219 protein-coding genes, 1 tRNA gene, 1 other RNA gene, 3 pseudogenes and 1 riboswitch (2 of these 225 cut by a window edge) are annotated in these 230,686 nt (G+C 50.1%); of the genes and pseudogenes, 89 read left to right on the forward strand and 135 right to left on the reverse strand.

Translation table 11 applies throughout. The annotated features are described in order from the left end of the window. On the forward strand, positions 1–1,143 hold the 3' portion of the coding sequence (gene guaD, locus A31E_RS08765; protein WP_010378591.1) for a guanine deaminase. The gene continues 174 nt to the left of window position 1, outside the view; only the last 1,143 of its 1,317 coding nucleotides appear in the window; its start codon lies beyond the left edge, outside the window; the stop codon is at positions 1,141–1,143. Positions 1,144–1,168: 25 nt separating this feature from the next. Then, positions 1,169–2,536 (forward strand): guanine/hypoxanthine transporter GhxQ, encoded by a 1,368-nt coding sequence (gene ghxQ / locus A31E_RS08760; protein WP_000012179.1) that lies wholly within the window; start codon positions 1,169–1,171, stop codon positions 2,534–2,536. A 35-nt stretch (positions 2,537–2,571) separates the two neighbouring features. Here ghxQ and A31E_RS08755 read toward each other — a convergent pair whose 3' ends face one another. Continuing rightward, on the reverse strand, positions 2,572–3,060 hold the full coding sequence (locus tag A31E_RS08755; RefSeq protein ID WP_001517022.1) for a 4Fe-4S dicluster domain-containing protein: 489 nt from the start codon (positions 3,058–3,060) through the stop codon (positions 2,572–2,574). Then, a complete protein-coding gene (gene ygfT, locus A31E_RS08750) occupies positions 3,060–4,979 on the reverse strand; it encodes a formate-dependent uric acid utilization protein YgfT (RefSeq protein ID WP_010378594.1) in 1,920 nt (639 codons plus the stop codon). The genes A31E_RS08755 and ygfT overlap by 1 nt, the downstream gene beginning before the upstream one ends. 435 nt (positions 4,980–5,414) lie before the next feature. Here ygfT and uacT point away from each other — a divergent pair, with 435 nt between their 5' ends. The 3 genes from uacT to idi all read left to right on the forward strand — a co-directional run bounded on the left by uacT (position 5,415) and on the right by idi (position 7,660). Then, positions 5,415–6,863: a urate/proton symporter UacT gene (gene uacT / locus A31E_RS08745; protein WP_001517024.1), complete on the forward strand. Its 1,449-nt coding sequence runs from the start codon at positions 5,415–5,417 to the stop codon at positions 6,861–6,863. A gap of 1 nt (position 6,864) precedes the next feature. Further along, on the forward strand, positions 6,865–6,990 hold the full coding sequence (gene yqfG, locus A31E_RS0122925) for a protein YqfG (protein WP_010378596.1): 126 nt from the start codon (positions 6,865–6,867) through the stop codon (positions 6,988–6,990). A gap of 121 nt (positions 6,991–7,111) precedes the next feature. Continuing rightward, complete coding sequence (gene idi / locus A31E_RS08740; protein ID WP_016249161.1) at positions 7,112–7,660, forward strand: isopentenyl-diphosphate Delta-isomerase; 549 nt, start codon at positions 7,112–7,114, stop codon at positions 7,658–7,660. Positions 7,661–7,703: 43 nt separating this feature from the next. Here the strand turns inward: idi and lysS are convergent, their stop codons facing one another. From lysS to xerD, 5 genes are all read right to left on the reverse strand, one after another. Beyond that, positions 7,704–9,221, reverse strand: coding sequence for a lysine--tRNA ligase (gene lysS / locus A31E_RS08735; protein ID WP_000003094.1), 1,518 nt, complete (start codon positions 9,219–9,221; stop codon positions 7,704–7,706). Between the two features lie 9 nt (positions 9,222–9,230). Further along, positions 9,231–10,329, reverse strand: a protein-coding gene (prfB, locus tag A31E_RS08730) for a peptide chain release factor 2 (protein WP_098729101.1) whose coding sequence is annotated in 2 segments (ribosomal slippage) — positions 9,231–10,253 and positions 10,255–10,329 — 1,098 coding nt in all. Because the reading frame shifts where the segments join, the coding sequence is not laid out codon by codon here. A gap of 90 nt (positions 10,330–10,419) precedes the next feature. After that, positions 10,420–12,153: a single-stranded-DNA-specific exonuclease RecJ gene (recJ, locus tag A31E_RS08725; RefSeq protein WP_000813173.1), complete on the reverse strand. Its 1,734-nt coding sequence runs from the start codon at positions 12,151–12,153 to the stop codon at positions 10,420–10,422. Positions 12,154–12,158: 5 nt separating this feature from the next. Beyond that, positions 12,159–12,869 (reverse strand): bifunctional protein-disulfide isomerase/oxidoreductase DsbC, encoded by a 711-nt coding sequence (gene dsbC / locus A31E_RS08720; RefSeq protein ID WP_000715232.1) that lies wholly within the window; start codon positions 12,867–12,869, stop codon positions 12,159–12,161. A gap of 24 nt (positions 12,870–12,893) precedes the next feature. Next, positions 12,894–13,790 (reverse strand): site-specific tyrosine recombinase XerD, encoded by an 897-nt coding sequence (xerD, locus tag A31E_RS08715; RefSeq protein ID WP_000806649.1) that lies wholly within the window; start codon positions 13,788–13,790, stop codon positions 12,894–12,896. A gap of 110 nt (positions 13,791–13,900) precedes the next feature. Here xerD and fldB point away from each other — a divergent pair, with 110 nt between their 5' ends. Then, positions 13,901–14,422, forward strand: coding sequence for a flavodoxin FldB (fldB, locus tag A31E_RS08710; protein WP_016249162.1), 522 nt, complete (start codon positions 13,901–13,903; stop codon positions 14,420–14,422). A gap of 33 nt (positions 14,423–14,455) precedes the next feature. Here the strand turns inward: fldB and A31E_RS08705 are convergent, their stop codons facing one another. Both A31E_RS08705 and sdhE read right to left on the reverse strand, forming a co-directional pair. Beyond that, on the reverse strand, positions 14,456–14,860 hold the full coding sequence (locus A31E_RS08705) for a protein YgfX (RefSeq protein WP_016249163.1): 405 nt from the start codon (positions 14,858–14,860) through the stop codon (positions 14,456–14,458). After that, complete coding sequence (gene sdhE, locus A31E_RS08700; protein WP_000354045.1) at positions 14,841–15,107, reverse strand: FAD assembly factor SdhE; 267 nt, start codon at positions 15,105–15,107, stop codon at positions 14,841–14,843. The genes A31E_RS08705 and sdhE overlap by 20 nt, the downstream gene beginning before the upstream one ends. Positions 15,108–15,359: 252 nt before the next feature. Here sdhE and ygfZ point away from each other — a divergent pair, with 252 nt between their 5' ends. Continuing rightward, the gene (gene ygfZ / locus A31E_RS08690) at positions 15,360–16,340 is read left to right on the forward strand and encodes a tRNA-modifying protein YgfZ (RefSeq protein ID WP_000886070.1); all 981 of its coding nucleotides are present in this window, start codon (positions 15,360–15,362) and stop codon (positions 16,338–16,340) included. A gap of 146 nt (positions 16,341–16,486) precedes the next feature. Here ygfZ and trhA read toward each other — a convergent pair whose 3' ends face one another. After that, on the reverse strand, positions 16,487–17,146 hold the full coding sequence (gene trhA / locus A31E_RS08685) for a PAQR family membrane homeostasis protein TrhA (RefSeq protein WP_001517030.1): 660 nt from the start codon (positions 17,144–17,146) through the stop codon (positions 16,487–16,489). 162 nt (positions 17,147–17,308) lie between these two features. After that, positions 17,309–17,620: a N(4)-acetylcytidine aminohydrolase gene (yqfB, locus tag A31E_RS08680; RefSeq protein WP_001182960.1), complete on the reverse strand. Its 312-nt coding sequence runs from the start codon at positions 17,618–17,620 to the stop codon at positions 17,309–17,311. A 44-nt stretch (positions 17,621–17,664) separates the two neighbouring features. Between yqfB and bglA the strand changes: the two genes are divergently transcribed. Further along, positions 17,665–19,098, forward strand: coding sequence for a 6-phospho-beta-glucosidase BglA (gene bglA, locus A31E_RS08675; protein WP_001517031.1), 1,434 nt, complete (start codon positions 17,665–17,667; stop codon positions 19,096–19,098). Between the two features lie 163 nt (positions 19,099–19,261). On the opposite strand, the gene gcvP is transcribed toward bglA, so the two are convergent. From gcvP to gcvT, 3 genes are all read right to left on the reverse strand, one after another. After that, a complete protein-coding gene (gene gcvP, locus A31E_RS08670; protein WP_016249164.1) occupies positions 19,262–22,135 on the reverse strand; it encodes an aminomethyl-transferring glycine dehydrogenase in 2,874 nt (957 codons plus the stop codon). Positions 22,136–22,253: 118 nt separating this feature from the next. Further along, positions 22,254–22,643 carry a glycine cleavage system protein GcvH gene (gene gcvH, locus A31E_RS08665; protein ID WP_000073211.1) on the reverse strand — a complete coding sequence of 130 codons (390 nt, stop codon included), beginning with the start codon at positions 22,641–22,643 and terminating at the stop codon, positions 22,254–22,256. A 23-nt stretch (positions 22,644–22,666) separates the two neighbouring features. Further along, positions 22,667–23,761: a glycine cleavage system aminomethyltransferase GcvT gene (gene gcvT / locus A31E_RS08660; RefSeq protein WP_016249165.1), complete on the reverse strand. Its 1,095-nt coding sequence runs from the start codon at positions 23,759–23,761 to the stop codon at positions 22,667–22,669. A 290-nt stretch (positions 23,762–24,051) separates the two neighbouring features. On the opposite strand from gcvT, the gene A31E_RS25810 reads away from it, so the two are divergent. Further along, on the forward strand, positions 24,052–24,135 hold the full coding sequence (locus A31E_RS25810) for a hypothetical protein (RefSeq protein WP_122983120.1): 84 nt from the start codon (positions 24,052–24,054) through the stop codon (positions 24,133–24,135). Between the two features lie 73 nt (positions 24,136–24,208). Here A31E_RS25810 and ubiI read toward each other — a convergent pair whose 3' ends face one another. Genes ubiI through ygfB form a run of 4 tightly spaced genes read right to left on the reverse strand, consistent with a single transcriptional unit; the run spans position 24,209 to position 28,538 of the window. Then, complete coding sequence (gene ubiI, locus A31E_RS08655) at positions 24,209–25,411, reverse strand: FAD-dependent 2-octaprenylphenol hydroxylase (RefSeq protein ID WP_016249166.1); 1,203 nt, start codon at positions 25,409–25,411, stop codon at positions 24,209–24,211. A gap of 22 nt (positions 25,412–25,433) precedes the next feature. Beyond that, the gene (ubiH, locus tag A31E_RS08650) at positions 25,434–26,612 is read right to left on the reverse strand and encodes a 2-octaprenyl-6-methoxyphenyl hydroxylase (protein ID WP_016249167.1); all 1,179 of its coding nucleotides are present in this window, start codon (positions 26,610–26,612) and stop codon (positions 25,434–25,436) included. Further along, a complete protein-coding gene (pepP, locus tag A31E_RS08645; protein WP_001290085.1) occupies positions 26,609–27,934 on the reverse strand; it encodes a Xaa-Pro aminopeptidase in 1,326 nt (441 codons plus the stop codon). The genes ubiH and pepP overlap by 4 nt, the downstream gene beginning before the upstream one ends. A gap of 25 nt (positions 27,935–27,959) precedes the next feature. Next, on the reverse strand, positions 27,960–28,538 hold the full coding sequence (gene ygfB, locus A31E_RS08640) for a UPF0149 family protein YgfB (RefSeq protein ID WP_001517036.1): 579 nt from the start codon (positions 28,536–28,538) through the stop codon (positions 27,960–27,962). Between the two features lie 167 nt (positions 28,539–28,705). Here ygfB and zapA point away from each other — a divergent pair, with 167 nt between their 5' ends. The 3 genes from zapA (at position 28,706) to A31E_RS08630 (ending at position 29,883) form a co-directional block, all read left to right on the forward strand. Next, positions 28,706–29,035: a cell division protein ZapA gene (zapA, locus tag A31E_RS08635; protein WP_001276008.1), complete on the forward strand. Its 330-nt coding sequence runs from the start codon at positions 28,706–28,708 to the stop codon at positions 29,033–29,035. Between the two features lie 41 nt (positions 29,036–29,076). Further along, positions 29,077–29,260: non-coding RNA, 6S RNA (ssrS, locus tag A31E_RS24490), on the forward strand. 20 nt (positions 29,261–29,280) lie between these two features. After that, positions 29,281–29,883: a 5-formyltetrahydrofolate cyclo-ligase gene (locus A31E_RS08630; RefSeq protein ID WP_024193605.1), complete on the forward strand. Its 603-nt coding sequence runs from the start codon at positions 29,281–29,283 to the stop codon at positions 29,881–29,883. A gap of 24 nt (positions 29,884–29,907) precedes the next feature. Here A31E_RS08630 and fucO read toward each other — a convergent pair whose 3' ends face one another. The 10 genes from fucO to rpiA form a co-directional block, all read right to left on the reverse strand. Next, the gene (gene fucO / locus A31E_RS08625) at positions 29,908–31,059 is read right to left on the reverse strand and encodes a lactaldehyde reductase (RefSeq protein WP_000184888.1); all 1,152 of its coding nucleotides are present in this window, start codon (positions 31,057–31,059) and stop codon (positions 29,908–29,910) included. Positions 31,060–31,115: 56 nt separating this feature from the next. Continuing rightward, on the reverse strand, positions 31,116–31,382 hold the full coding sequence (locus A31E_RS08620) for an HPr family phosphocarrier protein (protein ID WP_016249169.1): 267 nt from the start codon (positions 31,380–31,382) through the stop codon (positions 31,116–31,118). 33 nt (positions 31,383–31,415) lie between these two features. Then, positions 31,416–32,069 (reverse strand): class II aldolase/adducin family protein, encoded by a 654-nt coding sequence (locus A31E_RS08615; RefSeq protein WP_000889975.1) that lies wholly within the window; start codon positions 32,067–32,069, stop codon positions 31,416–31,418. A gap of 20 nt (positions 32,070–32,089) precedes the next feature. Then, positions 32,090–34,147 carry a BglG family transcription antiterminator gene (locus A31E_RS08610; RefSeq protein WP_000566770.1) on the reverse strand — a complete coding sequence of 686 codons (2,058 nt, stop codon included), beginning with the start codon at positions 34,145–34,147 and terminating at the stop codon, positions 32,090–32,092. 41 nt (positions 34,148–34,188) lie between these two features. Continuing rightward, the gene (locus tag A31E_RS08605; protein WP_000346404.1) at positions 34,189–35,556 is read right to left on the reverse strand and encodes a PTS galactitol transporter subunit IIC; all 1,368 of its coding nucleotides are present in this window, start codon (positions 35,554–35,556) and stop codon (positions 34,189–34,191) included. Positions 35,557–35,587: 31 nt separating this feature from the next. After that, positions 35,588–35,866, reverse strand: a complete 279-nt coding sequence (locus A31E_RS08600; RefSeq protein ID WP_000725251.1) for a PTS sugar transporter subunit IIB — start codon at positions 35,864–35,866, stop codon at positions 35,588–35,590. Between the two features lie 20 nt (positions 35,867–35,886). Beyond that, entirely contained in the window at positions 35,887–36,369 is a 483-nt protein-coding gene (locus A31E_RS08595) for a PTS sugar transporter subunit IIA (RefSeq protein ID WP_000676303.1), read from the reverse strand. A 324-nt stretch (positions 36,370–36,693) separates the two neighbouring features. Next, positions 36,694–36,738, reverse strand: coding sequence for a hypothetical protein (locus A31E_RS26805; protein WP_370567170.1), 45 nt, complete (start codon positions 36,736–36,738; stop codon positions 36,694–36,696). A 255-nt stretch (positions 36,739–36,993) separates the two neighbouring features. Then, positions 36,994–38,226: a phosphoglycerate dehydrogenase gene (gene serA / locus A31E_RS08590; protein ID WP_001151616.1), complete on the reverse strand. Its 1,233-nt coding sequence runs from the start codon at positions 38,224–38,226 to the stop codon at positions 36,994–36,996. Between the two features lie 258 nt (positions 38,227–38,484). Then, positions 38,485–39,144 carry a ribose-5-phosphate isomerase RpiA gene (gene rpiA, locus A31E_RS08585; protein ID WP_016249170.1) on the reverse strand — a complete coding sequence of 220 codons (660 nt, stop codon included), beginning with the start codon at positions 39,142–39,144 and terminating at the stop codon, positions 38,485–38,487. 375 nt (positions 39,145–39,519) lie between these two features. Between rpiA and argP the strand changes: the two genes are divergently transcribed. The 5 genes from argP (at position 39,520) to scpC (ending at position 46,048) form a co-directional block, all read left to right on the forward strand. Beyond that, on the forward strand, positions 39,520–40,413 hold the full coding sequence (gene argP / locus A31E_RS08580; RefSeq protein ID WP_000828349.1) for a DNA-binding transcriptional regulator ArgP: 894 nt from the start codon (positions 39,520–39,522) through the stop codon (positions 40,411–40,413). 202 nt (positions 40,414–40,615) lie between these two features. Then, entirely contained in the window at positions 40,616–42,760 is a 2,145-nt protein-coding gene (gene scpA / locus A31E_RS08575) for a methylmalonyl-CoA mutase (protein WP_016249171.1), read from the forward strand. Then, entirely contained in the window at positions 42,753–43,748 is a 996-nt protein-coding gene (gene meaB, locus A31E_RS08570; protein WP_000606737.1) for a methylmalonyl Co-A mutase-associated GTPase MeaB, read from the forward strand. The genes scpA and meaB overlap by 8 nt, the downstream gene beginning before the upstream one ends. Before the next feature lie 10 nt (positions 43,749–43,758). Further along, positions 43,759–44,544, forward strand: coding sequence for a methylmalonyl-CoA decarboxylase (gene scpB, locus A31E_RS08565; protein WP_016249172.1), 786 nt, complete (start codon positions 43,759–43,761; stop codon positions 44,542–44,544). Between the two features lie 25 nt (positions 44,545–44,569). After that, a complete protein-coding gene (scpC, locus tag A31E_RS08560; RefSeq protein WP_000063070.1) occupies positions 44,570–46,048 on the forward strand; it encodes a propionyl-CoA:succinate CoA transferase in 1,479 nt (492 codons plus the stop codon). On the opposite strand, the gene srsR is transcribed toward scpC, so the two are convergent. The 3 genes from srsR to argO all read right to left on the reverse strand — a co-directional run bounded on the left by srsR (position 46,045) and on the right by argO (position 48,578). After that, positions 46,045–46,941 carry a LysR family transcriptional regulator SrsR gene (srsR, locus tag A31E_RS08555; protein WP_000350787.1) on the reverse strand — a complete coding sequence of 299 codons (897 nt, stop codon included), beginning with the start codon at positions 46,939–46,941 and terminating at the stop codon, positions 46,045–46,047. The two genes, scpC and srsR, sit on opposite strands and share 4 nt — an antisense overlap. A gap of 168 nt (positions 46,942–47,109) precedes the next feature. Further along, positions 47,110–47,850 (reverse strand): oxidative stress defense protein, encoded by a 741-nt coding sequence (locus A31E_RS08550; protein ID WP_000669823.1) that lies wholly within the window; start codon positions 47,848–47,850, stop codon positions 47,110–47,112. Between the two features lie 92 nt (positions 47,851–47,942). Continuing rightward, positions 47,943–48,578 carry an arginine exporter ArgO gene (gene argO, locus A31E_RS08545; protein ID WP_000493344.1) on the reverse strand — a complete coding sequence of 212 codons (636 nt, stop codon included), beginning with the start codon at positions 48,576–48,578 and terminating at the stop codon, positions 47,943–47,945. A 214-nt stretch (positions 48,579–48,792) separates the two neighbouring features. Between argO and A31E_RS08540 the strand changes: the two genes are divergently transcribed. Next, positions 48,793–49,722, forward strand: coding sequence for a hypothetical protein (locus tag A31E_RS08540; RefSeq protein ID WP_016249173.1), 930 nt, complete (start codon positions 48,793–48,795; stop codon positions 49,720–49,722). Positions 49,723–49,776: 54 nt separating this feature from the next. Continuing rightward, positions 49,777–50,820 carry a TRAP transporter substrate-binding protein DctP gene (gene dctP, locus A31E_RS08535; RefSeq protein ID WP_000142897.1) on the forward strand — a complete coding sequence of 348 codons (1,044 nt, stop codon included), beginning with the start codon at positions 49,777–49,779 and terminating at the stop codon, positions 50,818–50,820. A gap of 41 nt (positions 50,821–50,861) precedes the next feature. Here dctP and mscS read toward each other — a convergent pair whose 3' ends face one another. From mscS to epd, 4 genes are all read right to left on the reverse strand, one after another. Beyond that, entirely contained in the window at positions 50,862–51,737 is an 876-nt protein-coding gene (mscS, locus tag A31E_RS08530; protein ID WP_000389807.1) for a small-conductance mechanosensitive channel MscS, read from the reverse strand. Between the two features lie 694 nt (positions 51,738–52,431). Then, positions 52,432–53,511, reverse strand: coding sequence for a class II fructose-bisphosphate aldolase (gene fbaA / locus A31E_RS08525; protein ID WP_000034375.1), 1,080 nt, complete (start codon positions 53,509–53,511; stop codon positions 52,432–52,434). Positions 53,512–53,602: 91 nt separating this feature from the next. Beyond that, complete coding sequence (gene pgk, locus A31E_RS08520) at positions 53,603–54,766, reverse strand: phosphoglycerate kinase (RefSeq protein ID WP_000111269.1); 1,164 nt, start codon at positions 54,764–54,766, stop codon at positions 53,603–53,605. Positions 54,767–54,815: 49 nt separating this feature from the next. Beyond that, positions 54,816–55,835 carry an erythrose-4-phosphate dehydrogenase gene (epd, locus tag A31E_RS08515; RefSeq protein WP_000218495.1) on the reverse strand — a complete coding sequence of 340 codons (1,020 nt, stop codon included), beginning with the start codon at positions 55,833–55,835 and terminating at the stop codon, positions 54,816–54,818. A 371-nt stretch (positions 55,836–56,206) separates the two neighbouring features. Between epd and A31E_RS08510 the strand changes: the two genes are divergently transcribed. From A31E_RS08510 to A31E_RS08490, 5 genes are read left to right on the forward strand one after another with little or no spacing between them, the layout of a single operon-like run. Beyond that, positions 56,207–56,638, forward strand: coding sequence for a PPC domain-containing DNA-binding protein (locus A31E_RS08510; protein WP_016249174.1), 432 nt, complete (start codon positions 56,207–56,209; stop codon positions 56,636–56,638). 22 nt (positions 56,639–56,660) lie between these two features. Continuing rightward, positions 56,661–57,239, forward strand: coding sequence for an ECF transporter S component (locus A31E_RS08505; protein WP_000113901.1), 579 nt, complete (start codon positions 56,661–56,663; stop codon positions 57,237–57,239). Continuing rightward, the gene (locus A31E_RS08500; protein ID WP_016249175.1) at positions 57,240–57,947 is read left to right on the forward strand and encodes an energy-coupling factor transporter transmembrane component T; all 708 of its coding nucleotides are present in this window, start codon (positions 57,240–57,242) and stop codon (positions 57,945–57,947) included. It begins immediately after the preceding gene. Beyond that, on the forward strand, positions 57,935–58,612 hold the full coding sequence (locus A31E_RS08495) for an ABC transporter ATP-binding protein (protein ID WP_001517044.1): 678 nt from the start codon (positions 57,935–57,937) through the stop codon (positions 58,610–58,612). Before A31E_RS08500 ends, A31E_RS08495 begins: the two co-directional genes overlap by 13 nt. Next, positions 58,606–59,283 carry an ABC transporter ATP-binding protein gene (locus A31E_RS08490; protein ID WP_016249176.1) on the forward strand — a complete coding sequence of 226 codons (678 nt, stop codon included), beginning with the start codon at positions 58,606–58,608 and terminating at the stop codon, positions 59,281–59,283. Before A31E_RS08495 ends, A31E_RS08490 begins: the two co-directional genes overlap by 7 nt. Here A31E_RS08490 and A31E_RS08485 read toward each other — a convergent pair. Genes A31E_RS08485 through cmtB form a run of 6 tightly spaced genes read right to left on the reverse strand, consistent with a single transcriptional unit; the run spans position 59,255 to position 64,609 of the window. Continuing rightward, the gene (locus tag A31E_RS08485) at positions 59,255–59,968 is read right to left on the reverse strand and encodes a nucleoside/nucleotide kinase family protein (RefSeq protein WP_016249177.1); all 714 of its coding nucleotides are present in this window, start codon (positions 59,966–59,968) and stop codon (positions 59,255–59,257) included. The two genes, A31E_RS08490 and A31E_RS08485, sit on opposite strands and share 29 nt — an antisense overlap. Further along, positions 59,965–60,474 carry a fumarase E gene (gene fumE, locus A31E_RS08480; protein ID WP_001517047.1) on the reverse strand — a complete coding sequence of 170 codons (510 nt, stop codon included), beginning with the start codon at positions 60,472–60,474 and terminating at the stop codon, positions 59,965–59,967. Before fumE ends, A31E_RS08485 begins: the two co-directional genes overlap by 4 nt. 21 nt (positions 60,475–60,495) lie before the next feature. Continuing rightward, positions 60,496–61,461 (reverse strand): class II fructose-bisphosphatase, encoded by a 966-nt coding sequence (gene glpX / locus A31E_RS08475; protein WP_016249178.1) that lies wholly within the window; start codon positions 61,459–61,461, stop codon positions 60,496–60,498. Further along, positions 61,458–62,735 carry a zinc-binding dehydrogenase gene (locus tag A31E_RS08470; protein WP_016249179.1) on the reverse strand — a complete coding sequence of 426 codons (1,278 nt, stop codon included), beginning with the start codon at positions 62,733–62,735 and terminating at the stop codon, positions 61,458–61,460. The genes glpX and A31E_RS08470 overlap by 4 nt, the downstream gene beginning before the upstream one ends. Before the next feature lie 14 nt (positions 62,736–62,749). Further along, the gene (gene cmtA / locus A31E_RS08465; protein ID WP_016249180.1) at positions 62,750–64,138 is read right to left on the reverse strand and encodes a PTS mannitol transporter subunit IICB; all 1,389 of its coding nucleotides are present in this window, start codon (positions 64,136–64,138) and stop codon (positions 62,750–62,752) included. A gap of 27 nt (positions 64,139–64,165) precedes the next feature. Continuing rightward, positions 64,166–64,609 carry a PTS mannitol transporter subunit IIA gene (cmtB, locus tag A31E_RS08460; RefSeq protein ID WP_001236708.1) on the reverse strand — a complete coding sequence of 148 codons (444 nt, stop codon included), beginning with the start codon at positions 64,607–64,609 and terminating at the stop codon, positions 64,166–64,168. A gap of 378 nt (positions 64,610–64,987) precedes the next feature. On the opposite strand from cmtB, the gene A31E_RS08455 reads away from it, so the two are divergent. Then, on the forward strand, positions 64,988–65,896 hold the full coding sequence (locus tag A31E_RS08455; RefSeq protein ID WP_001517050.1) for a prohibitin family protein: 909 nt from the start codon (positions 64,988–64,990) through the stop codon (positions 65,894–65,896). A 42-nt stretch (positions 65,897–65,938) separates the two neighbouring features. Here A31E_RS08455 and tkt read toward each other — a convergent pair whose 3' ends face one another. After that, complete coding sequence (tkt, locus tag A31E_RS08450) at positions 65,939–67,930, reverse strand: transketolase (protein ID WP_001517051.1); 1,992 nt, start codon at positions 67,928–67,930, stop codon at positions 65,939–65,941. A 277-nt stretch (positions 67,931–68,207) separates the two neighbouring features. Between tkt and loiP the strand changes: the two genes are divergently transcribed. Further along, the gene (gene loiP / locus A31E_RS08445; RefSeq protein ID WP_000701822.1) at positions 68,208–68,966 is read left to right on the forward strand and encodes a metalloprotease LoiP; all 759 of its coding nucleotides are present in this window, start codon (positions 68,208–68,210) and stop codon (positions 68,964–68,966) included. Between the two features lie 129 nt (positions 68,967–69,095). Here the strand turns inward: loiP and speB are convergent, their stop codons facing one another. The 6 genes and pseudogenes from speB to A31E_RS26620 form a co-directional block, all read right to left on the reverse strand. Beyond that, on the reverse strand, positions 69,096–70,016 hold the full coding sequence (gene speB, locus A31E_RS08440) for an agmatinase (RefSeq protein WP_000105566.1): 921 nt from the start codon (positions 70,014–70,016) through the stop codon (positions 69,096–69,098). A 135-nt stretch (positions 70,017–70,151) separates the two neighbouring features. After that, positions 70,152–70,883 (reverse strand): hypothetical protein, encoded by a 732-nt coding sequence (locus A31E_RS08435; RefSeq protein WP_000758927.1) that lies wholly within the window; start codon positions 70,881–70,883, stop codon positions 70,152–70,154. Positions 70,884–71,028: 145 nt separating this feature from the next. Further along, positions 71,029–73,005: a biosynthetic arginine decarboxylase gene (gene speA / locus A31E_RS08430; protein WP_016249181.1), complete on the reverse strand. Its 1,977-nt coding sequence runs from the start codon at positions 73,003–73,005 to the stop codon at positions 71,029–71,031. An 8-nt stretch (positions 73,006–73,013) separates the two neighbouring features. Then, positions 73,014–73,145 (reverse strand): acid stress response protein YqgB, encoded by a 132-nt coding sequence (gene yqgB / locus A31E_RS0122945; RefSeq protein WP_001338822.1) that lies wholly within the window; start codon positions 73,143–73,145, stop codon positions 73,014–73,016. A gap of 93 nt (positions 73,146–73,238) precedes the next feature. Beyond that, positions 73,239–73,382, reverse strand: a complete 144-nt coding sequence (gene yqgG, locus A31E_RS26615) for a protein YqgG (protein WP_269446598.1) — start codon at positions 73,380–73,382, stop codon at positions 73,239–73,241. A 110-nt stretch (positions 73,383–73,492) separates the two neighbouring features. After that, positions 73,493–73,744 (reverse strand): annotated as a pseudogene (locus A31E_RS26620) (hypothetical protein). 55 nt (positions 73,745–73,799) lie between these two features. Here A31E_RS26620 and metK point away from each other — a divergent pair. The 8 genes from metK to ruvX all read left to right on the forward strand — a co-directional run bounded on the left by metK (position 73,800) and on the right by ruvX (position 81,069). Continuing rightward, complete coding sequence (gene metK, locus A31E_RS08425) at positions 73,800–74,954, forward strand: methionine adenosyltransferase (RefSeq protein ID WP_001062125.1); 1,155 nt, start codon at positions 73,800–73,802, stop codon at positions 74,952–74,954. Positions 74,955–75,435: 481 nt separating this feature from the next. Further along, on the forward strand, positions 75,436–76,830 hold the full coding sequence (galP, locus tag A31E_RS08420) for a galactose/proton symporter (RefSeq protein WP_001517053.1): 1,395 nt from the start codon (positions 75,436–75,438) through the stop codon (positions 76,828–76,830). Between the two features lie 76 nt (positions 76,831–76,906). Beyond that, the gene (locus A31E_RS08415) at positions 76,907–77,404 is read left to right on the forward strand and encodes a SprT family zinc-dependent metalloprotease (protein ID WP_000856773.1); all 498 of its coding nucleotides are present in this window, start codon (positions 76,907–76,909) and stop codon (positions 77,402–77,404) included. A gap of 94 nt (positions 77,405–77,498) precedes the next feature. Next, positions 77,499–78,206: a deoxyribonuclease I gene (gene endA / locus A31E_RS08410; protein ID WP_000286521.1), complete on the forward strand. Its 708-nt coding sequence runs from the start codon at positions 77,499–77,501 to the stop codon at positions 78,204–78,206. Positions 78,207–78,286: 80 nt separating this feature from the next. Further along, positions 78,287–79,018 carry a 16S rRNA (uracil(1498)-N(3))-methyltransferase gene (gene rsmE, locus A31E_RS08405; protein WP_001517055.1) on the forward strand — a complete coding sequence of 244 codons (732 nt, stop codon included), beginning with the start codon at positions 78,287–78,289 and terminating at the stop codon, positions 79,016–79,018. Positions 79,019–79,030: 12 nt separating this feature from the next. After that, on the forward strand, positions 79,031–79,981 hold the full coding sequence (gene gshB / locus A31E_RS08400) for a glutathione synthase (RefSeq protein WP_000593301.1): 951 nt from the start codon (positions 79,031–79,033) through the stop codon (positions 79,979–79,981). A 108-nt stretch (positions 79,982–80,089) separates the two neighbouring features. Next, the gene (locus tag A31E_RS08395) at positions 80,090–80,653 is read left to right on the forward strand and encodes a YqgE/AlgH family protein (RefSeq protein WP_010378695.1); all 564 of its coding nucleotides are present in this window, start codon (positions 80,090–80,092) and stop codon (positions 80,651–80,653) included. Then, positions 80,653–81,069 (forward strand): Holliday junction resolvase RuvX, encoded by a 417-nt coding sequence (gene ruvX, locus A31E_RS08390; RefSeq protein ID WP_016249182.1) that lies wholly within the window; start codon positions 80,653–80,655, stop codon positions 81,067–81,069. The genes A31E_RS08395 and ruvX overlap by 1 nt, the downstream gene beginning before the upstream one ends. Positions 81,070–81,232: 163 nt before the next feature. Here ruvX and A31E_RS08385 read toward each other — a convergent pair whose 3' ends face one another. Beyond that, on the reverse strand, positions 81,233–82,213 hold the full coding sequence (locus A31E_RS08385) for a PilT/PilU family type 4a pilus ATPase (RefSeq protein ID WP_001517057.1): 981 nt from the start codon (positions 82,211–82,213) through the stop codon (positions 81,233–81,235). A gap of 17 nt (positions 82,214–82,230) precedes the next feature. Here A31E_RS08385 and yggS point away from each other — a divergent pair, with 17 nt between their 5' ends. Genes yggS through hemW form a run of 5 tightly spaced genes read left to right on the forward strand, consistent with a single transcriptional unit; the run spans position 82,231 to position 85,536 of the window. After that, positions 82,231–82,935 (forward strand): pyridoxal phosphate homeostasis protein, encoded by a 705-nt coding sequence (yggS, locus tag A31E_RS08380; RefSeq protein ID WP_016249183.1) that lies wholly within the window; start codon positions 82,231–82,233, stop codon positions 82,933–82,935. 17 nt (positions 82,936–82,952) lie between these two features. Beyond that, on the forward strand, positions 82,953–83,519 hold the full coding sequence (gene yggT, locus A31E_RS08375) for an osmotic shock tolerance protein YggT (RefSeq protein WP_001094831.1): 567 nt from the start codon (positions 82,953–82,955) through the stop codon (positions 83,517–83,519). Continuing rightward, positions 83,516–83,806, forward strand: a complete 291-nt coding sequence (yggU, locus tag A31E_RS08370) for a DUF167 family protein YggU (protein ID WP_001277217.1) — start codon at positions 83,516–83,518, stop codon at positions 83,804–83,806. Before yggT ends, yggU begins: the two co-directional genes overlap by 4 nt. Before the next feature lie 7 nt (positions 83,807–83,813). Further along, on the forward strand, positions 83,814–84,407 hold the full coding sequence (locus A31E_RS08365) for an XTP/dITP diphosphatase (RefSeq protein WP_016249184.1): 594 nt from the start codon (positions 83,814–83,816) through the stop codon (positions 84,405–84,407). After that, positions 84,400–85,536 carry a radical SAM family heme chaperone HemW gene (gene hemW, locus A31E_RS08360; RefSeq protein ID WP_000239972.1) on the forward strand — a complete coding sequence of 379 codons (1,137 nt, stop codon included), beginning with the start codon at positions 84,400–84,402 and terminating at the stop codon, positions 85,534–85,536. The genes A31E_RS08365 and hemW overlap by 8 nt, the downstream gene beginning before the upstream one ends. A 64-nt stretch (positions 85,537–85,600) precedes the next feature. Here the strand turns inward: hemW and A31E_RS08355 are convergent, their stop codons facing one another. From A31E_RS08355 to trmB, 5 genes are all read right to left on the reverse strand, one after another. Then, entirely contained in the window at positions 85,601–86,608 is a 1,008-nt protein-coding gene (locus tag A31E_RS08355) for a DUF1202 family protein (protein ID WP_000745199.1), read from the reverse strand. A gap of 116 nt (positions 86,609–86,724) precedes the next feature. Then, positions 86,725–87,771, reverse strand: a complete 1,047-nt coding sequence (ansB, locus tag A31E_RS08350; RefSeq protein ID WP_000394192.1) for an L-asparaginase 2 — start codon at positions 87,769–87,771, stop codon at positions 86,725–86,727. 175 nt (positions 87,772–87,946) lie between these two features. Continuing rightward, the gene (locus A31E_RS08345) at positions 87,947–88,666 is read right to left on the reverse strand and encodes a YggN family protein (RefSeq protein ID WP_000984801.1); all 720 of its coding nucleotides are present in this window, start codon (positions 88,664–88,666) and stop codon (positions 87,947–87,949) included. A 201-nt stretch (positions 88,667–88,867) separates the two neighbouring features. Then, positions 88,868–89,194, reverse strand: coding sequence for a YggL family protein (locus A31E_RS08340; protein WP_001107572.1), 327 nt, complete (start codon positions 89,192–89,194; stop codon positions 88,868–88,870). Beyond that, entirely contained in the window at positions 89,194–89,913 is a 720-nt protein-coding gene (gene trmB / locus A31E_RS08335) for a tRNA (guanosine(46)-N7)-methyltransferase TrmB (protein ID WP_000786922.1), read from the reverse strand. Before trmB ends, A31E_RS08340 begins: the two co-directional genes overlap by 1 nt. Positions 89,914–90,073: 160 nt before the next feature. Between trmB and mutY the strand changes: the two genes are divergently transcribed. From mutY to nupG, 4 genes are all read left to right on the forward strand, one after another. Then, positions 90,074–91,126 (forward strand): A/G-specific adenine glycosylase, encoded by a 1,053-nt coding sequence (gene mutY, locus A31E_RS08330; RefSeq protein ID WP_001517060.1) that lies wholly within the window; start codon positions 90,074–90,076, stop codon positions 91,124–91,126. Between the two features lie 26 nt (positions 91,127–91,152). Continuing rightward, on the forward strand, positions 91,153–91,428 hold the full coding sequence (locus tag A31E_RS08325; protein WP_000091700.1) for an oxidative damage protection protein: 276 nt from the start codon (positions 91,153–91,155) through the stop codon (positions 91,426–91,428). Positions 91,429–91,494: 66 nt separating this feature from the next. Then, entirely contained in the window at positions 91,495–92,574 is a 1,080-nt protein-coding gene (gene mltC / locus A31E_RS08320; RefSeq protein WP_001517061.1) for a membrane-bound lytic murein transglycosylase MltC, read from the forward strand. 199 nt (positions 92,575–92,773) lie between these two features. Further along, positions 92,774–94,030 (forward strand): nucleoside permease NupG, encoded by a 1,257-nt coding sequence (gene nupG / locus A31E_RS08315; protein WP_001517062.1) that lies wholly within the window; start codon positions 92,774–92,776, stop codon positions 94,028–94,030. Between the two features lie 48 nt (positions 94,031–94,078). On the opposite strand, the gene speC is transcribed toward nupG, so the two are convergent. Continuing rightward, a complete protein-coding gene (gene speC / locus A31E_RS08310) occupies positions 94,079–96,214 on the reverse strand; it encodes an ornithine decarboxylase (RefSeq protein WP_000839918.1) in 2,136 nt (711 codons plus the stop codon). A 162-nt stretch (positions 96,215–96,376) separates the two neighbouring features. After that, positions 96,377–96,460 (reverse strand): hypothetical protein, encoded by an 84-nt coding sequence (locus A31E_RS26260; RefSeq protein ID WP_212976457.1) that lies wholly within the window; start codon positions 96,458–96,460, stop codon positions 96,377–96,379. Between the two features lie 152 nt (positions 96,461–96,612). Between A31E_RS26260 and A31E_RS08305 the strand changes: the two genes are divergently transcribed. Both A31E_RS08305 and A31E_RS08300 read left to right on the forward strand, forming a co-directional pair. Continuing rightward, positions 96,613–97,320 carry a DUF554 domain-containing protein gene (locus tag A31E_RS08305; protein ID WP_016249185.1) on the forward strand — a complete coding sequence of 236 codons (708 nt, stop codon included), beginning with the start codon at positions 96,613–96,615 and terminating at the stop codon, positions 97,318–97,320. A gap of 105 nt (positions 97,321–97,425) precedes the next feature. Further along, a tRNA-Phe gene (locus A31E_RS08300) sits at positions 97,426–97,501 on the forward strand. A gap of 708 nt (positions 97,502–98,209) precedes the next feature. On the opposite strand, the gene A31E_RS08295 is transcribed toward A31E_RS08300, so the two are convergent. From A31E_RS08295 to tssB, 3 genes are all read right to left on the reverse strand, one after another. Beyond that, positions 98,210–98,698, reverse strand: a complete 489-nt coding sequence (locus A31E_RS08295; protein WP_001517064.1) for a GNAT family N-acetyltransferase — start codon at positions 98,696–98,698, stop codon at positions 98,210–98,212. Continuing rightward, complete coding sequence (locus tag A31E_RS08290) at positions 98,695–98,988, reverse strand: type II toxin-antitoxin system TacA family antitoxin (RefSeq protein ID WP_016249186.1); 294 nt, start codon at positions 98,986–98,988, stop codon at positions 98,695–98,697. Before A31E_RS08290 ends, A31E_RS08295 begins: the two co-directional genes overlap by 4 nt. A gap of 534 nt (positions 98,989–99,522) precedes the next feature. Then, entirely contained in the window at positions 99,523–100,020 is a 498-nt protein-coding gene (gene tssB / locus A31E_RS08285; protein WP_016249187.1) for a type VI secretion system contractile sheath small subunit, read from the reverse strand. Between the two features lie 592 nt (positions 100,021–100,612). Here tssB and A31E_RS08280 point away from each other — a divergent pair. From A31E_RS08280 to A31E_RS08245, 8 genes are all read left to right on the forward strand, one after another. Then, positions 100,613–101,086 carry a hypothetical protein gene (locus tag A31E_RS08280; protein WP_000143249.1) on the forward strand — a complete coding sequence of 158 codons (474 nt, stop codon included), beginning with the start codon at positions 100,613–100,615 and terminating at the stop codon, positions 101,084–101,086. Further along, the gene (locus tag A31E_RS08275; RefSeq protein WP_016249188.1) at positions 101,083–101,418 is read left to right on the forward strand and encodes a lysozyme inhibitor LprI family protein; all 336 of its coding nucleotides are present in this window, start codon (positions 101,083–101,085) and stop codon (positions 101,416–101,418) included. Before A31E_RS08280 ends, A31E_RS08275 begins: the two co-directional genes overlap by 4 nt. 825 nt (positions 101,419–102,243) lie before the next feature. Then, positions 102,244–103,227 carry a KpsF/GutQ family sugar-phosphate isomerase gene (locus A31E_RS08270; protein ID WP_001325875.1) on the forward strand — a complete coding sequence of 328 codons (984 nt, stop codon included), beginning with the start codon at positions 102,244–102,246 and terminating at the stop codon, positions 103,225–103,227. 62 nt (positions 103,228–103,289) lie between these two features. Beyond that, a complete protein-coding gene (locus tag A31E_RS08265; protein ID WP_000905744.1) occupies positions 103,290–104,438 on the forward strand; it encodes a capsule polysaccharide transporter in 1,149 nt (382 codons plus the stop codon). Positions 104,439–104,461: 23 nt separating this feature from the next. After that, a complete protein-coding gene (locus tag A31E_RS08260) occupies positions 104,462–106,138 on the forward strand; it encodes a polysaccharide biosynthesis/export family protein (protein WP_016249189.1) in 1,677 nt (558 codons plus the stop codon). A 9-nt stretch (positions 106,139–106,147) separates the two neighbouring features. Further along, on the forward strand, positions 106,148–106,888 hold the full coding sequence (gene kdsB, locus A31E_RS08255) for a 3-deoxy-manno-octulosonate cytidylyltransferase (RefSeq protein ID WP_016249190.1): 741 nt from the start codon (positions 106,148–106,150) through the stop codon (positions 106,886–106,888). Next, on the forward strand, positions 106,885–108,912 hold the full coding sequence (locus tag A31E_RS08250) for a capsular polysaccharide biosynthesis protein (RefSeq protein ID WP_016249191.1): 2,028 nt from the start codon (positions 106,885–106,887) through the stop codon (positions 108,910–108,912). The genes kdsB and A31E_RS08250 overlap by 4 nt, the downstream gene beginning before the upstream one ends. A gap of 34 nt (positions 108,913–108,946) precedes the next feature. Then, entirely contained in the window at positions 108,947–110,185 is a 1,239-nt protein-coding gene (locus A31E_RS08245) for a capsule biosynthesis protein (RefSeq protein ID WP_016249192.1), read from the forward strand. A 232-nt stretch (positions 110,186–110,417) separates the two neighbouring features. Here A31E_RS08245 and A31E_RS08240 read toward each other — a convergent pair whose 3' ends face one another. The 25 genes from A31E_RS08240 to glcD form a co-directional block, all read right to left on the reverse strand. Then, a complete protein-coding gene (locus A31E_RS08240) occupies positions 110,418–111,554 on the reverse strand; it encodes a glycosyltransferase family 61 protein (protein WP_016249193.1) in 1,137 nt (378 codons plus the stop codon). Positions 111,555–111,569: 15 nt separating this feature from the next. After that, entirely contained in the window at positions 111,570–113,195 is a 1,626-nt protein-coding gene (locus tag A31E_RS08235; RefSeq protein ID WP_016249194.1) for a capsular polysaccharide export protein, LipB/KpsS family, read from the reverse strand. Between the two features lie 6 nt (positions 113,196–113,201). Beyond that, complete coding sequence (locus A31E_RS08230) at positions 113,202–114,131, reverse strand: glycosyltransferase family 4 protein (protein WP_016249195.1); 930 nt, start codon at positions 114,129–114,131, stop codon at positions 113,202–113,204. 41 nt (positions 114,132–114,172) lie between these two features. Continuing rightward, a complete protein-coding gene (locus A31E_RS08225; RefSeq protein ID WP_016249196.1) occupies positions 114,173–114,844 on the reverse strand; it encodes an ABC transporter ATP-binding protein in 672 nt (223 codons plus the stop codon). After that, on the reverse strand, positions 114,841–115,617 hold the full coding sequence (locus A31E_RS08220; RefSeq protein ID WP_016249197.1) for an ABC transporter permease: 777 nt from the start codon (positions 115,615–115,617) through the stop codon (positions 114,841–114,843). Before A31E_RS08220 ends, A31E_RS08225 begins: the two co-directional genes overlap by 4 nt. A gap of 1,029 nt (positions 115,618–116,646) precedes the next feature. After that, on the reverse strand, positions 116,647–117,183 hold the full coding sequence (yghD, locus tag A31E_RS08215) for a GspM family type II secretion system protein YghD (RefSeq protein ID WP_016249198.1): 537 nt from the start codon (positions 117,181–117,183) through the stop codon (positions 116,647–116,649). A 1-nt stretch (position 117,184) separates the two neighbouring features. Next, positions 117,185–118,363, reverse strand: coding sequence for a type II secretion system protein GspL (gene gspL, locus A31E_RS08210; protein ID WP_016249199.1), 1,179 nt, complete (start codon positions 118,361–118,363; stop codon positions 117,185–117,187). Continuing rightward, positions 118,360–119,337: a type II secretion system minor pseudopilin GspK gene (gene gspK, locus A31E_RS08205; RefSeq protein WP_000633185.1), complete on the reverse strand. Its 978-nt coding sequence runs from the start codon at positions 119,335–119,337 to the stop codon at positions 118,360–118,362. Before gspK ends, gspL begins: the two co-directional genes overlap by 4 nt. Further along, positions 119,334–119,939 carry a type II secretion system minor pseudopilin GspJ gene (gene gspJ, locus A31E_RS08200; RefSeq protein ID WP_000822464.1) on the reverse strand — a complete coding sequence of 202 codons (606 nt, stop codon included), beginning with the start codon at positions 119,937–119,939 and terminating at the stop codon, positions 119,334–119,336. Before gspJ ends, gspK begins: the two co-directional genes overlap by 4 nt. Beyond that, positions 119,936–120,307 (reverse strand): type II secretion system minor pseudopilin GspI, encoded by a 372-nt coding sequence (gspI, locus tag A31E_RS08195; protein ID WP_016249200.1) that lies wholly within the window; start codon positions 120,305–120,307, stop codon positions 119,936–119,938. Before gspI ends, gspJ begins: the two co-directional genes overlap by 4 nt. After that, positions 120,304–120,867, reverse strand: coding sequence for a type II secretion system minor pseudopilin GspH (gspH, locus tag A31E_RS08190; RefSeq protein ID WP_016249201.1), 564 nt, complete (start codon positions 120,865–120,867; stop codon positions 120,304–120,306). The genes gspI and gspH overlap by 4 nt, the downstream gene beginning before the upstream one ends. Before the next feature lie 3 nt (positions 120,868–120,870). Continuing rightward, positions 120,871–121,326, reverse strand: coding sequence for a type II secretion system major pseudopilin GspG (gspG, locus tag A31E_RS08185; RefSeq protein ID WP_001087280.1), 456 nt, complete (start codon positions 121,324–121,326; stop codon positions 120,871–120,873). 16 nt (positions 121,327–121,342) lie between these two features. After that, positions 121,343–122,566, reverse strand: coding sequence for a type II secretion system inner membrane protein GspF (gspF, locus tag A31E_RS08180; protein ID WP_016249202.1), 1,224 nt, complete (start codon positions 122,564–122,566; stop codon positions 121,343–121,345). After that, positions 122,566–124,059 (reverse strand): type II secretion system ATPase GspE, encoded by a 1,494-nt coding sequence (gene gspE, locus A31E_RS08175; RefSeq protein WP_000249315.1) that lies wholly within the window; start codon positions 124,057–124,059, stop codon positions 122,566–122,568. Before gspE ends, gspF begins: the two co-directional genes overlap by 1 nt. Beyond that, entirely contained in the window at positions 124,059–126,119 is a 2,061-nt protein-coding gene (gspD, locus tag A31E_RS08170; protein WP_000498809.1) for a type II secretion system secretin GspD, read from the reverse strand. The genes gspE and gspD overlap by 1 nt, the downstream gene beginning before the upstream one ends. A 29-nt stretch (positions 126,120–126,148) precedes the next feature. Further along, positions 126,149–127,108: a type II secretion system protein GspC gene (gspC, locus tag A31E_RS08165; RefSeq protein WP_000135106.1), complete on the reverse strand. Its 960-nt coding sequence runs from the start codon at positions 127,106–127,108 to the stop codon at positions 126,149–126,151. 17 nt (positions 127,109–127,125) lie between these two features. Then, positions 127,126–127,536 (reverse strand): type II secretion system pilot lipoprotein GspS-beta, encoded by a 411-nt coding sequence (gspS2, locus tag A31E_RS08160; protein WP_001309757.1) that lies wholly within the window; start codon positions 127,534–127,536, stop codon positions 127,126–127,128. Between the two features lie 65 nt (positions 127,537–127,601). Next, positions 127,602–128,411 carry a prepilin peptidase PppA gene (pppA, locus tag A31E_RS08155; RefSeq protein WP_000895881.1) on the reverse strand — a complete coding sequence of 270 codons (810 nt, stop codon included), beginning with the start codon at positions 128,409–128,411 and terminating at the stop codon, positions 127,602–127,604. A gap of 325 nt (positions 128,412–128,736) precedes the next feature. Further along, positions 128,737–133,314, reverse strand: a complete 4,578-nt coding sequence (sslE, locus tag A31E_RS08150) for a lipoprotein metalloprotease SslE (RefSeq protein WP_016249203.1) — start codon at positions 133,312–133,314, stop codon at positions 128,737–128,739. A gap of 493 nt (positions 133,315–133,807) precedes the next feature. Next, on the reverse strand, positions 133,808–135,490 hold the full coding sequence (glcA, locus tag A31E_RS08145; RefSeq protein ID WP_000259271.1) for a glycolate permease GlcA: 1,683 nt from the start codon (positions 135,488–135,490) through the stop codon (positions 133,808–133,810). Positions 135,491–135,844: 354 nt separating this feature from the next. Continuing rightward, complete coding sequence (gene glcB / locus A31E_RS08140; RefSeq protein ID WP_016249204.1) at positions 135,845–138,016, reverse strand: malate synthase G; 2,172 nt, start codon at positions 138,014–138,016, stop codon at positions 135,845–135,847. 21 nt (positions 138,017–138,037) lie between these two features. Then, positions 138,038–138,442 carry a GlcG family protein gene (locus A31E_RS08135; RefSeq protein ID WP_000853256.1) on the reverse strand — a complete coding sequence of 135 codons (405 nt, stop codon included), beginning with the start codon at positions 138,440–138,442 and terminating at the stop codon, positions 138,038–138,040. A 4-nt stretch (positions 138,443–138,446) separates the two neighbouring features. Further along, positions 138,447–139,670 carry a glycolate oxidase subunit GlcF gene (glcF, locus tag A31E_RS08130; protein ID WP_016249205.1) on the reverse strand — a complete coding sequence of 408 codons (1,224 nt, stop codon included), beginning with the start codon at positions 139,668–139,670 and terminating at the stop codon, positions 138,447–138,449. 10 nt (positions 139,671–139,680) lie between these two features. Then, positions 139,681–140,733 (reverse strand): glycolate oxidase subunit GlcE, encoded by a 1,053-nt coding sequence (gene glcE, locus A31E_RS08125; RefSeq protein WP_000943105.1) that lies wholly within the window; start codon positions 140,731–140,733, stop codon positions 139,681–139,683. Beyond that, the gene (gene glcD / locus A31E_RS08120) at positions 140,733–142,232 is read right to left on the reverse strand and encodes a glycolate oxidase subunit GlcD (RefSeq protein WP_000026086.1); all 1,500 of its coding nucleotides are present in this window, start codon (positions 142,230–142,232) and stop codon (positions 140,733–140,735) included. Before glcD ends, glcE begins: the two co-directional genes overlap by 1 nt. A 250-nt stretch (positions 142,233–142,482) precedes the next feature. Between glcD and glcC the strand changes: the two genes are divergently transcribed. Beyond that, positions 142,483–143,247 carry a transcriptional regulator GlcC gene (gene glcC / locus A31E_RS08115; RefSeq protein WP_001517090.1) on the forward strand — a complete coding sequence of 255 codons (765 nt, stop codon included), beginning with the start codon at positions 142,483–142,485 and terminating at the stop codon, positions 143,245–143,247. Between the two features lie 6 nt (positions 143,248–143,253). Here the strand turns inward: glcC and yghO are convergent, their stop codons facing one another. Next, on the reverse strand, positions 143,254–144,396 hold the full coding sequence (gene yghO / locus A31E_RS08110) for a protein YghO (protein ID WP_010378769.1): 1,143 nt from the start codon (positions 144,394–144,396) through the stop codon (positions 143,254–143,256). A 371-nt stretch (positions 144,397–144,767) separates the two neighbouring features. On the opposite strand from yghO, the gene A31E_RS08105 reads away from it, so the two are divergent. Genes A31E_RS08105 through spt form a run of 4 tightly spaced genes read left to right on the forward strand, consistent with a single transcriptional unit; the run spans position 144,768 to position 148,852 of the window. Then, positions 144,768–146,489 (forward strand): fatty acyl-AMP ligase, encoded by a 1,722-nt coding sequence (locus A31E_RS08105; protein ID WP_016249206.1) that lies wholly within the window; start codon positions 144,768–144,770, stop codon positions 146,487–146,489. Then, positions 146,486–147,400 (forward strand): NAD-dependent epimerase/dehydratase family protein, encoded by a 915-nt coding sequence (locus A31E_RS08100; RefSeq protein ID WP_016249207.1) that lies wholly within the window; start codon positions 146,486–146,488, stop codon positions 147,398–147,400. The genes A31E_RS08105 and A31E_RS08100 overlap by 4 nt, the downstream gene beginning before the upstream one ends. A gap of 31 nt (positions 147,401–147,431) precedes the next feature. Beyond that, positions 147,432–147,680 carry an acyl carrier protein gene (locus A31E_RS08095; RefSeq protein WP_000248105.1) on the forward strand — a complete coding sequence of 83 codons (249 nt, stop codon included), beginning with the start codon at positions 147,432–147,434 and terminating at the stop codon, positions 147,678–147,680. After that, the gene (spt, locus tag A31E_RS08090) at positions 147,680–148,852 is read left to right on the forward strand and encodes a serine palmitoyltransferase (protein WP_000524948.1); all 1,173 of its coding nucleotides are present in this window, start codon (positions 147,680–147,682) and stop codon (positions 148,850–148,852) included. Before A31E_RS08095 ends, spt begins: the two co-directional genes overlap by 1 nt. A gap of 34 nt (positions 148,853–148,886) precedes the next feature. Here spt and lptG read toward each other — a convergent pair whose 3' ends face one another. The 7 genes from lptG to A31E_RS08055 are packed head-to-tail and all read right to left on the reverse strand — an operon-like array spanning position 148,887 to position 155,355. Then, on the reverse strand, positions 148,887–149,966 hold the full coding sequence (lptG, locus tag A31E_RS08085; RefSeq protein ID WP_016249208.1) for an LPS export ABC transporter permease LptG: 1,080 nt from the start codon (positions 149,964–149,966) through the stop codon (positions 148,887–148,889). Then, positions 149,963–151,033, reverse strand: coding sequence for an LPS export ABC transporter permease LptF (lptF, locus tag A31E_RS08080; protein ID WP_000779618.1), 1,071 nt, complete (start codon positions 151,031–151,033; stop codon positions 149,963–149,965). Before lptF ends, lptG begins: the two co-directional genes overlap by 4 nt. Positions 151,034–151,063: 30 nt before the next feature. After that, entirely contained in the window at positions 151,064–151,621 is a 558-nt protein-coding gene (locus tag A31E_RS08075) for a YtfJ family protein (RefSeq protein ID WP_000952663.1), read from the reverse strand. A gap of 11 nt (positions 151,622–151,632) precedes the next feature. Continuing rightward, positions 151,633–152,457, reverse strand: coding sequence for a hypothetical protein (locus A31E_RS08070; protein WP_001517095.1), 825 nt, complete (start codon positions 152,455–152,457; stop codon positions 151,633–151,635). Beyond that, positions 152,457–153,806, reverse strand: a complete 1,350-nt coding sequence (locus A31E_RS08065) for a lipopolysaccharide biosynthesis protein (RefSeq protein WP_000896902.1) — start codon at positions 153,804–153,806, stop codon at positions 152,457–152,459. The genes A31E_RS08070 and A31E_RS08065 overlap by 1 nt, the downstream gene beginning before the upstream one ends. A gap of 45 nt (positions 153,807–153,851) precedes the next feature. Then, complete coding sequence (locus tag A31E_RS08060) at positions 153,852–154,610, reverse strand: nucleoside/nucleotide kinase family protein (protein ID WP_000339328.1); 759 nt, start codon at positions 154,608–154,610, stop codon at positions 153,852–153,854. A gap of 31 nt (positions 154,611–154,641) precedes the next feature. Further along, positions 154,642–155,355 (reverse strand): dTMP kinase, encoded by a 714-nt coding sequence (locus A31E_RS08055; protein WP_072274938.1) that lies wholly within the window; start codon positions 155,353–155,355, stop codon positions 154,642–154,644. A gap of 173 nt (positions 155,356–155,528) precedes the next feature. Here A31E_RS08055 and A31E_RS08050 point away from each other — a divergent pair, with 173 nt between their 5' ends. Then, positions 155,529–156,221 carry a dTMP kinase gene (locus A31E_RS08050; RefSeq protein WP_016249209.1) on the forward strand — a complete coding sequence of 231 codons (693 nt, stop codon included), beginning with the start codon at positions 155,529–155,531 and terminating at the stop codon, positions 156,219–156,221. A 48-nt stretch (positions 156,222–156,269) separates the two neighbouring features. Here A31E_RS08050 and pitB read toward each other — a convergent pair whose 3' ends face one another. Continuing rightward, positions 156,270–157,769, reverse strand: coding sequence for an inorganic phosphate transporter PitB (gene pitB, locus A31E_RS08045; RefSeq protein ID WP_000933317.1), 1,500 nt, complete (start codon positions 157,767–157,769; stop codon positions 156,270–156,272). A gap of 301 nt (positions 157,770–158,070) precedes the next feature. Beyond that, a complete protein-coding gene (gss, locus tag A31E_RS08040) occupies positions 158,071–159,930 on the reverse strand; it encodes a bifunctional glutathionylspermidine amidase/synthase (protein ID WP_001517098.1) in 1,860 nt (619 codons plus the stop codon). A 204-nt stretch (positions 159,931–160,134) separates the two neighbouring features. Between gss and yghU the strand changes: the two genes are divergently transcribed. Further along, entirely contained in the window at positions 160,135–161,001 is an 867-nt protein-coding gene (yghU, locus tag A31E_RS08035) for a glutathione-dependent disulfide-bond oxidoreductase (protein WP_000131798.1), read from the forward strand. A gap of 141 nt (positions 161,002–161,142) precedes the next feature. Here yghU and hybG read toward each other — a convergent pair whose 3' ends face one another. The 10 genes from hybG to yghX all read right to left on the reverse strand — a co-directional run bounded on the left by hybG (position 161,143) and on the right by yghX (position 169,136). After that, positions 161,143–161,391, reverse strand: a complete 249-nt coding sequence (gene hybG / locus A31E_RS08030) for a hydrogenase maturation factor HybG (RefSeq protein WP_000334894.1) — start codon at positions 161,389–161,391, stop codon at positions 161,143–161,145. A 12-nt stretch (positions 161,392–161,403) separates the two neighbouring features. Continuing rightward, positions 161,404–161,745 carry a hydrogenase maturation nickel metallochaperone HypA gene (hypA, locus tag A31E_RS08025; protein WP_000544957.1) on the reverse strand — a complete coding sequence of 114 codons (342 nt, stop codon included), beginning with the start codon at positions 161,743–161,745 and terminating at the stop codon, positions 161,404–161,406. After that, positions 161,738–162,226 carry a hydrogenase-2 assembly chaperone gene (gene hybE, locus A31E_RS08020; protein WP_000134011.1) on the reverse strand — a complete coding sequence of 163 codons (489 nt, stop codon included), beginning with the start codon at positions 162,224–162,226 and terminating at the stop codon, positions 161,738–161,740. The genes hypA and hybE overlap by 8 nt, the downstream gene beginning before the upstream one ends. Next, the gene (locus A31E_RS08015) at positions 162,219–162,713 is read right to left on the reverse strand and encodes a HyaD/HybD family hydrogenase maturation endopeptidase (RefSeq protein ID WP_016249210.1); all 495 of its coding nucleotides are present in this window, start codon (positions 162,711–162,713) and stop codon (positions 162,219–162,221) included. The genes hybE and A31E_RS08015 overlap by 8 nt, the downstream gene beginning before the upstream one ends. Next, positions 162,713–164,416: a hydrogenase 2 large subunit gene (hybC, locus tag A31E_RS08010; protein ID WP_016249211.1), complete on the reverse strand. Its 1,704-nt coding sequence runs from the start codon at positions 164,414–164,416 to the stop codon at positions 162,713–162,715. The genes A31E_RS08015 and hybC overlap by 1 nt, the downstream gene beginning before the upstream one ends. Next, the gene (gene hybB / locus A31E_RS08005) at positions 164,413–165,591 is read right to left on the reverse strand and encodes a Ni/Fe-hydrogenase cytochrome b subunit (protein WP_016249212.1); all 1,179 of its coding nucleotides are present in this window, start codon (positions 165,589–165,591) and stop codon (positions 164,413–164,415) included. The genes hybC and hybB overlap by 4 nt, the downstream gene beginning before the upstream one ends. After that, entirely contained in the window at positions 165,581–166,567 is a 987-nt protein-coding gene (gene hybA / locus A31E_RS08000) for a hydrogenase 2 operon protein HybA (protein ID WP_001081870.1), read from the reverse strand. Before hybA ends, hybB begins: the two co-directional genes overlap by 11 nt. A 2-nt stretch (positions 166,568–166,569) precedes the next feature. Beyond that, entirely contained in the window at positions 166,570–167,688 is a 1,119-nt protein-coding gene (gene hybO / locus A31E_RS07995; RefSeq protein ID WP_000145417.1) for a hydrogenase 2 small subunit, read from the reverse strand. Between the two features lie 189 nt (positions 167,689–167,877). After that, positions 167,878–168,165, reverse strand: coding sequence for a DUF2623 family protein YghW (yghW, locus tag A31E_RS07990; RefSeq protein WP_001059136.1), 288 nt, complete (start codon positions 168,163–168,165; stop codon positions 167,878–167,880). 119 nt (positions 168,166–168,284) lie between these two features. Further along, positions 168,285–169,136: a YghX family hydrolase gene (gene yghX / locus A31E_RS07985; RefSeq protein ID WP_016249213.1), complete on the reverse strand. Its 852-nt coding sequence runs from the start codon at positions 169,134–169,136 to the stop codon at positions 168,285–168,287. Between the two features lie 192 nt (positions 169,137–169,328). Here yghX and gpr point away from each other — a divergent pair, with 192 nt between their 5' ends. Next, positions 169,329–170,369 (forward strand): L-glyceraldehyde 3-phosphate reductase, encoded by a 1,041-nt coding sequence (gene gpr / locus A31E_RS07980; RefSeq protein ID WP_000262134.1) that lies wholly within the window; start codon positions 169,329–169,331, stop codon positions 170,367–170,369. A gap of 39 nt (positions 170,370–170,408) precedes the next feature. Here gpr and A31E_RS07975 read toward each other — a convergent pair whose 3' ends face one another. Further along, entirely contained in the window at positions 170,409–170,903 is a 495-nt protein-coding gene (locus A31E_RS07975) for a TIGR00645 family protein (protein ID WP_001517102.1), read from the reverse strand. A 126-nt stretch (positions 170,904–171,029) separates the two neighbouring features. Between A31E_RS07975 and A31E_RS07970 the strand changes: the two are divergent. Then, positions 171,030–171,422, forward strand: a pseudogene (locus A31E_RS07970) (SDR family oxidoreductase); the annotation flags it as partial. Positions 171,423–171,702: 280 nt separating this feature from the next. Here the strand turns inward: A31E_RS07970 and exbD are convergent. Together exbD and exbB are read right to left on the reverse strand one after the other, a co-directional pair. Next, positions 171,703–172,128 carry a TonB system transport protein ExbD gene (gene exbD, locus A31E_RS07965; RefSeq protein ID WP_001240714.1) on the reverse strand — a complete coding sequence of 142 codons (426 nt, stop codon included), beginning with the start codon at positions 172,126–172,128 and terminating at the stop codon, positions 171,703–171,705. A 6-nt stretch (positions 172,129–172,134) separates the two neighbouring features. Beyond that, positions 172,135–172,869: a tol-pal system-associated acyl-CoA thioesterase gene (gene exbB / locus A31E_RS07960; protein ID WP_000527841.1), complete on the reverse strand. Its 735-nt coding sequence runs from the start codon at positions 172,867–172,869 to the stop codon at positions 172,135–172,137. Positions 172,870–173,120: 251 nt separating this feature from the next. On the opposite strand from exbB, the gene metC reads away from it, so the two are divergent. Both metC and yghB read left to right on the forward strand, forming a co-directional pair. After that, the gene (gene metC, locus A31E_RS07955) at positions 173,121–174,308 is read left to right on the forward strand and encodes a cystathionine beta-lyase (protein WP_016249215.1); all 1,188 of its coding nucleotides are present in this window, start codon (positions 173,121–173,123) and stop codon (positions 174,306–174,308) included. 139 nt (positions 174,309–174,447) lie between these two features. Continuing rightward, positions 174,448–175,107: a DedA family general envelope maintenance protein YghB gene (gene yghB, locus A31E_RS07950; protein ID WP_000268420.1), complete on the forward strand. Its 660-nt coding sequence runs from the start codon at positions 174,448–174,450 to the stop codon at positions 175,105–175,107. 39 nt (positions 175,108–175,146) lie between these two features. On the opposite strand, the gene yqhC is transcribed toward yghB, so the two are convergent. Beyond that, positions 175,147–176,046 (reverse strand): DNA-binding transcriptional regulator YqhC, encoded by a 900-nt coding sequence (yqhC, locus tag A31E_RS07945; protein WP_016249216.1) that lies wholly within the window; start codon positions 176,044–176,046, stop codon positions 175,147–175,149. Between the two features lie 193 nt (positions 176,047–176,239). On the opposite strand from yqhC, the gene yqhD reads away from it, so the two are divergent. The 4 genes from yqhD to yqhH all read left to right on the forward strand — a co-directional run bounded on the left by yqhD (position 176,240) and on the right by yqhH (position 179,756). After that, positions 176,240–177,403 (forward strand): alcohol dehydrogenase, encoded by a 1,164-nt coding sequence (yqhD, locus tag A31E_RS07940; RefSeq protein WP_001058791.1) that lies wholly within the window; start codon positions 176,240–176,242, stop codon positions 177,401–177,403. 103 nt (positions 177,404–177,506) lie between these two features. Next, on the forward strand, positions 177,507–178,334 hold the full coding sequence (gene dkgA, locus A31E_RS07935) for a 2,5-didehydrogluconate reductase DkgA (RefSeq protein ID WP_000184343.1): 828 nt from the start codon (positions 177,507–177,509) through the stop codon (positions 178,332–178,334). 199 nt (positions 178,335–178,533) lie between these two features. Next, a complete protein-coding gene (locus A31E_RS07930; protein ID WP_016249217.1) occupies positions 178,534–179,463 on the forward strand; it encodes a YqhG/Tai3 family protein in 930 nt (309 codons plus the stop codon). Positions 179,464–179,498: 35 nt separating this feature from the next. Next, positions 179,499–179,756: a lipoprotein YqhH gene (gene yqhH / locus A31E_RS07925; RefSeq protein ID WP_001517105.1), complete on the forward strand. Its 258-nt coding sequence runs from the start codon at positions 179,499–179,501 to the stop codon at positions 179,754–179,756. Positions 179,757–179,800: 44 nt separating this feature from the next. Here the strand turns inward: yqhH and A31E_RS07920 are convergent, their stop codons facing one another. From A31E_RS07920 to ygiW, 7 genes are all read right to left on the reverse strand, one after another. Then, entirely contained in the window at positions 179,801–182,020 is a 2,220-nt protein-coding gene (locus A31E_RS07920; RefSeq protein WP_016249218.1) for a YgiQ family radical SAM protein, read from the reverse strand. Between the two features lie 110 nt (positions 182,021–182,130). Further along, a complete protein-coding gene (gene ftsP, locus A31E_RS07915; protein WP_016249219.1) occupies positions 182,131–183,543 on the reverse strand; it encodes a cell division protein FtsP in 1,413 nt (470 codons plus the stop codon). Between the two features lie 71 nt (positions 183,544–183,614). Continuing rightward, positions 183,615–184,352 carry a 1-acylglycerol-3-phosphate O-acyltransferase gene (gene plsC / locus A31E_RS07910; RefSeq protein WP_000965727.1) on the reverse strand — a complete coding sequence of 246 codons (738 nt, stop codon included), beginning with the start codon at positions 184,350–184,352 and terminating at the stop codon, positions 183,615–183,617. Positions 184,353–184,580: 228 nt separating this feature from the next. Then, the gene (parC, locus tag A31E_RS07905; RefSeq protein WP_001281917.1) at positions 184,581–186,839 is read right to left on the reverse strand and encodes a DNA topoisomerase IV subunit A; all 2,259 of its coding nucleotides are present in this window, start codon (positions 186,837–186,839) and stop codon (positions 184,581–184,583) included. Between the two features lie 137 nt (positions 186,840–186,976). After that, positions 186,977–188,584 (reverse strand): ABC transporter substrate-binding protein, encoded by a 1,608-nt coding sequence (locus A31E_RS07900; RefSeq protein ID WP_016249220.1) that lies wholly within the window; start codon positions 188,582–188,584, stop codon positions 186,977–186,979. Positions 188,585–188,692: 108 nt separating this feature from the next. Beyond that, on the reverse strand, positions 188,693–189,175 hold the full coding sequence (locus tag A31E_RS07895; RefSeq protein WP_000796007.1) for an AraC family transcriptional regulator: 483 nt from the start codon (positions 189,173–189,175) through the stop codon (positions 188,693–188,695). 51 nt (positions 189,176–189,226) lie between these two features. Further along, positions 189,227–189,619: an OB fold stress tolerance protein YgiW gene (gene ygiW / locus A31E_RS07890; protein WP_000712662.1), complete on the reverse strand. Its 393-nt coding sequence runs from the start codon at positions 189,617–189,619 to the stop codon at positions 189,227–189,229. 151 nt (positions 189,620–189,770) lie between these two features. Between ygiW and qseB the strand changes: the two genes are divergently transcribed. The 4 genes from qseB to A31E_RS07870 all read left to right on the forward strand — a co-directional run bounded on the left by qseB (position 189,771) and on the right by A31E_RS07870 (position 192,812). Beyond that, the gene (gene qseB, locus A31E_RS07885) at positions 189,771–190,430 is read left to right on the forward strand and encodes a quorum sensing response regulator transcription factor QseB (RefSeq protein ID WP_001517108.1); all 660 of its coding nucleotides are present in this window, start codon (positions 189,771–189,773) and stop codon (positions 190,428–190,430) included. Then, positions 190,427–191,776, forward strand: a complete 1,350-nt coding sequence (gene qseC / locus A31E_RS07880; RefSeq protein WP_000673336.1) for a quorum sensing histidine kinase QseC — start codon at positions 190,427–190,429, stop codon at positions 191,774–191,776. Before qseB ends, qseC begins: the two co-directional genes overlap by 4 nt. Before the next feature lie 109 nt (positions 191,777–191,885). Next, positions 191,886–192,467 (forward strand): NADPH:quinone oxidoreductase MdaB, encoded by a 582-nt coding sequence (gene mdaB / locus A31E_RS07875; RefSeq protein ID WP_000065441.1) that lies wholly within the window; start codon positions 191,886–191,888, stop codon positions 192,465–192,467. A 30-nt stretch (positions 192,468–192,497) separates the two neighbouring features. Then, positions 192,498–192,812, forward strand: a complete 315-nt coding sequence (locus tag A31E_RS07870; RefSeq protein ID WP_000633738.1) for a putative quinol monooxygenase — start codon at positions 192,498–192,500, stop codon at positions 192,810–192,812. A gap of 44 nt (positions 192,813–192,856) precedes the next feature. Here the strand turns inward: A31E_RS07870 and A31E_RS07865 are convergent, their stop codons facing one another. The 5 genes from A31E_RS07865 to A31E_RS07845 are packed head-to-tail and all read right to left on the reverse strand — an operon-like array spanning position 192,857 to position 197,534. Next, the gene (locus tag A31E_RS07865; RefSeq protein ID WP_001517109.1) at positions 192,857–193,744 is read right to left on the reverse strand and encodes a MurR/RpiR family transcriptional regulator; all 888 of its coding nucleotides are present in this window, start codon (positions 193,742–193,744) and stop codon (positions 192,857–192,859) included. Further along, positions 193,741–194,688 carry an iron-siderophore ABC transporter substrate-binding protein gene (locus tag A31E_RS07860; RefSeq protein ID WP_001517110.1) on the reverse strand — a complete coding sequence of 316 codons (948 nt, stop codon included), beginning with the start codon at positions 194,686–194,688 and terminating at the stop codon, positions 193,741–193,743. Before A31E_RS07860 ends, A31E_RS07865 begins: the two co-directional genes overlap by 4 nt. Before the next feature lie 10 nt (positions 194,689–194,698). Beyond that, positions 194,699–195,736: a FecCD family ABC transporter permease gene (locus A31E_RS07855; protein ID WP_032141510.1), complete on the reverse strand. Its 1,038-nt coding sequence runs from the start codon at positions 195,734–195,736 to the stop codon at positions 194,699–194,701. An 8-nt stretch (positions 195,737–195,744) separates the two neighbouring features. After that, positions 195,745–196,728 carry a FecCD family ABC transporter permease gene (locus tag A31E_RS07850; protein ID WP_001517111.1) on the reverse strand — a complete coding sequence of 328 codons (984 nt, stop codon included), beginning with the start codon at positions 196,726–196,728 and terminating at the stop codon, positions 195,745–195,747. Beyond that, positions 196,725–197,534 (reverse strand): ABC transporter ATP-binding protein, encoded by an 810-nt coding sequence (locus A31E_RS07845; RefSeq protein WP_016249221.1) that lies wholly within the window; start codon positions 197,532–197,534, stop codon positions 196,725–196,727. Before A31E_RS07845 ends, A31E_RS07850 begins: the two co-directional genes overlap by 4 nt. Before the next feature lie 373 nt (positions 197,535–197,907). Between A31E_RS07845 and A31E_RS07840 the strand changes: the two genes are divergently transcribed. Then, positions 197,908–200,049 (forward strand): TonB-dependent siderophore receptor, encoded by a 2,142-nt coding sequence (locus A31E_RS07840; RefSeq protein ID WP_001051713.1) that lies wholly within the window; start codon positions 197,908–197,910, stop codon positions 200,047–200,049. Between the two features lie 55 nt (positions 200,050–200,104). Here A31E_RS07840 and parE read toward each other — a convergent pair whose 3' ends face one another. The 5 genes from parE to nudF are packed head-to-tail and all read right to left on the reverse strand — an operon-like array spanning position 200,105 to position 204,511. Further along, positions 200,105–201,997 carry a DNA topoisomerase IV subunit B gene (parE, locus tag A31E_RS07835; RefSeq protein ID WP_000195279.1) on the reverse strand — a complete coding sequence of 631 codons (1,893 nt, stop codon included), beginning with the start codon at positions 201,995–201,997 and terminating at the stop codon, positions 200,105–200,107. Between the two features lie 28 nt (positions 201,998–202,025). Further along, positions 202,026–202,607 carry an esterase YqiA gene (yqiA, locus tag A31E_RS07830; RefSeq protein ID WP_000105733.1) on the reverse strand — a complete coding sequence of 194 codons (582 nt, stop codon included), beginning with the start codon at positions 202,605–202,607 and terminating at the stop codon, positions 202,026–202,028. Continuing rightward, positions 202,607–203,434, reverse strand: coding sequence for a 3',5'-cyclic-AMP phosphodiesterase (gene cpdA, locus A31E_RS07825; RefSeq protein WP_000444754.1), 828 nt, complete (start codon positions 203,432–203,434; stop codon positions 202,607–202,609). The genes yqiA and cpdA overlap by 1 nt, the downstream gene beginning before the upstream one ends. A gap of 24 nt (positions 203,435–203,458) precedes the next feature. Continuing rightward, a complete protein-coding gene (locus tag A31E_RS07820) occupies positions 203,459–203,881 on the reverse strand; it encodes a DUF1249 family protein (RefSeq protein WP_000833390.1) in 423 nt (140 codons plus the stop codon). Further along, positions 203,882–204,511 (reverse strand): ADP-ribose diphosphatase, encoded by a 630-nt coding sequence (gene nudF, locus A31E_RS07815; RefSeq protein WP_000917113.1) that lies wholly within the window; start codon positions 204,509–204,511, stop codon positions 203,882–203,884. It abuts the gene before it with no gap. A gap of 204 nt (positions 204,512–204,715) precedes the next feature. Between nudF and tolC the strand changes: the two genes are divergently transcribed. The 6 genes from tolC to dsbI all read left to right on the forward strand — a co-directional run bounded on the left by tolC (position 204,716) and on the right by dsbI (position 211,835). Beyond that, positions 204,716–206,197, forward strand: a complete 1,482-nt coding sequence (gene tolC / locus A31E_RS07810; RefSeq protein WP_000735302.1) for an outer membrane channel protein TolC — start codon at positions 204,716–204,718, stop codon at positions 206,195–206,197. 147 nt (positions 206,198–206,344) lie between these two features. Next, positions 206,345–207,016: a DUF1190 family protein gene (locus A31E_RS07805; RefSeq protein WP_000831543.1), complete on the forward strand. Its 672-nt coding sequence runs from the start codon at positions 206,345–206,347 to the stop codon at positions 207,014–207,016. Between the two features lie 5 nt (positions 207,017–207,021). Continuing rightward, the gene (locus A31E_RS07800; RefSeq protein ID WP_000442874.1) at positions 207,022–208,182 is read left to right on the forward strand and encodes a glutathionylspermidine synthase family protein; all 1,161 of its coding nucleotides are present in this window, start codon (positions 207,022–207,024) and stop codon (positions 208,180–208,182) included. A 484-nt stretch (positions 208,183–208,666) separates the two neighbouring features. After that, positions 208,667–210,463, forward strand: a complete 1,797-nt coding sequence (locus A31E_RS07795; RefSeq protein WP_000459873.1) for an aryl-sulfate sulfotransferase — start codon at positions 208,667–208,669, stop codon at positions 210,461–210,463. 17 nt (positions 210,464–210,480) lie between these two features. Beyond that, on the forward strand, positions 210,481–211,149 hold the full coding sequence (locus A31E_RS07790) for a thiol:disulfide interchange protein DsbA/DsbL (RefSeq protein ID WP_000040026.1): 669 nt from the start codon (positions 210,481–210,483) through the stop codon (positions 211,147–211,149). A 14-nt stretch (positions 211,150–211,163) separates the two neighbouring features. Continuing rightward, positions 211,164–211,835, forward strand: coding sequence for a protein-disulfide oxidoreductase DsbI (dsbI, locus tag A31E_RS07785; RefSeq protein ID WP_016249222.1), 672 nt, complete (start codon positions 211,164–211,166; stop codon positions 211,833–211,835). Positions 211,836–211,883: 48 nt separating this feature from the next. Here dsbI and ygiD read toward each other — a convergent pair whose 3' ends face one another. Continuing rightward, positions 211,884–212,672, reverse strand: a complete 789-nt coding sequence (gene ygiD / locus A31E_RS07780; RefSeq protein ID WP_024193608.1) for a 4,5-DOPA-extradiol-dioxygenase — start codon at positions 212,670–212,672, stop codon at positions 211,884–211,886. 142 nt (positions 212,673–212,814) lie between these two features. Here ygiD and zupT point away from each other — a divergent pair, with 142 nt between their 5' ends. After that, complete coding sequence (zupT, locus tag A31E_RS07775) at positions 212,815–213,588, forward strand: zinc transporter ZupT (protein ID WP_000115865.1); 774 nt, start codon at positions 212,815–212,817, stop codon at positions 213,586–213,588. A 57-nt stretch (positions 213,589–213,645) separates the two neighbouring features. On the opposite strand, the gene yqiD is transcribed toward zupT, so the two are convergent. Next, positions 213,646–213,816 carry a protein YqiD gene (gene yqiD / locus A31E_RS26625; RefSeq protein ID WP_000469265.1) on the reverse strand — a complete coding sequence of 57 codons (171 nt, stop codon included), beginning with the start codon at positions 213,814–213,816 and terminating at the stop codon, positions 213,646–213,648. A gap of 262 nt (positions 213,817–214,078) precedes the next feature. After that, on the reverse strand, positions 214,079–214,732 hold the full coding sequence (gene ribB / locus A31E_RS07765) for a 3,4-dihydroxy-2-butanone-4-phosphate synthase (RefSeq protein ID WP_001076995.1): 654 nt from the start codon (positions 214,730–214,732) through the stop codon (positions 214,079–214,081). Between the two features lie 103 nt (positions 214,733–214,835). Further along, positions 214,836–214,984: riboswitch (FMN riboswitch) on the reverse strand. Positions 214,985–215,106: 122 nt separating this feature from the next. On the opposite strand from ribB, the gene ubiK reads away from it, so the two are divergent. Beyond that, positions 215,107–215,406, forward strand: a complete 300-nt coding sequence (ubiK, locus tag A31E_RS07760; RefSeq protein ID WP_001517114.1) for a ubiquinone biosynthesis accessory factor UbiK — start codon at positions 215,107–215,109, stop codon at positions 215,404–215,406. 33 nt (positions 215,407–215,439) lie between these two features. Here the strand turns inward: ubiK and glgS are convergent, their stop codons facing one another. Next, complete coding sequence (gene glgS, locus A31E_RS07755; RefSeq protein WP_001517115.1) at positions 215,440–215,640, reverse strand: cell surface composition regulator GlgS; 201 nt, start codon at positions 215,638–215,640, stop codon at positions 215,440–215,442. Between the two features lie 268 nt (positions 215,641–215,908). Between glgS and A31E_RS07750 the strand changes: the two are divergent. From A31E_RS07750 to ibsE, 3 genes and pseudogenes are all read left to right on the forward strand, one after another. Beyond that, positions 215,909–216,539: pseudogene (locus A31E_RS07750) on the forward strand (OB-fold-containig protein). Positions 216,540–216,565: 26 nt separating this feature from the next. Next, the gene (locus tag A31E_RS07745) at positions 216,566–218,227 is read left to right on the forward strand and encodes a flotillin family protein (protein ID WP_000341014.1); all 1,662 of its coding nucleotides are present in this window, start codon (positions 216,566–216,568) and stop codon (positions 218,225–218,227) included. Positions 218,228–218,465: 238 nt separating this feature from the next. Next, positions 218,466–218,525: a type I toxin-antitoxin system Ibs family toxin gene (gene ibsE, locus A31E_RS25830; RefSeq protein WP_001387082.1), complete on the forward strand. Its 60-nt coding sequence runs from the start codon at positions 218,466–218,468 to the stop codon at positions 218,523–218,525. A gap of 118 nt (positions 218,526–218,643) precedes the next feature. Here ibsE and hldE read toward each other — a convergent pair whose 3' ends face one another. Genes hldE through ygiF form a run of 3 tightly spaced genes read right to left on the reverse strand, consistent with a single transcriptional unit; the run spans position 218,644 to position 224,289 of the window. Further along, complete coding sequence (gene hldE, locus A31E_RS07740) at positions 218,644–220,077, reverse strand: bifunctional D-glycero-beta-D-manno-heptose-7-phosphate kinase/D-glycero-beta-D-manno-heptose 1-phosphate adenylyltransferase HldE (RefSeq protein WP_001517119.1); 1,434 nt, start codon at positions 220,075–220,077, stop codon at positions 218,644–218,646. Between the two features lie 47 nt (positions 220,078–220,124). After that, positions 220,125–222,965, reverse strand: a complete 2,841-nt coding sequence (glnE, locus tag A31E_RS07735) for a bifunctional [glutamate--ammonia ligase]-adenylyl-L-tyrosine phosphorylase/[glutamate--ammonia-ligase] adenylyltransferase (RefSeq protein ID WP_016249225.1) — start codon at positions 222,963–222,965, stop codon at positions 220,125–220,127. 22 nt (positions 222,966–222,987) lie between these two features. Continuing rightward, complete coding sequence (ygiF, locus tag A31E_RS07730) at positions 222,988–224,289, reverse strand: inorganic triphosphatase (protein ID WP_016249226.1); 1,302 nt, start codon at positions 224,287–224,289, stop codon at positions 222,988–222,990. Between the two features lie 241 nt (positions 224,290–224,530). Here ygiF and A31E_RS07725 point away from each other — a divergent pair, with 241 nt between their 5' ends. After that, a complete protein-coding gene (locus A31E_RS07725; RefSeq protein ID WP_001125318.1) occupies positions 224,531–225,151 on the forward strand; it encodes a TIGR04211 family SH3 domain-containing protein in 621 nt (206 codons plus the stop codon). A 63-nt stretch (positions 225,152–225,214) separates the two neighbouring features. After that, the gene (cca, locus tag A31E_RS07720; protein WP_001517122.1) at positions 225,215–226,453 is read left to right on the forward strand and encodes a fused tRNA nucleotidyltransferase/2',3'-cyclic phosphodiesterase/2' nucleotidase/phosphatase Cca; all 1,239 of its coding nucleotides are present in this window, start codon (positions 225,215–225,217) and stop codon (positions 226,451–226,453) included. Between the two features lie 181 nt (positions 226,454–226,634). On the opposite strand, the gene bacA is transcribed toward cca, so the two are convergent. Further along, positions 226,635–227,456 (reverse strand): undecaprenyl-diphosphate phosphatase, encoded by an 822-nt coding sequence (gene bacA, locus A31E_RS07715; protein WP_016249227.1) that lies wholly within the window; start codon positions 227,454–227,456, stop codon positions 226,635–226,637. A gap of 90 nt (positions 227,457–227,546) precedes the next feature. Continuing rightward, complete coding sequence (gene folB / locus A31E_RS07710; RefSeq protein ID WP_010347879.1) at positions 227,547–227,915, reverse strand: bifunctional dihydroneopterin aldolase/7,8-dihydroneopterin epimerase; 369 nt, start codon at positions 227,913–227,915, stop codon at positions 227,547–227,549. A 105-nt stretch (positions 227,916–228,020) separates the two neighbouring features. Between folB and plsY the strand changes: the two genes are divergently transcribed. After that, positions 228,021–228,638, forward strand: a complete 618-nt coding sequence (plsY, locus tag A31E_RS07705) for a glycerol-3-phosphate 1-O-acyltransferase PlsY (protein WP_001272800.1) — start codon at positions 228,021–228,023, stop codon at positions 228,636–228,638. A 44-nt stretch (positions 228,639–228,682) separates the two neighbouring features. Here the strand turns inward: plsY and tsaD are convergent, their stop codons facing one another. Next, on the reverse strand, positions 228,683–229,696 hold the full coding sequence (tsaD, locus tag A31E_RS07700; RefSeq protein WP_001264356.1) for a tRNA (adenosine(37)-N6)-threonylcarbamoyltransferase complex transferase subunit TsaD: 1,014 nt from the start codon (positions 229,694–229,696) through the stop codon (positions 228,683–228,685). A 237-nt stretch (positions 229,697–229,933) separates the two neighbouring features. Here tsaD and rpsU point away from each other — a divergent pair, with 237 nt between their 5' ends. Then, on the forward strand, positions 229,934–230,149 hold the full coding sequence (rpsU, locus tag A31E_RS07695; RefSeq protein ID WP_001144069.1) for a 30S ribosomal protein S21: 216 nt from the start codon (positions 229,934–229,936) through the stop codon (positions 230,147–230,149). Positions 230,150–230,259: 110 nt separating this feature from the next. Next, positions 230,260–230,686 carry the 5' end (the start) of a DNA primase gene (gene dnaG, locus A31E_RS07690; protein WP_000918813.1) on the forward strand. The gene runs 1,319 nt beyond the window's last position, so only the first 427 of its 1,746 coding nucleotides appear in the window; the start codon lies at positions 230,260–230,262; its stop codon lies beyond the right edge, outside the window.

Consider the following 230,686-nt stretch of genomic DNA (forward strand, 5'->3'; position numbering starts at 1 on the left):
ATTCCTGACACCATTCGCGTTCGCGACTATCGCGGCAAACTGATAGTACCGGGATTTGTCGATACGCATATCCATTACCCGCAAAGTGAAATGGTCGGTGCCTATGGCGAACAATTGCTGGAATGGTTGAATAAACACACCTTCCCTACTGAACGTCGCTATGAGGATTTAGAGTACGCCCGTGAAATGTCGGCGTTCTTCATCAAGCAACTTTTACGTAACGGCACAACCACGGCACTGGTGTTTGGTACGGTTCATCCGCAATCCGTTGATGCACTGTTTGAAGCCGCCAGTCATATCAATATGCGCATGATTGCCGGTAAGGTGATGATGGATCGCAACGCGCCGGATTATCTGCTTGATACCGCCGAAAGCAGCTACCTGCAAAGCAAAGAGCTGATCAAACGCTGGCACAAAAATGGTCGTCTGTTGTACGCCATTACGCCACGCTTCGCCCCCACTTCATCGCCCGAACAGATGGCAATGGCGCAACGCCTGAAAAAAGAGTACCCCGATACGTGGGTACATACCCATCTCTGTGAAAACAAAGATGAAATTGCCTGGGTGAAATCACTTTATCCTGAACATGATGGTTATCTGGATGTTTACCACCAGTACGGTCTGACCGGTAAAAACTGCGTCTTTGCTCACTGCGTCCATCTGGAAGAAAAAGAGTGGGATCGCCTTAGCGAAACTCAATCCAGCATCGCTTTCTGTCCGACCTCCAACCTTTATCTCGGTAGCGGCTTATTCAATCTGCAAAAAGCATGGCAGAAGAAAGTCAAAGTGGGCATGGGAACCGATATCGGTGCCGGAACCACCTTCAACATGCTGCAAACACTGAACGAAGCCTACAAAGTGTTGCAATTACAGGGCTATCGTCTCTCAGCCTATGAAGCGTTTTACCTTGCCACGCTCGGCGGCGCGAAATCTCTGGGCCTTGACAACCTGATTGGCAATTTTTTACCAGGCAAAGAGGCTGATTTTGTGGTGATGGAACCCACTGCCACACCGCTACAGCAACTGCGCTATGACAACTCTGTATCTTTAGTCGATAAATTGTTCGTGATGATGACGCTGGGCGATGATCGTTCGATCTACCGCACCTACGTTGATGGTCGTCTGGTGTACGAACGTAACTAATAATAAACCTCGTGAGGACATCATTATGTCTGGAGACATCCTACAAACACCGGACGCATCAAAGCCACAGGGCGCCCTGGATAATTATTTTAAAATTACCGCTCGTGGCAGTACCGTTCGCCAGGAAGTTCTGGCAGGCCTGACCACATTCCTGGCGATGGTTTACTCCGTTATCGTAGTGCCAGGAATGCTGGGTAAAGCAGGTTTTCCTCCCGCAGCGGTCTTTGTTGCCACCTGTCTGGTCGCAGGCTTTGGCTCCCTGCTGATGGGGTTATGGGCTAACCTGCCAATGGCGATTGGTTGCGCCATTTCCTTAACGGCATTTACCGCATTCAGTCTGGTGCTCGGGCAACAAATTAGCGTTCCGGTAGCACTGGGTGCGGTCTTTCTGATGGGGTTGATATTCACCGCCATCTCCGTAACAGGTATTCGTACCTGGATCTTGCGTAATTTACCGATGGGTATTGCACACGGTACAGGTATCGGTATTGGTCTTTTCCTGCTACTGATTGCCGCTAACGGTGTTGGTATGGTTATCAAAAACCCGATTGAAGGCTTACCGGTTGCGCTCGGCGCGTTTACCTCCTTCCCGGTGCTGATGAGCTTGCTGGGATTAGCGGTGATTTTCGGTCTGGAAAAATGCCGCATACCAGGCGGGATCTTGTTGGTTATTATCGCCATCTCGATCATCGGCTTAATCTTTGATCCGGCGGTGAAATACCACGGTCTGGTGGCAATGCCGAGCCTGACTGGCGAAGATGGTAAGTCTCTGATTTTCAGTCTGGATATTATGGGCGCGCTCCAGCCAACCGTACTTCCGAGTGTACTGGCGCTGGTGATGACCGCCGTGTTTGACGCCACTGGCACCATCCGTGCCGTAGCCGGCCAGGCGAATCTGCTGGATAAAGACAACCAGATTATCAACGGGGGCAAAGCCCTGACCAGTGACTCGGTAAGTTCAATATTCTCCGGTTTGGTGGGTGCAGCACCTGCGGCAGTTTATATCGAATCAGCGGCCGGGACCGCAGCCGGGGGTAAAACCGGTTTAACCGCAACCGTGGTTGGCGTTCTGTTTCTGTTGATTCTGTTTTTATCTCCGCTGTCGTTTCTGATCCCCGGTTATGCCACCGCCCCCGCGCTGATGTACGTTGGGCTACTGATGTTGAGCAACGTCTCAAAGCTGGACTTCAATGACTTTATTGATGCAATGGCAGGGCTGGTTTGCGCGGTATTCATCGTCCTGACTTGTAATATCGTCACCGGTATTATGCTGGGGTTTGTGACGCTGGTCGTAGGTCGCGTCTTTGCTCGCGAATGGCACAAGCTGAATATCGGCACTGTTATCATTACCGCCGCGCTGGTCGCGTTTTACGCGGGTGGTTGGGCAATCTAAACGATTCTCCGCGCCTTTCAGCGCGGAGGTTTTTATCAAAGAGGATTCGCACCGCTGGCTGCAATACGCTGCTGGCGAACTCGCTTGAGTTCTCTCTCGGTCAGCAACTGCAAAGCCTGCGTCGGGCAAGATTCAACGCAGGCTGGCCCCTCTTCCCGCTGTTCACAGAGATCACATTTCACGATTTGTTGCCGGGTATGACCGGACAACGACTGAATAGTGATCATCCCAAATGGGCATGCACTAACACAACTCTGACAACCAATGCAGCGGGCAGAGTTTGCCTGCACCATCAGCTCCCCTATGCTCAACGCCTGCACGGGACAAGCGCCAACACAAGGAGCGTTTTCGCACTGGTGGCACATCACTGGCGTACTAATGCTGTCCAGCCGCTGTACCTTCAGCCGGGGTAAAAAGACATCGGCATTCAACTCCTGTTCAGACGGATGAGCGACTACACAGGCAACTTCACAGGTACGGCAGCCAATACAGTCAGCCGGATTAACGATAATTAACGATTTCATCACGATACCTTTGTATCAAACAGAGTTAACATATCGCGCGCCGCCTGCCTTCCTGCGGCCATTGCGGTAACAACCAGATCCGCGCCGTGAACGGCATCACCACCCGCAAAGACTTTTTTCAGATGCGTCTGAGTAGATAAGTATCCCGCGTCGCCGGTTTTAATCAGGCCCCATTTATCAAGTTTAATTCCGCTGCCCTGCAACCACGGCATCGCATGTGCCTGGAAACCAAAGGCCATAATCAGAACATCGGCGGGCAGCTCAAACTCCGACCCCGCCACCGGACGTGGACGACGGCGACCATCTGGCCCAGGCTCCCCCATTGCAGTACGAATCAGACCCACCGCAGTTAAACGCCCATCGTCATCACAGGCGATATATTGCGGCTGAACATTGAACTGAAACTCAACGCCTTCCTCGCGCGCGTTGACCACCTCTTTGCGAGAACCCGGCATACTGACTTCATCACGACGATAAGCACAGGTCACACTGGCGGCATTCAGACGGATGGAAGTACGCAAACAATCCATAGTCGTATCGCCCCCGCCCAATACCACGACTCGCTTACCTTCAACTTCCGTCAGCGGATACTCTCCAGACTCCGGCAATCCCATAAGCTGGCGGGTATGGGCGGTCAGGAACGGTAGCGCCTGAATGACACCAGGAGCGTCTTCATGCGGCAGATCTGCACGCATCATCCCGTAAGTCCCCACACCGAGGAAAACTGCGTCATATTCCACCGTTAATTCGTTGAAAGAGATATCGCGGCCGATTTCACAGTTGAGATGAAAGTCGATTCCCATTGCGGTGAATATCTCACGCCGCTGGCTTAATACCCTTTTATCGAGCTTGAACGGAGGAATGCCAAACGTTAGCATACCGCCAATTTCTGGATGACGATCAAAGACATCAACGTGAACGCCCGCGCGTGCCAGAATATCAGCACACCCCAGCCCCGCTGGCCCTGCGCCAATCACCGCCACTTTTTCCACGCGGGGAGCAACCAGGCTGACATCGGGACGCCAGCCCATCGCCAGCGCGGTATCGGTGATGTAGCGTTCCAGATTCCCGATCGATACAGCGCCAGAGTGATCTTTTAACGTACATGCGCCTTCACAAAGCCTGTCCTGTGGACATACCCTGCCGCAAATTTCTGGTAAGGAGCTGGTCTGGTGACAGAGTTCTGCCGCTTCAATAATCTTCCCTTCCTGTACCAGATGAACATAGTCGGGAATCGCATTATGCAGTGGGCAAAACCAGTTACAGTTGGCTTTCCCGGCACAATAAACACATCGCTCGCTTTCATAAGCCGCTTGTTGATGATCCAGCCCGCAATAAATTTCGCCAAAATGTTTTTTCCGCTCATTCGCTGGAATTTTATCTGCGCCTTTGCGTGGGTTAACAGGAAGCAACGCCGCGTGGCGGGATGGAGGAGTTCCCTCTGACGCTTTTCCTTCTGCCGTTTTGCGCTGGCGGGTCATTTTTATCTGCTGTAACCCTTTATCATCCATCAGCCGTAACGCCTGTGTTGGGCAACTCTCAATACAAGCTTGCGTGCCGGAACTGCGCTGGTTACAAAGGTCACATTTCTGCGCAATAGTATCGGCCATCTCAATGACCCCAAAGGGGCAAGCGATTGCGCATCTTTTACAACCAATACATTTTTGTTCGTCCAGTTGTACGCTATCGGGCTGAAAAGTCAGAGCGTTTACCGGACAAGCCGTAACGCAGGGAGCATTGTTGCAATGATGGCAGGCCACCGGATTAGCCGCCAGCCCTTTCCCAACAACGTGGATACGGGGTCGAAAGTCACGATGACTCAGCGGCCAGAGTTCTTGATTGTGTGCCACCGCACAGGCAATTTCACAGGCATGGCAGCCTATACATTCCGCAGCATCAGCAGCGATAAACTTATTCATTTGCATCCCTTTCATTTGATGAGTTATGTCTTCTCAAATGTCGCGATGCAATAAACGGGCATATATTATAGAACATGCCCGATTTAATAATCATTTTGCTACTGAGATCAAATTATTGCCCCCCAATATATGCTGCTTTCATTCATTAAACATCATTACAAAAAACAGAAGTATCCGACTCAAAAACATTAAATGCGAGAGTCCGACATGCCAGAATGATTAAAGAAATATCAATATGAGAAAATTAGAGATAATTTCACTGCCCATTTATTTTCTCACTTTTTCGGTTTAACCGCGATTATGTGATTGCCTCCGCATTTCCATTCTATAACTCCCTCTCATCGCTAAAACTGGCATCCCACGAGCATGTCATTAGACAGTTTTATTAACGTAAACGGTTGCTTTTTACTCTGGCGAGCGAAAGGAGAATGACTGATGAGCGCCATAGATTCCCAATTACCCTCATCTTCAGGGCAAGACTGCCCCACTGATGAGGTTGACCGTATATTATCACCAGGAAAGTTGATCATACTCGGTCTGCAACACGTCCTTGTTATGTACGCAGGCGCGGTCGCTGTACCACTGATGATTGGTGACAGACTCGGCCTCTCCAAAGAAGCAATAGCAATGCTTATTAGCTCGGATCTCTTTTGCTGCGGGATCGTCACGTTATTGCAATGTATCGGTGTCGGCCGCTTTATGGGGATCCGCCTGCCGGTGATTATGTCGGTGACCTTTGCGGCTGTAACGCCAATGATTGCCATTGGGATGAACCCCGATATCGGCCTGCTGGGGATTTTTGGCGCGACTATCGCAGCAGGGTTTATCACAACATTATTAGCACCACTTATTGGTCGCTTAATGCCTTTGTTCCCACCGCTGGTTACCGGTGTAGTTATTACCTCTATCGGGCTGAGTATTATTCAGGTTGGTATTGACTGGGCTGCTGGTGGTAAGGGCAATCCGCAATATGGCAATCCCGTTTATTTAGGCATCTCTTTCGCAGTCTTAATTTTTATCTTGCTCATTACTCGCTATGCGAAAGGATTTATGTCCAACGTCGCCGTATTACTGGGGATTGTATTTGGCTTCTTCCTTTCATGGATGATGAACGAAGTAAATCTGTCCGGATTATATGATGCATCGTGGTTTGCCATTGTCACGCCAATGTCGTTTGGTATGCCAGTTTTCGATCCTGTTTCCATTCTGACCATGACCGCCGTGTTAATCATCGTGTTTATTGAGTCGATGGGGATGTTCCTGGCTTTGGGGGAAATTGTTGGTCGAAAACTTTCTTCACAAGACATTATTCGCGGGCTGCGCGTAGATGGTGTCGGAACAATGATTGGCGGTACATTTAACAGCTTCCCGCATACCTCATTTTCGCAGAACGTCGGTCTGGTCAGCGTAACACGCGTTCACAGTCGCTGGGTGTGTATCTCTTCCGGGATCATTCTTATTCTGTTCGGTATGGTGCCCAAAATGGCAGTACTGGTAGCTTCCATTCCGCAATTTGTACTTGGTGGCGCAGGGCTTGTCATGTTCGGCATGGTGCTGGCGACAGGGATCCGTATTCTGTCGCGTTGTAACTACACCACCAACCGTTACAACCTCTATATTGTGGCAATCAGCCTTGGCGTGGGCATGACCCCAACGCTTTCTCACGATTTCTTTTCTAAGTTACCAGCCGTACTACAACCATTGCTGCATAGCGGCATTATGTTGGCAACCCTTAGCGCTGTTGTGCTGAACGTTTTCTTTAATGGCTATCAGCATCATGCCGATTTGGTGAAAGAATCTGTCTCTGATAAAGATTTAAAAGTCAGGACAGTACGTATGTGGCTTCTGATGCGCAAGCTGAAGAAAAATGAGCATGGTGAATAATATGAATCTTGTAATGCGCGCTATATTCAGCCTGTTATTGCTCTTTATGATCTCCATTCCTGTCATTTCTGACTGTGTTGCAATGGCTATTGAAAGTCGCTTCAAATATATGATGCTGCTTTTTTAGCTGACATTCCTCTGTCGGCATCCGCTCAAAACGGGCGGTTGCCGATAACACTCACTTGGTTAATCATTTAACATTTTAGTTATCTATAATGACGAATGATTAGAATTACATGTGAGAAATTATGCCAACGGAACACGTCATTTTACTGAATACACAGGGAGTCCCTTCGGGAACACTGGAAAAATATGCTGCACACACGGCTGATACCCCCTTACATCTCGCGTTCTCCTGTTGGCTATTTAGCGCCAAAGGACAATTGCTGGTTACTCGCCGTGCACTAAACAAAAAAGCGTGGCCAGGTGTGTGGACCAACTCGGTATGCGGACATCCGCAACTGGGTGAAAGCAATGAAGAGGCGGTGATCCGCCGTTGCCGCTATGAACTGGGCGTAGAAATAACACCACCCGAACCGGTTTATCCAGACTTCCACTATCGCGCCACTGACCCGAATGGCATTGTCGAAAATGAAGTATGTCCGGTATTTGCCGCACGAATTACCAGTACGTTACAGCTCAACGATGATGAAGTGATCGATTATCAATGGTGTGATTTAGCGGAAGTATTACGCAGTATTGATGCCACACCGTGGGCGTTCAGTCCGTGGATGGTCATGCAGGCGACAAACAGCGAAGCCAGAAAAATGTTGTCAGCCTTCGCGCAACAAAAATAAAAAACCCCGACAAATGCCGGGGCTGTGTGCTTACGCGTAAGGCTTATTTTACCGGACGCATCGCCGGGAACAGAATCACGTCACGGATAGTGTGGCTGTTGGTGAACAGCATAACCATACGGTCGATACCAATTCCCAGACCTGCTGTCGGCGGCAGACCATGTTCCAGTGCAGTAACGTAATCTTCATCGTAGAACATTGCTTCATCGTCGCCTGCATCTTTTGCTGCAACCTGATCGAGGAAACGCTGTGCCTGATCTTCAGCATCATTCAGTTCGCTAAAGCCGTTACCGATTTCACGACCACCAATGAAGAACTCAAAGCGATCGGTGATTTCCGGGTTGACGTCGTTACGGCGCGCCAACGGAGAAACTTCTGCCGGATATTCAGTAATGAAGGTCGGTTGAATCAGATTCGCTTCTGCCACTTCGTCGAAGATCTCAGTGACGATACGACCCAGACCCCAGCTCTTCTCCACGTGAATGCCGAGAGATTCAGCAATCGCCTTCGCAGAGTCGAAGTTATCCAGATCCGCCATATCAGTTTCCGGACGATATTTCTTAATCGCTTCACGCATGGTCAGTTTTTCGAACGGCTTACCGAAGTCCAGCTTCACATCACCGTAAGTCACTTCAGTCTTACCGAGAATATCCTGCGCCAGAGTGCGGAACAGCGATTCGGTCAGTTCAATCAGATCTTTGTAATCCGCGTAAGCCATATAGAGTTCCATCATGGTGAACTCTGGGTTATGACGCACGGAAATACCTTCGTTACGGAAGTTACGGTTGATTTCGAACACACGTTCAAAGCCACCAACCACCAGACGCTTGAGGTACAGTTCCGGCGCAATACGCAGGTACATGTCGAGATCCAACGCATTGTGATGGGTAATAAACGGACGCGCTGCCGCACCGCCAGGGATCACCTGCATCATCGGGGTTTCAACTTCCATAAAGCCGCGGTTCACCATGAACTGACGGATGCCAGCGAGGATCTGCGAGCGAACTTTAAAGGTGTTGCGGGATTCATCGTTAGAGATGAGGTCCAGATAACGCTGACGATAACGCGCTTCCTGATCCTGCAAACCGTGGAATTTGTCCGGCAGTGGACGCAGTGCTTTGGTCAGCAGACGCAGCTCGGTGCAGTGGATCGACAGTTCGCCGGTCTTGGTTTTAAACAGCTTACCTTTTGCGCCGATAATATCGCCAAGATCCCATTTCTTAAATTGATCGTTATAAACGCCTTCCGGCAGATCATCACGAGCGACATATAACTGAATGCGGCCACCGACGTCCTGCAGGGTAACGAAGGAGGCTTTACCCATGATTCGACGAGTCATCATGCGACCAGCAACAGCCACTTCGATGTTCAACTCCTCCAGCTCTTCGTTCTCTTTGCCGTCGAAGTCTGTATGCAGTTGGTCAGAAGTATGGTCGCGACGAAAATCGTTCGGAAAAGCAACCCCCTGCTCACGCAGGTTCGCCAGCTTTTCGCGACGGGTTTTCAGTTCATTGTTAAGATCGGTTACCGCGTCAGTGCCTTGTACGTGTTGTTCAGACATGTTGGTTCCTTATAACCCAGCTTTCAAACTTGCTTCGATAAATTGATCCAGGCTGCCATCCAGCACTGCCTGCGTATTGCGGGTTTCCACCCCGGTGCGCAGATCTTTAATGCGGGAGTCATCAAGGACATAAGAACGAATCTGGCTGCCCCAGCCGATGTCAGATTTATTGTCTTCCATCGCCTGTTTCTCAGCGTTCTTCTTCTGCATCTCCAGCTCATAAAGCTTCGCTTTCATCTGCTTCATGGCCTGGTCTTTGTTCTTGTGCTGGGAACGGTCGTTCTGGCACTGAGTCACAATCCCTGTCGGGATGTGGGTAATACGCACCGCAGATTCGGTACGGTTAACGTGCTGACCGCCCGCACCGGATGCGCGATAAACATCAATGCGCAGATCCGCTGGGTTGATTTCGATATCGATATCGTCATCTACTTCTGGATAAACAAATGCGGAACTAAAGGACGTGTGGCGACGGCCACCGGAGTCAAACGGGCTCTTACGCACCAGACGGTGAACGCCGGTTTCTGTGCGCAGCCAACCGTAAGCGTAATCACCGGAGATCTTGATAGTCACGGATTTAATACCCGCCACTTCACCTTCCGACTCTTCGATAATTTCAGTTTTAAAACCACGTGATTCTGCCCAGCGCAGATACATACGCTCAAGCATGCTCGCCCAATCCTGCGCTTCTGTACCGCCGGAGCCCGCCTGGATATCGAGGTAGCAATCGGCGCTGTCATATTCGCCGGAGAACATGCGGCGGAACTCAAGCTGCGCCAGTTTTTCTTCCAGGGCGTCGAGTTCAGCAACGGCTTCGTTAAAGGTTTCTTCGTCGTCGGCTTCTACTGCCAGTTCCAGCAGACCGGAAACATCTTCCAGCCCTTGTTTCATTTGGTCGAGAGTATCGACAACAGCCTCGAGGGAGGAACGCTCTTTACCCAGCGCCTGCGCACGCTCAGGCTCGTTCCAGACATCCGGCTGTTCCAGCTCGGCGTTTACTTCTTCCAGACGCTCTTTCTTGGCGTCGTAGTCAAAGATACCCCCTAAGAACGTCGGAGCGTTCCGTGAGGTCCTGAATGCGATTCTTTACCGGATTAATTTCAAACATGGTCTGATTTCTTTTATTGAGCTAGTCAAAATGCGGTGATAAGAGCGGGATTGTACCCAATCCACACTCTTTTTTATAGAGAAGATGACGCTAAATTGGCCAGATATTGTCGATGATAATCTGTAGATTGCGGTTGCCGCGAAACTCGTTGATATCCAGTTTGTAAGCCAGTTGCACTTCGCGCACGCCGTTATCTGGCCAAAGAGCCGTATCAACGTTAAACGCAATACCATCCAGTAGCGGGCCGCCGCCGACCGGTTCAACCATAACCTTCAGATGGCGCTCCCCCACCAGGCGCTGTTGCAGCAGGCGGAAATGGCCGTCAAACAGCGGTTCCGGGAACATCTGCCCCCACGGACCGGCATCACGCAGCAGTTGCGCGACTTCCATTGTCATCTCCGCTGCACTTAACGGGCCGTCTGACACAACTTCGCCTTGCAATAAAGAAGGATCAAGCCACTCGGTAACCAGCTCGCCAAAGCGTTGCTGAAAGAGTTCAAATTTATCCTCTTCCAGCGACAATCCTGCCGCCATCGCATGACCGCCAAACTTGAGCATCATGCCAGGGTAGAGCGTGTCTAACCGCTCCAGCGCATCGCGCATATGCAGTCCCTGAATGGAGCGACCGGAACCTTTCAGCGTACCATCACCTGCAGGCGCAAAGGCGATAACCGGACGATGAAAACGCTCTTTGATGCGCGAAGCCAGAATACCAACGACGCCCTGATGCCATTCAGGGTGATACATTGCCAGCCCGCCGGGCAGTGTATCGCGACTACGCTCCAGTTGCTCACACAGGGTCAATGCTTCGACCTGCATTCCCTGTTCGATCTCTTTACGTGTCTGGTTTAACGCATCAAGCTCATTGGCCAGAACGCGCGCTTCACCGATGTTGTCGCAAAGCAGCAACGCCACGCCAACGGACATATCATCCAGTCGCCCGGCAGCATTGAGACGCGGCCCCAGCGCAAAACCTAAATCGCTGGCAGCGAGTTTTTGCGGATCGCGATTTGCCACTTCCAGCAGAGCTTTAATCCCCGGTCGGCACTTCCCGGCACGAATACGGCTCATCCCTTGCCAGGTCAGGATGCGGTTATTGGCGTCCAGTGGCACAACATCCGCCACAGTCCCCAGAGCGACCAGATCCAGCAATTCCGCCAAATTGGGGATTGCGATGCCACGCTCATCAAACCATCCCTGATCACGCAAAAAGGTGCGTAACGCCAGCATCAGATAAAAGGCCACACCAACGCCTGCCAGTGATTTTGACGGGAACTCGCAGTCACGCAAATTGGGATTAATAATGGCTTCCGCCGCGGGTAACGTTTCGCCGGGTAAATGGTGATCGGTAACAATAACCGGAATGCCCAGCGAGCGAGCGTGTTCAACACCTGCGTGGGAAGAAATACCGTTATCAACCGTTACAATCAACTGCGCACCACGCGCATAAGCTTGATCGACCACTTCCGGACTTAAACCATAACCGTCTTCAAAACGGTTTGGCACCAGATAGTCGATGTTGTCACAGCCGAGAGAACGCATCGCCAGCACGCTAAGGGCTGTGCTGGTGGCTCCGTCGGCGTCGAAATCCCCGACCACAATAATCCGCGTTCCTTCACGAAAAGCGTTGTAAAGGATCTCAACAGCCTTTTCGACACCGCTCAGTTGCTGCCAGGGCAACATACCTTTAACACTGCGCTCCAGTTCCTGCGCGCTGCGCACGCCCCGACTGGCGTATAAACGGCGCAGCAAGGGGGGCAGGTCAGCGGGCAAGTCTGCCGTTTCGTCGACTTCACGACGACGAAGTTGTATCTGTTGTTTCACGCGAATTATTTACCGCTGGTCATTTTTTGATGTTCGTCGAGGAATGCTTTCATCTCTTTCGGCGGCTGGTAGCCCGGCACCAGAGTACCGTTATTCAGCACAACCGCCGGAGTACCACTAACACCAAGCTGTACGCCAAGTGCGTAATGGTCGGCAATATCGATATCGCAACTTGCCGGAGTAACGGCTTTGCCTGCCATTACGTCATCAAAGGCTTTGTTTTTATCTTTTGCACACCAAATGGCTTTCATTTGTTGCTCCGCCTGGCTTTCCAGCCCCTGACGCGGGAACGCGAGATAACGCACGGTGATCCCCAGCGCGTTGTAGTCAGCCATCTGCTCATGCAGTTTGTGGCAGTAACCGCAGGTAATGTCGGTAAACACGGTGATGACGTGCTTTTCTTGCGGCGCTTTGTAGATAATCATCTCTTTTTCCAGCGCATTCAGTTGCTTTAACAGCATCTGGTTGGTGACGTTGACCGGTGCCACGCCGCTAACATCATACATTGGCCCCTGAATGATGTGTTTACCGTCATCGGTGATATACAGCACGCCGCTGTTAGTTAGCACTGTTTTCATACCAGCAACGGGCGCGGGCTGAATATCGCTGCTTTTGATGCCCATTTTAGCTAACGTTTGTTGTATTGCCGCGTCATCCGCCTGAACAAAGCCAGAAAACGTCGCCAACAAAGTAAACAACATAAAACCTTTCTTCATAAATCATCCTGTTCTTTTCAGCTATCACGCCCGCGGGTGATGCTGTTGATGAAGTTGCCGCAGACGCTCAGTGGCGACATGCGTATAAATTTGAGTCGTGGAGAGATCACTGTGGCCCAGCAACATCTGCACCACACGTAAATCCGCACCATGATTTAACAAATGGGTGGCAAAGGCGTGACGCAGCACGTGCGGCGATAACTTTTCGCTGTCGATCCCCGCCAGCACAGCATAGTGTTTAATGCGATGCCAGAAAGTCTGCCGCGTCATTTGCTGCGCGCGCTGGCTGGGAAACAGTACGTCAATCGACACACCGTTTAACAACCACGGTCGCCCATGTTCCAGATAGGTTTCCAGCCAGTAGACCGCCTCTTCACCTAACGGCACCAGTCGCTCTTTGTTGCCTTTACCTATTACCCGCACCACCCCCTGACGCAAGCTGATATCACTCATCGTCAGACCGACAAGTTCAGAAACGCGCAACCCGGTAGCATACAACACTTCGAGCATCGCTTTGTCACGCAGTTCCAGTGGCTGATCCACCAGCGGTGCCTGCAATAACCTTTCGACCTGCGCTTCACTTAAATCTTTCGGTAAGCGCTGGGGTAATTTCGGTGAAGCAAGATGCGCACTGGGATCGTCTTCACGAAACTTTTCGCGGTAAAGATACTGGAACAATCGGCGCACCGCACTCAATAAACGGGCTGAACTGGTGGCTTTATACCCGCCCTCCAGCCGTTCTGCCAATAATGCCTGTAAGTCACCACTTTGCGCCGTTGCCAGCGTTAGCCCACGATGATGCAACCACTCCACCATCATTGACAGATCGCGGCGATATGCGTTCAACGTATTTTCTGCCAGATTTTTTTCCAGCCACAGGGCATCAAGAAATTGCTCGATGCGTGCCAAATCTTGTTTCACTTGCGCCCCTTACATTTCTCGTTTGATGCATTATGCCTTATTGTGCCGTGACTAAAACGATTCTGATACACTAGCCGCAAAAGCCACAGCAGAATCGAGAAGCTTACGTTATGAATATGGGTCTTTTTTACGGTTCCAGCACCTGTTACACCGAAATGGCGGCGGAAAAAATCCGCGATATTATCGGTCCAGAACTGGTGACCTTACATAACCTCAAGGACGACTCCCCTAAATTAATGGAGCAATACGATGTGCTCATTCTGGGAATTCCGACCTGGGATTTTGGTGAAATCCAGGAGGATTGGGAGGCCGTCTGGGATCAGCTCGACGACCTGAACCTCGAAGGTAAAATTGTTGCGCTGTATGGGCTGGGCGATCAACTCGGGTATGGCGAGTGGTTCCTCGATGCGCTCGGAATGCTGCATGACAAACTCTCAACCAAAGGCGTGAAGTTCGTCGGTTACTGGCCAACGGAAGGATATGAATTCACCAGCCCGAAACCCGTTATTGCTGGCGGACAACTGTTTGTCGGCCTGGCGCTGGATGAAACCAACCAGTATGACCTCAGCGATGAGCGTATTCAGAGCTGGTGCGAGCAAATTCTTAATGAAATGGCGGAACACTACGCCTGATTTCCCTGACGGCTTAGCGTATTTGCTTCGCCGTCATCGTATCTCTTGCTGTAACACAATTCGCCGTAAATCACGCCATTCGGCTTCGTCCATGCTGTCTGCTGCCAGCCACAAATGCTGACGTTTTCCGCTATCAGAACGTAAACGTAACATCATGCCGCTTTTAATCATCCACGGCGTTTTGACGATGCTCCATTCCTGTCCTTGCCAACGTAAACGCCCATCCATCAGCAGGCGAATCTCTCCCTGACGGGAATTAATGCGTCGCTGGCTGCGAACGCAATCAAACACCACCAGCGAAAGCAACACCAGCCATAGCGGGGTGTAACTAAGTGGCCATGGCATGAGTAAAATAACTGCGGCAACCAGCCCATGAATCAGCAGGGAAAGCCACTGCGCGCGCCAGGAGACGCGTAATTCAGATTGCCACAGGACCACGATCCCGGTTCCGTGTCTGAATGAGTCTGACCATCATTTCCAGTTCTGCATCGGCAGGTTTACCATGATTCATCAGCCAGTTGAACAGGTCCGGATCGTCGCATTCCAGCAGACGAATAAAGATGCGTTTTTCGTCATCGCTTAAGCTGTCGTACTCATGTTCGAAAAACGGCATGATTGAAATATCGAGTTCACGCATACCGCGGCGGCATGCCCAATGAATGCGGGCTTTGTTGTTAATATCCATTTTCTTCCTGTCTCACGAAAATCCAGTACCAGGATATTGTAACGTGTTTTTCGACTTCTTTTGCGGGAATATCGGTAAACACAATCGCGATCGCGAAATTAATCCACAACAATTCAATGGCTTCATTTTTTTGGAAGTCATCTCGCAAAGCGAATCAGAAGGCACGGATCGCGTAGTGAAAGCACTTGCAATGCCCCATAGCTCTTTTACCATTAGTCATTAATTACGCCGTTTGTAAAACAGGACTCCATTATGGCTTTTACACCTTTTCCTCCCCGTCAGCCCACGGCTTCTGCCCGTTTACCGCTGACGTTGATGACGCTTGATGATTGGGCGCTTGCCACCATTACCGGCGCAGATAGCGAAAAATATATGCAGGGCCAGGTAACGGCAGATGTCAGCCAGATGACCGAAGACCAGCATCTGCTTGCCGCGCACTGCGATGCCAAAGGTAAGATGTGGAGCAATTTACGTCTGTTCCGCGACGGCGACGGTTTTGCCTGGATTGAACGTCGCAGCGTGCGCGACAACCAGCTTACCGAACTGAAAAAATATGCGGTCTTCTCTAAAGTGACTATCGTCCCGGACGATGAACGTGTACTGCTCGGTGTTGCCGGGTTCCAGGCGCGCGCCGCGTTAGCGAATCTTTTCAGTGAGCTGCCGACTCAGGAAAAACAGGTAGTCAGAGAAGGCGCGACAACCCTACTTTGGTTTGAACATCCGGCAGAGCGTTTTCTGATCGTCACCGATGAAGCCACCGCCAATATGCTGACCGATAAACTTCGCGGTGAAGCGGAGTTGAACAATAGCCAACAGTGGCTGGCGTTGAATATTGAAGCGGGTTTCCCGGTGATTGACGCGGCCAACAGTGGGCAGTTTATCCCACAAGCGACGAATATTCAGGCGCTGGGTGGGATCAGCTTTAAGAAGGGTTGCTACACCGGACAAGAGATGGTGGCACGAGCTAAATTCCGCGGTGCCAACAAACGTGCACTCTGGTTGCTGGCGGGTAGTGCCAGTCGTGTGCCGGAAGTGGGTGAAGACTTAGAACTGAAAATGGGCGAGAACTGGCGTCGTACCGGAACCGTACTGGCGGCGGTAAAACTGGACGATGGTCATGTCGTGGTTCAGGTAGTCATGAATAACGATATGGAGCCGGACAGCATCTTCCGCGTTCGTGACGATGCGAATACGCTGCATATCGAGCCGCTACCTTATTCGCTGGAAGAGTAAATCTCTGTATCGCTCCTGGCATCTATTGCCTGATGCGGCGCTGACACGTCTTATCAGGCATGGGAGTGGGTATCTGTTTTCACAATGGGCACGCTACCCGTAAGCCGGATAAGGCGTTTTCGCCGTATCCGGCGGTTGTGCGCCAATTACGCCTGCCCAATATACAAATAGATCGCCAGGAAATGGCACACGCTGCCGCCGAGCACAAATCCGTGCCAGATGGCATGGTTGTATGGGATGCGTTTGCAGACGTAGAAAATTACGCCAAGCGAGTAAACCACGCCGCCTACCGCCAGTAAGGTAACGCTGCCCGCCGCGAGCTTCACTGCCATTTCATAAATAACCACCAGCGACAACCAGCCCATAGCCAGATAGGTCACCAGCGATAATATTTTAAATCGGTGCGCGATGGTCAGCTTGAACAGAATCCCCAGCAGCGCCATGCTCCAGATAACAATCATCAGCCCGCGCGCCAGCGGTGAATCCAGCCCCACCAGCAAAAAAGGTGTGTAAGTTCCGGCAATCAACAGATAAATGGCGCAGTGGTCAAATTTCTTCAGCCACATTTTTGCCCGTTGATGGGGAATAGCGTGATACAGCGTCGAGGCCAGAAACAGCAGGATCATACTACCGCCATAGAGGCTATAACTGGTTATCGCCGTGGCGCTGGCGTTGAGATCAACAGCCTGAACCAGTAGTAACACCAGCCCGACAATGCCAAACACCAGTCCGATACCATGACTGACACTATTGGCAATTTCCTCTGCCAGCGAATATCCCTGTTTAGAGAGGGGCTTCTGAACCATAACTTACTCCGGAGAACGTCCACGCGCGTGATTGCAACTCCAGCGTAACTGAGAATAGTTCCAGTGAACACCTGTTAGCTAAAATAAATTTTGATTTGAGAGTAATCTCCGAAAAATCATGAAATTAAATATAAAGTTTCAGCTAACAGGCGTTAGCTCAACTTAAAGGCATTTAAATTCAATTACATAAAACTGCGTCTGACCGGGATAGATGTCAGCAATGACCTTTTTCAGTTCAGCCAGAGTCATATTTTCCTGTTGCGCATGTTTTTCTGTGAGAGTATCCAGCGTCACTGTTGAAGTTGCAGTGACTTCAATAGTGCAAAAATAGCCATCATCTTCAAAGCGCCCGACGCGAAGTACATCGCCCGTTTTAAAGTGCGATTCAGATTCGTCACGGATGGTGATGGTTTTACGCCCAGCCAGAATGTCATCCTGGAAACGTTGAAAAAAAGTGATGTCGTTTGGCTGCATGGTAATATTTCCTGTAAGAATTGACTCATTTGGAGCCTATGATAGTGAAAAAACTCACCTTACCGAAAGATTTCTTATGGGGCGGCGCAGTTGCCGCCCATCAGGTCGAAGGCGGCTGGAACAAAGGCGGCAAAGGGCCAAGCATTTGTGACGTTCTGACCGGCGGCGCACACGGCGTACCGCGCGAAATCACCAAAGAAGTCTTGCCAGGCAAATACTATCCGAACCATGAAGCGGTAGATTTTTATGGTCACTATAAGGAAGACATCAAGCTGTTTGCCGAAATGGGCTTCAAATGTTTTCGTACTTCCATCGCCTGGACGCGCATTTTCCCGAAAGGCGATGAAGCCCAGCCTAATGAAGAAGGGCTGAAGTTTTACGACGCCCTGTTCGATGAACTGCTGAAATACAACATTGAACCGGTGATCACCCTTTCTCACTTTGAAATGCCGCTACATCTGGTGCAGCAATACGGCAGTTGGACCAACCGTAAGGTGGTTGATTTCTTTGTACGTTTTGCTGAAGTGGTGTTTGAACGCTATAAGCACAAAGTCAAATACTGGATGACCTTCAACGAGATTAACAACCAGCGTAACTGGCGCGCACCGCTGTTTGGCTATTGCTGCTCTGGCGTGGTTTATACCGAACATGAAAATCCAGAAGAGACGATGTACCAGGTGCTGCATCATCAGTTTGTTGCCAGCGCCCTGGCGGTGAAAGCGGCACGTCGCATCAACCCGGAGATGAAAGTCGGTTGTATGCTGGCAATGGTGCCACTTTATCCTTACTCCTGTAACCCGGACGATGTGATGTTCGCCCAGGAATCGATGCGCGAACGTTATGTCTTTACCGATGTGCAACTGCGCGGCTATTACCCGTCCTATGTGTTGAACGAGTGGGAGCGTCGCGGATTTAACATCAAAATGGAAGATGGCGATCTGAATGTACTGCGCGAAGGCACCTGCGATTATCTCGGCTTCAGCTATTACATGACCAACGCGGTAAAAGCCGAAGGCGGCACCGGTGATGCGATTTCTGGTTTCGAAGGCAGCGTGCCGAACCCATATGTGAAAGCCTCTGACTGGGGCTGGCAGATTGATCCGGTGGGTCTGCGTTACGCGCTCTGCGAACTGTATGAGCGTTATCAGAAGCCTCTATTTATCGTCGAAAACGGTTTTGGCGCTTACGATAAAGTAGAAGAGGACGGCAGCATCAACGATGACTACCGCATTGATTACCTGCGCGCCCACATTGAAGAGATGAAAAAAGCGGTGACTTACGATGGCGTCGATCTGATGGGCTACACGCCGTGGGGCTGCATCGACTGCGTATCATTCACCACCGGGCAGTACAGCAAACGCTACGGTTTTATCTATGTGAATAAGCATGACGACGGTACTGGTGATATGTCGCGTTCACGTAAGAAGAGCTTTAACTGGTACAAAGAGGTGATCGCCAGCAACGGCGAGAAACTTTAATTAGCCGATGTGCCTGATGCGCCCCGCTCATCAGGCCTGGAGCTTCTGTCATATATTGAACTCCAGGATTTTGTATTTACGCTTCATCCGACACACAAAGCGCACCTTATTAACAAACTAAAAAGGCGCCGAAGCGCCTTTAGAAGATAGTCAAATCAGTTAATTACTGGTATTCGCTAATCGGTACGCAGGAACAGAACAGGTTACGGTCGCCGTAAACATCGTCCAGACGTTTCACCGTCGGCCAGTATTTGTCTGCCACGCCTGCCGGGAACACCGCTATTTCACGGCTGTACGGATGCCCCCACTCAGCAACCAGTTCGTTCTGAATGTGCGGCGCGTTTACCAACGGGTTATCTTCCAGCGGCCAGACTCCAGCTTTCACCAGGTCAATTTCCGCACGGATAGCCAGCATCGCGTCAATAAAGCGATCCAGTTCCACTTTGCTTTCGGATTCAGTCGGTTCCACCATCAGCGTCCCCGCAACCGGGAATGACATTGTCGGCGCGTGGAAACCGTAGTCGATCAGACGTTTGGCTATATCCAGCTCGCTGATGCCGGTTTCTTCTTTCAGCGGACGAATATCGAGAATACATTCGTGCGCCACGCGACCATCGCGACCGGTATACAGCACCGGGAAGGCATCCTGCAGGCGGCTGGCAATATAGTTGGCGTTAAGAATTGCTACCTGGCTTGCTTTTTTAAGCCCTTCTGCGCCCATCATGCGAATGTACATCCAACTGATTGGCAGAATGGATGCACTACCGAACGGTGCCGCAGAAACCGCGCCCTGACGGGTTAACATGCCTTCGATTTGTACCACGCTATGACCCGGCACAAACGGTGCCAGATGCGATTTCACGCCGATCGGCCCCATACCCGGGCCGCCACCGCCGTGCGGAATACAGAAAGTTTTATGCAGGTTGAGGTGCGAAACGTCCGCACCAATAAAGCCCGGTGAAGTGATGCCGACCTGGGCGTTCATGTTTGCGCCATCAAGGTAAACCTGACCGCCAAACTGATGCACGATTTCACACACTTCACGGATTGTTTCTTCGTACACACCGTGGGTGGATGGATAAGTCACCATGATGCAGGAGAGATTATCGCCAGCCTGTTCCGCTTTCGCGCGCAGGTCAGTCAAATCGATATTGCCGTTTTTATCACATGCCACGACCACCACCTGCATTCCCGCCATATGCGCAGAAGCTGGGTTAGTCCCGTGGGCAGATGCCGGGATCAGGCAGATATCACGATGCCCTTCGTTGCGGCTTTCATGGTAATGACGAATCGCCAGCAGGCCCGCGTATTCACCCTGAGCACCGGAGTTCGGCTGCATACAGACGGTGTCATAACCAGTCAGTTTGACCAGCCAGTCAGCCAGTTGCGCAATCATCTGTTGATAACCTTCGGCCTGCTCCGGTGGGCAGAATGGGTGCAGTTCAGCAAACTCCGGCCAGGTGATCGGGATCATCTCGGCGGCGGCGTTCAGTTTCATGGTGCAGGAACCCAGCGGGATCATCGCCTGATTCAGCGCCAGATCTTTACGCTCCAGCGAATGCATATAGCGCATCATTTCGGTTTCGCTGTGGTAGCGATTAAATACCGGGTGCGTCAGGATTTCATCGTCGCGCAACATTGCAGGCTGGATAGAGCGGCTGTCGTGAGCCACGTCTTTGTCCAGCGTGTCGATATCCAGCCCGTGATTATCGCCCAGCAGCACGCTGAAAAGCTGCATCACGTTTTCACGCGTCGTGGTTTCATCAAGGGTGATCCCCACGGCGTTCAGAATGTCGCTACGCAGGTTGATTTCAGCCGCTTCGGCACGCGCCAGCACGCCTGCTTTGTCGGCTACGTCTACACACAACGTGTCGAAATAGTACGCATGGCGCAGCTTCAGACCTTTTTGTTGCAGGCCAGCAGCCAGAATATCGGTCAGACGATGAATGCGGTTAGCGATGCGTTTCAGGCCAACCGGACCGTGATAAACGGCATACAGGCTGGCGATGTTTGCCAGCAGTACCTGGGAAGTACAAATGTTGGAGTTCGCTTTCTCGCGGCGAATATGTTGTTCGCGAGTCTGCATCGCCATTCGCAGCGCGGTATTGCCTGCGGCATCTTTCGATACACCAATAATACGGCCCGGCATAGAACGTTTATATTCATCTTTCGCCGCAAAGAAGGCCGCGTGCGGGCCACCGTAGCCCATCGGCACACCGAAGCGTTGCGCCGAACCAAAGACAATATCCGCGCCCTGTTTGCCCGGTGCAGTAAGCAGCACCAGAGCCATAATGTCAGCGGCAACACTGACCACAATTTTGCGTGATTTCAGTTCGCTGATAAGCGTTGTGTAATCGTGGATTTCACCGGTAGTGCCAACCTGCTGTAACAGCACGCCGAACACTTCCTGATGATCGAGCACTTTTTGCGCGTCATCGACAATCACTTCAAAACCAAAGGTTTCTGCACGGGTGCGAACCACATCCAGCGTTTGCGGATGAACGTCAGAAGCAACGAAGAAGCGATTGGCATTTTTCAGTTTGCTGACGCGTTTAGCCATCGCCATTGCTTCAGCGGCTGCGGTAGCTTCGTCCAGCAGAGACGCCGAAGCCATATCCAGCCCGGTCAGATCCAACGTTACCTGCTGGAAGTTGAGCAGGGCTTCGAGGCGGCCCTGGGAGACTTCAGGCTGATACGGGGTATACGCGGTATACCAGCCCGGATTTTCCAGCATGTTGCGCAGAATAACCGGCGGCAACTGCACGGCGGTGTAACCCATGCCGATGTAAGACGTGAAGCGTTTATTGCGACTGGCAATAGCCTTGAGTTCCGCCAGCGCGGCGTATTCGGTCGCCGGTGCGCCAACCTGCGGCGGGGTCGCAAGCTGAATATCTTTCGGCACAATCTGGCCGATCAGCGCGTTTAACGATTGTGCGCCAACGGCATTCAGCATTTCTTGCTGTTGCGCGGCGTCCGGTCCGATATGGCGTTCAATAAAAGCGCCGCTGTTTTCAAGCTGGCTTAACGTCTGTGTCATGAGCGATGGTTCCTGAAACGTGCAGTGAATTGTGAACCTCCCTTCTTGCGAAGAGAGTAAGGGTGAGGCGTAAATTTTCCTCACCCTGCCCCTCTCCCAAAGAAGAGGGATAAAGCCGTTACTCGTCTTCTAACAATGCTTCGTATGCGGTGGCGTCCAGCAGTGATTCCAGTTCGCTTTCATCGCTGGCTTTGATTTTAAAGATCCAGCCGCCAGTGTATGGCTCGCTGTTTACCAGTTCCGGGGAGTCGCTCAGTGCGTCGTTCACCGCTACGATTTCACCACTTACTGGCGCATAAATGTCTGACGCCGCTTTTACTGATTCGGCAACCGCGCAGTCATCGCCCGCGCTTACCGTTGCGCCCACTTCCGGCAGGTCAACAAACACCATATCGCCTAACAGTTCCTGAGCATGCTCGGTGATGCCAACGGTGTAAGTGCCGTCAGCTTCTTTACGCAGCCATTCGTGTTCTTTGCTGTATTTCAGTTCTGCTGGTACGTTGCTCATCAATCAATCTCCAAAAAAGTAAATCACGCGACGGCTTTGCCGTTACGCACAAAAACAGGTTTAGTCACTTTTACCGGCATTTCACGGTTGCGAATTTGCACAATCGCCGTTTCGCCAATGCCTTCCGGCACACGCGCCAGCGCAATGCTGTAACCCAGCGTTGGGGAGAAAGTCCCGCTGGTAATAATGCCTTCATGCTGATTACCCTGCGCGTCGGTAAAACGCACCGGCAGTTCATTACGCAGCACACCTTTTTCGGTCATCACCAGACCAACCAGTTTCTCTGTGCCATGTTCACGCTGCACTTCCAGTGCTTCACGACCGATGAAGTCACGGTCAGTCGGTTCCCAGGCGATGGTCCAGCCCATGTTGGCTGCCAGCGGCGAGATGGTTTCGTCCATCTCCTGACCATAAAGATTCATGCCCGCTTCCAGACGCAGCGTATCACGCGCACCCAGACCGCATGGCTTAACGCCCGCTTCCACCAGCGCACGCCAGAAATCTGCTGCTTTTTCATTTGGCAGCGCAATTTCATAGCCCGCTTCGCCGGTATAACCGGTGGTGGCAATAAACAGATCGCCCGCCTGCACGCCAAAGAACGGCTTCATGCCTTCCACCGCCTGACGCTGGGCGTCATTAAACAGTGTGGCAGCTTTTACCTGAGCATTCGGCCCTTGTACGGCAATCATGGAAAGGTCATCACGAACGGTAATTTCAATGCCGAAGGGTTCAGCGTGTTGGGTTACCCAGGAGAGGTCTTTTTCGCGGGTGGCGGAGTTAACAACGAGGCGGAAGAAATCTTCAGTGAAGTAGTAAACGATCAGGTCATCTATCACTCCGCCAGAGGCATTCAACATCCCGGAGTAGAGCGCTTTGCCACTTTTGGTGAGCTTCGCCACATCGTTCGCCAGCAGATAACGCAGAAACTCCCGGGTGCGGCTGCCGCGGAGATCGACGATGGTCATATGCGACACATCAAACATTCCGGCATCGGTTCGTACCGCATGATGTTCGTCGATTTGCGAACCGTAATGCAGCGGCATCATCCAGCCATGGAAATCCACCATGCGTGCGCCGCAAAGCGTGTGTTGTTCGTACAAAGGAGTCTGTTGTGCCATCTTGTCCTCATTGAATAAGCGGGGCTGACAACTTTTTCACAGTGAAATTATCACCACGAAACCCAGCATCGGAGCCACTCCCGGTCCCCAACGCAATCGTTCTCTTTTCTCTGAACTTACCACCGAAATAGACGGTTAACCATAAGGTAAAATTGATCATCACATTAGCTTATGGTTAAAAAACGCAAAAATCTCAACAGAATAAAAAACCAAAAATTGATTTTATTTTTATATAAATACAATGCATTAAGAAATTGAATTTGGATAAAGCAATATTAAGAACTGAAAATATGTCAAAAATCACTAAATCAAAAAATCGTAACATTAGAAAATATAATGCGAAATTGAAGGTGAAATTAGTTTATTTCAAATGAGGAAAATCTCCCGACAGAAAAACCGGGAGATTAAAGTGTGATGGGTATCAAATAAACAACAGAGGAGAAATTTTTAACGCAACCATTCAGGCAAATCATTTAACCCCATTGCCTGACGAATAAGCTGCGGCTTAACGCCAGGCAGCGTGTCGGCCAGTTTCAAACCAATATCGCGCAGCAGTTTTTTCGCCGGATTAGCTCCGGAAAAGAGATCGCGGAATCCCTGCATACTTGCCAGCATCAGCGCCGCACTGTGCTTGCGGCTGCGTTCATAGCGACGCAAGTAAATGTACTGCCCGATGTCTTTGCCCTGACGGTGCAGACGTTTCAGTTCGGCAATCAGCTCTGCGGCATCCATAAAGCCGAGATTCACCCCCTGCCCCGCCAGCGGGTGAATGGTATGCGCGGCGTCGCCCACCAACGCCAGGCGGTGAGCGGCAAACTGGCGGGCATAACGCCCCGTCAACGGGAACACCTGACGCTCGCTCTCAACCTTGCATAAGCCCAGGCGATTATCAAAAGCGATATTTAATGCGCGATTAAATTCATCTTCGCTCGCCTGCTGCATCCGCTGCGCCTCCTGAGGAGGTAATGACCAGACAATCGAGCAAAGATGCGGATCGCTCAGCGGCAAAAAAGCCAGAATGCCTTCACCGTGGAAAACCTGGCGCGCCACCGCTTCATGTGGTTCTTCAGTACGAATGGTCGCTACCAGCGCGTGATGCTGATAATCCCAGAAAGTCAGCGGGATATCGGCTTTGTTGCGCAACCAGGAATTTGCCCCGTCCGCACCAATCACCAGACGCGCCGTTAACATGCTGCCGTCTTTCAGCGTCAGGAAGGTTTCGTTTTCCCCCCAGGCGACCTGCTGTAATTCTGCAGGGGCAAACAGGGTGATATCTGACGACTGTTGCGCTTTGTTCCACAGCGCGTAGTGAATCACTGCGTTTTCAACAATATGCCCAAGATGGCTATAGCCCATGCTTTGATCGTCAAAAGAGATGTGACCAAAACTGTCTTTATCCCACACTTCCATACCGTGATAGCAACTGGCTCTACGGGAGAGAATGTCCTGCCAGATGCCAAGACGGGTGAGTAATTTTTCGCTGGCGGCATTGATAGCCGAAACGCGCAGTTGTGGTGGTGCATCCGCCGCCAGAGGTTCCGGTACACGCTGTTCCAGTACGGCGACGCGTAAGCCGCTCCCCTGTAAGCCGCAGGCAACCGCCAGCCCCACCATGCCGCCGCCAACAATGGCTACATCAACACTTTGCATTGTTTATTCCTTAAAACCGCCTTCAACGCGCCACCCAACCGAGGGTGCGCTGCGTCAGCACATCGCGTGCCGGAGTGAATAATTCCATCGCCATCAGCCCGAGGTTGCGCCCGACAACCAGCGGCACCCAACGGTTGGCAAAAAGATGCACCAGACTGTCCGTAACGCCGATAGTCGCTTCGCGATCGCTCTGCCGACGCTGCTGGTAGCGGCACAATACGCCGTAATCACCAATGTCTTCACCACGTTCTTGCGCCTGAGTCAGGGTTTCTGCAAGGCTCATAACATCACGCATACCGAGGTTAAATCCTTGTCCGGCAATCGGATGCAGGGTTTGCGCTGCATTACCCACCAGCACGGTGCGATGGGTAATGGGTTTAGCGGCGCGGGTTAACGCCAGCGGATAAGCACTGCGTTTACCGGCGTGGGTAATTTGCCCCAGACGCCAGCCAAAAGCGGACTGGAGTTCACGGCAAAACGTCTCGTCGCTCCACGCCATGACCTCATCGCCCCGTTCCAGCGGGTGACACCAGACCAGCGAACAACGTCCGCCAGACATCGGCAACATCGCCAGCGGGCCATATTGCGTAAAGCGCTCAAAAGCACGGCCTTCATGCGCAACAGAGGTAGCAACATTAGCAATCACTGCCAGTTGTTCGTAAGGCTCTTGCTGCCAGTCAACGCCGCAGGTGGTCGCTAATGCTGAATGCGTACCATCAGCCGCAACCAGCACACGCCCCGTCAGCGTCTCGCCACTCTCCAGCGTTACGGCAACGTTATCCTGAGTACGAGAAACGTTAGCAACGCGATCCGGACAGTGCAGCGTCACGCCAGGCGCTTTGCGCAACAATGTAAACAGCCGTTGCCCGACATTGTGCAACTCAACAACCTGCCCCAGTGCCGCCAGTTGATAATCTTCTGCGGCGAGGGTGACGAATCCAGCATAACCGCAATCGCTGACATGAACAGTGGTGATGGCGGTTGCGCAATCAGCCAGAGATTGCCAGACGCCGATGCGCGCCAGTTGCTGGCAGGTGCCCGCCGCCAGCGCAATAGCTCGGCCATCAAAGCCAGGATGAACATGTGATTCCGGTGCAGTCGCTTCAATCAGATGTACCGGCAGCGCCCCGTGACTTAACCGGGAAATAGCCAGCGCCAGCGTCGCGCCAGCCATGCCGCCACCGACGATGATTACGCTCATTGCTTTCTCGCAGCCGCCATCAATGCTTCGATTTCTTCCGGCTTTTTCACCACGCTGGCGGTGAGGTTTTCGTTACCGGTTTCAGTAATCACAATATCGTCTTCAATACGAATGCCGATACCGCGATATTGTTCCGGCACATCTGCATCCGGCGCGATATACAGCCCCGGCTCTACGGTCAAAGCCATACCCGGTTCAAGAATGCGCGAGCGATCCTGACCATAAACACCCACATCATGAACATCCAGACCTAACCAGTGGCTAAGGCCATGCATAAAGAAAGGACGATGGGCATTTTGGGCGATCAGTTCATCGACGTCACCTTTCAGGATCCCCAGTTTTACCAGGCCACTAATCATGATACGCACCACTTCACCCGTGACTTCCTGAATGGAGGTTCCCGGACGATACAGGCGCAAACTGGTTTCAAGAGACTCCAGCACAATGTCGTAGATTTCACGCTGTGCCTGAGTGAATTTGCCATTGACCGGGAAGGTGCGGGTAATATCGCCAGCGTAACCTTTATATTCACACCCCGCGTCAATCAACACCAGGTCGCCGTCGCGCAGTTCACACTCGTTTTCGGTGTAATGCAAAATGCAGCCATTTTCACCGCTGCCGACAATGGTGTTGTAGGAAGGATAACGTGCGCCGTGGCGGTTAAATTCGTGGTGAATTTCGCCTTCCAGATGGTACTCAAACATTCCTGGACGGCATTTTTCCATCGCCCGAGTGTGCGCCAGTGCGGTGATTTCACCAGCGCGGCGAAGTACGGCAATCTCTTCTGGCGATTTGAACAGGCGCATTTCATGAACAACAGGGCGCCAGTCGATCATCGTTGCCGGAGCGGTGAGATTTTGCCGCGAGCCTTTACGCAGTTTTTCCAGTGCACTGTTCACTATTTCATCAGCATACGCATATTCGCCCTGGGCATGGTAAACCACATCCAGACCGTTAAGTAGTTGATAAAGTTGCTGATTGATTTCGCTGAACGCCAGTGCGCGGTCAACGCCTAGTTTTTCCGGTGCGGCATCTTGCCCCAGGCGACGGCCAAACCAGATCTCTGCCGTCAGGTCGCGAACGCGGTTAAACAGAACGCTGTGGTTATGAGTGTCATCGCTTTTAATCAGCACCAGCACTGCTTCTGGCTCATTAAAGCCAGTGAAGTACCAGAAGTCGCTGTTTTGACGATAGGGATATTCGCTGTCGGCGCTACGGGTCACTTCTGGCGCTGCGAAAATCAGCGCGGCGCTGGCAGGTTGCATTTGCGCCAGTAAAGCCTGGCGGCGGCGCTGAAATTCTTGCTGAGATATCTCACTCATAACACTCTCCTTACGTTTTTTGTTTTTAGTGTAGAGTCGGCTTTTGTACTTCTGGCGCGGTCGGTTGCGGATGGGTAAAGGTGTCGTGACATAACAGCGCAGCAACACGAACGTATTCAATGATCTCTTCGAGGGACATTTCCAGCTCTTCCTGATCTTCGTCTTCGTCGTAGCCCAGTTGTGCAATGTTACGCAAATCGTCAATAGCTTCACCGGTTTCACCGGTCACTTTGTCGAGCTTCGGTTGTGTGACGCCAAGACCAAGCAGGAAGTGATTTACCCAGCCTGCCAGTGCATCAGCGCGATCGAAAACGCTGACATCATCGCCATCAGGCAGATAAAGCTGAAAAAGGAAGCCGTCATCTTGCAGGGCATCGCTGGTAGCAGAGTGCATTTTACGCAATGCCTGTGCCAGCTCATGACCGAAAGCCATGCCTTCGTTCGTCAGGTCATGAAGCAGCGGCAGCCATGAGCTGTCATCATTGCCACCGCAAAGCATCCCGCTGATTAAACCATGCATTTCAGCAGGGGTCAGACCTGTCCCTTGTTGGTTCAGATACTGGTTCATCTCGTTGTAACCAGGCATTTCGTTCTGTATAGACATAAGCATTCGACATCAAAGGGAGGAAGATTCATGATATGCTATCACTTTGGACCCTGGTGAACCAGAAAAGGGCTTGTCTCATTGCACCAGGGTAGCTATAGTTTCGCCCCTTCGCAGACCAAAGGTCTGAAGGCGAAGGCAGCGCAGTCAATCAGCAGGAAGGTGGCATGTCTGCACAACCCGTCGATATCCAAATTTTTGGCCGTTCACTGCGTGTGAACTGCCCGCCTGACCAAAGGGATGCGTTGAATCAGGCTGCGGACGATCTGAACCAACGGTTGCAAGATCTGAAAGAACGCACTAGAGTCACAAATACAGAACAGTTGGTTTTCATTGCTGCATTGAACATCAGCTATGAGTTAGCGCAAGAAAAAGCGAAGACTCGTGACTACGCGGCAAGTATGGAACAGCGTATTCGGATGCTGCAACAGACCATAGAACAAGCGTTACTTGAACAAGGTCGCATCACCGAAAAAACGAACCAAAACTTTGAATGACACTTTTCGGTTTACTATGGTAGAGTAAACGTGAAGACAAAATTTCTCTGAGATGTTCGCAAGCGGGCCAGTCCCCTGAGCCGATATTTCATACCACAAGAATGTGGCGCTCCGTGGTTGGTGAGCATGCTCGGTTCGTCCGAGAAGCCTTAAAACTGCGACGACACATTCACCTTGAACCAAGGGTTCAAGGGTTACAGCCTGCGGCGGCATCTCGGAGATTCCCTTCTTATCTGGCACCAGCCATGACACAACTACCAGAACTTCCACTTACATTATCCCGACAAGAAATCCGTAAAATGATTCGGCATCGACGTCGTGCCTTAACGCCGGAGCAACAACGCGAAATGGGTCAGCAGGCCGCAACCCGGATGATGAACTACCCCCCTGTTGTAATGGCGCATACGGTTGCCGTTTTTCTCTCATTTGATGGCGAACTCGACACCCAACCGCTCATAGAACAGCTCTGGCATGCCGGTAAGCGCGTATATCTTCCAGTTTTGCATCCCTTTAGTGTCGGTAACTTACTGTTCCTGAATTACCATCCGCAAAGTGAACTGGTGGTGAACAGATTAAAAATCCACGAGCCGAAACTGGACGTGCGCGATGTACTTCCCCTTTCCCAATTAGATGTCCTCATAACGCCGCTGGTAGCCTTTGATAAGTACGGTCAACGCCTGGGAATGGGTGGCGGTTTTTATGATCGGACATTGCAAAACTGGCAGCACTATAAAATGCAGCCAGTTGGTTATGCACATGATTGTCAGTTAGTAGAAAAACTTCCTGTCGAAGAGTGGGATATTCCGCTACCTGCGGTGGTTACACCGTCAAAAGTCTGGGAGTGGTGAGGACGACACACTCCCATAGAGTAATTAATACATTTGACGATAAAGCTGCTGGATATCCGTCAAGGTTACAGGCCGAGGATTGCCCCCTGTACAAATGTCAGCCATAGCGGCAGTCGCTAAAGCCATCACATCCTCTTCTTTCATCCCAATTTCGCGTAAGCGTGATGGAATACCGATATCCTGATTAAGTCTTCGAACCGCGTTCACTGCCTCTCTACGCGCTTCGGATAATGGCATGGTATACGCTTGCGGTATATCAAACGCTGCCGCTATATTGCGATATTTCTCCTCGGTAAATTCCGCATTCCACTCCATGATAGACGGTAGCAAAACAGCATTCGCCACGCCATGAGGCGTACCGTAAAATGCACTCAACGGGTGCGCCATGCCGTGCACCAACCCCAACCCAACATTTGAAAAGCCCATCCCGGCAATGTATTGTCCCAGCGCCATATCTTCGCTCGCCTGTGTATCTCCTGCCACGGAAGCTCTTAGCGCATCGGCAATGAGTCCAATCGCTTGTATATGGAACATATCTGTCAACGTCCATGCGCCGAGAGTGGTGTAACCTTCAATCGCATGTGTGAGTGCATCAATCCCGGTTGCCGCTTTTAATGATGGCGGCATAGAAGACATCATGTCTGCATCAATAATTGAAGCCACTGGTACAGAATGTGGATCGTAACAAACAAATTTGCGCCTATTCTCCACATCTGTGATGACATAGTTAATGGTCACTTCTGCCGCAGTCCCCGCTGTAGTTGGAACAGCAATAGTCGGTATCGCAGGGTTCTCTGTGGCTGCGCCCCCTTCCAGAGAACGAACATCGGCAAAACCAGGATTAGCAATAATTATTCCAATTGCTTTAGCCGTATCGATTGAAGAACCGCCCCCTACCGCAATCAAATAATCTGCATTACTGCACTTAAACGCCCTGACGCCAGCTTGTACATTTTCTATTGTTGGATTCGCTTCAACGCCATCGAATACTGTGTAAGTGAGATCGTTGTGCTTTAATAAGTTAGTTATTTTTTCGTTTACACCGCACCGGACAATCTCTGAGTCCGTTACAATAAATGCTTTTGTTAATTTTCGTTTTTTTACTTCATCAAGGATGCGTTTTATCGCCCCATTACCAAAATAGGCAATGGGATTAAGTACGATTCTGTTTGTCACAATGATTTCCTTATTCAACGGATGTTGTGTTATAAATGGATTAATAAATTTTTCGTTTAATCATGACCAAAACCAATAGCAAATAATCTTTTCAACTCCGAAATTGCTTGCTGTTCATCAACACCTTCACAAATCAGTTCAACTTGAGAGTTAGCTTTGATACCTGCCGTTAATAACGCCATCGCACTGTGTGGTTTGATATTTTTTCCCTTATAGTTTAAGGTTGTCACACATTGAAATTGTCTTACAGTTTTCGCTAGTACACTTGCAGGTCGGGCATGAAGCCCCGTTTTGTTTGTCACCCACACTATTTCTTTAATCATAGGCCACCTAATTTCTCTATAGCTAATAGTGGCTCATCTAATAACCTGTGGATACGACCAGCATGCCAGTTCCTCACCACTAAATACTTTCGGTTCCTGCAGACCATTTACCAGTAGTGTGTGATAATAAATTTCAGCCAGTTCTTCCAGGTAGGCGGATTTTAATACAGCATCATAAGACGACACATCAACGGTCATCGCTCCATGGCGACCTAATAAAATAGCATCGGCTTGTTGTAGGGGCTCAATGATACTTAATGCCAGCTCTTGAGTACCAGGTAATGCAAATGGTGCAACGGGTACAATCCCCTGTTGCAGATTTAAAATTGCACATTCATAAATAACCGCGGGGATACTTTTTTCCAGTACTGCAAAAATGGAAGCAAAACGTGAATGCGTATGACAAACAGCGTGAATATCCTGCCGTGTCCGGTAGGCCTGCAGGTGCATCATACATTCACTGGTGGGTCGCAGCCCGGAAAGGTTTTCGACAATTTCTCCCTCTGGAGAAAGGACAACGATATCCCGAACGGTTAATTCATTTTTGTCAACGGTGGTTGGTGTAACACAGATAAGCCCCGTTTCTGGATCCCGGACACTGGTATTCCCGGCTTTGTGCTTACACATCCCCCACTGTTGGGTCGTTTTTGCCATTTCTACAACTTGCTGCTTTAGTATTTCTAACATAATAACGTTCCTTCTGTTGATTACGAGTAGTATTGTAACGCTCGTATGATCACTTCTTTATCTACTGCGTCACGAATAAATTTTGCGCCATTGCATTCTTCAAGATAATTATTTAACTGCGATAAAGCTTTTAAATGCCCCTGCGTATTATGGGTTGCACATGTAATGATAATATCTGCATATATATAATCATTTATCAGAACCGGATGTGGTAATCGATATAATGAAAAGCCAATTTTATTAACGCCTTCATCAACTCCGGCATGAGCAATTATCACCCCTTCCCCTAACATAATATATGGCCGCTCGTTAATAATCTTATTAATAATCGCAGATATATAACATGACTCGATTACACCATTTTTCAGTAATGGTAATGCTGCCTGATGAATAACTTCTTGCCATGTCTTTGGTATATCCATCTCAAGAGTGATAAAATCTTTCTGCAGCAAGCTGCCCAAAGAGGGTAACGGATGGGCTGCCACTAAATTGTTAACGGGTCTTGAATGGCTATAGAGGTAATCTTCAAGAGCAGTCCGAAGATCCTTTCGTTGTTGGATAGTGCCATACCGTTCAACGATAGCTAAAACATTCTCAACCTGTACAGATTCATTATCCTGATATCCCAATAACGAAAGAGCCTGACCGCGTAGCGTATTTTTTTGTCCATTATCAAAAGGTAAATTAATTAGCAACAAAGGGCGATGGGTCGAAAAAAGGCTGGTGCTAAAAATAACGTCATGCTCTTTAGTATATTTTTCATACTCGCGAAATGACAAGATATCCTGAAAGTAGATTTCAGGCAGCAGCGATTGTAACGTCAAGAAAATCCATGTAGAAACCGTGACATTACCTGAGCTCACCACAACTCCAGACTTTTTCACTTTAACCTTATGCAGCAACCCCTCACGCGTTAACCATCCCCCAAATATTACCGTCAATGAGGCAACTTCCTCTTCCGGTAGTCCTTGCTGCAGCAAACTCTCCAGCGGGCTAATTGAGCGAATGACAAGTTGATGAAGATAGTTAAACTCCTGAGCAATTAATTCATAAACTCCAGAATCATAAGTAAAATTATAAATAATGCGATAATAAGCTGGCTTCCAGTGTTGATAGATTTTGTTAATCAACTCATCCTTGTCACGAAAGGCAATACAGCATAATTTCTCAAAATTATTAACAACAGCAACTATCCCTTCTAACAATAATGGCTCAAGATTAAAATAACGATCTGAAATTGTCTGAATATTTGCACTACGAATTATCGCCGTTAAAAATGATTGTTCAGAAACCTGGTTAATACCTACTTTATTTAAAATCTCACCTATAATTAAAAACTCACGAGTCCGGTAGACCTCATGGAGATGTTCTGGCAAAGCATGTAGAATTTTCCCGGCACTAATTCGTAGCATGACCAGACTCATGTATAAAGTCAGTTGCTGGATTTTCTCATCGGTCAGAAATATTTTAAACTCATGTTCAATTAAGGTCAGTGCATCAGCAAACACTCTCCGGTGCAGTTCAACATTTTTAGTAATTTCTACAGTGAAATCCTCAAAAAATGGTCTGGAAAGACAATAAGTCACAACCTCCAGTAATAAGTATCTTTTTTGGATTTCACTGCCCTCAATAAAATAGCCCTGCCTCCTTTCATAAACGATCAGAACTTCGTAGCGATCAGTTATTGAATTAATTTTCTTAATATCATTAAGAATAGTATTCTGGCTTACACGTAATGTTTGAGTAAAGTGAAAAAGTTTAATTCTCTCATTACGACACAATAATAAAAACAGTATAATATAATGTCGCTCTTTTTCGCTATAGACATAACGCTCGTTAAGCTGATATTCAATATCGCTGTAAAAAAGTGCTAATACATTAGCATCAACACTGAAACCACCGCTGCGTTGACGGGAAATTGGCAAAAGTTCTTTCGTCGCCAGATAGTCATTTATTTTAAGCAATGTATAACTGAGTTGTTTCCTGGTTAATACAAATTTCTTACACAACTCTCCACTGGTAATAAGAGGTTCACGTACTATGGCATTCAGCACTGCATAAATACGGTTATCAATCATAGTAACAACCTCTTTATTATAAGTATTGCGGGTTAGGATTTTTACTCTACTTGTTTCGCGTCCTGTGATAACTCTCGACAATAAAAGTAAAAGCCAATACTCCAGATTATTGCCATTACTAATGGAACAAAATTCCCTTGCATAAACTGAAATAAATGAGAAAACGCATAGGTAAACACTGGTGCATCAATACAGCTATTTGATATGAGCTTACCTACAGGAATGTCTATCGCTTTGGTCACATTCCCCAGCTCAGTAATTATGGGTGCAAACTCAGTCCCCACAAATAAAAAGAATGGAATACCAATAAAACTAAGAATGACCATTCGTAAAGTATTACCCTGCGTTAACAGATAGGCCGGAACCACTAACACTATGTTAATAATGCCGGCAAAAGGAAGAATTTTATTCCCCGGTAAGATTATAGCCCAGAGCAAGGTAAGAGGAATTGCGACAATAATAACAAACCAAATTTCACTCGCCCCGCCAAGAAATGGCCAGTCAATACCAACAAAGAGCTTACGTCCTGAAAACCGTTTATTCATGTAATCACTAATCGCTTCAGAGAGTGGCGATAGTGCCTGCATAAAAAACTTCGAAATGACAGGAAATAGATGTAACGCCGTAGCCGCCTGTATTCCCAACATCAAGGTTTTCGCCACATCGTAACCCGCTACGATGCCAAAAAGTATCCCGAGGATGAAACCAATAACATGGTTTTCCGCAAAGATCCCGACTTTCTTACGTAACGTTGCCGCATCCATTGGTTTATTCAACAAAGGAATTTTGCGTAACAACACATCAAAGGGATAATAAATAGCACCGAGAAACATCATCCGGTGCGTGCAGGTAATTCCCGGGATCCCGGTCATTTTCTCGATACGATACTGGTGTAAGTCACCAGACTTTAGTTCGAGGATAATTTGCAAAGAGGCGATGATAAATGCTATCACTAATGCCCAGGTTGAGCCAAACAGTGGCGTTACCGTCCCCATAACGATAAATGCGGTAAATATTTTCCCCCAGACATTCCATAAATCTGCATTGAAAGTATCGGTCTTTTTTAACATCAGCATCAGGATATTGATGCCAATCTGCAATGGGAACATTAAAAACGCATATGGCCAGGCCCATGAAATATTTGCCATTGTGGTCCAGCCACCATCAATGATGCTAAGTTCAAGTCCTGTTCGTTTCATCATTGCTTCAGCAGCAACACCGATGGCTCCAACCATAAAGCCGATAAGCATACTCATGCCCACAAAAGCCACACCAAGTGTTATTGCAGCCGAACAGGCTTCTTTAAAACGCATTTTGACACAAAGCCCAGCTAACAGCATAATAAATGGCACGAAAACCGGAGCACCTAAATTCAGGATGTAATTAATTATTTGCGCAAGAAAATCCATAGTATTTATTCCTTGTAGACGTGATAATTGTCTATTGGCAAAGATTAATAATTTTTTGTAATTCTTGTTCCATACCGATCCCTGTTAAAAACGCGATGCCGTTTATAACAGGGATCGGATATTCCTTATCTATTTTTGTAATCGCCACATAAGCAACAGAATCCCGGAGATGATTATCCAGAGATTTGAGATCGACAACCTCAATTCTGATATCTTCAAATCCTTTTTCTTTTAACAAACGTCCCACTTTACTTGCTACTGTTTGTGAAGTTGCTACGCCACTACCACAGGCTACAACAATCTTTTTCATGATAATTCCTTATAATTTAATTAAATGTATTTATTAAGGTAATTAGTAGCGTCATGGCTACTTTGGGTTTTGCTTAACCAATCTGCATGATTCTCAGTTGAAAATAAGGTGATCAGATTTTGTAGAAAATCAATATGACTGGAAGTATCTACCAGTCCTAACAATATAATAAATTTGATTTTAAGTTTATTTTCGTCTGCCCCCATTTCATTCCATGGCATCTCTTCGGCAAGTTGATAAAAAGCGACAAATGGTTCTTTTATAAATTTAATATCTGTATGAGGAATAGCAATTGAAAACGATTCCAACGCCAATCCGGTAGGATATTCTCTCTCTCGCAAACGAATATTCTGAAGAAAGTCAATTGTTACCAAATTAGCAGCCAGAAGTTTTTCATTTACAGTATGAAAGAAATCATCAGAGTCGATAAAACGCTGGCGAAGAAAAACCAGGTCATCCGTGAATCTAATGACATTAGTAAAATTCTGATTAATTCCTTTCATAATAACACCCCATTAAATCGTAATAACGGAATAATAAATCTCATTTAAAAAACCACAAGATTATTTGCTCACAAATTTTCGGCAGCAAGTTGTCCACAATTGTGATGAAATGTGCGATTGAAATCACATATTCTGATATATGTAATTTACCTATATTCATTATGTGAATAGATCATATATAGTACTTTTCCCCAGCGCCCCAGAATACGACTGATACTGTTTATATAGATTTATATTGGCTCAAAACGACACACCTGCATCGCCCTGATTGACATCGTTTATTTTTTAACCTAATTTAGTGAGTAAGGGTCCTGAGACTGACTGTTAATAAGCTGGCAAATTTATCAGTAACAGTACAATCAGTATGATGACAAGTCACATCATACCCCTTCTCCTTTAAGCCCTCGCTTCGGTGAGGGCTTTACCGTTACAGCGCCATGCTGCACCGCCATCGTAAATCTTCTTCGAGTAAACACAACGTATTGATCTGGCTTTGATTTCTTTCTTCGAGCAGGCTCACAAAGGCGATTGCACAACCCTGCAAATGTGGTGAGAAGCATGGGGAAAAGGGACAAAAAAACGGGCAAGTCAGCGACCTGCCCGTTGTTTGTCAGAGAAGGGGAATCAGTACAGCAAACGGGCGCGAATGGTGCCAGGAATAGCTTTCATGGCCTGCAATGCTTTTTCGGCAACGTCTTCATCGGCTTCAATATCAATAACTACGTAGCCCATCTGAGCAGACGTTTGCAGGTACTGCGCGGCGATGTTAACGCCCTGCTCGGCAAATATTTTGTTCAGCGCAGTCAGCACGCCCGGACGGTTTTCATGGATGTGCATCAGACGACGACCACCGTGCAACGGCAGCGATACTTCCGGGAAGTTCACCGCAGAAAGCGTGGAGCCATTGTCAGAGTACTTGATCAATTTTCCTGCAACTTCCAGGCCGATATTCTCCTGCGCTTCCTGAGTCGAACCGCCAATGTGTGGCGTCAGCAGGACGTTGTCGAATTCGCACAGCGGAGAGGTAAACGGATCACTGTTGGTCGCCGGTTCCGTCGGGAATACGTCAATTGCCGCACCAGCAAGGTGTTTGCTCGCCAGCGCGTCACACAGTGCCGGAATATCGACTACAGTACCGCGCGAGGCGTTAATCAGTAGCGAACCGGGCTTCATCAGCGCAATCTCTTTCGCGCCCATCATATTTTTGGTGGACGGATTTTCTGGCACATGCAGACTTACCACGTCGCTCATATTCAGCAGGTCGGAAAGATGTTGCACTTGAGTCGCGTTGCCCAGTGGCAGTTTGTTTTCAATATCATAGAAGTAAACATACATCCCCAGCGACTCCGCGAGAATGCCAAGCTGCGTACCAATATGACCATAGCCAATGATACCCAGCTTTTTGCCGCGAGCTTCAAAAGAACCCGCCGCCAGTTTGTTCCACACGCCACGGTGCGCTTTAGCGTTGGCCTCCGGCACTCCGCGCAATAGCAGCAAAAGTTCGCCAATCACCAGCTCAGCAACGGAACGCGTATTCGAAAACGGTGCGTTAAATACCGGGATCCCACGTTTTGCCGCAGCATTTAAATCAACCTGGTTTGTGCCTATGCAGAAACAACCAATAGCGACCAGCTTTTCTGCGGCATTGATCACGTCTTCTGTCAGATGGGTACGGGATCGCAGGCCGATGAAGTGGGCATCGCGGATGGATTCTTTTAATTGTTCATCATCCAGCGCGCCTTTGTGAAATTCGATGTTGGTGTAACCCGCCGCGCGAAGGCTTTCCAGCGCCTTTTGGTGCACGCCTTCTACCAGCAGAAACTTAATCTTGTCTTTCTCCAGCGATACCTTTGCCATTTACCCAATCCTGTCTTTGAAATGTTGTGTGTGGATTTACATCCGCCTTTCAACATATCAAAAAATAATATTGCGGCAATATGAACGTTTGCGTCGCGATGTTGAGGAAATATCACGCAAGGTTGATTAACAGAAGAAAATGCTGGAGATAAGACTTTGTTTAGAGCGTTAGGTAACAGAGGGTTAAAAACGTGACAGATGTCACCAAATTTAACAATGAAAAAAATTTTTAACGGGGGAGAGAACTCCCCCGTCAGATCATTTCACAATGGTTTTGACGCCGTCAGGTGTGCCAATCAGCGCGACATCCGCACCACGGTTGGCAAACAGACCAACAGTAACCACGCCAGGGATAGCGTTAATTGCGTTTTCCATCGCCACCGGGTCAAGAATTTCCATGCCGTGAACGTCGAGGATCACGTTGCCGTTATCAGTCACCACGCCCTGACGGTATTCCGGACGGCCGCCTAATTTCACCAACTGACGAGCTACTGCACTACGCGCCATCGGGATAACTTCTACCGGCAGTGGGAATTTACCCAGAATATCGACCTGCTTGGAAGCATCTGCAATACAGATAAACTTCTTCGCGACTGAAGCGATGATTTTTTCACGGGTCAGCGCCGCGCCGCCACCTTTGATCATCTGCATATGGCCGTTGATTTCATCTGCTCCGTCGACGTAAATTCCAAGGCTGTCCACTTCATTGAGGTCAAAAACGTGAATGCCAAGGCTTTTCAGTTTTTCAGTGGATGCATCGGAGCTGGAAACTGCCCCTTCAATCTGACCTTTCATCGTGCCGAGTGCATCAATAAAGTGTGCGGCGGTGGAACCTGTACCTACACCAACAATGGTCCCGGGCTGAACATACTGAAGTGCCGCCCATCCTACTGCTTTTTTCAATTCATCCTGCGTCATGATCGTTTCGCCTGTGGTATGAAATTTCACACGCATTATATACAAAAAACGCGGTTCAGACCCCGTCAGCAAGTCGTGCGACTAACTCATCCATGAATAACAGGCAATAGGGGGAATTCTCTTTCGTCCCTGCAAGCCTGGATATCAGCAGGCATCGGGTGACCCCTTTTATCAACCAGCGTGCATATCTGAAGCTGCACCGATAAAAGTGAAGCTCTACAGAACTTTTCCCGAGTCTCCACAAAGACAAAAAGACACGGTAACGCCACCCAAAATTTCCATTATAGCTACTTTTTCATACGCTAAATGCTCTGTACCCAAAGCAAAATTATGTCATAGTTCGGCATAAGAAAATTTGAGGAGTAGGTTAAAGCAATGAAACGCCCGGACTACAGGACATTACAGGCACTGGATGCGGTGATACGTGAACGAGGATTTGAGCGTGCGGCACAGAAATTGTGCATTACGCAATCAGCCGTCTCACAGCGCATTAAGCAGCTAGAAAATATGTTCGGGCAGCCGTTACTGGTGCGCACTGTCCCGCCGCGGCCTACTGAGCAAGGGCAAAAACTACTGGCACTGCTTCGCCAGGTTGAGTTGCTGGAAGAGGAGTGGCTGGGCGATGAACAAACCGGTTCAACCCCGCTACTGCTTTCGCTTGCAGTCAACGCCGACAGTCTGGCAACCTGGCTGCTTCCGGCGCTCGCTCCTGTGCTGGCTGACTCTCCTATCCGTCTGAATTTACAGGTGGAAGATGAAACCCGTACCCAGGAGCGCCTGCGTCGTGGCGAAGTGGTCGGCGCGGTGAGTATTCAACATCAGGCGCTACCAAGCTGTCTTGTCGATAAACTTGGCGCGCTTGACTATCTGTTCGTCAGCTCCAAACCGTTTGCTGAGAAATACTTCCCCAACGGAGTAAGCCGCTCCGCGCTGCTCAAGGCACCGGTGGTGGCGTTTGACCATCTTGACGATATGCACCAGGCATTTTTGCAGCAAAACTTCGATCTGCCGCCAGGTAGCGTACCGTGCCATATCGTTAACTCGTCAGAAGCCTTCGTTCAACTCGCTCGCCAGGGAACAACCTGCTGTATGATCCCACACCTACAAATTGAGAAAGAACTGGCTAGCGGCGAGTTGATAGACCTGACACCGGGGCTGTTTCAACGGCGAATGCTCTACTGGCATCGCTTTGCCCCAGAAAGCCGCATGATGCGTAAAGTCACTGATGCTTTGCTCGACTATGGTCACAAAGTACTTCGTCAGGATTAATCAATCACTTAATGCCTGATAGCACATATCAGGCATTTTCCTTCTTTCTTTTTACCTTCTTTGAACAACGTCACAAAAGAGACAAATCTCACACGGCAAAAAACGACGCCTCAATGCATTTTTTTTGCTGGCGACAAACCCGTTTAAAAAGCTCACCGTAAGCGCAAATCCCCTATTTTTATTGCGCTTTATGGAGCAAATAATGTCAAACGTGCAGGAGTGGCAACAGCTTGCCAACAAGGAGTTGAGCCGTCGGGAAAAAACCGTCGACTCACTGGTACGGCAAACGGCGGAAGGGATCGCCATCAAGCCGCTGTATACCGAAGTCGATCTCAACAATCTGGAAGTGACAGGCACCCTTCCTGGCTTGCCGCCCTACGTTCGTGGCCCCCGCGCCACCATGTACACAGCCCAGCCATGGACCATCCGCCAATATGCCGGTTTCTCAACGGCCAAAGAGTCTAACGCCTTTTATCGCCGTAACCTCGCGGCCGGGCAAAAAGGTCTTTCCGTTGCCTTTGACCTCGCCACCCACCGCGGTTACGACTCCGACAATCCGCGTGTTGCTGGCGATGTCGGAAAAGCGGGCGTTGCTATAGACACCGTAGAAGATATGAAGGTGCTGTTCGACCAAATTCCACTGGATAAAATGTCGGTGTCAATGACCATGAACGGCGCAGTCCTGCCAGTACTGGCGTTTTATATCGTGGCCGCTGAAGAGCAAGGAGTTCCCCCCGATAAACTTACTGGCACCATCCAGAACGACATCCTGAAAGAGTACCTCTGCCGCAATACCTATATTTACCCGCCGAAACCGTCTATGCGCATTATCGCTGATATCATCGCCTGGTGTTCCGGCAATATGCCGCGCTTTAATACCATCAGTATTAGCGGCTACCACATGGGCGAAGCGGGTGCAAATTGCGTGCAGCAGGTGGCATTCACCCTGGCTGATGGGATTGAGTACATCAAAGCTGCACTCTCTGCTGGTCTGAAAATTGACGACTTTGCCCCACGTCTGTCGTTCTTCTTCGGTATTGGCATGGATCTGTTTATGAACATCGCCATGCTGCGTGCCGCGCGTTATCTCTGGAGCGAAGCGGTAAGCGGATTTGGAGCCAAAGATCCGAAATCACTGGCGCTGCGTACCCACTGTCAAACCTCCGGCTGGAGTCTCACCGAGCAAGATCCCTATAACAACGTTATCCGCACCACCATTGAGGCACTGGCCGCGACTCTGGGCGGTACTCAGTCGCTGCATACCAACGCTTTTGATGAAGCTCTTGGTCTGCCGACCGATTTCTCGGCACGTATTGCCCGCAACACTCAGATCATTATTCAGGAAGAGTCAGAACTCTGCCGCACCGTCGATCCGCTAGCCGGTTCTTATTACGTTGAGTCACTAACTGATCAGATCGTGAAACAGGCCAGAGCCATCATTGATCAGATCGACGAAGCCGGTGGCATGGCGAAAGCGATCGAAGCGGGCTTGCCAAAACGAATGATCGAAGAAGCATCTGCGCGTGAACAATCGCTGATCGACCAGGGCAAACGGGTGATAGTTGGCGTGAACAAGTACAAACGGGATCACGAAGACAAAACCGATGTACTGGAGATCGACAATGTGATGGTTCGTAACGAGCAAATTGCTTCGCTGGAACGCATTCGTGCCACCCGTGATGATGCAGCCGTAACCGCCGCGCTGAACGCCCTGACTAACGCTGCGCTGCAAAACGAAAACCTGCTGGCTGCCGCTGTTAATGCAGCACGCGTTCGCGCGACATTGGGTGAGATTTCCGATGCACTGGAGGCCGCTTTTGACCGTTATCTGGTGCCGAGTCAGTGTGTTACCGGCGTGATTGCGCAAAGTTATCACCAGTCGGAAAAATCAGCCTGCGAATTTGATGCCATTGTTGCGCAAACGGAGCTGTTCCTCGCCAACAATGGTCGTCGCCCACGTATTCTGATCGCAAAAATGGGTCAGGATGGGCACGATCGCGGAGCGAAAGTCATTGCCAGCGCCTATTCCGATCTGGGTTTTGACGTTGATCTCAGCCCGATGTTCTCGACGCCAGAAGAGATCTCCAGACTGGCGGTAGAAAACGACGTTCATGTGGTGGGCGCATCCTCTCTCGCGGCTGGACACAAAACGCTGATCCCGGAACTGGTCGAAGCCCTTAAAAAATGGGGGCGCGAAGATATCTGTGTAGTCGCTGGCGGCGTTATTCCACCGCAAGATTATGCCTTCCTGCAAGAGCGTGGCGTGGCGGCGATTTATGGCCCGGGTACTCCCATGCTCGACAGTGTACGTGATGTGCTGAACCGAATTAGCCAGCATCATGATTAACGAAACCACACTAGCAGACAACATTCGCCGCTTACGTGAGGGTGAACGAGCCACACTTGCCCAAGCCATGACGCTGGTAGAAAGCCGCCATCCGCGTCATCAGGCGCTAAGTAACCTGTTGCTCGATGCCATCATGCCATTCTGTGGAAATGCGCTGCGGCTGGGCGTTACCGGTACACCCGGCGCGGGGAAAAGTACCTTTCTTGAAGTCTTCGGCATGCAGCTAATTCGCCAGGGGTTGAAGGTCGCGGTGATTGCCGTTGATCCCAGCAGCCCGGTAACCGGTGGCAGCATCCTTGGTGACAAGACACGTATGACCGAACTGGCTCGTGCCGATGCGGCGTTTATTCGCCCGGTTCCGTCATCTGGTCATCTGGGCGGTGCCAGCCAACGAGCACGGGAGTTAATGCTGTTATGCGAAGCGGCGGGTTATGACGTGGTGATCGTTGAAACCGTCGGCGTCGGACAGTCGGAAACGGAAGTAGCCCGCATGGTCGACTGTTTTATCTCACTACAAATTGCCGGTGGTGGTGATGATCTCCAGGGCATTAAAAAGGGGCTAATGGAGGTGGCAGATCTGGTTGTCATCAACAAAGACGATGGCGATAACCACACGAATGTCGCCATTGCCCGCCATATGTACGAAAGCGCCCTACATATTCTGCGTCGCAAATATGAAGAATGGCAACCACGAGTCCTCACCTGTAGCGCACTGGAAAAATGCGGTATCGATGAGATTTGGCACGCGATTATCGATTTCAAAACCGCGCTTACCGCCAGCGGTCGTTTGCCCCTGATGCGGCAGCAACAATCGGTGGAATGGCTGCGTAAGCAAACCGAGGAAGAAGTGCTGCACCACCTGTTCGCTAATGAAGATTTCGATCGCTATTACCGCCAGACGCTATTAGCAGTCAAAAACAACACGCTTTCGCCGCGCACCGGCCTGCGGCAACTCAGTGAATTTATCCAGACTCAATATTTTGATTAAAGGAATTTTTATGTCTTATCAGTATGTTAATGTTGTCACCATCAACAAAGTTGCGGTAATTGAGTTTAACTATGGCCGCAAACTCAATGCATTAAGTAAAGTCTTTATTGATGACCTGCTCCAGGCATTAAGCGATCTCAACCGTCCGGAAGTCCGTTGTATCATTCTGCGTGCCCCGAGTGGTTCCAAAGTGTTCTCCGCAGGTCACGATATTCATGAACTGCCATCAGGCGGCCGCGATCCACTCTCCTACGATGATCCGCTACGCCAAATCACCCGCATGATCCAAAAATGCCCCAAACCGGTAATTTCGATGGTTGAAGGGAGCGTCTGGGGAGGCGCATTTGAAATGATCATGAGTTCCGATCTGATCATCGCCGCCAGCACCTCCACCTTCTCAATGACGCCAGTTAACCTCGGCGTCCCATATAACCTGGTCGGCATTCACAACCTGACCCGTGACGCGGGTTTCCACATTGTCAAAGAGCTGATTTTTACCGCTTCGCCAATCACAGCCCAACGCGCGCTGGCTGTTGGCATTCTCAACCACGTTGTTGACATCAACGAGCTGGAAGATTTCACCTTACAAATGGCTCACCACATTTCCGAAAAAGCACCGCTGGCGATTGCGGTAATCAAGGAAGAACTGCGCGTGTTGGGCGAAGCACACACCATGAATTCAGATGAGTTTGAACGTATTCAGGGGATGCGCCGGGAGGTTTATGACAGCGAGGATTATCAGGAAGGTATGAACGCCTTCCTGGAAAAACGTAAACCTAATTTCGTCGGTCATTAATGATCTGCGAACAAAGGAGTAAAGGATGAGTATGACCTGGGCAAGGATGACCGCCGATGAAGCGGCGGAAATTATCCGGCACAACGATATGGTGGCATTCAGCGGCTTTACCCCTGCGGGTTCACCTAAAGCCCTGCCTGCTGCTATTGCCCGTCGTGCCAATGAACAGCATGAGGCGAAAAAACCGTACCAAATTCGCCTGCTAACCGGAGCGTCAATTAGCGCCGCCGCCGATGATGTACTCTCTGAAGCTGACGCTGTTTCGTGGCGCGCTCCGTATCAAACATCATCTGGATTACGCAAAAAGATCAATCAGGGTGCGGTCAGTTTTGTTGATCTACATTTGAGCGAAGTAGCGCAAATGGTCAACTACGGCTTCTTCGGTGACATTGATGTTGCGGTAATTGAAGCTTCAGAGATCGCACCGGATGGACGTGTCTGGTTGACCAGTGGGATCGGTAACGCGCCGACCTGGTTACTGCAGGCAAAGAAAGTGATCATTGAACTCAATCACTATCACGATCCGCGCGTTGCGGAACTGGCAGATATTGTGATTCCAGGAGCACCACCGCGGCGCAATAGCGTTTCGATCTTCCATGCAATGGATCGCGTCGGTACTCGTTATGTGCACATTGATCCGAAAAAGATTGTTGCGGTCGTGGAAACCAACTTACCTGATGCAGGTAATATCCTGGATAAGCAAAATCCCATGTGCCAGCAAATCGCTGACAATGTAGTCACCTTTCTGTTACGTGAAATGGCACAGGGACGTATTCCACCGGAGTTTTTGCCATTGCAAAGTGGGGTTGGCAACATCAATAATGCGGTAATGGCACGTCTCGGAGATAACCCGGATATTCCACCGTTTATGATGTATTCGGAAGTGCTACAGGAATCGGTGGTTCATCTTCTGGAAACCGGCAAAATCACCGGTGCCAGCGCCTCCAGTCTGACAATCTCTGCCGATTCACTGCGTAAGATTTACGACAATATGGACTACTTCTCCAGCCGCATTGTGTTACGTCCGCAGGAGATTTCCAATAACCCGGAAATTATCCGCCGCCTTGGTGTTATCGCTCTGAACGTGGGTCTGGAGTTTGATATTTACGGACATGCCAACTCAACGCATGTTGCCGGAGTTAATTTGATGAACGGTATCGGCGGCAGCGGCGATTTTGAACGCAATGCTTACCTGTCGATCTTTATGGCACCGTCGATCGCCAAAGAAGGCAAGATATCAACTATCGTGCCAATGTGTAGCCATGTCGATCACAGCGAACACAGCGTGAAAGTGATCATCACTGAACAAGGGATTGCCGACCTGCGCGGCCTCTCCCCACTTCAGCGCGCACGCGCTATCATCGATAACTGTGCCCATCCCATGTACCGTGACTATCTGCATCACTATCTGGAAAATGCACCTGGTGGGCATATTCACCACGATCTTAGCCACGTTTTCGATCTGCATCGTAACTTGATCGAAACTGGCTCGATGCTGAGTTAATTGCTCGTACCGTCACGATCTTCAGAAATTTGCTGTAGCATCGTGGCGGTATAGCGATGGTTTTTCAGTGAATAGAGGTATTCCTGCATATACATTGGCGTATGCGGCGCATCAAAATATTTCAGCGTTGCCGGGTTCACCAGCCGCCAGGCAAAATGTGGAATGACTGTCAGGAAATGTCCGCGCTCAACGGCGCTTATTTTGGCCATAAAACTGTAGGGACGATAAATGATTGTTGGATTAATCCCACAAGGACGCATGTTCGCATCAATCATCGCTTCATAGTTAGCGCGGTTCTGAAAGCGCATCTGTAACCACGGCAGCTCCTGTAATAACTCCTGCTCCTGGCGTTCTTCAAAACGGCGAGAAACGAGAAACCCCAGTCGCAGCGGCGAAAGTTCGCTGATAGTCAGGCTCTCCAACCCCTTTACACGCCCGGAGACATGCTGCGGAGAGATAATAAAATCAAACTGGTGGTGGAAGAGATTATCAATAACCCCATTCTCACTAAACTCAACCGGCTGGGCTGTCACCCCTTCATATTTATCACCAAGGCTGATTAGCTGATCAAAAATAATCGTCGGATAGGTATTATCTATACCAATTACAATTTCACGAGAACGACGCCCGGAATTATGAATTTCATTATCAATAGCAGAAATTCGTTGGTAAACCGGAAAAAGTTTTTGATAAAGTTCCTGTCCAGCTTTATTAAGACTAATATTGTTATCTTTACGGGTAAACAATGTATAACCAATTTGCTCCTCCAGCGCGGCAATACTTTTGCCGAACGGCGACGCCGTCATATGTATTTTCTCTGCTGCCCGGGCAATATTATTAGTTTGCGCTAATAAAATAAAATTGCGCATCTTTTTTGAAATAAAAATATCCATACCCTCTCCCCAAACATCACTGTCCGCTTAACCGTTTCAGTTATTCAATCTTTGATGAAATCGCGTGCAAAGATAGGTGATTGCATCATGGTTTTACAGAAAATTACAGAAAAAGGAGGCGATATCAGGTGAAGACATTAGCCCGACAAAGGCGTCGGGCTAAAAGTATTATTGTGCGGTAGGTGTTTTTGCAGGTTGCTGATCAACAGGTTCTAACTGGAAGACCACATCAACCTGATCATCAAACTGAATAGCAGCCTGCTCGTAAGTTTCCTGAGTGGAAACCGGCGCGGCATCAGCTTTCATCATTCGAACCATCGGGCTGGGCTGATAGTTGGAAACATGGTAGCGCACGCTATATACCGGCCCCAACTTGCGATTAAAGCCGTTCGCCAGCTCCTGTGCCTGATGAATCGCATTATCAATCGCCGCCTTACGCGCTTTATCTTTATAGGCATCAGGTTGCGCCACACCCAAGGAAACAGAACGAATTTCGTTAAGCCCGGCCTTCAGCGCGCCATCCAGCAAAGAATTCAGTTTGTCTAACTGACGAAGCGTTACTTCCACCGTTCTCACCGCCCGGTAGCCTTTCAGAATACTTTTACCATCCTGGTAATCGTAATCAGGCTGGGTGCGTAAATTTGCAGAGCTGATATCTTTTTTCGCGATCTGATTGAGTTCAAGGAAAGAGATATATTGCGCCACACGCTCATCCGCCTGCTTCTTGGCGGTCGCGGCATCCTTCGCTGCCACGTTGACTTCAATCGCAAGGGTGGCAATGTCTGGCACCGCATCCACGCTTGCTGTTCCTGAAGTGACAATATGCGGACCATCCGGTAGTTCATTGGCCTGTACTGCCATTCCGCTGAAACCCATCAATGCCGCCAGGGCGATAACTTTGAACTTCACGTTAGTCTCTCCGTGTTAATTGACTTGCCCAAAATTCAGGACCTCTGGAGGCAAGCTTAGCGTCTCTGTTTTAATTTTCCATCAGATAGCACCTAACTGAACAAGGCTTGTGCATGGGCAATCCCCTCTTTCGCCAGTTGTAGAGCGATAAACCACATCACGCAGCCCACCACGAAATTGATAATGCGCTGCGCTTTGGCGGTACGCAAACGCGGTGCCAGCCAGGCGGCTAATAACGCCAGGCCAAAAAACCACAGGAAAGAGGCGCTAATCGTCCCGAATGCAAACCAACGTTTTGGGTCAGGATCAAGTTGACCGCCCAGGCTGCCCAGTACCACAAAGGTATCCAGATAGACATGCGGATTCAGCCAGGTCACCGCCAGCATGGTGGCGATAATTTTCCATCGCCCCTGTTTCATCACTTCGGCACTCGCCAGTTCAATATTACTGCCCATAGCAGTTTTAAAAGCGCCAAAGCCATACCACAACAAAAAGGCAACACCACCCCAGGTCACTAATGCCAATAACCACGGAGACTGCATCAGTAACGCGCTACCGCCAAAAATCCCGGCGCAAATCAGGACTAAATCGCTAATTGCACAAAGTAAGGCAATCATTATGTGGTACTGACGGCGAATGCCCTGATTCATCACAAAAGCATTTTGCGGACCGAGCGGCAGGATCATAGCCGCACCAAGCGCAAGACCTTGAAAATAATAAGAAAACACGTTAAAAATTCCGAGTTGATTACCTGATGCAGAGACTATAGCGCGGGATTGTTATTAGATAAAATTGATAATTCTAATAGCATATAAATAATTTTAATATTAATTTAAATAATTCTACTCGGTGACTGATTTTAGAATAACAATCTCAACATTCCCCATGGCGTAAACGACGTTATGGCTCGCTTCCCTGCTCGCGTTGTAAAGGACTAACACAATGCAATCATATGATCTCACTCTGCTCCCCTACCCTATCCGCGAAAATATGCCGCGACAACAAGGTTGGTGCTTTGGACTACCACCAGGCATAACACCCGAACAGTGGCCGCTGGATCCAAATAATGGTTTCCCATTGAATCATGGATTTACCCTACTATTGCCAGAGGACTATCGGATTTATGGACCAGAGGTTGTCGCGTTATCTTTCTTTGCAGTTGCGCCAGAACACAACGATGGCGGAACTCCGTGTACAGAAGAAATATTGGATGTGTTTGAAAATTTTGAATCCTGCACGCCCCCAGAAGATCCAAATCTTTATGTTTTTTGGCTGGCAGAAAAGCAACGACATCCACGGCTATTTCGGATGGCAGATATATTAGGTTGTTCTTATGCGGTAATTTTACTAACCCAGCACGAGTTCAACGGCCCATTTTGCGAGCCACCTGAACTTATACCTGACCACTATCGCGACCAGCAAGATACGCCAGAATGGATGACTATTGGCAGTGCATTTAGTTATTTTCAGGCTAACGTCAGACCAAAAGATACGCCTGAAAGCAATTTTATTTACCGTAAATTGGGCACCATTCCTGAGCAGTCGCTGGCGTTCAATCTGGCGATTTCATGCGAGCCGCGCGCTTTTGATCCTAATGCGGGAATTAGCCCCTCAGAAAGAAATGATACGGAATATCAGTCCATTCATTATTTTTCTAAAGATGCAGAGGGAAAGAGTAAATGTGAACCTCTCCAGTGGCATAGCGCACATCTGCCCGATCATCTCGGTGGTTCGATGGCGCTCGTGCAGCCTATACCAGACGGAATGTCGCCTTATTATATTGAGTTTGAAGAGTATTTCGACGGGTATAATTTTGGCACAGGTAATGCCTGGCTGGACTTTAAAAATATGAAGTTTGATTTTAGTTGTTAAAGTTCACTGCTTTTAATATTAACGACGATCAACAAAATTACAGAAGGAACTGATATGACATTCAAACACTTTTTATTTTCTCTGATATCAGGGTTACTTCTGGTATCTTTCCCCAACATTGCTGCTGAAAAAATACTTCGCTATACCGATCATGAACCTTATGGTGGAATGCGTACACAACTCATTAAAGAGGTATTATTTGCAGAAATTGGAAAAGAGTCACAAGGACGTTTGAAAATTGAACCTCACTGGAACGGTGAAATCGCCATCAGCTATGACGCACTGGCGACGATAAGTGATGGCAGCAAAGCTGATATGGGTATAGTGGTGCCAGAATACACAGCGAAACAATTACCGCTTCATCAAATATTCAAGAGCTTTGCTATTGGCCCGGAGCATGGAGCCAGTCAGGTAGAATTCTTTCGTCGCGTATATGCAGAAATTCCCGAACTTAACGCTGAAATTGAGCGTAACAATGTCGTGAACTTACAATTTTTCCTTGGCTATCCGGTAGGCTTTTTTTCTACCAAACCCATTATGAAATTAACCGCTCTTCAGGGAACTTCCTGGCGAACAGCCAGTTTCTGGCATCGGGCTTATTTAGTTAATACAGGAGCAAAAACCGTAACCTTACCGTGGAATGAGCAAATTACGACAGCACTCCGCGACGGGAAACTCGATGGCTTAATGGTCAATCTCGATAGCGGGTATGACATCCATGCTGAACGTGCTGCGCCGAATGTGTTGCTCTCTCCTTCGCTCTGGCTCGGCCATGTTTATCTTTTGACGATGAATAAACACACCTGGGAAAGCCTCAGTACTCAAGATCGCGAGGCGATTCAGCGAGCTGCTATTACAACCCAGAAGGCGCTGGGCCAGGCATTAGATAACAATCTGATCAACATGGTAAAAACGCTTGAACAGGAAGGCACACATGTTCGCTATCTGACAAAAGCAGAACTGGAGGCCTGGCGGAAAGCGATTGGTTATCAGCAAGAACAAGCTCAGTGGGTAGCAAAGCAGAAAGCTGAAGGTATAGACAATGCCAGGGAAGTGATGCAAAAAGTTGCCAATCTTCTTGATAGAACAATCCATTGAATTGTTAGTGCGCCCATGAATCTTATGGGCGCTTTACATGATTAACGCGTTACCGCATCGCTCTCTTTATTCTCTTTCACCCGCTTGAAGTTCACATCCATTTGCGGATATGGGAAGCTGATACCAGCAGCATCAAACTCGCGTTTAATACGTTCCAGCACGTCCCAGTACACGTTTTGCAGATCACCGCTGTTGCTCCAGGCACGAACGATAAAATTAACCGAGGATGCGCCAAGTTCATGCAGGCGCACGGTAATTTCACGATCTTTTAAAATACGATCTTCGGACTGAATAATATCAGTCAGGATCTGCTTAACCTGATCGATATCAGAATCATACGCCACGCCAATGATAAATTCGTTACGGCGCGCCGGCTCGCGAGAGAAGTTAATAATATTACCGGCAATAATTTTACCGTTCGGAATAACGATAATTTTACCGTCTGCGGTGCGCATAGTCGTAGAGAAAATCTGCACGCTCTGCACAGTACCGGCAACACCGCCGAGGTCAACATATTCACCGGCACGGAACGGGCGGAACATTACCAGCAACACGCCAGCGGCCAGGTTAGACAGCGAACCCTGCAACGCCAAACCTACAGCTAAACCTGCGGCACCCAGTACGGCGATAACCGATGCGGTTTGTACGCCCACGCGACCCAGTGCAGCAATTAGCGTAAAGGCAATAACTGCGTAACGGACTAATGCAGAAAGAAAATCAGCAACGGTGGCATCAATTTTACGGGAGATCATCAGGCGATTCACCGCATTGGAAATCATCCGCGCGACAATCAAACCAATGATGATAATCGCGAGAGCCGCCACGATGTTTACAGCATAACTCAGCAACAGCGCCTGATTATTCACCAACCAGGAACCTGCACCGTGTATGCTATCGACAACATTCAAATCTTCCATTCAATATTCCTTTTCAACTGACTCAAAATGGAGAAATACACTCCGCCGCCTTATGACGGGCAGTCTGACAAGGGTAAACAATAAAGTATAATTTTGCCAAATAGATCACAAATTTCTTAAGTACATCACCTTGCTTTTGGCGAAAAAAAGCCCCGCAGAGTGGGGCTCAGACATATGACAATGTGCGCTTTGTCATGCCGGATGCGGCGTGAACGCCTTATCCGGCCAACAAAAACCTGCAAATTCAATATATTGCAGGATACGTGTAGGCCTGATAAGCGTAGCGCATCAGGCAATTTTGCTTTTGGCGAAAAAAAGACCCGCAGAGCGGGGCTCAGACATATGACAATGTGCGCTTTGTCATGCCGGATACGGCGTGAACGCCTTATCCGGCCAACAAAAACCTGCAAATTCAATATATTGCAGGATACGTGTAGGCCTGATAAGCGTAGCGCATCAGGCAATTTTGCTTTTGGCGAAAAAAAGACCCGCAGAGCGGGGCTCAGACATATGACAATGTGCGCTTTGTCATGCCGGATACGGCGTGAACGCCTTATCCGGCCAACAAAAACCTGCAAATTCAATATATTGCAGGATACGTGTAGGCCTGATAAGCGTAGCGCATCAGGCAATTTTGCTTTTGGCGAAAAAAAGACCCGCAGAGCGGGCCTTGAGATAAGCAGAAAGGAATATCTTACAGAACGTCGATTGCGTTCAGTTCCTGGAATGCTTTTTCCAGACGAGCGATCATCGAAGTCTGACCAGCACGCAGCCATACGCGCGGATCGTAGTATTTCTTGTTCGGCTGATCTTCGCCTTTCGGGTTGCCCAATTGACCCTGCAGGTAAGCTTCGTTTTCTTTGTAGTAGTTCAGAACACCTTCCCAGGTTGCCCATTGGGTATCGGTATCGATGTTCATTTTCACTACGCCGTAGCTTACGGAGTCTTTGATTTCCTGAGCAGTAGAACCGGAACCGCCGTGGAATACGAAGTTCAGGCTGTTGTGCGGCAGGTTGTGTTTCTTAGAAACATATTCCTGAGAATCACGCAGGATAGTCGGGGTCAGAACCACGTTACCCGGCTTGTAAACGCCGTGTACGTTACCGAAGGAAGCCGCAATGGTGAAACGCGGGCTGATTTTGCTCAGCTCGGTGTATGCGTAATCAACGTCTTCCGGCTGGGTGTACAGTGCAGAAGCGTCCATGTGGCTGTTGTCCACACCGTCTTCTTCACCACCAGTGCAACCCAGTTCGATTTCCAGAGTCATACCGATTTTGGACATGCGCTCCAGGTATTTAGAGCAGATTTCGATGTTCTCTTGCAGAGATTCTTCAGACAGGTCGATCATGTGAGAAGAGAACAGCGGCTTACCGGTAGCTGCGAAGTGTTTTTCACCTGCGTCCAGCAGACCGTCGATCCACGGCAGCAGTTTCTTCGCGCAGTGGTCAGTGTGCAGGATTACAGGAACACCGTAGTGTTCAGCCATCTGGTGTACGTGATGCGCACCAGAGATAGCGCCCAGGATTGCAGCCCCCTGCGGAACATCAGATTTCACGCCTTTACCAGCGATAAAGGAAGCACCGCCGTTGGAGAACTGAACGATAACCGGCGCTTTAACTTTAGCAGCGGTTTCCAGTACGGCGTTGATGGAGTCAGTACCGACGCAGTTTACTGCTGGCAGTGCGAAGTTATTTTCTTTTGCTACCTGGAAAACTTTCTGTACGTCATCACCAGTGATTACGCCAGGTTTTACGAAATCAAAAATCTTAGACATGTTTCTTTGTCCTGTATCGTCGGGCTTGAGAAAAAGTGCGTGCTACATGAGCGCGCTGAAACAAGGGCAGGTTTCCCTGCCCTGTGATTTTTTACTTCTTAGCGCGCTCTTCGAGCATCGCTACTGCAGGCAGTACTTTACCTTCTACGAATTCAAGGAATGCGCCGCCACCAGTGGAGATGTAGGAGATTTTGTCAGCAATGCCGAACAGGTCGATTGCTGCCAGAGTGTCGCCGCCGCCAGCGATGGAGAACGCTTCGCTATCTGCGATAGCGTTAGCCACGATTTCAGTACCTTTGCGGAAGTTCGGGAATTCGAACACGCCAACCGGGCCGTTCCACAGAATAGTTTTCGCATTCTTCAGGATTTCAGCCAGTTCCTGTGCGGAAGCATCACCGATATCCAGGATCTGCTCGTCAGCTTTCACGTCGTTAACAGATTTCAGGGTAGCCGGAGCAGTTTCAGAGAACTCAGTTGCTACGCGAACATCAGACGGAACCGGGATGTTGCAGGTGGTCAGCAGACGTTTTGCTTCGTCAACCAGGTCTGCTTCGTACAGAGATTTACCTACATCGTGGCCTTGTGCCGCGATAAAGGTGTTTGCGATACCACCACCAACGATCAACTGGTCAGCGATTTTAGACAGGGAATCCAGAACGGTCAGTTTGGTAGAAACTTTAGAACCACCAACGATAGCCACCATCGGACGAGCAGGTTCTTTCAGTGCTTTACCCAGCGCGTCAAGTTCAGCCGCCAGCAGCGGGCCTGCGCACGCAACGTCAGCAAATTTACCGATACCATGAGTAGAAGCCTGCGCGCGGTGAGCAGTACCGAATGCGTCCATTACGAATACGTCACACAGTGCAGCATATTTTTTGGACAGGGTTTCGTCGTCTTTCTTCTCGCCTTTGTTGAAGCGAACGTTTTCCAGAACAACCAGTTCACCTTCAGCAACGTCAACGCCGTCGAGGTAATCTTTAACCAGACGAACCGGGTTAGACAGTTTATCTTTCAGGTAGTTAACAACCGGCAGCAGAGAGAATTCTTCGTTGTACTCGCCTTCGGTAGGACGACCCAGGTGGGAAGTTACCATCACTTTCGCGCCTTGTTTCAGGGCCAGTTCAATGGTCGGCAGAGAAGCACGGATACGTGCGTCGCTGGTTACTTTCCCGTCTTTTACTGGTACGTTCAGATCCGCACGGATAAATACACGTTTCCCAGCAAGATCCAGATCGGTCATCTTAATTACAGACATGGTGAATCCTCTCGTTGATTCTAAAAGTTTTGCAGACGCTGCTTGCGTCTTACCTGAAAGCAACAGCGGCCATTGCTAACGTCGTGTCGATCATTCGGTTAGCAAAGCCCCATTCGTTATCGCACCAGACCAACGTTTTGATCAGGTGTGCGCCACTGACCCGGGTTTGGGTGCCATCGACAATGGCACTGTGCGGGTCGTGGTTAAAATCTACAGAGACCAACGGCAATTCCGTATAGTCAACTATACCATGAAATGCACCTTGTGCTGCCTTTTGCAACAACTGGTTGACTTCATTGGCTTTTACAGGTTTCTTCACCGTCACGCTCAGGTCGATTGCCGTCACATTAATGGTTGGCACACGTACCGCAATCGCTTCAAAGCGATCGTTAAACTGCGGGAAAAAACGCGTGATACCGGCGGCCAGTTTAGTATCGACCGGGATGATCGACTGACTGGCGGCCCGAGTGCGGCGCAGGTCGGGATGGTACGCATCAATAACCTGCTGATCGTGCATGGCGGAGTGAATTGTGGTCACAGTGCCGGACTCAATGCCGTACGCATCATCTAACAATTTGATGACGGGAATTATGCAATTCGTGGTACAGGAAGCGTTAGAAACAATGCGATGTTCCGCGCGAAGTTGATCCTGATTGACGCCATAAACAATAGTTGCGTCGAGATCGTTGCTGCCAGGATGTGAAAAGAGCACTTTTTGGGCCCCGGCGGCAATATGCGCTTCGCCATGCTCGCGGGTGCCATACACGCCGGTGCAATCGAGCACCACATCGACGCCAAGTTCACGCCAGGGGAGCGATTGCAGTGAACGTTCATGCAATACGCGGATGGCGTCATCACCAACAAAAAGTTGATCGCGTTCCTGACGCACTTCCCATGCAAAACGGCCATGACTGGTGTCATATTTCAACAAATGCGCCATGCCCGCAGCATCCGCCAGTTCGTTGATTGCCACCACGGTGATTTCCGCCCGGCGTCCGGATTCATACACAGCACGAACCACATTACGCCCGATGCGACCGAAGCCATTTATCGCTACGCGTACGGTCATAGGTCTCCTGCAAGGCTTTCTCAAAGCAAATTTGCCAGACAGAGTAGTCCAGCAAATCGTTCGGGAAAACCTTACCTGTCGCAAATTGCGACTGATTGGTTAATTGTCGAACATTTAATCGACTGAAACGCTTCAGCTAGGATAAGCGAAACGCGGAATAAAAGGAATGATTGTCCAGTCAAAGAAGACAATTATCTGACTTACGTCACGTTTTTGGCCATGGTATGCCAGGAATTATTCCACTTTGCAGAATCACGAATAAGCGTAGCAAAATCTTTTCGCTGTGCCGTCATAAACCCTGATTTATATCAGAATATGACTGATGTCGCGTCGATATCATCCGCAATACGTCCGAGTTTCGGAGTACTTCAATGATGACATTGCCCCACCTTTATTCTTCAACTGCGCGCTTTTACGCGCTGCGCCTGCTTCCCGATCAGGAAGTTTTCTCTCAATTACGCACCTTCGCGCGACAGCAACAACTTCACGCCGCGTGGATTGCGGGTTGTACCGGCAGTCTGACTGACGTCGCCTTACGCTATGCCGGGCAAGAAAACACCACTCATCTTCGCGGTAAGTTTGAAGTAATCGCACTGAACGGCACACTGGAACAGACAGGTGAACATCTTCATCTCTGCATTTCAGACCCACACGGCGCAATGCTCGGCGGTCATATGATGCCTGGCTGTACCGTGCGCACCACCCTTGAACTGGTGATCGGTAGCCTGGAAGAACGGGCATTCAGTCGCCAGCCTTGCGCGCTTTCTGGTTACGACGAGTTGTATATTTCCCCTGTTAAATAACACCCTTTAGAGAGGTTTTCTTATGGCGCGTCGCCACTTTTCCAGTCAGGCTTTGGTGCTGATCGTTATCTCTATCGCCATCAATATGATCGGCGGTCAACTGGCCAGCATAGTCAAATTGCCTATTTTTCTCGACTCCATCGGCACGCTTATTAGCGCGGTACTGCTTGGTCCAGTGATCGGTATGCTGACCGGCTTACTGACCAATTTACTCTGGGGGTTACTGACTGACCCGATCGCCGCCGCTTTTGCCCCCGTGGCGATGGTCATCGGTCTGGTCGCGGGTTGGCTGGCGCGAGCGGGTTGGTTCCGTACTCTGCCGAAAGTCATTGTCAGCGGGGTGATTATTACTCTTGCGGTGACAATTGTTGCCGTGCCGCTGCGTACAGCCTTGTTTGGCGGAGTAACCGGTAGCGGAGCGGATTTGTTCGTCGCTTGGATACATTCAATGGGGCAAAACCTGGTGGAATCAGTGGCGATTACGGTGATAGGCGCTAACCTGGTCGATAAAATTCTCACGGCGGTGATTGTCTGGCTTTTACTGCGACAACTACCGATTCGCACCACACGCCATTTTCCAATGATGGCCGCCGTGCGCTAAATGCATCCGTTTACCTCATTAACGTTGTGGGCGCTGGCTGCCTGCACCACGCTTATCCTGCCCGCGCAGACCATTTTGCCGATCTATAGCGCGGCGACCTTTTTCTGCCTTATCGCGCTAAAGGCCACGCGGCGGCGGGCAAAATATGTCACCTGGCTGATGTTTTCGCTGGGCGTCGGTCTGTGGCTGGTGCACGGTGGCTGGCTGACAGAATGGATAAGTGACGCGCCACGCTCTCCAGAACGGTGGGCACATGCCATTACGCTCTGGTTGCGTATTCTGGCTATTGTTTCAACTTCACAGTTGTGGATGCAATTCGTCCCCGTGCAAGGTTTTATCCGCGCTTTGTTTGCTTCTCGCCTGCCGCCGGGCGTCGCTTATCTGTTTGCCGGGCCGTTATTGGTCGTTGAGCAGTTAAAACGACAATTAGCGATTATTTATGAAGCACAACGCGCTCGCGGCGTGCCGCTGGATGAAGGCTGGTATCAACGTTTACGTGCGATGCCCGCGTTAATTATTCCGCTAACTCATAATGCGCTTAACGATCTGGCGATCCGCGGCGCGGCGCTGGATATGCGGGCATTTCAACTCCACAACCGGCGCACTGCGCTGTGGGCACCACCTGACAGTAACCTGGAAAAAGTGGCGCGTTACACCATGATCTTGCTGATGCTGGCAGAATTCGGAGCGTGGATATGGTTACGTTAGAACAGTTTCGCTATTGCCCGACACACTCAACAATTCCTCCGTTCTGTTATGACTTTTACTATGACGAACCGGGGATGATCGCCATCTTTGGGGACAACGGCAGTGGCAAAAGCACGCTGGCGCAACTGATGGCGGGTTGGTATCCCGACTTCTTGCCGGGTGACATAGCAGGTACGGGAATGCTCCTCGATACGCCCATTGGGCAACGCTCACTCAACGAACAATCTGCGACCATTCAACTCGTCCAGCAATCCCCCTACTTGCAGCTTTCTGGCTGTACCTTCAACGTGGAAGAAGAAGTCGCATTTGGGCCAGAAAATCTGTGTCTTGCTGAAGCAGAGATTATGGCGCGTATTGATGCCGCTCTGACTCTGACCGGGTGCCAGCCGTTGCGTCATCGCCATCCGGCAACACTCTCCGGCGGGGAAACCCAACGCGTGGTCATCGCTTGTGCTATCGCGATGCAACCTAAGATTTTAATTCTCGACGAAGCCTTTAGCCGACTGACGTCGCAGGCCAGCGAAATGCTGTTGCAGCGCTTACAACACTGGGCGTTGAAACGTGATTCGCTGATTATTCTTTTTGAACGCCATCAAACACCTTTCCTGAACTACTGCCAGCAAGCGTGGCAACTGCAAAACGGAGCACTCCAGCCATTATGTTAACGTTAAATCAGGTTACTTATCGCTGGCCTGACGCAGCAACGGATTGTCTTTGCAACATTTCTCTACAACTCAAAAAAGGTGAATGGCTGGCGCTGACCGGCAACAATGGCGCGGGAAAATCGACCCTGTTGCGTATCATGGCGGGTCTTCTACCCCCTTCGTCCGGCACGGTAATGTTGCAACATCTGGCGCTACATACACTCAAGAACCGCCAACGCGCGACAAACATTGGTGTGCTGTTTCAGGAAGCGGAAAACCAGTTATTTCACAGTACCGTCGCGGAAGAGATCGCATTTGGTTTGAAACTGCAAAAATGCCCAACTGATGAAATTGCTCAACGCACCGACGCTGTCCTGCAATGCTGTCAGTTAACAGATGTTGCCAGCGCTCATCCGTTAGATCTGCATAGCGCCCAGCGACGGATGGTGGCCGTCGCCTGCCTGGAAGCTCTCGCCCCGCCGCTGATATTACTTGACGAACCGAGCCGGGATTTTGATGCCCAATGGCTGGCAGTATTTGAAAGTTGGCTGGAAAAGTGCCGCCTTCGTGGCACGAGTGTGGTGGCAATCAGTCATGACGCCGCATTTACCCGGCGTCATTTTTCTCGCGTCATGCGACTGGAAGGTGGTGTAGTGAGGGAGGTCAATCTACCAGACAGTATTCACCGTTAGGCGTCATCATTAAGGTCAAATTTGCAGGTCGACTCTGTTCCAGCACCCGACGAACATTCGGCCCGTCGGTACGTTCATAAAAAGCTTCAGCATCTGCCTGCGATAATCCCCCCGCCAACTTGCGCCCCACCAGTCGTTCCCGTAACACAGATGCGGGCGCGTTGATAAATATCGAGAAATCACAAAATTGCGCTAACGTGCGCCACTGCTCGTCATCCAGCAATAGCCAGTTTCCTTCGACGATGACCAGCGGCGCGGTAACGTGCAACGCATCTTCTACCGGATCATGTTTTTGTCGATCATACTGCGGCCACGTACAGTCGCCTTGCACGGCCTGACGCAGATTTTCCGCCAGTTTCGCCACGTCAAACGTTTGCGGCGCGCCTTTATAAGGGCGAAGCTGATGCTCATCCAGCCAGATGTTGTAATGGTGAAAACCATCCATCGGGAGCGTCTGAATAGCGGGTAATTCGGGATCTTGTTGTGCGAGATATTCCCAGAAGGTAGTTAAGGTAGATTTACCCGTCCCTGGTGGAGCACTCAGAAATACCACCGTACGCCGCTGCGGGTTTACCGCCTGTAAGGCCGCCAGCATACGCAGTAGCGGTTTATGTACATTTTCAATTTCATCATCAGAGTACTGCGCCTGTACCTTTAGTCCATTCACCGTCAGTTCGATTTTCACGGCGTTAATTCCTTTAAAGTTGTCGTTACTGCCAGCGTCAGCGCCGTTTTGACCATTCCGCTAAAACGCGCCTCTGACCAGACCGCGAAATCAGCGAACTTCATCGCTTTCAACGCATCATAGAGGGAAGTATTACGGGTTATGCTATTAACGTTGCTGATAAAATCCCAGGTAATGTCATCGACAAATCCGGGCGTTTCATTCTGCTCGTTCAGGTAATGCCAGAATTGAGAAAAGTGCGTAATATCGGCGTACAGCCATTTATCCATTTTCCCCAGCGCATAAATCAAACGCAGCGCAACATCAATATCGTCAAGCGGGCCGCTTTGGGCGAGCAACGGCTTCACTGCATATTCCACGATCTCTTCATCGTTATCGACAAACAGCGACGGCAGAAACTGGCGTATCCCCTGGAGCAAAATGGCATGCGCAGTTTTCATAAATGACAATAAATTGTCCTGTGCATCCAGTTGCTCAAGCACATCATCTTCTGTCAGCGTCGCCATTCGTCTTCCGATAGATCACCATCAATGCAGGGAGTCTATTATATTACACGTTTGGTCTGCGCCACCGATCAGTAATGTCTGCGTCCGCACCCCATTCGCCGTCTGTTGTATACCGTTCACCAACTCTCCGCCCGTCACACCCGTGGCGCTAAAGAGGATATTTTTATCTCTCACCAGTTCGTCGAGCGAGTACACACGGTTGACCTCAACCCCCATTTCCTTGCAACGCTGGCGCTCCTGTTGTGCAATCTGCCGATTTTCCGTGTAATCACCTTTGGCCTGACAAAAATCAATAAGCTCTGCCTGCATATCTCCACCTAACGCTTTGACTGCACAGGCAGAAATAACGCCTTCTGGCGCACCACCGATGGTGTACATCACGTCGTAAGGATTATCCTGCCAGCAAGTCAGCACACTGGCAGCAACATCGCCATCCGGCAGGGCGAATACTTTCACGCCCAGTTGCGTCGCTTCTTCAATCGCGGCATGAAGACGGGGTTTATCCAGCGTAACCATGCGTAATCGATCCAATGGTTTGCCCAATGCTTTTGCCACATTGCGCAAGTTATCCGTCAGGGGCAAAGACAGATTAATCACTCCTGCAGCCAGTCGGTTAACGACCAGTTTTTTCATATACATATCGGGCGCGTGTAACAGGCTATCTCGTGGGGCGAAGGCCATTACTGCCAGGGCATTACTCTGCCCCATCGCCACCATCCGGGTGCCTTCAATCGGATCAACCGCGATATCGACTTCTGGCCCATCACCTTTGCCAACCTCTTCGCCAATCCACAGCATCGGCGCATGGTCAATTTCCCCCTCACCGATAACCACTCTCCCACGAAAAGCGACGTCGTTTAATGCCTGACGCATCGCGGTAACCGCCAGGCCATCAATTTTATTTTTGTCGCCACATCCGGTTTGCGGCCAGGCAGCCAACGCGGCCTGTTCCGTAACGCGAAATAATGGCCACGCAAGGGACATCATTGCGCGGCCTCCCCGATATCAACGCCAAATTGTGCCAGCAGATATTTCTCGGCCTGTTCATTCCAGATGCCGTGCGTTTCCTCAACCCGTCGCGCCAACTCTTTAAACAGCGGATCTGTTTTCCCTTTTTCGGCAAAATCGGCAATGGCGGTCAGCGGCATGGTGACGCCGTTATAAATGAGTTTTTTACCGCCGGGAATATCCGGCAAATTGAGTACGGTTTCTGGCACCGCATCCAGGCCACCGATATGGGTCACCATAAACGACGGCTGCAACTGCCCCGTGGCGCTAAGGGCAATCGCCTCTTTCATATCATCCGTAGAACCACCGGACGTCCCAACGACGTGAGTGCTGTTGTAATGCACGTTGTAAAAGTTAAACGGCACTTTGAAGTTTTTATCCGTTGGCCCGGCAAAGAAGTTCAGACAACCATCTTCCGCCAGCAATTCATCAGCCATCTCAACGACCGAAGGCACCGCCGCATAGACAAAAACATCATCGAACCCGACATCTCCTGTCAGCGACCGCAGCATCTGTACCGGATCGCTCATCCCTTTGGTATTCACGTATACCAGCTCAATCCCTTTGCTGGCCGCCATCTCCACCGGCAGCAGCTTCTGTACTTGTGCCAGCCGTTTTTCATCGATGTCGACCACTACCACCCGTGATGGTTGAATGCCGCCGTTAATGGCGTAATCGATAGCGCCAATTCCCATCGGGCCAGCACACGCCAGTAGCGCAATATTGCCGCCAGATTTGACGCCCATTCGATGCTCATAAACATATTGCGTAGTGTGATAATTAGCATGATAAGCGCCAATAATGCAGCACATCGGCTCCGCCAGCGACGCCGCAGCAAAATAAGAGCCGTGATACGGTAATACGCAGCCTAAATTAATCGCGATTTCAGGAATAATCATATAGGTGGCATTACCACCAAAATATTCGTAGCTGTATCCCGCAGAATATCCGCTGGGTAACCCCATCGCAGGCTGTAAAACAAATCGCTGACCTTTTTTATATTTATCGGTAAGATTTTTACCCACTTCAACAATGACTCCGGCACATTCATGCCCGGTGATCGCCGGGTGATTTTCTAAATCGTCCGGCACCCGTTTATGTTCGCTACCAAGCAACGCCGCTTTCCAGGTGGATAAACAAACACTATCAGAAATTACACTGACCAGCAGTTCATTATCAGTAATTTCGGGTAACTCAAATTCACGCAGACGGATATCCCGCTTGCCATAAATAGCAGCAACTTTGGTTTTCATTTTTACCTCTGCAATCAGTTTTTATGTTCGGCGGTTAATTGATTAAATAAAGTGTCGAGTTTTGGATCGCCAATGTAGTTATTAATCAATATCAGCGGTTTATCCGTCACACGTTTCACTCGTCCTTCCAGACTGGCGTGAGTGACGACGATATCAGCATCCGAAGGCACGTTTTCTATGGCGTAATGTTTTACTTCAATGGTCAGTCCGGCTTTTTCCAGACGTTTGCGGAAGGTGGTTGCCCCCATTGCGCTGGAGCCCATTCCCGCATCACAAACAAAGGCAATACGTTTCACACGACTTAATGAAAATGCACCTTCCTGCTTCATAGTTTTTACCGCATTGGCTGACTCGGTGAACTCATCTTCGCTCTCCGTTTCCACCGTTTTTTCCATCTTCAGTATCAGGGATGTGATGACAAAGGACACCAGAGTACCGACCGTAACACCGGCAATTGTCGCCAGGAACGAGCCTTTCGGCGTCAGTGCCAGATAAGCAAAAATAGAACCCGGGCTAGGACCTGCCACCAGGCCGCCATCCAGCAAATTGAACATCCAGGTGCCAGACATACCGCCTGCAATCATGGCGATAATGGTCAACGGCTTCATCAATACATACGGAAAATACAGCTCGTGGATGCCACCGAGGAAGTGAATAATCATCGCACCAGGCGCAGAGCGTTTGCTCATCCCTTTACCAAACAGAGTGAATGCCAGCAGCAAGCCTAAACCCGGCCCAGGATTGGACGCCACCATAAAGAAGATAGATTTACCGTTAACCGATGCCTGCTGCATTCCCAACGGGTAATAGACGCCCTGATCGATCGCATTATTAAGGAAAAGCACTTTTGCCGGTTCATTGATGACTGACAGCAGAGGTAGATAACCCGCATGTACCAGCGCCTCAATACACTCTTTGACGAAAGTATTAGCAATTAACACTGCCGGACCGATGACTTCAAAGCCCAACAGGCAGAGGATCATCCCGGCAATACCTAATGAGAAGTTATTGATAACCATCTCAAAACCAGCAGGTATGCGTTTTTCCAGTGCTTTATCGACATATTTTATGACCAGACCACCTAACGGCCCCATGATCATCGAACCGAGAAACATCGGAATATCCGCACCGACGATCACACCAATCGTCCCTATTCCCCCCATGACCGCACCGCGTTTACCGCCGACCAGATGACCACCGGTAGAACCAATCATCACGGGCAATAAATAGGTAATCATGGGGCCAACAATTTTGGCGAAGTGTTCGTTAGGCATCCAACCCGTAGGAATAAATAAAGCAGTAATAAAACCCCAGGCAATGAAAGCACCGATATTGGGGATGACCATTGCAGTCAAAAAGCCACCAAAAGCCTGGACCTTTGCACGAGCAGACTTGTTTTCCATAATGTTATCCTGTAGAGGAGAGAGTAATTATCCGCGGCTGATAATGTCCGCTAATTGTTTTTTTGATGTTGCTGTTAATAGTTGTTCGAGTATTTCTTCTTCGCACAGTAATTCACTTAACGCCTGAATAGCACCAATGTGCGAATCAGCATCGGCAGCAGAAAGCCCGATGAGTAATTTGATCGGTTCATCACTTCCGGGGAAACAAACTGGCTGTTCGAGTAATGTCAGTGACATCCCGGTTTTAAGCGCCCCACATTCCGGTCGTGCATGGGGCATTGCTACGCCCGGCGCGAGAATATAATAAGGCCCGTTGCGGGTAGTTGAGTCTTTAATAGACTGAATGTAATTCTCGTTGATATAATTTTTTGCTAACAATGACGCCATCGAAAAATCGATAACATCCTGCCAGTCTTTTGCTGAAGATATAACTGAGATTGATGATTCCGGGAAATAATCAATAAGCCGCATAAATTATCCTTATTTTATTTTTAGGGTGCTGTCCGGCGGTAAAAATAAAATACTCGTGCGACTTAATGAAAGCAATTGTGCACGTGAGAGCACAAACTCCACGAGCTAAAATAGCAAAGTATTAAATAACAATGACATAAAAATAATTTTACGCAAGTCAACTATATATTTGCTGTGTATGTCACACAATAGATATTTTATACGTTATTACATTCGTGATGCATATCACCATTTGTTTATTGAATGTTCGAAAACATACTTATTTCATTCGTTGGTTTTCCGCCATTCCCCCTTTATAGATTCTGAATTCTCGACTGTTGGCTGTTTTCTTCTCACCTCATGTGACATATTTCCACACTTTACTCAAGGAAGACTCACATGAAAGCACCTGTTTCAATAACCTCATTCCGCCCACAAAAATCGCTTGCCATCGCCATTGGCGTGCTTGCCGTTATTGTGCTGCCATTTCTGTCGTATTACACCGTGAATGAAGGTGAACGTGGTATTTTGTTGCGCTATGGAAAAATAGTAAAAGTTGCCGATCCGGGGCTGGGTTTTAAGATCCCGTTTATGGAAAGCGTAGAGAAAATTTCCACGCGTAATCAGGCTGTTGTCTATCAGGGATTACAGGCATACAGCCGCGACCAGCAACCCGCACAAATGACTGTGTCAGTCAGTTTCCATATTAAGCCTTCGGAAGCAGGCGCGGTTTATACCACCTACAACACCATTGAAGCATTAAAAGATCGCCTGATTGTTCGCCAGTTGCCAACCCAACTGGAGAACGTTTTCGGTCAATATACGGCCATCAGCGCTGTACAGGATCGCACGAAACTGGTTCAGGATCTGCAAAATGCAATGCGCAAAGCCGTTGTTGGTCCGGTGGTGATTGACGGGGTCCAGATTGAAAATATTGATTTTTCGGACGCTTATGAAAAATCAATTGAAGATCGTATGAAAGCGGAAGTCGCCATTGCCACACGGAAACAAAATCTGGAAACAGAGAAAATCCAGGCACAAATTGCGGTAACTCAGGCGCAGGCAGAAGCAGACAGTAAACTGGCGGCAGCCAAAGCAGAAGCAGAGACGATTCGCGTAAGAGGCGCGGCAGAAGCAGAAACTATTCGTTTAAAAAGTGGGGCTGAAGCAGAAGCTATCCGCCTGCGCGGTGAAGCTCTGCGAGATAACCCAGGGCTTGTTGCCCTTACCACTGCCGAACGCTGGGACGGAAAACTGCCCGATACCATGATCCCTGGCAGTACCGTTCCGTTTATCTCAACCAAATAAAAAAGAGCCGCATTTGCGGCTCTTCACACACCATAGTGTTAATTACAGCAGTTCTTTCGCTTTCGCTACCACGTTTTCAACGGTGAAGCCGAACTCTTCGAACAGTTGCTCTGCCGGAGCAGATTCACCAAAGGTGGTCATACCGACGATAGCACCGTTCAGGCCAACATACTTGTACCAGTAGTCAGCAATACCTGCTTCCACTGCAACGCGTGCGGTGACGGCTTTCGGCAGTACGGATTCACGGTAAGCCGCGTCCTGTTTGTCGAACACGTCGGTAGACGGCATGGAAACTACGCGCGCTTTCACGCCTTCAGCAGTCAGTTTTTCGTATGCTGCAACCGCCAGCTCGACTTCAGAACCGGTGGCGATGAAGATCAGTTCCGGTTGACCGGCACAATCTTTCAGCACGTAACCACCGCGCGCGATGTTTGCCAGTTGCTCTTCCGTACGTTCCTGCTGCGCCAGGTTCTGACGGGAGAGGATCAGCGCGGTCGGGCCGTCCTGACGCTCAACGCCATATTTCCACGCAACGGCGGATTCAACCTGGTCACACGGACGCCATGTAGACATGTTCGGGGTCACGCGCAGAGAAGCAACCTGCTCAACCGGCTGGTGAGTCGGGCCGTCTTCGCCCAGACCGATGGAGTCGTGGGTATAAACCATCACCTGACGCTGTTTCATCAGTGCAGCCATACGTACAGCGTTACGTGCGTATTCCACGAACATCAGGAAGGTGGAGGTGTACGGCAGGAAGCCACCGTGCAGGGAGATACCGTTGGCAATCGCGGTCATACCAAATTCGCGAACACCATAATGGATGTAGTTACCGGCAGCATCTTCGTTGATTGCCTTAGAGCCAGACCACAGGGTCAGGTTAGACGGAGCCAGGTCAGCGGAGCCGCCAAGGAATTCCGGCAACAGCGGACCGAATGCTTCGATGGCATTCTGAGACGCTTTACGGCTGGCAATTTTAGCCGGATTAGCCTGCAGTTTAGCAATGAACTCTTTCGCTTTCGCGTCGAAGTCAGACGGCATTTCACCTTTCATACGACGGGTAAATTCAGCCGCTTCTTGCGGGTAAGCTTTCGCGTAAGCCGCAAACTTCTCGTTCCATGCAGACTCTTTCGCCTGACCGGCTTCTTTCGCATCCCACTGAGCATAGATTTCAGACGGGATTTCGAACGGCGCGTATTTCCAGCCTAGCTGCTCACGAGTCAGTGCAATTTCCGCATCGCCCAGCGGCGCGCCGTGGGAGTCATGCGTACCGGCTTTGTTCGGGGAACCGAAACCAATGATAGTCTTGCACATCAGCAGAGACGGTTTGTCAGTCACTGCACGCGCTTCTTCTACTGCGCGTTTAATAGCGGCAGCGTCGTGACCGTCAATACCGCGGATTACGTGCCAGCCGTAAGCTTCGAAACGCATTGCAGTGTCATCGGTGAACCAGCCTTCAACATGGCCATCGATAGAGATACCGTTGTCATCGTAGAACGCAATCAGTTTACCCAGCTTCAGCGTACCCGCCAGAGAGCAAACCTCGTGGGAAATGCCTTCCATCATGCAGCCGTCGCCCATGAAGGCGTAGGTGTAGTGGTCGACAATGTCGTGACCTGGACGGTTAAACTGCGCCGCCAGCGTTTTTTCTGCAATCGCCATACCGACTGCGTTAGCAATACCCTGACCCAACGGACCGGTGGTGGTTTCTACACCTGCGGTGTACCCCACTTCCGGGTGGCCCGGAGTTTTGGAGTGCAACTGACGGAAGTTCTTCAGCTCTTCCATTGGCAGATCATAACCAGTGAGGTGCAGCAGGCTGTAGATCAGCATGGAGCCGTGGCCGTTGGACAGCACGAAGCGGTCACGGTCAGCCCAGGACGGATTCTGCGGGTTGTGTTTCAGGAAATCACGCCACAGGACTTCGGCAATGTCAGCCATACCCATCGGGGCGCCCGGGTGACCGGATTTGGCTTTCTGTACTGCGTCCATGCTCAGCGCACGAATAGCATTGGCAAGCTCTTTACGTGAGGACATTTTGACTCCAGATCGGATGATGAAGGGCACGCCCTTAACGACTTGACGACAGCGCGTTTTGGGCTACGCCGGAAAATTTGCCAACAATTTACCGCAAGCCACGCGTCATGTACATGGAACATCCTTTTGCCGGTTCAGAAATCTCTGGATCATGCTCGCATGTTGCGCAATCTGCTCGCCCGTCCGCTGCGCTTTTCCTTATACTTAGACTGAGCGTCGATTCACCTGCAAACGGCGCATTTTTAGAATAATCCTGACTTTGTGCGGAAGAGAAAACATGAAAATTCGCGCCTTATTGATAGCAATGAGCGTGGCAACGGTATTGACCGGTTGCCAGAATATGGACTCCAGTGGGCTGCTCTCATCAGGAGCGGAAGCTTTTCAGGCTTACACTCTGAGTGATGCGCAGGTCAAAGCCCTGAGCGATCAGGCATGTCAGGAGATGGACAGTAAGGCGACGATTGCGCCAGCCAGTAGCGAATATGCTAAACGTCTGGCCACTATTGCCAACGCGCTGGGCAACAATATCAACGGTCAACCGGTAAATTACAAAGTGTATATGGCAAAGGATGTGAACGCCTTTGCGATGGCCAACGGCTGCATCCGTGTTTATAGCGGACTGATGGATATGATGACTGATAACGAAGTCGAAGCGGTGATCGGTCACGAAATGGGACACGTGGCGTTAGGCCATGTGAAGAAAGGGATGCAGGTCGCGCTTGGAACAAACGCAGTGCGAGTAGCTGCGGCATCGGCGGGCGGGATTGTCGGTAGTTTATCTCAATCACAACTAGGCGATCTGGGCGAGAAATTAGTCAATTCGCAATTCTCCCAGCGTCAGGAAGCTGAGGCGGACGATTACTCCTATGACTTGCTGCGCCAACGCGGCATCAGTCCGGCAGGCCTTGCCACCAGCTTTGAAAAACTGGCGAAGCTGGAAGAAGGCCGTCAAAGCTCAATGTTTGACGACCATCCAGCATCCGCGGAGCGCGCCCAGCATATTCGCGACCGTATGAGCGCTGATGGGGTTAAGTAAGACCTGGTGGTGCCGAACGTAGGTCAGATAAGGCGTTTAGGCCGCATCTGACATATATGGCCAGAGCACATCGCCGGATGCGATGCTGGCGCATCTTATCCGGCCTACGGACGGCATCACATCCGGCGCTTACTCGCCCTTTTTCGCTGCCTGAATATACAGCATCTCCAGCGCCAGCGTTGCCGCTGCCAGAGCAGTGATTTCCGACTGATCGTATGCCGGAGCCACTTCCACTACGTCCATCCCAACGATGTTGAGATCTTTCAGGCCGCGTACCAGTTTAATGGCGCGATCGGAGGTCAGGCCGCCAATTACCGGCGTACCCGTTCCCGGCGCAAACGCAGGATCCAGGCAATCGATATCAAAAGTCAGGTAGACCGGCATATCACCAACAATCTGCTTCACCTGGGCGATAACGTCATCCACGCTGCGATCGTTCACCTGGCAGGCGTCCAGCACGGTAAAGCCGTTGTCTTTATCGAACTCAGTACGAATACCAATTTGCACGGAATGATTCGGGTCAATCAGACCTTCTTTCGGCGCGGTATAAAACATAGTGCCGTGGTCAAACTCACAACCGTTCGCGTAGGTATCGGTGTGGGCGTCAAAGTGTACCAGCGCCATTTTGCCAAAATGTTTAGCATGAGCACGCAGCAGCGGCAGCGTAACAAAGTGGTCACCACCGAAGGAGAGCATACGCTTACCGGCAGCCAGCAACTTCTCAGCGTGCGCCTGCAGTTTCTCGCTCATTTCACGGGCATCACCGAAGGCATATACCAGATCACCACAGTCGACGACATTCAGACGTTCACGCATGTCGAAATTCCACGGGAAGCGGTTGTGTTCCCAGGCCAGATTAGTCGAAACCTGGCGAATAGCTGCCGGACCGTGACGCCCCCCCGCACGACCAGAAGTAGCCATATCGAACGGCACGCCGGTAATTACCCAGTCAGCATCGCTGTCATACGGCTGGAAGTTCATCGGCAGGCGTAAAAAACCAAAGGCGTTGGAAACCAGTGAGTTATCGTATTGATGACCTAAGGTGCTCATGGATGGACTCCTTTTACAAAGTCGATATAAAAAAACCCTTCCGCGTCGTTAGGCCCGACGAGGAAGGGTTGGATTTGCGAAACACAAGTTTGTGCTAATTATCGCCCTAAATGGGTGAAGCATCAAGCGGGGTTGCTATTTACGACACGGTGGTGGCGCATAGCCATTGTTGTCTGCCGGAAAGGCTTGCCCAGAGCACGGCGGTAGCGCATTTTTCGCTGAGCCTTGTAATTCAAAAGCGGCAAAACCAATCACCCCTGTGTTACGTACATCGCCTTGCGCCGAATTGGCGGCGTAGGAATCAGCAACGTTGGCAAACTGAAAAGCAGCTTCGGTATGTTTATCTTTACGGAAACCTTTAATCGCTAACGAATCACCGGCATTCACAATATAGCCATTGTTATTCAGCGAACCTTGCTTGCCGTTCAGAACATCCAGCCCATCAACTGTGGCAACGATCTCATAGTTAGTGTTACGGCTATAGTTACGAACATATAATTGATAATTCATTCCCACTCTGGCATGAACAATATATCGAGGTTTATTATTCGATGAATCATATACCCGAGTAATAGGAAGCGAATTAAAATTAGCATCGCGAATAGCATATTCCAGTTCGTTAATCCGAATGCTATAAACGCGGTCGTATCCGGAAGGAATGTTAGTCGAATAACTAATAACGATCATCTCTGCCGGATCGCGCCAGGCGCGTTCAGCAGATACGCCTTGAACCGTTGAGTGCACATCCCCGCCCCAGGCAGTGCCGACATTGCCAGATGCACTACTATTATACTGCGCATTACTGGAACAACCTGCAAGCAGTACGAACAATCCCACCAGCGCAACGCGTACTTTCCATTTTTTCATAACCGATCCCTCTGCATTTAATTAATGCAGCGATTGTAGGGAGATTATATTAGAAGGAAAGTAACCAGATTATTTTTAAGAATATATAAATAAAAAGCGGGCCGAATTAATCAATTAAATCGTCCCGCCAGCAGAATAATCTTAATTATTCATCTTCAAGGTAGGTATAACCGTACAAACCTGCCTCGAACTCTTCAAGGAACTGTTGTTGCAGTTCGGCATCAAGATCGGTTTTCTTCACCTGGTCACGGAACTGGGTTAACAACGTTTTTGGATCGAGCTGCACATATTGCAGCATATCCGCAACGGTATCGCCCTCGTCAGACAGCTCCACTTCTACGCTGCCGTCAGGGAAGACGAACACGTCAACCGCTTCGGTATCACCAAACAGATTGTGCATGTTGCCGAGGATCTCCTGATAGGCACCGACCATAAAGAAACCGAGCATCGGCGGATTCTCCGGATCGTACTCCGGCATTGGCATTGTCGTAGCAATGCCGTCACCATCGATATAGTGGTCGATGGCTCCATCAGAGTCACAGGTGATATCCAGCAGCACAGCGCGGCGTTCCGGCACTTGATCCAGCCCTTCCAGCGGCAGAACCGGGAACAACTGGTCGATACCCCATGCATCCGGCATCGACTGGAATAGCGAGAAGTTGACGTACATTTTGTCCGCCATACGCTCCTGTAATTCGTCGATAATCGGGCGATGGGCGCGGTTTTGCGGATCCAGTTGCTTCTGCACTTCATGACACATGCTCAAATAGAGCTGTTCTGCCCATGCACGTTCTTGCAGATTGTAAGTGCCAGAAGAATAACCAATATGGATATCGTGCAGATCCATCTGGCTATCATGCAGCCATTCACGCAGAGAGCGGCGAGTTCCCGGTTCGTGCATCTCCTGCCAGGTTTCCCACATGCTTTGCAGTGCGCGCGGCGCATCCTCTGCTGGTGCGGTTGGAACGGTGTATTCGTTACGTTCCACACCGATAATATTGGAAACCAGCACAGTGTGATGCGCAGTCACCGCACGACCCGATTCGGTGATCACCGTCGGATGTGGCAGACCATTCTCTTCACAGGCATCGCCAATTGCCCAGATAATGTTATTAGCGTATTCATTGAGGCCGTAGTTCACCGAACAATCGGATTGCGAACGGGTGCCTTCATAATCCACACCCAGACCACCGCCAACGTCAAAGCACTGAATGTTGACGCCCAGCTTATGCAGCTCAACATAGAAGCGCGCAGATTCACGAACGCCTGTCGCGATATCGCGAATATTCGCCATCTGCGAACCGAGGTGGAAGTGCAGCAGTTGCAGGCTATCGAGACGTCCGGCTTCACGCAGTGTCTCAACCAGTTGCAGTACCTGGGTTGCCGCCAGACCGAACTTCGATTTTTCACCACCGGAAGACTGCCATTTACCAGACCCCTGCGAGGCCAGACGCGCACGTACGCCAAGACGAGGGATCACGTTCAGACGTTCCGCTTCATCCAGCACAATGGCGATTTCAGACATCTTCTCGATAACCAGATAAACCTTATGGCCCATCTTCTCGCCAATCAGCGCCAGGCGGATATATTCGCGGTCTTTATAGCCGTTACAGACGATGACGCTGCGGGTCATGCCAGCATGCGCCAGCACCGCCATCAACTCAGCTTTTGAACCTGCTTCCAGCCCCAGCGGTTCACCAGAATGAATCAGGGACTCAATCACGCGGCGGTGCTGGTTAACCTTGATCGGGTAAACGAGGAAGTAGTCACCGTTATAGCCATAGGATTCCCGCGCACGTTTAAACGCGGCGTTAATAGAACGCAAACGGTGCTGCAGGATCTGCGGAAAGCAGAACAGTGCAGGCAGGCGCTGGCCCTGCGCTTCGCGGGTCTTCACTAACTGCGCGAGATCAACGCGAGCTTCCGGGACGTCCGGGTCAGGGCACACGCTAATGTGACCCAGCTCGTTAACGTCATAGTAGTTATTGCCCCACCAGGCAATATTATAAGTACGCAGCATCTTACTGGCTTCCTGGGAGCTCATTGCAACCTCCTGCATGGAGCGTAGTACACCGTGTTCGCCCGCTGACGAAGGCAAACTCATAGACATGTCGTCAGACATAGCGAACCTCAAATTATTTTATTAAGTGTAAAACAGTTAACCACTATCGCAGCCTGAAACTGCGATAACAACCCATAAGCACACGGATTTTCCAGCAGCGTATGCTGACGCTCCGACTGCGCAACCGGTTTCTTTTTCATAACATTATTAAGCACATAACCGAACGTAAGTGTGACAGTCCGGCGAAACCACGAGAAAACTCTTGTATTTACAAGAGCGCCCTTGTTCAGTCATCAGTAACTGTTGCCAGCTCTTGAATCCTGAGAAGCGCCGAGATGGGTATAACATCGGCAGGTATGCAATGCAGAGATGCAGAGTGCGGGGAACGAATCTACACCAGAACGGTGCGACAGATTAAGCAGCAGACAACGATTCATTATTTCGTATCACCTCCACGGCCGCCTGCGAAGACGAACCAACAAGCTAAAACACTGATTTCAACCCGGCTGGAAGTGGCAACACGAAAGGAACGTCGTGTGCTTTTTATTTAAGCCGCGCGCCGCGTTTTATACCCCACAATGGCAGAAAATTGCAAAAGATAAATACACAGAATGCCAGCATTGTCAGGAAAAATTTCCAGCTACGTTTTTAACGGAATGAGATACGCTTCAAAAAAAAGTGGAAATCGGATGACGTCTTGACCTAAAATAGCCATCCAGATGTTAATCCATCCATACTGATTAACACTCAGACTGCCAGTGTTTTTAACCTGCAGAGTCGTGGAAGGAGCCACTACCACAGAAAATCCACACAACAGTTTGAGCTAACTAAATTCTCTTTAGGTGATATTAAATATGGCAAAACACCTTTTTACGTCCGAGTCCGTCTCTGAAGGGCATCCTGACAAAATTGCTGACCAAATCTCTGATGCCGTTTTAGATGCGATCCTCGAACAGGATCCGAAAGCACGTGTTGCTTGCGAAACCTACGTAAAAACCGGCATGGTTTTAGTTGGCGGTGAAATCACCACCAGCGCCTGGGTGGACATTGAAGAGATCACCCGTAACACCGTTCGCGAAATTGGCTATGTGCATTCCGACATGGGCTTTGACGCTAACTCTTGTGCGGTTCTGAGCGCTATCGGCAAACAGTCCCCTGACATTAACCAGGGCGTTGATCGTGCTGATCCGCTGGAACAAGGCGCTGGCGACCAGGGTCTGATGTTTGGCTATGCCACCAACGAAACCGATGTGCTGATGCCAGCGCCAATCACCTATGCACACCGTCTGGTACAACGTCAGGCTGAAGTGCGTAAAAACGGCACTCTGCCGTGGCTGCGCCCGGACGCAAAAAGCCAGGTTACTTTCCAGTATGACGACGGCAAAATCGTTGGCATCGATGCAGTAGTGCTTTCCACCCAGCACTCTGAAGATATCGATCAGAAATCCCTGCAAGAAGCGGTAATGGAAGAGATCATTAAGCCGATCCTGCCAGCAGAATGGCTGACTTCCGCAACCAAATTCTTCATCAACCCGACCGGACGTTTTGTTATCGGCGGCCCGATGGGTGACTGCGGTCTGACGGGGCGTAAAATTATCGTTGATACCTACGGCGGCATGGCTCGTCACGGTGGCGGCGCGTTTTCTGGTAAAGATCCATCCAAAGTGGACCGTTCCGCAGCTTACGCAGCACGCTATGTTGCGAAAAACATCGTGGCAGCGGGTCTGGCTGACCGTTGTGAAATTCAGGTTTCCTACGCGATCGGCGTGGCTGAACCGACTTCCATCATGGTAGAAACTTTCGGTACTGAGAAAGTCCCTACTGAACAACTGACCCTGCTGGTGCGCGAGTTCTTCGACCTGCGTCCATACGGTCTGATTAAGATGCTGGATCTGCTGCACCCAATCTATAAAGATACCGCTGCATATGGTCACTTTGGTCGCGAGCATTTCCCGTGGGAAAAAACCGACAAAGCGCAGCTACTGCGCGATGCCGCCGGTCTGAAATAATCTTTCATCCCCGCTTTCTAAGGCCAGCCTCGCACTGGCCTTTTTCTTTTCTAAAAAATGCCCGATGCGCTACGCTTACCAGGCCTACAACCATTGCTACATGTAGGCTGGCTAAAACGTTCACGCCGCATCCGGCAAAAGCCGCCCACACGATAGCAACATTCCGTTGCTGAACACGTTTATCCGTAGTTCATCACAACAACTGAAATCGATTACACCAACCACACCAACCCAGTATTTATAATATTTTCATCATATTATTCAGTTTTCATGATTGTTACATTTCTTTTCAGCAAAGTCTTAATTGCAGATAACTTCGCTTAATCTATGATGTTATAACTCAATTGTTTTCATGCACTTAAATTATAACCACTATAAATGTTAGTGTAAGCGATTACACTGATGTGACATGCTTCACATCTTTTTGCGTCGTACTCACCTATCTTAATTCACAATAAAAAATAACATATTGGAGGGCATCATGCCTGACGCTAAAAAACAGGGGCGGTCAAACAAGGCAATGACGTTTTTCGTCTGCTTCCTTGCCGCTCTGGCGGGATTACTCTTTGGCCTGGATATCGGTGTAATTGCTGGCGCACTGCCGTTTATTGCAGATGAATTCCAGATTACCTCGCACACGCAAGAATGGGTCGTAAGCTCCATGATGTTTGGTGCGGCAGTCGGTGCGGTGGGTAGCGGCTGGCTCTCTTTTAAACTCGGACGTAAAAAGAGCCTGATGATCGGCGCTATTCTGTTTGTTGCTGGTTCGCTGTTCTCAGCCGCAGCGCCAAACGTTGAAGTACTGATTCTTTCTCGCGTTCTGCTGGGTCTGGCGGTGGGTGTTGCTTCCTATACCGCGCCACTATACCTCTCCGAAATTGCGCCAGAGAAAATTCGTGGCAGTATGATCTCGATGTATCAGTTGATGATTACCATCGGCATTCTCGGCGCTTATCTTTCTGATACCGCCTTCAGCTACACCGGCGCATGGCGCTGGATGCTGGGTGTGATTATCATCCCGGCAATTCTGCTACTGATTGGTGTTTTCTTCCTGCCAGACAGCCCACGTTGGTTTGCCGCCAAACGCCGTTTTGTTGATGCCGAACGCGTGCTGCTGCGCCTGCGCGACACCAGCGCGGAAGCGAAACGCGAACTGGATGAAATCCGTGAAAGTTTGCAGGTCAAACAGAGCGGTTGGGCACTGTTTAAAGAAAACAGCAACTTCCGTCGTGCGGTATTCCTTGGCGTGCTGTTACAGGTGATGCAGCAATTCACCGGGATGAACGTCATCATGTATTACGCGCCCAAAATCTTCGAACTGGCGGGTTATACCAATACTACCGAGCAAATGTGGGGGACAGTGATCGTTGGTCTGACCAACGTACTCGCCACCTTTATCGCTATTGGTCTGGTTGACCGCTGGGGACGGAAACCGACGCTGACGCTGGGCTTCATGGTAATGGCTGCTGGCATGGGCATACTGGGTACGATGATGCATATCGGTATCCACTCACCGTCGGCGCAGTATTTTGCCATTGCCATGCTGCTGATGTTTATTGTCGGTTTTGCCATGAGCGCAGGTCCGTTGATTTGGGTACTGTGTTCTGAAATTCAGCCGCTGAAAGGCCGCGATTTTGGCATCACCTGCTCCACCGCCACCAACTGGATTGCCAACATGATCGTCGGCGCAACGTTCCTGACTATGCTCAACACGCTGGGCAACGCCAACACCTTCTGGGTGTATGCGGCTCTGAACGTGTTGTTTATCCTGCTGACATTGTGGCTGGTGCCGGAAACCAAACACGTTTCGCTGGAACACATTGAACGTAATCTGATGAAGGGTCGTAAACTGCGCGAAATCGGCGCTCACGATTAATCGTCTCTGGCTTCCTCCCGTCGCGGAGGAAGCCACCTCTTGCAGTCATCTTTTCTTCGCTTTATCCTCAGCCGCTATGAAAACGCCCCGTCTCCCTATCGCCATCCAACAGGCCGTTATGCGTCGTCTGCGGGAAAAACTCGCCCAGGCCAACCTGAAGCTGGAGCGTAATTACCCGGAGCCAAAAATCGCTTACACCCAGCGTGGTACATCCGCCGGTACTGCCTGGCTGGACAGCTATGAAATTCGTCTCAATCCGGTGCTGTTGATGGAAAACAGCGAAGCTTTTATAGAAGAAGTCGTACCGCACGAGCTGGCGCATTTACTGGTGTGGAAACACTTTGGTCGCGTGGCACCGCATGGCAAAGAGTGGAAATGGATGATGGAAAGTGTGCTGGGTGTTCCCGCCCGCCGCACGCATCAATTTGAGCTACAATCCGTACGCCGCAACACCTTCCCCTACCGCTGTAAATGCCAGGAGCATCAGCTTACCGTGCGCCGCCATAACCGTGTGGTGCGTGGAGAGGCCGTCTATCGCTGCGTTCATTGCGGCGAACAACTGGTTGCGAAATAACCACCTGAACTATCAGGAACTTTCCTGATCTGGCTGATTGCATAGTAAAACAACTTTCGCTACGTTGCTGGCTCGTTTTAACACGGAGTAAATGATGTACCGTTATTTGTCTGTTGCTGCGGTGATACTGAGCGCAGCATTTTCCGGCCAGGTATTGGCCGAAGGCATCAATAGTTTTTCCCAGGCGAAAAATGCGGCAGTAAAAGTCTATGCTGACGCACCGGGAACATTTTACTGCGGCTGTAAAATCAACTGGCAGGGTAAAAAAGGCGTTGTGGATCTGGAGTCATGCGGATATCAGGTACGCAAAAATGAAAATCGCGCCAGTCGTGTGGAGTGGGAACACGTGGTTCCCGCCTGGCAGTTCGGCCACCAGCGTCAATGCTGGCAAGACGGCGGACGTAAAAACTGCGCCAAAGATCCGGTTTATCGCAAAATGGAAAGCGATATGCATAACCTGCAGCCCTCGATAGGCGAAGTGAACGGCGATCGCGGCAACTTTATGTACAGTCAGTGGAATGGTGGCGAGGGTCAGTATGGACAGTGCGCCATGAAGGTGGATTTCAAAGAAAAAGTGGCGGAACCACCAGCTCATACGCGAGGCATCATTGCCAGAACTTATTTCTATATGCGTGACCAGTACAACCTGACACTCTCACGCCAGCAAACGCAACTGTTTAACGCCTGGAACAAGATGTATCCGGTCACCGATTGGGAGTGCGAGCGCGACGAACGCATTGCAAAGGTGCAAGGCAATCATAACCCGTATGTGCAACGCGCTTGCCAGGCGCAAAAGAGCTAACCTACACTAGCGGGATTCTTTTTGTTAAACCCCTACCCCACGCAGGCAACTGCGTGGGGAGACGACGCGGATTTTTAACCATGCGTATCCCCCGCATTTATCATCCTGAACCATTAATCAGCAACTCGCACATTGCACTTTGCGAAGATGCCGCTAACCATATCGGCCGTGTACTGCGTATGGGGCCTGGTCAGGCGTTACAGTTATTTGACGGTAGCAACCAGGTCTTTGACGCAGAGATTACCAGCGCCAGCAAAAAAAGCGTGGAAGTTAACGTGCTGGAAGGTCAGCTCGACGATCGTGAATCGCCTCTGCATATTCATCTCGGTCAGGTAATGTCACGCGGTGAAAAAATGGAATTCACTATCCAGAAATCGATCGAGCTTGGAGTAAGCCTCATTACGCCACTTTTTTCTGAACGCTGCGGCGTTAAACTGGATAGCGAACGTCTGAACAAGAAGCTCCAGCAGTGGCAGAAAATTGCGATTGCCGCCTGCGAGCAGTGTGGTCGTAACCGGGTGCCGGAGATCCGTCCTGCAATGGATCTGGAAGCCTGGTGTGCAGAGCAAGATGAAGGACTGAAACTGAATCTTCACCCGCGCGCCAGTAACAGCATTAACACGCTGCCGTTGCCGGTCGAACGCATCCGCCTGCTGATTGGCCCGGAAGGCGGATTATCAGCAGATGAAATTGCCATGACTGCCCGCTATCAATTTACTGATATCCTGCTGGGACCTCGCGTTTTGCGTACAGAGACAACTGCGCTCACCGCCATAACTGCGCTACAAGTACGTTTTGGTGATCTGGGCTAACGGAGAAAAATAATGATCAAGCTCGGCATCGTGATGGACCCCATCGCAAGCATCAACATCAAGAAAGATTCCAGTTTCGCTATGTTGCTGGAAGCACAACGTCGTGGTTACGAACTTCACTATATGGAGATGGGCGATCTCTATTTGATCAATGGTGAGGCTCGCGCTCGTACCCGTACTTTGAGCGTCGAACAGAACTACGATAAATGGTACGAGTTCACGGGTGAGCAGGATCTGCAACTGGCCGATCTCGACGTGATCCTGATGCGTAAAGATCCGCCGTTTGATACCGAGTTTATCTACGCCACTTATATTCTGGAACGTGCTGAAGAGAAAGGAACGTTGATCGTTAACAAGCCACAGAGCCTGCGCGACTGTAACGAAAAACTGTTTACCGCCTGGTTCTCTGACTTAACACCAGAAACGCTGGTCACGCGTAATAAAGCACAGTTGAAAGCGTTCTGGGAAAAGCACACCGACATTATCCTTAAACCGCTGGACGGCATGGGTGGCGCGTCGATTTTCCGCGTGAAAGAAGGCGATCCGAACCTCGGCGTGATTGCCGAAACCCTGACTGAGCACGGTACTCGCTACTGTATGGCGCAAAATTACCTGCCTGCCATTAAAGATGGCGACAAACGCGTTCTGGTGGTGGATGGCGAGCCCGTACCGTACTGCCTGGCGCGTATTCCGCAGGGTGGCGAAACCCGTGGCAATCTGGCTGCCGGTGGTCGCGGCGAACCTCGTCCGCTAACTGAAAGTGACTGGAAAATCGCCCGCCAGGTAGGGCCGACGCTGAAAGAAAAAGGGCTAATTTTTGTTGGCCTGGATATTATCGGAGACCGCCTGACTGAAATTAACGTCACCAGCCCAACCTGTATTCGTGAGATTGAAGCAGAGTTTCCGGTCTCGATCACCGGAATGCTAATGGATGCCATCGAAGCACGTTTACAGCAACGATAACCCAGCTTAACGAGAGGGATCTCGTTGAGACTATGAGTGACAGCGCCCGTCTTTCCACGCATACTGGGCGCTGTTGCTTTTTTGAACCAGGAAACAGAACCTCTGACAATGAATTTACAGCATCACTTTCTTATTGCCATGCCTGCTCTCCAGGATCCGATTTTCCGTCGTTCGGTGGTCTACATTTGCGAACATAATCCAGAGGGTGCAATGGGGATTATCATTAACAAGCCTCTGGAAAATCTTAAAATTGAAGGGATTCTGGAAAAATTAAAGATCACGCCGGAGCCGCGTGATGAGTCAATCCGTCTGGACAAGCCTGTTATGCTCGGTGGCCCACTGGCTGAAGATCGTGGGTTTATTTTGCATACTCCACCATCAAATTTTACTTCCAGTATTCGCATTTCAGACAACACGGTGATGACCACTTCCCGTGATGTGTTGGAAACGCTCGGCACCGATAAACAACCCTCTGACGTGATGGTTGCGTTGGGTTACTCCTCCTGGGATAAAGGCCAACTGGAACAAGAAATTCTCGACAACGCCTGGCTAACCGCTCCGGCAGATCTGAATATTCTGTTCAAAACACCGATAGCCGACCGCTGGCGCGATGCGGCAAGGCTGATTGGTGTTGATATTCTTACCATGCCTGATGTGGCGGGACACGCCTGATGAGCGGGACTTTACTTGCTTTCGACTTCGGCACCAAAAGCATTGGCGTAGCGGTTGGTCAACGCATTACTGGCACCGCTCGCCCTTTGCCTGCGATTAAAGCGCAGGACGGTACGCCGGACTGGAATATTATCGAGCGTTTGTTGAAAGAGTGGCAGCCAGACGAAATCATCGTCGGTTTGCCGCTGAACATGGACGGCACCGAACAACCGCTAACCGCCCGGGCGCGTAAATTCGCCAACCGTATTCATGGTCGTTTCGGTGTTGAAGTAAAGCTACATGACGAACGTCTTAGCACCGTGGAAGCGCGTTCCGACCTGTTTGAACAGGGCGGTTATCGGGCGCTCAACAAAGGCAAAGTCGACTCTGCCTCTGCGGTTATCATTCTCGAAAGTTATTTTGAGCAGGGATATTAAGGCGGTTTGCAAGCCTGGCAAATTGTAGATAGCGTCATCGCCCGTCTTGCCGGATGCGGCGTAAACGCCTTATCCGGCCTACATTTGGCAGCGATTGTAGGTCTGATAAGACGCGTCAGCGTCGCATCAGGCATATTTACGATGCTAATCAGCCGCTTTAGCCTCACAAGCGCCCTTCTTTCACCCGCTGCTGATAACTCTGCTGAAAAGTTAACATCCCCACCTGCTGCCCGGTTTGAATAACATGTGGCAACTGGTGGGTTTTCCCTTCGCGTATCAAATTCCCCACCGCTGGCGTGTTAATCAACAATTCAAACAGCGCCACGCGCCCTTCCTGCTTATCCACTTCCAGCTTTTGTGACAACACCGCCCGCAAACTACCGGCCAGTTGATTACGCACGGGATCTTTTTCCTGTGCCGGAAATGAATCTACCAGCCGCTCGACCGCCTGCGCTGCACCGCGCGTATGTAAGGTTGCCAGCACCAGATGCCCGGTTTCTGCCGCCGTCAGCGCCAGACGGATTGTCTCGCTATCACGCAGCTCTCCGAGCAATATCACATCGGGATCTTCCCGCAATGCCGCACGTAATCCCGATGCAAACGTCATACAGTGCAAACCAATCTCTCGCTGCTGGATCAAGCATCGCTGGCTGGCATAGAGATATTCAACAGGATCTTCCAGCGTCAGAATATGCGCATCGGCATGTTGATTGAGATAACCAACCATCGCCGCCAGTGTGGTCGATTTGCCGCTCCCCGTCGCTCCCGTCACCAGAATCAGGCCATTCTCGCTATTGAGTAATTCCGGCAATACCGGCGGCGCGCCAAGTTGTTCGAGCTGCGGGCAATGCGCAGGTAACAACCGTAACGCCAGAGAAATGCCTTGCCGCTGCGCAAACGCACTGCCTCGTAGCCGCTGGTTTTCAGCCAGCGATACCGCAAAATCAAGCTGGCCATTCTCAAGCAATATCGCCCGTTGATCGTCATCCAGCCACTCCCGCAACAACTCTTCGACGTCTGGCGCGTCAAACGGCGCGACCTCCATTCTCCCTCGAATGCGCCATCGTGCTGGCCAGGCGCTGCACAGGTGTAGATCCGAGACGTTATGCTTTACACTAAGGGTCACAATTTCTTCCATATTCATACTAAGATCCTCGGAAAATGAACGATATTGCGCATAACCTGGCACAGGTTCGGGACAAAATCTCAACGGCTGCAACGCGTTGCGGCCGTTCTCCAGAAGAAATTACGCTGCTTGCAGTCAGTAAAACAAAACCTGCGAGCGCCATCGCAGAAGCCATCGACGCCGGGCAGCGTCAATTTGGTGAAAACTATGTTCAGGAAGGGGTAGATAAAATTCGCCACTTTCAGGAACTGGGCGTAACAGGATTAGAGTGGCATTTTATTGGCCCGTTGCAGTCTAATAAAAGCCGCCTGGTGGCAGAGCATTTCGACTGGTGTCATACCATCGACCGTTTGCGTATCGCCATCCGTCTTAACGATCAGCGTCCGGCAGAACTTCCCCCTCTTAACGTACTGATTCAAATCAACATTAGCGATGAAAACAGTAAGTCAGGCATTCAACTGGCAGAGCTGGACGAGCTGGCAGCAGCGGTCGCAGAACTACCGCGTTTACGCCTGCGCGGGCTAATGGCGATCCCCGCGCCAGAGTCAGAATATGTAAGGCAGTTTGAAGTTGCACGCCAAATGGCTGTAGCATTTGCCGGACTGAAAACGCGCTACCCGCATGTCGACACCCTCTCTCTGGGGATGTCAGATGATATGGAAGCCGCCATTGCGGCAGGTAGCACGATGGTTCGCATCGGCACTGCTATCTTTGGTGCACGTGATTACTCTAAAAAATAAGGAATTAAAGGAACGCCATGAATACGTTGACTTTCCTGCTTTCAACGGTCATTGAGCTGTATACCATGGTGCTGTTATTACGCATCTGGATGCAGTGGGCTCATTGTGATTTTTATAACCCCTTCTCACAGTTTGTGGTGAAGGTGACGCAGCCGATTATCGGGCCACTGCGCCGCGTTATTCCGGCAATGGGGCCGATTGACAGCGCCTCACTGCTGGTGGCGTACATTTTGAGTTTCATCAAAGCCATCGTCCTGTTCAAAGTCGTAACCTTCCTGCCGATCATCTGGATTGCCGGTTTGCTGATTCTGCTGAAAACTATCGGCCTGCTGATCTTCTGGGTACTGCTGGTGATGGCGATAATGAGCTGGGTAAGTCAGGGTCGCAGCCCAATTGAATATGTGCTGATCCAGCTTGCCGATCCGCTACTGCGTCCGATTCGCCGCCTGCTACCGGCAATGGGAGGGATTGATTTCTCACCAATGATCCTCGTACTGCTGCTGTATGTCATCAATATGGGTGTCGCAGAAGTATTACAGGCAACCGGAAACATGCTGCTGCCGGGGCTGTGGATGGCGTTATGAGTGCCGTAACAGTAAACGATGACGGTCTGGTATTACGGCTTTATATCCAGCCGAAAGCCAGCCGTGATTCTATTGTCGGTTTACATGGCGACGAAGTAAAAGTCGCCATTACCGCACCGCCGGTCGACGGCCAGGCCAACAACCATCTGGTGAAGTTTCTCGGTAAGCAGTTCCGGGTCGCGAAAAGCCAGGTGGTGATTGAAAAAGGCGAACTTGGCCGCCACAAACAAATTAAAATCATTAATCCGCAACAAATCCCGCCAGAAATCGCGGCGTTAATTAATTAGGTATCCTATGCAAAAAGTTGTCCTCGCAACCGGCAATGCCGGTAAAGTGCGTGAGCTGGCGTCGCTGCTTAGCGACTTCGGTCTTGATATCGTGGCCCAAACGGAACTTGGCGTCGATTCCGCCGAAGAGACCGGCCTGACCTTTATCGAAAACGCGATCCTGAAAGCGCGCCACGCGGCAAAAGCGACCGGTTTACCGGCGATTGCCGACGATTCCGGTCTGGCGGTTGATGCGCTTGGCGGAGCGCCGGGGATTTACTCCGCTCGTTATTCCGGTGAAGACGCAACCGATCAAAAGAATCTGCAAAAACTGCTGGAAACCCTGAAAGACGTACCGGACGACCAACGCCAGGCTCGTTTCCACTGCGTGCTGGTGTATCTGCGTCATGCGGAAGATCCGACTCCGCTGGTGTGCCACGGTTGCTGGACTGGCGTGATTACCCGTGAACCTGCTGGTACTGGTGGCTTTGGTTATGATCCGATTTTCTTCGTGCCTTCTGAAGGCAAAACCGCTGCCGAACTGACTCGCGAAGAGAAGAGTGCCATTTCCCACCGTGGTCAGGCGTTGAAACTGCTGCTGGACGCGCTACGTAATGGTTAAGTTACCGCCGCTCAGTCTCTACATTCACATCCCGTGGTGTGTGCAGAAATGCCCGTACTGCGATTTCAACTCTCACGCGTTGAAAGGGGAAGTGCCGCACGACGATTATGTTCAGCATCTGCTTAACGATCTGGACAATGATGTGGCTTATGCTCAGGGGCGTGAAGTGCAGACAATATTTATTGGCGGTGGTACGCCGAGCCTGCTTTCTGGCCCGGCGATGCAAACGCTGCTGGACGGCGTGCGTGCGCGTTTGCCGCTGGCAGCGGATGCAGAAATTACTATGGAAGCGAACCCTGGTACGGTAGAAGCCGATCGCTTTGTTGATTATCAGCGTGCCGGTGTGAACCGCATCTCTATTGGTGTGCAGAGTTTTAGCGAAGAAAAGCTGAAACGACTTGGACGCATTCATGGCCCGCAAGAAGCGAAACGGGCAGCGAATCTGGCAAGCGGGCTGGGGCTGCGTAGTTTTAACCTTGATTTGATGCACGGGTTGCCTGATCAATCACTGGAAGAGGCGCTTGGCGATCTGCGCCAGGCCATTGAACTAAATCCGCCGCATCTTTCCTGGTATCAGTTGACCATCGAACCCAATACGTTGTTTGGTTCGCGGCCACCGGTGCTACCGGACGACGACGCACTGTGGGATATTTTCGAACAGGGGCATCAGTTATTAACCGCAGCGGGTTATCAGCAATATGAAACCTCCGCTTACGCCAAACCGGGTTATCAATGCCAACACAATCTCAACTACTGGCGATTTGGTGACTACCTCGGCATCGGCTGCGGCGCGCATGGCAAAGTGACCTTCCCGGACGGGCGCATTCTGCGTACCACCAAAACGCGTCACCCGCGTGGTTTTATGCAGGGGCGTTATCTGGAAAGCCAGCGTGATGTAGAAGCCGCTGATAAGCCGTTCGAGTTCTTTATGAATCGCTTCCGTTTGCTGGAGGCCGCGCCACGCGTGGAGTTTAGCCAGTATACCGGCCTTTGCGAAGAAGTGATTCGCTCTCAGTTAGACGAGGCTATCGCTCAGGGTTATCTCACCGAATGTGCGGATTACTGGCAGATAACGGAACATGGGAAGTTGTTTTTAAATTCACTGCTGGAACTGTTTCTGGCCGAGTAAACTTGTTCTGCCGGATGCGGCGTAAACGCCACATCCGGCTACAAGCCATGCATCATCGCAAAAATTACTTAATCACCCCATTACGCCGCAGTTGTTCGGTATCTTTTTTCCAGCGTTCATTAGCCTGGTTGATATCGTCAATCTTCATCAAAATCGCGACTTTTTTACTGTTTATTTCCGAAACTTTCATCGTTAACGGATATTGCCCTTTTTCAAGCTTTATCCAGTCATCCTGCAATTTACGGCTGAGTTTTTGTGATTGCAGAAAAGTCTGTCGCCGCTGCTCGTTGATATCAAAATCCCGTTTCTGCTGAATCGGCACTTCATAACACTCTTCACTCTGTTTATGACATGCCGCAATCGCCGGTTGATAGACCTCTTTGTCATATTTAGCCGCGAACACCTCGCTATCATTCTGTTTATTAAACGCATCCCGTTGCTGGTGTATTTTTTTAAAAGCGTCTTCACGAGTCATTTGCTTGCCATCTGCCCCTTTTCCCCAATAAGCATTCGCCGCTTTCTGTGCCGCAACCATTTGCTTATCAAGCTCTTTCACTTCCTTTTCCAGCCCCGAAATCGAATTCATCTGCACATTCAGCGCTGACTCAAGCTGACTAAAGCGATAATTGAAATCTTCGCTATTCACAATCAGGTACTTATTATTCGTTTTGATATCATCAACAAACCGCCCACTATCGCTGGCTGCTGCCTGAAAAGAGTAAAAATTCACCGTCCAGCCAGACGCGGGCGTTCCTTTACTGGTTAACATCGCTGAGAATTTTACGGGTTTATCTTTCACCCAGGTCTGTTCCAGAAGTTGATAATCTGCCAACTGACCGATCCAGGTATAGAGATCATCGTTAGAAGAGACATCACCTTCCGCAGACCAGGTGGCCTGATTCCCCTTCGCATCAAGGTTTTTTAAATTGATGGCATCCAGTTTGAGAATGCCGTGATATTGCTTTTTGAATTGATCTTTTAAGACATTTTCAGTTGGCGGTTCACCATCGGCCCAGCCATAACCTGACATCAACACAAACAACGCCGTACCTACAATCCATTGTTTTTTCACAGTGAAAGTCTCGCGTGGAATAATTTATTCATGTGATTATCATCATGATAATTATGATTGACAATGGACGTGAGTCTGAAGTGAGAAAGCCCCGGCACGATACCGGGGCGAGGCGATTAGTACTGATTGAAAATCTGCTGGATCTGCTGTGGATCTTTAGTTTGCGTCAGCGCCAGTTGCAGCAGAACGCGCGCTTTTTGCGGGTTCAGCGTACCAGAGGCGACGAAACCGTATTTCGCATCATCCACTTCGGCATCCTGAGTGGTTGCGCCCGTCGGTACGCGAGAAGAACGCACTACCGCAGTGCCGTTTTTCGCCGCGGTTGCCAGGGTGTCGAATACGGTTTTATACAGGTTACCGTTACCCACACCGGCGCTAACGATGCCGTCATAGCCCGCATCTACCAGTGCTTTTGCCGGAAGATCGGATGCGTTAGCATAGTTATAAACGATACCAACTTTCGGCAGTTCATTCAGCTTAGAGACATCAAACGGCGTATCGCTGGTGTGCTTACGCGCCGGAGTACGTTGATAGTCGATTTTACCGTTGTGAATGTAACCCAGTGGACCGAAGTTAACAGACTTGAAGGTCGCTACATCGGTAGTGTTGGTTTTGGTCACGTCACGACCATCCAGCACGGTGTCGTTCATCACTACCAGCACGCCACGGTTAGCGGAGGCTTTATCTGCTGCGGTCACTACCGCGTTATACAGGTTGAATGGACCGTCTGCGCTCATGGAGGTGGACGGACGCATTGCGCCGACCATCACTACTGGCTTATCACATTTTACGGTCAGATCGAGGAAGTAAGCGGTTTCTTCCATCGTGTCTGTACCGTGAGTAATGACGAAGCCGTCAGTTTTATCGCAGTCGGTATTAATTTTTTTCGCCAGTGTCAGCCAGACATTATCATTCATGTCCTGGGAGCCGATGTTAACGACCTGCTCGCCTTTAACGTTCGCAATGTCCTTCAATTGCGGCACCGCATTGACCAGGTTTTCTACGCCAACTTTACCCGCTGTGTAGTTAGATTTGGTTGCGGAGTCACCACCACCGGCAATCGTCCCGCCGGTCGCTAAAATGGTGATATTCGGTAATGCTAATGCTGCACCACTAAAACCCATAACCAGTGCGGCAAGTGCCGTCTTTCTGAAAAACTCCATTTCATTCCTCCAGTTACGTGAACGCTACGTATTATCCCTTAGCTTTGTATAGGAAATTTGACGTTAAACAATTTACAACGTGAATGGATTTTGGAGATCTATAAAGTTAGAGGCAGGTAACAAAACGAAGAATTAAACGGCATAAAAAAGTATTATGCCGTCTTAAAATAGAGGATTATTTCAAATTCCCAACCAGGGCTTTGCGGCTATCTTCCAGGGTCACCACACGGCTACAGACATCTTTGCCAAACTGCTGGAAATCTTTTTCCTGCTTTTTCCACTCGGTTTGGATGGAGGATTGCAAACCACCCAGGCTTCCCAGCACATTCTGTAACGGATTACCGCCGCTTTTCAGTACCGCTTTCGCGCCCATTTCATTAATGCTGTCCTGCAAAATTCCACCCATCGCCTGATTCACTAGTTGCTGGCCTTCGGCGCGAACCTGATCAATGGCTTTATAGTGGAACGTCAGGCCATCGCTGCGCGTTTCAATAATGCGATTCATCTGTTCTTTCAACTGCGCATCGAGCTTGGTCAGACGGCTGCGCATTTTACTGCTTTCACCCATCTCCTGAACGATAATTTTATCCAGTGCGACGCGGGCTTTCTCAACGCGGCTCTTAGTCCCTTCATCAATCCACGGCAACGTGCTGCGCAGTTCTGCCTGATAATCCTTCGCCTGCTCGCGCTGGGCGGCACTCAGAGAATATTGCTTGCCGTTGTACATCACATTGCCGTCTGGCGTGATCACCAGATTGCCGTTTTCGCCCTTCACCTGTACGGTTTGCGGGCTGACAATCACATCGTCACGCGGTGTGACGCTGCACTGGTAGTCGGCGTGAGCAGTCATTGCCGTTACTGAAAGTGCTGCCGCCAGCAGCATTTTGCGCATCATAATCTTCCCTCAAGAACAAATCAGGCCAGCATTTGCTGGCCCGGATTGATAACAAAGTGCGCATTGTCCATGCCGGATGCGGCGTAAATGCCTTATCCGGCCTACTCAATCGTGCAACCTCAATATATTGCATACCCATTGTAGGCCTGATAAGCGTAGCGCATCAGGCAGTTTTGCGTTTGTCATCGCCCGTATGCTTTCTTAGTCCCACCAAACGTCGAAAAGTTCGCTGGTGCGTACCTCATCCAGTTTGCGCTCTTCCAGCCACTTACGCACAATCGCCTGATGTTCTTCGGTGCATTTGCCAATTTCCTGCATGCAGATCAGACCTTCCCAGGCCAGATAACCACTGCCGTCAAAAGCCAGCTTGTTCGGTTCGACAACCTCGTTAATAAAATCATCAACGGTTTTATCAATCTGTTCTTCCGATGTACCTTCCGGGAATCGCCATGCCACCGAAAATCCTAATTCCTGGAATTCGTCGATGTGCATTTTTTTACGCAGACGACGGCTACGGTTCTTTGCCATTATTTCACCCTCTCGAACATTAAGTCCCATACTCCGTGACCAAGACGATGACCACGTTGTTCAAATTTCGTCACCGGACGTGATTCCGGGCGCGGTACGTAATCGTTACTTTCTGACAGGTTTTTATAACCGTCAATGGAAGACATCACTTCGAGCATATGTTCCGCATAAGGTTCCCAGTCGGTCGCCATATGGAATACGCCCCCCAGTTGCAGTTTGCTTTTTACCAGTTCAGCAAACGGCACCTGAACGATACGGCGTTTATTATGACGTGCTTTGTGCCACGGGTCAGGGAAAAAGAGCTGAACCATGCTCAATGAATTGTCAGGAATCATTTTATGCAGCACTTCGACCGCGTCATGACACATCACGCGCAGATTGCTCAGCCCCTCTTCATGCGCGGAAGCCAGGCAAGCGCCAACGCCCGGCGAATGCACTTCAATGCCGAGGAAATCCTGCTCCGGACGCTCTTTCGCCATTGCCACCAGCGAAGCACCCATGCCAAAACCAATCTCAAGCGTCACCGGCGCTTCACGGCCAAACAGCGTCGGGAAATCCAGCATATCTTCGCTGAACTCAACGCCCATCACCGGCCAGTAGTTTTCCAGCGCATGTTCCTGGCCTTTGGTCAGTCGCCCCTGGCGGCGTACAAAACTACGGATACGGCGCAGAGGACGGCCGTTTTCATCAAATTCCGGTGAGATGACGTCGTTTTTCATAAAGATTTAGTCGCTTGTGAAAGTGTTCTGAAAACGGGCATTATCCAAAGTTAGTTGCCGGATGCAAGCATGATAAGGCCGCGGCTGCGGAAAGTTCCGGTTTACACCCTGTCGTCGCTGTGCTGCAATCTTGCCCCCAACAACTGTGAATTTGGTGACCATGCAAGCGTCGCAATTTTCAGCCCAGGTTCTGGACTGGTACGATAAATACGGGCGGAAAACCCTGCCCTGGCAAATTGACAAGACGCCCTACAAAGTATGGCTCTCAGAAGTGATGTTGCAACAAACTCAGGTTGCGACTGTTATCCCCTATTTTGAACGCTTTATGGCGCGCTTCCCGACGGTGACCGATCTCGCCAATGCGCCGCTGGATGAAGTTCTCCACTTGTGGACCGGGCTTGGCTATTACGCCCGCGCGCGCAATCTACATAAAGCGGCACAGCAAGTTGCCACCTTACACGGCGGAAAATTCCCGGAAACCTTTGAGGAAATCGCCGCACTACCGGGCGTCGGGCGTTCCACCGCGGGCGCGATCCTCTCACTTTCTCTGGGTAAGCACTTTCCGATTCTCGACGGTAACGTCAAACGCGTGCTGGCGCGCTGCTATGCTGTAAGCGGCTGGCCAGGGAAAAAAGAGGTCGAGAATAAACTGTGGAGTTTGAGCGAACAGGTGACGCCCGCCGTCGGTGTGGAGCGGTTTAATCAGGCGATGATGGATTTAGGCGCGATGATCTGCACGCGCTCGAAGCCAAAGTGTTCGCTCTGCCCGCTACAAAACGGCTGCATTGCCGCGGCCAATGATAGCTGGTCACTTTATCCAGGCAAAAAACCGAAACAGACGCTGCCGGAGCGCACCGGCTACTTTCTGCTGTTACAGCACGAAAATGAAGTATTTCTGGCGCAGCGTCCGCCAAGTGGATTGTGGGGCGGTTTATACTGCTTCCCGCAGTTTGCTGATGAAGAAAGTATGCGGCAATGGCTGGCGCAACGGCAGATCAACGCCGGTCACCTGACGCAACTCACCGCGTTTCGTCATACCTTCAGCCATTTCCATTTAGATATTGTGCCTATGTGGCTTCCCGTGTCGTCATTCACCGGTTGCATGGATGAAGGCAATGCGCTCTGGTATAACTTAGCGCAACCGCCGTCAGTTGGCCTGGCGGCTCCCGTGGAGCGTTTGTTACAGCAGTTACGCACTGGCGCGCCGGTTTAGCGCGTGAGTCGATAAGAGGATAATTTATGAGCAGAACGATTTTTTGTACTTTCCTGCAGCGTGAAGCAGAAGGTCAGGATTTTCAGCTATACCCCGGCGAACTGGGAAAACGCATCTACAACGAGATTTCCAAAGAAGCCTGGGCGCAGTGGCAGCACAAGCAAACCATGTTGATCAACGAAAAGAAACTTAACATGATGAATGCTGAGCACCGCAAGCTGCTGGAGCAGGAGATGGTCAATTTCCTGTTCGAAGGTAAAGAGGTACATATCGAAGGCTATACGCCGGAAGATAAAAAATAAAAAGACATTGCCGGAGCACGCCTCCGGCAACTTGCATAAAAACAAACACAACACGCACCCGGAATGATGAAAAAATATCTCGCGCTGGCTTTGATTGCGCCGTTGCTCATCTCCTGTTCGACGACCAAAAAAGGCGATACCTATAATGAAGCCTGGGTCAAAGATACCAACGGTTTTGATATTCTGATGGGGCAATTTGCCCACAATATTGAAAACATCTGGGGATTCAAAGAGGTGGTGATCGCCGGTCCTAAGGACTACGTGAAATACACCGATCAATATCAAACCCGCAGCCACATCAACTTTGATGATGGTACGATCACTATCGAAACCATCGCCGGGACGGAACCTGTCGCACACCTGCGCCGGGCAATTATCAAAACGTTACTGATGGGTGACGATCCGGGGTCGGTCGATCTCTATTCCGATGTTGATGATATTACGATATCAAAAGAACCTTTCCTTTATGGTCAGGTAGTAGACAACACCGGGCAGCCAATTCGTTGGGAAGGTCGCGCGAGCAATTTCGCGGATTATCTGCTGAAAAACCGCCTCAAAAGCCGCAGCAACGGGCTGCGTATTATCTACAGCGTAACCATTAATATGGTGCCGAACCACCTTGATAAACGTGCGCATAAATATCTCGGTATGGTTCGCCAGGCGTCACGAAAATATGGTGTCGATGAGTCATTAATTCTGGCGATTATGCAAACCGAATCCTCATTTAACCCGTATGCGGTCAGCCGTTCCGATGCGCTGGGATTAATGCAGGTAGTACAGCACACCGCCGGGAAAGACGTGTTCCGCTCACAGGGGAAATCCGGCATACCTGGCCGCAGTTTCTTGTTCGATCCTGCCAGCAACATTGATACCGGCACCGCATATCTGGCGATGCTGAATAATGTTTATCTCGGCGGCATTGATAACCCAACGTCGCGGCGTTATGCCGTCATCACCGCCTATAACGGCGGCGCTGGCAGCGTGTTACGTGTTTTCTCGAATGATAAAATTCAGGCAGCTAATATTATTAACACCATGACGCCAGGTGATGTTTATCAGACTTTGACGACCCGCCATCCTTCTGCGGAATCTCGCCGCTATCTCTATAAAGTGAACATGGCGCAGAAATCTTACCGCCGTCGATAATTTCACCTTTGCCTCTGACATTACTTCGAGGCAAAGTGTTACACACTTCACAATTTCGCCTTGCAAATTGAGATTATTTGCAATTATTTGCTACGGATAACAAAAAAACAGTCAGCGAAGTTGATAGAATCGCATCATCTTGCACGGTCAAATGTGCTTTTTAAAACACTCATCCGCATCACGATGTGAGGAAATTAACATGAATCTTAAGCTGCAGCTGAAAATCCTCTCTTTTCTGCAGTTCTGCCTGTGGGGAAGTTGGCTAACGACCCTCGGCTCATATATGTTCGTTACCCTGAAGTTCGACGGTGCTTCTATTGGCGCAGTTTATAGTTCACTGGGTATCGCCGCGGTCTTTATGCCTGCTTTGCTGGGGATTGTGGCCGACAAATGGTTAAGTGCGAAATGGGTATATGCCATTTGTCACACCATCGGCGCAATTACTCTCTTCATGGCGGCGCAAGTTACCACGCCGGAGGCGATGTTCCTCGTTATCCTGATTAACTCGTTTGCCTATATGCCAACGCTTGGGTTAATCAACACCATCTCTTACTATCGCCTGCAAAACGCGGGGCTGGATATCGTTACTGATTTCCCGCCAATCCGTATCTGGGGCACCATCGGTTTTATTATGGCGATGTGGGTGGTGAGCCTGTCAGGCTTCGAACTAAGCCACATGCAACTGTATATTGGCGCAGCCCTTTCCGCCGTTCTGGTGCTGTTTACCTTTACGCTGCCGTATATTCCGGTTGCTAAACAGCAAGCGAATCAGAGCTGGACGACTTTGCTGGGGCTTGATGCATTCGCGCTGTTTAAAAACAAGCGTATGGCGATTTTCTTCATCTTCTCGATGCTGCTGGGCGCGGAACTGCAGATTACCAACATGTTCGGTAATACCTTCCTGCACAGCTTCGACAAAGATCCGATGTTCGCCAGCAGCTTTATCGTGCAACATGCGTCAATCATCATGTCGATTTCGCAAATCTCTGAAACGCTGTTCATTCTGACTATCCCGTTCTTCTTAAGCCGCTACGGTATTAAGAACGTAATGATGATCAGTATTGTGGCGTGGATACTGCGTTTTGCGCTGTTTGCCTACGGCGACCCGACTCCGTTCGGTACTGTACTGCTGGTGCTGTCAATGATTGTCTACGGCTGCGCATTCGACTTCTTCAACATCTCTGGTTCGGTGTTTGTGGAAAAAGAAGTTAGCCCGGCAATTCGCGCCAGTGCGCAGGGGATGTTCCTGATGATGACCAACGGCTTCGGCTGTATCCTCGGCGGTATTGTGAGCGGTAAAGTGGTTGAGATGTATACCCAAAACGGCATTACCGACTGGCAGACCGTATGGCTGATTTTCGCAGGTTACTCCGTGGTTCTGGCCTTCGCGTTCATGGCGATGTTCAAATACAAACACGTTCGTGTCCCGGCGGGCACACAGACGGTTAACCACTAATTACACCAAGAAAAACGGGCTACCAGATGGTAGCCCGTTTTTTTGTTCTCACTTCAACACATAACCGTATAAACGTTTCATGCCGTCGGCATCGGTTTCGCTATAGACACCTTGTAGCTCCGGCGAAAACCCCGGCAACAAATTCACGCCTTCTTCCAGTGCGAGAAAATAACGCTGTACCGCGCCTCCCCATACCTCCCCCGGCACCACGCAAAGCACGCCAGGTGGATACGGCAGCGCGCCTTCCGCCGCAATCCGCCCTTCGGCATCACGAATACGCACTAACTCCACTTCACCACGAATATAGGCGCTATGCGCATCCTGGGGATTCATCACTACAGGCGGGAAACTCTGTTGGCGGAACATCGCTTTTTGCAGGTCTTTGACGTCGAAACTGACATACAGATCGTGCATCTCCTGACACAACTGGCGCAGGGTATAGTCGCGATAGCGCACCGGATATTTGTTATAAACGCTCGGCAACACCTCAGCCAGTGGCGAGTCATCCTCAATATGCTGTTCAAACTGTGCCAACATTGCGACCAGTTGTGCCAGCTTCTCGTGGCTCTCCGCCGGGGTTAATAAGAACAGAATAGAGTTGAGATCGCACTTTTCCGGCACAATGCCATTCTCACGCAGATAGTGCGCCAGAATCGTCGCAGGAATACCAAAGTCGCTATATTCACCGGTTTCGGCATCGATACCGGGCGTGGTCAGTAGCAGCTTGCACGGATCAACAAAATACTGATCTGCGGCATATCCCTCAAAGCCGTGCCAATTCGCCCCCGGTTCAAAACTGAAGAAGCGACGGTCGCTGGCCAATACTGACGTCGGATAATCCTGCCACAATTTGCCACCAACAACGGGCGGGATAAACGGGCGAAACAGCTTACAGCGTGCAAGAATCGCCTTGCGCGCTTCAATGCCCAACTCAACACACTCCGCCCACAGTCGACGACCGCTCTCCCCTTCATGGATTTTGGCGTTAACGTCCAGCGCAGCAAACAGCGGATAGAACGGACTGGTGGAGGCGTGGAGCATAAAGGCATTATTCAACCGCTTATGCGGGCAAAAGCGCGCCTGCCCGCGAATATGGTTATCTTTTTTGTGGATCTGCGAAGTCTGCGAGAATCCCGCCTGCTGTTTGTGCACCGACTGGGTAACAAAGATCCCCGGATCGTTTTCGTTAAGTTCTAACAGTAACGGCGAGCTATCTGCCATCATCGGAATAAACTGCTCGTAACCGACCCACGCGGAATCAAACAGAATGTAATCGCACAAATGCCCAATGGTCTCGATCACCTGGCGAGCGTTATAGATAGTACCGTCATAAGTTCCTAACTGAATAATTGCCAGGCGAAACGGGCGCGGTAGTTCGGCTTTTTCTGGTGCCACTTCACGAATTTGCTGGCGCAAATAGTCTTCATTAAAACAATGCGCATCAATACCGCCGATAAAACCGAACGGGTTACGCGCGGCTTCCAGATACACCGGCGTCGCCCCAGCCTGAATCAATGCACCGTGATGATTCGACTTATGATTGTTACGATCGAACAGTACCAGATCGCCACGCGTTAACAGCGCATTGGTAACCACTTTGTTTGCTGCCGAAGTGCCGTTAAGCACAAAATAGGTTTTATCAGCATGAAACACTTTGGCCGCAAACTTCTGCGCATCCTTCGCTGAGCCTTCATGAATAAGCAGATCGCCCAGTTTCACATCGGCGTTGCACATATCGGCACGAAAAACGTTCTCACCGAAGAAATTGTAAAAATGACGCCCCGCAGGATGCTTTTTAAAGAACGCGCCATGTTGATGACCCGGGCAAGCAAAAGTGCTGTTGCCCATCTCAACATATTGCGTCAGCGTGTCATAAAACGGCGGCAACACGTTCTCTTCGTACTGGCAGGCTGCAGATTCCAGCTCCAGCCACTGCTGCTCGTTGCCATTGATTACCGCCGCGACGCCCGCAGGCAATTCAACAATCTGTTCGGAATACAAAAACACCGGTAGATGAAAACCAGTGCGTTTAAGTAACGCAAGAATGCCACTGCGGCTATCCGCAGCGGTAATGACGACTGCCGCGACGTCCGTAAAATCAGTATCTTCCAGCGCCACCACGCGACGATGGGTAGAAATTCGGGAAACCAGTTCACTACTGGCGGCAATACTCATTGATTTCATAAATGTAAAACCCGTTTCGGGGAGGTAAAAATACCGGGCAAGGTGTAAAAACCTGCCGCATGAGATGTGGGTCAAACTGGTCACCAGCTCCGACCGCCAGACATCAGTAAAAGCAGAATGGCTCTGATTTTACTGTTGTCCTACAGTGAGCGTGCGTTAACTTCACCGCATGAGCAGTAATATGGAAAGGGAAGCGTTTCGCGCAAAACGGCGATAAACAAGAGAATGTAAGGAGGTGGCGTGCATCGGGCAAACTCCGTACAACAAGGAGAAAATTCGCGCAATCATGGCACCTTTCACCAGAGCGTGCAAGCCAGGACTTTGCGGTCAGACAAGCAATCGGCGGGACAAAAAGTTCATAATAAAAACATCAAACAACACAATTAACAGGAACTCTTGTGGTCATCGGCCCTTTTATCAACGCTAGTGCAGTATTACTGGGTGGCGTCCTCGGCGCACTGCTTAGTCAACGCTTACCGGAACGGATCCGTGTCTCTATGACATCCATTTTTGGTCTGGCATCGTTGGGAATTGGTATTTTACTGGTGGTGAAATGCGCCAACCTTCCGGCGATGGTTTTAGCGACGCTACTCGGTGCATTAATTGGTGAAATTTGTTTGTTGGAAAAAGGTGTTAATACCGCAGTCGCTAAAGCGCAAAATTTGTTTCGTCACTCGCGTAAAAAGCCAGCGCATGAATCTTTTATTCAGAATTTTGTCGCGATTATTGTCCTGTTTTGTGCCAGTGGCACCGGGATCTTCGGCGCGATGAATGAAGGGATGACCGGCGATCCGAGCATTTTAATCGCCAAGTCATTTCTGGATTTCTTTACCGCGATGATCTTCGCCTGTTCACTTGGCATTGCGGTATCGGTGATTAGTATTCCATTGCTGATCATCCAGTTAACGCTGGCCTGGGTTGCTGCGCTGATATTACCGCTGACAACACCATCGATGATGGCAGACTTCAGCGCCGTAGGTGGTTTGCTGCTGCTAGCAACCGGCTTACGCATCTGCGGCATTAAACTATTTCCGGTGGTCAACATGCTTCCAGCACTACTTCTGGCAATGCCTCTTTCCGCCGCCTGGAGCACCTGGTTTGTCTGATGATGCGTGTAGTAACGGCAAAGTGATGATAGATTGTGCAGTCTGCTATAAATTGAAGAAATTTAATTGACGAGACGAGGCGAATCAGGTTTAATGCGCCCCGTTGCCCGGATAGCTCAGTCGGTAGAGCAGGGGATTGAAAATCCCCGTGTCCTTGGTTCGATTCCGAGTCCGGGCACCACTATTCATAAGGCCTCGCTGAAAAGCGGGGCTTTTTCTTTTTCTGGCTACGGTAAATTTCTGGCCGTTGCAACATGTTATTTGCGTGCGGTATTTCTCGCCATTTTCGCAGATGTCCGTTACTTTTAGACACCTCAACCCCCTCTGATGTGCCTTTTCCTTACCTCACAGCTACGGTCTTTCTACGCTCCTCTACGGCTCCCTTCTCTCGAATTATTCATAATGAAGTAGAAAATACGGGGGAAACAAAGGAATTGTCATTTCGCCTTAATACACTGGTCTAAAAAGGATTCTGTTGCGGGGAAAAATGCGGATTGATCTCCTCCCTGAAAACAGTACCAGTCTAAACAGGAGACTCCAGGAAGGCCAGGCTATACGATCCCGGACTAGTTGAGGAATATAGAAAATCAATTAAACCAGTATTGAAAAACTCACCAATATTTATTGTGTGTTATATTTTTTATTCCACTAGCTTTTTGTGTCTTTTTTTCTAACCTTTTTCCCCGAATGAAATTAATTTTTGACTTTTGAATTACAATCAAACCTCAAGCGTTAAAATGATGTTTGAGGTTGTGTGTAGCTATTATTTTATTTCGCATTAACCACTAAATATATCTATGGGTTCAGACATCGGACATGCCGGACAACAATATGTAATTGATGATTTGATTCATAAAACTATCATCTTATTGACTCCAAATAATACCAATTAAGCATGAACCAAATCCCCCAACGTCACCAGCAACATCATCGGATCCATCGGTGACGGCTCAAACCCCACCCGCAGATAGAAATCCCGCGCCTCATCAGACAGCGCATGAACCAGCATCCCGCGAATACCGATAGTTTCAGCCACCTGAATCACCCGCAGCCCGGCGTCACGTACCAGCGCCCGACCAACACCCTGCCCATGTATAGACTGATCCACCGCCAGACGCCCCAATACCACAACCGGGATCGGATCGGGCATATTACGGCGAAAGCGGCCGGGGGCAGTGTTTGTCATCACTGCACTGGATGCCAGCGAGTAATACGCCAGTACCTTAGAATCACTGCCGCAACATACAAAGGTACGGGATGCGCCAGTGACCTGATTTTTCATCGCCCGTTGTTTCAGCCAGTTATCCATAGAATCCACGCCACAGCAAAACGGGGTAAGAATATGCCCGGCGTGAAGCGGCTCAGGAGCGGAGATCATTTTTCCTGCTCCCACGGCGCAGGGGTCTGCATAGTTTTACGCAGCGCGGGGTTTGGCGCTGGAGCCTGATCAAGGCGGGTAAGAAACGTCTGATAAGCCTCCGGATCGGCCATAATGATACGCTGCTCGATCAGCGCCTCTTCCGCCGCGGCGCGGGCGGCCTCCAGCACAAAGTCAGTGCGGTTTTTTCCTCTGGCTTTCGCAGCCCGATCGATAAGATCGCGCTCGGCGGGCCTGATGCGCAGATTCAGGGTTTCGCGTTTCATCGCCATACTGTTTGCGGCTGGCATGGTGTTGTCCTCTTATGTTTCTGTGGATATTAAGTATACAACACGTGTAACGCAGATGTCATTACGATAAATTTAGAGGGAATCGTACCGGAGGATCGAACCAAGCGTTTTTCTACGTATTTTGATCTACTATCATGATTCAAAAGAGAAAGTAAGGGTCAACCTCCGGGTCTTGACAATAGATAGCAGAAGAATTTTTGATGGAAATCAAATTGGTAGGTAACTGAAAGTTCCCGAGTCCGGGCACCACTATTCATAAGGCCTCGCTGAAAAGCGGGGCTTTTTCTTTTTCTGGCTACGGTAAATTTCTGGCCGTTGCTACACGTAATTTGCGTGCTGTATTTCTCGCCATTTTCGACGATGTTTGTTGCTTTATACACACCAATACATGCAGGCGCTCACAGTGATATTCTGTTAATTATCACTCCCTGACGTTCCCCCTGATTGTGCGGCAATCGGCTCGCCACCAGCGGCATTCTCATTTTTTACAGACGTCAACATTTTCCTTATTAATCCATTAAATCGTCGTGACCGTTACGGCTGTTTAGGTGCCAAAGCTGAAAGTTCTGCTTTGAGTTCTGCACTTAATGCCGGGTCCAGCAAAATGTTTTCCAGTTCTTTACGGAACGTCTGGTTATCCAGAAGGTTCGCTTTTAAATCACGAAGTAAATTACGCATGGAAAGCATGGCTTTTAGCTGAGGTATTTGTCGGGATACCTGTTCCGGGGAGAAATCCTTTATGCTCTGAAATGTCAACCTGATGCTGTCTTCGCTACCGTCATCAGCAAGTGTGTTATTAACGATAAGATTTACTTTTGGGGAATAGTCTGAAAGGACTGCATCAAAATTATTTTTGTTAAGATTAACTTTTTTACGCTCAGATAATGGCGCGGATTCCTGACCATTACTAAAATCACCCGCAACCAGTAACTTCAGGGGTAATTCTGTTTTTTTACTCGCCCCCCCTGTATGCAGTTCTAATTTCAGATTAATACGAGCCTTTGGTATCTCCCGCTGGAAACTGTCACTCATAATCCCCTCACGCAATTCAGTTAAAGTCAAATTAATAATAATACTTCTTTAACCGGATACTAAGGCAATTGCGAAATCAAAAAAACAATACAGATCAATATATTGAGAATAAAAAACAATGGGAATGTTGCCAAACAATAAAAATAAGCACAGCGATATCAAGCAATTAAAAACGTCTTTATAAATATTCCTAATTGTATTTTTATTATGTGCTTTTATTTTTTCCTTACCCACACAACCTGTTAACAGACAGGCGGTACATCGTGCGAAACGTTGACTTACCTGGCTTCATCCTACTGGCAAAGTTATTCTGATAGCCCCGCTGACTTTGCCTTACTGATTCATAAGTATTCACCGCCATCCTTATCCAACACTCAGACCATCCCAGTTTCTACAGGCCTCACCATTGGCGGAAGAGATTTTATTTTAGGTAAGCGCAAATTTGCATTACAGCATATTCAGGCCTACACCCGAATAGCCTGATTAACCATAAAATATTGACGCAGCGCAGCATATTGACTATTCCTTGAACTTATATTCATACATTGTAATAGCACAGTAAATGTAGGATCTTATGCATAACGGAGTATTTATGACTTTTAAGCGTTTGGTTGTTATTACCGCTATATCCTGTATGTATACCGGATTTGCATTTGCAACGAATGTCTCGTTGAATCCTGCCCAGGTAGAACATCTGAATAACGTCATTCATCGTGAGGTAAAAGGGAAGAATGACCGTAATTTTGCCTATACAAACTGGACTGAAGCTCAACGCGTAGCCGAATTTATTTGCCGACCGCTGGCACTGAAAGAACTACAGAAGCAGTACACCGACGTAGATAAGGTTATTCTCGATCAGGGAAAACATAATATGCAGCGCCTGGTCTCACCTGCGCTCCTGACGGGCAATGGTCAGTACCGTCGGGGGATTAACTGGACGACTTTTCACTACGCATGTGAATTGTCAGTGAAAACCGGAGAGGCTATAGGGTTCAGATTGTTGAACAACAAAACCCTGACCATGGCTCCGGGACCCGTTATTCGTCCCGGGAGGCTAAGCCAGTGAAAAATATTCTTACCGCATTTCTCATCATCACTCTCCCGGCGTTCTCTGCCACGGCGGCCAGTTTTGATTGTCGGCAGTCCCACAGTGCGGATGAAAAAGCAATTTGTTCATCACATAGCCTGAATGATTTGGACGTGGAGTTGAGTGTTAAATATCAATTCCTTCATGGACTTTACGCGATGGGAGCCGCCGGGGAACTGCATGACTCACAGGTACTGTGGCTGGCTGAACGACGCCGGTGTGGTAGCGATACAATCTGCCTGAGAAAAGCATACAAACAGCGATTAAAAACTTTAAACCATCTTTATGACGCGATTAATAAACCACTCTGAATCTGAAGTGGACTGTTGGTTGCCGGAGGTGCCTTTCTGCGAGGCATCTCCTTACCCGCGAGTATGGCCAAAAGGGCCTGATGCTTGTCTCTCCATCAGCCCTTTCACTGAGCAAAATGTACGCTACAAAAATGAAGGATGGCCGGACGGAAGTGCTCTCTGGCATATGTGCAACCGATTCATCACGTGATAATCCCAATAATTATTTTTTATTTGGTAATAGTTTCCTTGAAAATATATGTACCAATAAATGCAATCTGGTCTGTTTTAATTCCACTGCCACCTGCAGAAATAATCAACCAGAAAACAATCTTGATATTTAATAGTCACCAATAAAACTTTATCACTCCCTTCTGCTTTATATGGAAATTGTCAATTGGTTAACTATACATAGCTTAAATAGTTGAATACGGAATATCACCACCATTACCGAGGTGTTTTATTTATAAATAACAATGTCATGCGTCTCTTTTTTTTACAAGGGAACAATCAACCTCTGAATTGTTTTTTGATTCAATAGTTAAGCGCGAAACATTTTAATCATTGATAAAAATCCTAAACTCCTTGTTCATAATGTAGGGCTGTGTTAAATAGGTGGGCAAAATTTGGTTCCCCCTTCTCGCCTGTAATATTGCAGTATCTTCGCACTTCCATGAGACATTGCGACTTAATAAGAGGGTGATAAGTCCTGGATAAGAGCATGGACTAACCATATTTTTATATTTATTAAATAATTTGTTATAACCCATTGATTTAATATCAATAATTTATTATGGGTTCGGGTTTGTTGTGACTGTGGCACTATTTCCGTGCAAAGGAGCTGATATGTCTGAAAGACATTTACCTGATGACCAGAGCAGTACTATCGATCCATATTTAATTACCTCTGTTCGCCAGACTCTGGCAGAACAAGGCGCAGCATTACAAAACTTGTCTAAGCAACTGGATCCCGTACAGTACCAACGAGTCCTTAATTTGATAATGAACTGTAAAGGACACGTTATTCTTTCGGGAATGGGTAAATCAGGGCATGTTGGTCGTAAAATGTCAGCGACACTGGCCTCTACTGGTACGCCGAGTTTCTTTATTCATCCGGCAGAGGCTTTCCATGGCGATCTCGGTATGATTACGCCTTATGATCTCCTGATCCTTATTTCCGCCAGCGGTGAAACGGATGAAATTCTGAAGCTAGTCCCTTCACTGAAGAATTTCGGCAACCGAATTATCGCCATTACCAATAATGGAAATTCCACGCTGGCGAAAAATGCTGATGCCGTGCTGGAACTTCACATGGAGAATGAAACCTGCCCGAATAACCTTGCACCAACAACGTCCACCACGCTGACCATGGCGATCGGAGACGCGCTGGCTATTGCCATGATCCACCAGCGTAAATTTATGCCGAATGACTTCGCGCGTTATCACCCGGGCGGTTCATTAGGTCGTCGCCTGCTGACCCGTGTTGCTGATGTTATGCAGCATGATGTTCCTGCGGTGCACCTGGATGCGTCGTTTAAAACCGTGATTCAACGTATCACCAGCGGTTGCCAGGGTATGGTGATGGTAGAAGACGCAGAAGGCGAGCTGGCGGGTATTATCACCGACGGTGACCTGCGTCGCTTTATGGAAAAAGAGGATTCTCTGACATCCGCCACGGCTGCGCAGATGATGACGCGTGAACCACTGACTCTACCGGAAGAAACCATGATCATCGAAGCGGAAGAAAAGATGCAAAAGCATCGAGTCTCAACGTTATTGGTGACCAACAAGGCGAACAAAGTCACTGGTCTTGTACGAATTTTCGACTAATGAAGCAACGGGAGGCGAGAGGCCAGCCCCCTCGCCTCCACTGAAACTCTGATAATCGTTACATGTTGATAAAATTGAAGTCTGCCGTATCCTGGATGCGTGCTCGTCTGTCTGCCATCTCACTGACAGATATCCAAAAACACCTGGCGAAAATCATCATTCTGGCACCGATGGCTGTGCTACTGATCTATCTGGCTATCTTCAGCCAGCCTCGTTATATGAGCGAGTCGAAAGTCGCCATTAAACGCTCGGATGATTTAAATAGCGGCAGCCTGAATTTTGGTCTGCTTCTGGGTGCCTCTAACCCCAGTTCCGCGGAAGATGCGTTGTATCTGAAAGAGTATATCAACTCGCCGGATATGCTGGCGGCGCTGGATAAGCAACTGAATTTTCGTGAAGCATTTAGCCACAGCGGGCTCGATTTTCTTAATCATCTTAGCAAGGATGAAACCGCAGAAGGCTTCCTGAAGTACTACAAGGACCGTATCAACGTTTCGTATGACGATAAAACCGGATTGCTGAATATTCAGACACAGGGCTTTAGCCCGGAGTTTGCGCTTAAATTTAACCAGACCGTGTTGAAAGAGTCAGAACGCTTTATCAATGAGATGTCGCATCGCATTGCGCGTGATCAACTTGCCTTTGCAGAAAGCGAGATGGAAAAAGCGCGCCAGCGTCTGGATGCCAGCAAAGCGGAACTGCTCTCTTATCAGGACAGCAATAACGTCCTGGATCCACAAGCCCAGGCTCAGGCGGCGAGCACGTTAGTAAATACGCTGATGGCTCAGAAGATCCAGATGGAAGCAGATCTGCGTAACTTGCTGACATATCTGCGTGAAGACGCCCCCCAAGTGGTGAGCGCGCGTAACGCGATTCAGTCATTGCAGGCACAAATCGATGAAGAAAAAAGCAAAATCACAGCGCCACAGGGTGACAAGCTAAACCGTATGGCGGTGGATTTTGAAGAAATCAAATCAAAAGTAGAGTTCAACACCGAGCTGTACAAACTGACCCTGACCTCCATTGAAAAGACCCGTGTAGAAGCGGCTCGTAAGCTCAAGGTGCTGTCTGTGATCAGTTCGCCACAGTTGCCGCAGGAATCGTCTTTTCCAAACATCCCTTATTTGATCGCCTGTTGGTTACTGGTGTGCTGCCTGCTGTTCGGCACCCTGAAACTGTTGCTGGCTGTTATTGAAGATCACCGAGATTAACGCTGTCGCTGAATGAGTTTGTGATGAAATTATTTAAATCAATTTTACTGATTGCCGCCTGTCACGCGGCGCAGGCCAGCGCGGCCATTGATATTAACGCTGACTCAAACCTTACGGGGGCAGCACCACTGCCCGGTATTCTGAGTGGGCAGCAGTCGGATACACAAAACATGAGCGGCTTCGACAACACCCCACCGCCAGCACAGCCGGTGGTGATGAGTCGTATGTTTGGTGCTCAACTTTTCAACGGCACCAGCGCGGATAGCGGTGCGACGGTAGGATTCAATCCTGACTATATCCTTAATCCGGGCGATAGCGTTCAGGTCCGTTTATGGGGTGCGTTCACCTTTGATGGTGCGTTACAGATTGATCCCAAAGGCAATATTTTCCTGCCGAACGTTGGTCCGGTGAAAGTTGCTGGGGTTAGCAATAGCCAGTTGAACGCCCTGGTTACATCAAAAGTAAAGGAAGTGTACCAGTCCAACGTCAACGTCTACGCCTCCTTATTACAGGCGCAGCCAGTAAAAGTGTACGTTACCGGCTTTGTACGTAATCCTGGTCTGTACGGCGGCGTGACGTCCGACTCTTTACTGAATTATCTGATCAAGGCTGGCGGCGTAGATCCGGAACGCGGGAGCTACGTTGATATTGTGGTCAAGCGCGGCAACCGCGTGCGCTCCAACGTCAACCTGTATGACTTCCTGCTAAACGGAAAACTGGGGCTTTCGCAGTTCGCCGATGGTGACACCATCATCGTTGGGCCTCGTCAACATACGTTCAGCGTTCAGGGCGATGTCTTTAACAGCTACGACTTTGAGTTCCGCGAAAGCAGCATTCCTGTAACAGAAGCGTTGAGCTGGGCACGCCCTAAGCCTGGCGCAACTCACATTACGATTATGCGTAAACAGGGGCTGCAAAAACGTAGCGAATACTATCCGATCAGTTCTGCGCCAGGCCGTATGTTGCAGAACGGCGATACCTTAATTGTGAGCACTGACCGCTATGCCGGCACCATTCAGGTGCGGGTTGAAGGCGCGCACTCCGGTGAACACGCCATGGTGCTGCCTTATGGTTCAACCATGCGTGCAGTTCTGGAAAAAGTCCGCCCGAACAGCATGTCGCAGATGAACGCGGTTCAGCTTTATCGCCCATCAGTGGCTCAGCGTCAGAAAGAGATGCTGAATCTCTCGCTGCAAAAGCTGGAGGAAGCGTCACTTTCTGCCCAGTCCTCCACCAAAGAAGAAGCCAGCCTGCGAATGCAGGAAGCGCAACTGATCAGCCGCTTCGTGGCGAAAGCGCGCACCGTGGTTCCGAAAGGTGAAGTGATCCTCAACGAATCCAATATTGATTCTGTTCTGCTGGAAGATGGCGACGTCATCAATATTCCGGAGAAAACATCGCTGGTTATGGTTCATGGCGAGGTGCTGTTCCCGAACGCGGTGAGCTGGCAGAAGGGGATGACCACCGAGGATTACATCGAGAAATGTGGTGGCCTGACGCAGAAATCGGGTAACGCCAGAATTATCGTCATTCGTCAGAACGGTGCTGCCGTCAACGCGGAAGATGTGGATTCACTCAAGCCGGGCGATGAGATTATGGTTCTGCCGAAATATGAATCGAAAAACATTGAAGTTACTCGCGGTATTTCCACCATCCTCTATCAGCTGGCGGTGGGTGCAAAAGTGATTCTGTCTTTGTAAGGAATTGAGATGAGCAAAGCAGTTATTGTCATTCCGGCTCGCTATGGCTCCTCGCGCCTGCCGGGTAAGCCACTGCTCGATATTGTTGGTAAACCGATGATCCAGCATGTTTACGAGCGTGCGTTACAGGTGGCGGGCGTTGCGGAAGTTTGGGTGGCAACTGACGACTCGCGCGTTGAACAGGCAGTGCAGGCATTTGGCGGGAAAGCCATCATGACGCGCAACGATCATGAATCCGGCACCGATCGGCTGGTCGAGGTGATGCATACGGTGGAAGCAGATATCTACATTAACTTGCAGGGCGATGAACCAATGATTCGTCCGCGGGATGTAGAAACACTGTTACAAGGAATGCGTGACGATCCCGCGTTGCCGGTGGCAACACTATGCCACGCGATTTCTGCCGAAGAAGCGACGGAGCCAAGCACAGTAAAAGTGGTTGTGAATACCCGCCAGGATGCGCTTTATTTCAGCCGCTCACCGATCCCGTATCCGCGTAATGCTGAAAAAGCGCGTTACCTGAAACACGTCGGTATTTACGCTTATCGTCGCGATGTGCTGCAAAACTACAGCCAGTTGCCGGAGTCCATGCTGGAGCAGGCGGAATCACTGGAGCAGCTACGGTTGATGAACGCAGGGATCAACATTCGCACGTTTGAAGTTGCCGCAACAGGTCCGGGCGTCGACACCCCTGCATGTCTTGAAAAAGTGCGCACCCTGATGGCACAGGAACTGGCTGAAAACGCATGATTGGCATTTTCTCGTCTGGCATCTGGCGTATTCCACATCTGGAGAAATTTCTGGCGCAACCGTGCCAGAAACTTTCTCTGCTGCGCCCTGTTCCACAAGAAGTTGATGCTATCGCCGTGTGGGGACATCGCCCCAGCGCGGCGAAACCAGTCGCCATCGCTAAAGCAGCGGGAAAGCCGGTCATCCGTCTGGAAGATGGATTTGTGCGTTCGCTGGATCTTGGCGTCAATGGCGCACCGCCGCTTTCTTTGGTGGTAGATGATTGCGGCATTTACTACGATGCCAGCAAGCCTTCGGCGCTGGAGAAACTGGTACAGGATAAAGCCGGAAATGCGGCATTGGCAGATCAGGCCAGAGAAGCGATGCACACCATCGTGACCGATGATTTGTCGAAATATAATCTGGCGCCTGCGTTTGTGGCTGATGAGTCAGAACATTCAGACATCGTTCTGGTTGTCGATCAGACATTTAATGATATGTCAGTGACGTATGGTAATGCGGGTCAGAATGAGTTTGCCGCCATGCTGGAGGCCGCGATTGCGGAAAATCCTCAAGCGACAATTTGGGTGAAGGTGCACCCAGATGTACTGGAAGGAAAGAAAACAGGTTATTTCGCCGATCTGCGCGCCACGCAACGAGTACGTTTAATTGCCGAGAATGTCAGCCCGCAGTCGCTGTTGCGACACGTTTCCCGAGTTTACGTCGTGACCTCCCAGTACGGCTTTGAAGCCTTGCTGGCAGGAAAACCGGTGACATGCTTCGGCCAGCCCTGGTATGCAGGCTGGGGCTTAACGGACGATCGTCATTCGCAGTCGGCGTTGTTATCTGCCCGACGCGGTTCAGCCACACTGGAAGAACTTTTTGCCGCTGCATACCTGCGTTACTGTCGCTATATCGATCCGCAAACGGGAGCAGTAAGCGATCTGTTTACCGTGCTGCAATGGCTGCAATTACAACGCCGACATCTGCAACAGCGTAATGGCTATTTATGGGCGCCAGGCTTAACGCTGTGGAAGTCAGCGATCCTGAAACCTTTCTTGCGAACAGCGACAAACCGGCTGAGTTTTTCACGTCGTTGTACTGCGGCGAGCGCCTGCGTGGTATGGGGTGTAAAGGGGGAACAGCAATGGCGAGCCGAAGCGCAGCGAAAATCACTGCCGTTATGGCGAATGGAAGATGGTTTTCTGCGTTCATCCGGACTTGGCTCTGACCTGCTGCCACCGCTATCGCTGGTGCTGGATAAACGCGGGATCTACTATGACACCACGCGCCCCAGCGACCTGGAAGTGCTGCTGAATCATAGCCAGCTAACGCTGGCGCAGCAGATGCGAGCTGAAAAATTACGCCAGCGACTGGTTGAAAGCAAACTGAGCAAGTACAACCTGGGAGCCGATTTCTCTCTACCAGACGAAGCTAAAGGTAAAAAAGTTATCCTGGTGCCGGGTCAGGTAGAGGACGATGCCTCTATTAAAACAGGCACTGTCTCGATTAAGAGCAACCTTGAGCTATTACGCACAGTACGCGAGCGTAATCCGCACGCCTACATTATTTATAAACCGCACCCGGATGTACTGGTGGGGAATCGCAAGGGCGATATTCCGGCAGAACTGGCTGCTGAACTAGCTGATTATCAGGCACTTGACGCAGATATTATTCAATGCATTCAGCGCGCAGATGAAGTGCACACCATGACGTCGCTGTCGGGATTTGAAGCGTTATTACATGGTAAGCACGTACATTGTTACGGCCTGCCCTTCTATGCCGGTTGGGGTTTAACCGTTGATGAACATCACTGCCCGCGCCGCGAGCGCAGATTAACGATAGCAGACTTGATCTATCAAGCGTTGATTGTTTATCCAACCTATATCCACCCAACACGGCTACAACCTATTACAGTTGAAGAAGCTGCGGAATATTTAATCCGGACGCCGCGCAAGCCGATGGTAATTAGAAAAAATAATATTGACAGAGTTATTAATATTTACCGTAAGTTAATCATGTTCTGCAGAGTCAGACTGGATTAACCAATTTCATTATTGACTATTGCACAGATTATTTATGCAAGATAATGCACTAAGCATTTTGTTATCCGGTAAAAAGTACCTGCTATTGCAGGGACCGATGGGACCTTTTTTCAATGACATCGCCGAGTGGTTAGAGTCATTAGGCCGTAACGCTGTGAATGTTGTATTCAACGGCGGGGATCTTTTTTACTGCCGTAATCGACAATACCTGGCTTATTACCAAACGCCGAAAGAGTTTCCCGGTTGGTTGCGAGATCTCCACCGACAATATGACTTTGACACCATCCTCTGCTTTGGCGACTGCCGCCCATTACACAAAGAAGCAAAACGCTGGGCGAATACGAAAGAGATCCGCTTTCTGGCATTTGAAGAAGGATATTTACGCCCGCAGTTTATTACCGTTGAAGAAGGCGGAGTAAACGCATATTCATCGCTACCGCGCGATCCGGATTTTTATCGTAAGTTACCAGATATGGCTGCGCCGCACATTGAGAACTTAAAACCTTCAACGATGAAACGCATTGGCCATGCGATGTGGTATTACCTGATGGGCTGGCATTACCGTCATGAGTTCCCTCGCTACCGCCACCACAAATCGTTTTCCCCCTGGTATGAAGCACGTTGCTGGGTTCGTGCGTACTGGCGCAAGCAACTTTACAAAGTAACACAGCGTAAGGTATTGCCGAGGTTAATGAATGAGCTGGATCAGCGTTATTATCTTGCCGTTTTGCAGGTGTACAACGATAGCCAGATTCGTAACCACAGCAATTATAACGATGTGCGTGACTATATTAATGAAGTCATGTACTCATTTTCACGTAAAGCGCCGAAAGAAAGTTATTTGGTGATCAAACATCATCCGATGGATCGTGGTCACAGACTCTATCGACCATTAATTAAGCGGTTGAGTACGGAATATGGCTTAGGTGAGCGCGTCATTTATGTGCACGATCTCCCGATGCCGGAATTATTACGCCATGCAAAAGCGGTGGTAACAATAAACAGTACGGCAGGGATCTCTGCGCTGATTCATAACAAACCGCTCAAAGTGATGGGCAATGCCCTGTACGACATCAAAGGATTGACGTATCAAGGGCATTTGCACCAGTTCTGGCAGGCTAACTTTAAACCGGATATGAAACTGTTTAAGAAGTTTCGTGAGTATTTATTAATGAAGACGCAGATTAATGCAGTTTATTATAGACGACTGAGTTATGAAAAAGGCACATATTTAGTAAATAGAGTTCCATTCAATAACAAGTCATTACAGTAATAAGATAGTTACCATTTATATTTAGCAGAGTGTGATATCACATATTTTTTGTATCATATGTATGGTTAATGAAATCAACATCATATTAAAATACAATAATTATGGAAATATAACTTATGTTATTTATTTAATATATCAACTATTCAAAAAATAGTTAATAACACTATATGATAAGCCGTAAAATAAAAACACAAGAAATAATTATCAGGCCATGGGGTAATTAGTTACGATTTCAGACATCGTCATTTAATGACGCCGTACAGTGTTCTACGAACATTACAAACCTATCAACATCTATTGTCAGCTCTTTATCCTCATTTTTTTCTATCCAATAGCATCCATATTTACAATTCATTAGCTGAGTAGTACGATAATAACTAACTCTATTCCAATCTGTAGGCATTATCTCAATAAGAATTTTTAAATTTTTTGAAAAAACAGCATTTGCAATGCCCATCCCATGCGATCCAACAATTATTTCCGCGTGAGAAAACAGAGCAATTTGTTCACTTGGAGTATAATCACCCGGATCACAGATGTAATATCCCTGTTCTTCAAAGTACTTATATAAATCTATTTCGTTATGGATTTTTCGCTGTGTTGCATTCCGCCGAGAAATAAAAATTTTATGTTTCTGAGTAATATTTGATAATTTCGAGAATGACTCTGAAAGATTATTACAGCTTTTGATATAATAATCGCTTGGAGTATGTAAATGACCGAAACTTGGAAATGATGTGATTATCACATTATCAAATTCAATCCAAGTGTTTCCAACTTGTATTATTTTATTTCTTTTAACCCCTAAACCTTCAAGCAAAATAACAAGTTCTTCTGATATATGTGGCGTAACAATATTAAAACCATCTAATGAACCATATACCTGTTTTATCAAATAAAGTGCAGGCAACGACTCTCGATATAAATGATCTAAATTTGAGAACATATAAAGCCAGATAGACTTACCATGAATTTTTATTGAGTCATGAAAATCATCAACAAATAACTGTCTCTCATTATAATTAAGTATTCCTTGTTCTTTTAAAGCTTGCTTCCCAGACACATTTATAAAATTCCAAAGATATTTATCTTTATATAAAATAGGCCAATACCTTGGCATTCCTTCTGGGCGAGGGCCAATTTTACATGATTCAACCTCAATAATGATCACCTCATGAGTTTGATATTGTGTTGTAAAAATAGCGGAAAGCTCAGATATATCCATATTTTCGTTGTCTACCTGAAAAAAAGGATTAGACATCGATTTTATTTGCATTTTATCTTGAGCGATATATCTATTAATTTTATTTAAAAATATATCCTTTGAGTTTCTTATATCAATTGGTTTAAATGCATTATGAACCAACATATTATCACTTGCCTATTAAAATAAAATTTTTGCTAAAAAATTAAGTGATTTATACCTGGAGTCAATAAAAAATCTTTTAGGATTTTGCTTGAATTTTTTTATTTTCTTTATATATTTCCTTTCATTTTCACATGATGGGGTAAGTATCGATAATTCTGTTTTTTCAAAAATACTTTTTTTTATTTCATCATTTTCTTTTTTCTCAATAACAGTTTTAACATTTCCTTCAGAAGATTTATTAGAAACTTTATTGTGATTTATTTTCTTTTTTTCTCCAACAATTGGTTTAACTAAAGATATATAAGATGGAAGTTTCAACTTTTTCTCTAAACTTAGAATCCCTGATTTATGAATGGAAACAAGGCTTTTTTCAAGAAATTTTATCAAAAAAAGTTCAAGATTACTGTACTCTTCAATAGTAAGATATTTATTTAGTTTATTTTCTTTTAAGGCAGTAAAAAACTCATCAATACTATCAAAATCATATGTAAATCCTTTTTTCCCATAAAATGCATTACCAAGTTGTATTGGCTTAACACCTAAAAATGCAGCCTCGATTGCTGATTGAGAACACAAAGTTACTATATGATCAGATTGTTTTATTAGGCTCTCTAAATTGAAATCCTCTATAATAAATACTCTTGATGATTTATCATCAGGAAGTTCTTTAATATATTCATGGATCTTTTCAAAGGTCAAAGCAGACCGTATATTGTTTTTGTGTCTTTCCCAAGGATGGGATTTAAATATAACAAAAACATCATCATCGCATAACAGTCTATCAATCAATTCAATATAAAAATCTATAGTTGAAAGATATTTCTTTGCAGTACAAATGACAGAGAAATCATTTACAACTTGACCTATAATAGTAACTGTCTTGCTACCTTTTTTTTCAATTAAGAATGTTTCTGAAGGTTGGGTAACATTCTTGTTTTTAGCCAAGAGAACCTTATTAATCGCTTTGATCCTTGTCCTTTCTAACTCAAAACCGTTTTCTTCTATATTAACTGAGTTATAGACATTACTTATCTTTAAATTTGTATTATTAGGAATAGGGTCATACTTCTCTTCAATATAGTATTCATTCCCTGTGAAAAAATGTTCCAAGACAAGAGGTGTTGTTGGGTGAGTTTTAAGAATCTCTAATAAAACTCTGTTATATATTTGAGCTCCAGAAAAAATACAAGCATATGTATGTTTTTTTATATTACTCAGTTTATCTTTCCAAAAATCAATCCAAGACCAGGCAGCAGCTAAGTTTAGCAGTAATGCCCTAGAGTCCGTTTGCATCATGAACAAAAATAAATCACTATCATCAGGCACACCGCTTAATAAAAGTCTAAAGCTGTCAATTGGCAAATAATATGATAATGCTTCATCTCTGCATACTTTAAAAAGATTAATTCCATTTACTGTAAAGTAATATAATTCCTCTCTATCTTGTTCCAGCAATTCATTATATTTTGGTTGCAATTCATCAAAAAAACACTCATAATTCCCGTAAGCGCTTACCCATTTATTCCTTTCGCGTACAAAAGTATGATATATCTTATGCCTTTCAATAAAATCAAATAAACTTTTAAAATTCCTTACATGAAAATGTACGCTATCGGAAAATAAAATGCTTATATTTTTCATTATAAATCACCTTACCATATTTTTATAGATTAATGAGGTTTTTTCCATTACATCTTGCCATGTCATTATATTTTTTGAACTTGCGAACGCATTTTTTTCTAATTCTTGGTAATTAATGTCTTGAGAAAAATAGTTAATATTATCAATGTCTTTTTCAATATCACCAGTTAAAATAATACCATTCACACCATTTTTAACATAGTCATTCACCATTCCAACAGGTGTCGATATTATTGGTGTGCCTGATGCAATTGCCTCAGGGATATTTGCAGGGCCACCTTCATACAAGCTAGTTACTAAAAGGAAATTGAGTTGTTTATATAAATCTCCATAACAAAAATATGGTAGTCTTTCATAGCACTTTACTTCAAAACCATATTGTGCAGCTTTATATGCTGTTATTGTTCTATCAACGCCGACAAAAATAAATTTGTATTTTTGTGAATCCAGTCTTTTGAAAATCTCATAAAGATAAGCTTCCCCCTTAACTTTGCGACCATATCTTTTTGAAATAAAACCGATATTAATCTTATCAGTTTTTTTCTTTGACATTAGTGTATTACAAAATACATCTGAATTATAACCATGTGGGATAACTTCAGTATTTGTTAACCCCTTATTATGTATGAATGCTTGTTGCATTGAATTAAGACATAATATTTTCTTTGCCTCCATATATCTAGGATGAAATTTTTCATAATTTAACCAAGGATCTGTATCATTTAAGTCATGGTGAATAGTTACAACAGAGTTTGCTTTTAGCTCGCTTTCCAAATGAGGGCGGTGGTAGTGATAGAGGTCTGCGTTATCAATTGGTCTGCAACTTTCAACTATCGATATCTCTTTGTCACAATATTTTTTATAATAAGAAAGAAGATCCGTAAAGATTCCACTTGTAATATTAGATGACATTACATGATTAACTATTATAGACATAACAATGTACTTTGATAATTTGGCAGGAATAATAAATAAAGTTATTTTACATTTTTTATATCGAAAGAATATTCATCAAGAGCATCTATTACAGAGTCATAATACTTAATCTCATCATATGCTTTAAGATATATAGCTATATCACAAAATTCTTTTAATGCGTTTAGACTATGAGATACCATTATAATATTAGATTTTTCATAACGTTCTTTAAAAATCCTCGAGCATTTTTCTTTAAATCGAGCATCGCCAACAGCTGTGACTTCATCAACTAAATAATAATCAAAATCAAATGCCATACTTAAGCCAAAACCAAGGCGTGATTTCATCCCAGATGAATAAGTTTTGATAGGCATATCAAAATAATGCCCAAGCTCAGAAAAATCTTCAACAAACTTTATTTTTGATTGTAATTCATTTTTTTTAGAATATAATCTAGCGACAAATTTAACATTTTCTCGACCAGTAAGACTGCCTTGGAATCCTCCGGAAAGGCCTACTGGCCATGATATTTTTTTATTACAAATAATATTTCCATTATCCGGCCTGTCAATTCCACCAATTATCCTTAATAAAGTTGATTTGCCAGCACCGTTACGTCCTATTAAAGCAACATTTTTGTTACTTGGGATTTTTAAATTTATATTTTTAAAAACAAAGTGTATCCCTTTCGATGTTCTATAACTTTTTGTTAAATTATCAATATGAATCATGATGTTAACATCTCTTTTTCTTTAACTTTGTATGATGCTAATGAAAAAAACAGTATTATTAGTGCACATAGTGATAAATAAGATAGACTTGCACCATCAGATTTGTAGTTGTTTAACATGGCTATTCTTGAAAGCTCCACGATATGCACTAATGGGTTCCACAATAAATATGACCAATATTCTCTAGGTATTGAATGCAATGGAAACATTATACAGGACACAAAATATAATGGTTTTAATAAAATAGGGAGCAATTTTTCAGTTTCAGGAAAAGTATTGCCAATGATCATAAATATGGTCCCTATTCCTATAGATACTAAAAAAAGTAGGAACCATGTAACTATTAATAATAACAATCGTTCGAATGAAAATTGTTCTTTAAATGTAAATAATATAATAAGCAAAATAATATATACTAATAAATAAATTAATAATTCTAAAATAGCTCGTGCAATAATAGTATCAATAGGTTTTACGGGTCTATAGTTAAATAGCCCTTGGTTTGCCTCAATTGCGTTTATAGATCTGCTTGATATATTCGAGAATATAAAGAATGGAATAATACCATTTAGCAGAAAGACCGGGAATGATATGCCAGGCATGGTTCTATGCATGATGAAACCAAATATGAAAAATAAAATCAACATATGAGAGGCAGGTTCTAGTATCGCCCATAAATATCCAAGGCGATATTTACCAAAGCGTGTTTTTAACTCTCGTAAAAAGAGAGCATGAACAGCGGCTTTCTGAACTTCAAATCCACTTCTTGCCATTTGATGATGTGATCCTAATATCTTCAGGTATGCTACCGCCCCTGGCTTAACAGCTACCAATACACTGGAGGTAATACTTATTTGTAACTGGATAAATTTCGTTCAGACGGTTCGGCCTTTTTAATAGCCGCAAACAATTTCTGCAGAAATTATTTCCGCAGAAATAATCTGTTCTATTTCCGTCTCTTTTCTTCTAATCCATTCTTCAGGCATGAATGTATTCGGTCTTCTGGTAATTTCAGAAAACTGGCCGTTTTAGAATGTGGAGTTAATTTCTCAGGAAATTATTTTTACCATTACTGTTAACTACTTGATTGTAACACCTCTATGGATTTTATGCGTAACAATTCCTACAACCTGTATCAAACCAGAACGCACGCAATTGATTACCAATAAATTGTTTGCCAAGAAACTATTTCTCTATTTAAAATTCACTCATGTACTTCTTATTTACATCTACAGCACCCTCTTCACAGCCATATTTGTGATTTATATCACATTTAAATGGTGTTATTTAAGTCGCACCAATAATCCCAGAAGTAATTATTTTCGTCGATTAAAATATACACCTTGATTATTTTGTGTATTTATTTTAACCAGTGTTACAACCAGCATCATCCCTCAGTAGATATACCTGAGCAGACTTTTCTAAAAATCGACGAATAGTTTCCATGGAAATTATTATACTTACTTGAAATTCCATTTCTGATTATCTCCAGGAATTTTACTAATTTCCAAGCTACACAAAATACAGATCACACAAGAATTATCCTATATGTTTTGACCTATCAATTGCCACCTAATGATTCATTGCATCTATTAATAATCATGATGTATTGCCACACGTAAGCATATTTATAGGACGCCGGGCTGTTTCAGGAGAGAACTCGTATCTGTTGTTTTGCAGAACATTCAGTGATGAGAGGAATGGGATATTTCTTATTGCAAAAACATTCAATTCGGTGAGTGGATAAGAAGATTATACACTCACCTTTCGGGCTGAATTTCACAGGGAATTTACTGGAACACTTATCCTCTTATCAACTCCAGTCGCTGCACATTCACCATTCCTGGCTTCTCACCTGCACTGACATCAATTTGTGTCACCCGCAGCGCATACTTTTCATCCAGCGCGTTTAACCAGTTCAGCAGGTCATTAAACACCACCGGATCTATCCAGACCTGAATATTCTCCCCACGCTCGGCTATCCGCTTGATGACCACAGAATGCGCGGAAGCGCTGTCACTGATAACCCGCGATACCTGTGCAGGCGTTGTCGTGGCGGATTTTCGCGCTGCGATAATATCCGGTGCGGCGCGTTTCAGTCGGGTGTTCATCACCTCCAGTTGCTGCAACATCGTCTCCTGTTGCTCTATCCGTTCGCTCAACGGCTGCCAGATGGGGACGTAATATCCGGCGCTAAACAGGAACGCCGCCGCGGCCAGTAACATGCCCTTTTCGCGCGGCGAACGCCCCGCCAGGTGTTGTGCCAGCCAGTGTTCGCCACGGCTTAACTGGCGCTCACGCCATTGCTGAAAATAGTGAATCAATTTATCGCGTAACATGTTATTTCCTCCGCAACGTTACGCCGCCGGAAACCGCATCACCCTCTTTCTGTAACGCGTCCTGTTGCACAACATAATCTGCCGCCAGTGCGCTACGCAGTTTGTCGAAACTGGCAAAGCTCGCTGCCCGCAACTGAAGGTGGAGCGTCTGGCGTTTTTGATCAAAGGTGAAACCACGCATCTCAATGTCGGAAAGTGATGCCGATTTCAGGGTGCTGGCGATCGCTGACAACTCGGCAAGTAGCCTGGTATCGTCAGTCTGTGGGCGATATTTTTTCATCGCCATCGTCACCTGAGAGCGCAAATTCACAATCCGCTTCTGCTCCGGGAACAACGTTAAGAACTGTTTCTCTGCCTGGGCGCGGCTTTGCGCCACCTGTTCGCTGACGCTCCATAATGTCACGCCCCGTTCCACTGCCAGCGCAACCAGAATCAGCAATACAGGCAGAACCATCACCCGCCAGCGTGCCCACTGTTTTCGGTAGCTGACGCGAGGTTGCCACTGCCCTGTCAGCAGGTTCCCTTCTGGTTCACCGCAGGTGGTAATAGCGGGCAGAGACGTGATCGTCAGGCGTCCGGCGTCTGCGCCAGCCCATGCAGATAGCTCTTCCGGTGCAATGCCGACCACGGTTAACGAAAGCGGTGATTCCTGCTCATTGAGCTGTGCGCGGAACATGACCGGAGCCAGCGCCCACCCGGCACTCCATCCCCGACATTCATCGATGCGGCAGATAACCCGTTGCGCATCGCCAGCCATAGAGCCACAAGGAATGGACATCCAGTCCGGCGCGACGGTAGCGCGGGTGATGCCGTTTGCCTGCAACCACTGCGCAATGTTGCGCATATGCTGTTGGTGAATCACTGCTACGGTTGCCAGTTGCTGGTCGATTTTCAACGGGGCGAAATGCAGTTCATCAATATCCTGGTTCAGCTCTTCTTCCAGTAAGGCGGGCAGAATAGTCGGTATCTGCTTACGGGGAACATCAGGCAGTTCAACCTGCCAGATGCTGATCCATTCGCCGGGAATGTAGAGCCGAATCGTATCAGTTTGCAGCCATTGCTGAAGCTGTTCGTCGGCAATGTCAGGCCAGATGCCGTGCTCAGCATCGACGGTACAGCGCTGCCAACGAATGGGGTCAGAGGCGCAAAGCGGGAAAAAAATCTCAAGCATGGAACTCACTCACTTTCTCCTGTCTGATGCCAGAGAACCGAAAAGTGTTGTGGCCCCATGCGGACAATTAACGAATTCATCGTCAGTTCAATCTCATTCACGGTGATATCTGAACGCAGCCAGAAGTAGTTGCTGTCCACGCTCAGGACGGTTTTTAGCTGTTTTTTTGTACGCTCATCGACGTCAGCGAGTAGCGGCTGTGCAAGAAACTGATCGACATCTTCCCAGCCCTTCGCCGGACGTTGTTGTAATAATGCTCGCGCCTGAACAGGGCTTAACCACGGGTCGAACAGCGCCTCAAGAATCACGCTTTGCGCGACCTCTAAGGTGTTGATGTTGATTTGTTGGTGGGTCATCGGTAGCGCACAGACCAGCGGTTTGAGTTTTTGATAAAGTCCGGCGTCCATTCCCTGCACCACACGCATTTCGCTGATATCCGCCAGCGGTTGATTCGCGGCGTAGAACGGCACCGAGCGGGCGAGATACTCACTGTCTTCACGACCCAGCCGCGTTTGCACGCTGCGATCTTCGTCAATAAACTCCCACAGACTTTCGGCTATCAGCTCAGCCCGATAAGCAGGCACATCGAGACGCGTGATCAAGGCAATCAACTGTTGCACCGCAAGCGGACGCGTCGCCGTCGTCGACTGTGCGAGAGCATTCAGATTAAAGCAGGCCTGTGCGTCACGCAGGGTGACGGCAATTTGCCCCTGCGGCAGTGGGAAAAAACGGGGGCCGGAAGCCCACGGCTGTGCCAGATACACGCGTTGTTCATTTTTCAGGCTCAGGCTGAGCGCGCTCAGCGCCAGGCTTTCTGCACTGGCGCTGTACCACAGTGCCTGCTGGTACTCCTGCTGGCTGCGCGTTCGCCCAAGTTGTTGCTGCATCCGCCCGGAAAGTGTGATGGTTACCAGCATTATGACCGCCAGCAATACCAGCACCACGACCAGTGCCATTCCGCGTTTTGGTGGTGAGGTGATCATGATAATTGCGGCCCACGTAACAACCAGATGCGTTCAATCTCGCCCCATTGCGGCGAATGCAGAGTCATGCGCACCGCCACAGGGATCGCCTGCCCTGACGACCAACTCGCCTGCCAGCGCGTGCCGTCGTAGAACTGCAAACGGAGCGAATCCGCCGGAATTAATTTTTGCGTTGTTGGCTTCACGCTGCCCGCTGCATCGGTCAGCGGCCAGGCTAACCGTTCAAGGTAACCGTCATGAATGCGGTAACCGACAGTGAGCAGATTACTGCGCGGCAGGCGCATCAACGGATTAACCACGCCGCCACGCACAAAGCGCATCCCTTCACTCTCAGACGCCAGCACGCCTGCACCCGCCAGTAACGCCGGTTCCCTCTGGCCCTGCTCGCCTCTTACCAGACGCGGCATCATTTGGGTCAGATCATGGGTCAGAAAACTCATCGTTTGCTGCATGAGGTTGAGTTTTTGATCGTGCTCCGCGACGGCGCTATTCACGCGCGTGACACCGTTTGTCACCTGCTGCGCCATCAGTGCCAGTGAGGCAAAAATGGCAATTGCCACCAGCATTTCCAGTAACGTAAAACCAGGGCGAATCCTTTTCACTGTTGGCCTCCCACGGCGCTAAACCAGGCGCGCCGTGACTGAACCACCGGCGAAAAGTCTTCGTGAAGGCTGACTTCAATATCCACCGCCTGGAGCAACGCGTTGCCTGTATTCAGTGGGATCGTTCGCCAGTACCAGCGGTTTCCTGCCATGTCGCTCTCGCCCTGATGCCTGACCGCCCGCTGTTCGCGGGTCATCAGGTAGAGCAGTGCGATCTGGTTTTCGGCCACCCAGCCAGCTACCGTTTTCTCCTCAAGAATTTGCTGATTACTCAGCGCGCCGCTGGCGATCTGTAATACCGCCGTGGCAGCCAGCGCAAAAATCGCCAGTGCGATCATCACTTCCAGCAACGTAAATCCGCGCTTCATGGCACCCTCTCATCACATTGACTGAGAGATAACGCGCCATCGTGCGCCAGTTTCACCGCCTGGCATTCGTTTTGCGCCGCAGAATAAAAGCGCAGCGTAAACGGTGTGGCAGGTTCAAAAGGCGAGAAGCGGATTTGCGGTGTCTTCTTTTTCGCCTCTTTTTGCAGCTCCAGTTCAATATCATGCAGCGTCAGGCGACGACGTTGCAGCTCCAGCGCATACTCCTTCTGCCAGATATCACTGCCGGGTTGTAACAGCATCTGCACCTGTTTCGGCACCGTAACCTGTGCCGATAACCGGGGCGCGGAAACGGGCAACCACTGCCCCTGACGACGCTGCATAAACTGGTAGCCGGGCGGGTCGATTAGCACACCGAGTGTTTGCCCTTCGATCACTGCCTTGTCCTTAAACTGCGCAAAGCGAGTCAGAAAATCCTGCGCCGCTTTTTTCGCAGGCGATTCAGAATCGGTCGCAAAAGTCTGTACCACGCCTGCACTGGCAAGGCCGATCAGGAAAATCACCAGCATGATTTCCAGAAGAGTGAATCCGCGTCCAGGCACTGATTACTGAAACTCCTGTAAATTCCAGTTACCGATATCTGCGGCAGCCCCTTCTCCGTTTTCCTGACCATCCGCCCCTAAGGTGTAAACATCAAACATCCCTTTTTCACCCGGGCTGAGATACTGATAATCATTGCCCCACGGATCTTTTGGTAGCCGTTTAATGTACCCACCGGTACGGTAGTTGCGGGAATCTGCCATATTGGCCGGTTGCTGGATCAGCGCCTCAAGCCCCTGCTCGGTGGTTGGATAACGCCCGTTATCCAGTCGGTACATGTCCAGCGCGTTTTCCAGCGCCACGATATCGCTGATGGCTTTTTGCCTGTCCGCTTTCTCTTTGTTGCCCAGCAGGTTAGGCACCACCAGACTTGCCAGGACGCCAAGAATAACAATCACCACCATCACTTCCAGTAGGGTAAAACCTGCCCGTGGTTTTTGCGCGCGGGATAACGAATTCATGTGATAACTCCGTAAATTACATTCCAACCATATTGTTCAGTTGCAGCATCGGCTCGAGGATGGCGATGACGATAAACAGCACCACGCCCGCCATCATCACCACCAGCGCCGGTTCAAACAGCCCTAACGCCAGCCCCACCTGGGTATCAAACTCCCGTTCCTGGTTGACCGCGGCCTGTTCAAGCATGGTTTCCAGCTCGCCGCTCTGTTCACCAGAGGCGATCATGTACAACATCATCGGCGGGAACAGGCGCAGATCCGCCAGCGCGGCGCGCAGACTGCTTCCTTCGCGGACGCGATCTGCCGCCAGTAGCAGTTGCTGCTCGACATAGCGATTTGCCGACACGGCGGCAGCGGTCTGAATGCCTTCCAGCAGCGGAACACTGCTGGCGGTGAGGATGCTTAACGTGCGGGAAAAACGCGCCGTATTCAGCCCGCGAGCAACCCGCCCCGTCACGGGCAAGCGCAGCAAAGTTTTATCCCAGCGCAGCCGCATAGTCGGCTTTTTGAGTAGTCGTTGCCCCAGCACCAGAAGCCCCAGCAATCCCGCCAGCCAATAAACGCCGCTGGCTTGTAAGGCGTCGCTCATGGCGATAAGGGTGCGGGTGGAGGCGGGCAGCGCGTGTCCGAGGTGATCGAACTGTTCGATAATTTTCGGCACCACCGCCGTCAGCAAAATAGTGACCACCCCCGTTGCCACCACCAACAGCACCAGCGGGTAGAGCATGGCCTGCAGCAGTCGTGATTTCAGGCGCTGGCGCTGTTCGGTGTAATCCGCCAGGCGATTGAGCACCACATCGAGATGCCCGGATTTTTCTCCGGCAGCCACCATCGAACAAAACAGAGAATCAAAGACGCGGGGATGTTCGCGCAGGCTGTCCGACAGGGTGTACCCCTCCTGAATCCGGCTGCGCAGCGCCATTCCCAGACTTTTCACATGCAGTTTTTCGCTTTGCTCACTGACCGCCTGTAAGCAGGTTTCCAGCGGCATTGCTGCCTGAACCAACGTTGCCAGTTGGCGGGTGAACAGCGCCAGATCTGCCGCCGCCACACGACGATGTGCGTGCCGCCGACGCTGCAACATTCCCCCTGACGAAGCATTCAGCCGGGCTTCAATGTGCACGGGAATGAGCTCTTTACCGCGCAACAACTGGCGGGCATGACGCGCGGAATCCGCCTCAATCATGCCTTTGGTTTTGCGACCATTACGCTGTAGCGCCTGATAGTAAAACAGTGCCATTACGCCTCCATCGTTACCCGCAGCACTTCATCGAGAGAGGTTTCTCCGGCGAGTACTTTCTCAATGCCGTTGCTGCGGATACCCGCAGAGTGTTGCCGGACATAACGTTCCAGCTCCAGTTCCCCGGCCTGACGGTGGATCAAATCACGCAATGTGGCGTCCACCACGATCAGCTCATGGATGGCGGTGCGCCCACGAAAACCTTTGTGATTACAGGCGGGGCAGCCCTGCGGATGGTACAGAGTGACGGTTCGCGCATCGGTAATCCCCAACAGGCGTTTTTCTTCGTCAGTGGCAGGTGCGGGCTGGCGGCAGTCGGGGCACAGCGTGCGAACCAGTCGCTGCGCCATCACGCCCGTCAGACTGGAAGAGAGCAGGAAAGGCTCTACGCCCATATCCTGCAAACGCGTGATTGCCCCCACCGCCGTGTTGGTATGCAACGTGGAAAGAACCAGGTGCCCCGTAAGCGACGCCTGAACGGCGATTTCTGCGGTTTCGGTATCGCGGATCTCACCGACCATCACTACATCCGGGTCCTGACGCAAAATCGCACGCAGGCCACGGGCGAAGGTCATGCCGACACGGGTGTTGACCTGCGTCTGACCAATCCCTTCAATCATGTATTCGATGGGGTCTTCAACCGTGAGAATGTTGCGCGAGTGGTTGTTCAGCTCCTGCAATCCGGCGTACAGCGTGGTGCTTTTGCCAGAACCCGTCGGCCCCGTCACCAGAAAGATGCCGTGCGGTTTGTGCAGTAGCTGGCGCAACTGCGCGGTCAGTTCATGACTCAGCCCCAGACGCTCCAGCGTCAGGCGAGCCTGGTTTTTGTCCAGCAGTCGCAGCACCACGCGTTCACCCCAGGCAGAAGGCATGGTGGAGACACGCACGTCAATCGCCCGACCGCCCAGCAACAGCGCAATACGCCCATCCTGCGGCACGCGCTTTTCGGCAATGTCCAGCCGCGCCATCACCTTGATACGCGACACCAGCAGCGAGGCCAGTTTGCGCCCGGGACGCAGCATTTCATGTAGCGTTCCGTCTACACGAAAACGGATCACCAGACTCTTTTCAAACGTCTCAATGTGGATATCCGAAGCGCCTTCTTTAATTGCCTCTGCCAGCATGGCGTTGATCAGCTTGATGATCGGCGCATCGTCGTCACTTTCCAGCAAATCTTCCGTTTCTGGCAGCTCTTCTGCGAGGGTAAAGAAGTCCTCGGCAGAACCGAGATCTTCCATCAACTGGCGAGCTTCGGAAGAGTCCCGCTGCCAGACCGCATTCAGCCGCTGTTCAAATTCGGCCTCGTCGATTTGCCGCAGCGTAAAGGGCGCGTTCAGCCCCCGTTGCAGCTCCTGCAAAACAGAGAGCGACAACGGATGAACATGGAGGATCTCCAGCGACGCTTCGCACCATGCCACCAGGCTAAACCGACGGCTGAAACTGTAGGGCAGACGCACGGTGTTAGCGGAGGTTTCCTGTGCTACAGGCACCATTAACGCGTTCTCCCGGCATTGAGGAACGCGCGAACTTCCGGCGGTAAGGCCTGGTTTTGCGCTGGTAGTACCGGCTGCGCAGTGTTCGGCATCAGGCTTAAGCCTTGCTCATCGCGATAGATCTGCTCGGCGCGCATATAGTTATATTTGCGCTGCGAAACGCCGTCTGCCGCCATACCGTCACGCAGAATGGTCGGGCGGATAAACACCATCAGATTACGTTTTTCTTTTTTATCTGCCGTGGACTTAAACAGGTTGCCAATCAACGGGATATCGCCCAACAACGGCACTTTCGCCACGCTTTCTCCCGCCTGGTCGTCCATCAGACCGCCAAGCACAATCAGCTCACCATCGTTAGCCAGCACGGTAGTCTTCAGTTTGCGCTCGCCAAACACCACATCGAGGCTGGTCTGTCCTTCCACCTTCGACACTTCCTGCTCAATCACCATCTGTACCGCGTTACCTTCGTTAATCTGCGGCGTGACCTTCAGCATGATGCCGACTTTTTTCCTTTCTACCGTGTTGAAAGGATTGCTGTTATTGGAGCCAACGGTAGAACCGGTTAATACCGGAACGTCCTGACCCACCATGAAGAAGGCTTCCTGGTTGTCCAGCGTGGTGATGCTCGGCGTAGAAAGGACGTTAGAGCTGGAGTCGTTTTTGACCGCCTGCACCAGCGCCATCCAGTCGCCTTTCACCACGCCAACCGCCGTACCGCTAAAACCGGAAAGTAGCTGGGCGAGCGTGGAGAGGTCACCGTTGGTATCCGGGTTAATGGTGGTGGCACCGTTTTCGCTGATCACCGTGGAACCTTTCTGCGGCTTCGCCTGAGAAATCGCCGCCCCCAGCGTGCCGATAGGGATCTGCGTGCCGTTGGCAAACTGCATTAATCCGGCATCTTTCGACGCCCACTGCACGCCGAAGTTGATATTGCTGCCTTCGGCAACCTCCACGATCAACGCCTCGACATGCACCTGAGCACGGCGGATATCCAGTTGTTCAATCACGCTTTGCAGCGACTGCATGATGTCCTGCGGCGCGGTCACAATCAGGGCATTACTGTGTTTGCTGGCGGCAATAGAAACAACCTCACGTCCGCTACTGACCGTGCCTTCCGCCTCTTCTTTAGCGGCGGTGAGCGTGCCGCTGACCTGTTTCAGAACATCGACCAGATCTTCCGCTTTGCTGTATTTGAGATAGAACACCTGGCTGTTGCCGCTGCGTTCCATTTCTGAGTCCAGGCGACGGATCAGACGGCGCATTTTGTCTCGCGTAGCGGGATCGCCGCTGACAATGACGCTGTTAGTGCGTTCATCAGCAACAATCTGTGATTTCAGCGTTGCTGGTTGGTTCTCGCCGCTGTTTTTGGTCAAGCTTTCCAGCACGCGGGCAATTTCCGAGGCCGAGGCGTTATCCAGCGGGATCACCTCTTCGGTGCGGTTTCCCGCATGATCCACGCGCTGAATCACTTCCGTCAGCCGTTCCACAACCGAGGCGCGTCCGGTAAGCATAATCACGTTGGAGGGATCGTAATTAACGACGTTGCCAGAACCCGCGCTGTCGATCATCTGGCGCAGAATCGGTGCCAGTTCGCGTACAGACACATTACGTACCGGCACCACTTTAGTGACCATTTCATCGCCCGCGTAGTTATCGTTACCTTCACCGACCAGCGGCAACGGCTCGACTTTTGCGGCGCTGGATTTCACCACCTTCAGCACGTCGTTTTCCATCGGCACGACGGCATACCCCTGCGCTTCCAGCAGGTTAAGGAATAGCTGGTAATACTGGCGTTCATTGAGCGGGGTCATAGTACGAATACTCACTTTCCCCTGAACGCCCGGCCCCATAATGATGGTTTTATTGAGGTTAGCGCCGACGGTTTCGATAAACGATTTCAGGTCGGTATCTTTAAAATTGGCGGTAAAAGTGGCTTCTTCCGCCCAAACTGGTGAACTGCATAATGCCGCTGCCAGCATCAGCGGCAGTAAACGCTTTTTTGTTTTGAGGCCAGTTGTCTTCTTACGCCAGATCGACAACGTAATATCACGCCAAAACACGATGAATGATTCTCCTGGATTAAATGCGGTTAGCGCAGCGCGATGGAAATGTCGTAGCGCGCACCCTTGCGTAAAACCGTGAGTTGAATGGAATCCATTGAAGGTAACTGCCGCATCAGAGCAATCATTGCTCGTGGATCAGTGAAATCCTGCTGATTTAACGCAATGGCGATATCGCCTTCCTTGAAACCGCTGGCATCGAACAGAGAACGATCTGCCCCCGGTTTCACTGCATAACCGACAATCCCCTCCTTACGCACAGGCGTAAGCTGGATATAGTTAAAAATTTTCTGCGGGTCTTTCGCCAGTGCCTGGCGCACGGCAGCCGGGATCTCAACTGGCGTGCTGGCGGCAGGTTCAGCGGCTGTTTGCTTTGCTTCGTCACTGACGGTTTTTTCATTGGTCACGGCAACGGTGGAACGCTCCTCTTCTGCCAGACTCAGGCGCTCCATTTTTCCCTGATAACGCAGCACCACATGATCGCGATAAATCTCTTCGATCACCGCGTTGTGAGAGTCAAGCCGTTCGCCCAGCAAATAGACCTGCTGTTTGCCGCCTTCTTCAATAACCGCGCCGGGTCTGGCACCAAAGGCGATTCCGCGCAGTACCACGTTAAGACGCGTTTCTGCCACCGGTGCCGGTTCGGGTTGTTTTACCAGTGCAGCAACGGGCTGATATTTGCCAAACCAGTTTTGCTGGCTGATTAATTGCACGTCTTTTTTATCGAACGTTTTTACATCCGCACGGGTCGATTTATTCACCGATGGGGAAATCGCCGTATATTCCGCAGAAAAGGAGATATAGCGCCAGAGTGAATGCGCCATTTTTGCAGAAATAATAAGCAACATCAGCCAGAACATCCCGCGTGCAATTTTGCGCAGATGCTCTTTGTCTGTATTAAGAGATTGTCCCTGGCTAAGAGTGTAACGAATTTTAGTCAGCCATTGATTGAGATAAATTCGTGCGTCACGAAAAACAACCCGCGCCAATTTATATATACCCGACGTTATGCTTTGACTATTCCACAGGTGGTACGATCCAGTTTCCGCTGATACTGGTTGCCTGTGCGTGTATCATTAATCGTTATGCTGTAATTAATCCCCTCAGTGATCATTAATTTCACCGTTGGGTCAGCGCACATTTGTCGTTGATAGCTGGTTAAAAACGCGTCCGGCGTTTGCGTGGTTTGAGCACCCGCTTCGCTGATAATGGTCATTTTTACCGTCGTGCCGCTACTTTGCGCCAGCACTAAGGTATATCCCGCAGATTTAATCGGCAGGTTTTGGCTGATATTTTGCGCCTGTTTTTTCGCCAGTAAACTGGCGTTTTCATTATGACTTGCGCAGCCACTTAATAATCCTGTAACGCTTAACAATAGCGATATTAATACCCTCCCTGGCATTTGTTTTATCGACATAGTAAATAATCTCTAAGGTTATTAATGAGAGTAAAAATGTCACTTCGATAATGACGTGGTTATCATTAAAACAATGCCTGTAGATAAAGTGTTGCTATACCGCCCAGACTTAAACACGGTCCAAAAGGCAGCGTCGTTGATCCTTTTTTTGTAATAACGGCATATATCAGCCCGCAGCATGATGCAATTAAAGCAACATGGGGTAGCGACAATGCCCCCACCCAGCCACCTAAAGCGGCGAAGAGTAATACATCGCCCATGCCTAATGCTTCTTTACGCAGAATTATTCCGGCCAGCCAGCGAAGGGAATAAAAAGTGACAAACCCCACCAGTACGCCGGTGACTGCATCTTGTAACGTTAGCGGACTCTGCTGTGCCCATGCCGCAATCAGCCCCGTCCACAATACTCCCTGAGTAAAGACATCGGGCAGCCATTGATTATCGAGGTCGATGATACTCGCGGCAATCAGCCAGGCGGATAATATCATCACCGCCAGCCCCCATCCACTTTCCGGCCAGACCAGACTTGCCAACAAAAAAGCGAGTGCCGTCAATAACTCCACCAGCGGATAACGCTTGCTGATTTTCGTCTGACAATCACGGCAGCGCCCTTTGAGCATCAGCCAGGAGAGCAGCGGAATGTTGTCACGAACGCGGATGGTCTGCTGACAATGCGGACAATGCGAGCGTGGCAGCGCCAGGCTTATTTTTAGCTGCGTGCTCGGCGTTTCACCGTGAAACTCCGCCATTTGTTGGCGAAGCATGATGGGGTAACGCCAGATCACCACATTCAAAAAACTGCCGATGATTAATCCTCCGACGGTTGCCAGGACAGGCATCGCAGCAGGATATTGCTGAAAAACATCAAAAAGCATGGTTAAAGGTTATTTGTTGTAACTTGCCGGATGCGGCGTGAACGCCTTATCCGGCCTACAGGTGTCTGCCAACGCAAGTAATCGCGGCTTCTTCCCTCCAGGCCCGATAAGCTGGCGCATCGGGCATATATGTTGACCCGGTGCGCCTTATTTCATGCCGGATGCGGCGTGAACGCCTTATCCGGCCTACAGGCGTCTGCCAACGCAAATAATCGCGGCTTCTTCCCTCCAGGCCCGATAAGCTGGCGCATCGGGCATATATGTTGACCCGGTGCGCCTTATTTCATGCCGGATGCGGCGTGAACGCCTTATCCGGCCTACAGGCTTATTCGGCTGGCATCGAATACTCGGTAACCTTATTAATGGTTTCCGGCCCTTTTTCCGGTTTCGACAGGTGCATCGCCGCGAGCGTGTTGTAAGCCGACTGGCTCACTCCGCCTTCGAAGCTCATCTCACTTGCCCCCGGAAGCTGGTAAGCATTTGCGCCCGGATTCCATTTCTTAAAGAATTCCGAAAGATCCGCCTGAGCGACCCAGGATGCACACAGCATCAGCGTGTCAGCAGCGTTACCGTTTGACTCAGCACAGTAATTTCTGCCGCCAAACTTGTCATTGCTGACATCATCGCCGCGCGCTTTACGGTGCATCAACTGGAACAGGTTCCAGCCCTTCATCCCTTTACGATCGCTGTAGAACTTAGGCAGCTCACCATCTGGATACCACTGTTTGATATCAAAGTTTTCCTCTGCCCACTCCTTCAACTGTGCGTACATCAGCAGACGGTCACCCGCACCGCCGCGCGCCCAGGCCTGACCGTTGCTCTCGTCCAGATATTCCGGCGCGACGGTAATGTCGTCAGCGACACGGTTCATCTTACCGAGATAGCGATCCTGCATGTACAGCGCCAGCACGTTGTTCGCCACTTCAGTTGCACCCGGTACGTTCAGCGGTGTTTCTGCAGCGTTATGACCGACTTCGTGCCAGATCAACCAGTCGTTCAGCGGCGTCGTCGGCAGCGTGGTGCTGTTCGTCGAGAAGCTGCTGTTCATTACCGGATAACCCGAGTGCGCATCACCGATGGAGATCTGCACATCGTTGGCGAAACGATGCTTGTGACCTGTCAATGCTTTATAGGTAAACATCCGGTGGTTACCACTTTCGCCATCACGACCGTAGAAGTCATTCATCGAGCTGGCAAAGGTATCCAGTTCCTCTGCGAATTGTTTCAGGTCACCCTTGTAATTGCTGGCGTTCAGGTTGCTCTTCGGTGCGGTGTAGACGAAAGAATCTGACTCCAACTCGCCCAACGGCGCAGGAGATTTCAGATCGTTTTTCCATGCGCCGTCTTTATAGAACGGTGCTTTTACCACACCAGTAAAGGTGAAGCTGGCAGATTTATTATTCTCCTTGCTGTCGCCCTTGATATAAATCAGACCACCATAAGGAGCCGTAAACTTCACCGTACCATTAGCCTCCAGAGTATACGTTTTAGTCACTCTCGGCGGACGGTTCAGCGCAACTTCATGCTTTTCACGTCCGGTCAGGTCGTCAGCCAGCGCCACGGTGACAGTCACAGGAACGTCCGCTGTAGACTCAATGGTGACCTCTTTCTGAGCCGGAGCCCACAGGCCGGTTGATTGCATGTTCCCCGCAAACCATTTGGTCGGATTCGAGTACAGGCTGATGGTTTCAGTAACCTCCTCTCCACCTACAGATACCGCTCCAGGATACTTCTCAACATCAACTTTGATGTTCAGATCCCACCAGGAACGCCCCAGCATCAGACGCGTCAGCGGTTTTTCCATATAGTTGAGCGGATAGCTCGGGTTCATCATGCCCGCTTTGGTAGTATTATCTCCGTAGATCATGTTGTTATCGACCAGCGATTTCTTCAGTTCCGCGGAGCACTTGGTGCCGCCCTCGTAAGCATTGTTGGCGTAGCAGTTCAGGAACTCGGTGAACGTTTTAAAACCCAGCTCGTCATTTTTGCCTTCTTCATAACGATAAGCCGTGTCGTTCCACAGCCAGACCGACATGTTCTGGTACAGACGTTCCAGATCGACGCTGTTCAGACGTTCGCCTTTACTGCCTTTAGTACGGAAATAAAGCTCATGTTGATACAGGCGCTGAATGTTGGTGCCTAAATCCGCAGCCTGCACCATCGCTTTCGCAGTGTCGGCGTCAAGATTCAGTTGCGTATAGCGCGGAACAAACATGCCAGTATTATTCTCTGGCGTTACAGGAACTCCCGTGCCCGGGCGGTATTCCAGACAGTTGACCTCGTAGTGGTAGTCAGGATCCTTACACACCTCTAATCCAGGAAATGCCTTAAGGATTTTTGCCTTTGCCGCCTCCAGAGACTCTTTTGTTTTAAACTCCGCCTCATCGATAAAGGCATAGCGCTTGACCTGTTCGCCATCGACATCTTCCAGCCAACTGGCCACTTCCAGTTTCGGCTTGTCATCAGGCTTACCTTCTTCCTGATATTTCCAGGTCACTTCCCCTGTAGTTGGGTCGATGGTGTACGGCGGCTGCGCACCGTCTGCGGTAGGATAACGTTCATAAACCCAAATGCCATTCGCTCGGCGCTGGCGTACGCGATCCGGATAACCCTGCGGATCGTTGTTCACCACCGATTTGTTCAGAGCCATTGACAGACCCGCGGCATCCAGCAGACGCACAAAGCCAGACGCGCTCTCTTCCTTAAGATTGCTCATCACGTTTTCCATGATCAGCACTGAGCCGCCTTTGTTCAGATAGGCGATCAGATCGGTCACATCCTGCTGAGTCAGCTTCGGTTTGCTGGTATCTGCACGCAGAGGCACTGCATAGGGATCGCCAGACCACTGAGTCACATATTCAAAACCGTTGAGGATCAGCAAAGGAACTTCTTCCGGATTCAGATCGCCATAGCTGGTCAAATGTTTAACAGAAATACCTGCAAAATCCGGATGGAAGCCAAATGGAGCACTGTTCCCAGTGACCTGGCCATGACGTTTGAAATAAACGTTTTCCAGGTTCGTACCCACGGTCATTGTGCTCTTGGTATTCGGCTGCCAGATGTCGTTTGACAGGTAGCGCAGTACGTTCTGCATGAAGTGCTTCATATCATCTGAATCACCGCTGAGCGTACACTCACCTTTATCATTGACACCACCGGCCCAACTGTAACCATTAGGGCAACGCAAAATGCTGTTGTAGTGCGGGTTACCGATAACCATCAGCTTGCCATCACCGACTTGCCCCAGCGAAATAAACGGCAGGTTGAAGGTCGCGGTATCGCGCGTCACGTTTTCCGGCACAACAAGAGAAGGCGCTTCAGTAATGTACGCCAGCTCGTTTTTATCCCAGGCGCGTTTTTCACCAAAGGCCAGCCAGTAGTTTTTATCATTACGCGCCATCAGAATCGGAAAGGCCGCGTTGGAGATATTCACCACCGCCTGACCGCGCGCATTACCGGTGCTGCCATAGAAGTTGGTGGAGTCATGGAATACATGGAACTTGCTGACAGATTGGTAGTTCGTATCCACACCCCACAGTTTGTTGATAACGCCCTGAATCTGACCGTCATTAACATTGCGTGTCGTCAGCGAGAACCAGCGAGCCTCGTTACAACCGGCGGTTTTCGTACAAATCGCGGTATCGATCTCTTTGGCCTGTCCCGTCTTAAACTGCTCGATAAATTCGTTTGGCAGCACAACGGTTTGATCGCCTTCATCCAGCGTCGCGCCATTGGATAACGAGAGATTGATAATCTCGTTAATCACGTTGGGATATTCAGCAAAGACCTTGCGTACATCGTCCGGAACAACACGGGTATTATTTTGCCCGGTCGTCGAATAGCGATGAATCAGTTGATCGACATTCGCGCCGCGAACTTCATCACCCAGTTCAGTCAGCGCAATGGTCGACTTGTTGCCGCGTACTGAGCCAAGTTCAAAGGTATCGATACCAAAGGAGATGGTTTCGCCCCAGCTAAAGGAAAATTCACCATTTTCCCCTGTCACACCACGGCCTGAATTGGTGTAGTAGTCAACACCAGCAACACCATATCCCTGGCTATCCACCAGGCGGCCTTCGGAGAGAATAATTTCAGTAGGTTGATACTGATAAAACTGTTCCGCATTAGCTGACACAAATTTGGCGTTCAGATCCGGCGTTGTTCCCTCTGTCGTGACGGGCACGACCGGTGAGGTATGGGTGGATGGCGCTTTATCGGTCGCGACATTGTTTTCCACTTCCTCATTTACCAGCTTTTTGAATTCTTCCGGTGCCAGATCGATTTGCTTATACAGTTTTTCAAAGCGTGCGCGATCGACCACTGACGAGAAGGTCAGACAAAGTTGTTCTGCATCCGCCGGGCAACTGTCGCTGGAAGTTAACAGAGAGATAGCGTTGGTTTTCTCATTTTCAGAATCCGCCAGCTCCTGCGCGTCCTCGAGGCTAAACGACACTTTGTCAACCGCACGCAGGCTACGCGCAGCTTCTGACTGGGTGTTGAAAGTTGCAATGGTCGTACTACCAACCACACAACTCACGGTGTTGCCAGGTGTAAAAGTAAAGCCATCGCTGGATTCACCATTACAGGTAGCACCAGTTACCCGCTGGCTTCCGCCCAGGGTCAGATAACCCGTTTTCGTGGGAACAGGTTCTGGCTCTGGTTCTGGTGTCGGCTCAGGATCAGGTGTTGGATCCGGCGTAGGTTCTGGGTCCGGCGTCGGCTCAGGCGTCGGCTCCGGGTTTGGTGTTGGATCAGGTTTCACTTCCGGCAAAGACCCTGTTCCAGAATCTACAGGCGGAGTATCGGAGGACGAGCCTGAACCACCGCCATCACAACCGGCTAACAGGGTTGCGCTTAAAATAGCCGCTAAAAGCGATTTCTTATATTTAAATTTCTTATTCATTAATAACGCAAGTGACAAAACAAAGTTAAAAAATTCGTAACTGTGGAAATAGTTTTATGTTTTACCTTCTCTAAAAATGACCTCCATTCTTAAGAAATCTGCATTATTGATAACGAAATAGATAAAATTTATAGGAATATCCCCTATACGATGTCAGAGGGGTGATTTATAAAAATTTTCAACAAACAAAAAAGTAACAATTATTCACAATGTTACTATCTCAAGTCATTGATAGTTTTAACGATTGCGATTGTAAAAGCAACAGATAGCACGCTACTTGCTCATCAAGCGAACACAATTAATACAGCTTGTTTTGCGTGATAAAAAAACACAGATTTTCACGCCATTAATTATTTACCGGGTTATCTAATCATCAAACATTATTGATCTGATGATAATAAATAGAGAAATAATCTTGCTATTGTTTAGCCGGAATAACGAAACAGATATGAAAAAAGCCGGATGATATTTACAGCCATCCGGCTCTATTGAATTACGAAACCAACATTCCGGTAAACACATATGCCTGCAGCAGCGTGATAATGCCAATAACGCTGGCAAAGATCAGACTGTGCTTCACGGTGTAACGGAACAATTCAGATTCTCTGCCCACCATGCCCGTCGCGGCGCAGGCCACGGCGATAGATTGCGGGGAGATCATCTTGCCTGTCACGCCGCCGCTGGTATTTGCTGCCACCAGCAGAGTGTCCGAGACGTTGATTTGCTGCGCGGTGGTTGATTGCAGTGAACCAAACAGGGCGTTCGAGGATGTGTCAGAGCCGGTAAGAAATACCCCCAGCCAACCAAGGAACGGCGAGAAGAACGGGAACATCACGCCAGTACCCGCCAGTACCAGCGCCAGCGTAGTGGACATGCCGGAATAGTTGGTCACGAAGGCAAATGCCAGCACCATGCCAATCGACAATATCGGCCACTTCAGGCTAATTAGCGTTTCTGCGAAAACGCCAATACCTTTCTTGATCCCGACACCAAGAATGAAGATAGAGATAATTGCCGCGATAAAAATCGCAGTTCCGCCAGCGGAGAGTGGATCAAATTTAAACACCGCATCCATTGGCGTCGGTTGGGCGACAATGGGTGCCGCTTTCAGTACCTGTTGATGCAAATGGGGGATCTGGAAGTTAATCACCAGCGAATAAAACGCGCCGCCCGGAGCGAATAACGCTTTAAACGGCTTCATGGTCCAGATGGTGACCAGCACCGTTAAGATTAAAAACGGTGACCACGCACGAATGATTTGCCCAAGGCTGTATTCTGACGGTACAGGGCCGCCAGAAGACGGTTTATTCACCACCATCGCACCTGCGGATTGCCCCATGCTGATTGCCGTTTCGGTATTTTTCGGCCGCCAGACTTTGAGGAATAAAGAGAGTGAGACGATACTCACCAGCGCCGAAGTAATATCCGGCAGTTCCGGGCCAATGTAGTTAGAGGTAAAGAACTGGGTAACTGCGAAGCTACCACCCGCCACCAGCGCCGCTGGCCATGTCTCTTTCACCCCTTTCCAGCCGTCCATCATCGCCACCAGCCAGAACGGCACCAGTACCGACAGGAACGGCAACTGACGTCCCGCCATTGCGCCAATGTCGAACGGATCGATGCCAGTCACCTGACCGGCAACCAGAATAGGCACGCCCAACGCACCAAACGCCACCGGCGCGGTGTTGGCAATCAGACACAGCCCCGCCGCGTATAACGGTTTAAAGCCCAGTCCCACCAGCAGCGCGCCAGTAATCGCCACCGGCGCGCCAAAGCCCGCAGCTCCTTCTAACAGTGCGCCAAAAGAGAAGCCAATCAGCAACACCTGCAAACGTTGATCGTCGGTGATGGAGATAACCGAGCTGCGGATAATATCAAACTGGCCGCTGGCAACGGTTAATTTATAGAGGAATACCGCCGCGACAATAATCCAGGCGATTGGCCATAAACCATAAATAAAACCATATCCCGCAGCAGCAAATGCCATATCAATCGGCATTTTAAAGGCGAATATCGCAATCAATATCGATAATATAAGGGTTATTGCTCCGGCGACATGCCCTTTCAGACGTAATATCGCAAGCGCAACGAAGAAGAATATTATCGGGATCAGGGCAACCAGAGCGGATAGCCCCAGCCCTCCCATCGGCATATACATTTGGGTCCAGGTAACCATATTGTTCAGTCTCTTATTATCTTTATATGCTTGATATGCTTAAGGTTGTAATAAGCAAAAGAGGACTGAACTGTAAAATATAGGCGTTATACTTTACAGCAACAGCACGCCGCTAACGCAATTGCTACCTCAGGCATAACAAGTATATCGGGTAAGGGGTTCTGTTCCGCACCCGCAGGCGCAGAGTATCGTTAAGATGTCCATATTGTTGTTTTAACCCGCTAATGATGCGCTACGGGTATTTAATTTTATTAAACCCTGATAATCGCTCCGGTTATTTCCGGGATAAATGTACTACCGCAGTAACTATAATAGCCCCAGCGGTAAAACTTGCCGGGGCTTTTGCTATTGCTATTAATGACTTTCTTTTTCGCGTAAACGCCAGGCATGTAATAACGGTTCGGTATAACCGTTTGGCTGTTTCACACCGAGGAAGATTAAATCGCTGGCGGCTTTAAACGCACACGAGTTAGCAAAATTCCCCACCATCGGACGATACGCCGGATCGCCAGCGTTTTGCTGATCAACCACTTTCGCCATATTCTCCAGCGACGCCTGCACCTGTTCTTTGGTCAGAATACCGTGACGTAACCAGTTGGCGATATGTTGGCTGGAGATGCGCAGCGTTGCACGGTCTTCCATCAGCGCCACGTTGTGGATATCCGGCACTTTTGAACAACCAATCCCCTGCTCTACCCAACGCACCACATAACCCAGAATCCCCTGCACGTTGTTATCCAGCTCTTGTTGGATCTCTTGTGCCGACCAGTTTGCGTTTTCAGCAACCGGAATGGTCAACAGATCGTCCAGCAGAGGCTCAAATTCTGCATTGAACTCTGTGTTGGCAATGTTGGCTTGCACGCTCTGTACGTTGGTTTGGTGATAGTGCAACGCATGCAACGTGGCTGCGGTCGGTGACGGAACCCAGGCCGTGTTCGCCCCGGCACGTAACTGATCGCCCTTTTGGCTGTACATGTCTGCCATCAGATCTGGCATTGCCCACATCCCTTTACCGATTTGCGCTTTACCGCGCAGCCCACAAAACAGGCCGGAAAGCACGTTATTGCGCTCGTAGGCTTTGATCCACGGTGTCGATTTCATCTGGTTTTTACGCAACATCGGGCCCGCTTCCATCACCGAATGCATCTCATCACCAGTACGGTCGAGGAAGCCGGTGTTGATGAACGCCACGCGGTTGCGTGCCTGCGCGATACAACTACGCAAGTTCAGCGAGGTCCGGCGTTCTTCATCCATAATGCCCATTTTCAGGGTATTTGGTTCCATACCAAGCATGGTCTCAACGCGGGTAAACAGTTTGTTGGCAAACGCCACTTCCTGCGGACCGTGCATTTTCGGTTTCACAATATAGACGCTGCCAGTACGCGAGTTTTTCTGCACTTTTAAGTCGTAGAGGGCAATCGCACCTGTCATGACGCCATCAAGAATACCTTCCGGAATTTCATTGCCTTCGCTGTCCCAAATTACGGGGATAGTCATCAAATGCCCCACGTTGCGGATAAACAGCAGCGAGCGCCCGTGCAAAGAAATTTCAGAACCATCGGCGGCGGTGTACTGACGATCGTCATTCAGTTTACGCACGATTTGCCGACCGTTTTTCTCCATTTTCTCTTGCAGAGTGCCCTGCATCAGCCCCAACAGATTGCGGTACAGCAGGATTTTATCTTCAGCATCAACCGCAGCGACCGAGTCTTCACAATCGAGAATGGTACTGATGGCGGCTTCGACGATAACGTCGTTGATATGCGCCGGATCGTCTTTGCCAATCCGTCCGTTGGCATCGATTTGCAGTTCGATATGCAGACCGTTATTTTTCAGCAAAATGCAGGTCGGTGCAGCAGCATCGCCACGGTAGCCGACAAACTGCGCCGGGGTACGTAACGTGGTTTCTGAGCCATTTTTCAACAGAATACGTAATTGTTTGTCGACCACCTTAAACGCCGCCACATCCTGATAGCTGCCGTTTTCCAGCGGTAGTGATTCATCGAGGAAGCGGCGAACCCAGGCGATAACCTGCGCACCACGCTGCGGATCGTAGCCGCTGACCATCGCCCCTTCCTGCGGGATGATGTCGCTGCCGTATAGCGCATCGTACAGTGAACCCCAGCGAGCGTTCGCCGCATTCAACGCGTAGCGGGCGTTCATTGCCGGAACCACCAGTTGCGGCCCCGCCTGGCTGGTGATTTCGCTGTCGATGCCGGTGGTTTCCACCGTCACATGGCCCGGTTGCGGCACCAGGTAGCCCAGTTCACGCAGGAAAGATTTATAGGCTGCTTTATCTTTTACCGGCCCCGGATTGCGGCGATGCCATTCGTCGAGCGCCGCCTGAATGCGATCGCGCTCTGCCAGTAACTGACGATTCTCTGGCGACAGATCGTGAACAATATCATCAAAATTGTGCCAGAACGCCGCAGAGTCCAGCCCTGTTCCGGGTAAAACTTCTTCATCAACAAAACGTTTAAAGTTGGCGTCAATGCGTAAACGGCCCTGGGTTATGGTTTCACTCATTGTTAATCTCCTCGTTTTCGCTTATTTCGCCAATACCGCTGCTGCCGCTTTCGCGACCTGCGCATCCTGTGCCCCGGTTAAACCAGACACACCCACAGCGCCAATAATCTGCCCATCAACAACAACCGGTACGCCGCCTTCCAGCGACGTCAGTAACGGTGCCGTCACAAACGCCGTACGTCCGTTGTTCACCATCTCTTCATAACCCTTAGTTTCGCGGCGCCCCAGCGCGGCGGTACGCGCTTTCTCCTGGGAGATGTAGGCCGCAATCGGCGCGCAATCATCCATACGACTTAACGCCAGCAGATGACCGCCGTCATCGGCAACAGCAATGGAAACGGACCAGTTATTTTTCTGCGCCTCTTCCTGACCTGCGGCAATAATTGCACTCGCCATTTGCTGGCTAAGAATGACTTTAGTTTTCATTTTGTTATTCCTTTTCAATGGCTTGTTCTACAATTTCAATCCAGTGACGCACAGAGGTACGACCGGCGCTCGCCAGATGCGTCTGGCAACCAATGTTGGCGGTAACGATCATTTCCGGTTTGCCGCTTTCCAGCGCATTCATTTTGTTATCCCGCAACTGGCGCGCCAGATCGGGATGCGTTAACGCATAAGTTCCCGCCGAACCGCAGCACAGATGGCTGTCGGGAACGTCGGTTAAGGTAAATCCCAGCCGCAGTAACACTTTTTCTACTTCGCCATTCAGTTTTTGCGCATGTTGCAGGGTACACGGACAGTGGAAGGCCAGTTTTTTATCGCCGCGAATCGCCAGCTTTTCCAGCGGCTCCTCACGCAAAAGCTCGACTAAATCAACCGCCAGTTCGCTGACCTGACGCGCTTTATCGGCATACAACGCATCGTTTTTCAGCATCTGCCCATACTCTTTAACGAATGCCCCACAGCCGCTGGCGGTTTGCAAAATTGCCTCGGCACCTGCTTCAATCGCCGGCCACCAGGCATCAATATTATTTCGCGCGCGCGCTAACCCTTTCTCTTGCGCATTAAGATGATAGTCCACCGCGCCACAACAGCCTGCTTCGTTAGCTGGCATGACGCTGATCCCCAGACGATCCAGCACCCGCGCGGTTGCCGCGTTGGTGTTGGGCGAAAGCGTAGGCTGGACGCAACCTTCCAGCATTAAAACCCGACGCTTATGACGCAACGGCGGACGCGGTTTGGCTTTCACGATCCCGGCGGGGAGTTTTGCTCTAATCTGCTCTGGCAAAAACGGTCGTAGCACCAGGCCTACTTGCGTCAGCGCACGGAAGACCGCCGGACGCGGCACTACCTGACGCAGCCCTTCGCGTAGCATTCGATCCGGCAGTGGACGTTTCACTTTTTGCTCGACGATATCACGCCCGATATCCAACAGAGTGTGATAGCGCACACCAGAAGGACAGGTGGTTTCACAGTTGCGGCACGTGAGACAGCGATCGAGATGCTCCTGCGTTTTAAGTGTAACTTCGTTACCTTCCAGCACCTGTTTAATCAGATAGATGCGCCCACGCGGCCCGTCCAGTTCATCACCCAGGAGCTGATAGGTCGGGCAGGTTGCGGTACAAAATCCGCAGTGCACACAGGCGCGCAGAATGCTGTCAGCTTCCAGCGCCCGCGTATTCTGGCGCATCTCTTCGGTTAACCGGGTTTGCATAGTCTGCTCCTTAAAGTTCCGCGTACATGCGACCGGGGTTAAACACACCGCAAGGGTCGAGCTGCTGTTTAAGCTGCTGGTGATAGCGGAATAAAGGGGCAGGCAACGGAGCAAAACTGCCATCACCTGGACTAAAGCGAGTTGCGTGACCACCAGCGTTGCGGGCGATACGGTGGATTTGATTGTCATCGGCTGTCGATTTCAGCCAGCGTAACGCGCCCCCCCAGTCGATCAGTTGCTCGCCGGGTAAATCCATCATCGGTGCATCGGTGGGTAATGAAATGCGCCACAAAGTCCCTGGTAACGAGAAGAATGGCAGTTGTTGTTCACGCAATTGCTGCCAGAACTGACCCGCAACCTCTTCGCCCCCCAGCAGTTCACGCGCCGCTTTTACCGAGCCTTCACCGCCTTCAAGGCGGAGCCACAAGCCGTTGTCGAAGTAACATAAACCGCTAATGGGTAATGGCTGGAGTTGCCACTGGGCGATTTCGTTCATGGCTTCTTGCAGGCTGATTTCCCGACGCAGGCTGATAGTGGCGCGCGGTCGAGGCAACACTTTCATTGAGATTTCAGTAAGTACGCCAAGACAGCCATAGCTTCCGGCCATTAGCCGTGAGAGATCGTATCCGGCAACGTTTTTCATCACTTCGCCACCAAAACGCAGATGTTTTCCACTGCCGGTAATAATGCGCGTACCGAGGACAAAATCGCGTACCGAACCGCTCCACGGTCGACGCGGCCCCGCCAGACCGCAAGCGACCATGCCGCCCCAGGTGGCTTCTTCACCATAATACGGTGGCTCGCAGGGCAGCATTTGCCCCGCACTTTCCAGCGCCGCTTCAATCGCCATCAGCGGCGTTCCGGCACGAGCGGTGATCACCAACTCGGTCGGGTCGTAATTCACAATGCCGCGATGACAACGCACATCCAGCGTTTGCCCGGTGACAGGGCGACCTAAAAAGGCTTTGCTATTGCTTCCCTGAATCACCAGCGGCGTTTTATTACTAATCGCCTGATTCACCTGTTCCAGCAGCGCCTGGCTGTAATCACACTCACGTAGCATCAGAAACGCTCCAGTTCAGGGAAAGGTAAATGACCGTGGTGCACGTGCATGGCACCAAATTCAGCGCAGCGGTGTAGCGTGGGAATGTTTTTTCCAGGGTTCAGCAAACCATCGGGGTCAAATGCCGCCTTGACCGCATGGAAGGTCGTGATTTCATCGCTGTTGAACTGGGCGCACATTTGATTGATTTTTTCGCGCCCAATGCCATGCTCCCCACTGATGCTGCCGCCCACTTCCACGCAGAGTTCGAGGATCTTCCCACCCAGCGCTTCCGCGCGGGCAAATTCGCCGGGTTCATTGGCATCGAAAAGGATTAACGGGTGCATGTTACCGTCTCCGGCATGAAAGACGTTGGCGACGCGTAAATCATATTGCTGCGATAAACGAGCAATACCTTCCAGTACGCCAGGCAGCGCGCGGCGTGGGATGGTGCCGTCCATGCAGTAGTAATCGGGAGAGATGCGCCCCACCGCCGGAAAGGCGTTTTTACGACCGGCCCAGAAACGCACACGCTCCGCTTCGTCCTGCGCCAGACGGACGTCAGTCGCGCCCGCTTTCCGTAAGATGTCGTTAACCCGTTCACAATCTTCCTGTACGTCAGACTCCACGCCGTCCAGCTCGCACAATAAAATCGCTTCGGCATCAACGGGATAACCGGCATGAATAAAATCTTCTGCCGCGCGAATCGACAGGTTATCCATCATCTCCAGCCCACCAGGGATAATGCCATTGGCTATGATGTCACCGACGGCGAGTCCGGCTTTTTCTACCGAGTCAAAGCTGGCTAACAGAACCCGTGCCACGGGGGGCTTCGGCAGCAGTTTTACCGTCACTTCGGTGGTCACGCCGAGCATACCTTCTGATCCAGTAAACAGCGCCAGCAGGTCAAAACCCGGCGAATCCAGCGCATCCGATCCCAGTGTCAGCGTCTCTCCGTCCAGCGTTTGCACTTCAATTTTCAGCAGGTTATGTACGGTAAGCCCATATTTCAGACAGTGAACGCCACCGGCATTTTCCGCCACATTGCCGCCAATGGAACAGGCGATTTGTGAAGAAGGGTCCGGCGCGTAATAGAGATTATGCGGCGCTACGGCCTGGGAGATAGCCAGATTACGCACGCCCGGCTGCACGCGCGCACGGCGACCGACGGGGTTTATATCGAGGATCTCTTTAAAGCGCGCCATCACTAACAACACGCCTTTTTCCAGCGGCAACGCGCCGCCAGAAAGCCCGGTGCCCGCGCCACGAGTCACCACCGGTACACGCAGACGGTGGCAGACAGCCAGAATCGCCGCCACCTGTTCTATCTGCTTAGGCAGAACAACCAGTAATGGACGCGTGCGATACGCGCTCAACCCGTCACACTCGTAAGGAGTGATCTCCTCATCGGTATGCAGGATCTCGAGTCCGGGGACATGCTCACGCAGTGCCATCAGTACCGATGTTTGGTCGACATCGGGTAAAGCGCCATCAAGACGCTCTTCGTACAAGATGCTCATGAGTAGGGTTCGCTTTGTTGTGTTGTGTGGTAGCTGATTTTTGCGTGCTGCTTCTGTGAACAGTTATTAAGCGGGCTTTTTGTTTTCGTCTATCTCTTTAGTTACCGGTCAGACCATTTTTTTTCCAGCTCTGTGACCACGCATAGGTTAATTCAATGTTAAATTGATGTAACATAATCACTTGCATGATGTGCGTGTTTCGCGAATTAAGAACAGAAAAATTGGTCCTACCTGTGCACGAGGTCCGGGAATGAAAGATGAACGTCGCCCTATTTGCGAAGTGGTTGCAGAGAGTATCGAACGGTTAATTATCGACGGTGTGTTGAAGGTCGGGCAGCCGCTTCCCTCGGAACGTCGACTGTGCGAAAAGCTCGGCTTCTCGCGTTCCGCACTGCGTGAAGGGCTGACGGTGCTGCGCGGGCGCGGGATTATTGAAACGGCGCAGGGGCGCGATTCTCGGGTCGCGCGACTTAATCGGGTACAGGACACCAGTCCGCTGATCCATCTGTTCAGCACGCAGCCGCGAACACTGTATGATCTGCTCGACGTCCGGGCATTACTGGAAGGCGAATCAGCAAGGTTGGCGGCAACGCTGGGAACCCAGGCTGATTTTGTATTGATAACTCGCTGTTATGAAAAAATGCTCGCCGCCAGTGAGAACAACAAAGAGATTTCACTGATCGAACATGCGCAGTTGGATCACGCTTTCCATCTCGCTATTTGTCAGGCTTCCCACAATCAGGTGCTGGTTTTCACTCTGCAATCATTGACCGATCTGATGTTTAATTCGGTGTTTGCCAGCGTGAATAATCTCTACCATCGCCCCCAGCAAAAAAAGCAGATCGATCGCCAACATGCGCGGATCTATAACGCGGTTTTGCAACGACTGCCGCATGTGGCCCAGCGCGCGGCCCGCGATCATGTGATGACCGTGAAAAAGAATCTCCACAATATCGAACTGGAAGGTCACCACTTGATTCGCTCGGCGGTGCCGCTGGAGATGAGCCAGAGTTAGCGGGCGTTAAATCTGCTTTTCATACAAGCGGTAACGCTTATATGGCTGTGCGCCAATACGTTCCAGCATGTTATTCATGCCCGTATTGGTTTCGAGGATCCATGACATCTCCAGCGCGTCGATCTTCCTGCGGGTAAAGGGATCGCGTAATGCTTCAATCAGCAACAGCGCGATTACCGGTCCGATACGACTAAACTGATATTCGTCGCGCACACCCATTAGCGGCACTCGCGCAGTGCGCATACCACTGACTTTTAAGCGCCACAGCAATTTTGCCCAGCCGAGGGGAAAGAGCGATCCATTCAGATCAGCAATCGCCTCGTTGATGTTCGGTAAGCCGACAACAAACGCGCAGGGTGCAGAGTCTATCTCAGCAATGTAGATCATATCGTCCGGCACCAGGTATTTAAGCTGATCGCCCATGATGGCAAATTCGCGTTCGGTAAACGGCACAAAGCCCCAGTTGTGCTGCCAGCCAGAGTTGAAAATCTCACGCAGGATCTGCATCTCTTCAGCAAACCGCTGGCGATTGATGCAGCGAATGGTCACCTTTTTGCGTACCTGATCCATCAGTTTTTTTAGCGCCGGAGAGAAAGTGAGATCGGTTCGCTGCATCCACCACGCCAGTAAATCAATGCCTTTCTGATAGCCCAATTGCTCGAGATGCGCGGCATACCACGGTTTGCCGTGCGGCATCATCGCGCAGGGCGGCGTATCAAACCCTTCAATCAGTAACCCACTCTCCTGATTGATATTCAGGCTGAAGGGGCCAGTGATGTTGCGTGCCCCTTGTGACTTCAGCCACCCTTCCGCTGCGTCAAATAAGACCGCAAATACCTGTGGATCATCAATGGCGTCAATCATGCCAAAATGCCCCGTATCTTCGCCGTATCGCTCGCGGTGCAAGGTATCGATTTGCGCCGTAATGCGCCCGACTATCTGCCCCTCTTTTTTTGCCACCCACGCCTGCCAGATAATATGGTCCGTTCCCGGATTCTTTTGTGACAGATGCTCACTGCGTTCAATGCATAAAGGGGGGATCCAGTTTGAATCATTGGAATAAAGTGACGACGGAAAAGCGATAAATGCCTTTAAGTCATTTTTATTTATTACTTTTTCAATTTTAATCATCAGCAGATCGCATTCCATATTTACGTGGATAACAAATAATTAACGGTGAAAAACAGGCTGCAACTGCAACGAACAGCACCTTCATAATCCACCCAATGAATACAAACGAAGATAAAATAATATTTATTAATAATTACGGTAAAACCAGAGCCTGCGTAAGACGGTTAATAATGCCTTTTATAGACTTAATGCGACCAGACAAGGCATTACTTAATACATTCATAAATTAAATATCATTCACAATAAGAAACAAAAAAACAGAACTTATTATTTTAATCAATGTTCAATATCGCACCAATGAAAATACTATCTCATTTATCTTTTATGCATATATAATCCACCGCATTATTGTCATTTTATTTTTGATATCCAATTTTCTTGTGGTGTATATGTCCAATAAAATCTTTACGCATTCCCTGCCTATGCGCTATGCCGATTTTCCAACGCTGGTTGATGCTTTGGACTATGCCGCTCTGGGTAACGCCGGAATGAATTTTTATGACAGGCGTAGCCAGCTTGAAGATGAACTGGAATATCACACTTTAAAAGCACGTGCGGAAACAGGAGCCAGGCGACTGTTATCGCTAAACCTGAAAAAAGGCGATCGCGTGGCGCTGATTGCGGAAACCAGTAGCGGGTTTGTCGAAGCGTTTTTTGCCTGCCAGTATGCCGGATTAGTCGCTGTCCCACTGGCGATTCCGATGGGCGTCGGTCAGCGGGATTCATGGAGCACAAAACTGCAAGGGTTGCTGGCAAGCTGCCAGCCTGCGGCGATTATCACTGGTGATGAGTGGTTGCCGCTGGTCAATGCCGCGACGCAGGGCAAACCCGAGTTACATGTTTTGAGCCACGCCTGGTTTAAAACCTTGCCAGAAGCCGATGTTACGCTCCCGTTGCCAGTGCCAGACGATATCGCCTATCTGCAGTACACCTCCGGCAGCACCCGTTTTCCCCGTGGCGTCATCATCACTCATCGCGAAGTGATGGCCAATCTACGTGCCATCAGCCACGATGGCATTAAATTACGCCCAGGCGATCGCTGTGTCTCCTGGCTACCTTTCTACCATGATATGGGGTTGGTCGGTTTTCTTCTGACACCTGTCGCCACGCAGCTTTCAGTGGATTATTTGCGCACCCAGGATTTTGCCATGCGCCCACTGCAATGGCTTAAATTGATCAGCAAAAATCGCGGCACCGTCTCCGTTGCGCCACCATTTGGCTATGAATTGTGCCAGCGCCGCGTGAATGAAAGAGATCTCGCTGAACTGGATCTCTCCTGCTGGCGCGTCGCCGGTATTGGCGCAGAGCCTATCTCCGCCGAACAACTCCATCAATTTGCTGAATGTTTCCGTCCAGTTAACTTTGACGATAAAACGTTTATGCCGTGCTACGGACTGGCAGAGAACGCGCTGGCTGTCAGCTTTTCCGATGAAGCCTCTGGGGTTGTGGTTAACGACGTGGATCGCGACATCCTCGAATATCAGGGGAAAGCCGTTACGCCGGGTGTTGAGACACGTGCCGTATCAACTTTCGTCAACTGCGGTAAAGCGTTGCCGGAACATAGCATTGAAATCCGTAATGAAGCGGGGATACCGGTAGCGGAACGTGTGGTGGGCCATATTTGCATCTCTGGCCCCAGCCTGATGAGTGGCTACTTTGGCGACATGGCTTCACAAAACGAGATTGCCGCGACGGGTTGGTTAGATACTGGCGATCTCGGTTATCTGCTGGACGGTTATCTGTATGTCACCGGGCGCATTAAAGATCTGATTATTATTCGTGGCCGCAATATCTGGCCGCAGGATATTGAATATATTGCGGAACAGGAACCGGAAATTCACTCTGGCGATGCCATTGCTTTCGTTACCGCCCAGGAAAATATTATTTTGCAGATCCAGTGCCGTATCAGCGACGAAAAGCGCCGCACGCAGCTTATCCACACGCTGGCGGCGCGGATACAAAGCGAATTTGGCGTAACTGCGGCTATCGACCTGTTACCGCCCCACAGTATTCCCCGCACCTCTTCCGGCAAGCCCGCCCGCGCAGAAGCGAAAAAACGTTATCAGAAGGCCGTTGCCGCTAATCCTCATGTTCAGGGATCTCTCATATGAATCAAACTGTCGCGGTGACGGGCGCTACCGGGTTTATCGGGAAATATATTATCGATAACCTGCTCGCCCGCGGCTTTCACGTTCGCGCTTTGACGCGTACTACCCGCGCTCACGTTAGCGATAATCTCATCTGGGTGCGCGGTTCGCTGGAAGATACGCATTCGCTTAGCGAACTGGTTGCCAGCGCCAGCGCGGTGGTCCATTGCGCCGGGCAAGTGCGCGGACACAAAGAAGATATCTTTACCCGTTGTAACGTCGACGGCAGCCTGCGCCTGATGCAGGCGGCAAAAGAGAGCGGCTGCTGCCAACGTTTCCTGTTTATCTCTTCACTGGCGGCGCGTCATCCCGAACTCTCCTGGTATGCAAAATCTAAATTCGTAGCCGAACAACGACTGGCAGCAATGGCTGGCGAAATCACGCTGGGCGTTTTTCGTCCAACTGCAGTGTATGGCCCCGGCGATAAAGAGCTAAAACCGCTGTTTGACTGGATGCTGCGCGGACTTCTGCCACGTACTGGCGCACCAGATACGCAGCTCTCTTTTCTGCACGTCACCGATTTCGCCCAGGCTGTGGGTCAGTGGTTAAGCGCCGATTCCGTACAGACGCAAACGTATGAATTATGCGATGGCATCGCCGGAGGTTATGACTGGCGACGTGTCCAACAGCTTGCCGCTGTAGCCCGTTGTGGTTCTGTGCGGATGGTCGGTATTCCTCTGCCGTTACTCACCTGCCTTGCGGATATCAGTACCGCGTTGAGTCGCCTCGCAGATAAAGAACCCATGCTGACCCGCTCGAAAATCCGTGAATTAACCCATGCCGACTGGTCGGCAAGTAATAAATGTATTTCTGAAGATATTAATTGGTTTCCCGGGGTTAGCCTGGAACACGCATTACGCAACGGGCTATTTTGATTGTCTTGTTTAAAGGTGTGTTAACGTTTCTATGGTAAATCGTGAAATAGTAATGGATTACATCCTTTCCTGTTTACAGGAGTTGGTCGAAAACGGTGTGGAAATTAAGCCCGACAGCGATCTCGTCAACGATCTCGGCCTGGAGTCGATCAAAGTGATGGATCTCTTAATGATGCTGGAAGACAGATTCGATATTTCCATTCCTATTAATATTCTGCTGGATGTCAAAACCCCTGCGCAATTAATGGAAACTCTACTTCCATGGCTGGAGAATAAATAATGGGGCTTTATGATAAATATGCGCGCCTTGCTGGTGAGCGGCTGCAATTTAGTGATAACGGTTTAACGCCGTTTGGCACCTGTATTGATGAAGTGTATTCCGCCACCGAAGGCCGTATCGGCAATAAAAAAGTGATTCTGGCCGGGACCAATAATTATCTCGGATTAACCTTCAATCATGATGCCATTGCGGAAGGTCAGGCGGCGTTAGCGACCCAAGGCACCGGCACCACCGGTTCTCGTATGGCTAATGGCAGTTATGCGCCGCATCTGGCATTAGAGAAAGAAATTGCAGAGTTCTTCAATCGCCCTACCGCTATCGTTTTTTCAACCGGTTATACCGCGAATTTAGGTGTCATCAGCGCACTTGCCGACCATAACGCCGTGGTATTGCTCGATGCCGACAGCCACGCCAGTATTTATGACGCCTGTTCTCTCGGCGGTGCGGAAATTATTCGTTTCCGCCATAACGACGCCAACGATCTGGAGCGTCGCATGGTTCGCCTCGGTGAACGGGCAAAAGAGGCGATTATCATCGTTGAGGGCATCTACAGTATGCTCGGTGATGTGGCACCGCTGGCAGAAATCGTTGATATCAAACGTCGCCTCGGTGGTTATTTGATTGTCGATGAAGCGCATTCGTTTGGCGTATTAGGCGCAACGGGCCGCGGACTGGTTGAAGCCGTTGGCGTTGAAGACGATGTGGATATTATCGTCGGCACCTTCAGTAAAAGCCTGGCCTCCATTGGCGGTTTTGCCGTGGGTTCGGAAGCGATGGAAGTGCTGCGCTACGGCAGCCGCCCGTATATTTTTACCGCCTCTCCTTCCCCTTCCTGCATTGCGACCGTGCGCTCGTCGTTAAAAACCATTGCCACACAACCAGAGCTGCGGCAAAAGCTGATGGATAACGCCAACCATCTGTATGACGGGCTACAAAAGTTGGGTTATGAGTTAAGCTCGCATATCAGCCCGGTAGTGCCGGTGATAATCGGTTCGAAAGAGGAAGGGTTACGTATCTGGCGCGAGCTTATCTCGCTGGGCGTTTATGTGAATCTTATCCTGCCGCCTGCCGCACCTGCGGGTATTACGCTGCTGCGCTGTAGCGTTAACGCCGCTCACAGCCGCGAGCAAATCGATACCATCATTCAGGCATTTGCTACCCTGAAGTCGTAATATTGGCCCGCCGTGGTGTTACGCCACGGCTGGATTAATGTTGCCTGTCATACCAATACACCAGAATCAACGCTACCAACACAAACGCTACCGGTAAACCGAGCGCGGTAACGGGCGCGCTCAACGCAAATAGCAATCCCAGATTGACCATGATTTGATAGCTGATCCAGGTAAGCAAGCCAACGATGACGCCTACAGCAAGACGGCTGCCCATCCCCGGCGAGCGCGGAGTGCTAAAGGTAAAGGGCACAGCCAGTAAAATCATCGCCAGAGTTAAGATGGGTTGCCCCAGCTTTTCCCACAGTGCAAGGCGGTATTCGCTGCCCGGTTGTCCGGTTTCCTGCAAATAATGGATGTAATGGTTGAGCTGACGGACAGAAAAAGTATTCCCCGGCATCGATAACTCTTCGAGATTCATACTGGTGAATGCCGATTGCCAGGCAAGATTGGCTAATGCTTCCTGCGTTTCTTTACCGTTAAGCCATTTTTTGTGATTCACGCCGTGCAGGATCCACGTTTTGTCGTTTTCAATGGTGGCACTGCGTGCATAAATGTAGGATTCGAGCGAGAGATCGTCGCGGTAATGAAATATCTCCACGCCCACAGGCTGACCCAGTTCATTCAGCGATTTCACCGTCACAAATTCATTGCCGCGCCTGGCCCACAGCATATTGCCGGTAATATCATCCTCATCTCCCAACGCTACCGCGGTAGATTTGATTTGCAGTGCCTGTTGCTGCAATGGCGACGCAACCCACTCATCAATCGCGCCTAACGAAACAGTCCACAGTATTCCGGCGACCAGCGCCACCAGTGCAATACGGAAAATAGAAAAACCCGTGCTACGAATGGCAGTAAGTTCGCTGTTTTTCGATAGTTGTCCCAGGCCGACAATCCCACCCAATAACGCGATAAATGGTGCAAGCTCGACCAGTGTGCGCGGTAAGGTCATCAGTACCACCAGCACCGCCTGAGTCCAGCGATAACCACCAGGGCTGACATCATCCAGTTCGTTAATCAGGTTGAAGGTGGTAAAAAGCGGCAACAGTAGCCCGGCCGCGGCAGCAAAACCGAGGAAGAGATGGCGGATTAAATAGCGACTGAAAACATTCATCGGGAAAATTTCTGCAGCAAAGAGAAGTCGCGAGCAACCAGCATCAACAGACCTATTAGCATGAGTCCGGGCACTAACCACAAACCAGGAATGAGGGGAATCGCGCCGTTAGCCACCAGGGTGCGGCAGACGTCGCCGCCATAAAAAATGGCAATAAACAGTAATGTCAGTGGCAGTAACGTAGAAAATCGCCCCTGCCGCGGTTTTACCCGGCTTAAAGAAATAGCCAGCAGTGCCATCAACAACGCCGTCAGGCCACGGCTTTGTCGCCATTGCAGCTCGGCATGATCGGCAGGAAAGACAGAGTGTGCCAGTTCCGTGACCGATTTCGCTTTGCGTTTGACGTTAGGGCTTTGATCCAGCGGATTCAGATGTAATTGCAGATTACGGTAAAGCTGTTCGTTGTCGTCACGGCCCTGATGATCGAGAAGATAGGCAGTTCCGTTATGCAACATAACGGTAGGTTTCTCGGGTGATGGGTCGACCACATCGACCGAACGGGCGCGGAAAATACGTGTTCGATTGGCGGTAGAAGTATAAATCAGCGCATCGGTCAGGCGGTTATTATCTTGATCAACCGTCTGAGAGAGGATCATTCGTCCGTTATCGTTAGTGTTAAATTTCTTTGCCCGCAACTGGCGAACATCCAGCTCCGACTGCGACTGTTGCTCCAGTTGATAAATCTGCGCATAAGCCCACGGCCTGCCATACATCGACAACAGAGTGACAAAAATACTTAGCGGTATCGCCAGGTAAAGAACGGCTTTGTACAAACGCGCCGGACTGCCTCCCGCCGCAGAGATAGCGGTAATTTCTGAATCGGTATACATCTGCCCAAGCGTCACGCCAACCGACACATACAGGCCAACCGGTAATAACATCTCCAGTGCAATCAGCACCTTGTAGAAAACGATATCCAGTACAACATCAAGCGCTAAGGTTCCATTTGCCGCTTCGGTCAGATAACGCTGTGCGGAGTAGCTGGCAAAAATAAAGATCAGAAAACCGATGATAATCAGCACCAGACGGCGCGTACCACGCATGATGTAGTGCTCAACCAACTTCATCTCACTAACGCCCTCAATCCTTTGAATTTTTTATTCATTGATCAGCTTATGTGCCAACGCAATAACATGATCTACTTCTTCCGGCACCAGGCTACCGTCCTTTGCCCACTGGATTTGCCCGTATTTATTCAGCACCAGAATGGTTGAACTCTGCTCCGGCAGTTGCCAGGCAAGACGTCCCAGACCATTGGCGTCAATAACAAATTGCGCCCACGGATAGCGGCGTTTATTTTTTTCAATTTTACCTGCCACGAAATAACCGGTGCCAAAGATGGCATCATCGGTGTTCACTATGGTGGTGGGCTGAAAACGATCCTGAGGGAAATTTGCTATTTCTACTGCTTTGATTAGCAATGAGTTCTTTTTCTTTGCCGACTTTCGCCCGGCAATATACTGGATAATACGAACTTTTCCCGCCAGTTGCGTGCTATTCCACTTTTGGTAGTGAATCTCTTCGTTATTAAGCAGCAACTCACCGCCTTCCTGGATATAAACAGGGGGAACCGGTTTTCCTGTGACGAAATTGTGTGCCTGCGCACCAGGTAATAAGAGCATGATAATCAGTGCGACAATCAAACGAGATAACATCATTACCCCGGTTATAGCGGAAAACGCGAAATCAGCAGTTCTAAACGCTGACGAATATCGCTATCGAGTGCCACTGGTGCATCATACGACTGGCGATTTTCCATATCGTCCGCCACCATGTCGTCGTGCTTATCTCCCATCAGGCCATTAATGGCTGCGAGAAAGCGGGAAATCTGCAACGCCTCTTTATTTTCAGGATCAAGCGATCTTAACGTGTCGTAATAAGAAACCTGCTGGCTGATGATTTTTCGCACATCATGAAATTCCCTGCCTGTAAGCTGTGGTTTGGCAACAATCTCCTTCAGAATGTGCATTTGCTTCTGGCGATAAGCGATAAAGCCGTTCACGCTTTCTAACTGGCTATGGCGTAATAAATAACTCACCAGCCACCATACAAGAGGGCTTAAATAAATACGTAACAAGTTTCCGTAATACGACACGATATTTTTCTTACCGTTACGAAAACCGTCCTGAAAACGCCCAAGAAAAACCGTCGTTTTGCCGAATAAGAATCCCGCCCGGTGTTTTTTTAAATACAACCGTTGGGCAAAACGTAGATGCTTGTAGCGCGCTCGCATGTATTTAAACTGTTTGCGCTCGTCAGACGTAAGCTCCTCACCTTTGGACTGTTTGCGGATTAAATGCAGTAACTCCTGACGATTAACACCATTCAGCCAGAATTGCAGACATAACGCATAGTTATCCTGAATGATTTCAGCAGTACAACGCAAAGCAATTGTCGATGGTAAACTGACCCACTCATCAATAACATCATCTTCCTCAACCGCAACAAATAAACGCTCGCTCGCCTCAAGCGGGAAATATTTTCTCATCATCAGGATTTCTCTCCGGCTGCGTTATAACGCAATGAATGGCGCTGAAAAAACGCCTTTAAGGTCGGAATTAATGAGAGCGCCACATCCAGACATTGACCGCCGAAATAGGCAAACGCCGCCCCCAGCACGCCAAACAGATGGCAGAACATGAACAGCAACACGATGTAGCCGATTGAAGCGATGGTTTGCGCCACGAGAAAAGCGCGTTGTTTCCCCGCCATCAGCAGCAATGATTCCTGCGGGAAACCCAGCATCGAAATAACAATCGCGCCCAACATGACCTGAATCAGGTCATATGCTTCGAGATATTTAACGCCAAATACCAGCGAAATAAGTGGTTTACCAACGATCAACACCGCAAGCGCAACCAGAATGCCGATCCCGCCCGCCAGCAAGCCGGACTTCACGCCTAACAACCACGGTCTGGTGGTTCGAGGATCTAAACGCATCACTTCAGGGTAAAAGCTCTTACCCAGCAAACTGGCGGGCGTTCCGGCAGCGTCAAAGAATGTCATAGCGATTTTAAATAATCCGGCGGCCGCTGGCCCTAACACGATCCCCACCAGCACCGTGCTGCACGAGTTACGCGCCGACCAGATGGAGTGAGCAATGTTGGTTGACCAGACAAAACTCCACGCGCCTTTAATGTGTCTGGCAGACTCAAACAGATTTAATTTGAAGGCGTTATGGATATTTCTACGACGCAGTTCACGCGCAGCAAACCACCAGTACATCGTGCCACCAACCAGATTCGAGGCGTACCAGGCGATCACGAAGCCCGCAAAACCAAAGTCAAAATACCAGGCAATGACGCTTCCCGCCGCACGCAGAAAAGGTTTCGTCGCCTGCTGCACCGCAATTAAGTCGAAGCGATCCACTGCGCGCAAAATGCCGGTCGGCGTGGAGGAAGCCATTGAGGGGATAAGCGTGCAATAGAGCGCCGCCAGCCAAAAACTTTGCTCATCCAGACCTAACGAGTGAGAAAGAAATGGCAGCAAGGCAATGCCGCCGACAATCGCCACCGCACCACTGACGATATCCAGCGAAAAGGAAAAAGAGACAACATTGCGAAATTGTTGGGGATTATTATTGGTTAAGGCTGGCGTGCCATACTGCACTACCAACTGCCATGTCTGAAACTTAATAAAATCACTGATCGACTTGGCATACGATTGCACAATCACCAGTACGCCAAACATGGCTGGCGTCATCCCTTTCCCTGCGCATGAAAGCGCCAGTAAACCCAGCAAAGCGCTCACGACATTGCTGGAGCCTAACCAGGCGCTATTGCGAATAATGGTGCGAAATGCGCCATCTGCAAACCAATGTTTGATGTTAAAACCCGCCAATTCAGCCAGACCTTATCGTTGAAAATGAAAAACAGCCCGCCAGCCTTAAGTTAAACGTCGGCGGTCAGAAACGATGGCAACCAGAGAAACCGCTTTCTGTGCCTGTTCCAGCACTTCGCTGTAGGGCGCTCTGGAATCAATCTCAAGAATTTTTGTGCCGTTATAGCCAATCTTCGACATGACACCGATTTTGTCCTGCAACTCGGCATAGTCATGGTCAGGCTTGCGGGAGATAGCAGTATCAATATCAATACCCAGACGAATGATTAATTCCGGGCGGTATTGCGCCATTTGTTGGTATAACTGCCGCTCACGCTGCGCCAGGAACATGTTGATTTTCCCGGCCGCACGTTCGACGCCAATCCCAGGACCGTCATAATAGAAACCGGAAATTTCAGCCTGCGGAAAGCGATCGCTGACCACCAGAACACCACTTTGCGCCAGTCGCTGAACTTTGCGCAGATTTGCCATTCTTCGCAGCGAAAAGCCGTACATAATCGCCGCCGCCCAAAGCGCCGGAGATTGGGTTTTCATACTTTGGGTTTTGGAGGATTTTGCCGCCAGTCTCCGCTCCAGCCAGACACCAACAAACGGTAAGCGTTTAATTTTGTCGCCGTCTTCGCCCGAGAGCAGCCCCAGATAGCGGCGCTCGGTTTGCCAGTGCTGTTGCAGTGATTTCACCAGATCGGTGGTCAGCGTGGATTTCCCCGTGCCATCACACCCGACCACCGCAATCAGCCCTGGAATGTAGTTGGGCTGCGGCGCAGTTGTGCTATTAGCAGTTTGCGTGTGTAGTGCATCCATTCGTTAAATTATCCCTTATCCATTTTGGTGATCAGGAAAGCGCGGCGTGAATTGAGCGTAGTGACACTTGCAGGACTTCATCGGCGGGTTGCCGCCCATCCAGTTCAAGGATCTTTGCGCCATTGAACGTCAGTTGTGGCGTGACGGCGATTTTTTCCTGTAACGCCGCCAGTTGATGGTCGGGCTTACGCGAAAACGCCGTCTGTTCATCAATAGCAAGACGAATCAATAACACAGGTAAATAAGACGCCATCCACTGGTATAGTTTCAGTTCGCGCTGCCTTAACATTTTTATCCAGCCGTTACCGCCAGTAGTTTTTGCCAGTTGCGGGCCATCAAAGCGAAAACCCGGCACTTCAACCTGCGGGTAGCGATCTGTAATGAGCAGATAGCCTTGCTGGCTTTTGCGCAACATTTTGCGAAACTTGTACGCCCGCCAGCAAGAAAGCAAATAAATAACCAGCGCGGTAATATTACCGGGCGGCGTTGAAGGCTTTTCATGCACATGTGCCGCTTTGCCTCGCAAATAACGGCCAAAAGGTGCACCAATAATGGGGAGCTGTGAAATCCACTCACCAATTCGCCCGGACGATTGCCCGAGATAAATGTGTTCTGTTGGCATTTTTGCTGCCAGTTCATTCACCAGACTTGCCGTGAGGGTCGATTTACCCGAACCATCACATCCCACAATGGCAATAACGCGCACTGGCGTGGAATTAATTATTGACATATTACGTTGATTCACGAAAAACCCGGCAGCAAATAATGTATTGAATATTACGTGGTCCGTGCTCAGAATATCCGTTCAACCTTATTGTGACAATGGTTAATTGTGGTATTACCCTGAATTACGCTTTCATAAAAACATATTAACCAAATAAATATTTTGGGTGGATATTTAAATTTAAGGATATATTCATGCAATCAATAACCCCTCCGTTAATTGCCGTTATCGGCAGTGATGGTTCAGGCAAGTCAACGGTGTGTGAACATCTCATTACCGTTGTCGAAAAATATGGTGCCGCAGAAAGAGTTCATCTCGGGAAACAAGCAGGGAATGTGGGGCGAGCAGTAGTCAAATTGCCCTTAATGGGGAAATCACTTAATAAATCTATTGAACGCAATAAAGTGAAAACGGCGAAAAAATTACCGGGTCCCGTTCCGGCGCTGGTAATTACAGCATTTGTCGCCCGTCGCTTACTACGCTTTCGCCATATGCTTGCCTGTCGTCGTCGCGGGTTAATTGTTTTAACCGACCGTTATCCGCAAGACCAAATTCCTGGCGCTTACGATGGTACGGTGTTCCCGCCTAACGTTGAAGGCGGTCGTTTTGTCTCATGGCTGGCAAGTCAGGAACGTAAGGCGTTTCACTGGATGGCGAGCCATAAGCCTGATCTGGTCATCAAACTCAATGTCGATCTGGACGTTGCCTGCGCGCGTAAACCCGACCACAAAAGGGAATCGCTGGAAAGGAAGATAGCCATAACGCCGCAGTTAACCTTTGGCGGTGCACAACTGGTTGATATCGATGCCAATCAGCCGCTGGAGCAGGTGCTGATTGATGCGGAAAAAGCGATTAGGGATTTTATGACGGCACGAGGTTATCACTAGTCAGAAGTGATAATGCCCGATCGCAGGGAGCGGGCATTATCAGGAAGGTTAAATAAGCTGCAATGCTATCCAGTACAGACTACCAGACAGAAAAATTGCCGCCGGTAAGGTAAACACCCATGCCATCAGGATACTGGTTACCGTTTTACGCTGTAACCCACCGCCATCCACTACCATCGTCCCCGCCACCGCAGAAGAGAGTACGTGCGTTGTGGAAACAGGCATACCGATGTAACTGGCAAGACCGATAGACACTGCCGCCGTCATTTGCGCCGCCATGCCTTGCGCATACGTCATGCCACGCTTACCAATTTTCTCACCGATGGTCATCGCCACACGACGCCAGCCAATCATGGTGCCGATACCGAGCGCCAGTGCTACCGCCATGATAATCCACACCGGAGCGTACTCAATGGTGCTTAACATATCGCTGCGCAGTTTTTTCAGCAGGTTCTGGTCTTCTTTGCTAACGCCTGGCAGTTTCGCCAGTTTCGCGGAAGTATCAGAGATGCAAAGCATAATGCGCCGCAACTGACTGCGTTGACTTACGTTTAACGGCTCGTAGCTTTCCATATTGCCCGGCAGCATCGTTTTGACACGAGCAATCGCATCAAAAGTATTTGCTGGATGACAGTGGAACTCCGTCGCTTGCGTGCCTTCAGTTGATGCCGCAGGCAACGGGGGTTCCATCGCAATCAATTTCTGCGGCAGTTCCGGATGCTGTTGCAGATAGTGTTCGAAGTTGGTCACTGCATCGCGAGTACGGGTAATTTCATAGCCGGAAGCATTCATATTGACGACAAACCCGGCGGGCGCAATCCCCACCAGAACCAGCATCACCAGGCCGATCCCTTTCTGTCCGTCGTTCGCGCCGTGCGAAAACGCTACGCCCGCAGCGGAAACAATCAGTGCAATGCGCGTCCAAAATGGCGGCTTACGTTTACCTTTTTTCTTTTTGCGATCTTCAGGAATGCGGTGAATACGGTCACGCTTTTTCGTTCCGCTCCAGAAACGGCGCAGCAGGAAAATCAACCCTCCCGCAATGACAAGACCGACGATAGGGGAGACAATCAGCGAGGAGAAAATCTTGGTCACTTCACGCAGGTTTAACGCATCCATCACCGATGAGCCGGTTAACAGCGCGTTGGTTAAACCAATGCCGATAATAGCGCCAATCAAGGTGTGCGAACTGGAGGCCGGTAAACCAAAGAACCATGTTCCCAGATTCCAGATAATCGCCGCCAGCAGCATGGAAAAGACCATCGCCAGACCATGAGTTGACCCCATATTCAGCAACAAATCGGTTGGCAACATATGGACGATGGCATAGGCGACGCTAAGTCCGCCAAGCAATACACCAAAAAAGTTAAAAAATGCTGCCATCACCACAGCAAGTTGTGGCTGCATGGCACGGGTATAAATAACGGTTGCGACCGCATTCGCTGTGTCATGAAAACCATTAATTGCTTCATAGAACAACACAAACGCCAGAGCAAGTAATAACAAAAGCCCCGTATATACATCAAGGCCAACAAATAAATTTAGCATATATTAGATTACGCCATTTTGAATTTACGAACGAACGCATTATCAGTGACTTTAATGGCATGGGCAAAGTGAAATATCGCTTTTTAGTGATAAAAACAATGTTATTTCTTTAGGATCAGGGAATAAGTCACCATTCAGAAATCACGGAAAGAATTCATGACAAAGAATTTCAACCCCTAATATATTTATATTATGAATTTATTAATCTAAATAAATCCACCCGATAAATGTTTTGATTATTACACAAACAATTTTCCGCACTGGTTATTTCCATAATCAGTGCGGTTTATGGCAAAGTTTATTACTCTTTCACCACAATTAACGGTTCAATATCACTCTCTTTCTTGATGACCAGTGATTCATCTCCGCGCAAGCAAGTCCCACCGTAGTTACCGCCAACAGTGAAGGTACATACCTGAATGTATTTACCGTCCACTTTTGGCAGACACCACAACTGCTGGTAAATGTTTTTCTGCTCGGCAAATTTACCGCTGGTTTTGTCCAACACCTCTTCATGATGGCTGACGAGGTCGATATTGCTGCCACAGCGACCGGCAATCGGCTTCACGGCGTAACCGGTTTTCACCAGCTCATCATTAACGGTGAAATCGGTATCCAGCAGGTAGCGATGGTGCGGGAACAACGACCAGAGGATCGGCAGAATCGCTTTGTTGCCAGGGATCACCGTCCACAGCGGCTCAAAGACCAGTACTTCCGGACGCAGCAGAACGTCTATCAGGCGCACTTCATTTTGCGGATGGCCGGTACGGATCGGCACCGCAGCAAACTCACGGTCGCTGACTTCGCGAATCTGATCAAACGCGGTTTCCCATGCCCAGGTTTTCCACACGCAGTTAACCAGTCGCCCTTCCCCATCAATCAGTTGCCCGGCAGCATCCCAGCGCAGCTCGTCTAACCCGCGCAAGATACGCGTTTCAAAGCCCGCCTGTTGCAGCGCCTGCTCCATAAACTGCGCGTGATAGTTCTCCTCGATATCTTTGTCCTGCATGATATGGACAAACGGACGTGCACGACTGTGTTTCCAGGCACCAGCCAGTTCGTTAATCAGCCCTTCAGCCGGATTGAAGCCGTTGCCTTTATAGCCTTGCTCCGCCCAACGTTCGAGGATCAAGCCCGCTTCAGTATGACAGGAGGCAGAATCGGCGTTGTATTCATAGACTTTCAGGCCGCGCTCATCCATGCAGAAATCCATACGACCGGTGATCATATGGTGACGGCGACGCTGCCAGGAGAGACGCAAACGCGGCCAGAGGATTTTCGGAATGTCGAACAGCGCCAGCAGATTGTCATCTTTCAGCACCTTGTCGGTGGCGTGGAGATACATCAGGTGCAGCTCGTTGGTGGCTTTAATCAGCTCCTGCTCGGCACTCTCGGTAATGGTGTAATAATGATACGGATCCTGATTGATCACTTGACCGTTCGCCTGCACGTAGGCGTTTTGTAGCGGATCTTTTTCATCCAGCCATTTGCCGTCAAACTGGCCTTTGTTTTCCAGCCGCGCCCCGCTGATTTTCAACAAATCACCTGCAATTTCCGGCTGCGGTAAACTGTGTTCGGTATCTTCTGTCTGGATCATCCAGCCCAGGATGGTGGTGTCATCGAAGGTGTCTTTCAGGGTATAGCAGCCGTTTTCGACCACCATTTCCAGCTCACGCGTCCACTGTTGCCCTTGCGGCAATGGAGAATGAATCACGTTCTGTTCCGCAATACGGACTTTATTGCCGCGTAATTGGGTAATGATGGCGACATGGCCGGTGTCTTTAAATTCACCGCCCTTATCCCAAATAAGAAGCGCTCCTGCGACCGGCGCACGCGGCGAGCCGTTAGGAAATGCCTGCAATGGCAGGATGTTGTCGTTAACCACTTCACGCAGGAAGCGCAATGAGAAAATCTCCCACGCCATGCCCACATCGGTGAAGACCACACCGTAATTCAAAAAGAGAAAACGGCGAGCAAATTCAACACATTGCCATTTGTGGCCCATATATTCATCGTCGATATAGCTACGGAATACGGCGTCATCTTCGTATTCCTGCGGATCGAGAGAACTGTAATCTGAAGAGTAGATTGCTACACCACCGGGGGCGTAGCCCAATAATGTCCCGAACGGGGCATCCTGGCTGGTCGTTCCTTTGCTCATCACTTTACCTTTAACAATACAACCTAAGCAGTTGGCGTAATTGTTGTGCTCTGATTACCTGCTCAGCGACATTAACCGGACAGAGGTCTGACTTATCATACACCTCAACGCAGCGGCTGGTGCAAAGGGTTAAAAAATTCACAATCTGTACAGCAAGCGAGCTGCTACACTGCTTCAACACTACCACTCAGAAGGCAATTCAGTATGACAGACAATACTTATCAGCCCGCGAAAGTCTGGACGTGGGATAAATCTGCTGGCGGCGCGTTCGCCAATATCAATCGCCCGGTTTCTGGTCCGACGCATGAAAAAACGCTGCCTGTTGGCAAGCACCCGTTGCAACTTTATTCGCTGGGTACGCCAAACGGTCAGAAAGTAACGATTATGCTCGAAGAGCTGCTGGCGCTGGGCGTCACCGGCGCAGAGTACGATGCCTGGCTGATTCGCATTGGCGATGGCGATCAATTCTCCAGCGGTTTTGTCGAAGTGAACCCGAACTCGAAAATCCCGGCACTGCGCGATCATACGCATAATCCGCCGATCCGCGTGTTTGAGTCAGGTTCGATTCTGCTTTATCTGGCGGAGAAATTTGGCTACTTCCTGCCGCAGGATCTGGCGAAGCGCACTGAAACGTTGAACTGGCTGTTCTGGTTACAGGGTGCTGCGCCGTTCCTCGGTGGTGGTTTTGGTCACTTTTACCATTACGCGCCGGTGAAAATTGAGTACGCCATTAACCGCTTTACTATGGAAGCCAAGCGTCTGCTCGACGTGCTGGATAAGCAACTGGCACAGCATAAGTTTGTGGCGGGCGATGAGTACACCATTGCTGATATGGCAATCTGGCCGTGGTTTGGCAACGTGGTGTTAGGCGGCGTGTATGATGCCGCAGAGTTTCTTGATGCGGGTAGTTATAAACACGTGCAACGCTGGGCGAAAGAAGTGGGTGAACGTCCGGCGGTGAAGCGTGGGCGTATTGTTAACCGCACCAACGGACCGCTGAATGAGCAGTTGCATGAGCGCCATGACGCCAGTGATTTCGAGACAAATACAGAAGATAAGCGTCAGGGGTAATGGTTAGCGTTCGTCGCAGCAAGCCCTCCAGACCGATGTAGGCCGGATAAGGCGTTCACGCCGCATCCGGCAATCAGGCACAATGCCTGATGCGACGCTCGCGCGTCTTATCAGGCCTACGAAAGCATCCGACTTTAATTATCACGCGCTGGTAATGTCGTAATCCATATTGCGCAGCGCGTCTAATGTGGCTTTGGCTTCATCTTCATCGATGATGCTCATGGCAAACCCGACGTGCACCAGCACCCACTGGCCCAGCAAATCGGCCGGATTGCCTTCGCAAATCAGGGCGATATTCACGTCGCGCTTGATACCACAAACTTCAACCTGCGCAAGTTGGTGAATATCTTCACCGACGGCCAGCACCTGGCCAGGAACGCCAATACACATTGTTAACTCCGGTTATTCAACTTCAATACTTTTGACGATCAGCGAATCGCCGGTATCGACACGCAACCGCTCGCCATGACAGAGCGGACACTGCGCATCGTGCTGATGAATCTCCACTACCTGGCTGCAATCCCAGCACCAGGCCTGGGCGGGTTTATAGACGATATGTAAATCGCACCCTTGCGCCACCGTTCCCTGGCAGACAATTTCAAAACTAAAACGAACCGCGCTCTCCTCAACGCAGGAGAGCGCGCCAATTTCCAGCCACACGGCGGTGACGCGCTTAACATCGTGCTGCTCCGCCTGCCGTTGGATAATTTCAACGGCGCTCTGGCAAAGCGACAACTCATGCATTTTCATCACTCCTGCGGCCAAACAGCAGGGCGCGACGCCCTGCGTGTGGCACATCCGGATTCGTGACTGGCAGCGAAAGGATCATTCGCGCGCAGTCATCCGTCAGGCGTTTGCCCTCTTCAATCGACATGCTGTGCGAAAGCGGCGACATCAGCGAGCAAGAGAGGTATTGCGAAACACCGTCCAGTTCACCAACGGTAAAGGTCATAGTGCCATAAGGCAGTTGCAGACCGATCTTCTCACTCACTTTGCGCAGCGGCCAGAGTTGATCCGGGCCGGGGAAGATCACTGCACTCAGCATCCACGGGGTGATCACACACCCCGTCCACTGACCTTCGAACAGCGTAAAATCGGAAACATACACCGGCATGGAAGGATGCAGAAACGAGAGGTCGTGCATCGAACGCCGGGCAATTTCTTCAAACGCTGCCTGTACTTGCGCCTTTGGGGAGGTCTGGAAACCAGCAATCTCCTCAGTCATGTGCTGCCTCCCGCGGGATGGCTTCCACGCCTGATTCGCGCAGCGCAGCCAGAACCTGCTCAAGCGCAGGTTCAATCATTGCTTCGACCGTCGGCGTTAAACCGATGTGCGGCTCCAGCGATTCCGGGATCACGCCGACCAGAGTCAGCTTTTTCGGAAACTCGCCGGTGAAGCGCAGGGCCGACAATACGTCGGCCAGCCCAAGCTGATGCGGAGAGATTTTGTTGGTAAACAACGCCGGAACTTCTTCGTCCCGCAGGATCATCATCGTTCCCGGCGCGTTCTTTTTCGACACAATGGCATCGGCAATGATCAGATGATCGCGATTTGCCATGTCGCCAAGCAGTTCCATTCCCGCCGTGCCGCCATCGAGGATCTCAACATAATCCGGCAGAACGTATCGTTGCTCTAACGCTTCAACAATCCGCACGCCGATGGCTTCATCGGTCAGCAAAATATTGCCGACCCCTAAGACTAAAATACGCATTACAGAACCTTCACTGAAACCACTTCGTTGCCATCGGCATCCACTACGTGAACCGCACAGGCCATGCACGGGTCGAAGGAGTGAATGGTACGCACCACTTCCAGCGGTTTATTCAGATCGGCAATCGGTGTACCCACCAGCGACTGTTCATACGGACCGACGTCATCATTGAAGTTACGCGGGCCAGAGTTCCAGGTGGATGGAACGACCGCCTGGTAGTTGCTGATGATACCGTCTTTAATCACCATCCAATGGGAGAGCATACCGCGCGGCGCTTCAAGGAAGCCAACGCCTTTGAACTCGCCCGTTGCTGGAATGTTCGGCTTCACGAACGTGGTGTGGTCGCCTTTGCCGATATTAGTGATCAGTGCACTGTATTGATTTTGCAGGATATCCTGCAATTCGCAGCAGTGAACGGTACGACCAATAATACGCCCCAGCGTGGAGTGCAGTTGCGCCACTTCCAGCGTGTTGCCCGTCAGTTTCTGATAAATCGCAACGATTTCATTCAGTTTGTTCTGGGTAGACTCGCGTCCTGCCGCCAGTTTCACCAGCATGTTTGCCAGCGGACCCACTTCTACCGTTTTGCCGTAGAAAGTCGGTGATTTCACCCAGGAGTATTTACCGTCGTCAGACCAACCGTCGTAAGCCGGAATGGTTGTGCCTTCCCACGGTGCCTGCGGTGCTTCGTCTTTATACCAGGAGTGTTTCGCGCTTTCCTGAATCCCTTTGATCAGGTATTCATCGGAATGGGAAGTAATCGGACGATACGAGGACAAATCCGCGTTTTCGATATATCCGCCAGGGAACAGGAAGCTACCGTTTTTGCTGTCGGTCGGGAATTCCGGCACACTCAGGTAGTTCACCGCACCTTTACCGCGCTCCAGCCATTCCGGATAAAACGCCGCGATAACGGCAGTATCAACCTTATAAACCTGCTCAACAAAGTCGCTCAGCTTGTCGATGAAGGACTTGATGTACATCAGGCGCTCAAGGTTCAGTACGCCCAGACCGTCGAGGTTGATCGGGTTAGCGACCCCACCTACCGCCAGGTTCTGAATGTGCGGCGTTTTACCGCCCAGCAGCGCCACCACTCGGTTTGCGTCACGCTGGCACTCCAGCGCCTGTAAGTAGTGCGCTACCGCAATCAGGTTCACTTCCGGCGGCAGTTTCATCGCCGGGTGCCCCCAGTAGCCATTGGCGAAAATACCCAACTGACCGCTGGCAACCAGATCTTTGATCTTGTTCTGAACTTTGGTGAACTCTTCCGGGCTGTTCAGGTGCCAGGTCGAAACACCTTTCAACATTTCAGAAGCTTTAGTCGGATCAGCTTGCAGTGCAGAAGTGATGTCCACCCAGTCCAGCGCAGAGAGCTGATAGAAATGGACGATATGGTCATGCGTGGTATGCGCAGCCAGAATAATGTTACGGATGTATTGCGCGTTAACCGGAACGTCAATGTTCAGCGCACTCTCTGCCGCACGAACAGAAGAGAGCGCGTGAGTGGTGGTACATACGCCACAGATACGTTGCACAATCATCCAGGCATCGCGCGGATCGCGGTTTTTCACGATCTCTTCCATGCCGCGCCACATGGTTCCGGAAGCCCATGCTTTCGAAACGACGCCATTTTCGATTTCGCAATCGATGCGTAAATGCCCTTCAATACGGGTTACCGGATCAATAGTAATTCTCTGGCTCATGCTTTGCTCGCCTCATGACGATTATGATCGTTTTGTTTTAAAGGAGGAAGTATCGGCAGTAGACGAATGAGTACGATGTAAGCGCAAATCTCAATAGCCACAAAACCAATAGAAATCAACAGTTCTTCCCACGTCGGGAAGTAGGCGTAACCGCCGCCCGGGTTGAATGCCACCAGCGAATAGGTCAGACGCCAGGTTGCACAACCTAACAGTGCGCTCAGTGCCGACAGGAACAGCATACGTGAATCATTACGCAGCTTCGCCACACGCAGAACGACCAGCGGGAAGAGCATCAGCAGGACTTCAATCCAGAATATGACGGAGTAGAAGTCACCGGCAAACGCTAACGACAGCTTGTCGCGATAGATTAGCTCGCCAAAGCGCAGCACGATGAAAATCGCCAGCAGCACGCTGATGGTGTTGGTCAACTTGACGAACAGGCTCTTCTCATCCGGCCCGTTGCCACGCAGACCCGCCTGCACCAACGAACCTTCAAAGATGACTATCGAGAAGCCCATGATGAACGCCGTCAGCAGCGAGAACAGCGGCAACATTTCATAGCTCTGCCACAGCGGATGCACTTTGTAGCCCGCCGAGATCATCAGTGATCCCATGGAAGACTGGTGCATAGTCGGCAGCAGCGCGCCAAGCGCGATGATAAAGAACATCACCTTGTTCAAACGCTTGAGCGATACCTTCCAGCCCAGACGTTCAAACAATGCAGGAGCAAACTCCAGAGCCATCACACCGATGTAGATGGTCATACAAACCGCCGTCTCGAACAGTACCGAGTTCACGTTGAAGTGACCCGGAATGTAGAAGTACGGCAGGTTCCAGTAACGACCGACGTCGATGGTAATCGACAAGCCACCCAGTGAGTAACCGAACAAACTTGCCAACAGCGCCGGACGCACCAGCGGATGGTATTGTCCACGGTTAAAGACGTATACCGCCCACGCCAGCGCCCAGCCGCCACAGGCGAAACCGGTGCCGATCAGCAGGTCAAACGCAATCCACACGCCCCACGGGAAGCCGCCATTCAGGTCGGAGACAGAACCCAGACCGAACACCAGACGCTTCACAATCAGGAGCATACAAATGACGATTAACGGTCCAAAAATCATGACCGGTTTACTGATGATTTTGCCGCCCAGCGGTTGTGGATCATGACTCATGATCGTCTCCTCCGTCGTGATGGTCGTTTTTGGTGTTGCGACGAACCAGCACGGTTAAGCCCGCCAGCACAGCCAGTGGTAGCATCATGCCTTTATACAGGGTGTGTTGAATATTTTCGGAACGCGCGCCGGTAGAAAGATCGTCCAGCTTCGGCAAGTCGAGATTTTCATAAGGAACCCCCGTCAGTACCAGAACCTGAGTACCGCCGCCCTCTTTCTCGCCGTACAGATGCGGATAATATTTCGGCACTGTGTGCAGGTAAGTGTCGCCAGATTTCAACGTCTGACGCGGATAGTGGTATTCGCTGCCAGGCTTCAGCGCCAGGCGTTTTTTCGCCTCAGCCATCAGCTCTTCACGCGTACCAAAAATCACCGCGCCCGCCGGACACACTTCTACGCAGCCAGGTAGACCGCCTTTATCGAGACGCTCCACACCTTTCTGGTTACACAGCTCACACTTATGCAGCGCACCAAACGGGTTGTTGTAGTCGTACTTCGGCACATTGTAAGGGCAGGCGACCATGCAGTAACGACAGCCGGTGCACACGTCTTTGTCGTAATGGACAATGCCGGTTTTCGGATCTTTTTTCAGCGCAGAAACCGGGCACACGGAGACACAGTTCGGATCGACGCAGTGCATACACTGTTTCTTAATGTACGCATAGCCATTCTCTTCCTGGTCTTTGTTGACGCCAGTGCCGCTGGTCCACACCTGGATGATGTTATTGGTATACGGCGACAGTTTGTCGTTGTTCGACCACGTCTGTTCCCCTTGCGGGTTACGTTCCGGGAAGTTGATATCCTGACACTTAGTCACACAAGCCTGGCAGCCTACGCACAAGGTCGAGTCATACAACATTCCCAGCGATCCCGGAATTGGCGGGCGGTTTTCAGCAGCCGCATGGCTGACAGACGGCAATGCGCCCGTCAGCAATGCCCCGCAGGAGGCTGCTTTAATAAAATTACGTCTGTTCACGGTTATTCTCCCCGTGAGTCAGCGTTATCTTTCTTTTGCTGACGACCCAGTTCACGCACCGCCATCACGCTGACACCGGCAACCAGCCCAACCACACCGCCAAGCAAACCGATAGCGCCCGCAGAAACGTTGCCGCCCTCTTTAGCGTTAACGTCCGGTTTCTGTGAACGCGGCGTCTGGTTTTCGACGTTGGCAAGCTGATGGATGCCTTTATGGAAGCCGATACCTTCTTCGTTACAGCCGTAGCACGGGTGACCAATCGCCACCGGCCATACACCGCCAACGTCGCAGAATTGCAGTGTGGAGCAGTTACCGTAAGTTTCCGGTCCTTTACAGCCGAGGTGGTACAGGCACCAGCCTTCGCGATGGCCATCATCACCAAACTCTTTGGCGAAACGACCAGCATCGAAGTGCGGGCGACGTTCGCAATGTTCGTGAATCAGACGCCCATAGGCGAAGGTCGGACGGTTTTTGTTATCCAGCTTCGGCGGTTTACCGTAAGTGATGATGTGCGCAACGGTCGCAAGGAAGTTGTGCGGGTTCGGCGGGCAGCCTGGAATGTTGATAACGGTTTTGCCCGGCAGAACTTCTTGCAGGCTGACCGCACCGGTTGGGTTAACCCCAGCAGCGGCGACACCGCCCCACGCGGAGCAGGAACCGATAGCGATAATTGCGGCAGCACCTTCTGCCGCTTTGCGGATGTGATCCACAATCGGCTCACCGGCGACCATGCAGTAAATACCGTTATCTTTTAATGGGATGGAACCATCCACAACCAACACATACTGCCCTTTGTATTTCTCGAGCGCGTTATGTTTGTTCTCTTCAACCTGATGGCCGAAAGCGGCGGAGAGCACTTCGTGATATTCCAGAGAGATAGTCTCCAGCACGAGGTTTTCTACCGTTGGATGCGTTGCACGAAGCAGAGATTCCGTACAACCAGTACATTCCTGCGCGCCAATCCAGATAACCGGCGGGCGCTGCGGGTTAGTGACCGATTCGGCCATCTCTGCGGCGGCTTTGCTACTCAACCCCATGGTGGCGGCTAATGCTGCACAAAGCTTCATGAAATCACGGCGATTAATGCCGTGAGAATGGATGAGGGTGTTATCTCCAGTCATTTATAGTTATTCCGTTGCGAAGACCTGGCATATATTTTGCCTCAACCGCAAAATCGATAATGCGATCGATGCGCCATTTACCACACATTTATTATGGTTATCATTGTCATGATACTGCGGCGGGGCGCTAAAACGAAGGGGAAGGAGCATTAGTGTAATTAATTAAAGCAAGATAATACGTATGTTTGATCAATTTTCGAGGCGATAACCAGCCATAAAAAAGCGCAAAGTAGAACAGGAATTATTCTCACGAAAGAAATCCATTACCATCTCTTTATCCAGCCCATAACGCCGCGTCAGAATGCCTGCTTCCCAGGCGCTAAGCTGACGATCGCCGGTCTTTTCATACATCCGGTGCGAGTAGCCTAATACAAAACCGCGTTTATAATCGGCGCAGAATTTCGTCACATTAACCGCACTGTCGGCATGTGTTGCTTTTAATCCCGCCATTAAGCCTTTACCAAAATGGTTATTCATAATTTATCTCCAATCGCTATATATGAATCTATATAGCGATATTTTAGGCAAAGTACGACTTTTACGCACGCTATTTTTTCCTGTATGTGAAAGACGTTATCCAGTAAGAGATAAACGCATCAAGAGAGATATTTGTCGAACCATTTCAGCGTTCTTTGCCAGGCAAGATCGGCGGCAGATTTGTCATAACGGGGAGTGGAATCATTATGGAATCCGTGATTAACCCCCGGATAAATATACGCCTCATAGACCTTATTATTCGCTTTCAACGCTGCCTCATAAGCGGGCCAGCCTTCGTTAATTCGCGTGTCCAGTTCGGCGTAGTGGAGCAGTAAAGGCGCTTCAATTTTCGCCACATCGGCGGCCAGAGCCTGGCGACCATAAAACGGCACCGCGCAGGCCAGTTCCGGATATGCCACCGCTGCCGCGTTCGATACCCCACCGCCATAGCAAAATCCGGTTATACCTACCTTGCCAGTGGCTTGCGGATAGCGTTGCATAAACTCAATCGCGGCAAAGAAGTCATTCATCAGTTTGGTTGGATCGACCTGCTGTTGCAGCTCGCGGCCTTTGTCATCGTTCCCGGGATAGCCGCCAACGGAACTTAAACCGTCAGGAGCGAGGGCAATATATCCTGCCTTCGCCACTCGCCGCGCCACATCTTCGATATACGGATTCAGCCCGCGATTCTCATGCACCACCACTACGGCTGGCGTTTTGCTGTTCATCTTCGCAGGTTTCACCAGATAGCCGCGCACCTCACCATGACCATTTGGCGAAGGATACGTGATGTACTCCGCAACAATATCCGGATCGGTAAACTCCACCTGGGTCGCCCATGCGTAATTTGGCCTGAGCAAATCAAACAATGCTAATGCCGTCATCCCGCCCACTGCATACTTCGCCGCAATATTGAGGAACTCACGTTTCGATATTTTCCCGTGAGCGTAATAGTCGTAGTAGTCCAGCAACTCTTATGGGAAATCTTTAGCGGTCAGACGCGGCATCGTTTCACTCCTCAACTGGTGTTTTTTTAAGCAAAGCATAAGCACGTGTTTTTGCCCAGTTTTTCGTCACACTGTGAGCGATGCTACGGGATCTCCCCTGGCAAATCGCTAGACTAGAAACATCGTTTCGAAATTGAACAGTGGAAAGGAGATGTCATGGTCTGGTTAGCGAATCCCGAGCGTTACGAGCAGATGCAGTACCGCTATTGCGGAAAAAGCGGTTTACGCCTGCCCGCGTTATCGCTCGGTTTGTGGCACAATTTTGGTCACGTCAACGCGCTGGAGTCACAGCGTGCGATCCTGCGTAAAGCCTTTGATTTGGGCATTACGCACTTTGATTTAGCCAACAACTACGGCCCGCCTCCTGGCAGTGCAGAAGAGAACTTTGGCCGTCTGCTGCGGGAAGATTTTGCCGCTTATCGTGACGAGTTAATCATCTCCACCAAAGCTGGCTACGATATGTGGCCCGGCCCGTATGGCTCTGGCGGGTCGCGTAAATACCTGCTCGCCAGCCTCGACCAAAGCCTGAAACGTATGGGGCTGGAGTATGTCGATATCTTTTACTCTCATCGCGTCGATGAAAATACGCCAATGGAAGAAACCGCGTCGGCGCTGGCCCATGCGGTGCAAAGTGGTAAGGCTCTGTATGTCGGGATATCGTCTTACTCGCCAGAGCGAACGCAAAAAATGGTCGAGTTGCTACACGAGTGGAAAATTCCGCTGCTAATTCACCAACCTTCGTACAATTTACTGAACCGCTGGGTGGATAAAAGCGGTCTGCTGGATACCCTGGAAAATAACGGTGTGGGCTGCATTGCCTTCACTCCGCTCGCCCAGGGATTGTTAACCGGAAAATATCTCAACGGTATTCCTGAAGATTCTCGGATGCATCGTGAAGGGCACAAAGTTCGCGGCCTGACGCCGAAAATGCTTACCAACGCCAACCTCAACAGTCTGCGTTTATTAAATGAAATGGCACAGCAGCGTGGTCAATCTATGGCTCAAATGGCATTAAGCTGGTTGCTGAAAGATGATCGAGTGACGTCGGTATTGATTGGTGCCAGCCGTCCGGAGCAACTGGAGGAGAACGTACAGGCGCTAAATAATTTGCTGTTTAGTGCCGAAGAACTGGCGCAGATTGACCAACATATCGCTGATGGCGAGCTAAATCTGTGGCAGGCGTCTTCCGATAAATAACGTGTTAATACCGGGCGCGAGAACCGCGCCCGAATAAGATCAGTGATTATGACGGGTGAGTCGGTCAAGATAGCCCATCACAAATGCAGAGAGCACAAACGTCAGATGGATAATGACGTACCACATCAGTTTGTTATCCGGGACATTTTTCGCATCCATAAAGACGCGCAGTAAGTGAATGGAAGAGATTGCCACAATCGACGCCGCCACTTTATTTTTCAGCGACGTAGCATCCATTTTCCCCAGCCAGTTCAGCTTCTCTTTGTTCTCGGAGATATCTAACTGCGAGACAAAATTCTCATAACCGGAAAACATTACCATCACCAGCAAACCGCCAACCAGCGTCATATCTACCAGCGACAGTAACACGAGGATCAAATCAGATTCCGCTATCGAGAAGATATTCGGCAATACATGAATAATCTCCTGAAAGAACTTCAGCGCCAGGGCAACCAGCGCCAGCGAAAGGCCAAAGTACACGGGGGCAAGCAGCCAGCGAGAAGCATACATTGCATTTTCAAGAAAACGTTCCATACATTCCTGTCGTGTAGTTAAAACGGGCAACAGTATATCGTAATTGAGTAAACAGCACGCAACAGCAAATCAACATATACGTTAATCCTTTGTCGCATAAATCCGACGTTTAGGGATCTTCCTGGTTACCTTATTAACCAGGAAGCGATTCCATTGTTACCGAAAGGCTCCGGTATCATCACCACTTCGTCAATCCAGGCGTATCAGCCAAGCCCACACTTGCTGGATTATGCTGCAACGAAAACGGCGATTCTTAACTACAGCCGTGGTCTGGCGAAACAGGTCGCGGAGAAAGGTATTCGGGTGAACATTGTCGCGCCTGGCCCTGTCTGGACGGCACTGCAAATTTCCGGCGGACAGACGCAGGATAAGATCCCGCAGTTTGGCCAGAAAACACCAATGAAACGTGCCGGACAACCGGCGGAACTGGCCCCTGTGTATGTTTATCTGGCAAGCCAGGAATCGAGCTACGTCACTGCGGAAGTGCACGGCGTGTGCGGCGGTGAGCATTTAGGCTGAAAAAATGCCCGGTTGTGAGAAGCGACCGGGCATCATTGTGCTTTTAACTCTTGCCTGATGCGGCGAAAACACCTCATCAGGCCTGCAAACTCATGAAAATTCAAAACGTTGCAATAGATTTTGTAGGCCGGATAAGACGCGCCAGCGTCGCATCAGGCATTGAGCACCGAATGTCGGATGCGGCGTGAACGCCTTATCCGGCCTACAAATTCATGCAAATTCAATATATTGCGATAGAGTCTGTAGGCCTGATAAGCGCAGCGCATCAGGCAATTCTGCGTTACTTCGCTTTGGCAGTTTCTTCGCCAACCAGACCTATCTTCAGGTAACCCGCCTGATGCAGCGTATCCATTACCTTCATCAACGTCTCGTAATCGACGGTTTTGTCCGCGCGGAAGAAGATGGTGGTATCTTTCTTACCTTCGGTTAACGCATTCAGTGCCGTAACCATCGTTTCATCGGTGACAGGATCGTTACCGATGAACATCGAGTTATCCGCCTTCACCGACAGATAAACCGGTTTTTCCGGGCGCGGCTGCGGCGTGCTGGTAGAAGCAGGCAAGTTCACCTTCACATCTACCGTCGCTAACGGTGCCGCCACCATAAAGATAATCAGCAGAACCAACATCACGTCGATAAACGGCGTCACGTTGATGTCGTGCATTTCGCCGTTATCGTCGAGGTTTTCGTTAAGATGCATTGCCATCGGACATTATCCTGCGCGTAATTTTTGTGCGACACGAACCGGATGCGCAGCGGCGCTGGCTTCCAGATCCAGATCACGGCTTTGCAGCAACAGCACCTGCGCTGCGACATCACCCAGCATCGCTTTAAAGCCGCCAATCTGACGTGCGAATACGTTATAGATAACAACCGCCGGAATTGCTGCCACCAGACCGATTGCCGTTGCCAGCAGCGCTTCTGCGATGCCCGGTGCAACAACTGCCAGGTTGGTAGTCTGCGTTTGCGCAATACCGATAAAGCTGTTCATGATGCCCCAGACTGTACCAAACAGCCCCACAAACGGCGAAATCGCGCCGATGGTTGCAAGGTAGCCGTTACCGCGCCCCATTTGACGCCCCACTGCGGCGACCCGACGTTCAAGGCGGAAACTGGTGCGCTCTTTAATACCGTCGTTATCGTCGCTGCCTTCTGACAGTTCCAGCTCGTTCTGCGCTTCATTGAGCAAATGCAGACTTAAGCTTTTGCTACCAAAATCAGCGGCGATATCGTTGGCCTGGTTTAAGGAGCGAGCTTCAGCCAGCAGTTGCTGTTCACGCTTCAGGCGACGCTTCTGGTTGAAGAACTCAACGCTCTTGCTGAAGAAGATTGCCCAGGTGACTACGGAGGCCAGAATCAGCCCAATCATCACGCACTTAACGACAATATCGGCGTGCTGATACATACCCCAGACGGAAAGATCCGTCTGCATTAAATTATTACCCACTGTGTATCTCCAGGACGCAAGTCACAAAATCTGCGCACAATAATATCAAAACGACGTCGAATTGATAGTCGTTCTCATTACTATTTGCATACTGCCGTACCTTTGCTTTCTTTTCTTTGCGTTTACGCAGTAAAAAAGTCACCAGCACGCCATTTGCGAAAATTTTCTGCTTTATGCCAATTCTTCAGGATGCGCCCACTATTATTCATGCTAGTTTAGACATCCAGACGTATAAAAACAGGAATCCCAACATGGCAAACAAACAATTTGATACTCAACTGGTCAATGCAGGACGCAGCAAAAAATATACCCTTGGCGCGGTAAATAGCGTGATTCAGCGCGCCTCTTCGCTGGTCTTTGATAGTGTGGAAGCAAAAAAACACGCGACGCGTAATCGTGCCAATGGTGAATTATTCTATGGCCGCCGCGGAACGTTAACGCACTTCTCATTGCAAGAAGCGATGTGTGAACTGGAAGGTGGCGCAGGCTGCGTGCTGTTTCCTTGCGGGGCGGCAGCCGTTGCCAATTCCATTCTCGCGTTTGTCGAACAAGGCGATCATGTGTTGATGACCAACACAGCCTACGAACCGAGTCAGGATTTTTGTAGCAAAATCCTCAGCAAATTGGGCGTAACGACATCGTGGTTTGATCCGCTGATTGGCGCGAATATCGTTAAACATCTGCGGCCAAATACCAAAGTGGTATTTCTGGAATCGCCAGGTTCCATCACTATGGAAGTGCATGATGTTCCGGCGATTGTCGCCGCCGTGCGCAGCGTGGTGCCGGACGCCATCATTATGATTGATAACACCTGGGCTGCCGGAGTGCTGTTCAAAGCCCTTGATTTTGGTATCGATATTTCCATTCAGGCCGCCACCAAATATCTTGTGGGTCACTCAGATGCGATGATCGGCACCGCGGTGTGCAATGCCCGTTGTTGGGAGCAACTGCGGGAGAACTCTTATCTGATGGGGCAGATGGTCGATGTCGATACCGCCTATATGACCAGCCGTGGCTTGCGCACTTTAGGCGTGCGTCTGCGTCAGCATCATGAAAGCAGTCTGAAAGTTGCGGAATGGCTGGCAGCGCATCCGCTGGTTGAGCGGGTTAACCACCCTGCTCTGCCGGAAAGTAAAGGCCATGAGTTCTGGAAACGAGACTTTACAGGTAGCAGCGGACTATTTTCCTTTGTGCTGAAGAAAAAACTCAACGACGAAGAACTGGCGAACTATCTGGATAACTTCAGTTTATTTAGCATGGCCTACTCGTGGGGCGGCTATGAATCGTTGATCCTTGCGAATCAGCCGGAACATATCGCAGCCATCCGCCCACAAGGAAAGATTGATTTCAGCGGCACGTTGATTCGCCTGCATATTGGTCTGGAAAACGTCGACGATCTGATTGCCGATCTGGACGCGGGCTTTGCACGAATTGTGTAACATTGCCAAATTTGGACAATTTTGCAGACATCTAATTGTGATTAGTCTTAAATTGTTGCGTCCGGGATCAAGGCGTCCCGGACGATTCAGGAGTACAATAGGCAAATAAAGGCTTAAACGCTGTTCCACAGGAAAGTCCATGGCTGTTATTCAAGACATTATCGCTGCGCTCTGGCAACACGACTTTGCCGCGCTGGCGGACCCTCATATTGTTAGCGTTGTTTACTTTGTCATGTTTGCCACGCTGTTTTTAGAAAACGGCCTGTTGCCCGCCTCGTTTTTGCCAGGCGACAGCTTGTTAATACTGGCTGGCGCACTGATTGCCCAGGGGGTTATGGATTTTCTGCCAACAATCGCGATTCTGACTGCCGCAGCCAGTCTGGGCTGCTGGTTAAGTTATATTCAGGGACGTTGGTTAGGTAATACCAAAACGGTGAAAGGCTGGCTGGCGCAGCTTCCGGCTAAATATCATCAACGCGCCACCTGTATGTTTGACCGCCACGGTTTGCTGGCTCTGCTGGCTGGGCGTTTTCTCGCATTTGTCCGCACGCTGCTGCCAACAATGGCGGGGATTTCCGGTCTGCCAAACCGTCGCTTCCAGTTTTTCAACTGGCTAAGTGGACTGCTGTGGGTCAGCGTGGTGACCAGTTTTGGTTACGCCTTAAGCATGATCCCGTTCGTTAAACGCCATGAAGATCAAGTGATGACGTTTCTGATGATCCTGCCAATTGCCCTGTTAACCGCAGGCCTGTTAGGCACGCTGTTTGTGGTAATTAAAAAAAAATACGGTAACGCCTGACATTTTCCTCTGTTCCCGGCAGCAATGCCGGGAACGCATTTAACTCCCCTGCATCGCCCGCATTCTTGCTGCATCTTCACCCGGCGTCACACCGAAGTAACGTTTAAATTCGCGGCTGAACTGTGATGCACTTTCATAACCTACACGCATCGCTGCCGCACTGGCTTTCATGCCATCGTGGATGATCATCATTCGCGCCTTATGCAGCCGGTAGTTCTTCAAATACTGCAAAGGCGAGGTGCTGGTGACAGATTTAAAATTATGATGGAAGGCAGAAACACTCATATTGGCTTCTGCCGCGAGTTGCTCGACGCTTAGATTTTCGGTGTACTTATTCTCAATACGTTTCAGCACGCGGCTAATCAGACTGAAATGCGTCTGGCGACTGACCAGCGCCAGTAATGCTCCGCCGCAAGGTCCGGTCAGCACGTAGTAAAGAATTTCGCGGATGATCTGCTTGCCGAGAATGCGCGCATCCAGCGGTCGCTCCATCACATCCAGTAACCGCTCCGCCGCACATAAAATCTCTTCTGACAGCGTGGCGGAGTTTATGCCGCTGGCTGCCATCGACGGTTGAAAATGTTCATCCTCGCCAATGTCCATCAACAGTTCCTGTAACTGCAAAATATCAACATTGAGACGTAAGCCCGCTAATGGCACCTCCGGCGTAGCGTAAGTTTCGCACTCAAAGGGTAATGGCACCGTCAGTAGCAGATATTCATTGGCATCATAACGAAACACTCGTTCATTGATATAACCGATTTTATGCCCGGAAAAGAGAATTATGATGCCTGGCTCGTACATTACCGGCGTACGTGCCCCGGGATTCTCACCAAACAGCAAGCGCACATCAGGCAACAGTTCTGACAAACTATTTTCTTTATTTTTCAGATTATTAATTTTATCCGTCAGCAGTCGGCAAATCTCTTCACGTTTCATATCGTGTAATTTCTTAGGATTAATGCGGCAATTTGATTGTGCGCAATTTTGTACTATTTCTCCAGCACTCTGGAGAAATAGGCAAGACATTGGCAGAAATGAGCATTGAGAGCCACGGCGCTGGCGACCACAATGACAAACATCAGGCAGACTGATCTCTGCCCTCATATTGGCCCAGCAAAGAGAGCAAGTAATGAACAACTTTAATCTGCATACCCCAACCCGCATTCTGTTTGGTAAAGGCGCTATCGCCGGTTTACGCGAGCAAATCCCTCACGATGCCCGCATATTGATTACTTACGGCGGCGGTAGCGTTAAAAAAACCGGCGTTCTGGATCAAGTACTGGATTCCCTGAAAGGCATGGACGTGCTGGAGTTTGGCGGTATCGAACCAAACCCGACTTATGAAACGCTGATGAACGCCGTGAAACTGGTTCGCGAACAGAAAGTGACTTTCCTGCTGGCGGTTGGTGGCGGTTCCGTACTGGACGGCACCAAGTTTATCGCCGCAGCAGCAAATTATCCTGAGAATGTCGATCCGTGGCACATCCTGCAAACGGGTGGTAAAGAGATTAAAAGTGCCATCCCAATGGGCTGCGTGCTGACGCTGCCAGCGACCGGTTCAGAATCCAACGCAGGTGCGGTGATCTCTCGCAAAACCACCGGTGACAAACAGGCGTTTCATTCTGCCCACGTTCAGCCGGTATTTGCCGTGCTCGATCCGGTTTATACCTACACCCTGCCGCCGCGCCAGGTGGCTAATGGCGTAGTGGACGCCTTTGTACACACCGTAGAACAGTATGTTACCAAACCGGTTGATGCCAAAATTCAGGATCGCTTCGCAGAAGGTATTTTGCTGACGCTTCTCGAAGATGGCCCGAAAGCCCTGAAAGAGCCAGAAAACTACGATGTGCGCGCGAACGTCATGTGGGCAGCGACTCAGGCACTGAACGGTTTGATTGGCGCGGGCGTACCGCAGGACTGGGCAACGCATATGCTGGGCCACGAACTGACTGCTATGCACGGCCTGGATCACGCGCAAACGCTGGCTATCGTCCTGCCTGCGCTATGGAATGAAAAACGCGACACCAAGCGCGCGAAACTGCTGCAATACGCTGAACGTGTCTGGAATATCACCGAAGGTTCCGATGACGAGCGTATTGACGCCGCAATTGCCGCTACCCGCAACTTCTTCGAGCAATTAGGCGTGCCGACGCGCCTGTCCGACTACGGTCTGGACGGCAGTTCTATCCCGGCATTACTGAAGAAGCTGGAAGAACACGGCATGACCCAACTGGGCGAAAATCATGATATTACGCTGGATGTCAGCCGTCGCATTTACGAAGCAGCCCGTTAAGCTTTTTCCTCCTCACACTTTCGTTTTTGGGTATTTCGTCCAGACTTAAGTTCACAACACCTCACCGGAGCCTGCTCCGGTGAGTTCATATAAGGAGGAACATATGACTAATCCAACCGTTATTAAGCTACAGGATGGCAATGTCATGCCCCAGTTGGGACTGGGCGTCTGGCAAGCAAGTAATGAGGAGGTAATCACCGCGATTCAAAAAGCCCTGGAAGTGGGATATCGCTCGATTGATACCGCCGCGGCCTATAAAAACGAAGAAGGCGTCGGCAAGGCACTGAAAAATGCCGCACTTGCCAGAGAAGAGTTGTTCATCACTACCAAACTGTGGAACGACGACCACAAGCGTCCCCGTGAAGCCCTGCTGGACAGCCTGAAAAAACTCCAGCTTGATTATATCGATCTCTACTTAATGCACTGGCCCGTTCCCGCTATCGACCATTATGTCGAAGCATGGAAGGGAATGATCGAGCTGCAAAAAGAGGGGTTAATCAAAAGCATCGGCGTCTGTAACTTCCAGATCCACCATTTGCAACGTCTGATTGATGAAACTGGCGTGCCCCCCGTGATTAATCAGATCGAACTTCATCCGCTGATGCAGCAACGCCAGCTTCACGCCTGGAACGCTACGCACAAAATTCAGACCGAATCCTGGAGTCCGTTAGCGCAAGGCGGAAAAGGTGTCTTTGACCAGAAAATCATTCGCGATCTGGCGGATAAATACGGCAAAACTCCAGCACAGATTGTCATCCGCTGGCATCTGGATAACGGCCTGGTGGTGATCCCAAAATCAGTCACACCTTCACGCATTGCCGAAAACTTTAATGTCTGGGATTTCCGTCTCGACAAAGACGAACTTGGTGAAATCGCGAAACTCGATCAAGGTAAACGCCTCGGTCCCGATCCCGACCAGTTCGGCGGCTAACGCACAAATTCTCCCGGTGGCGGTAATGTTCCGCTACCGGACTTTTCAGAAATCATTTATTCCCCTCTCCTCCCGCCCGTTGTTACTCTCCTCCGTTCAGAAATGCCACATTTAAGGACATCATCATGCGGAGCTGGAAGCTCTTAAAGCAACAAAGCATCTACAATATGGATAAACGCGACGGTGAGGTAAAAAACAGATGAGACAAATACTTCTTCTGTTTTTGGCTGTTTTTGCAAGCTTCACGACTCAGGCACAATCACCATCGCTAACCGCTGAACAAACAGTTCGCCTGATTTATCAAAACTATAAATCGGATGCCAGTGCGCCTTATTTCGGTGCAACAGGAGAGCAGGCAATAACATCTGAACGCATACAAAAGGTGCTAACCCTGAATGATAATCTCACTCTACCGGGCAATATTGGCTGGCTGGATTACGATCCGATTTGTGACTGTCAGGATTTTGGCGATCTGGTGTTAGAAAGCGTAGCGATTACCCAAATAGACGCCGACCACGCGGATGCCGTTGTGCGCTTTCGTGCCTTCAAAGACGATAAAGAAAAGACCACGCAAACGCTGAAAATGGTGGCCGAAAATGATCGCTGGGTCATTGACGATATTGCCAGCAATCATGGTAGCGTCTGGCAGGCAGTTAATAGCGAGAATGAAAAAATCCTGGCAACGCTGGCATCGCTGCAAAAAGAACAGCCAGAAGCTTTTGTCAGTGAACTATTTGAGCATATTGCCGATTATAGCTGGCCCTGGACGTGGGTTGTTTCCGACACTTATCGTCAGGCCGTTAATGCCTTCTATAAAACTACCTTCAAAACTGACAGCAACCCCGATGAAGATATGCAAATCGAGCGGCAATTTATTTACGATAATCCGATCTGTTTTGGCGAAGAAACGCTATTTTCTCGCATTAATGAAATCCGTGTACTGGAGAAAACCGCTGATTCCGCCCGCATCCATGTTCGTATTGCGCTGACCAATGGCAACAGCGAAGAGCAGGATTTGGTTTTACAGCGGCGCGAAGGGCTGTGGGAAATTGCAGATTTCATCCGTCCGGATAGCGGAAGTTTGCTTAAACAGATTGAAGCGAAGACTGCGGCCAGATTAAAGCAGTGAGTTGAATAGGAATAATAAATAAAAGGGAACACTATATGAAAACGATTTTCACCGTGGGAGCTGTTGTTCTGGCGACCAGCTTACTAAGTGGCTGCGTCAATGAACAAAAGGTCAGTCAACTGGCGGGTAATGTACAAACATTAAATGCCAAAATCGCCCGACTTGAGCAGGATATAAAAGCATTACGCCCGCAGATCTACGCCGCCAAATCCGAAGCTAACAGAGCCAATACACGCCTTGATGCGCAAGACTATTTTGATTGCCTGCGCTGCTTGCGTATGTATGCGGAATGATAAAAATATCCCCGGTAGCAATTCTGCTACCGGGGATAATTAACTTAACGACCAACAGCCACTTTTGGGCGTTTCTTCGCCCCTGCATTCACCGGGCGAGATTGCGCGGGTGGCGCTTTCTTTGCTCCGGCAGGTGTCTGGCGCTGGGTCGCCATTGGCGTATGTTTGGTCAACGCCGGACGGGTATTGCGGTTCTGGCGACGGGCCTCGCGCATCTCTTCAATGGTTGGCGCAGGCACTAAGCAATCGCGACGACTGCCAATCAGATGCTTTTTACCCATCGCTTCCAGCGCCTGGCGGATTAACGGCCAGTTTGCCGGATCGTGGTAACGCAATAACGCTTTATGCAAACGTCGCTGCTTGTCGCCCTTCGGTACGAAGACGTCTTCGCTCTTATAACCAATCTTCGCCAGCGGGTTTTTGCCGGTGTAATACATGGTGGTCGAGTTAGCCAACGGCGACGGATAGAAGTTCTGCACCTGGTCGAGACGGAAGCGGTGTTTTTTCAGCCACAGCGCCAGGTTCACCATATCTTCATCACGCGTACCGGGGTGTGCGGAGATGAAATACGGGATCAGATACTGCTCTTTGCCTGCCTGTTTCGAGTAGGTGTCGAACAGCTCTTTAAAGCGGTCATAGCTACCCATGCCCGGCTTCATCATCTTCGACAGTGGCCCTTCTTCGGTATGTTCCGGCGCAATCTTCAGATAACCACCGACGTGATGGGTCGCCAGCTCTTTGATGTAGCGCGGATCTTCTACGGCGATGTCATAGCGCACGCCGGAGGCGATCAGGATCTTTTTAATGCCTTTCAGATCGCGGGCACGGCGATAGAGATTGATCGTCGGCTCGTGGTTAGTGTCCATATGCGGACAAATATCCGGATACACACACGACAAGCGGCGGCAGGTCTGCTCGGCGCGTGGCGATTTGCAGCGCAACATATACATGTTGGCCGTTGGCCCGCCGAGATCGGAAATCACGCCCGTAAAGCCCGGAACGGTATCGCGGATCGCTTCAATCTCATTAATGATCGAGTCTTCCGAACGGCTCTGAATAATGCGCCCTTCATGCTCGGTAATAGAACAGAAAGAACAGCCGCCAAAGCAGCCACGCATAATATTGACCGAGAAACGGATCATTTCGTAAGCCGGAATACGGGCATTACCGTAAGCCGGATGCGGCACGCGCTTGTACGGCAACGCAAAGACGCTGTCCATCTCTTCGGTAGAAAGCGGAATGGCTGGCGGGTTGATCCACACATAGCGGTCGCCATGTTTTTGCATCAGCGCACGAGCGCAGCCTGGGTTGGTTTCGTGGTGCAGAATACGCGAAGCATGTGCGTACAGCACTTTATCGCCCTTCACTTTCTCGAATGAAGGCAACAACACGTAGGTTTTTTCCCACGGTTTCGGACGCGGCGGCTGCACAGTAACGGCTTTCGCTTCCTGTTTTTTCGGTGTCACCGGTTTGTTATCCGCGCACGGCAAATCTTCGCCATACGGATGCGGGATCGGGTCAATTTTCCCGGGAGTGTCGAGACGAGTAGAATCCACGCCACTCCAGCCAGGTAGCGCTTCTTTCACGATAATCGCGGTATTACGTACATCGCGGATTTCACTAATCGGCTCGCCCATCGCCAGACGATGCGCCACTTCCACCAGCGGACGCTCACCGTTACCGAACATCAGCATGTCGGCTTTGGAATCTACCAGCACCGAACGGCGCACGGTGTCAGACCAGTAATCATAATGCGCGGTACGACGCAGGCTGGCCTCGATACCACCGAGGATCACCGGTACATCTTTCCATGCTTCTTTACAACGCTGGGTATAAACCAGTGTCGCGCGATCCGGACGCTTACCCGCGACATTATCCGGGGTGTAGGCATCGTCATGGCGTAAACGACGATCGGCAGTGTAACGGTTGATCATCGAGTCCATGTTGCCTGCAGTCACGCCGAAAAACAGATTCGGTTTGCCCAGACGCATAAAGTCATCTTTGCTGCTCCAGTCCGGCTGGGCGATGATCCCGACACGAAAGCCTTGCGCTTCCAGCATACGACCGCAAATCGCCATCCCGAAGCTCGGGTGATCAACATACGCGTCGCCAGTAACCAAAATGATGTCGCAGCTATCCCAGCCAAGTTGATCCATCTCTTCACGAGACATCGGCAAAAACGGTGCCGGTCCAAAACAGGCGGCCCAGTACTGCGGCCAGGAGAACAGGTCGCGATCCGGTTGGATCAGGGAGATAGAGCTCATTTTGCTTCCAGAAATGGTAAAAAAATAATCAAAGGCCGGGGATTATAAGCCGGAACGAAAGAGAAATCGAAAGGTATTCCATACTCGCCCTCCTCGGGCGAGTATGGAGATTAAGGCACCGGATTAACCAACAGTTGCCCGATGGAACCGCGATCCGCCATTTCCAGCGTCTGGCTATTAAAGTAGAACGGGAAGTGCGCCCAGGAAGGCTGACCGAAATAGACAAGCAGTTCCACTTGCCCATCAACCCATACGGTGTCTTTCCAGCCTCTGTCTTCCGGGAATGGCATCGCACCGTTCACGTTACGGATCTGGAACATCACGCCTTCAATATGGAATGATTGCGGCTCATCTGCCCGCACCGTCCAGCGTTCCCACGAACCTTGCTGCGCGGTGACATCAATACGATTGACGTCCCACAACTGCCCGTTGATGCCAGGATCGTCACCCAGGCTAATATCACGGCTGCGAATCGGAGAGCCGGCCATTATTTCGGTCGGTAACAAACGCATCGGCAGGCTGTCTGTCACCAGCGGCAGAAGACCGGTCGGGCGCAGCGTCAGCACCAGCGTGGAAACCAGAATGCTGGATGGCTCAAAGAAGCCACGAATACGATCAACAATGCTCGCCGCTTCACCACAGGTGATCGACACTTCATCACCGTTGCTCATATCCACCAGAATCTCACGACGCTCGCCCGGTGCCAGCGAAAGCTGTTTCACCGACACGGGTGCAGGCAGGAACCCCTGGTCGCCAGAAATCACGTGCAACGGACGTCCGTCACTCATCTGTAATTGATAACGACGGGAGTTCGACGCGTTCAATAAACGCAGGCGCACCCAACCGCGCGAAACTTCAACATACGGGCTTTGTACGCCATTGACCAGTAGCGTATCGCCAACAAAACCGCCGCTTCCCGGCTCGTTGTATTCCGGCGTGCCAAAGTTATCCAGCCGTTTATCCTGGATAATGACCGGAAAATCATCCACTCCATAATGATTAGGGATTGGCAGCGACTTGCTGACTTCATCTTCCACCAGCCACATCCCGGCAAGGCCGTTATAAACCTGCTGTGCCGTGCGGTTCGGTGTGTTGGCGTGATACCACAGGGTCGCGGCGCTCTGACGAATTGGCAGCACAGGTGCCCAGTCAGCATTTGGCGACATCATGCGTGCAGGCCCCCCCATCAGCGGGCCTGGCACCTGTAGCCCGGCGACTGTCATTGAGACATTTTCTGTCAGTCGGTTGCTGTAAATCAGCTTAACATCATCGCCCTTCCAGACGCGGATAGTCGGCCCAAGGTAGCGACCATTGATACCCCAAACCGACGCGCGCGTTCCTGGCGTAAATGACCAGTGCGCACGTTGTACTGTCATAAACAGCGGTTGCCCACGGCGAGATTCAAGCAGCGGCGGAACGGGCAGCGGTTGCTGTTGCCCGGCTGCGCTTGCCTTCAGGGGGACTGCTCCTGCACACAGTGCAATCCCCGATGCCTGAATGAACTGACGCCGACTGAGTGACATATTTGCTCCATGTAAAACTGGCTAAAGTAATACCGTGCAGGAAAACATTCCCGCAAAAACAGACTGCCGACTTAAACTTTTCCGGCGGCTTCGCGCTCTGCGACTTCTTTATCGAGCTCGGCTATTTTTTGTTCCATTATCGAACGACAATGGGCAGCCAGCTCGCGAACCTGATCTTTACCATATTGACTGACGTCAATTGGCGGCAGCATTTCTACGATCACTAAACCATTATTCAGTCGGTTAAGATTAATCTTATTCGAAGTTGTGGAAACACACACGGGAATAATGGGGACGCCTGCCGCAATCGCCGCATGAAATGCCCCTGTTTTAAACGGCAGCAGGCCACGACCACGGCTGCGCGTTCCTTCCGGGAACATCCAGATGGAAATACGGCGTTTTTTGAAGTGATTCACCACTTCCGCGATAGTGCCGTGCGCTTTAGTACGATTGTTTCTGTCGATCAATAAGTTGCCAGTTAACCAGTACAACTGACCAAAAAAGGGGATCCACAGCAAACTCTTTTTACCCACAGTGACTGTCGGTGGCTGCACGATATTCGATGCCGTCACCATGTCATAGTTGTTCTGGTGGTTAGCGATATAGATAGCATTACCATAACTTTCAGCATCAGCGGGTTTGCGACACTCAACTTTAAGGCCGAACAGCGGCGCAAGACGACCAAACATATGCCCAAAGGTGGCCACATGCTTCGGATTTCTCGGGCTGAACAGACAGTAAATGGAGCCGAAAACACAGACTAACAAGCTGTAAATCACGGTAATAATAAGACGAAAGATATATAGCATAACACCCTCTGAAGATCTGAGAGACTGGCATTGTACGTCACCTGAAATCAGGTTAGGGCATTGTTAAAAGCCGCTCTCTGGAAAAGCGTATTGTTAATCGCAACGCATGAATAAACAACGGTTTCAAGGGAATTTTTATCGTTTCCTGGGGCTGATTACGCTGCCGGATGACGACTTAACGTTCCATCCGGCAGTCCTTGCAAACGGGAGAAAGCCCCCTCCGGCATATTACTCTTCGCTATCGCTGCTGCTGGCGCGGAGAGGCGAATCAATCTCGACACGGTCGATACGCTGCAAACCACGCATCAAGGTGCCGCGACGGCCACGCTCACCGGTAACTTTCAGCAATTCTTCCGGGCGCAGTTTGATTTTGCGTTTCCCGACATGAATGGTCAGGGTACTTTGCGGCGGCAGTACATACAGGTGTGCCAAACCATCCTCGCCCCGCGCGGCTTCTGCCGACGGAATGTTGATGATCTTGTTGCCTTTACCCTTCGACAGTTGCGGAAGCTCGCTTACCGGGAACATCAACATGCGGCCTGCCTGAGTGATTGCCAGCAACATATCAGAAGCATCTTCAATGACTACCGGCGGCATGACATGCGCATTTTCCGGTAAGGTGATCAATGCTTTACCCGCACGATTACGCGCCACCAGATCGTTAAAGGTGCAGACAAAACCGTAACCCGCATCGGAAGCCATCAACAGTTTCTGATCGTCGCTTTCCATCAGCATATGGTCAACGGTAGCACCTGGCGGCAACGTCAGTTTGCCAGTAAGCGGTTCGCCCTGACCACGCGCCGACGGCAGCGTAATTGGGTCGATGGCATAGCTGCGTCCGGTAGAATCAACAAACACCACTGGCTGGTTGCTCTTGCCTTTCACCGCAGCTTTAAAGCTGTCACCCGCTTTGTAGTTCAAACCTGGGGCGTCAATGTCGTGGCCTTTAGCGCTACGCACCCAGCCCATCTGCGACAGCACGATGGTAACGGGTTCAGACGGCAGCATGTCGTGCTCACTCATTGCTTTCGCTTCTTCGCGTTCCTGCAACGGTGAACGGCGATCGTCACCATATGCTTGCGCATCGGCCTGCAACTCTTTCTTCAGCAGATTATTCATCTTGCGCTCGGAAGCCAGAATGCTCTGCAACTGGTCACGCTCTTTTTCCAGCTCGTTCTGCTCACCGCGAATCTTCATCTCTTCCAGTTTGGCGAGATGACGCAGTTTCAATTCGAGGATCGCTTCCGCCTGGGTTTCCGTGAGGCCAAAACGCGACATCAGCGCCGGTTTCGGTTCATCTTCATTACGAATGATCTCAATCACTTCGTCGATATTGAGAAACGCCACCAGCAAACCTTCCAGGATATGCAGGCGCTTGAGGACTTTCTCCAGACGATAGTTCAAACGGCGGCGCACGGTATCGCGACGGAATACCAGCCATTCGGAGAGGATTTCCAGCAGGTTTTTCACCGCCGGACGCCCATCCAGACCAATCATATTAAGGTTAATGCGATAGCTCTTTTCCAGATCGGTGGTGGCGAAGAGGTGATTCATCACCTGATCCATATCCACGCGATTAGAGCGAGGCACAATCACCAGACGGGTCGGGTTCTCGTGGTCGGATTCATCGCGTAGATCGTCAACCATTGGCAGCTTTTTGTTACGCATTTGCGCAGCAATTTGCTCCAGTACGCGCGCACCAGAAACCTGATGCGGTAAGGCACTGATGACCACCGCGCCATCTTCTTTCTTCCACACTGCGCGCATACGCACAGAACCACGACCATTTTCGTAGATTTTGCGGATCTCCGCCCGGGAGGTGATGATTTCCGCTTCGGTCGGGTAATCCGGCCCCTGCACAATATCCAGTAACTGATCGAGCGTGGTTTTCGGCTGGTCGATTAAGGCGATTGCTGCCTGTGCGACTTCGCGCAGGTTATGTGGCGGAATGTCCGTTGCCATCCCGACAGCAATACCGGTGGTGCCGTTAAGCAAAATATTCGGCAGGCGGGCAGGCAGCATTTTCGGCTCCTGCAAGGTGCCGTCGAAATTTGGCACCCAATCCGCCGTCCCTTGCCCCAGCTCGCTCAATAACAGCTCGGAATATTTCGACAGACGGGATTCGGTGTAACGCATTGCCGCGAACGATTTCGGATCGTCCGGCGCGCCCCAGTTCCCCTGACCATCAACCAGCGGATAACGGTAAGAAAACGGCTGCGCCATCAGAACCATCGCTTCATAGCAGGCGCTGTCGCCGTGCGGATGGTACTTACCCAGTACGTCACCGACGGTACGGGCCGACTTTTTAAATTTGGCGGTAGCATTCAGACCCAGCTCAGACATCGCATACACAATGCGGCGCTGAACGGGTTTCAGACCATCACCAATAAACGGCAACGCACGATCCATGATGACGTACATGGAGTAGTTTAAGTAGGCGTTTTCCGTAAATTCATGTAGCGCAAGGCGCTCTGCCATATCGCTCATTAATTCTGATTCCTCAACTTATTCGCCAGCCTTCAAAGGGGCAATATTGCCGGAGATACTACATTATCTGTCGCGTCGAGTCACAGGAGATCAGCGTGAATAGCGCCGCCGGACGTGCTCCGACGGCGATAAAGGCATCAATGTGCCTTGATATACAACTCTTTGCTGTAGACATAATCCTGGGGATTATGCAGCGGGAAACCGCCAACGTAAGGTTTAAGCAATTTGATCAGCGGCTGATAGTAGATGGGAATGAGCGGTACCTGCTGATTAATGATCATCTCTGCCTGCTGATACAACGCATTACGCTTTGTCGCGTCAGTGGTCTGCGCCGCCTGATTTAGCAACGCGTCATACTGCGCATTTTTCCAGTGACCGACATTCTCTTCACTATCGCTTTTGAGCGTGTTCAGGAAAGTGGAAGCATCATTGTACGTCGCATCCCACGACTGCCGCGATAGCATGAAATCACCGGCTCGCCGGGTATCAAGATAGGTTTTCCACTCCATCGTGCGCAGCGTCACCTGTGCACCAAGCCATTTTTTCCATTCGGAAGACAACGCAATTGCCGTTTTTTCATGCAAATCATACTTGTTGTAGAACAGTTCAAAGCGTAGCGGATGAGAAGCATCGTACCCCGCTTGTTTGAGCAAGGCTTTTGCCGTCGCCACGCGCTCACTCATCGGCTTTTGCAGTTCATCAAACGTCGTCGCGTTAAAGCCTTCTACCTCTGGCGGCGTCAACGTGGTTGCAGGCGTTCGCAACCCGAGTATCTTTTGCGCAATCAACGGCCTGTCGACCGTCAGATATAGCGCCCGCCGGACACGAACATCGTCAAACGGTGGTTTCTGGATATTGAAATTGTAATATTCACTGTTCAGACGCGGGATAATTTGCAACTCACCAGGCAGTGATTTTTCAATAGCAGGAATTTGTTGTGCCGGAACCCAGGTGAGATCGACTTCACCCGCACGATAGCGGTTATAGCCGGTGACTGAATTATCCAGTGCCAGATACTCAACCTGCTGCAATACCGTATGTTGTGCATCGCGGTACTTTGGATTTTTGCGTGCGGTAATCTTTTCGTTAACCACCCATTTATCAAGCACAAAAGCACCGTTGTAAACCATATGCTCTGGCTTACTCCAGCTATCGCCATACTTCGCAATCATATGATGCGGAACCGGAAACAGCGTCGGCCAGGCTAGCATTGTCGTAAACCACGGTACGGGCTGCTCAAGCGTGACTTCAAAAGTGCGGTCATCCGTCGCTTTCACGCCTAACGATGAGACATCCGATTTTCCCGCCGCGATAGCCGCTGCATTTTTAATATGCGCCTGCGCCAGATAGCCAGCAAAAGGGCTTGCCGTTTTGGGGTCAACCGCGCGCTGCCAGCCGAGGACAAAATCCTGCGCTGTCAGAGGCTGACCATCAGACCACTGTAAGCCGTTGCGTAAATGGAAAATATAGCGTTTGCCGCCATCTGACACTTCCCAGGATTCAGCCTGGGCAGGTTGCACTTTACCTTCGCCGTCCATCCATACCAGACCTTCAAACAGATCCAGCACAATCTGCGCGGCGGTATTCTCCTCAACCTTTTGCGGGTCAAGCGTGCCGGGGTCGCTATGATTGTTGTAACGAAAGAGCTGTTGCGGGGCGAGCGGTGTGTTGGCGGGAACGTCAGCAGCATAGAGAGGAGCCGCACTTACCAGGCTGACCAGCCATAATAAATTTCGCGTATACATGGTATTCCTTACCGGAGAAATTATAAGCCTGACAACAATACGCCAGTGGCATTGTTAGCTCAAACTTATCGCGAGTGATTTGGCTCACACTCCGGAAAAGATCCCCCTTCACATTAACGGCACATAAATATCCGTTTCCAGCCGCTTCTCTGACATCCCTTCGGCCAGGTTGGTGTAGTGAAACAATATCGGTGCGTTACGCATTTTCTCGCCGCTATCAGGAAGCCAACGGCGAATGATGGCCCGGATAGTGTGAGATATGTTATCCAGGTCGCCAGAATGACGGGCAACCGCATAACGCCCTGCGGTGAGTTCGCCATTACTCACACCATAACGATTCTCCGGAACAGGCTCGTTAACGCTGCCGCAAATATCAAAGCGAAACGCGTCTGGCGCAGTGGTGGCAGGATCGTCCCAGGCGACGCCAAAAGTCTGGCTTTGGTTAACGGGAGATAACCCCGTGTCTTTGCGCCACATGATAAATTTCGCCACGCTGTAGTTGAGCAACTCAGGGCTACAGCGATGCGGCAACATCGCCACGCGGGTTGATGGGAAATCGATAATATTTACGTCCAGTGCACGGTTTTTCATGTTGCTCCCTGCGAAATTATTCCCGGGAACGCGTCCCGGGAGCAGTAACAATTACGGATTGACTTTACTGATCTGTTTCACGTCAATCTCAACAGAGTTCCAGTCTTTATCCACTTCCCCCTGAATCTCAACAGTATCTTTCGGCGTAACTGTCACGCCGTTCCAGCGTTTGTGGTCGATATCGACATTGATGGTGCCGCTGGCATCTTTGAACACATACAGATCGTCAGAGATGCGCTCAACGATATTGCCACGCAGAGTTACCCAGGTGTCGTCACGCAAAGATTTCGCGTTTTCTACGTTAGTTACGCTGCCGTTCGGCCCCTGGAATCCTCCGGTTTGACTTTGTGTTGCCGATGGGCCAGAAAAGCCCCCCTGCTCTGCTGCCATAACCGGTGCGCTACACAGGGCCATTACTGCAATTACTGCTGCGAATTTTTTCATGTTTGTTACTCCCTTTGATGTCTGTTTCCAGACATTAAACAAGATAGTCCTTAACAACTTCTTAAGGAAAAAAAAGAAAATTTAGTACTGTACAGAGCGCGTTACAACACGGTTTACTGACAACGAATACAGCTATCGCAGGGATGAAAAGATGCGAATTTTACTGATAGAAGATGACATGCTGATTGGTGACGGCATCAAAACAGGTCTTAGTAAGATGGGCTTTAGTGTTGACTGGTTTACGGAAGGTCGTCAGGGAAAAGAGGCGCTTTATAGCGCACCTTATGACGCGGTGATCCTTGATCTCACCTTACCGGGAATGGATGGCCGCGATATTTTGCGCGAGTGGCGGGATAAAGGTCAGCGTGAGCCGGTACTGATCCTGACCGCGCGCGACGCACTGGCCGAACGCGTGGAAGGTTTGCGTCTGGGGGCCGACGATTATCTGTGTAAACCTTTTGCATTGATAGAAGTCGCCGCCAGGCTGGAAGCGCTGATGCGCCGAACCAACGGCCAGGCCAGCAACGAGCTACATCACGGCAACGTCATGCTCGACCCGGGCAAACGGATCGCCACCCTGGCAGGTGAATCCTTAACACTCAAGCCAAAAGAATTTGCCCTGCTGGAATTACTGATGCGTAACGCTGGTCGTGTTCTACCACGCAAACTGATTGAAGAAAAACTGTATACCTGGGACGAAGAGGTCACCAGCAATGCCGTCGAAGTACATGTGCATCATCTGCGACGCAAACTCGGCAGTGACTTTATTCGCACCGTTCACGGTATTGGCTACACATTAGGTGAGAAATGAAATTTACCCAACGCCTTAGTCTGCGAGTCAGGCTGACGCTGATCTTTTTGATTCTGGCCTCGCTGACCTGGGTTGTCTCCAGCTTTGTAGCCTGGAAACAAACGATTGATAATGTCGATGAGTTGTTCGATACCCAGTTAATGCTGTTTGCCAAACGATTAAGTACGCTCGATCTTAACGAAATTAATGCGGCAGATCGTATGGCAAGAACGCCGGATAAATTCAAACACGGCCATGTGGATGACGATGCCCTGACATTTGCCATTTTTACCCGCGACGGCAGAATGGTTCTTAACGATGGCGATAATGGAGAAGATATTCCCTATAGCTATCAGCGTGAAGGTTTTGCTGACGGGCAACTGGTGGGTGATAAAGATCAATGGCGCTTTATCTGGATGACATCACCTGATGGTAAATATCGCATCGTTGTCGGCCAGGAATGGGAATACCGTGAAGACATGGCGCTGGCAATCGTCACCGGCCAGCTCATCCCCTGGCTTGTTGCGCTACCCATCATGTTAATCTTCATGATGGTGTTACTGGGTCGTGAGCTCTCGCCACTGAACAAACTAGCGCTGGCGCTACGTATGCGCGATCCCGACTCGGAAAAACCACTCAACGCCGCGGGCGTACCCAGCGAAGTGCGTCCGCTAGTCGAGTCGCTGAATCAACTGTTCGACCGTACACATGCGATGATGGTGCGTGAACGGCGCTTTACCTCTGACGCCGCTCACGAACTGCGTAGCCCATTAACGGCGCTGAAAGTTCAAACCGAAGTTGCGCAACTCTCTGACGATGATCCGCAGGCACGGAAAAAAGCACTGACGCAATTACATTCGGGGATCGATCGCGCCACCCGTCTGGTTGATCAACTGCTCACACTATCGCGGCTCGACTCGCTGGATAACCTTCAGGACGTCGCGGAGATCCCACTTGAAGATCTCCTGCAATCGGCGGTGATGGATATCTACCACACGGCGCAGCAGGCAAAAATTGACGTACGGCTGACGCTCAATGCCCACGGCATCAAACGCACCGGACAACCGCTATTGCTAAGTCTACTGGTACGAAATCTGCTGGATAACGCAGTACGCTACAGTCCACAGGGCAGCGTAGTGGATGTCACTCTGAATGCAGATAATTTCACCGTAAGAGACAACGGCCCCGGCGTGACGCCAGAGGCGCTGGCGCGAATTGGCGAACGTTTCTACCGCCCACCAGGACAAACCGCTACCGGCAGCGGGCTTGGGCTATCGATTGTCCAGCGAATCGCAAAATTGCATGGCATGAATGTTGTGTTTGGGAATGCGAAACAAGGTGGATTTGAGGCGAAAGTGAGCTGGTAGTGGTGAGACTTTTGCAAAATTCGCAAAAGACTTTGCACATTTTGCTAATTTCACCGCACCGCTCTGTGACGTACTATTGTCGGTAAACGTCTCTCCTTGAGGATAAAAAATGAGCAATATTCTGATTATCAACGGTGCGAAAAAATTCGCCCACTCTAATGGTCAACTGAACGACACCCTGACCGAAGTCGCGGATGGCACGCTGCGCGACCTCGGACATGATGTCCGCATCGTTCGCGCTGAGAGCGACTACGATGTCAAAGCCGAAGTACAAAACTTTCTCTGGGCTGATGTGGTGATCTGGCAGATGCCTGGCTGGTGGATGGGCGCGCCGTGGACGGTGAAAAAATACATTGATGATGTGTTCACCGAAGGTCACGGCACGCTGTATGCCAGCGATGGTCGTACCCGCAAAGATCCGTCGAAAAAATACGGTTCTGGCGGTCTGGTACAGGGTAAAAAATATATGCTCTCGCTGACCTGGAACGCCCCAATGGAAGCCTTCACCGAAAAAGATCAGTTCTTCCACGGCGTTGGCGTTGACGGTGTGTATCTACCGTTCCATAAAGCAAACCAATTCCTCGGCATGGAACCGCTGCCGACATTTATCGCTAATGACGTGATAAAAATGCCTGATGTTCCCCGCTATACTGAAGAATATCGCAAGCATCTTGTGGAAATTTTTGGTTAACTAGAGCTCTGGCTTTAGAAGGAGTTAACCATGATTACAGTAATCGCAGAAATCCGTACTCGCCCTGGCCAACATCACCGTCAGGCGGTATTGGATCAGTTTGCTAAAATCGTTCCAACAGTTCTGAAGGAAGAAGGTTGCCACGGCTACGCGCCAATGGTGGATTGCGCTGCTGGCGTGAGTTTCCAGTCTATGGCGCCGGATTCTATTGTGATGATTGAGCAGTGGGAAAGCATCGCGCACCTTGAAGCGCATCTGCAAACCCCGCACATGAAAGCATATAGCGAAGCCGTAAAAGGCGATGTGCTGGAGATGAATATTCGTATCCTGCAACCGGGACTTTGATGTTCCTGAAAAGAGGCCGGTGTTGCTACCGGTCTCAGGCCTGATTAGCCATTCTTTCTTCCCGTTTTCAAACCCCGATGGAAATCGTTAATTCGCTTAATGGTTTTAACCGCACGCTGCGGCACCGCTGAGGCCACCGACCAGACAATCATTTCCAGGCACAACAATACCGTACCATGTAGCGGCGTTTTCCCCTTTTCATCCCCGCGCGGAACGTGGATGACGATACTGGCGTCTTTACTAAAACGCGAATCCAGAGCGTTTGTCAGCAAAATAACCGGGATCCCCAGCCGTTTCGCTTCACGCAGCGTTGTCAGCCCTTCCCGGTGTGCAGATTTTTGCGCCATCATGATCAGCACATCGCCACGCTGAAGCGCGATCAATTGCTCGGCAAGGCCAATACCCGTACGGTTTAGCGCCGTGGCGGGCAAGCCAATGCGGTTGAATAGCCGCGCGGTATAATCCGCCAGAATACCCGAAGCGCCAATGCCAAAAATAGCAACTTGCCGCGCCTGCACCAACAAGGCTACCGCTTGCGCAAGCGAGTGGCGGTTTTCAGGCTCTGACAGGACATTGCAGGTATACAGATGCCCTTCAAGAACAAAGTCGATTGCGGTGTTAACATCGCTCGTCAAGTTACTCACCGTCGTAGACATCTTTTCGCTGGAGCTAAGGGCTGGGCCAAGCCACTGTTCCAGAGTACGTTTCAGATCGCGCAGCCCGGCAAACCCCAGAGCCTGTATAGCCCGAATTACTGTGGCATCGGAAGTGTTTAACGTGGCCGCAATTTCCATCGCCGTTTGCTCGAGGACCACTTCACGGTGCTCATTAATGTAGCTGGCGACGGTTCTTAACCCTGGCGTTAACTGACTCGCACGAGTACGAAAACGCTCCCCAAAAATATCAACCCGCGTTTTGTCTTTCTGGATCATTTGGCCTCCGGTAAAGGTCGCCCCGCAATTTGTGATTGTATCTGCGCAGCCATCAATCCCAGAGATGCAAAGGAGTTAGAAATCGCCTCTTCACGCGAAATCAACACATAACGTCCGGAACGACAGGCTGTCAGAAACTGACACCATCCCGGCATGACTTTTTCCATTGCTGCCAGCTCGTCCTGAGGTTTACCACCAGAATCACCGCGCCAGGTTGCAAAAACAAAATCGGCATCCAGTTCAGGCAAACGCTCCGCGCTCACATCCATTCGCCCACCTTCAGGAATGCTCTCAATCAGCGGCGGAAAGCGAAAACCAGCATCGCGTAATACCCGCCCCAGCGAATGATAGCTATGCATCACATTAATTTTTCCCTGATTTGCCTGAATCACCGATACCGTTATTTTTTGACTGTCCAGCGTCGCCTTCAGCGCATTGATTTGCGCCTGATAGCGGCGTTCAAGTATCGCCAGCCGCGCCTGTGTTCCTGTAAGTTCGGCCAACTTGCGGTAGATTTCTGGCGCGCCCCCTTTGAGATGATCAATGCTCACCGTGGGCGCAATTTTCTCCAGTTGTTCAATTGGCGTATTACGGGTCGGTTCTGTGATGATCAGGTCCGGCTTTGCCGCCACAATCGCTTCAATATCAATATCGGCTGTTCCAATGAAGGCGATCGATGAATTATCGAAATCAACACCTGTCAGTAACGCACCTGATCGAATGAAATGGCTACCGTCAGGCCGTGTACGCCCGTGGCTGGCGACAGGAGGTACACCGAGTTCAATCAGAGGAATGGTGATATCAAGATCGTGTAAAGAAACGATTCTCTTTGGATGTGCAGGCACTGTGACTTTGCGCCCTAAATCATCGGTAAACACCTGAACAGGCTCTGTTGCACGAGCAAAAAATGACAACAGTATCAGCAGAGAAAAAAATAAACGCATATAACTCCCGTTAAAAACTGTTCCTGCGTTGCCAGAGAAGTAGCAGAAAGAATGGTCCACCAATCAGTGAGATAACGATTCCTGCAGGGAGTTGCAAAGGCAAAAAAGCCAAACGACCAATGCTATCCGCCAGAATGACTAACAACGCCCCCGATACGGCGCTCCCCAGCAGTAATGTCGTCTGTCCACCACGCAGAATAAAACGTGATATATGAGGTGCTATCAGCCCGACAAAGCCGATGTTGCCAACACAAGAAACGCAGACGGCTGTCAGGATTATTGGCGCGGCTACACGCAACAACGCCAGACGAGAACTATTCACGCCTAATCCGGTTGCAACCTGATGACCAAGCAGAGCGATATCCGCAGTCCGGGCTGTGAACAGCAATAAAAGAGCGGCTGGCAACATCCAACAGGCTGAAATACCGACTAACATCCAGTTGGCTGCATGTAGGCTTCCCGATAACCACATCAATGCAGTTTGTACGTCACGAACATCTGCTGTGGTCATAAATACACCGATCCCCGCGGCGAAAAACCAGGAAACGCCAATGCCGATCAAAACAAATCGCGGGCGGGAAATATCGCGTGCACAGAAAATCACCACTAACGCAACGAATAAGCCGCCAGCGAGGCCAGCCACTGGACGCCAGAACATCCCCAGCATTGGAAACTGGAAAATCAGCCACAGCACTGCCACGCTACATCCTTCCTTGACCCCGATAAGACCGGGATCCGCAAGGCTGTTACGAGCAATAGACTGCATTGCGGCTCCCGCCATACCTAACATGGCTCCGCATAGCAACGCCATGATGACTCTCGGCAAGCGAATATCCTGCACAATATAACGTGTGTCTGTGTTCACATTTTCTGGAGAGAACAACGCTCGTCCGACTTCCGATGCCGGGACAGAAAAAGAACCATGCATCAGACCGAATATCAGTATTCCAACAGCAAACAGAGACAGTCCACCAAGCAACACCAGATTTTTAGGGCGTACCAGTGTCGAAAACTCACCAACACGTAGCGGGCGTAACCCAACGTTCATTATCCGGCTCATTTGAACATCCTCGTCGCCATAATGACAAAAACAGGTGCACCAACTAATGCCGTCATGACACCTGTCGCCAGCTCATGGGGCGTGAAAAGCGTCCTGGCAATAATATCTGCCAGTAATAGCAGTAAGGCACCGACACAAGCTGAAAGAGGTAGCAGAACGCGCAGATCCGTTGATACCAGACGCCGGACAATCTGCGGTACGAGCAAGCCGACAAAACCAATCGGGCCAGCAATCGATACGGCCGCGCCACAGAGCAACGCGATCGCAATCAGAGTGAATGTTCGCGTGCGTAGTACCGAGACGCCCAAGCCCTGCGCCATGCGATCGCCCAGTGCCAACATGTTAAGAGAGGGCGCAAGATAAAGAGCTAATACAAATCCCCCCAGAGAAAACCAGGCAGACGTACCAAGCGTCGCCCAATCCAACCCCGCTAAATCACCCGCTAACCATGTCCGCATCGCCAACAACGTTTGTTCGTCAAGAATCAGGATTGCAGCCGTTATTGAGGAAACGAACGCCGATAGCGCCACGCCGCATAAGGTAACTTTCATTGGCGTTAACCCTGAACGTCCTGCGGAAGAGAGCAGCAATATCAGCAGGAACAGTACCGCGCCTCCCGCTGATGCCAGCAATGGACGCCCAACAGGAAATGCCAGTCCTAGTGCACTGGCAGCAACGACAGCCAGGGCGGCTCCGGCATTTAAGCCTAAAATATGTGGCTCCCCCAATGGGTTACGAATGACAGCCTGCAACAAAGCACCAGCAACACCAAGAGAAGCACCAGTAAGCAATGCTGCCGCCAAACGCGGCAAACGGAGTCTTATAATCACGTTGTGATCGAAGTTTTGCGGTTCAAAATGGAAAAATGCCTGCAACACCGTTTGTGGTGCAATAAATCGGGCACCAATCCCAGGATATACAACGCATCCCACCAGCAGTAAGGTGAGGAAAAAAACAGTAACCAGCCCCGTGCGCATCATACTTTTTCTACACCACGAAACGGCATGAAAAACGGTTTTCCCGTCAGAGGATTTATTGATGCGTGAACATCAACGTCAAAGACAGCTTTCACCAGCTCAGGCGTGCAATGCTCCCCCTCATTCAACACACGCACCACTTTCCCCTGGCGTAAAAATATCAGCGTATCGCCATAATTGACGGCAAAATTCAGATCATGCAACACCACAACGACTGTACGCCCGTGATGGCGCGTTAAGTCATGTAATAACTCAAGAATTTCAACCTGATAACGTAAATCAAGCCAGGTTGTTGGTTCATCCAGCAGGATATAAGGCGTCTTTTGCGCCAACACCATCGCAATCCAGCACCGCTGGCGCTGCCCACCAGAGAGTTTTTCAACAGGTAAATGCGCAAACTCCTGCGTACCGGTTAATTTCAGGGCCTCTTCTACCGCCTGCTCGTCAGCGTCGCTCCATTGACGTATAAAATTCTGCCAGGGAAAGCGCCCGCGCGACACCAGTTCGTAAACGGTTAAGTCCTCCGGCAATAATGGCGACTGCGGTAAGATCCCAAGTCTGCGGGATAACGCTTTCGTTGGTTGCTCGTGAATCGCTTTGCCATCAAGCAATATCGAGCCGCCCATGGGTTGCAATATACGCGCAATGGTACTGAGCAACGTCGACTTTCCACAGCCGTTTGCCCCAACCAGAACGGTCATTTTCTCTGTGGGAACGGAGAAAGAAACACCATCAACAATGATGTTCTTGTGATACCCGGCAGAAACATTGTCGAGGATCAGCCCCTGCCCTTTTGCGTTATGTGCCACGTGTACGCCAACTTAATCAAAGACAAACAAAAATAAAACTCATTCTCCTTTGAGAGTTTGACGCCACAAAATGTAGTAGTCAAGAAGTTAAAAGCCACACAAAAACAAGGTAAATAACAGGTAAAATCTTTTTGAAAATAAAAATTAAAACATTAAATATCAATGAGTTAAAAACAATCAACCTGCATTAAATCATCGTGAAAACACCTGTAGCATTTTTTCGTTATTTCTCATTTACTACTACATTATTGCATGATTGAATGATTCTCAATTACATATCCGATGGCGAAATAACAAACGGATAGTGCTTAGTGAGCAACAAGAAACAATTTTCACTCGCGACAATCCGCGAGTTTTTGGGATAAAAGACTAAATGGCTAAGTTCACACCTTCATTCTCAGGAGTCAAAGGCCGGGCGCTCTTTTCACTGCTCTTTGCGGCACCGATGATTCATGCAACAGACACTGTAACGACCAAAGATGGCGAAACCATCACGGTTACCGCGGATGCGAATACCGCAACTGAGGCGACCGACGGTTATCAGCCTCTGAGCACCTCCACGGCGACATTAACCGATATGCCGATGCTGGATATTCCGCAGGTGGTCAATACGGTTAGCGATCAAGTTCTGGAAAATCAGCATGCGACGACGCTGGATGAGGCGCTTTATAACGTCAGTAACGTGGTGCAAACCAATACATTAGGCGGGACTCAGGACGCTTTTGTACGTCGTGGGTTTGGTGCAAACCGGGATGGCTCCATCATGACCAACGGCCTGCGAACCGTACTTCCTCGCAGTTTCAACGCCGCAACAGAACGTGTGGAAGTGCTAAAAGGCCCGGCCTCCACGCTGTATGGCATTCTCGATCCTGGTGGGCTGATTAACGTCGTGACAAAGCGCCCGGAAAAAACGTTCCATGGTTCTGTCTCAGCCACGTCCTCCAGTTTTGGTGGTGGTACAGGGCAACTTGATATCACAGGTCCCATTGAAGGCACTCAACTGGCCTACCGCCTGACGGGGGAAGTGCAGGATGAAGACTACTGGCGGAACTTCGGTAAAGAGCGCAGTACATTTATTGCCCCATCACTCACCTGGTTTGGTGATAATGCAACAGTAACCATGCTCTATTCACATCGGGACTATAAAACGCCATTCGATCGCGGAACAATTTTCGATCTTACGACGAAACAGCCCGTAAACGTTGATCGAAAAATACGTTTCGACGAACCGTTTAATATTACAGATGGTCAGTCCGATCTGGCGCAACTCAACGCAGAATATCATCTCAATAGCCAGTGGACTGCGCGCTTTGATTACAGCTACAGCCAGGATAAATACAGCGATAATCAAGCTCGCGTTACCGCGTATGATGCAACAACAGGAACGCTGACACGGCGTGTTGATGCAACTCAGGGCTCTACTCAGCGCATGCATTCTACTCGTGCGGATCTGCAAGGGAATGTCGATATCGCTGGATTCTATAATGAGATTCTGGGCGGGGTGTCATATGAATATTATGATCTTCTGCGCACAGATATGATTCGCTGTAAAAACGCTAAAGATTTCAATATCTACAACCCTGTTTATGGCAATACCAGCAAATGTACAACGGTCTCGGCATCGGACAGTGATCAGACGATCAAACAGGAGAGCTACTCAGCTTATGCTCAGGACGCGCTCTATCTGACCGATAACTGGATTGCCGTCGCCGGGATCCGCTATCAGTATTACACGCAGTATGCGGGTAAAGGCCGTCCTTTTAATGTCAATACTGACAGCCGCGATGAGCAATGGACTCCCAAACTGGGGTTGGTCTACAAACTGACGCCATCGGTATCCTTATTTGCCAATTATTCGCAAACATTTATGCCGCAATCGTCAATTGCCAGCTACATTGGCGATCTTCCCCCGGAATCATCTAATGCTTACGAAGTCGGGGCAAAATTCGAGCTGTTCGATGGTATAACCGCAGATATTGCGCTGTTTGATATCCATAAACGCAACGTGTTGTATACCGAAAGTATTGGTGACGAAACCATCGCCAAAACGGCAGGCCGCGTTCGTTCAAGAGGGGTAGAAGTCGACCTTGCGGGAGCATTAACTGAAAATATTAATATTATTGCCAGCTACGGCTATACCGATGCTAAGGTTCTGGAAGATCCTGATTATGCAGGAAAACCATTGCCGAATGTTCCTCGTCATACCGGTTCGCTATTCCTGACCTATGACATTCATAATATGCCTGGCAATAACACGCTGACGTTTGGCGGTGGCGGACATGGCGTAAGCCGTCGTTCAGCAACCAATGGGGCTGACTACTATCTGCCGGGCTATTTCGTTGCCGATGCCTTCGCCGCATATAAAATGAAATTGCAGTATCCGGTCACTCTGCAATTAAACGTCAAAAACCTGTTTGATAAAACGTATTACACCTCTTCCATAGCCACAAATAATCTGGGTAATCAGATTGGCGATCCGCGTGAAGTGCAATTCACGGTGAAAATGGAATTTTGATAAAAAAAGCCCGGTATGTTTACCGGGCTATATTTTATTCTCCTGGCGGGAATTATCAGACCTCAATCTCCGCCATATCACCTTTCTCTTGCAACCAGTTACGGCGGTCTTCCGAGCGTTTCTTCGCCAGCAGCATGTCCATCATCGCGTCAGTACGCTGATCGTCTTCATCATCGATGGTTAACTGCACCAGACGGCGTGTATTCGGATCAAGCGTGGTTTCGCGCAATTGCATCGGATTCATTTCGCCCAGACCTTTAAAACGCTGGACGTTAGGCTTGCCTTTTTTGCGTTTTAACTGCTCAAGCACGCCCTCTTTTTCTTCTTCCGTCAGCGCGTAATAAACCTCTTTCCCGAGGTCAATGCGGTAGAGCGGTGGCAGAGCAACGTAAACGTGGCCGTGTTTCACCAGCGTGCGGAAGTGCTTTACAAACAGTGCGCAAAGCAACGTAGCAATGTGCAGGCCATCGGAGTCCGCATCCGCCAGGATACAGATCTTGCCATAACGCAACTGGCTAAGGTCGGCGCTGTCAGGATCAATACCGATCGCCACTGAAATATCATGCACTTCCTGCGAGGCCAACACTTCATCAGAAGAGACCTCCCAGGTGTTAAGGATCTTACCTTTCAACGGCATGATCGCCTGATATTCACGATCGCGCGCCTGCTTGGCAGATCCACCTGCGGAGTCACCTTCCACGAGGAACAGTTCGGTACGATTGAGATCCTGCGCGGTACAGTCAGCCAGTTTGCCAGGCAACGCCGGGCCACTGGTCAGCTTTTTACGTACCACTTTCTTCGCCGCACGCATACGACGCTGGGCGCTGGAAATCGCCATCTCCGCCAGCAATTCAGCAGCCTGGACGTTCTGGTTCAACCACAGGGTGAACGCATCTTTCACCACGCCAGAAACGAATGCCGCACATTGACGCGAAGAGAGACGTTCTTTGGTCTGCCCGGCAAACTGCGGATCCTGCATTTTTACTGACAGCACATATGCGCAGCGATCCCAGATATCTTCCGCTGACAGTTTCACGCCGCGCGGCAGAATGTTGCGGTATTCACAGAACTCGCGCATCGCGTCCAGCAGGCCCTGACGCAGACCATTAACGTGCGTCCCGCCCTGCATCGTTGGGATCAGGTTGACGTAGCTTTCGGTCAGCAGTTCGCCACCTTCCGGCAGCCACAAGAGCGCCCAGTCCACCGCTTCGGTATCGCCAGAAAAATTACCGATAAACGGTTTTTCCGGCAGCGTCGGCAAGCCATTTACCGCTTCCGCGAGGTAATCATTCAGACCGTCCTGATAGCACCAGCGTTGTTCGGTATTGTTGATCTCATCTTTAAAAGTGATCTCAACGCCGGGGCACAGTACCGCTTTGGCTTTCAGCACATGCGTAAGGCGCGAAACAGAAAAACGCGGGCTGTCAAAGAAGGTTTCATCCGGCCAGAAATGTACGCTGGTGCCGGTATTGCGTTTACCGCAAGTGCCGACAACCTGCAAATCCTGTACTTTTTCGCCATTTTCAAACGCGATGTTATAAATCTGGCCATCGCGGCGCACGTTGACTTCTACGCGCTTTGACAGGGCGTTAACCACCGAAATCCCCACGCCGTGCAGGCCGCCGGAGAACTGATAGTTTTTATTGGAGAACTTACCACCCGCGTGCAGACGGCAGAGGATCAATTCGACCGCCGGAACACCTTCTTCCGGGTGAATATCCACCGGCATTCCACGGCCATCGTCAATGACCTCCAGCGACTGGTCAGCATGTAAAATAACGTCCACGCGTTTTGCGTGACCGGCCAGTGCTTCATCGACACTGTTATCAATAACTTCTTGCCCCAAATGGTTTGGGCGAGTGGTATCGGTATACATCCCCGGGCGGCGGCGAACCGGCTCAAGCCCGGTGAGTACCTCAATGGCATCAGCGTTATAAGTTTGCGTCATGGTTTAAGTTAGCAATTCGAGTTGATCGTCAGAGATGGTGCAGACCAAGAAAATCGACGATCGGGTTGAAATAATCTTCGAAGCCCGTGAATGCGTGGTTGCCGCCTTCTATTACAGTCTGGCGGCAGGAGGCGTAGTACGCCACCGCCTGGCGGTAATCCAGCACTTCATCTCCCGTCTGTTGCAGCAGCCAGATAAGATCCGGTGCTTCCAGTGGGTCAATCTGCATGACTTTGAGATCGTAAATATGGCGTGACTCTAGCACATATTGCTGCCCGGTGTAGGGGTTCTCGTTCTGACCGAGATAGTCCGTCAGCAGTTCAAACGGGCGCACAGCCGGGTTTACCACTACCGCTGGCAGCATAAAACATTGCGACAACCAGGTAGCGTAATAACCCCCAAGTGACGAACCAACGATACCCAGCGAATCACCACCATGTTCCAGCACAATGGATTCCAGCAGTTCTGCCGCATCGGAAGGATACGGCGGCAACTGCGGAATAATCATCTCAACGTCAGGGTGATGCTCCGCCAGCCAGTTTTTCAACAAGCTCGCTTTCGCTGAACGCGGCGAACTGTTGAATCCATGCAAATAAAGAAGCGTTGACATCAGTAGCCTTCTGAAGCGGTATCTGGTTGGAAACGAGTGTCCGCCAGGCGGTGCACTTCGGTAGTCAGGGTGCCATCGGCATGGAGTTCCAGCGTACGCCAGCCAGGGGCAATAGTGTCCAGCGTAAAGTTGGAACAGTGTGGTTTAAACTGCACACAGGTTGACGGCGTTGCCAGCAGGCGGCGACCATTCCAGTCGAGATCGAGTTCCTGATGGATATGTCCGCACAACAGATATTTGACGTGCGGAAACTTCACCAGCACGTTATCCAGTTCACCCGCGTTACGCAGACTGTGCTGGTCAAGCCAGCTACAACCCGCAGGCAACGGATGATGGTGCAGCAGCAGCAAAGTATGACGTTCTGGCGCATCGGCCAGTTTACGTTCCAGCCAATCAAGCTGAAACTCGCTCAACTCGCCGTGCGGTACGCCAAACACCTGGCTATCCAGCATCAGGATTTGCCATTGCTCACCAATAAACACACGCTTCGCCGGGGAGATACCCGCATCCTGTAATGCGCTGTACATCGCAGGCTGGAAATCATGGTTACCCGGCAGCCAGACGCAGGGCGCACGAAAGCTTGCGATGCCTTCTGCAAAGTGCTGATAGGCCGCAGAGGATTGATCCTGTGCCAAATCACCTGTCGCGACAATCAGGTCGAATTCATGCTGGTGTGGGCGAATCGCCTCCAGCACCGCCTGATAGCTCTCCCAGGTGTTTACCCCCAGCAGGGCTTCGTGCTTTTGTGCAAACAGGTGAGTGTCGGTAATTTGTAAAATCCTGACTCTGGCCTCACCAGCCAGAGGAAGGGTTAACAGGCTTTCCAAATGGTGTCCTTAGGTTTCACGACGCTAATAAACCGGAATCGCCATCGCTCCATGTGCTAAACAGTATCGCAACCAGTCCGCTAAAAACTGATTAATTTGATGCTTTTCGTCGCGTTGATGCAACTTTTTATTAGGATAATCATACCGCGCTTTAAAGCGAAAAATCTGCTGACTTGAACACACTTCAGCCACCATCGCGTCATGATACAGACGCACCGTCATTGACGGAAGGCTCCAGTAACTGATTGCAGGTGCAATCTGTTCAATTGTCACCAGGGTAGTGTATCGGGTCGATTCCACAATCGTTAACCGATATTGTGCGTTTGCCACCTGATAGCTTACAGTTTCGCCGGGTGCGTCATTGCGCGGCAACAAACGGCGCAATTGTGAAAAGTTCATCTCGCACAGGCGCATCATTTCAGGAAAGTCAGGTGTGTAACGCTTCATTTATGCCCACTCATTTTTTAACGCTTGATGATGCAGTTGCAGCCATTGCAAAGCGATGACCGACGCTGCGTTGTCGATTTTCCCCTCTTCTACCCACCGGTATGCCTGTTCCCGGCTTACCACATGAACGCGAATATCTTCGTTTTCATCAGCCAGACCGTGAATACCGCTTGCGGTCGTGGCGTCCACTTCGCCCACCATAATTGACGAACGCTCACTGGTGCCGCCCGGGCTTGCCAGGAAACTTAACACCGGTTTGATCCGTTTGACTATCAGTCCCGCCTCTTCAATCGCTTCGCGACGGGCGACATCTTCTACGCTTTCACCTTCTTCGATCATCCCGGCAACCATTTCCAATAACCAGGGCGTTTCGCTGGTGTCATAGGCGGCAATCCGAATCTGCTCAATCAGCACAACTTCATCGCGTACTGGGTCAAAGGGTAGCAAGACTGCGGCGTGCCCGCGCTCAAAAATTTCCCGCCGGACCTCATGACTCATTTGCCCGTTGAATAGACGATGACGAAATCTATAAAGATCTAATGAAAAAAAGCCGCGATAAAGTGTTTCTCGTGCAATAATTTCTACATCGTTTTTGCCAAATGTAACGGGCAGGTTGTCTGGCTTAAGCATTGTTAATGTCCTGACACTAATAGTGAATTAAATGTGAATTTCAGCGACGTTTGACTGCCGTTTGAGCGGTCATGTGTTAAATTGAGGCACATTAATGCCCTATGGCACGTAACGCCAACCTTTTGCGGTGGCGGCTTCTGCTAGAATCCGCAATAATTTTACAGTTTGATCGCGCTAAATACTGCTTCACCACAAGGAATGCAAATGAAGAAATTGCTCCCCATTCTTATCGGCCTGAGCCTTTCTGGGTTCAGTACGTTGAGCCAGGCCGAGAACCTGATGCAAGTTTATCAGCAAGCACGCCTTAGTAACCCGGAATTGCGTAAGTCTGCCGCCGATCGTGATGCTGCCTTTGAAAAAATTAATGAAGCGCGCAGTCCATTACTGCCACAGTTGGGTTTAGGTGCAGATTACACCTACAGCAACGGCTATCGCGACGCGAACGGCATCAACTCTAACGCGACCAGTGCGTCCCTGCAGTTGACCCAGTCCATTTTCGATATGTCGAAATGGCGTGCGCTGACCTTGCAGGAAAAAGCGGCCGGAATTCAGGACGTCACTTACCAGACCGATCAACAAACTCTGATCCTCAACACCGCGACCGCTTATTTCAACGTGTTGAATGCGATTGACGTTCTTTCCTATACCCAGGCGCAAAAAGAAGCGATCTACCGTCAGTTAGATCAAACCACCCAACGTTTTAACGTGGGTCTGGTGGCGATCACCGACGTGCAGAACGCCCGCGCACAGTACGATACCGTGCTGGCAAACGAAGTGACCGCACGTAACAATCTCGACAATGCCGTTGAGCAACTGCGTCAGATCACTGGTAATTACTACCCGGAACTGGCGGCGCTGAATGTTGAAAACTTTAAAACCGACAAACCACAGCCGGTGAACACTCTGCTGAAAGAAGCTGAAAAGCGTAACCTGTCGCTGTTACAGGCACGTTTGAGCCAGGACCTGGCACGCGAGCAAATTCGCCAGGCGCAGGATGGTCACTTACCGACTCTGGATTTAACGGCCTCTACCGGAATTTCTGACACCTCCTACAGTGGTTCGAAAACCCGTGGTGCGACCGCAGGCCAGTATGACGACAGCAATATGGGCCAGAACAAAGTGGGCCTGAGCTTCTCGCTGCCGATTTATCAGGGCGGAATGGTTAACTCGCAGGTGAAACAGGCGCAGTACAACTTCGTGGGTGCCAGCGAGCAACTGGAAAGCGCACACCGTAGCGTCGTGCAAACCGTGCGTTCCTCCTTCAACAACATTAATGCATCTATCAGTAGCATTAACGCTTACAAACAAGCCGTTATTTCCGCCCAAAGCTCATTAGACGCGATGGAAGCTGGTTACTCGGTCGGTACGCGTACCATTGTTGATGTATTGGACGCCACCACGACGCTGTACAACGCCAAGCAAGAACTGGCGAATGCACGTTATAACTACCTGATTAACCAGTTGAATATTAAATCAGCTCTGGGTACGTTGAACGAGCAGGATCTGCTGGCATTGAACAATGCGCTGAGCAAACCGGTTTCCACTAACCCGGAAAACGTCGCGCCGCAAACGCCGGAACAAAATGCTATCGCTGATGGTTATGCACCTGATAGCCCGGCACCAGCCGTTCAGCAGGTATCCGCACGCACTTCCACCAGTAACGGTCATAACCCTTTCCGTAACTGATGACAACGACGGGGCTTCGGCCCCGTCTGAACGTAAGGCAACGTAAAGATACGGGTTATCTGCCGCATTCTTCCCCCTTCTCGCTTCAATTTCGACCAGCCATCCTCTATTCTGATGGGTATTTACCACTGGTCCCGGAAGACAAAAATGAAACGGACAAAATCCATACGCCACGCATCGTTCCGCAAAAACTGGAGCGCACGCCATCTGACACCTGTCGCTCTTGCTGTTGCCACTGTTTTTATGCTGGCGGGCTGTGAAAAGAGTGATGAGACCGTGTCTCTGTATCAAAACGCTGATGATTGTTCAGCCGCAAACCCAGGCAAAAGCGCAGAATGCACCACCGCGTACAACAATGCGCTGAAAGAAGCCGAACGTACCGCGCCGAAATACGCCACCCGTGAAGACTGTGTTGCCGAATTTGGCGAAGGTCAATGCCAGCAGGCACCTGCCCAGGCAGGCATGGCACCAGAAAACCAGGCGCAGGCCCAGCAATCCAGCGGAAGCTTCTGGATGCCGCTAATGGCAGGTTACATGATGGGTCGTCTGATGGGCGGCGGAGCGGGTTTTGCACAGCAACCGCTGTTCTCCTCAAAGAACCCTGCCAGCCCGGCTTACGGTAAATATACCGACGCAACCGGTAAAAACTATGGCGCAGCCCAGCCAGGCCGCACCATGACCGTACCGAAAACAGCAATGGCACCAAAACCAGCGACCACCACCACCGTTACCCGCGGCGGCTTTGGCGAGTCTGTTGCCAAACAAAGCACCATGCAGCGTAGCGCAACCGGCACCTCTTCTCGTTCAATGGGTGGTTAATACCGATGGAAAGAGTCAGTATTACCGAGCGCCCGGACTGGCGCGAAAAAGCCCACGAATACGGTTTCAATTTTCACACCATGTACGGCGAGCCGTACTGGTGTGAAGATGCCTACTACAAGTTGACCCTCGCCCAGGTTGAAAAACTGGAAGAAGTTACCGCCGAACTGCACCAGATGTGCCTGAAAGTGGTGGAAAAAGTGATCGCCAGCGATGAGCTGATGACCAAATTCCGCATTCCAAAGCATACCTGGAGCTTTGTACGTCAGTCATGGCTGACCCACCAGCCGTCGCTTTATTCACGTCTTGATCTGGCGTGGGACGGTACAGGCGAACCTAAGTTACTGGAAAATAACGCTGATACGCCAACATCACTGTATGAAGCAGCGTTCTTTCAGTGGCTCTGGCTGGAAGATCAGCTTAACGCTGGCAACCTGCCGGAAGGCAGCGATCAGTTTAATAGCCTGCAAGAAAAGCTGATTGATCGCTTTGCCGAGCTACGTGAACAGTATGGCTTTCAGTTGCTGCATCTCACCTGCTGTCGCGACACGGTGGAAGATCGCGGCACTATTCAGTATTTGCAGGACTGCGCGACCGAAGCTGAAATCGCTACCGAGTTTCTGTATATCGACGATATCGGTTTAGGTGAAAAAGGTCAGTTCACGGATTTACAGGATCAGGTCATCGCTAACCTGTTCAAACTATATCCGTGGGAATTTATGCTGCGCGAAATGTTCTCTACCAAGCTGGAAGATGCTGGCGTACGCTGGCTGGAACCGGCGTGGAAGAGCATTATCTCCAACAAGGCGCTTCTGCCACTGCTGTGGGAGATGTTCCCGAATCACCCGAACCTGTTGCCCGCTTATTTTGCGGAAGATGATCATCCGCAAATGGAAAAATATGTGGTTAAGCCGATCTTCTCACGTGAAGGTGCAAACGTGTCGATCATTGAGAACGGTAAAACCATTGAAGCGGCGGAAGGCCCGTATGGCGAAGAAGGAATGATTGTTCAGCAATTCCATCCGCTGCCGAAATTTGGCGACAGCTATATGCTGATTGGAAGCTGGCTGGTGAACGATCAACCTGCCGGAATTGGCATTCGTGAAGACCGTGCATTGATCACCCAGGATATGTCTCGCTTCTACCCCCATATTTTTGTTGAATAATACTGCTTAAAATTGCCCCGATAACCGGGGCAATTCATTATTAATCCGCAATTCATAACCCCAATCAATATATAACCACATACATCTCTACATTTTATTTAACATTAATAATCAATCTAATGTTAAATCGTCATATACAGACGGTTTTGTAATTAAAATAAGTAAAGAAATCACAATGCAACTCACTGATATTTCTTAAATATTTTGTTTTTTATCACATTAAAATTTGATTTAATAATAAAAAAACAATGCCGCAGAGATCACACTACACAATATTGAATATTGTTATTGATATATCGCCACCCTACTATCCATTAAAGATAAATATTCATTTCAGAGAATGACAATATATTAAAAAACAACAAAAACATTCTCACTATTTATTTAACCTGCATCTTCATTCATAAAATGAATTTATTAGTCCTATCTCAACAGTCGATATTCATCATTATTATATATTTGCGTTATATAAGGAGATATATCCATGTTTGATAAATACAGAAAAACACTGGTAGCCGGAACTGTGGCATTAGCTCTGGGTTTATCTGCAACTGGCGTGATGGCTGCAGGTTTTAAACCAGCGCCACCAGCCGGGCAACTCGGTGCTGTCATCGTTGATCCCTACGGTAATGCACCTCTGACCGCTGTGGTTAATTTAGACAGTCACGTCATTTCAGACGTCAAAGTTACCGTCCACGGTAAGGGCGAAAAAGGCGTTGAAATCAGCTATCCCGTGGGTCAGGAGTCACTAAAAACTTATGATGGCGTACCGATTTTTGGTCTTTATCAGAAATTTGCAAACAAAGTGACCGTTGAATGGAAAGAAAACGGCAAAGCCATGAAAGATGACTACGTGGTGCAGACTTCAGCCATCGTCAACAATTACATGGATAACCGCTCCATCTCCGATCTACAGCAGACCAAAGTTGTTAAAGTCGCCCCCGGTTTTGAAGACCGCCTCTATCTGGTTAATACCCATACCTTTACCGCACAAGGTTCCGATCTCCACTGGCACGGCGAAAAAGATAAAAATGCCGGTATCCTCGATGCAGGCCCGGCAACCGGTGCACTGCCTTTTGATATCGCCCCCTTTACCTTCATTGTCGATACCGAAGGTGAATATCGCTGGTGGCTGGATCAAGACACCTTCTATGATGGCCGTGACCGCAACATCAACAAACGTGGTTATCTGATGGGTATCCGCGAAACACCGCGTGGCACCTTTACCGCAGTACAAGGCCAGCACTGGTATGAGTTCGACATGATGGGCCAGGTGCTGGAAGATCACAAACTGCCGCGTGGATTCGCTGACGCTACCCATGAATCCATTGAGACGCCTAACGGCACGGTACTGCTGCGCGTAGGCAAGAGCAACTACCGTCGCGATGATGGCATACACGTCACGACCATTCGTGATCACATTCTTGAAGTCGATAAATCGGGTCGCGTTGTCGATGTATGGGATCTGACAAAGATCCTCGATCCGAAACGTGATGCTCTGCTTGGCGCACTGGATGCCGGCGCAGTTTGCGTTAACGTTGATCTGGCCCACGCGGGTCAGCAGGCAAAACTGGAACCGGATACACCGTTCGGTGACGCTCTGGGTGTAGGACCAGGCCGTAACTGGGCGCACGTTAACTCCATCGCATATGACGCCAAAGATGACTCAATTATTCTCTCCTCTCGTCATCAGGGCGTAGTGAAGATTGGTCGTGATAAGCAAGTGAAATGGATCCTTGCACCATCCAAAGGCTGGGAAAAACCGCTGGCCAGCAAACTGCTGAAACCTGTGGATGCCAATGGTAAACCTATCGCCTGTAACGAAAATGGCTTATGTGAAAACTCGGATTTCGACTTCACCTACACCCAACATACCGCATGGATCTCCAGCAAAGGTACGCTCACTATCTTTGATAATGGCGACGGTCGCCATCTGGAACAGCCCGCCTTACCGACCATGAAATATTCACGCTTCGTGGAATATAAGATTGATGAGAAGAAAGGTACTGTTCAGCAAGTTTGGGAATACGGTAAAGAACGCGGTTACGATTTCTATAGCCCAATCACCTCCATCATCGAATATCAGGCCGACCGTAACACCATGTTCGGCTTCGGCGGTTCCATTCATCTGTTCGACGTCGGTCAGCCTACCGTCGGTAAGTTGAACGAAATCGACTACAAAACCAAAGAAGTGAAAGTGGAAATCGACGTGCTGTCTGATAAACCCAACCAAACTCACTATCGCGCGCTGTTAGTCCATCCAAAACAGATGTTTAAATAATTAAGAAGGGAATAAAAATGTCGAAATTAGGGATCTCATCACTGCTTAAAAGCGTGCTACTTACCGCTACCCTGGCGGTTTCATTTACTGCTTCCGCCTTCACCGAAGGCACGGATTATATGGTTCTGGAAAAACCCATTCCGAACGCCGACAAAACGCTGATCAAGGTTTTCAGCTATGCCTGCCCGTTCTGCTACAAATATGACAAAGCAGTTACCGGCCCGGTATCGGAGAAAGTGAAGGATGTCGTCGCTTTTACCCCATTCCATCTGGAAACCAAAGGTGAATACGGTAAGCAGGCAAGCGAAGTCTTTGCAGTATTGATTAATAAAGATAAAGCGGCCGGCATTTCTTTATTTGATGCTAACTCGCAGTTTAAGAAAGCCAAGTTTGCTTACTACGCGGCTTATCACGACAAAAAAGAACGCTGGTCTGACGGTAAAGATCCGGCTGCTTTTATCAAAACCGGTCTGGATGCCGCAGGTATGAGCCAGGCGGATTTTGACGCCGCACTGAAAGAGCCTGCGGTACAGGAAACACTGGAAAAATGGAAAGCGGCCTATGACGTAGCCAAAATTCAGGGCGTTCCGGCCTATGTCGTCAATGGTAAATACTTGATCTATACCAAGAGCATTAAATCTATCGACGCTATGGCAGACCTTATCCGTGAGTTAGCAAGCAAATAACAGGGAAACAGGCTATGGGTATTAAGGGAATGTGGAAAGACCTTAGCACTTCACCGGTGAACACGCTGGTAAGATGGCAGGAACAACGCTTTTTATGGTTGTTAATGGCTGTTGCGATGGGCGCGCTGATTATCCTGGCGCACTCTTTCTTCCAGATCTATCTCTACATGGCACCCTGTGAGCAGTGTGTTTACATTCGCTACGCCATGTTTGCGATGGTTATTGGTGGATTGGTTGCGGCGATTAATCCGAAGAATATCGTCCTTAAGTTGATTGGCTGTGTGATGGCCTTTTACGGCAGCATTATGGGACTGAAGTTTTCGCTCAAACTGAACGATATCCATCATGCAGTGCATAACCCGGATCCCGATTCACTGTTTGGCGTACAGGGTTGCTCGACCGATCCCACTTTTCCCTTTAATCTGCCGCTGGCACAATGGGCTCCAAACTGGTTCAAGCCTACCGGGGATTGCGGCTATGATGCGCCAATCGTTCCTGATGGCGTCACACTGAGCAGTATGCAGCAGTGGTTTGTGGAGATGTATCAGCAATCTGAAGGTTGGTATCTGCTACCACCGTGGCACTTTATGAACATGGCACAGGCCTGTATGTTGGCTTTTGGTCTCTGTTTGTTGCTGCTACTGGTGATGAGCGGTGCGTGGGGACTTAACCTGCTGAGAAAGTAAGGTAATGCAAACCGAAGCCAACAATTTGGCTTCGGTTTTCTTCATCTATTAACCTACCTGCACCGATAGCATACTTAAACTTCCCATTTCTATGCCATCGACTGGAATGGTAATTGCCTCTTGCCCATCCCATGCGCCTAAAATATACAAAAGCGGTAGATAGTGTTCCGGTGTTGGATTCGATAACGCCCCGCCCTCATGGTCCAGGTAGTTCACCAGAGGATGCTGTTCCACCGGCCCTTGCCACGTTAAATTCGCTTTCACATACTCATTGAACGACATCGCCCACGGATACGGTGAGCTGTCGCCATGCCATTTTACTGTGCGAAGGTTATGCACCACATTGCCGCTGGCGACTAACATTATTCCTTCATCGCGCAGCGCCGCCAGTTTACGCCCCATTTCGAAATGCCAGGCGATGGGTTTAGTACTATCGATACTCAACTGCACCATCGGAATATCAGCTTGCGGATACATCTTAATCAGCACGCCCCACGAACCGTGATCAAAACCCCAGGCTTCTTGATCCAACGTGACAGGGGCTGGCGCTAACAATTCAACCAGACGTTGCGCCAATGCTGGCGATCCTGGAGCCGGGTAATGAGTGTCGTAAAGCGCCTGCGGAAAGCCACCAAAGTCATGAATAGTGGGCGGCGCTTCCATCGCAGTAACTCCTGTTCCCCGGGTAAACCAGTGAGCCGAAACCACAACAATCGCTTTCGGGCGCGGTAACGTCATCCCCAACTTGTGCCAGCTACGGGTATATAGATTATCTTCCAGCACGTTCATCGGGCTACCGTGACCTAAAAACAATGCTGGCATACGTGTTGAAGACATGATGATATCCTTAACTAAAGGTGTCATTTTGATATCCTCACAATACGCTTGTTCGGCGGAGTAAGAACCCGGATAACAATGATGATCATCATCAGTTATTTTGAAGATCCGCCTGAAGGTGAAGATTTATAAGGAGTAGTCGATGTCAGTACCTCTCATTCTGACCATACTGGCGGGGGCAGCCACGTTTATTGGCGCGTTTCTCGGCGTTCTCGGGCAAAAACCCTCGAACCGGCTACTGGCGTTTTCGCTAGGATTTGCAGCGGGGATCATGTTGCTTATCTCATTGATGGAGATGCTACCTGCCGCATTAGCCGCTGAAGGGATGTCCCCTGTTCTGGGCTATGGGATGTTTATCTTTGGTCTGCTGGGCTATTTTGGTCTGGACCGTATGTTACCGCATGCGCATCCGCAGGATTTAATGCAAAAATCGGTGCAACCGTTACCAAAATCGATCAAGCGTACTGCCATTCTGCTCACTCTTGGCATCAGTCTGCATAACTTCCCGGAAGGTATCGCTACCTTTGTAACGGCAAGCAGCAATCTGGAACTGGGCTTTGGCATCGCGCTGGCCGTTGCATTACACAATATTCCTGAAGGTCTGGCAGTTGCGGGTCCTGTTTATGCAGCTACGGGGTCAAAACGAACAGCGATTCTGTGGGCGGGAATTTCTGGGCTGGCGGAAATACTCGGCGGCATTCTGGCGTGGTTGATCCTCGGCAGCATGATTTCACCCGTCGTTATGGCGGCAATTATGGCGGCGGTGGCTGGGATTATGGTGGCGCTCTCTGTTGACGAATTAATGCCGTTAGCGAAAGAGATAGACCCCAATAATAACCCGAGCTATGGCGTGCTATGCGGAATGTCAGTGATGGGATTCAGTTTAGTGCTGCTACAAACGGCAGGAATTGGCTAAAAACAATTTCAGATGTTGTCCTATACATGGACAACATCTGCTGGCTCCCATAAAGCCCTATTCTAGCTTTTCGGCCGTCTCTTCTCTCGTACTGTTTAAGTATTTGTTTCGCGCTTCCAGCAGTGCGTCTCTATCCTGGCGAAAAGCCCGACAATAACGTTTCAAATGCAGGAAATAACCCACTACAACCAGCGCAATCAATACAATCCAGTACCAGGCGATAAACATCCTTTTTACCCTTAATATTTAACAATACTAAACATTTGGCGCATAAATTTCACATACCCTTTTCGGATATATTCATATGGTCGCATAATAACGGAACAAATATATGATTTTGATCATAATGAAAAAGGTTGGCTGATATCAGTGAAATTTTTTCATAGAAAAAGAGGGGATATTTACATTCCGTCAGGTGAAGACAAAATAAAACCGAAGCCTGCTACCGCTTCGGTTTCTTTGATTATCGCGCCAGTTTAAGCAGCCGTTTTCAGCTAGCTTTACGCTCATGTGCCTGACGATACGCCACCAAATCTTCAATGGTGACCAGCGCCATATTGTGTTTATTGGCAAATTCAATGCATTCTGGCGCACGCGCCATAGTGCCATCATCATTAGTCAATTCACACAGCACACCTGCTGGTTTAAAGCCTGCCAGCGTCACCAGATCGATAGTCGCTTCAGTATGACCACCGCGAGTCAGTACCCCCCCCGCCTGTGCACGCAATGGAAATACGTGACCCGGACGATTGAGGTCAGAGGGTTTCGCATCATCGGCAATGGCGGCACGAACGGTCGTAATACGATCAGCAGCAGAAACACCGGTAGTCACACCTTCAGCAGCTTCAATGGTTACGGTAAAACCGGTGCCATAGGCACTGGTGTTATTTTCTACCATCATTGGCAGATCAAGTTGTTTACGGCGATCCTCGGTAATGCACAGGCACACAATACCGCTACCGTGGCGGATGGTCAGCGCCATCTGCTCAACGGTCATGGTTTCTGCCGGGAAGATCATATCGCCTTCGTTTTCACGGTCTTCGTCATCAAGCACCATTACACCGCGTCCTTCACGCAGCGCAGCCAGTGCATTTTCAACACGTTCGAAAGGCGTACCAAAAGAGGAAAGTAGCGTCTGATTCATGGTAAAAAAACCTCACTAAAATTATGGTTACCAGAATCAGGGCAGTCTTAGGAGTGGCGGCATACAGCCAAAATAACGTGAGCGGGTCCATGCCCGACAGAATCGTTACTCTCTCCCATCCGGACTTTAACCGTCGGCCCCGGAATTACACCGGATCTGCTGTCCTTTGAGTTTGCACCCAAAGCGCTCGCGGGCTTTCAACTATGTTGATTTACCGCCGGTGGGGAATTTCGCCCCGCCCTGAGAATAAGCGAGATCACTATAACGCTAATGGCTAGCGGCAGCAACGCTGCAGGTTCACATAATTCTGGTTTATGCCTGTCTCTTATCGCACTACAATGTTACTCAATACCTATCAGTTCAGGGAAACTACAATGATTGACCCGAAAAAAATTGAGCAAATCGCTCGCCAGGTTCACGAATCGATGCCTAAAGGAATCAGGGAGTTCGGGGAAGATGTGGAGAAGAAAATCCGCCAAACCCTACAAGCGCAGTTGACGCGTCTCGATCTGGTAAGCCGTGAAGAATTCGACGTTCAGACGCAGGTCTTGTTACGGACTCGTGAGAAACTGGCATTGCTGGAACAGCGCATCAGTGAACTGGAAACACGCTGCACCCCGACAGCAGAAACTCAATCTCCACCAGCTATCCCACCAGTTGATAAGCCTGAATAAAATAAACAAAAACGGGCCAAATGGCCCGTAATATCAATGTTCTAATTCCAGTTCTCTTGGCTGTGTCATCTGCTGGCAATACCATGCATAGCGGGCGCAAAACCAGGTTCGATGTTCTTCATCCATATTACCGGTGACGGCCAGAATATCGACCGGGCGGCCTTCAGTATGCATTCTGGCAAAACTACGCGCCAGGAAATCGAAATTATTTAAAGAATTAAGACTATGATCCATAAGCACATCCTCCGGTTATCGCATACCTTTTAAGGCTATATGCTTTTTCTGATTTCAGTATTCCTTAATCAGTGTAGTGCCTTTAAACATAACGTGCGTAAATATATTGTTTCGGATCACACTTTTTATCGAAAAATAAAAAATAACATTAATGGACTTCCCCTTTTAAAACATCACTAACACATGTTATTATTAGCAAAGGTAAATGTAAGAAAGGAAACAATACCATTGTAAACAATGCGTCACTGAATGGACGATGGAGTGACAGATGATTTTATTTACCGACTATAACGCACCTTATCTTTTTGCTATTTCCTTTGTACTATTGATCGGTTTGTTGGAAATTATTGCCATTATCTGTGGCCATATGCTCTCCGGCGCTCTTGATGCACATCTTGATCATTACGATTCCATAACCACAGGTAATATTAGCCAGGCACTTCATTATCTCAATATTGGAAAACTGCCAGCCCTCGTCGTCCTCTGTCTGTTGGCAGGCTTTTTTGGCCTCATTGGCATTCTTCTTCAGCATGTCTGTGTCATGCTCTGGCAAACACCACTCCCAAACCTGTTCGTAGTTCCAGTTAGTTTACTGCTCACAATTATCATGGTGCATTATACCGGCAAGGTGATTGCGCCCTGGATCCCTCGCGACCATAGTACTGCCATTACAGAAGAAGAATATATTGGCTGCATGGCATTAATTACTGGTCATCAGGCCTCTTCCGGAAAACCCTGTGAAGGAAAACTCACTGATCAATTTGGTCAAATACACTATTTATTACTGGAACCCGAAAAAGGGATATTCTTCAATAAAGGCGATAAAGTATTAATTATTTGTCGACTTTCTACAACGCGGTATTTGGCTGAAAAAAAATCCCTGGCCAAACATATTGTAATTATTTAATTAAAAGGAAATTTAATAATGGATGATATTGTCAACTTAGTTCCGTCATGGATGTTTACCGCGATTGTTGCCGTATGCATTCTATTTATTATCGGTATTATTTTCGCTCGGCTTTATCGTCGGGCATCCGCCGAGCAGGCATTTGTCCGTACCGGATTAGGCGGGCAAAAAGTAGTCATGAGCGGCGGCGCAATTGTTATGCCTATCTTCCATGAAATAATCCCCATCAATATGAATACATTGAAACTGGAAGTCAGTCGCTCGACAATTGATAGTCTGATCACGAAAGACCGTATGCGCGTCGATGTGGTTGTCGCTTTCTTTGTGCGCGTAAAACCTTCAGTTGAAGGAATTGCCACCGCAGCTCAGACGCTGGGGCAACGCACTCTGTCGCCTGAAGATTTACGTATGCTGGTCGAAGATAAATTCGTCGATGCCCTACGTGCGACAGCGGCACAAATGACGATGCATGAGTTGCAAGATACGCGCGAAAACTTCGTTCAGGGAGTGCAAAATACCGTTGCAGAAGACTTATCGAAAAACGGCCTGGAACTGGAAAGCGTGTCACTCACCAACTTTAACCAGACCTCCAAAGAACATTTCAACCCGAATAATGCCTTTGACGCTGAGGGTTTGACCAAGCTGACCCAGGAAACAGAACGTCGCCGCCGCGAACGTAACGAGGTTGAACAAGATGTAGAAGTTGCGGTTCGTGAAAAAAACCGTGATGCGCTGTCGCGGAAGCTGGAAATTGAACAGCAAGAAGCGTTTATGACCCTTGAGCAGGAGCAGCAGGTGAAAACCCGCACTGCCGAGCAGAACGCAAAAATTGCTGCTTTTGAAGCTGAACGTCGGCGTGAAGCAGAGCAAACGCGTATTCTTGCTGAACGTCAGATTCAGGAAACCGAAATCGACCGCGAGCAGGCCGTCCGCTCCAGAAAAGTTGAGGCTGAACGTGAAGTTCGCATTAAAGAAATCGAACAGCAACAAGTCACCGAAATCGCCAACCAAACGAAATCGATCGCCATTGCGGCCAAATCGGAACAACAATCGCAGGCAGAAGCCCGTGCCAATCTGGCTTTAGCAGAAGCAGTAAGCGCCCAGCAAAACGTAGAAACGACACGTCAGACCGCCGAAGCTGACCGTGCCAAGCAGGTAGCGCTGATTGCAGCAGCACAGGATGCGGAAACCAAAGCAGTTGAACTGACCGTGCGGGCGAAAGCAGAGAAAGAAGCTGCAGAAATGCAGGCGGCAGCCATTGTTGAGTTAGCCGAAGCTACGCGTAAAAAAGGCCTGGCAGAAGCAGAAGCGCAACGAGCGTTGAACGACGCCATCAACGTACTTTCTGACGAACAAACCAGCCTTAAATTCAAGCTGGCACTATTGCAGTCTCTGCCTGCTGTAATCGAGAAATCCGTTGAGCCGATGAAGTCTATTGACGGTATCAAGATTATTCAGGTCGATGGCTTGAATCGTGGCGGCGCTGCGGGTGATGCGACATCAGGCAGCGTTGGCGGAGGAAACCTGGCGGAGCAGGCATTATCAGCCGCTCTTTCTTACCGTACACAGGCACCGCTTATTGACTCTCTACTTAATGAAATCGGTGTTTCAGGCGGTTCGCTGGCGGCACTGACTTCACCATTGGCTTCATCGATTCCCGTCGCAGATAAAGTAGAATAAATCTTCTTATATTCACATCCCTGGCTCAAAAAGCCGGGGATTTTTTATATCTACGTTCCAGCAAAAAGTGCAAATGATCAGGCTGTTGCAGCGTTTTGCGTGACCGCTCGGGGAAGACCAAACTGCATCAGAGAAAGCATTGTGCGGGGTCTGTCACTCATCAACACTCGGAGAGTCAGTAAGGGGTTGAAACGGAAAAGCCCCTCCCAAGGAAGGGGCCTTATAGAAGGAAAGGGTTATGATGAAGTTCGTCATCATACTGGTTGTGTTGTTACTGTTAAGTTTCCCGACTTACTAACAACTCATCAGAGGGAGAGAAATCCTCCCTTACCCTTGTTCCTTTACCTTAGGTTGAAAAAACAACAGCGCCAATAGCTCTACCTGGCACGAAGCGAGATCTGCGAACCGCTTTCCAGTTAGCCTTTTTTATCCTGTTGGATCTTCTTGATGATGTTGGTTGTCGAGCAACCATCTTCGAAGTTGAGCACCAGCACTTCACCGCCGTTGGCCCAGACTTCTTTACTCCCGGCGATCTCTTCCGGTTTATAGTCGCCGCCTTTCACCAGCAGATCCGGCAGGATCCCGGCGATCAGGCGCTGCGGCGTATCTTCTTCAAATGATACCACCCAGTCGACCGCTTCCAGTGCGCCCAGTACAATCATGCGCTGTTCGAGCGGATTAACCGGACGAGAATCCCCTTTCAGCCGTTTAGTGGAGGCATCGCTGTTCACGGCGACAATCAAGCGATCGCCCAGTTTACGGGCATTTGCCAGATAGGAGACGTGCCCGGCATGCAAAATATCGAAGACGCCGTTGGTCATCACCACTTTTTCACCGCGTTTACGCGCCGCGGCTACAGCCAGCTTCAGTTCTTCTTCAGTCATCACGCCAAAGCCGGTGTCCGCACGTCCACGTACTGCGTTTTCCAGCTCGATCGGTGAAACCGTGGACGTCCCCAATTTACCGACAACAACGCCTGCTGCCGCATTCGCAAAGAAGCAAGCTTCTTCCAGTGAATTACCCGCAGCCAGCGTTGCCGCCAGCACGCCAATCACCGTATCGCCTGCGCCAGTTACGTCATAAACTTCCTGCGCCTGAGTTGGCATATGCAGCGGCGCTTTCCCCGGTTGCAGCAGTGTCATCCCTTGTTCAGAACGGGTTACCAGCAGCGCAGAGAGTTCATAATCGGCAATCAGTTTCATGCCGCGTTCAACAATCTCTTCTTCGGTCTTACATTTACCAACAACAGCTTCAAACTCAGAGAGATTCGGCGTCAGCAGTGTAGCGCCACGGTAACGTTCAAAATCAGTACCTTTTGGATCAATCAGCACCGGAACGCCCGCTTTACGCGCTAGTTGGATCATATGCTGTACGCTTGCCAGCGCGCCTTTGGCGTAGTCAGAAAGCACCAGCGCACCAATCGAACCCAGCGCCTGATTAATCCGCTCGTGCAGTGGCTGCGGATCGACGCCTTCGAAACCTTCTTCAAAGTCCAGGCGAATAAGCTGTTGGTTACGGGAAAGCACCCGCAGTTTGGTAATGGTTGGATGCGTCGGCACAGAAACGAAGTCGCATTTTACGTTCACGTCCGCCAGTGATTTACTGAGCGCGCGCGCCGCATCATCAATACCTGTCAGCCCAACCAGACGCGCGTTAGCACCGAGAGAAGCGATGTTCATCGCCACGTTGGCTGCGCCGCCAGGACGTTCTTCAATGGTATTGACCTTAACCACAGGCACCGGCGCTTCCGGCGAAATACGACTGGTGGGGCCGTACCAGTAACGATCCAGCATCACATCACCAACCACCATCACTCCAGCACGTTCAAACTCTGGCAGCGTTACTTTCATTCCTGTCTCCTGAGAGATTCAAAATTTGCGCGCGATAATATCACACTTCATTCCTCCACCAGCCACTTCTGCCAGCTTGCCCGCACCAGTTCACGCTCTGCGGTGAAGCACTCATCCGGCACATGGCCCGGCAACTCCTGTAACGCCAGGTGGTGAAGTTCATCGCGAAGCGTAGTGTAAGCACGGGTTAGCGCCATCGCTTCCCGCTCTTCCATAATGTCGTTTTGCGCCAGCAGTTCCAGAATGCGCACGTTGTCTGACCAGCGCGTTAACTTTGGTTTTTCATGAGCGTAGCGCAACACCAGATATTGGGTAATAAATTCGATATCGGTAATTCCGCCCTCATCGGCTTTGATATCAAAGCGATCGCGATGTTTATTGCCGAGATGAGCGCGCATTTTCTCGCGCATTTCCCGCACTTCCGTTTGTAGGTTTTTACCTTCACGCGGCAGTGTCATAATTTCCCGACGCACCGCGTCGAATTGCGCTGTCAGTTGTGGATCGCCATACACCACACGCGCACGCACCAACGCCTGATGCTCCCACGTCCAGGCCTCATTTTTCTGATAATCGGCAAACGCTTCTGTGGAGGTAACCAGCATTCCCGCCGCTCCGGACGGGCGCAGCCGCGCATCCACTTCATACAAAATGCCGGAAGAAGTACGTGTGCTGAACAGGTGCATAATGCGTTGCGCCAGACGCAGATAAAACTGCCGTCCGTCGATTTCCCGCTCGCCGTCGGTCATTACATCCATCGGGCAATCGTGCAGGAAGATCAGATCAAGATCAGAACTGTAGCCTAACTCCCAGCCCCCCAGCTTACCGTAGCCGACCACCGCAAAACCGCGGCCTTCGCGTTCACTCAGGTGATTCGGTTTACCATAGCGGGCAACCATTTGTCCCCATGCTTGCTGTACCACAGCATCGATCATCGCCTCCGCCAGCCAGGTTAAGTGATCGCTCACTTTCATCACTGGCAGTGTTCCGGCAATATCCGCGGCAGCAATACGTAACAACTGTGCCTGTTTAAATTGACGCAACGCCTCAAGCTGCTGTTCTTCATCATCTTCTGGCACGCGCAGCAAATACTGGCGCAGTTCATCACGATATGCATCAGTCGCCGTCGGCTGGTAGAGCGTGTTCGGATCGAGCAGTTCATCCAGCAATAATGGATAACGCGCCAGTTGGCTGGCAATCATCGGAGATGCAGCGCACAGCGAAATCAAATGTTTAAGCGCCGCCGGAAATTCACTGAGCAACTCAAGATAAGTGGTACGAGTGACAATCCCCACCAACAAGGCGGTAATACGCGACAGCGTGACGGCGGCATCTTCACGCCCACAAACGTCACTCAGCAGATGCGGCATCAGATGGTCGAGTACCTGACGTCCGCGCGGCCCGATGGTACGTTTGTCTAACTCTTTACGGAAATCGGCAATCAGCGCCAGCACTTGTTTGCGATCATCCTCGCTAAGATGCGCCAGCACCGGCGTGGTGTCATCTTCCTGCAACGCATCCTGCCACAACTCACGCCACTGCTCCGATAGCGACTCTTCCTGAGTTTCGCTTTCGTCATCGCCAATCAGTTCGTTAAATACCCGGCGCACATTGGTCATATGTCCGATCAGCGCTCCGGTCAGTTGCAACCAGTCAGCGAAATCCATCGCCCACGCCAGCCGCGCACGGTTAAGCTCATCGGCTGGGAGCGTCTGGGTTTGTTCATCATTAATGCTTTGCAGCAAGTTTTCCAGACGACGCAGAAACAGATATGCCACTCGCAATTGTTCGGCATCGTTTTCAGAAAGCAGATGCAGCGCGGCAATGGCGCTGAGTGTTGGCAGTAAAGAGCGTGATTGCAGCGACGGTTCGCGCCCACCGCGAATGAGCTGAAACACCTGGACGATAAATTCAATTTCACGAATGCCACCGGCACCAAGTTTGATGTTGTCAGTAAGGCCACGACGGCGGACTTCACGGGCAATCATCCCTTTCATGTTGCGTAGCGACTGGATCACGCTGAAATCGATGTAACGGCGGAAAACAAACGGACGCAGCATCGAACGCAATTCGTTAGCATAAACGCCATCGCTATCGCCCATAATCCGCGCCTTGACCATCGCGTAACGCTCCCAGTCACGCCCCTGTTCCTGGTAATAATCTTCCAGCGCCGCGAAACTCAGCACCAGCGGGCCACTTTCACCAAACGGGCGCAGCCGCATATCCACGCGATAGACAAAGCCATCTTGCGTCGGTTGATCCAGCACTTTAATCAGCCGCTGGCCCATGCGGGTAAAGAACTGAGCATTATCCAGTTCGCGGCGTCCTCCCTGCGTGCAACCATGTTCCGGCCAGGCAAAAATCAGATCGATATCCGAGGAGAAATTCAGTTCTCCACCACCCAGCTTACCCATGCCTAAAATCAGCAGCGGTTGCGCTTCGCCCTGCGCATTACACGGCGTTCCCCATTCGCGGCAGCAGGCGTCATACAGCCAGTCACGCGCCGCGACAATCAGCGTCTCCGCCAAATGGCTGAGTTGCTGCAAAATGTTCTCTTCCGCAACCAGCGCCAGTGTTTGCGCCCAGGCAATACGCACCATAATGCGCCGACGGAACAGCCGCAGTTCGCGCATTAAGCTGGCTTCATCGTTTACATCACTGAGCGCCTTCTGTAACCATGCAGCGTAATGCTGCCATTCGTCGGCCTGCGGTGGTTCGCTTTCCAGTTCCACCAACCACTCTGGATGCGCAATCACACTGTCCTGCACAAAATCACTGAAGGTAAGTACTGACTTCGCCTGTGAGCTAAGTGATTCCTCGGCTAAAGGCGCTGGCAGCCGCTCAACAACGGTCTGCCAGTACTGCTGTAACGGTGAAGAGAGCGGCTTCATACGCGATTTTATCCTTGCCTGATTAACGTTTTCCGCTGTGCAACCAGAACGGTTCCTGATTGTTTGCCTCATTACGGAAATGTTCAATTTCAATGCGTTGCCCGGTCTCAATAGCGTGACACAGCCCCTGCCAGTTCTCCAGCCAGGCTTGCGCGACGAGAGGATCGTAATAACCTGCCAGCAGCAATACGGAGTCAATATCACGCGTAAGACGTGGCAACTGATCACGATAGCGATCGCCCAACGGCTGGCAAAAAACACTTTTCAGCTCAGCGGCGTGGCGGGAGAGATGGATATCAGCAAAGCGTTTAAAGGAATCACTCATTTTGCTCTGCGCTTTGCTATCTAAAAACGGCTGCCAGGCTTTGCTTACCAGCCATTCGGTCAACGCCAGTTTCGCCATTGCCGTTTCGGTAGAGTAGACAGCCGTTACGGCAGAAACCGCAGAAACAATTGTCGCTTCACATTGGGTCAGCAGATCACGTAAGTGAGTGCTCGCTTTACGTGGGACAATGCCACCGAACAGCATCAGCGTATGACGAACCAGGCCGATGGCTGCCAACACTTGCTCTTTCGCCGCATCGTTGCCGCGTACCCACAGCTCCTCATGATACTGCCATTTCGCTAATGCCAGCTCCAGCGCCGCTTCCAGCCCCTGCTCGACATCCGCTTTTGCCGCAACATGCAGAATAGAGGTGGGTTTAATTTCACGCGCAGGATTGCCCTGTGCCAGGTGATAACCACGTGCGGCTTTGCTCAGGCTGCCCTGACGCAATCCGGTTTGCGATACCAGTTGGCTCGCCAGTTTCAGCACCGCGCGCGTTTCACCGCTAAGTAATTCCAGCTCCAGTTCGCAGATGGGTTCAGCAAATTCACCGGCTTTCACTTCCCCCAAATCGAGGGCAATCTCAATCTGGCTGCCATCAACATCTACCAACCATTTTTCGCGATAAAAATCAGTGCTGAACAGCGGCTGTACGCGGGAAGCAAGATCGGCAGGTAATTCATTGTTTGGCCAGACTTCTACTGGAAACTGTGCCAGATCGAGGTTCGCCTCACTCAACGCAACGTTATATTCCGGTCGCTGGTGTAACCCGCCCGTTACCCGCCCGGCAACTTTCATGGTCATCTCATAGCGACCATTTTCGCCACGAATACGCAGGCCCATATCGTGCCCACGCAGCCAGTTATCCGGCGTTTCGTAGTAGACGTTGAGCAACTGCACGGGGTCATGATGCTCACCGCCCAGCGTATTGAGATGGTCACGCAACGCCTCAACGGCACTGTGATTAACAATAAACTTTAATTCGATTTCCTGAGCCATGGCCTTTACTTATCGGTTATGTCACATAAGTGACGATGAACGGCGAACTAAATGCGATCTTTTTTGTCAGTAGATAGTATTTTGCGCCAAATTGCCATGCAACGAGCATTTTGACGGGCGTAAAAGTTTGAAACAGTGGCAAGAGCTGACACAGAGGATTCCGATTGATGCCGAATGCTTTGCGTAGCGACACTGATGCCACTACTATCGTTCCACTTTCCATGACAATAACGACAGCCTGATGCCAAAATTACGCCTGATCGCACTAACTTTACTCGCGCTTAGCGCCACTGCCGTCTCTCACGCGGAAGAAAAGCGCTATGTTTCTGACGAACTGAATACCTGGGTCCGCAGTGGCCCGGGAGATAATTATCGCCTCGTGGGCACGGTTAACGCCGGTGAGGAAGTGACATTATTACAAACTGACGCCAACACCAGTTACGCCCAGGTGAAAGACAGCTCTGGTCGTACCGCCTGGATCCCGTTGAAACAACTTAGCACAGAGCCAAGTCTACGCTCCCGTGTGCCAGATCTGGAAAATCAGGTCAAAACCCTGACTAATAAGCTCACTAATATCGATAACACCTGGAATCAGCGCACGGCAGAAATGCAGCAGAAAGTGGCGCAGAGCGACAGCGTGATCAACGGGTTAAAAGAAGAAAATCAGAAGCTGAAAAACGAACTGATTGTCGCCCAGAAAAAAGTTGATGCCGCCAGCGTGCAACTGGATGACAAACAGCGCACCATCATCATGCAGTGGTTTATGTATGGTGGCGGCGTGCTGGGGCTTGGCTTGCTGCTCGGTCTGGTATTGCCGCACCTGATCCCAACGCGCAAACGTAAAGATCGCTGGATGAACTAAATCGCCTTCTTCGTCACACTATCTTATTATTAGGAATTGTGTATTTGACGAAGGGAAAATGGCGTGAAGATTTATCTGGTCGGTGGTGCGGTTCGGGATGCGTTATTAGGGCTACCGGTCAAAGACAGAGATTGGGTGGTTGTCGGCAGCACGCCACAACAGATGCTTGACGCGGGCTACCAGCAGGTAGGCCGCGATTTTCCTGTTTTTCTGCATCCGCAAACGCATGAAGAGTATGCGCTGGCGCGTACCGAGCGGAAATCCGGTTCGGGATACACAGGTTTTACCTGTTATGCCGCGCCTGATGTCACGCTGGAAGATGATCTTCAGCGTCGCGATCTGACTATCAATGCGCTGGCCCAGGATGATGACGGCGATATTATCGATCCGTACAACGGTCTGGGCGATCTGCAAAGCCGTCTTCTGCGCCATGTTTCCCCCGCTTTTGGCGAGGATCCGCTACGCGTGCTACGCGTAGCGCGTTTTGCCGCACGTTATGCTCATCTCGGTTTTCGTATTGCCGATGAAACAATGACGTTGATGCGCGAGATGACCCACGCGGGTGAACTGGAACACCTGACGCCCGAACGCGTGTGGAAAGAAACTGAAAGCGCCCTCACAACCCGCAATCCACAGGTGTTCTTTCAGGTACTACGCGATTGCGGCGCATTACGCGTTTTATTCCCGGAGATCGACGCGTTGTTTGGTGTCCCCGCTCCGGCGAAATGGCACCCGGAAATCGATACTGGTATTCACACCTTAATGACACTCTCAATGGCGGCGATGCTAAGTCCGCAGGTCGATGTCCGTTTCGCAACGTTATGCCACGATCTCGGTAAAGGGCTAACGCCGCCGGAGCTGTGGCCACGTCATCATGGTCATGGTCCGGCAGGCGTGAAATTAGTAGAACAATTGTGCCAGCGCCTGCGCGTCCCTAATGAAATCCGCGATTTAGCCAAACTGGTCGCGGAGTTTCACGATCTCATCCACACCTTCCCAATGCTGAATCCGAAAACCATCGTCAAATTGTTTGATTCCATCGATGCCTGGCGTAAACCGCAGCGTGTCGAGCAACTGGCGCTGACCAGCGAGGCAGACGTGCGCGGTCGAACCGGTTTTGAAGCGGCAGATTACCCACAAGGACGCTGGTTACGTGAAGCGTGGGAAGTAGCGCAGTCAGTACCAACAAAGGCGGTTGTTGACGCGGGATTTAAAGGCGTGGAGATCCGCGAGGAGCTGACACGACGCCGAATTGCGGCGGTGGCTACCTGGAAGGAACAACGTTGCCCAAAGCCTGAATAAGTTTTGGGCATTTTGCCGGATGCGGCATAAACGCCTTATCCGGCTACATGTCAACGACGGTTGTAGGCCTGATAAGACGCGCAAGCGTCGCATCAGGCGTTGATTGCCGGATGCGGCGTGAACGACTTATCCGGCCTACGCAATCGTGGACAATTCCAGGCATCCGACACTGTTCTTCACATCAAAAGAACACAACGTACACCGCAGCCGCCACAATAAAGCGATAAATGGCGAACGGGATAAACGAAATCCGCTTAATTAATTGCAGGAAGGTTTTAATCGCAATCAGCGCCACCACAAAGGCGGTGAAAAACCCAACGGCAAACATCGGGATATCACCGGTTGTCAGGAACCCCCAACTTTTGTAGAGATCGAGCGCCGTTGCGCCCATCATCATCGGCACCGCCAGCAGGAACGAGAACTCAGAAGCGGCGTAACGACTCACGCCCATCAGCATCCCACCAGAAATAGTCGCTCCGGAGCGGGAGAAACCCGGCCACAGCGCCAGACACTGGAAACAGCCAATCATAAACGCCTGACGATATGTCATATCATCCAGACCCGGCGCGCGCGGCTCTTTCGGCTTCAGGCATTCCGCGGCAATCAACAATAGACCGCCAACGACCAGCGCGTACATGACATTTATCGGGTTAAACAATGACTTAATCGTATCGTGGAATAACAGCCCCAGGACAACTGCCGGGATCATCCCCAGTAAAATGTGGATCAGCGTTAACCGGCCTTTGCTTTCTCCTTCGCGCTGCAATGGACGGCCAAAATGAATGCCAATCAGGCCAAACAAACGCCGCCAGAACATGACAACCACAGCCAGAATCGATCCTAACTGGATAACGACTTCAAAGGTTTTCGCCGTATCGCCCTCAAATCCCAACAAATGACCGACAATAATCATGTGGCCCGTGCTGGATACCGGCAGAAATTCTGTCAATCCTTCGACCACACCCAATATTGCCGCTATCAGCAGCGAGTGCATATCGCTCATCAATAAACCCCTAAATTATAAAAATATACCGCTTGTCCAAACTACTGCAGTATGACCCGCTTATAACCATTTGGTTTAACAGCTATAAAATTAATTATTCTCTTTCAGATTATTGCCACGCTCAATGATTACGCCAACATTAGCAGCGCGCGCCACTGCACCTGGCTTGCTGAGTTTGATGCGCACCCACGGAGAGTTAAAGCGAGTCAGTAGCAATTCCGCCACCTCTTCCGCCACGCGTTCCACTAACGCAAAACGCGCCCCCTCGACGTGGCTAACCACCGTTTCTGCGATGTCTGCGTAGCTGAGGCAGTCCGCCACATCATCGCTTTTCGCCGCTTTACGGTTATCCCACGCCATTTCGATATCGAACACCAGCTTCTGCTCGATGGTCTGTTCCCAGTCGTAAACACCAATAGTGGTGATTACCGAAAGTTGCTCTATAAATACAATATCCATCACGACCTGCTCGCTTTTTGGCTAACCCGGATACCACTTCCGGCGAAATGTGCGTATTATCCACGGATTCATCGTTAAACACGAATTTTCAAAACGGAACAGCTTATGAGTGCAATCGCGCCTGGAATGATCCTCATCGCGTACCTCTGCGGCTCCATTTCCAGTGCCATTCTGGTTTGCCGCTTGTGTGGTCTGCCCGATCCGCGAACCAGCGGCTCCGGTAATCCTGGCGCAACCAATGTATTACGTATCGGTGGCAAGGGAGCAGCCGTAGCAGTACTGATTTTCGACGTTCTGAAAGGAATGTTGCCCGTTTGGGGCGCGTATGTATTAGGTGTCAGCCCCTTCTGGTTAGGCTTAATTGCCATAGCTGCCTGTCTTGGACATATCTGGCCGGTTTTCTTCGGTTTTAAAGGGGGGAAAGGCGTTGCCACCGCTTTTGGTGCAATAGCCCCGATTGGCTGGGATTTAACGGGCGTGATGGCGGGAACCTGGCTGCTTACCGTGCTATTGAGTGGATATTCGTCGCTGGGGGCGATTGTCAGCGCGCTGATTGCTCCGTTTTATGTCTGGTGGTTTAAGCCACAATTCACCTTCCCGGTTTCGATGCTCTCTTGCCTGATCCTGCTGCGTCATCATGACAACATCCAGCGTCTGTGGCGTCACCAGGAGACAAAAATCTGGACGAAATTCAAAAGAAAGCGCGAAAAAGATCCTGAGTGATTTTTCAGCCCGTGCTTATCCTTTTCACAGGCTGAATCATAGCCTTACGCAGCCGGTAACTCTGCCAGTGGCCAGCGCGGACGCACACTCACGCCGAGATCCGCCGTCGCGCCTGCTTTAAACCGCACCATTCCGGCATAGGCGATCATCGCGCCGTTATCGGTACAAAACTCCGGACGCGCGTAGAATACCTCGCCACGACGCTTTTTCATCATTTCCGCCAGTTTCGCCCGCAGCGTGCGGTTAGCACTCACGCCGCCAGCCATGACCAGTCGCTTAAAGCCCGTCTGATCCAGCGCTCGCTTACACTTAATCATCAACGTATCGACCACCGCATCTTCAAAGGCGCGAGCGATATCAGCACGCGTCTGGTCGTCGGTGCCGTTGTCACGAATGGTATTTGCCGCGAAGGTTTTCAGGCCAGAGAAGCTGAAATCCAACCCCGGACGGTCGGTCATCGGACGCGGGAAGACAAAGCGCCCGGCAGTACCCTGGGCGGCCATTTTCGACAGTAACGGCCCGCCTGGATAATCCAGCCCCAGCAGCTTCGCGGTCTTATCAAACGCTTCCCCGGCAGCGTCATCAATGGACTCACCGAGCAACTCGTACTGACCAATACCAGTGACGCTGATTAACTGCGTATGACCGCCGGAAACCAGCAGCGCGACAAACGGAAATTCCGGTGGGTTATCTTCCAGCATCGGCGCTAACAGATGCCCTTCCATATGGTGTACCGGGATCGCCGGAACGCCCCAGGCAAACGCCAGCGAACGCCCGACCGTTGCGCCAACCAACAGCGCGCCGACTAATCCAGGGCCTGCGGTATAGGCCACTGCATCAATATCTTTTGCTGTCAGCCCGGACTCTTTCAGCGCCGCCTGGATCAACGGTACGGTTTTACGCACGTGATCGCGGGAGGCCAATTCAGGCACTACGCCGCCGTAGTCAGCGTGTAATTTCACCTGACTATACAATTGGTTGGCTAACAAACCTTTTTCATCGTCGTAAATGGCGATGCCGGTTTCATCGCAAGAAGTTTCAATACCCAGTACACGCATGACTTGTTTTACCTCGCTTTATTACCGCGCAGTGTAGGACCAATGCGGGTTGATGTAAAACTTTGTTCGCCCCTGGAGAAAGCCTCGTGTATACTCCTCACCCTTATAAAAGTCCCTTTCAAAAAAGGCCGCGGTGCTTTACAAAGCAGCAGCAATTGCAGTAAAATTCCGCACCATTTTGAAATAAGCTGGCGTTGATGCCAGCGGCAAACCGAATTAATCAAAGGTGAGAGGCACATGCCGGTAATTAAAGTACGTGAAAACGAGCCGTTCGACGTAGCTCTGCGTCGCTTCAAGCGTTCCTGCGAAAAAGCAGGTGTTCTGGCGGAAGTTCGTCGTCGTGAATTCTATGAAAAACCGACTACCGAACGTAAGCGCGCTAAAGCTTCTGCAGTGAAACGTCACGCGAAGAAACTGGCTCGCGAAAACGCACGCCGTACTCGTCTGTACTAATTCCCCGAGAGCGTTGCTCTCCGATCAGACCGAGTTGTAGTTGTAAGGCCGTGCTTCCGAAAGGAATGCGCGGCTTATTTTCGTTTATGAATTGCTAAAAATCGGGGCCTATGGCTGGACGAATCCCACGCGTATTCATTAATGATCTGCTGGCGCGCACTGACATCGTCGATCTGATCGATGCTCGTGTGAAGCTAAAAAAGCAGGGCAAGAATTTTCACGCGTGTTGTCCATTCCACAACGAAAAAACCCCGTCCTTCACCGTCAACGGTGAGAAACAGTTTTACCACTGCTTTGGATGTGGCGCGCACGGCAACGCGATCGACTTTCTGATGAACTACGACAAACTCGAGTTCGTCGAAACGGTCGAAGAGTTGGCGGCAATGCACAATCTTGAAGTGCCATTTGAAGCAGGCAGCGGCCCCAGCCAGATAGAGCGCCATCAACGGCAAACTCTTTATCAGTTGATGGACGGTCTGAATACGTTTTACCAACAATCTTTACAGCAACCTGTTGCTACATCTGCGCGCCAGTATC

The sequence above is a fragment of the Escherichia sp. KTE159 genome (assembly GCF_000408805.1).
Classification (GTDB): domain Bacteria; phylum Pseudomonadota; class Gammaproteobacteria; order Enterobacterales; family Enterobacteriaceae; genus Escherichia; species Escherichia marmotae.

Excerpts from the sequence above, each read along its gene's own strand:
- A31E_RS08070 (WP_001517095.1), bottom strand. The coding sequence starts at position 152,457 with ATGATGAGAAAATATTTCCCGCTTGAGGCGAGCGAGCGTTTATTTGTT.
- mscS (WP_000389807.1), bottom strand. The coding sequence starts at position 51,737 with ATGGAAGATTTGAATGTTGTCGATAGCATACACGGTGCAGGTTCCTGG.
- nupG (WP_001517062.1), top strand. The coding sequence starts at position 92,774 with ATGAATCTTAAGCTGCAGCTGAAAATCCTCTCTTTTCTGCAGTTCTGC.
- yghD (WP_016249198.1), bottom strand. The coding sequence starts at position 117,183 with ATGTTACGCGATAAATTGATTCACTATTTTCAGCAATGGCGTGAGCGC.
- lptF (WP_000779618.1), bottom strand. The coding sequence starts at position 151,033 with ATGAAGTTGGTTGAGCACTACATCATGCGTGGTACGCGCCGTCTGGTG.
- A31E_RS08075 (WP_000952663.1), bottom strand. The coding sequence starts at position 151,621 with ATGTTATCTCGTTTGATTGTCGCACTGATTATCATGCTCTTATTACCT.
- galP (WP_001517053.1), top strand. The coding sequence starts at position 75,436 with ATGCCTGACGCTAAAAAACAGGGGCGGTCAAACAAGGCAATGACGTTT.
- glcE (WP_000943105.1), bottom strand. The coding sequence starts at position 140,733 with ATGCTACGTGAGTGTGATTACAGCCAGGCGCTGCTGGAACAGGTGAAT.
- A31E_RS08245 (WP_016249192.1), top strand. The coding sequence starts at position 108,947 with ATGCAAGATAATGCACTAAGCATTTTGTTATCCGGTAAAAAGTACCTG.
- A31E_RS08290 (WP_016249186.1), bottom strand. The coding sequence starts at position 98,988 with ATGCCAGCCGCAAACAGTATGGCGATGAAACGCGAAACCCTGAATCTG.
- rpsU (WP_001144069.1), top strand. The coding sequence starts at position 229,934 with ATGCCGGTAATTAAAGTACGTGAAAACGAGCCGTTCGACGTAGCTCTG.
- A31E_RS08470 (WP_016249179.1), bottom strand. The coding sequence starts at position 62,735 with ATGAAAACCAAAGTTGCTGCTATTTATGGCAAGCGGGATATCCGTCTG.
- pgk (WP_000111269.1), bottom strand. The coding sequence starts at position 54,766 with ATGTCTGTAATTAAGATGACCGATCTGGATCTTGCTGGGAAACGTGTA.
- A31E_RS07800 (WP_000442874.1), top strand. The coding sequence starts at position 207,022 with ATGGAAAGAGTCAGTATTACCGAGCGCCCGGACTGGCGCGAAAAAGCC.
- A31E_RS08415 (WP_000856773.1), top strand. The coding sequence starts at position 76,907 with ATGAAAACGCCCCGTCTCCCTATCGCCATCCAACAGGCCGTTATGCGT.
- ygiD (WP_024193608.1), bottom strand. The coding sequence starts at position 212,672 with ATGTCTTCAACACGTATGCCAGCATTGTTTTTAGGTCACGGTAGCCCG.
- mdaB (WP_000065441.1), top strand. The coding sequence starts at position 191,886 with ATGAGCAATATTCTGATTATCAACGGTGCGAAAAAATTCGCCCACTCT.
- A31E_RS07900 (WP_016249220.1), bottom strand. The coding sequence starts at position 188,584 with ATGTATACGCGAAATTTATTATGGCTGGTCAGCCTGGTAAGTGCGGCT.
- A31E_RS07920 (WP_016249218.1), bottom strand. The coding sequence starts at position 182,020 with ATGAGCTCTATCTCCCTGATCCAACCGGATCGCGACCTGTTCTCCTGG.
- hybG (WP_000334894.1), bottom strand. The coding sequence starts at position 161,391 with ATGTGTATTGGCGTTCCTGGCCAGGTGCTGGCCGTCGGTGAAGATATT.
- A31E_RS08105 (WP_016249206.1), top strand. The coding sequence starts at position 144,768 with ATGTCCAATAAAATCTTTACGCATTCCCTGCCTATGCGCTATGCCGAT.
- A31E_RS07975 (WP_001517102.1), bottom strand. The coding sequence starts at position 170,903 with ATGGAACGTTTTCTTGAAAATGCAATGTATGCTTCTCGCTGGCTGCTT.
- trhA (WP_001517030.1), bottom strand. The coding sequence starts at position 17,146 with ATGGTTCAGAAGCCCCTCTCTAAACAGGGATATTCGCTGGCAGAGGAA.
- yqfB (WP_001182960.1), bottom strand. The coding sequence starts at position 17,620 with ATGCAGCCAAACGACATCACTTTTTTTCAACGTTTCCAGGATGACATT.
- A31E_RS08050 (WP_016249209.1), top strand. The coding sequence starts at position 155,529 with ATGCAATCAATAACCCCTCCGTTAATTGCCGTTATCGGCAGTGATGGT.
- rsmE (WP_001517055.1), top strand. The coding sequence starts at position 78,287 with ATGCGTATCCCCCGCATTTATCATCCTGAACCATTAATCAGCAACTCG.
- zapA (WP_001276008.1), top strand. The coding sequence starts at position 28,706 with ATGTCTGCACAACCCGTCGATATCCAAATTTTTGGCCGTTCACTGCGT.
- fumE (WP_001517047.1), bottom strand. The coding sequence starts at position 60,474 with ATGGCGACGCTGACAGAAGATGATGTGCTTGAGCAACTGGATGCACAG.
- A31E_RS08280 (WP_000143249.1), top strand. The coding sequence starts at position 100,613 with ATGACTTTTAAGCGTTTGGTTGTTATTACCGCTATATCCTGTATGTAT.
- ruvX (WP_016249182.1), top strand. The coding sequence starts at position 80,653 with ATGAGCGGGACTTTACTTGCTTTCGACTTCGGCACCAAAAGCATTGGC.
- pppA (WP_000895881.1), bottom strand. The coding sequence starts at position 128,411 with ATGCTTTTTGATGTTTTTCAGCAATATCCTGCTGCGATGCCTGTCCTG.
- glgS (WP_001517115.1), bottom strand. The coding sequence starts at position 215,640 with ATGGATCATAGTCTTAATTCTTTAAATAATTTCGATTTCCTGGCGCGT.
- A31E_RS07850 (WP_001517111.1), bottom strand. The coding sequence starts at position 196,728 with ATGATGCGCACGGGGCTGGTTACTGTTTTTTTCCTCACCTTACTGCTG.
- yggU (WP_001277217.1), top strand. The coding sequence starts at position 83,516 with ATGAGTGCCGTAACAGTAAACGATGACGGTCTGGTATTACGGCTTTAT.
- hemW (WP_000239972.1), top strand. The coding sequence starts at position 84,400 with ATGGTTAAGTTACCGCCGCTCAGTCTCTACATTCACATCCCGTGGTGT.
- A31E_RS07745 (WP_000341014.1), top strand. The coding sequence starts at position 216,566 with ATGGATGATATTGTCAACTTAGTTCCGTCATGGATGTTTACCGCGATT.
- A31E_RS08385 (WP_001517057.1), bottom strand. The coding sequence starts at position 82,213 with ATGAATATGGAAGAAATTGTGACCCTTAGTGTAAAGCATAACGTCTCG.
- yqgG (WP_269446598.1), bottom strand. The coding sequence starts at position 73,382 with ATGAATCGTTGTCTGCTGCTTAATCTGTCGCACCGTTCTGGTGTAGAT.
- yqhC (WP_016249216.1), bottom strand. The coding sequence starts at position 176,046 with ATGAAACGTGAAGAGATTTGCCGACTGCTGACGGATAAAATTAATAAT.
- A31E_RS08325 (WP_000091700.1), top strand. The coding sequence starts at position 91,153 with ATGAGCAGAACGATTTTTTGTACTTTCCTGCAGCGTGAAGCAGAAGGT.
- A31E_RS07870 (WP_000633738.1), top strand. The coding sequence starts at position 192,498 with ATGATTACAGTAATCGCAGAAATCCGTACTCGCCCTGGCCAACATCAC.
- idi (WP_016249161.1), top strand. The coding sequence starts at position 7,112 with ATGCCAACGGAACACGTCATTTTACTGAATACACAGGGAGTCCCTTCG.
- A31E_RS08395 (WP_010378695.1), top strand. The coding sequence starts at position 80,090 with ATGAATTTACAGCATCACTTTCTTATTGCCATGCCTGCTCTCCAGGAT.
- A31E_RS25810 (WP_122983120.1), top strand. The coding sequence starts at position 24,052 with ATGTCAAAAATCACTAAATCAAAAAATCGTAACATTAGAAAATATAAT.
- zupT (WP_000115865.1), top strand. The coding sequence starts at position 212,815 with ATGTCAGTACCTCTCATTCTGACCATACTGGCGGGGGCAGCCACGTTT.
- gspG (WP_001087280.1), bottom strand. The coding sequence starts at position 121,326 with ATGAATTCGTTATCCCGCGCGCAAAAACCACGGGCAGGTTTTACCCTA.
- A31E_RS08220 (WP_016249197.1), bottom strand. The coding sequence starts at position 115,617 with ATGGCAAGAAGTGGATTTGAAGTTCAGAAAGCCGCTGTTCATGCTCTC.
- tkt (WP_001517051.1), bottom strand. The coding sequence starts at position 67,930 with ATGTCCTCACGTAAAGAGCTTGCCAATGCTATTCGTGCGCTGAGCATG.
- metC (WP_016249215.1), top strand. The coding sequence starts at position 173,121 with ATGGCAAACAAACAATTTGATACTCAACTGGTCAATGCAGGACGCAGC.
- yggS (WP_016249183.1), top strand. The coding sequence starts at position 82,231 with ATGAACGATATTGCGCATAACCTGGCACAGGTTCGGGACAAAATCTCA.
- A31E_RS07865 (WP_001517109.1), bottom strand. The coding sequence starts at position 193,744 with ATGATCCAGAAAGACAAAACGCGGGTTGATATTTTTGGGGAGCGTTTT.
- plsC (WP_000965727.1), bottom strand. The coding sequence starts at position 184,352 with ATGCTATATATCTTTCGTCTTATTATTACCGTGATTTACAGCTTGTTA.
- gspE (WP_000249315.1), bottom strand. The coding sequence starts at position 124,059 with ATGGTGCCTGTAGCACAGGAAACCTCCGCTAACACCGTGCGTCTGCCC.
- A31E_RS08630 (WP_024193605.1), top strand. The coding sequence starts at position 29,281 with ATGACACAACTACCAGAACTTCCACTTACATTATCCCGACAAGAAATC.
- metK (WP_001062125.1), top strand. The coding sequence starts at position 73,800 with ATGGCAAAACACCTTTTTACGTCCGAGTCCGTCTCTGAAGGGCATCCT.
- argP (WP_000828349.1), top strand. The coding sequence starts at position 39,520 with ATGAAACGCCCGGACTACAGGACATTACAGGCACTGGATGCGGTGATA.
- endA (WP_000286521.1), top strand. The coding sequence starts at position 77,499 with ATGTACCGTTATTTGTCTGTTGCTGCGGTGATACTGAGCGCAGCATTT.
- qseC (WP_000673336.1), top strand. The coding sequence starts at position 190,427 with ATGAAATTTACCCAACGCCTTAGTCTGCGAGTCAGGCTGACGCTGATC.
- yqgB (WP_001338822.1), bottom strand. The coding sequence starts at position 73,145 with ATGAAAAAGAAACCGGTTGCGCAGTCGGAGCGTCAGCATACGCTGCTG.
- scpB (WP_016249172.1), top strand. The coding sequence starts at position 43,759 with ATGTCTTATCAGTATGTTAATGTTGTCACCATCAACAAAGTTGCGGTA.
- parE (WP_000195279.1), bottom strand. The coding sequence starts at position 201,997 with ATGACGCAAACTTATAACGCTGATGCCATTGAGGTACTCACCGGGCTT.
- A31E_RS08495 (WP_001517044.1), top strand. The coding sequence starts at position 57,935 with ATGGTTACGTTAGAACAGTTTCGCTATTGCCCGACACACTCAACAATT.
- hybC (WP_016249211.1), bottom strand. The coding sequence starts at position 164,416 with ATGAGCCAGAGAATTACTATTGATCCGGTAACCCGTATTGAAGGGCAT.
- gcvP (WP_016249164.1), bottom strand. The coding sequence starts at position 22,135 with ATGACACAGACGTTAAGCCAGCTTGAAAACAGCGGCGCTTTTATTGAA.
- gcvH (WP_000073211.1), bottom strand. The coding sequence starts at position 22,643 with ATGAGCAACGTACCAGCAGAACTGAAATACAGCAAAGAACACGAATGG.
- yghW (WP_001059136.1), bottom strand. The coding sequence starts at position 168,165 with ATGAATAACCATTTTGGTAAAGGCTTAATGGCGGGATTAAAAGCAACA.
- scpC (WP_000063070.1), top strand. The coding sequence starts at position 44,570 with ATGAGTATGACCTGGGCAAGGATGACCGCCGATGAAGCGGCGGAAATT.
- pepP (WP_001290085.1), bottom strand. The coding sequence starts at position 27,934 with ATGAGTGAGATATCTCAGCAAGAATTTCAGCGCCGCCGCCAGGCTTTA.
- speC (WP_000839918.1), bottom strand. The coding sequence starts at position 96,214 with ATGAAATCAATGAGTATTGCCGCCAGTAGTGAACTGGTTTCCCGAATT.
- gcvT (WP_016249165.1), bottom strand. The coding sequence starts at position 23,761 with ATGGCACAACAGACTCCTTTGTACGAACAACACACGCTTTGCGGCGCA.
- A31E_RS08240 (WP_016249193.1), bottom strand. The coding sequence starts at position 111,554 with ATGTTGGTTCATAATGCATTTAAACCAATTGATATAAGAAACTCAAAG.
- dsbC (WP_000715232.1), bottom strand. The coding sequence starts at position 12,869 with ATGAAGAAAGGTTTTATGTTGTTTACTTTGTTGGCGACGTTTTCTGGC.
- ftsP (WP_016249219.1), bottom strand. The coding sequence starts at position 183,543 with ATGTCACTCAGTCGGCGTCAGTTCATTCAGGCATCGGGGATTGCACTG.
- A31E_RS07895 (WP_000796007.1), bottom strand. The coding sequence starts at position 189,175 with ATGAAAAACCGTGCACTGGACGTAAATATTATCGATTTCCCATCAACC.
- A31E_RS08225 (WP_016249196.1), bottom strand. The coding sequence starts at position 114,844 with ATGATTCATATTGATAATTTAACAAAAAGTTATAGAACATCGAAAGGG.
- yqfG (WP_010378596.1), top strand. The coding sequence starts at position 6,865 with ATGAATCTTGTAATGCGCGCTATATTCAGCCTGTTATTGCTCTTTATG.
- A31E_RS07805 (WP_000831543.1), top strand. The coding sequence starts at position 206,345 with ATGAAACGGACAAAATCCATACGCCACGCATCGTTCCGCAAAAACTGG.
- glpX (WP_016249178.1), bottom strand. The coding sequence starts at position 61,461 with ATGATGTCCCTTGCGTGGCCATTATTTCGCGTTACGGAACAGGCCGCG.
- scpA (WP_016249171.1), top strand. The coding sequence starts at position 40,616 with ATGTCAAACGTGCAGGAGTGGCAACAGCTTGCCAACAAGGAGTTGAGC.
- A31E_RS08510 (WP_016249174.1), top strand. The coding sequence starts at position 56,207 with ATGATGACATTGCCCCACCTTTATTCTTCAACTGCGCGCTTTTACGCG.
- trmB (WP_000786922.1), bottom strand. The coding sequence starts at position 89,913 with ATGAAAAACGACGTCATCTCACCGGAATTTGATGAAAACGGCCGTCCT.
- qseB (WP_001517108.1), top strand. The coding sequence starts at position 189,771 with ATGCGAATTTTACTGATAGAAGATGACATGCTGATTGGTGACGGCATC.
- A31E_RS07795 (WP_000459873.1), top strand. The coding sequence starts at position 208,667 with ATGTTTGATAAATACAGAAAAACACTGGTAGCCGGAACTGTGGCATTA.
- gpr (WP_000262134.1), top strand. The coding sequence starts at position 169,329 with ATGGTCTGGTTAGCGAATCCCGAGCGTTACGAGCAGATGCAGTACCGC.
- A31E_RS08265 (WP_000905744.1), top strand. The coding sequence starts at position 103,290 with ATGTTGATAAAATTGAAGTCTGCCGTATCCTGGATGCGTGCTCGTCTG.
- lysS (WP_000003094.1), bottom strand. The coding sequence starts at position 9,221 with ATGTCTGAACAACACGTACAAGGCACTGACGCGGTAACCGATCTTAAC.
- yqhH (WP_001517105.1), top strand. The coding sequence starts at position 179,499 with ATGAAAACGATTTTCACCGTGGGAGCTGTTGTTCTGGCGACCAGCTTA.
- tssB (WP_016249187.1), bottom strand. The coding sequence starts at position 100,020 with ATGAGTGACAGTTTCCAGCGGGAGATACCAAAGGCTCGTATTAATCTG.
- A31E_RS08260 (WP_016249189.1), top strand. The coding sequence starts at position 104,462 with ATGAAATTATTTAAATCAATTTTACTGATTGCCGCCTGTCACGCGGCG.
- A31E_RS07820 (WP_000833390.1), bottom strand. The coding sequence starts at position 203,881 with ATGAAGCGTTACACACCTGACTTTCCTGAAATGATGCGCCTGTGCGAG.
- A31E_RS08615 (WP_000889975.1), bottom strand. The coding sequence starts at position 32,069 with ATGTTAGAAATACTAAAGCAGCAAGTTGTAGAAATGGCAAAAACGACC.
- fldB (WP_016249162.1), top strand. The coding sequence starts at position 13,901 with ATGAATATGGGTCTTTTTTACGGTTCCAGCACCTGTTACACCGAAATG.
- ansB (WP_000394192.1), bottom strand. The coding sequence starts at position 87,771 with ATGGAGTTTTTCAGAAAGACGGCACTTGCCGCACTGGTTATGGGTTTT.
- A31E_RS07790 (WP_000040026.1), top strand. The coding sequence starts at position 210,481 with ATGTCGAAATTAGGGATCTCATCACTGCTTAAAAGCGTGCTACTTACC.
- pitB (WP_000933317.1), bottom strand. The coding sequence starts at position 157,769 with ATGCTAAATTTATTTGTTGGCCTTGATGTATATACGGGGCTTTTGTTA.
- A31E_RS08490 (WP_016249176.1), top strand. The coding sequence starts at position 58,606 with ATGTTAACGTTAAATCAGGTTACTTATCGCTGGCCTGACGCAGCAACG.
- uacT (WP_001517024.1), top strand. The coding sequence starts at position 5,415 with ATGAGCGCCATAGATTCCCAATTACCCTCATCTTCAGGGCAAGACTGC.
- A31E_RS08595 (WP_000676303.1), bottom strand. The coding sequence starts at position 36,369 with ATGAAAGGAATTAATCAGAATTTTACTAATGTCATTAGATTCACGGAT.
- lptG (WP_016249208.1), bottom strand. The coding sequence starts at position 149,966 with ATGAATGTTTTCAGTCGCTATTTAATCCGCCATCTCTTCCTCGGTTTT.
- ygiF (WP_016249226.1), bottom strand. The coding sequence starts at position 224,289 with ATGGCTCAGGAAATCGAATTAAAGTTTATTGTTAATCACAGTGCCGTT.
- A31E_RS08505 (WP_000113901.1), top strand. The coding sequence starts at position 56,661 with ATGGCGCGTCGCCACTTTTCCAGTCAGGCTTTGGTGCTGATCGTTATC.
- hybB (WP_016249212.1), bottom strand. The coding sequence starts at position 165,591 with ATGAGTCATGATCCACAACCGCTGGGCGGCAAAATCATCAGTAAACCG.
- A31E_RS08365 (WP_016249184.1), top strand. The coding sequence starts at position 83,814 with ATGCAAAAAGTTGTCCTCGCAACCGGCAATGCCGGTAAAGTGCGTGAG.
- A31E_RS08500 (WP_016249175.1), top strand. The coding sequence starts at position 57,240 with ATGCATCCGTTTACCTCATTAACGTTGTGGGCGCTGGCTGCCTGCACC.
- cmtB (WP_001236708.1), bottom strand. The coding sequence starts at position 64,609 with ATGCGGCTTATTGATTATTTCCCGGAATCATCAATCTCAGTTATATCT.
- A31E_RS08295 (WP_001517064.1), bottom strand. The coding sequence starts at position 98,698 with ATGATCTCCGCTCCTGAGCCGCTTCACGCCGGGCATATTCTTACCCCG.
- A31E_RS08755 (WP_001517022.1), bottom strand. The coding sequence starts at position 3,060 with ATGAAATCGTTAATTATCGTTAATCCGGCTGACTGTATTGGCTGCCGT.
- A31E_RS08100 (WP_016249207.1), top strand. The coding sequence starts at position 146,486 with ATGAATCAAACTGTCGCGGTGACGGGCGCTACCGGGTTTATCGGGAAA.
- A31E_RS08610 (WP_000566770.1), bottom strand. The coding sequence starts at position 34,147 with ATGATTGATAACCGTATTTATGCAGTGCTGAATGCCATAGTACGTGAA.
- folB (WP_010347879.1), bottom strand. The coding sequence starts at position 227,915 with ATGGATATTGTATTTATAGAGCAACTTTCGGTAATCACCACTATTGGT.
- ghxQ (WP_000012179.1), top strand. The coding sequence starts at position 1,169 with ATGTCTGGAGACATCCTACAAACACCGGACGCATCAAAGCCACAGGGC.
- mutY (WP_001517060.1), top strand. The coding sequence starts at position 90,074 with ATGCAAGCGTCGCAATTTTCAGCCCAGGTTCTGGACTGGTACGATAAA.
- speA (WP_016249181.1), bottom strand. The coding sequence starts at position 73,005 with ATGTCTGACGACATGTCTATGAGTTTGCCTTCGTCAGCGGGCGAACAC.
- glcC (WP_001517090.1), top strand. The coding sequence starts at position 142,483 with ATGAAAGATGAACGTCGCCCTATTTGCGAAGTGGTTGCAGAGAGTATC.
- A31E_RS08600 (WP_000725251.1), bottom strand. The coding sequence starts at position 35,866 with ATGAAAAAGATTGTTGTAGCCTGTGGTAGTGGCGTAGCAACTTCACAA.
- fbaA (WP_000034375.1), bottom strand. The coding sequence starts at position 53,511 with ATGTCTAAGATTTTTGATTTCGTAAAACCTGGCGTAATCACTGGTGAT.
- A31E_RS08435 (WP_000758927.1), bottom strand. The coding sequence starts at position 70,883 with ATGAAAAAATGGAAAGTACGCGTTGCGCTGGTGGGATTGTTCGTACTG.
- dkgA (WP_000184343.1), top strand. The coding sequence starts at position 177,507 with ATGACTAATCCAACCGTTATTAAGCTACAGGATGGCAATGTCATGCCC.
- plsY (WP_001272800.1), top strand. The coding sequence starts at position 228,021 with ATGAGTGCAATCGCGCCTGGAATGATCCTCATCGCGTACCTCTGCGGC.
- gss (WP_001517098.1), bottom strand. The coding sequence starts at position 159,930 with ATGAGCAAAGGAACGACCAGCCAGGATGCCCCGTTCGGGACATTATTG.
- tsaD (WP_001264356.1), bottom strand. The coding sequence starts at position 229,696 with ATGCGTGTACTGGGTATTGAAACTTCTTGCGATGAAACCGGCATCGCC.
- srsR (WP_000350787.1), bottom strand. The coding sequence starts at position 46,941 with ATGGATATTTTTATTTCAAAAAAGATGCGCAATTTTATTTTATTAGCG.
- ygfT (WP_010378594.1), bottom strand. The coding sequence starts at position 4,979 with ATGAATAAGTTTATCGCTGCTGATGCTGCGGAATGTATAGGCTGCCAT.
- mltC (WP_001517061.1), top strand. The coding sequence starts at position 91,495 with ATGAAAAAATATCTCGCGCTGGCTTTGATTGCGCCGTTGCTCATCTCC.
- A31E_RS08340 (WP_001107572.1), bottom strand. The coding sequence starts at position 89,194 with ATGGCAAAGAACCGTAGCCGTCGTCTGCGTAAAAAAATGCACATCGAC.
- yqiD (WP_000469265.1), bottom strand. The coding sequence starts at position 213,816 with ATGTTTATCGCCTGGTACTGGATTGTATTGATTGCGCTGGTTGTAGTG.
- cmtA (WP_016249180.1), bottom strand. The coding sequence starts at position 64,138 with ATGGAAAACAAGTCTGCTCGTGCAAAGGTCCAGGCTTTTGGTGGCTTT.
- A31E_RS08230 (WP_016249195.1), bottom strand. The coding sequence starts at position 114,131 with ATGTCTATAATAGTTAATCATGTAATGTCATCTAATATTACAAGTGGA.
- yggT (WP_001094831.1), top strand. The coding sequence starts at position 82,953 with ATGAATACGTTGACTTTCCTGCTTTCAACGGTCATTGAGCTGTATACC.
- dctP (WP_000142897.1), top strand. The coding sequence starts at position 49,777 with ATGACATTCAAACACTTTTTATTTTCTCTGATATCAGGGTTACTTCTG.
- A31E_RS07840 (WP_001051713.1), top strand. The coding sequence starts at position 197,908 with ATGGCTAAGTTCACACCTTCATTCTCAGGAGTCAAAGGCCGGGCGCTC.
- A31E_RS08455 (WP_001517050.1), top strand. The coding sequence starts at position 64,988 with ATGAAAGCACCTGTTTCAATAACCTCATTCCGCCCACAAAAATCGCTT.
- glcB (WP_016249204.1), bottom strand. The coding sequence starts at position 138,016 with ATGAGTGAAACCATAACCCAGGGCCGTTTACGCATTGACGCCAACTTT.
- A31E_RS08095 (WP_000248105.1), top strand. The coding sequence starts at position 147,432 with ATGGTAAATCGTGAAATAGTAATGGATTACATCCTTTCCTGTTTACAG.
- exbD (WP_001240714.1), bottom strand. The coding sequence starts at position 172,128 with ATGGCAATGCATCTTAACGAAAACCTCGACGATAACGGCGAAATGCAC.
- A31E_RS07930 (WP_016249217.1), top strand. The coding sequence starts at position 178,534 with ATGAGACAAATACTTCTTCTGTTTTTGGCTGTTTTTGCAAGCTTCACG.
- hldE (WP_001517119.1), bottom strand. The coding sequence starts at position 220,077 with ATGAAAGTAACGCTGCCAGAGTTTGAACGTGCTGGAGTGATGGTGGTT.
- A31E_RS08620 (WP_016249169.1), bottom strand. The coding sequence starts at position 31,382 with ATGATTAAAGAAATAGTGTGGGTGACAAACAAAACGGGGCTTCATGCC.
- rpiA (WP_016249170.1), bottom strand. The coding sequence starts at position 39,144 with ATGACGCAGGATGAATTGAAAAAAGCAGTAGGATGGGCGGCACTTCAG.
- ubiK (WP_001517114.1), top strand. The coding sequence starts at position 215,107 with ATGATTGACCCGAAAAAAATTGAGCAAATCGCTCGCCAGGTTCACGAA.
- hybO (WP_000145417.1), bottom strand. The coding sequence starts at position 167,688 with ATGACTGGAGATAACACCCTCATCCATTCTCACGGCATTAATCGCCGT.
- nudF (WP_000917113.1), bottom strand. The coding sequence starts at position 204,511 with ATGCTTAAGCCAGACAACCTGCCCGTTACATTTGGCAAAAACGATGTA.
- ygfB (WP_001517036.1), bottom strand. The coding sequence starts at position 28,538 with ATGTCTATACAGAACGAAATGCCTGGTTACAACGAGATGAACCAGTAT.
- sdhE (WP_000354045.1), bottom strand. The coding sequence starts at position 15,107 with ATGGATATTAACAACAAAGCCCGCATTCATTGGGCATGCCGCCGCGGT.
- gshB (WP_000593301.1), top strand. The coding sequence starts at position 79,031 with ATGATCAAGCTCGGCATCGTGATGGACCCCATCGCAAGCATCAACATC.
- A31E_RS08235 (WP_016249194.1), bottom strand. The coding sequence starts at position 113,195 with ATGAAAAATATAAGCATTTTATTTTCCGATAGCGTACATTTTCATGTA.
- ygiW (WP_000712662.1), bottom strand. The coding sequence starts at position 189,619 with ATGAAAAAATTCGCAGCAGTAATTGCAGTAATGGCCCTGTGTAGCGCA.
- meaB (WP_000606737.1), top strand. The coding sequence starts at position 42,753 with ATGATTAACGAAACCACACTAGCAGACAACATTCGCCGCTTACGTGAG.
- glnE (WP_016249225.1), bottom strand. The coding sequence starts at position 222,965 with ATGAAGCCGCTCTCTTCACCGTTACAGCAGTACTGGCAGACCGTTGTT.
- hypA (WP_000544957.1), bottom strand. The coding sequence starts at position 161,745 with ATGCATGAGTTGTCGCTTTGCCAGAGCGCCGTTGAAATTATCCAACGG.
- epd (WP_000218495.1), bottom strand. The coding sequence starts at position 55,835 with ATGACCGTACGCGTAGCGATAAATGGCTTCGGTCGCATCGGGCGTAAT.
- ubiI (WP_016249166.1), bottom strand. The coding sequence starts at position 25,411 with ATGCAAAGTGTTGATGTAGCCATTGTTGGCGGCGGCATGGTGGGGCTG.
- A31E_RS08345 (WP_000984801.1), bottom strand. The coding sequence starts at position 88,666 with ATGATGCGCAAAATGCTGCTGGCGGCAGCACTTTCAGTAACGGCAATG.
- tolC (WP_000735302.1), top strand. The coding sequence starts at position 204,716 with ATGAAGAAATTGCTCCCCATTCTTATCGGCCTGAGCCTTTCTGGGTTC.
- ubiH (WP_016249167.1), bottom strand. The coding sequence starts at position 26,612 with ATGAGCGTAATCATCGTCGGTGGCGGCATGGCTGGCGCGACGCTGGCG.
- A31E_RS08015 (WP_016249210.1), bottom strand. The coding sequence starts at position 162,713 with ATGCGTATTTTAGTCTTAGGGGTCGGCAATATTTTGCTGACCGATGAA.
- gspI (WP_016249200.1), bottom strand. The coding sequence starts at position 120,307 with ATGAAGCGCGGATTTACGTTGCTGGAAGTGATGATCGCACTGGCGATT.
- glcF (WP_016249205.1), bottom strand. The coding sequence starts at position 139,670 with ATGCAAACCCGGTTAACCGAAGAGATGCGCCAGAATACGCGGGCGCTG.
- A31E_RS08540 (WP_016249173.1), top strand. The coding sequence starts at position 48,793 with ATGCAATCATATGATCTCACTCTGCTCCCCTACCCTATCCGCGAAAAT.
- A31E_RS07855 (WP_032141510.1), bottom strand. The coding sequence starts at position 195,736 with ATGAACGTTGGGTTACGCCCGCTACGTGTTGGTGAGTTTTCGACACTG.
- A31E_RS08250 (WP_016249191.1), top strand. The coding sequence starts at position 106,885 with ATGATTGGCATTTTCTCGTCTGGCATCTGGCGTATTCCACATCTGGAG.
- yghB (WP_000268420.1), top strand. The coding sequence starts at position 174,448 with ATGGCTGTTATTCAAGACATTATCGCTGCGCTCTGGCAACACGACTTT.
- serA (WP_001151616.1), bottom strand. The coding sequence starts at position 38,226 with ATGGCAAAGGTATCGCTGGAGAAAGACAAGATTAAGTTTCTGCTGGTA.
- spt (WP_000524948.1), top strand. The coding sequence starts at position 147,680 with ATGGGGCTTTATGATAAATATGCGCGCCTTGCTGGTGAGCGGCTGCAA.
- hybE (WP_000134011.1), bottom strand. The coding sequence starts at position 162,226 with ATGACTGAGGAGATTGCTGGTTTCCAGACCTCCCCAAAGGCGCAAGTA.
- kdsB (WP_016249190.1), top strand. The coding sequence starts at position 106,148 with ATGAGCAAAGCAGTTATTGTCATTCCGGCTCGCTATGGCTCCTCGCGC.
- bacA (WP_016249227.1), bottom strand. The coding sequence starts at position 227,456 with ATGAGCGATATGCACTCGCTGCTGATAGCGGCAATATTGGGTGTGGTC.
- dsbI (WP_016249222.1), top strand. The coding sequence starts at position 211,164 with ATGGGTATTAAGGGAATGTGGAAAGACCTTAGCACTTCACCGGTGAAC.
- A31E_RS08270 (WP_001325875.1), top strand. The coding sequence starts at position 102,244 with ATGTCTGAAAGACATTTACCTGATGACCAGAGCAGTACTATCGATCCA.
- gspK (WP_000633185.1), bottom strand. The coding sequence starts at position 119,337 with ATGATCACCTCACCACCAAAACGCGGAATGGCACTGGTCGTGGTGCTG.
- ygfZ (WP_000886070.1), top strand. The coding sequence starts at position 15,360 with ATGGCTTTTACACCTTTTCCTCCCCGTCAGCCCACGGCTTCTGCCCGT.
- loiP (WP_000701822.1), top strand. The coding sequence starts at position 68,208 with ATGAAAATTCGCGCCTTATTGATAGCAATGAGCGTGGCAACGGTATTG.
- gspF (WP_016249202.1), bottom strand. The coding sequence starts at position 122,566 with ATGGCACTGTTTTACTATCAGGCGCTACAGCGTAATGGTCGCAAAACC.
- yqhD (WP_001058791.1), top strand. The coding sequence starts at position 176,240 with ATGAACAACTTTAATCTGCATACCCCAACCCGCATTCTGTTTGGTAAA.
- parC (WP_001281917.1), bottom strand. The coding sequence starts at position 186,839 with ATGAGCGATATGGCAGAGCGCCTTGCGCTACATGAATTTACGGAAAAC.
- yghU (WP_000131798.1), top strand. The coding sequence starts at position 160,135 with ATGACAGACAATACTTATCAGCCCGCGAAAGTCTGGACGTGGGATAAA.
- yghO (WP_010378769.1), bottom strand. The coding sequence starts at position 144,396 with ATGGAATGCGATCTGCTGATGATTAAAATTGAAAAAGTAATAAATAAA.
- A31E_RS08060 (WP_000339328.1), bottom strand. The coding sequence starts at position 154,610 with ATGGATGCACTACACACGCAAACTGCTAATAGCACAACTGCGCCGCAG.
- A31E_RS26260 (WP_212976457.1), bottom strand. The coding sequence starts at position 96,460 with ATGCACGCCACCTCCTTACATTCTCTTGTTTATCGCCGTTTTGCGCGA.
- ribB (WP_001076995.1), bottom strand. The coding sequence starts at position 214,732 with ATGAATCAGACGCTACTTTCCTCTTTTGGTACGCCTTTCGAACGTGTT.
- A31E_RS08605 (WP_000346404.1), bottom strand. The coding sequence starts at position 35,556 with ATGGATTTTCTTGCGCAAATAATTAATTACATCCTGAATTTAGGTGCT.
- speB (WP_000105566.1), bottom strand. The coding sequence starts at position 70,016 with ATGAGCACCTTAGGTCATCAATACGATAACTCACTGGTTTCCAACGCC.
- A31E_RS07725 (WP_001125318.1), top strand. The coding sequence starts at position 224,531 with ATGCCAAAATTACGCCTGATCGCACTAACTTTACTCGCGCTTAGCGCC.
- sslE (WP_016249203.1), bottom strand. The coding sequence starts at position 133,314 with ATGAATAAGAAATTTAAATATAAGAAATCGCTTTTAGCGGCTATTTTA.
- glcA (WP_000259271.1), bottom strand. The coding sequence starts at position 135,490 with ATGGTTACCTGGACCCAAATGTATATGCCGATGGGAGGGCTGGGGCTA.
- yqiA (WP_000105733.1), bottom strand. The coding sequence starts at position 202,607 with ATGTCAACGCTTCTTTATTTGCATGGATTCAACAGTTCGCCGCGTTCA.
- A31E_RS08135 (WP_000853256.1), bottom strand. The coding sequence starts at position 138,442 with ATGAAAACTAAAGTCATTCTTAGCCAGCAAATGGCGAGTGCAATTATT.
- A31E_RS07860 (WP_001517110.1), bottom strand. The coding sequence starts at position 194,688 with ATGCGTTTATTTTTTTCTCTGCTGATACTGTTGTCATTTTTTGCTCGT.
- glcD (WP_000026086.1), bottom strand. The coding sequence starts at position 142,232 with ATGAGCATCTTGTACGAAGAGCGTCTTGATGGCGCTTTACCCGATGTC.
- gspS2 (WP_001309757.1), bottom strand. The coding sequence starts at position 127,536 with ATGTCGATAAAACAAATGCCAGGGAGGGTATTAATATCGCTATTGTTA.